The 168989-nt window shown below is 48.5% G+C and carries 154 protein-coding genes, 4 tRNA genes, 1 other RNA gene and 2 pseudogenes; 42 read left to right on the top strand and 119 right to left on the bottom strand.

Annotated elements, in window-relative coordinates; translation table 11 throughout:
* Window positions 1-1010: 1010 nt before the first annotated feature.
* The 3 genes from ACI955_RS05265 to ACI955_RS05255 all read right to left on the bottom strand — a co-directional run bounded on the left by ACI955_RS05265 (window position 1011) and on the right by ACI955_RS05255 (window position 7014).
* On the bottom strand, window positions 1011-3410 hold the full coding sequence (locus tag ACI955_RS05265; RefSeq protein ID WP_415242681.1) for a TonB-dependent receptor: 2400 nt from the start codon (window positions 3408-3410) through the stop codon (window positions 1011-1013).
* Between the two features lie 923 nt (window positions 3411-4333).
* Window positions 4334-5272: a recombination-associated protein RdgC gene (gene rdgC / locus ACI955_RS05260; RefSeq protein WP_415242680.1), complete on the bottom strand. Its 939-nt coding sequence runs from the start codon at window positions 5270-5272 to the stop codon at window positions 4334-4336.
* Window positions 5273-5379: 107 nt separating this feature from the next.
* Window positions 5380-7014, bottom strand: coding sequence for a hypothetical protein (locus ACI955_RS05255; protein ID WP_415242679.1), 1635 nt, complete (start codon window positions 7012-7014; stop codon window positions 5380-5382).
* Window positions 7015-7299: 285 nt separating this feature from the next.
* Between ACI955_RS05255 and ACI955_RS05250 the strand changes: the two genes are divergently transcribed.
* Together ACI955_RS05250 and ACI955_RS05245 are read left to right on the top strand one after the other, a co-directional pair.
* A complete protein-coding gene (locus ACI955_RS05250) occupies window positions 7300-9165 on the top strand; it encodes a cation:proton antiporter (protein ID WP_415242678.1) in 1866 nt (621 codons plus the stop codon).
* A 21-nt stretch (window positions 9166-9186) separates the two neighbouring features.
* Window positions 9187-10101 (top strand): haloalkane dehalogenase, encoded by a 915-nt coding sequence (locus tag ACI955_RS05245; RefSeq protein WP_415242677.1) that lies wholly within the window; start codon window positions 9187-9189, stop codon window positions 10099-10101.
* A gap of 60 nt (window positions 10102-10161) precedes the next feature.
* On the opposite strand, the gene ACI955_RS05240 is transcribed toward ACI955_RS05245, so the two are convergent.
* The 7 genes from ACI955_RS05240 to ACI955_RS05210 all read right to left on the bottom strand — a co-directional run bounded on the left by ACI955_RS05240 (window position 10162) and on the right by ACI955_RS05210 (window position 16950).
* Complete coding sequence (locus tag ACI955_RS05240; RefSeq protein WP_415242676.1) at window positions 10162-10605, bottom strand: nuclear transport factor 2 family protein; 444 nt, start codon at window positions 10603-10605, stop codon at window positions 10162-10164.
* Between the two features lie 80 nt (window positions 10606-10685).
* Entirely contained in the window at window positions 10686-11555 is an 870-nt protein-coding gene (locus ACI955_RS05235) for an amidohydrolase family protein (protein ID WP_415242675.1), read from the bottom strand.
* Between the two features lie 150 nt (window positions 11556-11705).
* Entirely contained in the window at window positions 11706-12122 is a 417-nt protein-coding gene (locus tag ACI955_RS05230; protein ID WP_415242674.1) for an HIT family protein, read from the bottom strand.
* A 29-nt stretch (window positions 12123-12151) separates the two neighbouring features.
* Window positions 12152-13252 (bottom strand): MBL fold metallo-hydrolase, encoded by a 1101-nt coding sequence (locus ACI955_RS05225; protein ID WP_415242673.1) that lies wholly within the window; start codon window positions 13250-13252, stop codon window positions 12152-12154.
* Between the two features lie 112 nt (window positions 13253-13364).
* On the bottom strand, window positions 13365-15530 hold the full coding sequence (locus ACI955_RS05220; protein WP_415242672.1) for a molybdopterin cofactor-binding domain-containing protein: 2166 nt from the start codon (window positions 15528-15530) through the stop codon (window positions 13365-13367).
* Complete coding sequence (locus tag ACI955_RS05215) at window positions 15527-16036, bottom strand: (2Fe-2S)-binding protein (RefSeq protein WP_415242671.1); 510 nt, start codon at window positions 16034-16036, stop codon at window positions 15527-15529. Before ACI955_RS05215 ends, ACI955_RS05220 begins: the two co-directional genes overlap by 4 nt.
* 239 nt (window positions 16037-16275) lie before the next feature.
* Entirely contained in the window at window positions 16276-16950 is a 675-nt protein-coding gene (locus ACI955_RS05210) for an outer membrane beta-barrel protein (protein ID WP_415242670.1), read from the bottom strand.
* A gap of 745 nt (window positions 16951-17695) precedes the next feature.
* Here ACI955_RS05210 and ACI955_RS05205 point away from each other — a divergent pair.
* Together ACI955_RS05205 and ACI955_RS05200 are read left to right on the top strand one after the other, a co-directional pair.
* On the top strand, window positions 17696-17869 hold the full coding sequence (locus tag ACI955_RS05205; RefSeq protein WP_415242669.1) for a hypothetical protein: 174 nt from the start codon (window positions 17696-17698) through the stop codon (window positions 17867-17869).
* 315 nt (window positions 17870-18184) lie between these two features.
* A complete protein-coding gene (locus ACI955_RS05200) occupies window positions 18185-19066 on the top strand; it encodes a hypothetical protein (RefSeq protein ID WP_415242668.1) in 882 nt (293 codons plus the stop codon).
* A 392-nt stretch (window positions 19067-19458) separates the two neighbouring features.
* Here the strand turns inward: ACI955_RS05200 and ACI955_RS05195 are convergent.
* The 21 genes from ACI955_RS05195 to ACI955_RS05095 all read right to left on the bottom strand — a co-directional run bounded on the left by ACI955_RS05195 (window position 19459) and on the right by ACI955_RS05095 (window position 40143).
* Window positions 19459-19545: transfer RNA gene (locus ACI955_RS05195), tRNA-Leu, on the bottom strand.
* Between the two features lie 141 nt (window positions 19546-19686).
* Window positions 19687-21975 carry a CFI-box-CTERM domain-containing protein gene (locus tag ACI955_RS05190; RefSeq protein ID WP_415242667.1) on the bottom strand — a complete coding sequence of 763 codons (2289 nt, stop codon included), beginning with the start codon at window positions 21973-21975 and terminating at the stop codon, window positions 19687-19689.
* A gap of 52 nt (window positions 21976-22027) precedes the next feature.
* Window positions 22028-22510, bottom strand: coding sequence for a hypothetical protein (locus ACI955_RS05185; RefSeq protein WP_415242666.1), 483 nt, complete (start codon window positions 22508-22510; stop codon window positions 22028-22030).
* A gap of 535 nt (window positions 22511-23045) precedes the next feature.
* On the bottom strand, window positions 23046-24821 hold the full coding sequence (locus ACI955_RS05180) for a DUF4105 domain-containing protein (protein WP_415242665.1): 1776 nt from the start codon (window positions 24819-24821) through the stop codon (window positions 23046-23048).
* 56 nt (window positions 24822-24877) lie between these two features.
* Entirely contained in the window at window positions 24878-25234 is a 357-nt protein-coding gene (locus tag ACI955_RS05175) for a hypothetical protein (protein ID WP_415242664.1), read from the bottom strand.
* Window positions 25235-25250: 16 nt separating this feature from the next.
* A complete protein-coding gene (locus ACI955_RS05170; protein WP_415242663.1) occupies window positions 25251-25502 on the bottom strand; it encodes a hypothetical protein in 252 nt (83 codons plus the stop codon).
* 221 nt (window positions 25503-25723) lie between these two features.
* Entirely contained in the window at window positions 25724-26536 is an 813-nt protein-coding gene (locus ACI955_RS05165; protein WP_415242662.1) for a hypothetical protein, read from the bottom strand.
* Between the two features lie 696 nt (window positions 26537-27232).
* Window positions 27233-27306 (bottom strand) — tRNA-Cys (locus ACI955_RS05160).
* A 138-nt stretch (window positions 27307-27444) separates the two neighbouring features.
* Window positions 27445-27520: transfer RNA gene (locus tag ACI955_RS05155), tRNA-Gly, on the bottom strand.
* 136 nt (window positions 27521-27656) lie between these two features.
* Window positions 27657-28217 (bottom strand): CDP-diacylglycerol--glycerol-3-phosphate 3-phosphatidyltransferase, encoded by a 561-nt coding sequence (pgsA, locus tag ACI955_RS05150; protein WP_415242661.1) that lies wholly within the window; start codon window positions 28215-28217, stop codon window positions 27657-27659.
* 42 nt (window positions 28218-28259) lie between these two features.
* Complete coding sequence (uvrC, locus tag ACI955_RS05145; protein WP_415242660.1) at window positions 28260-30134, bottom strand: excinuclease ABC subunit UvrC; 1875 nt, start codon at window positions 30132-30134, stop codon at window positions 28260-28262.
* Between the two features lie 19 nt (window positions 30135-30153).
* A complete protein-coding gene (gene uvrY / locus ACI955_RS05140) occupies window positions 30154-30798 on the bottom strand; it encodes a UvrY/SirA/GacA family response regulator transcription factor (RefSeq protein ID WP_415242659.1) in 645 nt (214 codons plus the stop codon).
* Between the two features lie 82 nt (window positions 30799-30880).
* Window positions 30881-31465, bottom strand: a complete 585-nt coding sequence (locus tag ACI955_RS05135) for an alpha-ketoglutarate-dependent dioxygenase AlkB family protein (protein ID WP_415242658.1) — start codon at window positions 31463-31465, stop codon at window positions 30881-30883.
* On the bottom strand, window positions 31465-32472 hold the full coding sequence (murB, locus tag ACI955_RS05130) for a UDP-N-acetylmuramate dehydrogenase (protein WP_415242657.1): 1008 nt from the start codon (window positions 32470-32472) through the stop codon (window positions 31465-31467). The genes ACI955_RS05135 and murB overlap by 1 nt, the downstream gene beginning before the upstream one ends.
* Window positions 32469-32954, bottom strand: coding sequence for a low molecular weight protein-tyrosine-phosphatase (locus ACI955_RS05125; protein WP_415242656.1), 486 nt, complete (start codon window positions 32952-32954; stop codon window positions 32469-32471). The genes murB and ACI955_RS05125 overlap by 4 nt, the downstream gene beginning before the upstream one ends.
* A complete protein-coding gene (kdsB, locus tag ACI955_RS05120) occupies window positions 32954-33745 on the bottom strand; it encodes a 3-deoxy-manno-octulosonate cytidylyltransferase (protein ID WP_415242655.1) in 792 nt (263 codons plus the stop codon). The genes ACI955_RS05125 and kdsB overlap by 1 nt, the downstream gene beginning before the upstream one ends.
* A 77-nt stretch (window positions 33746-33822) precedes the next feature.
* On the bottom strand, window positions 33823-34806 hold the full coding sequence (lpxK, locus tag ACI955_RS05115) for a tetraacyldisaccharide 4'-kinase (RefSeq protein WP_415242654.1): 984 nt from the start codon (window positions 34804-34806) through the stop codon (window positions 33823-33825).
* Window positions 34807-36609, bottom strand: a complete 1803-nt coding sequence (gene msbA, locus ACI955_RS05110) for a lipid A export permease/ATP-binding protein MsbA (RefSeq protein ID WP_415242653.1) — start codon at window positions 36607-36609, stop codon at window positions 34807-34809.
* Window positions 36610-36636: 27 nt separating this feature from the next.
* On the bottom strand, window positions 36637-37068 hold the full coding sequence (locus tag ACI955_RS05105; RefSeq protein WP_415242652.1) for an ExbD/TolR family protein: 432 nt from the start codon (window positions 37066-37068) through the stop codon (window positions 36637-36639).
* Entirely contained in the window at window positions 37065-37703 is a 639-nt protein-coding gene (locus ACI955_RS05100; protein ID WP_415242651.1) for a MotA/TolQ/ExbB proton channel family protein, read from the bottom strand. Before ACI955_RS05100 ends, ACI955_RS05105 begins: the two co-directional genes overlap by 4 nt.
* Window positions 37704-37767: 64 nt before the next feature.
* Window positions 37768-40143, bottom strand: coding sequence for a DNA internalization-related competence protein ComEC/Rec2 (locus ACI955_RS05095; protein ID WP_415242650.1), 2376 nt, complete (start codon window positions 40141-40143; stop codon window positions 37768-37770).
* A gap of 102 nt (window positions 40144-40245) precedes the next feature.
* Between ACI955_RS05095 and ACI955_RS05090 the strand changes: the two genes are divergently transcribed.
* On the top strand, window positions 40246-40770 hold the full coding sequence (locus tag ACI955_RS05090; protein WP_415242649.1) for a DUF2062 domain-containing protein: 525 nt from the start codon (window positions 40246-40248) through the stop codon (window positions 40768-40770).
* Between the two features lies 1 nt (window position 40771).
* On the opposite strand, the gene ACI955_RS05085 is transcribed toward ACI955_RS05090, so the two are convergent.
* Genes ACI955_RS05085 through ACI955_RS05075 form a run of 3 tightly spaced genes read right to left on the bottom strand, consistent with a single transcriptional unit; the run spans window position 40772 to window position 44000 of the window.
* Window positions 40772-41992, bottom strand: a complete 1221-nt coding sequence (locus tag ACI955_RS05085; protein WP_415242648.1) for a lipoprotein-releasing ABC transporter permease subunit — start codon at window positions 41990-41992, stop codon at window positions 40772-40774.
* Window positions 41992-42723 (bottom strand): lipoprotein-releasing ABC transporter ATP-binding protein LolD, encoded by a 732-nt coding sequence (lolD, locus tag ACI955_RS05080; protein WP_415242687.1) that lies wholly within the window; start codon window positions 42721-42723, stop codon window positions 41992-41994. Before lolD ends, ACI955_RS05085 begins: the two co-directional genes overlap by 1 nt.
* Before the next feature lie 29 nt (window positions 42724-42752).
* The gene (locus ACI955_RS05075) at window positions 42753-44000 is read right to left on the bottom strand and encodes a lipoprotein-releasing ABC transporter permease subunit (RefSeq protein WP_415242647.1); all 1248 of its coding nucleotides are present in this window, start codon (window positions 43998-44000) and stop codon (window positions 42753-42755) included.
* 138 nt (window positions 44001-44138) lie between these two features.
* Here ACI955_RS05075 and ACI955_RS05070 point away from each other — a divergent pair, with 138 nt between their 5' ends.
* Complete coding sequence (locus ACI955_RS05070) at window positions 44139-45260, top strand: 3-deoxy-7-phosphoheptulonate synthase (RefSeq protein WP_415242646.1); 1122 nt, start codon at window positions 44139-44141, stop codon at window positions 45258-45260.
* Between the two features lie 123 nt (window positions 45261-45383).
* Here ACI955_RS05070 and nqrM read toward each other — a convergent pair whose 3' ends face one another.
* From nqrM to ACI955_RS05025, 9 genes are all read right to left on the bottom strand, one after another.
* A complete protein-coding gene (nqrM, locus tag ACI955_RS05065; RefSeq protein ID WP_415242645.1) occupies window positions 45384-45617 on the bottom strand; it encodes a (Na+)-NQR maturation NqrM in 234 nt (77 codons plus the stop codon).
* Between the two features lies 1 nt (window position 45618).
* Entirely contained in the window at window positions 45619-46644 is a 1026-nt protein-coding gene (locus ACI955_RS05060) for an FAD:protein FMN transferase (protein WP_415242644.1), read from the bottom strand.
* On the bottom strand, window positions 46637-47860 hold the full coding sequence (gene nqrF, locus ACI955_RS05055) for an NADH:ubiquinone reductase (Na(+)-transporting) subunit F (protein WP_415242643.1): 1224 nt from the start codon (window positions 47858-47860) through the stop codon (window positions 46637-46639). The genes ACI955_RS05060 and nqrF overlap by 8 nt, the downstream gene beginning before the upstream one ends.
* Window positions 47861-47884: 24 nt before the next feature.
* Window positions 47885-48493: an NADH:ubiquinone reductase (Na(+)-transporting) subunit E gene (nqrE, locus tag ACI955_RS05050; protein WP_415242642.1), complete on the bottom strand. Its 609-nt coding sequence runs from the start codon at window positions 48491-48493 to the stop codon at window positions 47885-47887.
* Window positions 48493-49158, bottom strand: a complete 666-nt coding sequence (locus ACI955_RS05045; RefSeq protein ID WP_415242641.1) for an NADH:ubiquinone reductase (Na(+)-transporting) subunit D — start codon at window positions 49156-49158, stop codon at window positions 48493-48495. The genes nqrE and ACI955_RS05045 overlap by 1 nt, the downstream gene beginning before the upstream one ends.
* 3 nt (window positions 49159-49161) lie before the next feature.
* Window positions 49162-49929: a Na(+)-translocating NADH-quinone reductase subunit C gene (locus ACI955_RS05040; protein ID WP_415242640.1), complete on the bottom strand. Its 768-nt coding sequence runs from the start codon at window positions 49927-49929 to the stop codon at window positions 49162-49164.
* Complete coding sequence (locus ACI955_RS05035; protein WP_415242639.1) at window positions 49922-51121, bottom strand: NADH:ubiquinone reductase (Na(+)-transporting) subunit B; 1200 nt, start codon at window positions 51119-51121, stop codon at window positions 49922-49924. The genes ACI955_RS05040 and ACI955_RS05035 overlap by 8 nt, the downstream gene beginning before the upstream one ends.
* Before the next feature lie 3 nt (window positions 51122-51124).
* The gene (locus ACI955_RS05030) at window positions 51125-52465 is read right to left on the bottom strand and encodes a Na(+)-translocating NADH-quinone reductase subunit A (protein ID WP_415242638.1); all 1341 of its coding nucleotides are present in this window, start codon (window positions 52463-52465) and stop codon (window positions 51125-51127) included.
* A 233-nt stretch (window positions 52466-52698) separates the two neighbouring features.
* On the bottom strand, window positions 52699-54165 hold the full coding sequence (locus ACI955_RS05025; protein WP_415242637.1) for a glyceraldehyde-3-phosphate dehydrogenase: 1467 nt from the start codon (window positions 54163-54165) through the stop codon (window positions 52699-52701).
* Window positions 54166-54327: 162 nt separating this feature from the next.
* On the opposite strand from ACI955_RS05025, the gene mfd reads away from it, so the two are divergent.
* Complete coding sequence (gene mfd / locus ACI955_RS05020; RefSeq protein ID WP_415242636.1) at window positions 54328-57768, top strand: transcription-repair coupling factor; 3441 nt, start codon at window positions 54328-54330, stop codon at window positions 57766-57768.
* Between the two features lie 91 nt (window positions 57769-57859).
* The gene (locus tag ACI955_RS05015) at window positions 57860-58681 is read left to right on the top strand and encodes a CsiV family protein (RefSeq protein WP_415242635.1); all 822 of its coding nucleotides are present in this window, start codon (window positions 57860-57862) and stop codon (window positions 58679-58681) included.
* Here the strand turns inward: ACI955_RS05015 and ACI955_RS05010 are convergent.
* Window positions 58675-59418, bottom strand: a complete 744-nt coding sequence (locus ACI955_RS05010) for an S-methyl-5'-thioinosine phosphorylase (RefSeq protein ID WP_415242634.1) — start codon at window positions 59416-59418, stop codon at window positions 58675-58677. The genes ACI955_RS05015 and ACI955_RS05010 overlap by 7 nt on opposite strands.
* Window positions 59419-59422: 4 nt before the next feature.
* Window positions 59423-60532 (bottom strand): mechanosensitive ion channel family protein, encoded by a 1110-nt coding sequence (locus ACI955_RS05005; RefSeq protein WP_415242633.1) that lies wholly within the window; start codon window positions 60530-60532, stop codon window positions 59423-59425.
* Window positions 60533-60787: 255 nt separating this feature from the next.
* Between ACI955_RS05005 and ACI955_RS05000 the strand changes: the two genes are divergently transcribed.
* The 3 genes from ACI955_RS05000 (at window position 60788) to ACI955_RS04990 (ending at window position 62310) form a co-directional block, all read left to right on the top strand.
* A complete protein-coding gene (locus tag ACI955_RS05000; protein WP_415242632.1) occupies window positions 60788-61105 on the top strand; it encodes a DUF6763 family protein in 318 nt (105 codons plus the stop codon).
* A 180-nt stretch (window positions 61106-61285) separates the two neighbouring features.
* On the top strand, window positions 61286-61888 hold the full coding sequence (gene lexA / locus ACI955_RS04995; RefSeq protein ID WP_415242631.1) for a transcriptional repressor LexA: 603 nt from the start codon (window positions 61286-61288) through the stop codon (window positions 61886-61888).
* A gap of 5 nt (window positions 61889-61893) precedes the next feature.
* On the top strand, window positions 61894-62310 hold the full coding sequence (locus ACI955_RS04990) for a hypothetical protein (RefSeq protein WP_415242630.1): 417 nt from the start codon (window positions 61894-61896) through the stop codon (window positions 62308-62310).
* 6 nt (window positions 62311-62316) lie between these two features.
* Here the strand turns inward: ACI955_RS04990 and ACI955_RS04985 are convergent, their stop codons facing one another.
* The 5 genes from ACI955_RS04985 to ACI955_RS04965 form a co-directional block, all read right to left on the bottom strand.
* The gene (locus ACI955_RS04985) at window positions 62317-62574 is read right to left on the bottom strand and encodes a hypothetical protein (protein WP_415242629.1); all 258 of its coding nucleotides are present in this window, start codon (window positions 62572-62574) and stop codon (window positions 62317-62319) included.
* Between the two features lie 85 nt (window positions 62575-62659).
* The gene (locus tag ACI955_RS04980; protein ID WP_415242628.1) at window positions 62660-63130 is read right to left on the bottom strand and encodes a hypothetical protein; all 471 of its coding nucleotides are present in this window, start codon (window positions 63128-63130) and stop codon (window positions 62660-62662) included.
* 40 nt (window positions 63131-63170) lie between these two features.
* Window positions 63171-65879, bottom strand: a complete 2709-nt coding sequence (topA, locus tag ACI955_RS04975; RefSeq protein WP_415242627.1) for a type I DNA topoisomerase — start codon at window positions 65877-65879, stop codon at window positions 63171-63173.
* Between the two features lie 117 nt (window positions 65880-65996).
* On the bottom strand, window positions 65997-66245 hold the full coding sequence (locus ACI955_RS04970) for a DUF1653 domain-containing protein (protein ID WP_415242626.1): 249 nt from the start codon (window positions 66243-66245) through the stop codon (window positions 65997-65999).
* Window positions 66238-66735: a hypothetical protein gene (locus tag ACI955_RS04965; protein WP_415242625.1), complete on the bottom strand. Its 498-nt coding sequence runs from the start codon at window positions 66733-66735 to the stop codon at window positions 66238-66240. The genes ACI955_RS04970 and ACI955_RS04965 overlap by 8 nt, the downstream gene beginning before the upstream one ends.
* An 85-nt stretch (window positions 66736-66820) precedes the next feature.
* Between ACI955_RS04965 and ACI955_RS04960 the strand changes: the two genes are divergently transcribed.
* A complete protein-coding gene (locus ACI955_RS04960; protein WP_415242624.1) occupies window positions 66821-67261 on the top strand; it encodes a universal stress protein in 441 nt (146 codons plus the stop codon).
* A 7-nt stretch (window positions 67262-67268) separates the two neighbouring features.
* Here ACI955_RS04960 and ACI955_RS04955 read toward each other — a convergent pair whose 3' ends face one another.
* Window positions 67269-69167 (bottom strand): ATP-binding cassette domain-containing protein, encoded by a 1899-nt coding sequence (locus ACI955_RS04955; protein ID WP_415242623.1) that lies wholly within the window; start codon window positions 69165-69167, stop codon window positions 67269-67271.
* Window positions 69168-69269: 102 nt separating this feature from the next.
* Between ACI955_RS04955 and ACI955_RS04950 the strand changes: the two genes are divergently transcribed.
* Entirely contained in the window at window positions 69270-71207 is a 1938-nt protein-coding gene (locus ACI955_RS04950) for a transglycosylase SLT domain-containing protein (RefSeq protein ID WP_415242622.1), read from the top strand.
* Between the two features lie 52 nt (window positions 71208-71259).
* Here ACI955_RS04950 and ACI955_RS04945 read toward each other — a convergent pair whose 3' ends face one another.
* The 3 genes from ACI955_RS04945 to ACI955_RS04935 all read right to left on the bottom strand — a co-directional run bounded on the left by ACI955_RS04945 (window position 71260) and on the right by ACI955_RS04935 (window position 73901).
* The gene (locus tag ACI955_RS04945) at window positions 71260-72060 is read right to left on the bottom strand and encodes an MOSC domain-containing protein (RefSeq protein WP_415242621.1); all 801 of its coding nucleotides are present in this window, start codon (window positions 72058-72060) and stop codon (window positions 71260-71262) included.
* Window positions 72061-72066: 6 nt separating this feature from the next.
* Window positions 72067-72312 (bottom strand): glutaredoxin family protein, encoded by a 246-nt coding sequence (locus tag ACI955_RS04940; protein ID WP_415242620.1) that lies wholly within the window; start codon window positions 72310-72312, stop codon window positions 72067-72069.
* A gap of 332 nt (window positions 72313-72644) precedes the next feature.
* Entirely contained in the window at window positions 72645-73901 is a 1257-nt protein-coding gene (locus ACI955_RS04935) for an ammonium transporter (protein WP_415242686.1), read from the bottom strand.
* A gap of 469 nt (window positions 73902-74370) precedes the next feature.
* Between ACI955_RS04935 and ACI955_RS04930 the strand changes: the two genes are divergently transcribed.
* Window positions 74371-75291 carry an IclR family transcriptional regulator gene (locus ACI955_RS04930; protein ID WP_415242619.1) on the top strand — a complete coding sequence of 307 codons (921 nt, stop codon included), beginning with the start codon at window positions 74371-74373 and terminating at the stop codon, window positions 75289-75291.
* Window positions 75292-75305: 14 nt separating this feature from the next.
* Complete coding sequence (locus ACI955_RS04925; RefSeq protein ID WP_415242618.1) at window positions 75306-76076, top strand: TrmH family RNA methyltransferase; 771 nt, start codon at window positions 75306-75308, stop codon at window positions 76074-76076.
* A 47-nt stretch (window positions 76077-76123) separates the two neighbouring features.
* Here the strand turns inward: ACI955_RS04925 and ACI955_RS04920 are convergent, their stop codons facing one another.
* Together ACI955_RS04920 and ACI955_RS04915 are read right to left on the bottom strand one after the other, a co-directional pair.
* Entirely contained in the window at window positions 76124-77299 is a 1176-nt protein-coding gene (locus tag ACI955_RS04920) for a vWA domain-containing protein (RefSeq protein WP_415242617.1), read from the bottom strand.
* 1 nt (window position 77300) lies between these two features.
* The gene (locus ACI955_RS04915) at window positions 77301-78149 is read right to left on the bottom strand and encodes an AAA family ATPase (protein ID WP_415242616.1); all 849 of its coding nucleotides are present in this window, start codon (window positions 78147-78149) and stop codon (window positions 77301-77303) included.
* A 211-nt stretch (window positions 78150-78360) separates the two neighbouring features.
* Here ACI955_RS04915 and ACI955_RS04910 point away from each other — a divergent pair, with 211 nt between their 5' ends.
* Genes ACI955_RS04910 through ACI955_RS04900 form a run of 3 tightly spaced genes read left to right on the top strand, consistent with a single transcriptional unit; the run spans window position 78361 to window position 79336 of the window.
* Entirely contained in the window at window positions 78361-78735 is a 375-nt protein-coding gene (locus tag ACI955_RS04910; RefSeq protein ID WP_415242615.1) for a pyridoxal-phosphate dependent enzyme, read from the top strand.
* Entirely contained in the window at window positions 78732-78974 is a 243-nt protein-coding gene (locus ACI955_RS04905; protein WP_415242614.1) for a pyridoxal-phosphate dependent enzyme, read from the top strand. The genes ACI955_RS04910 and ACI955_RS04905 overlap by 4 nt, the downstream gene beginning before the upstream one ends.
* Entirely contained in the window at window positions 78962-79336 is a 375-nt protein-coding gene (locus ACI955_RS04900; RefSeq protein ID WP_415242685.1) for a pyridoxal-phosphate dependent enzyme, read from the top strand. Before ACI955_RS04905 ends, ACI955_RS04900 begins: the two co-directional genes overlap by 13 nt.
* A gap of 50 nt (window positions 79337-79386) precedes the next feature.
* Here ACI955_RS04900 and ACI955_RS04895 read toward each other — a convergent pair whose 3' ends face one another.
* The 19 genes from ACI955_RS04895 to gltX all read right to left on the bottom strand — a co-directional run bounded on the left by ACI955_RS04895 (window position 79387) and on the right by gltX (window position 95093).
* Entirely contained in the window at window positions 79387-81006 is a 1620-nt protein-coding gene (locus tag ACI955_RS04895; protein WP_415242613.1) for a serine/threonine-protein kinase, read from the bottom strand.
* A complete protein-coding gene (locus tag ACI955_RS04890) occupies window positions 81003-81848 on the bottom strand; it encodes an alpha/beta hydrolase family protein (protein ID WP_415242612.1) in 846 nt (281 codons plus the stop codon). The genes ACI955_RS04895 and ACI955_RS04890 overlap by 4 nt, the downstream gene beginning before the upstream one ends.
* A gap of 58 nt (window positions 81849-81906) precedes the next feature.
* Entirely contained in the window at window positions 81907-83085 is a 1179-nt protein-coding gene (locus tag ACI955_RS04885) for an autotransporter outer membrane beta-barrel domain-containing protein (RefSeq protein WP_415242611.1), read from the bottom strand.
* Between the two features lie 75 nt (window positions 83086-83160).
* Entirely contained in the window at window positions 83161-84822 is a 1662-nt protein-coding gene (locus ACI955_RS04880) for a caspase family protein (protein WP_415242610.1), read from the bottom strand.
* A gap of 109 nt (window positions 84823-84931) precedes the next feature.
* The gene (locus ACI955_RS04875) at window positions 84932-85189 is read right to left on the bottom strand and encodes an FHA domain-containing protein (protein WP_415242609.1); all 258 of its coding nucleotides are present in this window, start codon (window positions 85187-85189) and stop codon (window positions 84932-84934) included.
* On the bottom strand, window positions 85173-85316 hold the full coding sequence (locus tag ACI955_RS04870) for a hypothetical protein (protein WP_415242608.1): 144 nt from the start codon (window positions 85314-85316) through the stop codon (window positions 85173-85175). Before ACI955_RS04870 ends, ACI955_RS04875 begins: the two co-directional genes overlap by 17 nt.
* Window positions 85317-85473: 157 nt before the next feature.
* Window positions 85474-85875, bottom strand: a complete 402-nt coding sequence (locus ACI955_RS04865) for a hypothetical protein (RefSeq protein ID WP_415242607.1) — start codon at window positions 85873-85875, stop codon at window positions 85474-85476.
* Between the two features lie 8 nt (window positions 85876-85883).
* Window positions 85884-86336: a YcgN family cysteine cluster protein gene (locus ACI955_RS04860; RefSeq protein ID WP_415242606.1), complete on the bottom strand. Its 453-nt coding sequence runs from the start codon at window positions 86334-86336 to the stop codon at window positions 85884-85886.
* Between the two features lie 8 nt (window positions 86337-86344).
* On the bottom strand, window positions 86345-86623 hold the full coding sequence (locus ACI955_RS04855; protein ID WP_415242605.1) for a YcgL domain-containing protein: 279 nt from the start codon (window positions 86621-86623) through the stop codon (window positions 86345-86347).
* A complete protein-coding gene (gene rnd, locus ACI955_RS04850) occupies window positions 86620-87738 on the bottom strand; it encodes a ribonuclease D (protein ID WP_415242604.1) in 1119 nt (372 codons plus the stop codon). Before rnd ends, ACI955_RS04855 begins: the two co-directional genes overlap by 4 nt.
* Window positions 87731-88330: a recombination mediator RecR gene (gene recR, locus ACI955_RS04845; RefSeq protein WP_415242603.1), complete on the bottom strand. Its 600-nt coding sequence runs from the start codon at window positions 88328-88330 to the stop codon at window positions 87731-87733. Before recR ends, rnd begins: the two co-directional genes overlap by 8 nt.
* A gap of 2 nt (window positions 88331-88332) precedes the next feature.
* Window positions 88333-88656, bottom strand: coding sequence for a YbaB/EbfC family nucleoid-associated protein (locus ACI955_RS04840; protein ID WP_415242602.1), 324 nt, complete (start codon window positions 88654-88656; stop codon window positions 88333-88335).
* Between the two features lie 12 nt (window positions 88657-88668).
* Window positions 88669-90576: a DNA polymerase III subunit gamma/tau gene (gene dnaX / locus ACI955_RS04835; RefSeq protein WP_415242601.1), complete on the bottom strand. Its 1908-nt coding sequence runs from the start codon at window positions 90574-90576 to the stop codon at window positions 88669-88671.
* A gap of 114 nt (window positions 90577-90690) precedes the next feature.
* An RNA gene (gene ffs, locus ACI955_RS04830) (signal recognition particle sRNA small type) lies at window positions 90691-90787 on the bottom strand.
* 115 nt (window positions 90788-90902) lie between these two features.
* A complete protein-coding gene (locus ACI955_RS04825) occupies window positions 90903-91499 on the bottom strand; it encodes a DUF4136 domain-containing protein (protein WP_415242600.1) in 597 nt (198 codons plus the stop codon).
* Between the two features lie 149 nt (window positions 91500-91648).
* The gene (locus ACI955_RS04820) at window positions 91649-92848 is read right to left on the bottom strand and encodes a Do family serine endopeptidase (RefSeq protein ID WP_415242599.1); all 1200 of its coding nucleotides are present in this window, start codon (window positions 92846-92848) and stop codon (window positions 91649-91651) included.
* A 94-nt stretch (window positions 92849-92942) separates the two neighbouring features.
* Window positions 92943-93221: a polyhydroxyalkanoic acid system family protein gene (locus ACI955_RS04815; protein ID WP_415242598.1), complete on the bottom strand. Its 279-nt coding sequence runs from the start codon at window positions 93219-93221 to the stop codon at window positions 92943-92945.
* Between the two features lie 172 nt (window positions 93222-93393).
* A tRNA-Ala gene (locus ACI955_RS04810) sits at window positions 93394-93469 on the bottom strand.
* 136 nt (window positions 93470-93605) lie between these two features.
* Window positions 93606-95093, bottom strand: coding sequence for a glutamate--tRNA ligase (gene gltX, locus ACI955_RS04805; RefSeq protein WP_415242597.1), 1488 nt, complete (start codon window positions 95091-95093; stop codon window positions 93606-93608).
* A gap of 132 nt (window positions 95094-95225) precedes the next feature.
* On the opposite strand from gltX, the gene dusA reads away from it, so the two are divergent.
* Genes dusA through ACI955_RS04790 form a run of 3 tightly spaced genes read left to right on the top strand, consistent with a single transcriptional unit; the run spans window position 95226 to window position 97647 of the window.
* On the top strand, window positions 95226-96245 hold the full coding sequence (gene dusA, locus ACI955_RS04800; protein WP_415242596.1) for a tRNA dihydrouridine(20/20a) synthase DusA: 1020 nt from the start codon (window positions 95226-95228) through the stop codon (window positions 96243-96245).
* The gene (gene tal, locus ACI955_RS04795) at window positions 96238-97188 is read left to right on the top strand and encodes a transaldolase (protein WP_415242595.1); all 951 of its coding nucleotides are present in this window, start codon (window positions 96238-96240) and stop codon (window positions 97186-97188) included. Before dusA ends, tal begins: the two co-directional genes overlap by 8 nt.
* A gap of 3 nt (window positions 97189-97191) precedes the next feature.
* The gene (locus ACI955_RS04790) at window positions 97192-97647 is read left to right on the top strand and encodes a TerB family tellurite resistance protein (RefSeq protein ID WP_415242594.1); all 456 of its coding nucleotides are present in this window, start codon (window positions 97192-97194) and stop codon (window positions 97645-97647) included.
* Window positions 97648-97669: 22 nt separating this feature from the next.
* On the opposite strand, the gene ACI955_RS04785 is transcribed toward ACI955_RS04790, so the two are convergent.
* From ACI955_RS04785 to ACI955_RS04720, 14 genes are all read right to left on the bottom strand, one after another.
* The gene (locus ACI955_RS04785) at window positions 97670-98158 is read right to left on the bottom strand and encodes an STAS domain-containing protein (protein WP_415242593.1); all 489 of its coding nucleotides are present in this window, start codon (window positions 98156-98158) and stop codon (window positions 97670-97672) included.
* Window positions 98159-98162: 4 nt separating this feature from the next.
* The gene (locus ACI955_RS04780) at window positions 98163-99344 is read right to left on the bottom strand and encodes a SpoIIE family protein phosphatase (RefSeq protein ID WP_415242592.1); all 1182 of its coding nucleotides are present in this window, start codon (window positions 99342-99344) and stop codon (window positions 98163-98165) included.
* A gap of 81 nt (window positions 99345-99425) precedes the next feature.
* A complete protein-coding gene (locus ACI955_RS04775; RefSeq protein ID WP_415242591.1) occupies window positions 99426-100148 on the bottom strand; it encodes a VacJ family lipoprotein in 723 nt (240 codons plus the stop codon).
* A 77-nt stretch (window positions 100149-100225) separates the two neighbouring features.
* Complete coding sequence (locus ACI955_RS04770) at window positions 100226-100975, bottom strand: DUF2063 domain-containing protein (RefSeq protein WP_415242590.1); 750 nt, start codon at window positions 100973-100975, stop codon at window positions 100226-100228.
* Window positions 100972-101844, bottom strand: coding sequence for a DUF692 domain-containing protein (locus tag ACI955_RS04765; RefSeq protein ID WP_415242589.1), 873 nt, complete (start codon window positions 101842-101844; stop codon window positions 100972-100974). The genes ACI955_RS04770 and ACI955_RS04765 overlap by 4 nt, the downstream gene beginning before the upstream one ends.
* Window positions 101845-101895: 51 nt before the next feature.
* A complete protein-coding gene (locus ACI955_RS04760; RefSeq protein WP_415242588.1) occupies window positions 101896-102234 on the bottom strand; it encodes a hypothetical protein in 339 nt (112 codons plus the stop codon).
* 225 nt (window positions 102235-102459) lie between these two features.
* Window positions 102460-106356 carry an ATP-dependent RNA helicase HrpA gene (gene hrpA, locus ACI955_RS04755; protein WP_415242587.1) on the bottom strand — a complete coding sequence of 1299 codons (3897 nt, stop codon included), beginning with the start codon at window positions 106354-106356 and terminating at the stop codon, window positions 102460-102462.
* A gap of 59 nt (window positions 106357-106415) precedes the next feature.
* Window positions 106416-108122: an AMP-binding protein gene (locus ACI955_RS04750; RefSeq protein WP_415242586.1), complete on the bottom strand. Its 1707-nt coding sequence runs from the start codon at window positions 108120-108122 to the stop codon at window positions 106416-106418.
* A 154-nt stretch (window positions 108123-108276) separates the two neighbouring features.
* Window positions 108277-108744, bottom strand: coding sequence for a hypothetical protein (locus tag ACI955_RS04745; RefSeq protein WP_415242585.1), 468 nt, complete (start codon window positions 108742-108744; stop codon window positions 108277-108279).
* 203 nt (window positions 108745-108947) lie between these two features.
* Window positions 108948-109928 (bottom strand): oligopeptide/dipeptide ABC transporter ATP-binding protein, encoded by a 981-nt coding sequence (locus ACI955_RS04740; protein WP_415242584.1) that lies wholly within the window; start codon window positions 109926-109928, stop codon window positions 108948-108950.
* Complete coding sequence (locus ACI955_RS04735) at window positions 109928-110938, bottom strand: ABC transporter ATP-binding protein (RefSeq protein WP_415242583.1); 1011 nt, start codon at window positions 110936-110938, stop codon at window positions 109928-109930. The genes ACI955_RS04740 and ACI955_RS04735 overlap by 1 nt, the downstream gene beginning before the upstream one ends.
* On the bottom strand, window positions 110935-112245 hold the full coding sequence (locus tag ACI955_RS04730) for an ABC transporter permease subunit (protein ID WP_415242582.1): 1311 nt from the start codon (window positions 112243-112245) through the stop codon (window positions 110935-110937). The genes ACI955_RS04735 and ACI955_RS04730 overlap by 4 nt, the downstream gene beginning before the upstream one ends.
* Before the next feature lie 13 nt (window positions 112246-112258).
* Complete coding sequence (locus tag ACI955_RS04725; RefSeq protein ID WP_415242581.1) at window positions 112259-113203, bottom strand: ABC transporter permease; 945 nt, start codon at window positions 113201-113203, stop codon at window positions 112259-112261.
* 2 nt (window positions 113204-113205) lie between these two features.
* Window positions 113206-114849 (bottom strand): peptide ABC transporter substrate-binding protein, encoded by a 1644-nt coding sequence (locus ACI955_RS04720; RefSeq protein WP_415242580.1) that lies wholly within the window; start codon window positions 114847-114849, stop codon window positions 113206-113208.
* Window positions 114850-114897: 48 nt separating this feature from the next.
* Between ACI955_RS04720 and mnmC the strand changes: the two genes are divergently transcribed.
* The 3 genes from mnmC (at window position 114898) to ACI955_RS04705 (ending at window position 120976) form a co-directional block, all read left to right on the top strand.
* Window positions 114898-116973 (top strand): bifunctional tRNA (5-methylaminomethyl-2-thiouridine)(34)-methyltransferase MnmD/FAD-dependent 5-carboxymethylaminomethyl-2-thiouridine(34) oxidoreductase MnmC, encoded by a 2076-nt coding sequence (mnmC, locus tag ACI955_RS04715; RefSeq protein WP_415242579.1) that lies wholly within the window; start codon window positions 114898-114900, stop codon window positions 116971-116973.
* 88 nt (window positions 116974-117061) lie between these two features.
* Window positions 117062-117910, top strand: a complete 849-nt coding sequence (locus ACI955_RS04710) for a glutaminyl-peptide cyclotransferase (protein ID WP_415242578.1) — start codon at window positions 117062-117064, stop codon at window positions 117908-117910.
* A gap of 105 nt (window positions 117911-118015) precedes the next feature.
* Window positions 118016-120976: an insulinase family protein gene (locus ACI955_RS04705; protein ID WP_415242577.1), complete on the top strand. Its 2961-nt coding sequence runs from the start codon at window positions 118016-118018 to the stop codon at window positions 120974-120976.
* Between the two features lie 124 nt (window positions 120977-121100).
* Here ACI955_RS04705 and ACI955_RS04700 read toward each other — a convergent pair whose 3' ends face one another.
* Together ACI955_RS04700 and ACI955_RS04695 are read right to left on the bottom strand one after the other, a co-directional pair.
* Window positions 121101-121529: a Spy/CpxP family protein refolding chaperone gene (locus ACI955_RS04700; protein ID WP_415242576.1), complete on the bottom strand. Its 429-nt coding sequence runs from the start codon at window positions 121527-121529 to the stop codon at window positions 121101-121103.
* Between the two features lie 301 nt (window positions 121530-121830).
* Window positions 121831-122271, bottom strand: coding sequence for a regulatory protein RecX (locus ACI955_RS04695; protein ID WP_415242575.1), 441 nt, complete (start codon window positions 122269-122271; stop codon window positions 121831-121833).
* A 176-nt stretch (window positions 122272-122447) separates the two neighbouring features.
* On the opposite strand from ACI955_RS04695, the gene ACI955_RS04690 reads away from it, so the two are divergent.
* The 11 genes from ACI955_RS04690 to ACI955_RS04640 all read left to right on the top strand — a co-directional run bounded on the left by ACI955_RS04690 (window position 122448) and on the right by ACI955_RS04640 (window position 132127).
* On the top strand, window positions 122448-122642 hold the full coding sequence (locus tag ACI955_RS04690) for a Flp family type IVb pilin (protein WP_415242574.1): 195 nt from the start codon (window positions 122448-122450) through the stop codon (window positions 122640-122642).
* A gap of 15 nt (window positions 122643-122657) precedes the next feature.
* Entirely contained in the window at window positions 122658-123122 is a 465-nt protein-coding gene (locus ACI955_RS04685) for a prepilin peptidase (protein ID WP_415242573.1), read from the top strand.
* 34 nt (window positions 123123-123156) lie between these two features.
* Window positions 123157-123639, top strand: a complete 483-nt coding sequence (locus tag ACI955_RS04680; RefSeq protein WP_415242572.1) for a TadE/TadG family type IV pilus assembly protein — start codon at window positions 123157-123159, stop codon at window positions 123637-123639.
* Between the two features lie 182 nt (window positions 123640-123821).
* On the top strand, window positions 123822-124745 hold the full coding sequence (cpaB, locus tag ACI955_RS04675) for a Flp pilus assembly protein CpaB (protein ID WP_415242571.1): 924 nt from the start codon (window positions 123822-123824) through the stop codon (window positions 124743-124745).
* Window positions 124746-124786: 41 nt separating this feature from the next.
* Window positions 124787-126100: a type II and III secretion system protein family protein gene (locus ACI955_RS04670; protein WP_415242570.1), complete on the top strand. Its 1314-nt coding sequence runs from the start codon at window positions 124787-124789 to the stop codon at window positions 126098-126100.
* A 17-nt stretch (window positions 126101-126117) separates the two neighbouring features.
* The gene (locus tag ACI955_RS04665) at window positions 126118-127371 is read left to right on the top strand and encodes a CpaF family protein (protein ID WP_415242569.1); all 1254 of its coding nucleotides are present in this window, start codon (window positions 126118-126120) and stop codon (window positions 127369-127371) included.
* A gap of 17 nt (window positions 127372-127388) precedes the next feature.
* A complete protein-coding gene (locus tag ACI955_RS04660) occupies window positions 127389-128252 on the top strand; it encodes a type II secretion system F family protein (RefSeq protein WP_415242568.1) in 864 nt (287 codons plus the stop codon).
* An 11-nt stretch (window positions 128253-128263) separates the two neighbouring features.
* Window positions 128264-129133 carry a type II secretion system F family protein gene (locus ACI955_RS04655; RefSeq protein WP_415242567.1) on the top strand — a complete coding sequence of 290 codons (870 nt, stop codon included), beginning with the start codon at window positions 128264-128266 and terminating at the stop codon, window positions 129131-129133.
* Window positions 129134-129147: 14 nt separating this feature from the next.
* The gene (locus ACI955_RS04650; protein ID WP_415242566.1) at window positions 129148-129849 is read left to right on the top strand and encodes a hypothetical protein; all 702 of its coding nucleotides are present in this window, start codon (window positions 129148-129150) and stop codon (window positions 129847-129849) included.
* Window positions 129846-130115 (top strand): DUF3613 domain-containing protein, encoded by a 270-nt coding sequence (locus tag ACI955_RS04645; protein WP_415242565.1) that lies wholly within the window; start codon window positions 129846-129848, stop codon window positions 130113-130115. The genes ACI955_RS04650 and ACI955_RS04645 overlap by 4 nt, the downstream gene beginning before the upstream one ends.
* Window positions 130116-130120: 5 nt before the next feature.
* A complete protein-coding gene (locus ACI955_RS04640; protein ID WP_415242564.1) occupies window positions 130121-132127 on the top strand; it encodes a pilus assembly protein TadG-related protein in 2007 nt (668 codons plus the stop codon).
* Window positions 132128-132199: 72 nt separating this feature from the next.
* Here the strand turns inward: ACI955_RS04640 and ACI955_RS04635 are convergent, their stop codons facing one another.
* Entirely contained in the window at window positions 132200-132940 is a 741-nt protein-coding gene (locus ACI955_RS04635; RefSeq protein WP_415242563.1) for a phosphatase PAP2 family protein, read from the bottom strand.
* 899 nt (window positions 132941-133839) lie between these two features.
* On the opposite strand from ACI955_RS04635, the gene ACI955_RS04630 reads away from it, so the two are divergent.
* Together ACI955_RS04630 and ACI955_RS04625 are read left to right on the top strand one after the other, a co-directional pair.
* Window positions 133840-134214 carry an ATPase, T2SS/T4P/T4SS family gene (locus tag ACI955_RS04630; RefSeq protein WP_415242562.1) on the top strand — a complete coding sequence of 125 codons (375 nt, stop codon included), beginning with the start codon at window positions 133840-133842 and terminating at the stop codon, window positions 134212-134214.
* A 50-nt stretch (window positions 134215-134264) separates the two neighbouring features.
* On the top strand, window positions 134265-134828 hold the full coding sequence (locus tag ACI955_RS04625; RefSeq protein WP_415242561.1) for an ATPase, T2SS/T4P/T4SS family: 564 nt from the start codon (window positions 134265-134267) through the stop codon (window positions 134826-134828).
* A 28-nt stretch (window positions 134829-134856) separates the two neighbouring features.
* Here the strand turns inward: ACI955_RS04625 and recA are convergent, their stop codons facing one another.
* On the bottom strand, window positions 134857-135885 hold the full coding sequence (recA, locus tag ACI955_RS04620) for a recombinase RecA (RefSeq protein ID WP_415242560.1): 1029 nt from the start codon (window positions 135883-135885) through the stop codon (window positions 134857-134859).
* A gap of 280 nt (window positions 135886-136165) precedes the next feature.
* Between recA and ACI955_RS04615 the strand changes: the two genes are divergently transcribed.
* The 3 genes from ACI955_RS04615 to fdxA all read left to right on the top strand — a co-directional run bounded on the left by ACI955_RS04615 (window position 136166) and on the right by fdxA (window position 140091).
* Complete coding sequence (locus ACI955_RS04615; protein WP_415242559.1) at window positions 136166-136864, top strand: spermidine synthase; 699 nt, start codon at window positions 136166-136168, stop codon at window positions 136862-136864.
* 170 nt (window positions 136865-137034) lie between these two features.
* Entirely contained in the window at window positions 137035-139617 is a 2583-nt protein-coding gene (mutS, locus tag ACI955_RS04610) for a DNA mismatch repair protein MutS (RefSeq protein ID WP_415242558.1), read from the top strand.
* A 150-nt stretch (window positions 139618-139767) separates the two neighbouring features.
* Window positions 139768-140091 (top strand): ferredoxin FdxA, encoded by a 324-nt coding sequence (gene fdxA / locus ACI955_RS04605; RefSeq protein ID WP_415242557.1) that lies wholly within the window; start codon window positions 139768-139770, stop codon window positions 140089-140091.
* A gap of 96 nt (window positions 140092-140187) precedes the next feature.
* Here the strand turns inward: fdxA and rpoS are convergent, their stop codons facing one another.
* The 11 genes from rpoS to ACI955_RS04550 all read right to left on the bottom strand — a co-directional run bounded on the left by rpoS (window position 140188) and on the right by ACI955_RS04550 (window position 150315).
* Window positions 140188-141192, bottom strand: a complete 1005-nt coding sequence (rpoS, locus tag ACI955_RS04600; RefSeq protein ID WP_415242556.1) for an RNA polymerase sigma factor RpoS — start codon at window positions 141190-141192, stop codon at window positions 140188-140190.
* 73 nt (window positions 141193-141265) lie between these two features.
* Window positions 141266-142057, bottom strand: coding sequence for a peptidoglycan DD-metalloendopeptidase family protein (locus ACI955_RS04595; RefSeq protein ID WP_415242555.1), 792 nt, complete (start codon window positions 142055-142057; stop codon window positions 141266-141268).
* A 164-nt stretch (window positions 142058-142221) separates the two neighbouring features.
* Window positions 142222-143127 carry a DUF368 domain-containing protein gene (locus ACI955_RS04590; RefSeq protein ID WP_415242554.1) on the bottom strand — a complete coding sequence of 302 codons (906 nt, stop codon included), beginning with the start codon at window positions 143125-143127 and terminating at the stop codon, window positions 142222-142224.
* Window positions 143128-143169: 42 nt separating this feature from the next.
* Complete coding sequence (locus ACI955_RS04585; RefSeq protein WP_415242684.1) at window positions 143170-143811, bottom strand: protein-L-isoaspartate(D-aspartate) O-methyltransferase; 642 nt, start codon at window positions 143809-143811, stop codon at window positions 143170-143172.
* Window positions 143812-143878: 67 nt separating this feature from the next.
* On the bottom strand, window positions 143879-144889 hold the full coding sequence (gene truD / locus ACI955_RS04580) for a tRNA pseudouridine(13) synthase TruD (RefSeq protein WP_415242553.1): 1011 nt from the start codon (window positions 144887-144889) through the stop codon (window positions 143879-143881).
* Window positions 144879-145361: a 2-C-methyl-D-erythritol 2,4-cyclodiphosphate synthase gene (ispF, locus tag ACI955_RS04575; protein ID WP_415242683.1), complete on the bottom strand. Its 483-nt coding sequence runs from the start codon at window positions 145359-145361 to the stop codon at window positions 144879-144881. The genes truD and ispF overlap by 11 nt, the downstream gene beginning before the upstream one ends.
* Window positions 145362-145366: 5 nt before the next feature.
* Window positions 145367-146068, bottom strand: a complete 702-nt coding sequence (gene ispD / locus ACI955_RS04570; RefSeq protein WP_415242552.1) for a 2-C-methyl-D-erythritol 4-phosphate cytidylyltransferase — start codon at window positions 146066-146068, stop codon at window positions 145367-145369.
* A 24-nt stretch (window positions 146069-146092) separates the two neighbouring features.
* Window positions 146093-146326 (bottom strand): septum formation initiator family protein, encoded by a 234-nt coding sequence (locus tag ACI955_RS04565; RefSeq protein ID WP_415242551.1) that lies wholly within the window; start codon window positions 146324-146326, stop codon window positions 146093-146095.
* A gap of 160 nt (window positions 146327-146486) precedes the next feature.
* Entirely contained in the window at window positions 146487-147770 is a 1284-nt protein-coding gene (gene eno / locus ACI955_RS04560; RefSeq protein ID WP_415242550.1) for a phosphopyruvate hydratase, read from the bottom strand.
* Between the two features lie 33 nt (window positions 147771-147803).
* A complete protein-coding gene (gene kdsA, locus ACI955_RS04555; RefSeq protein ID WP_415242549.1) occupies window positions 147804-148655 on the bottom strand; it encodes a 3-deoxy-8-phosphooctulonate synthase in 852 nt (283 codons plus the stop codon).
* Window positions 148656-148692: 37 nt separating this feature from the next.
* The gene (locus ACI955_RS04550; protein ID WP_415242548.1) at window positions 148693-150315 is read right to left on the bottom strand and encodes a CTP synthase; all 1623 of its coding nucleotides are present in this window, start codon (window positions 150313-150315) and stop codon (window positions 148693-148695) included.
* A 187-nt stretch (window positions 150316-150502) separates the two neighbouring features.
* Here ACI955_RS04550 and ACI955_RS04545 point away from each other — a divergent pair, with 187 nt between their 5' ends.
* Window positions 150503-151306: an inositol monophosphatase family protein gene (locus ACI955_RS04545; RefSeq protein WP_415242547.1), complete on the top strand. Its 804-nt coding sequence runs from the start codon at window positions 150503-150505 to the stop codon at window positions 151304-151306.
* Between the two features lie 71 nt (window positions 151307-151377).
* On the opposite strand, the gene secF is transcribed toward ACI955_RS04545, so the two are convergent.
* The 3 genes from secF to purL all read right to left on the bottom strand — a co-directional run bounded on the left by secF (window position 151378) and on the right by purL (window position 158210).
* Window positions 151378-152301: a protein translocase subunit SecF gene (gene secF / locus ACI955_RS04540; protein ID WP_415242546.1), complete on the bottom strand. Its 924-nt coding sequence runs from the start codon at window positions 152299-152301 to the stop codon at window positions 151378-151380.
* 9 nt (window positions 152302-152310) lie between these two features.
* A complete protein-coding gene (gene secD / locus ACI955_RS04535) occupies window positions 152311-154182 on the bottom strand; it encodes a protein translocase subunit SecD (protein ID WP_415242545.1) in 1872 nt (623 codons plus the stop codon).
* A 140-nt stretch (window positions 154183-154322) separates the two neighbouring features.
* Window positions 154323-158210, bottom strand: coding sequence for a phosphoribosylformylglycinamidine synthase (gene purL, locus ACI955_RS04530; RefSeq protein ID WP_415242544.1), 3888 nt, complete (start codon window positions 158208-158210; stop codon window positions 154323-154325).
* Between the two features lie 141 nt (window positions 158211-158351).
* On the opposite strand from purL, the gene mltF reads away from it, so the two are divergent.
* On the top strand, window positions 158352-159812 hold the full coding sequence (gene mltF, locus ACI955_RS04525) for a membrane-bound lytic murein transglycosylase MltF (RefSeq protein ID WP_415242543.1): 1461 nt from the start codon (window positions 158352-158354) through the stop codon (window positions 159810-159812).
* 54 nt (window positions 159813-159866) lie between these two features.
* On the opposite strand, the gene tadA is transcribed toward mltF, so the two are convergent.
* From tadA to ACI955_RS04465, 12 genes and pseudogenes are all read right to left on the bottom strand, one after another.
* On the bottom strand, window positions 159867-160349 hold the full coding sequence (gene tadA, locus ACI955_RS04520) for a tRNA adenosine(34) deaminase TadA (protein ID WP_415242682.1): 483 nt from the start codon (window positions 160347-160349) through the stop codon (window positions 159867-159869).
* Between the two features lie 882 nt (window positions 160350-161231).
* Window positions 161232-161360, bottom strand: a pseudogene (locus ACI955_RS04515) (hypothetical protein); the annotation flags it as partial.
* A 134-nt stretch (window positions 161361-161494) separates the two neighbouring features.
* Window positions 161495-161698, bottom strand: a complete 204-nt coding sequence (locus ACI955_RS04510; RefSeq protein ID WP_415242542.1) for a hypothetical protein — start codon at window positions 161696-161698, stop codon at window positions 161495-161497.
* 89 nt (window positions 161699-161787) lie between these two features.
* Window positions 161788-162951 (bottom strand): hypothetical protein, encoded by a 1164-nt coding sequence (locus tag ACI955_RS04505; protein WP_415242541.1) that lies wholly within the window; start codon window positions 162949-162951, stop codon window positions 161788-161790.
* Window positions 162938-164776, bottom strand: coding sequence for a carbamoyltransferase (locus tag ACI955_RS04500; RefSeq protein ID WP_415242540.1), 1839 nt, complete (start codon window positions 164774-164776; stop codon window positions 162938-162940). The genes ACI955_RS04505 and ACI955_RS04500 overlap by 14 nt, the downstream gene beginning before the upstream one ends.
* Before the next feature lie 9 nt (window positions 164777-164785).
* A complete protein-coding gene (locus tag ACI955_RS04495; protein ID WP_415242539.1) occupies window positions 164786-164935 on the bottom strand; it encodes a DUF5989 family protein in 150 nt (49 codons plus the stop codon).
* A gap of 14 nt (window positions 164936-164949) precedes the next feature.
* The gene (locus ACI955_RS04490) at window positions 164950-165348 is read right to left on the bottom strand and encodes an SxtJ family membrane protein (protein WP_415242538.1); all 399 of its coding nucleotides are present in this window, start codon (window positions 165346-165348) and stop codon (window positions 164950-164952) included.
* Window positions 165345-165605 (bottom strand): hypothetical protein, encoded by a 261-nt coding sequence (locus ACI955_RS04485; protein WP_415242537.1) that lies wholly within the window; start codon window positions 165603-165605, stop codon window positions 165345-165347. The genes ACI955_RS04490 and ACI955_RS04485 overlap by 4 nt, the downstream gene beginning before the upstream one ends.
* A 91-nt stretch (window positions 165606-165696) precedes the next feature.
* On the bottom strand, window positions 165697-165873 hold the full coding sequence (locus tag ACI955_RS04480; protein ID WP_415242536.1) for a hypothetical protein: 177 nt from the start codon (window positions 165871-165873) through the stop codon (window positions 165697-165699).
* Window positions 165874-166079: 206 nt separating this feature from the next.
* Window positions 166080-166454 carry a hypothetical protein gene (locus ACI955_RS04475; RefSeq protein ID WP_415242535.1) on the bottom strand — a complete coding sequence of 125 codons (375 nt, stop codon included), beginning with the start codon at window positions 166452-166454 and terminating at the stop codon, window positions 166080-166082.
* A 273-nt stretch (window positions 166455-166727) separates the two neighbouring features.
* On the bottom strand, window positions 166728-168686 hold the full coding sequence (locus ACI955_RS04470; RefSeq protein WP_415242534.1) for an acyltransferase family protein: 1959 nt from the start codon (window positions 168684-168686) through the stop codon (window positions 166728-166730).
* 122 nt (window positions 168687-168808) lie between these two features.
* Window positions 168809-168989 (bottom strand): annotated as a pseudogene (locus ACI955_RS04465) (GMP synthase (glutamine-hydrolyzing)); the annotation flags it as partial.

Genomic DNA, 168989 nt, shown 5'->3' with positions numbered 1-168989 from the left:
TTCGGCAAGGGCGCCTAGTGTGGAATGATGATAATTAGCGACGCGCGCACCTTCCTCTATCAAGAAATCTAAATGCGCTGCGCTTTATAATTCGTATGCATCGCGAGTCTAATCTTTATCGCGATTAAGCAGGATAATTCCATTTGAATCAGGGTGTTAGCAAGTCTGAAATGATTTTTCATTTGCGTACATCCTGCATTTGATGTGGAATCCTTATGCTTTGAGCATAATCATTTCTCAATAAAAATCACATCCTTAAGTGAGTTCCACCATAATTCATGAGCGCAATGCTGCTGAATTCGAGTTTGACTGGACTACCCTGGCTAATGTCGACAACTCAGCGCTGACCGCTTATGTGACGCAGGAGTTAATCCCATCAGGTTTCCACGCCTTTGTCCTGACCTGGTTGTGAGCTCAATAGGTCAGCGCAACAGTCTATCTTTACTTGCTAAAGGGGATGGTTATGGCACAGCGAGGAAGGCCCGGCATCAGTTCGTAAAATAAGCGTTTAATCTGGCAGTTATGGCTAAAAGGTCAATCACCTAGTGATATTGGGCGGGCTCTAGATAAGCATGCTGGCTCTATATTTGGCGTACTTAAGCTAAAAGGTGACATTACACCTGCTGCTCGACTGAGACGGCGGACGTCACTGACACTTTATGAACGAGAACAGATTTTCCGATGGATTTCTTCTACCGGAGAGTTCTTCTTTGTCATCTTTGTAGAGGACGGCAGCTGTCACGGCGATCATGATGTAGCCGCGGCCCGCCAGTCGATCTGCTTATTGCTGGAGTAGGTCACGGTGACCACCGCCTCTTCCGCAACTTCAAACCGCTCCGACAGATAGACTACGAGTTTTCCCCGATCGATGATAAAAGATATGGCCATCGAGGTGACATCGTGATGCCAACCGGAGGTGCCGAGCCGGCGTAACGTGGGGAAAAATGCGCCGGCATGACGTAGCTGACATTCGGATAAAGTTTAAACATCAGATAATTTTCATATCATGATTACTGGAACGTATAACGGAAGTCCAAATGGTAGGAAGGTTCATCCGGTAGCGACGCGTATATGTAGTTGCCAGCGATTAACGGCTGATCCAGCGTTAACACGTTTTCTTTCTGACGAGTCAGGTTCTTCGCATTGAAAATTAATGACCAGCGACCCCCCTCTTCTTTGATGCCGATACGCGCGTTGACCTTGGTGGTTGCCTCCTGCCTGGAGAATGGGTCATTGTCGGTATCGGTAAAGTGTTTGCCCTGATAGATGGCATCTACACCAACCAAAAGATTAATACCGGTATTGAGTAACGGCATATCAAGAGACGTGTAGAGGCTGGCACTCATTTCAGGAGCGAAAGCCAACGGTTGATCAGAAAGATCCTGAAATGAAGGGGCAGTAGGATCATCCTGGGGGCCGGTATTCTCGTTATAGCAAGACGGATCACCGGTACCGGAAGCAGTACCTGCTATTGGAACTGCGCATAGATATTCAGCGTACTTGGCATCGACGATGCCACCACTGCCACCGATGGATAGATAAGGTACCGGCGGCAACCAGAAAAAGTCAAACTCGAAGCCCGTCGTTGTTGCATCTGCAGCATTGGTCACGAAAATTTTAGTGCCGTCGAAGTTGCGCACCTGCAAGTCAGCGTATTTAGTATGAAAAAAGGCACCGTTAAAAACCAGTGAACCGTCAAATAGTTTGCTCTTGAAACCGATTTCGTAAGCATCAGCAGTTTCCGGCTCGAACGTCAGATTGTCATCAGTAAATACTGCCGCAGCAAAACCACCGCTTTTGAATCCCTGGGTGTAAGTCGCGAATATAGTCAGGTCCTCAAGCACCTCCCAAGTTGCTGTTAACTTTGGCGTGAAATCATAATCACTGCCTTTGAGTACTACGTCGAAATCCTCCTGACCTGTTGTGAACGGCCCCAATCCTGGCAACCCGTCTTTGCCAGATGAAATATTCCCGACGCGTTTGTCTTCGCCATAGCGCAGACCGAGTACAAGGGTCAGTGTGTCGGTCACCAGCCAGTCGTATTGCATGAAGTACGCTACGCTTTCAGTTTCCACTGCGGTACTAGCAAACAACCTTTCTCCCTGGTCCTCATCATCAACAGTCAGAGGAAAGGGGACGGATGGAAAAAATGCGAAATCAGATTGTGGGTCGTAAATAGCACCAGCACCTATAACATAAGCTGCGAAACCGACGCCATTAGTCTGTGAGATGGTAGTGCCATTCGCGGTCTCTGCGGCAAAAGCACCGATCAGAAAATCGATGCCGCGGCCAATGCCGAACAAACCCGGTAACGTGCCGCCAAAGCGGACTTCAACGTTTTGCTGCTCATAGTAATTCGGCTCGTCCGGGTCAGTTCCAAAATTAATAAAGTCAATCGGCGAGAAGTCGCCGTCTATGGCGTAAGGGCCCTCAAACTCTGACATGCCTGCGATGAACGTCATATTAAAGTCGTTAGTGTATCCAACATCACCCCAATCTTTGGTGTACTTGATGTTAGCTGAAACGGTATCGCGATCAGAGAACGTTGGACTGTCCATAGAGGTTGTGTTGTTCCATGGATCATCTTCAAATTCCGGGTCGCCAACATCGGGGTCGCGAAACTGATCCTTTGAACGCGGACTGGCTTTTGCTATTTGTGTGATCAGTCCGACCTCACGGTGCTTTGACGCCCAAAAATTCAACAACAAGGCAGAAGATTCGTTGATAAACCACTTCAGTTTGAGCCGGCCACCGAGATCTTCAATTTCGTTCTGTTCGTTGCGGGCTGTGTTATAGACATGGCTATCAACATACCGCGAGCGAAGAGCGATTCGGGCGGCCAACTTATCTTCAATAATCGGAAATGAGACCGCACCTTCAGCGCGCAGGTCGTTGTACTTGGCTTTGGCCAAATTGATATAGGCGTTACTATCGAAGTCCGGGTCTCGTGTGGTGATACTGAAAACGCCGGCAATGGTGTTTTTGCCAAACAGCGTACCCTGGGGTCCGCGAAGCACTTCCATTCGAGCCATGTCGAAGGCAGTGTCGTTGATATAGGTCGCGCGGCCATAAAATACGTCATCGATAGAAAGCCCTACCGAAGGCTCAAGGCCGCGACCCAGTGGCGGCGTACCAAAACCACGAATGGTCAGTACCGGCGAATGGCCCTGTGAGGCGTTAAACTTTACGTTCGGGGTGTACTGCACTAATTCCCCGATATCGGATATCGCCTTGTCGTTGATGAAGTCGCTTTCAAAACTGGCCACAGAAATCGGCACGTCCTGCAAGTTTTGCGCTCTTTTCTGTGCGGTAACGATGACCTCTTCGATGACCCGACCCTGACCGAGCGCTGCTGAAGCGGTTACAAAATTAACAAAAACTAAGCCGACGATGAAAATACGTTGCAACATGATTGAAGCCTATCCCGTTATTATTATGCTGCAATCTAATTTCAGGTGCAGCAAGATCAGCGTGGAATCCTACAAGAACTGGGCAGGCACCACCACGACCTGCCACGTCCTCTTTTTTAAAATATTATTAATGTTATTTATCATCATTTTAGGATGTATATATAAAGCTAGATAGAGAATATTTCGCATTCCCACGATTCCTCAAATTCTGGCGGGGTGTGTACTGCGTATTGCGCCAGGATTTGGAAATTTGCCGGTAGACCTCGTCCCAGCTGACCGCCAGACCATGCATCGTTTAAAAACTTTTTTGATAAATCCAGTCAGGCTAAATATCGCGGTTTCGCGATACGTGCTTAGTTTGAAAATAAAAAGCACTGCTTATCATTGGCTAAATTCTGCATTGAGATACTGAGTAAATTTAATCTCAAATCCGACATAACCTCCGGCCTCAATTTATGATTTCCAGTCGACGTCATAATGACGCAAGCTATAAACAATGCATAAGGTACGGCCCAACTATTGCCTACATCAGTACTAATATTTTTTATTTTAGTTGTGGAAAGCGCTCTAATTTTTATCGATGCCGTGCCATAACGATGACGCTTTATTCTGCCTTCTTTTCTAGCCGCATCGGCCTTCCCAGGGTTCGCTAGGCAGGGAAGTCGATTCTCTGATATTTCCCGGTTAAATTTTGACCACATCTAATGCAATCGCTGCTGACCCTTGTTTCATCGAAGGTTTTCGTCGGAGGACGGGATTCCGGCTCAAAACCGGGAAATTTCCCTGTTTTTTTAACTGGTTCAGGGAAAATTACGGAGACGGGTTAGCGGTGGACTGCATCCACCGCCAATATATAAAAAGCCCCAATCTCTCGACGGGGGCCTTTTTAACGGTCCAAGCAAACGCTTCGCTAGCTCAGATACTTAAGCTGCAGTAGAGATCACTGCACCCTGATCGCCCAGGTCTTCACCACCAAAGGCTTCAAGAACCGCTGGAATAAACTTAGCGAACTCGGCGCTCATAATTGCAAAGTCGACATCGAACTGGTCGGCGGCGCTTTCGGTGTTCACATCACCAACCTTGTCTTGAATAAGGTCGCCAAAGTTAAGCCGCTTAATAGTGAGCTGGTCGTCCACAATAAACTCAATGTCGCCAGTCCAGCGCAGTGCTATTTTGTTGACGAACATACCAGTTTGAATATGGTTGGTGATTTCGGTGGTACACAAATTTTGATTTTTACAGCGAATAACAGCACTTTCATCGGCTTTATCGCGCAGTTCACACTCGCCACCTAATTCAAAACCCGCAGGCGCACTGCCCTGAGCAAGCCACTCAGTCATTTGATGCTGAGCGACATTTTTAGCTTTGAGCGGAATGACCGGCAAACTACCTAAAGATTCGCGTAAAAAGTTCAGTAACTCTTCTGCACGATTATGCGAGCCGCTATTAACGATCAATAAGCCCTGTTCAGGTGCGATGTAGGCAAAGCTGCGATTAGAGCGGGTAAACGCACGGGGAATAAGTGAGAAGGTAATCTCATCTTTCATATCGCTGCGCTCTTTGCGGCTTGGCACGCGGTCTTCTGCGGCTTTTATTTCTTCTATCTTTTCAGCAAGGACTTCGTTTACCACTGACGCCGGCAAAATTTTATCCTGCTTTTGCGCGCAAACCATGATGCAGCCATTGGTAGTATGAATATATTCACTGCCTTGTGAACCCAAAGGCATTGTCCAGCCATAGCTAGACACGTCCTGACTATTACAGGGTGCGAAACATTTTTCGGCGAGTTTTTCATTCACCTCTTCCGCGGTCAATGTAAAAGGCTTGGTAAAACGGTAGATAAGAAGATTTTTAAACCACATGTAAATTGCTGCCTATACTGCTGTAAATGAAACAATGGATTTCAGCCGGCCATTGTATTACTTAATGATTATTGGTGTTTGAAAAGTTGCCTAAAGATTCAAGCTTGTTAATGTGCAATCGCGGCATCGGTAAACGCGGTGCTCATTGCAGCACACTGTGACTCATCAAAATAGCGTTTACAAATTTCTTGCAGGGCTTTATCTGGGCGGTTTTCGCAGCGCCCTTCCCGATCATTAAAACTCTGACCTATGCGCGCGCAGCGCTGCGCAGATTCCTGCAATAACAGCACACCGCTTTGCGAATACCATTTATCAAGATCAGTGAGTATTTGTGCCTTCATTACCACCGCACTGTAGCCAGAACTATTATTCCAGGTACTCAAGCGCGCCACGTTCCTGCGCTGCCAACTTTCCCATAAGTCTGGCAAACCAGCGACTTCGCCGTCTTTTGCAAGCGGCGTATTTTCCTCGATATCTTGTAAGAGTACAGATTTAAGCTTGGCTAACTCACCTTGGGATAAAATTGTGTCGCGTAGCGCCGTCGAAAAACGCGTATTTAAACGCTGTTTATACCATTCATAGCGGCTATCGAGTCTATCGCGCAAGTCGTCATCTGGCAGAGCCGCCGGCGCTTCGGTGAGTGCAGCTGTCTGGCCAAAGCTGATATATTTAGCGCCCCGCTCACCGACCTGAATACCAATACCTATGGGTTTACCTAAGTCATACCTACGATAACTTTTTAAACTCCCATAATGCATGGACGTCACCGGCCCATGATATAGCCACTTACCATCATAGAGCGCGTCAACATTTACTGCGGCGTCGGTAACTTTGCCGTGCCGATAAATTCGCAGACGATGGAAGATACCGCCATTGTCGATGTCTTTTGCGGAGATCTGCAGCACCGAGGCGGGATAATCCTCGCTGAGCGCATAAAATTCGCCCTTATCACAATTGTAGGCAAAGGACTGCAATAAGTGCTGTGGCACGGTTAAGTTTGGCGCGCGCTCGCAATCGCCTAATAGCGCCAAGCTTGAAAAGCTACCCGGCTCAAAATAAAAATACTGTATTGGCTGCGGCAAAATCTGGTAATTAAAATACTGGCGTTCCACTACGAAAAAGGCCTGCTCAGAATTTTGAGCACTAATTTTGATAACACCACGTGGTAGACCTTCGCGAAAACCAGCTTCAAGCAAGAACGGTCCCGCGAGATTACGATGCACTACGGGGAAGGCTTCTAAGCGATTTTTGGGGCTGATATTACGCCGGTATTGTAAATATTGATTATCCCCCGTCATCGCCATTAACGGCGGCGCGCGGAGTGGATTTAAATCGGAGTACGGTGCCGACCACTGGCTTTGCGTGCCTTGCGCCAACACATTGTGCTCTGAGTCTGCAATTGTGAATGCGCCCGTAAACGACAAGCTACTTTGGGCGATGTTAACGCTAAAGTTGCCGCTCAGCGTTAACAGCAGAGTGTCATTATTGGTGTCGAGATACGACTGCCTAAGCTCGCCGCGTAACGGGTAGCCTTGGCTATCGAATTTTCCGCTAAACTCGGAATTGATCAAGTCTTGGTATTTGAGATTACCTTCTAAAAACACATCGTGTTTGTACAGCCCAGTGAAAATAGGCGCGGTCTGAGCGTCAAGGACAAAATGTTTGTTTTCGACATGACCCGCGCAAGCGCTTAGCAGCAATATCAATAAACACCACGCTATATAGCTGTGTCGCTTGGCCATACACCCCACCCCTCCATTGACTCATTTTTATTGCGGGCAATCATACCTTAGTCACGCCAATATGAATTGATCTGTATCACAGCTTTGACGTAAATGTGGGCGTTTATGACATTCTTGCCACCGCCGCTCTGGTTCAATATAAGTACTACTTTAGACGCCAGGAAAGCAATATCGCGCCCTAAATTAGCGATGAGCAAGCCAAAGAGCAGGTCATGAGATATGATCGCCCCTTTGTCATAGCATCACTTAACAGACTGATACTAAAACCATAAAAGAGCCCCATCAATGACACACGCTTTAGTTAGTATTTTAGTCGCCGGTATATTCTGCCAGTGGTTGGCATGGCGCTTTCGACTGCCGGCCATTGTCTTGCTTGCTGCCTGCGGCCTTTTGCTGGGCCCGATAACCGGCTTAATTGAGCCCAGTGTCGACTTTGGGCCCGGCTTGACCGGCATTACATCCCTCTTTGTCGCTATTATCCTTTTTGAGGGCGGACTCAATCTGCAATTTCACGAATTGCGAGAAACCGCGCAAGTCACCCGCCGCCTTACCTCCATTGGCGTCTTGCTGGCCTGGGGCATCGGTATAGCCGTCGCCCATTTTGTTGGCGGACTAAGCTGGGGCGTCGCATCCCTGCTAGGCGCGATACTGGTGGTTACTGGTCCAACGGTGATTATGCCGCTGTTAAAACACGCAAAGCTCAATCGCAGAACGGCTTCCTATTTGAAATGGGAAGGCATCATTAATGACCCCATCGGCGTCTTGCTTGCGGTATTGGTTTACCAATACCTGCTCTATTCCGGCGAAGGTCCCGCCCTGCAATCAATATTCGCGAGCTTGGCGTCCGCTGTAGCGACATCTATTGTATTAGGTGGCGGTATTGCCTACGGCCTTGGCCATAGCTTCCGCAAGGGCTGGATTCCAGAATACTTAAAAGCGCCCTCCATCATTGCCTGTGTCTTAGCGGTCTACGCCCTGTCTGACCTTGTACAACATGAGTCGGGCCTGCTCGCCACTACCTTAATGGGTGTGGTGATGGGTAATATGGGCTTGCGTAGCTTGGACGAAATGCGCCGCTTTAAAGAGTACATCACCCTTATATTGGTCTCTTTTCTATTTGTGGTTCTCACCGCCTCACTGACAAAAACCGCGCTGCAATCCATTCACTGGCAATTGGTCGCCATGGTGTTTGGCTTTGTTTTTGTGGTTAGACCACTGGCGGTGTTTTTGGCAACTATTCGCACCGACTGTAGCTGGCAAGACCGCCTGCTTATAGCCTGGATTGCACCGCGCGGGGTTGTCGCCGCGGCTTCCGCCGGCGCATTCGCTCCAGCTCTCATTGACGCTGGTTTTGAAGATGCCCAGTACTTGGTGCCCGCAGTTTTTATGCTGATATTTGCAACCATCATCGCCCACGGCTTTTCTCTGGGGCCGCTCACCAAATTATTGAAGTTGGGCTCGCCTGGCAAAGGCCGTATTTTGATCGTCGGCGCCTCGCCTTGGACGATTGAATTAGCCATTGCGCTAAAAAATGTGAATCAGGAAGTGGTTCTTGTTGACACCGAATGGGGTCGGCTGCAATCGGCGCGACAACAGGGAATAGACACATGGTTTGGCGAGGTACTGTCTGATATGGCAGACGAAGCGATGGCCTTAGATAATATTTATACGGTGTTAGCCGCCACGGGCAACAGCCATTACAACTCTATGGTGTGCAACCATTTTGCGCCGCATTTAGGACGCCATAGAGTGTTTCAGCCCTATGACAGTGGCTCTGAACGCAATAAACGGGTGGTCTCTGAAACTCGCCGCGGCATAACGGCGTTCTCCGGTAATATCACGTTTGCCGAGTTATGGACGCGAATGATCCGGGGCTGGTCAATACGGAAAACCGTGATTACCGACACCTACGGCGAGAAAGACTTCCTGGCCAAACTTGCTGATGACGCCATTCGCCTGGCCATCATTCCCGAAAATGGTAAGCTGGAATGGTTAAGTCAAACCACCCGCAAACTTCAAACGGGGGACACTGTGATTAGCTTTGTGCCACCAGAATCTAAGGAGCCAGAACTAGCGGGGCCAGACCCTATGAAAGCAGAGCCCAAGAAACCGGGACCTGACAATGACATAACACCTAAGCTTCCAGCATAAAAATAAATAAAGGTAATTATTATGACGCCACTTCGCAGCCCAGATTCCTGTTTCAATAATTTACAGGACTACACTTTTGCACCCCACTACCTTCAGCTAGACGATACCGAGGGCGGTGAATTGCGAATGCATTTTGTGGATGAGGGGCCAAAAGATGCGCCGGTGATACTGCTTATGCATGGCGAGCCGACCTGGAGCTATTTGTATCGACATATGATTACGCCCTTGGCCGCTGCCGGTTTTCGCATTATTGCACCAGACCTTATTGGCTTTGGGCGCTCAGACAAACCCAGCCAGCGCAGTGACTATACCTATCAGCGTCACGTCGACTGGATGCGTTCTTTGCTGGTCCAATTAGACTTACAAGACATCACCTTATTCTGCCAAGACTGGGGCGGTTTAATTGGCCTGCGTCTGCTTGCCGAAGAGCAGAACCGCTTCACGCGGACCATAGCCGCGAATACCATGCTGCCGACTGGCGCGCAGCATCCAGGTGAAGCGTTTATAAACTGGCAGCAGTTATCGCAGAATATCGCGGTGTTTACGGTGGGTAAAATTATCGCGGGCGCCTGCGTTAAACCGGTCTCTGCTGAGACGATAAAGGCTTATGACGCGCCCTTCCCCGACGAAAGTTATAAAGCCGGTGCACGCCAATTTCCGATGCTGGTTCCGATTACAGCAAACGACCCCGCCGCCGAAGCGAATCTAGCCGCATGGGACATTTTAAGAACAATGGAAAAACCGTTCTTAACCGCCTTTAGTGACAAGGACCCAATAACTGCCGCGGCTGAGCCGGTGTTTCGCAGGCTAATTCCAGGTGCGCAGGGACAAGCCCATTCGACCATTGTTGATGGCGGGCATTTTTTACAGGAAGATCAAAGTGAAAAACTGGTCGAAGTAATATTAAAATTTGTGGCTGAAACAGCGCCCAGCTAGAGCCAGCTTGCTGTAGCGTGAACGGCTAGCGTCGCGCTACAGCAGCACACCAAGAGTAATCTACAAACCCATAAAGTCGGGCACATTAAACACCCAACTCTTTTCTTCTTTGCGGCTACTAATACGCCAACCTTCCGGCGTGCGACGGTAGGTATCCACATACCAAAGTCCAAGCATAAAGACCTGTTTGTCTTCGCCTAGGGGCATTTCCATGGGATTAAAACACATCACTCGGCCACTGCCGGTGTCACCGTCTACGGTAATTTGGACATTGGCATTTAAATGTTGAGAGGCGCTAAATGCAGGCAGGGCCTCTTTCAAAAAAGCCAGGGTTGAGGGACGATCACCCACCGTGCCGCCAAATGCACTGTAATCTATATGGGAATCGGCTGTGAAAACATCATTGAGCTCATCCACGGCTTTGCGATCAATAATATCCGCGTAGTGATACAGCATGTCCTGAATTTCAAAGCGGTCAGACATTTCCTGCAGACTTAGAGTCATAATCTAGCTCCGTTATTATTATTTTATTCGCCGACATTGCGCCTTAGCCTCGTTAAACAGAGCTAAGGCGCAATCGCTTATTAATCTAGTTTAAATACTTTGCGAGCATTTTCACGCAAAAACTTAGGCCAAACTTCATCTTTAAACGGCACATTCGGCATGTCTTTGAAAATGCGATCCAAGGACAACCCCATTGGGAAATAACCGGCATACATGATCTTATCGGCACCACGACTATTCGCAAAATTAATAATTTCAGTCGGGTAGTGCTTCGGGGCAAAGGCACTGGTCATATAATAAAGATTGGGGTATTTAAGCATGAGCTTCCAAGCCAACTTCTCCCAAGGCTCAGCACCATGACGCATAACCACTTTTAACTCAGGGAAAAACCAGCACACCTCGTCAAGCAGTTCGACTTTCTGGGGGGCCATCGGTAAGCGCGGACCAGGCACACCAACACAGGGGCAAAACGGGATATCTAGCTCAACGCATTTTGAGTAAATCGGATACCATTTCTTGTCGTCATAGGGCACTTGTGGGCAGAGACCAGACGCAAAACCAGTGATGGCTTTGATGCCGTAATCCTTGTGTAAACGAACGATCTTACGGACTTCATCCATGCCGTTATTGGGATTTACTTCCAAGCTTGCAAAGAAACGGTCGGGATAAGACGCGAGTGCTTCTTTAGCGATTTCGTTGTGGTCATCAATACCCAGCATCGCCCGTTCAATATTGTGTTTGTCCATCTGTTCGATGGTATAGGCGATATAATCTTCTTTCTTGCCACTATCAGGTATGTCTTTAAACATATACTGGGCCGGCATTTTGAACATATTGCGGCTTTCTTCGTCCATCAGCAGTGGTTTCATAAACTCGTACCACTGGCTATTGTCTTCACCCGGTACGCTGAGCATCAGATCAATGACCTTAATATCATTTGGCATGGCCATGCAGTCGGCTCCTTAAATTTATTATTGAATAATGATGCCTAACATTGCATCAGATAAGCCAACCATTTTTGACGATATGGGCCGCAGTCTCAATAACAATAGACGTCATCAAGATAAGCAAAATCGGTCAGTCAGAAAACCTAAAACAGCTTACTTAAGCACAGCGCGCAAACGCTCTGCCATGCCATCTAGATCATTCTGGAGCGCAGGTTTACGACCGTGGATTTGCATCGGCTTGCCGTGAAAACACGGAATAAGGTGGGTATGGTAATGGAAGACTGTCTGGCCAGCAGCGCGGCCATTAAGTTGGTGTATACCTAAGCCATCGGCACCGGTGACACGTTTAATAATGGGAGCAAGACGGTGAGACTGTAGCGCTAAGGCACTGACTTCGGGCTTATTTAAGCTGAAAATATTATCATGATGCTTAATAGGAATAATCAGGGTGTGACCAGCGGACACTGGGGCAATATCTAATAGGCACATCACGTCATCGTCGCGATAAAGAATATGCCCGGGCGCTTTACCAGCAATAATCTTACAAAAAATACAATTTTCCGATGTCATTTCATCGCCGAATAAACCACCCTGCACGCTTACACCTCAATCGGTAGCGAATCTAACTCATGGACACCCTGGTAAGGCCGACTTTCTGTGGCGATAGTTCTAAACCGATAAAGACCATCATCATCTAATTGCCTCTCCATTCGGCCCTCGGCACATAAATAATGCAGATGCGCGATGCTCTCGCCAAGCGCCAAGCCAAGCTGCGACATGCCAATTTTACGAGAAAACAATACACTGAATAAATCGATGGCAACTTGAGGCTCGACACAGGCTTTTTCAACTGCCGCCAGATGCCCTTCATGATGGTCAATAAGATAATCTAAGCGTGCATGCACACCATAAAATGGCGCATTGTGCGCAGGCATAACCAAGGTGTCGGCATCGAGGTCGCGCCTAAAACGACGCAGTGCGTCAAACCAGTCTTGCAGCGGGTTTGCCTCTGGCTCAGACGCCATTACACTGACGTTTGAGGTAATGCGCGGAATAATCTGATCACCAGACAGCATCAACTTATCTTCAGCGCAGTACAAAGACACATGTTCTGGGGAGTGACCTGCACCAGTCATCACTAACCATTGCCGCCCGCCTATTTCAAGAACTTGGCCTTCCTTCAAACAATTGAACGCCGTTGGCAATGGCTCAACAATAGAGCCAAAGCCACGCATATTCGCAGCCTCGCTTTGCAGGTAGTCATCGCCCACGCCAGCGCGGCGGTAATGCTGATCGGCGGTCCAGCTCATCTTGCCAGGTTGCAGCGAGGTAAACGCACGCGCGGAGTAATATTCGCGGAAGCTCATATACAGAGGCACCCGCAAGCTATCGCACAGCCAGCCAGCTTGGCCTACGTGATCGGGATGCATATGCGTACAGATCACACCGAGCACCGGCTTAGATGACATCTGATTCGCGAGCAGTAATTCCCAGCGCTCGCGGGTGTCTCCGAGTTTTATACCGGTGTCGACAATCCACCAGCCCTTGTCATCTTCCAGTACATAAAGATTAATGTGATCCAGCACCATCGGCAGCACCATCTGCAGCCAGTAGATGCCTTTGGCAACTTCCTGCCACTCACCTTTCTGCGGCACCTCGGTAAACGGATATTGAATGCCCGCCTTAGAATTACTACTCATAACAAACCAACTTTAAAAATTTATTTACATATAAAACAACAGGTTTCATACCAAATGACAGGTAACACTTTATAGTTTATTTCGCTGCCGCTTTAGCGCTGGCAGCGAAATATCACGCCAATTTTAGCGGTAATTGGCGCAGACGCTGACCGGTTGCTGCGAACACCGCATTAGCCAAGGCCGGGGCCAATGGTGGCACACCCGGCTCCCCCACGCCCTTCGGCGCTTCGGCACTCTTCATAATATGCACGTCTATTTCGGGTACTTCATTCATACGCAACATCTCATAATTATGAAAGTTGCTCTGCTGAACCGCACCGTCAATAACCGTAATATCACCCTTAAGCGCGGCGGTAAGTGCAAACACTATGCCGCCCTCCATTTGGGCAAGCACAATATCAGGATTTATCGCCAGACCACATTCGACCACACAGACGACTTTGTGGACTTTGATTTTTTGCGCTTCTACCGATATCGAAACCACTTGCGCCACCAAAGTATGGAAGCACTCGTGAACTGCTATGCCCTGAAATTGACCCGGCAGAGGATTACCCCAGTCGGCTTTAATCGCGATTTCATCCAGCACCCTGCGCCGACGAGAATCTGCGGGCAGCAGGCTTAAGCGGAATTCCAGCGGATCTTGCTGTGTGCGAACAGCAAGCTCATCAATAAAGCTTTCCATAAAAAAAGCATTCTGTGAGTGACCCACTGAACGCCAGTAACCAATAGGTATACTGGTCTCTTGCATCACAAAGTCAGTGCGTTTATATGGAAACTGATAATCTAGATCAATCAGCCCTTCAGTTGCTGCCGGATCAGAGCTTGCCGCCAAACCAGCGAGTTTATTGTGAAGGCCATTAGGCATCCACTGGGGGAGCAAAGTATTGCTCACCGAGCCAACGAACTGCCCTATAATACTGGGCGCCGCAACTTTTGCCTGCAGGCTGGTGACAACATTACCCTCGATTGTGGCAGACATTTTAACCGACGCATTAGGCCGATAAAAATCACCGCGCATATCATCTTCACGGCTCCATACAACTTTGATGGGATAACCGCTAAGTTGCGCAACCCGCGCGGCTTCTACCAAGTAATCCGGCAAGATCCGGCGACCAAAACCACCGCCCAACATCTGGTTATGAATACGAATTTGCTCGCGGCTGTGTCCCGTCGCATCGGCAATCGCTGATAAGGCGATATCAGGCGATTGATTGCCGGTCCATATCTCAATCGAATCAGCTTTCACAACCGCCAAGGCATTCATAGGTTCCATCGTGGCGTGGGCAAGATAGGGAACATCATAAAGCGCATGCAGCACTTCACCACGCGCCTCGCTTGCCTCGCCCGTCTCCTCAATATTCTTGCCAGGCTCAGTCTCTAATAAGGTATGTCGCTCAGCCCGCAAAGAATCACTGCTTACGCCAGCCAGCGGACCTTTATCCCACTCTACCGTCACTGCTGAAGCGGCTTGTCTAGCCTGCCAATAGGTATCTGCTATAACGGCTATGGCACCGTCCACATTGATCACCGATTTAACCCCAGACTTGGCTAGGGCCGCCACCGCGTCAAAACTTTTCGCCTTGCCGCCAAAATGTGGCGAGCGAATTAAAACTGCGCACAAAGCGTTTGGATACTGCGCGTCTATGCCAAATTGCGAACTGCCGGTCACCTTGTCTCGCGCATCTAAACGCTTGTTGTAGTGACCAATATATTTAAAATCCTGTGGCGCGGTTAAGGTTACTGACTCTGGTGTTGGTATTGTGCGCGCAGTGGCAATAAGATCTGCAAAAGCAAGCTCACCATTGGCATGCAAAATTTTGCCATCTAAGAGTGTTAGCGAAGACTCGGCTACGTTAAGTTGCTGCGCTGCCGCTGATTTCAATAAGCTTGCAACGGTTGCAGCCGCTTCTCTAACTGGTTCAAAGCTAAGCCGAATTGAAGAACTGCCACCAGTAATCATTACGTAAAATTCTGGGTCGCGAAAACTGGGATGAAACTCGCCGTGCTGAACTGTGATCAGCTCAGGATTCATCTTTAACTCTTCCGCCGCCAAGGTGGTTAGGCCGGTAAAAACACCCTGCCCCATCTCAGCTTTATGCAGCTGCAAAATCACTTCACCAGAGGCGGTTACTTGCAAAAACGCATTGGCTTGCAGCGCTGTTGGATTCGCATTTGGGTACGGGGCAGACTTTGAACAAGCGCTGAGATTAAACCCAATAGCTATACCACCACCGAGCAGCGCGGTAGTCTTAATAAAACTTCGGCGCGACAAACTCATGACTGGGCCTCCGTCGCTGTATCCGCAGGCTGATAATGCTGCACGGCTAATTCTGCCGCGCGATGAATCGCCTTGCGAATACGTGGATAGGTGCCACAGCGGCATATATTGCCAGCCATTGCCGCGTTAATATCATCGTCGCTAGGGGTTTTATTAGACTCTAGCAGCGCCACTGCCGACATAATTTGCCCAGACTGGCAGTAACCGCACTGCGGTACACTCATTTCTAACCAAGCCTGCTGCACTGGATGCAAGGCATCTTCCGCAGTAGCCAAACCTTCTATCGTCTTTATATTCTTGCCTTCCACAAGCTCTACCGGGTAACTACAGCTGCGAACGGGGTTGCCATCTACGTGTACCGTGCACGCGCCGCACAAGCCCATGCCACAACCGAATTTAGTCCCGGTCATCGCCAACTGCTCACGCAAGACCCACAATAAAGGTGTGCCAGAATCAACGGTCAACGCCTGCGCGCGACCATTCACTGTGAAATTTAACGCTGCCATTTTTACTCCGATAACACTCAAGATGCCCACACTATACCGACACCAAAAAACAATGTCCTGCCACACAGCCTGGAGGAGTATAGATTATGAAGAAGGATGGCCCGACAAGCTGATTAAATCTTGTCCATGAAATTTCAAAGTAACAGCAGCCACAAAAAAAGCCCTACCGTTATCGCTACGCTAGGGCTTTTAAGAACCGTGGGCACAGCCAAGCATACTGGCAGCCAAAATATTTATCGCTAGAACCTAAACACCATATCCACCGACAAGGTATCAGCTGAGATGTTAATAGACTCATCGTCGTCTAAGACATAGTAATCATAGGCCAAGACCACACTGATATTTTCTGCCACTGCCAGACGCAGACCAATTCCTGCGTAGGGATCACTGCCCTCAACGGTAAATTGACCACTGCGGCTATTATCTTCCAAGGTGCCATCTAGCTCCCAGCCATAGATGCCAAAGCGCGCAAACAAGCCGACTGGCTGGTTGTGCGGCGTATGGACATTCACACCTAGAAACACGCCATCAGCACTGGCATCCATATCAACTCTGCCAGCGCTAAAGCCGTTATTCAAGAACTGCGAGCCATCAGATATGCCACTACCAGTTAAGGTGCCGAGCGAGGCGTAGCCGAGTTCCAAGCTCAACTCCGGTGTAAAATCAAAACCGAAGCCGAAGCGTGCGCCACCAGATTCGGTATCCACGGTCACGTCAGACAAAGACCCGTCACCAAAGCTATAACGAAAATCTGAACGATCAAAATTAAACGAAGAGGTACTTACGCCACCAAAAATATATATCGCCGGTTCACTGCGATAGCTGCTGTGACTGCGACGCTGCTGATGGTCGGCCTCTGCCAAGGTAGGAAGTAAAGAAATTATTGCAAGGGTCAATATAGGAAGCGTTTTCATCGCATCACTCCAGATTTAGTATGGCTGCATTATGGCTGCGGCTAACTGAATCGAGACTGAACGTATTGTAAAACGCACTTAATACCAACTTACAGCGAGATAAATCAAAGGCACTAGAGGTCCGAAAAAACTTACGAGAAATGTCGCTACGCTATTAAAGACTTAAAAGTGCTGTACCTGACGCGAGGCGGGATTTCTCAATTCTGCAAAACACATAATATCGCCCTCCCCGTATTTTGGTTTCGCCGCGGAACCCTAAAGTCTGGGCAAGCAATTGGGGAATTCGCCAATTTCAGCAGATTAGAACCACGTCCGTTACAGTCTGGCGAGAGCTGCGTCGACTCCGCGAACCGTTAGAAGATGCCAGCCTTACGGAACTGGAGGATCTACGCTCAGCATGTGACGCTGGTGACTGGGCTAGATTTATTGATCTAATGGGTGGCGCTCTAGTAAAGCGCGCTGACATTCCGGTCCGCGCCCTACACGTCACTCCTGACAATAAAGATGAAGCCGAAAACCAATATGGCGAAATCACCAAACGCCTGCAAGGCGTGGTCATGCGCGACGGCTTCCATATCTCCGCTGAACTGGAAGATAGGCAGGTCGAAGAACTACTAAGTGACTACTATGACAACGAATTGCGGATTGAGGAGCTGGGAAATACCAAAGCTCCTAAATGTTTTTTCATAGAGGTAGAACGCTCAAAAAAGCACTTTCGAGTTGCTTTGTCTAACCACGAAGCAAGATGCCATCCTACGACAACTGCACGGGCACGACACTGTTCTCGCAAGCTGTCAGCCAATGCAATACCGAGATGTCGAAACCATCAGCCAATACGCTTATTGCTGATGTACTGGGTACTCACGAATCGAACGAGGACGAGGAAAAGCCCTCTTGGCTTGATGCCGAGGTTATTTAGGCTACCTTAGTTTTGCCGGCAATCATTGTCAGCATAGTTGACTGTTACATTTGCCTTTTTACTTCTCACCGGATTAACGACTTTGACCTATCTTCAAACGAGTTTCAAAAAAAGCAAATAAAAAGAGAATACATTATTCAACCAATAGGGCTCATACATTAATTCTCAGAAAAAAACCAGCTTTATCCCACTTGCTGTATATTTCAGCACACCTAGGATTTATTCTATACTTCCGACGTGGTATCTATGTAACAAATATAAAGAATCGTAAGGCTCTAGATATGATGCTCGACCCCCAAAAGCGTATACGCTCGCATGCATTATTTGAATATTCCACAGCAGGAAATCATGTCGCGTAAATCAAAAGTTCGCTTCGCAGCACGAATTGACGGAGTCGAACGCGAATTATTCTCAATCAAGGAAAGACCGGACAATAGCCTACTCCTAGTTTCTGCTTATCCAATTTTTTGGGAAAACTCTGACGGCTCAAAAGTAAGATTCACCGAACAGCACTACTCAATTCATATAAGTAACGGCGGTATCGACACCACAATAACTCAGAAAACAAGACTCGCTGATGGCATGTCACATTCTAATGTCTCGTTTATTCCAAACACCAAGAAGCATTTACTCTGGCCGATTTATGCACGTCGCGTCCCAATTCTCCTAGAAAATTCACGCAAGCTGTCAAGACGATCTGGAGATGAAGTGATTTTCATAGGAGATTACGAGTTTGCCAAAGCGAACCTCGTCTATAGTGTGTTCGTTTCTAATAATGATTTTGACGTCAACATTACTTCACTAAATGGCTTAACAACCTACAGCGCAAAATTTAAGCATTTTCAAATTTTTACAATCCCAATGTATGTAAACCTACCGTCAATGAACGAAGGTGACGTTGTTGGTATGTCGACAAGTTCAACCACTATAAATAACGTGCGTTCGGCTGAGCACACCCAACTGAGCACACATTCGATACCAAGTGAGCATCTCCTAAGTACCCACTTCAAACTTATGGATCAACTTAAGGGTAAAATGCTCCAAAGGCTCTCAATCTTGTTTAATAGTGATCCCCAACAAATGTCATTTGCTACAAAGATGGGCTCATTGCTGACCGCACTTCCTTTAGTACGCAGGCCAAAGACCAAGCAACACATTGAGCCCAACTCCTCCCCGCCCCATGAAAATCAAGATTGACTCGAACTTTATGTTTCCTGCGAATGAAATGAGTAACTAAGGAAAATTCGAATAAATTTTCGAAGAAGGAGTGGGCTGAGTAAAAGCACTCAACCACTTGTTATCCAATAGCGCCCTTATAACCATAAATGATTCATATGAGAGGACTTCCGTGCCTCCATTAGAAGATACACTCTGGCACTTTCACTGGTGCGTAGAGCTCCCTTCGCTATTAAACATCAGCATGGTTAATTTTCTAATTAATATGAGCTGTTGATCGTTAGGCAACTTAGGGTATTCAGCCAATAATCGGCAGCGGGCTCGCGCTGGTCCACTGTCGAGTATACGTCTACTGTGGGGATGCTTTGAGTTTGGCTTTAAATAGCTGAACGCTGTGACTCATTGATTTTTATTGGTGCCCGGAGCCGGACTTGAACCGGCACAACATTGCTGTCGGGAGATTTTAAGTCTCCTGTGTCTACCGATTTCACCACCCGGGCTAAGGGATTTGGCGTGAGCCAATTGTGATACACGGGGTACGATAAATACATCGATTCCGCTTTTGCGATAGTGCTAAAAAGCGTCCGCAGTCTACTTATAACACTTCGAAAAATCAACGGCTTAGAGCAGTTAATTACAGCTTAACTTGTTGCAGCATACACTTGGACACTGTTTAAACGACGCCGACGCACCGAAAGTAGTAGTCCTGAGGCGAGTAACAGGACTGTCACCAAGGGATATTTTAATGCGTACACCAAGGGGCTTAGACCTACTCGGGTCGCAAGGCGCAATGATTCTGATCTGGCGATACGCTCGGCAATGGGCGGTGAGTAGCGATAATAAGCCTTAACAAACTGCCTACCCCATTTATGGGGCAACAATACATGATCTCTAAAGTCTCGCAGAACCTTTACGTCCGGCGCTAAATAGCTGCCGTAGGCCGCTGTGGCGATAAAGCAGGCACCGCCACCGCCACCGCCTCCACCGGAGGGCGGCGTTGCGGGAGATGGCGTTACGGCAGGTGGCGTTACCGGCGTTGGGTTTGACCCTACTAAGAATGCCATGGCACTGGCTGCTGCCTCGGCATTAATCAGCCCATTCCCCGTTACCTCATCAGGACCCACAGCGGCGCGAAAACCTTTTATATCTATGGCCGAGGTTTGAACCGCGCTAATTAATTGCGCCGGCGTGGCGCTGGGATAGGCTTCTTTTAATAATGCGAATACTGCTGCTGCATTCGGCGCCGCCGCCGAGGTGCCGTAAAAGTTTAAAAAGTTATCGGGTTCACCGTCTTCTGGGGCCGCGACATCTGATCCTAGTACGGTATTATTGTTGCCGTCTATCGCGGTAAATTGCGGGGCTGATCGCGTTTGCTGTAAATACTCACCATTGCTGTCAAATTGTAAAACTTGCTGGCCGCCACGAGAACTAGAATCTTCGGGGTCAATTTCTAAACTGTCATAGCCTTCTGGCCGAAATTCCGGAGACTCCCACCAAGCTGCGGCAGCGACCGCCGCAATACCCGCAGCCATTGAATGACCCCAAACTGCTGGGCCATTATAGGGATACTCGACACTAATAACTCGATCGCCGGTAAGCAATATACGGAATTCTAGCGGCACGTCCGTTTGCTGTGGAATATCGTCTTGGCTACCAGCAAAATGCTCCACCGCAATGTAAAAAGTCTGGACGGAAGATCCAGATGTTAATGTTACGATTTCTGAGGCATCGCCCCTCGGTCTGCCTGTGACGCCTTGTTCATCTATGCTGCTGGTAAAAAAGCTCGGCGAAGCAGGGTTAAGTGCTATCAAGGATTCCGCCGTAGTAGCATATAGATCTAAATCGATTTGCGCTCCCCTCGCCGCGTTGACAGAACTAAAAGGCTGATTCCAACTCAACACCACGAACACAGTTGAGTTTGCGGCAATAGTTAGCTCAAGAAAGGGATCGCTACCGCTGGAGCTCCAATTGTGCAAATCATTTCCTGTTGGAAATAGGAATAACCCTGGCTCATCAAGCGCCATTACTGAGTCTTTATACACATAGCGATAAGCTTGATCGCCGTCGTTTCCCGCAGCCGATAAATAAGGCTTACCGGCGCTAACGCACTCGCTGGCAGCAAGTGCTGGCACGTCATCTTGGTAAACGCTTTCGTTAAGAAAAAGAATATCATCGACCACAATGTCTGCTCTGCCCGACGCGCATAGTTTGCGAATGCCATCGGCCATCTCTGCACGACTCCGCCCAGCAGCATGAAAAATAAGTGGGGATCCCGGCGCTACATCGTAGATCAGCTCGGCCATAGCGGCGCCTTCATCGGTGCCGTCAGCCACATCGTCTCGCAATATAGTAACGGTATTGAGTAAATCGCCGCTGTCCTGTTGCCGACTACCCTGCAAGGTTCCAGAGGCAAACTTGGCAGGTGTGGTATTACCGTCACGAACGACTGCTGTTTGAGCAAAACTGTCAGATATTATTCCAATGGTTTGCCCGCTGCCATTGACACCTAAGCGGCTGGCTGTGACATCAGCGCGCATTGCTCTGGCGGCGCGACTCGTTACCGAGCCGGCCCTGACTACGGGTGGCAATAAATATCGTATCTCGCGGATATTAATATTTTCTGAGAGGGACACTAAATCCGCTTCACTGCGGAGTAAAACGGTTGCTCGGCTGCCGTCATCTGAGAGGAAGCGCAAGTTAATGCCCTCTTCAGCTAAAAACCGACTCAAGCCATTGGCGCTGTGCAAAAACAATTCCACCGGCACTCCAGCGGCAGCATCACGGCCACTTGAACGACTTTGTGCTAGCTCTGCACTGTCCGCCTTAATCAAACCCTCTCCTTTTTCGATTAAGGTTTGCAGGCGAGTATCTAATTTAGCGGCGACATTGCCATTCTCTCTGGCAGCTCGCTTTAGATTTGGCTCCGCCATCACTAAATTCGCACTGCAAAAGATAAGAGATGAACATAAATACACTGCTATCTTATTGTTGAAGCTCATCAAAAACCTTTAGGGTTAGATCCATCTTTGGCGCTGAGCGACTTACCGACACCGCGCTCACACCCTGAATTTTAGATAATCCGGCCAGCTGCTCGGCACTCCTTGCCCACAAAAGTATGCGTTGATTAGCCGTATTTATGTAATCTACTGTATAGCCCGCTTCAAGGATTTTTTCTACCACACTATCTGCTGACTTCTGCCAGTAACGCACGTCCAACAAGAGACCGCTATCACCATCACGGTAATAAGAACTTGTCTCCAACTCATGCTGCCAGCCAGCAGCATCTATGCTTAAGAAGCGATCCAAGGGAGACTGATAAAGAGCACGCACAATCATCGCAGACTCTTGAGCAAGAGATTGGCGACCGGATTCCTGATTGCTGCAGGCAAATAACAGTCCTCCGAAAGCTAAAGCGATCAAGATTACATCGATCACTGTAGCTAGGTGTTTTCTTAATTGACTCATATCACCTCGCAAGACATAGGCATAACCACAGCCATTACTAGCTTATCGGTTAATAGGCCGGAACAAACTAAGGGATATACCTAGTGGACTTAAGTAGCAACACAGACATGAGGTAATGGGTGACTGCGAGTAAGACTAAAATTAAATAAGAATATTAGAAGTGATGCCCGTGGTAGAAGAGTAATAAAGCCCAGAGAAACGGTAATTTATGTCGGTATACCAGTTGAAAACGCCATAAACGTGACAGACGCCAAAAGATACTTAAGCTTAATTATCAATATGGAGTTTGGCAGCCGGGGAATGCGACGTTCTTACCGGGGAAATCCTGTGGGATTGGAGGAGCGGCCTAAATCTTTGCCTAAAAAATAGTGCTCGCTTGAAATTCTTAGTCAGCCACATTCCCATTAGTGACCATTAAAAATCAATACTGTATAAATACTGGCTGCTGTTTTTATTCGTAGACCAGAGCCTAAATTGACCCCAAATACCCCAGCAACATTGAAATTAAAGCCAATTCATAGCTGATTGCAAAAAATCAAAAATAGCGAGTAATCGACAGCTGAAGCGTGTTCTCTGGAGCAGCATCGGCGGTATCTGCCCTACGCGCCTCTAGCCGCAGCGCAAAATCACTACCCAATGTCTGCGTCGCTGAAAGTGCTGCATGACTATAAGCCCCACTATCACCAAGCACGCCATCGCGGTATGCAAGCGCAAAATTTATTTGCAGCGTATCACTCGCTATTATTCGCAGCCCGACATCGAACGCTGCAGCCAGCTGATAGGCATCATCCAAACTGCCGCCTGCGCGGGCCGAACCTCCGGCAAGTGCAAAGACAAGCGCCCGCTCCCCAACATCCAGCTGCAGCGCGCGGCCGAACTGATACTCCGCCACGGCGGTCAAGCCATCGCTTGCATTGCGGTCAGCGCCAAAATAACGGTATCTACCCCAGTCCCAAGTTCCGGCTATCGGCGTCGGCAAAAAGTAAGACTGCAATAGCAGCACACTATCTAGCTGCAAGCTGCGCTGCTCATCAATGCCCAGCGCAAAGCCAATCAAGTCATTGGCTGTGCTGAGGGGCTGGCCGCGCCCATGGTCCGTAATACTATGCCCCGCCCCGCCGTACTCTAAGGAATATCGAGATCCGGTCGATGTCGCACGTGCGCTCAACGACAGCCGACTGGGATTATGCAGCTGCTCCGGAAAAAACTCCGGGCGTATTTTTAGCGGCTCGCCCGGTGGCAGACGTCGGCGCAACTCAAGCAAATAACCATATTTAGGAGGCATAACCCGGCCAATCATCCGATTGGCACGGGTTTCGCGGTAACGGTAATAATCAATCGCCAAATCGAGCACCGCAGCCTGCTGCGTTTCTGAATAGTCTTCTAGTTGGGAGGCTTCAGAAACGTCTACTGCGATCGCCATTGCGAACCCCTGCTGAGAGGATGTCAATTGTGCCTCTCGCTCAGGAATCGTGCCGGCCGGATCAGACGGCCGAAATCGTTGCGCGCGGATCAGCCCCCGACTATGTAACGCTCGCACCAAGGCACTGGGTACATTTCGGGTCTGCATGGCAAACGGACTTTGCAGCGAGGGATGACCTGAGACCTGAAGCGTGCGCAGCAACTCGGCCGTGCAGTTCTCTGAGAGGTAGTTGTAGCCAAGGGTAAGATCCTGTAACTCGTAAATATGATCTGCTACCGCTTGCACCTGTTCAGGACTGAAATCAAGCGCATACTCAAAAATTGAACGACCGGCGTCGCCAATGTAATTCAAGTAAGTCTTGGTATAGCTTTCTAAGCTATACACACTGGCCGTAGGCCATAAATCGGCGATGCCGCCCGGCGGCGAGTAATTGTGCGCGGTAAGATCTAGTAAACGCCGGTCATCATCAAGCGGTCCCCTATCCAGACGTAAGGCAACATGGGCAAAACCGCTGCGAGCGGAGAAACCCCGAGGCTCTATGTAAATGAAGGTGATGCCAGTAACCGCCGCAAAGCGGCGGTACGCTTGGTAATCTTTGCAGCCCTCCAGTGCGGCTTCGTTTAGGCGCGTAGGGAAACGCTGAGCAAGATAACGGAAGCGAGCGGGAAAGCGACAAACTCGCCAATCTTGGTCGTTAAGACCGTCGGCTAACTCAGACTCAAAGGCAGCGAGATTTGCGGCTAGTTCCGCATTCGGGTCCTCTCGGCCGCGCTCGCTGGCAAAGAACAACGGCGATACGGCGTGAGAATGCGCCGTCGCCGGCCATCCAGCTGAGGTGTAATGCATCAGCGCCAGCCATCGCGGATCGGGATCAGCCACTGACGCCATGGCCCAAGCCCCGCAGCTAAACGCGGACAGCAGCAGTAAACAGAGCAGTCGCAAGGTCATTGCGGGCTATTAGGAACTGCCACGCAGCCGTCAAGGAACATCTGAATCGCCTCAGCTTCTGTTACTACAATACGAGAGGTCATGCAGCCAGCCAATGTCTGTAAGCGATCGGCCGGGCGCACGCCATAGGAATCAGATAACTCTGGCACTAGCGCCAACCGCAGCGTTGCAAATGGCCCGACCCCGCGGGCGAGGTCAGTGGCCAAAACCGACCAGCCTTGGTAGAGCGCCTGGGAAGAACGGCGATCCAAACTCGACAACTCATCGCATAACGCTGCGTCGGATGGTGCGATTAACAGCAGAAGCCAAAAGTGCAAGGCTCGACGATATGGCCGTGAATGATACCAAGGCATATTGAGCTTTACTTAATTAATCCCAAGCACCGTCAGCATACTTTTTCCGGTAAAGTAGCATGACCTCTTGCGTCGCTTCCACCTCCGCAAGCCCACCGTTACCCGTAGCAAAAGATTGATAAGTGTCGACAACATTGCCGCCTACATCTCGAACAGTGACGGTCGTTGTTACTGTGTCAGGTGGTGGAGAAGACGTGGTGCCAGCCTCACGCTTAGTTTCTAAAGATACTTCCGGGAGCTCCCCAGGCTCCGAAAGTACTACAGTCACTGAAGGATTATCTCGAGTTGTAATCGGAATTGGATTCGATTTTGAAGTAGATGTTGTAGTCGATTTTGGCTCCACTTTAACTCCGGACGTCACGCCAGACATATTACCTTGAAGGCCTGGCGGAGCAGATTGCCCAGCGACGACGTGAAGGCTCATTGTGCAAAACAGCGAAGCAAGGGCGATACGTTTTATATTCATTTGAAACATCCTATTAAATCCTCTTAAAACAACGGAAAGCCGATACCAATACCAAATGTCACCACTGGTCCTGCCCCAGTCTCAACCCTGTTTAACACGTCGGTGGCGCCCAAACTGGCCGTAATCGGCAGGCTGCGAAACGGTACAAAGGAGAAAGCAGCGCTCAGCAGGCTGGAGTTGGCATCTAGCACTAGCGCTGTTCTTGCTGAGGGTTTAAACGCTAGAGCGGCAAATGGTGCTATCTCTGCTCCCTCAGTGCGCCCAAGGCTATCTACTGTCCGCAGACGTCCGTCACCACCACCGACAGTCAAAGTGATTCGGGAAAACTGATCCACGCCGACCTGGGTGGGCAGGAATGTTTTAGTCACTGCTACATAAGTCGTGGTCTCGGTATTAAGATCTTTGGCCGTACCCCAGGTGCCAAAATTTTCCACGCCAATAGCAATACTTCCCCAGTCCTCGGGTAATACCCTGTGCCACACCGCGTTAAAAGAACCACTGTCGGCAAACTCGTCCGTCAGACTAATAATCGCCATGCTTAAATCGAGCGCACCAAAGGCCTGACGAGGATCGAAAAAACCCGCGCCCAACACCATCGACCCATCGTAATCCTTTGACACACTTGGGTCAGGGTTTAAGTAGGCAAGCCCCAAGCCAGCATAAGCGACGCCATTAGATGCGCCGCTCCCGGTTGGAGAGCCAGCAGAAATACCAGTGCCACCCGCCAACGGGACTTGTCCCCGAGCAGTAGCGACCTGTCCCTGTGCAAATGCCGCGCTGGCACTCAAACTAGCCAGCAGCGTGAAACCCGCCAAAGCGGGAGAATATCGAAACATAAAAAATCCTTTTTTTTACACCCCATGGGGGCAAAATAGTACTTGGGAGCAGCCACAACCAGCGATTTCATCACGGCCAAAATTAAACATGCTATGCGCACTGCAAAGTAACACCTAACTTTACGAGTGTATTCTATGTTGCACTAAAAAAACTACTAGCAATAATGAGTTTTTATAAAAATATTACGCAGAACATTTTTATTTTGATAAGCGCGGCGCGCGGACCGCAAATCATCCTGATATGGGATGATCACCCGACGACCGAAATATTGATAACGCTTGCAGTTAATTAGTCTAATCAACATTAATTCGACCAGCCCCGCCGCTGCTAGTACTCAGTGCGCTCAGCGTTTTTTTTGAGCTTGAAATATCCACCACTAGCGCTAGATAGGTATTTGTATTGAGGGGAAGATTAGGTTGGCCATGACTATGCCGCTGACTAAGGGCATGCCGACTAGGCGAAAAACAGTTAGATTTACTTTGCGTGAGAAACGGTACGCGCGCAAAGCGACGTAAGCCGTCTTGGTACAACCTTCAGTTTATCGAGGAGCGACTATATTGTTAGCAAGAAAGGCAAATGAAGTGCTATGTACAAATTACCCTAGTGAACTGCTGAGTAGTAGATTTTGGTGCCATGTCACTATTGTGCTTTAACTGCACTTGGTAACGACCGTACCGGGAGGGCTCGGTGAGGATTGGAGGCGCGGGTCGGAATCGAACCGGCGTACACGGAGTTGCAGTCCGCTGCATGACCACTCTGCCACCGCGCCTATGATAGTTTTTTTCTACACTTTTATTGTGTACGCCGGACATCTACCGGCTCTTTTTTCGCCGCAAGCGCTGGAGTTGCAAACCACTCTGCCACTTAGCAAACTACATTGCAGACACGCTGCATTGCAACGATATATTGGAGCGGGAAAGGAGGCTCGAACTCCCGACCTCAACCTTGGCAAGGTTGCGCTCTACCAACTGAGCTATTCCCGCGTCGCACGATATCTAGATGGTTCACTTGATCTCTCAAGCCCAATTTACAGCTCGGGGCTGTGCTTCAGGAAGGCGCCTATTCTAGTCAGTGATTATTTTCTGTCAAGCAAAGTCTCTGATTTAACGTGATTTTTTTCTAATTACTGGCTGTATCACGTAAATCTGGCCACGCCGCATGAAGATAGATCACCATTGACCACAATGTGAGTATCGCAGCGGTATACAGACACGCAATATTGGCGTAGTACAATAGGCTTGCGCTATCTGGCGACACCAATAACCATCCAAAAATTGCCACCATTTGTACCGCTGTCTTCACCTTACCTATGTATGACACTGCCACGCTGGTGCGTTTACCTAGTTCAGCCATCCACTCTCTCAACGCGGAGATGACAATTTCGCGACCGATAATAATAATGGCCGGAATGGTGAACCACGGGGCATCGTAGCGTTCAATTAACAAAGCCAATGCAACCGAGATCATCAGCTTGTCTGCAACTGGGTCTAGAAACGCACCCAGTGGGGTACTTTGTCCTAATTTACGCGCCAGATAACCATCAAGCCAATCCGTCACCGCCGCTACTGCAAATACTGCCGCCGTTAAAAAATAGGTGTGGGCTTGAGGCCAGTAAAATAAGGCCACAAGTACCGGTATTAGAAAAATTCGGAGCAGTGTTAGCGAGTTAGGTATATTCATATAAGTCTCAATAGGGAGAATTGTGGCTATTCTATTTGTTTTCTAGGCGCTGCGCAGGCCTTCATGAATTTGTAGCGCTATTTTTTCACTAATACCTGACACTCGCCGCAAATCCTCAACACTCGCCTGCCGCACGCCCTGCATGCCACCAAAGTGCCGCAGTAAGTCACGCCGACGCTTTGCACCAACTCCGGGTATTGATTCAAGCGACGACTGCGTCCGGGCTTTATCTCTACGACCTTTATGGCCGGTAATAGCAAAACGGTGAGATTCGTCGCGAATATGCTGAATCAGATGCAGCGCCGGGCTGTTATCAGGCAAGCTGAGCTCACGGCCATCATCACCGCGAATAAGTATTTCCAAACCGGCACGGCGGGCTGCACCCTTGGAAACACCTACCATGAATAATCCGTCTATGCCGAGCTCTTCCATCACTTGCTTGGCCTGACTGAGCTGGCCTTTGCCACCGTCAATAAATAATATATCCGGCATCACAATCTCACCGGCTTTCACTCGCTTGTAACGGCGACTAAGGGCCTGACGCATGGCGGCGTAGTCGTCTCCGGCAGCGATACCGTCAATATTCATTTTGCGATAATCGGACTTAAGGGGACCGTTGCCGTCGAAAACAACGCAGGAGGCAACTGTTGCCTCACCGCTGGTATGGCTTATGTCGAAGCACTCCATGCGCTCAGGCTTATCAGCCAACTCTAACACCGCTTGCAGCGCTTTGAATCGCTTTAAGGTACTTGCCGAAGATGCGAGCCGATTGACTAAGTTTTGCTCCGCCGCGGTCAGCGCTAAGCTCAGCCACTTGGCGCGATGACTTCGCACATTGTGGCTTATGCTAACTTGCCTCCCGGCCTGCTCACTTAAGCCCCCCGACAGTAAGGCGGCATCATCAAGTGCAATATTGGTGATTATTTCGCGGGGCATATCTACCCCGCCCGAGCCGATCAGATAGTGCTGGGCCACAAAAGCTTCGAGTTGCGACACCAGCGGCTCTTCTAGTTGGCTTTTAGGGAAATAACTGCGGCTGCCTAATACCCGCCCGCCGCGCACGCAGAGCAATTGTATGCACGCAGTTCCGGCGTCCATAACGCCGGCCGCGATGTCGATATCCCCGGTCTCGCCTTCAATGCACTGGGTCGCCTGCACCTGTTGTAGGTGGCCTATACGGTCTCTGAGTTCAGCCGCTTTTTCAAATTCTAAAATGCTGGCGCAGCGCTCCATTTCATCGGCTAACTCGCGACTTACATCGCTACTTTTTCCCTGTAAAAACATCTGTGTATGATGAACATCTAATGTGTATTCTTGATCGCTAACCGCGTTAACACAGGGGCCAGAGCAGCGTCCAATTTGGTACTGCAAACACGGCCGGCTGCGCCCGCGGTAATAGCTGTCTTCACACTGCCGAACCCGAAACACTTTCTGCAGCCAACTCAGGCTTTCACGCACTGCGGCGGCACTTGGATAAGGGCCGAAATACATGCCCTTACCTTTTTTGGTGCCGCGATGAATTGTCACTCGCGGATGCTTATGGTCGGTACTTAAATAGATATAGGGATAGGATTTGTCGTCACGCAGGAGGATATTGTAAGGCGGCTTGTATTGTTTAATGAGGTTTTGTTCAAGCAGTAAGGCTTCGCGCTCGCTCGCGGTTACTGTCACTTCTATTTGCTGAATATGGGATACCAAGGCCACGGTCTTGCTGGTAAGCCCACTAGCCCGAAAATAGCTACTGAGGCGGTTGCGCAAATTTTTGGCTTTACCAACGTAAAGCACATCAGCCTTGGCATTGAGCATGACGTAAACGCCCGCCTTGGCGGTAACATTCTTTAAGAAGGTTTTGGCGTCGAAAATGGCGGGACCAGGATGATCCGTGACATCAGAGATTTCTATCTTTTCACTGCTCATAGCTATAGCAAACTACCGCTTAGGTTTCCGGTGCGTCTATTAAACCATGCCGCATCGCCAATAAGGTCAATTCGACATCGCCGCTTATATCTAGTTTTTCAAACACCCGATAGCGATAGCTGTTCACCGTTTTAGCAGAGATATGCAGATTATTAGCGATCTCTTGAACTTTATGGCAGTTGGCGATCATTAAGCTTATTTGCATTTCGCGCTCAGATAGCGATTCAAACGGCGAACCATCATCACCACTCAGCTGCTTGAATGCCATGTTCTGGGCAACACAGGGACTGAGATAGCGCTTGCCTATGGCGACCTGCCGCACGGCTAACACCATTTCTTGTTCAGACGCACCCTTTGTTACATAGGCAGCCGCCCCTGCTTTTAAAAGCAGGCTGGGCATGGGCTCTTGATCGTAGGCACTAAGCGCTATCACTTTGGTGTCAGGCGCTATTTGTTTCAATTTACGAGTCGCCTCTAGCCCACCGATACCCGGCATCCGCACATCCATCAAAACAATATGAGGGCGCAGCACACGGCAGCGACTAATCACCTCTTCGCCGCTGGCAGCTTGGGCAATAACCGAAATGCCCTCGGCATCCTCTAACATTCGAACTATTCCCGCACGCACCATCGCGTGATCATCGGCCACCAACACTGTGATCATGTGCTACCCCCAATTATTATGTGTAAACGATAACACTCTCAACTGAGCCTAACTAGCCTATCGGAGCCAATTAAAGGCCGCTCTAAAGCAAGTTTCGAAAAGTTAAGTTAATACGACCTTGCGCTACGCCTTTGCGCACAGGTAAGGCATGTTGCCAGTGTTGCTGGGTCGGTGGCAGCATCACTAGCAGCGAGCCTGAGGCCAAACTCAGCTTTTCGGTTTTACCGCCGCCAGCTTTGGGTTTTAGGAGAAAATCTCGCTCTGCACCCAAGCTAATAGATGCAATACACGGTCTGTCGCCGAGCTCGGCTTCGTCGTCACTGTGGTAGCCCATACAATCATTGCCATTGCGGTAATAATTCAACAAAGCGCAGTTAAACTCATAGCCGGTATCAGCGCATAATTTTTCACGAAGTGCTTTCAGCGCGGCGGGCCAGGGCTCGGTGACATGAGTTGCACCGCTATAGCGGTAACTTCGGCCAGCATCGCCGACAAAACTAACCAATCTGGGAGTGACGTGCTGGCGACCATAAACAGTAACAAGGGGTTGCTGCCAGTTAACGCCGTCTCGCAGCTCTGCAAAAAGAGTCTGCGGTTTGGCTATATACTCCTGGTAATAATCTAAACCGCCGCCAGACAATGGAATATGCTGCACGCCAGCAAACATCAGTACACCCGCGGCTCAATGTCCAGACTCACGCCATATTTTGCCAACACATCGGCTTGAATCTGGGCCGCAAAGGCCAGAATATTATGACCGCCGAGACCGTCATAATTCACTAACACAATTGCGTGTTTAGGATGGATACCCACCCCACCTTCGCGCCGGCCCTTCCATCCAGATTGCTCAACTAACCACGCGGCAGCAAGCTTAACCCGCCCATCGGGCATTGACCAATGCGCGAGCGCAGGAAAACTGGCCAGTAGTTCACTGGCTTTCTCTACCGAAATAAGCGGGTTTTTAAAAAAGCTGCCAACATTTGGCTCAACACGGTAATCCGGTAATTTTTCGGCCCTAATTGACGCCACGGTAGCTGCCACTTGCTCCGGTGTTGCACTATCCGGATCGACAAGTTCAGCACGCAGTGCTGGATAACTGACTTCTGGACGGGCTTCGATACTCAGCCGCAAAGAGACAGAAGTAATAATAAAACGGTCTTTAAGTTGATGCTTAAAAACACTATCGCGATAGCTGAGTTGGCACTCTTGTGCATTCAAGGTTCGCAAGACGTTTTGCTCGCAATCCCAGCCTGTCACAGACTCAAGTACCCGAGATAGCTCGACACCATAAGCACCGATATTTTGAATAGGTGCGGCGCCAACTGAACCGGGAATCGCCACTAGATTTTCCAGGCCATACCAGCCTTGACCCACACAATAGCGCACCAACTCATGCCAGTTTTCACCCGCAGCGACATCCACAATACGGTCGCTTCCAATGACGCTGCATTCGATGCCCCGCAGCGCCATCCGTATCAGCAAGGCGTCAATTTCTCCGGTGAAAACAAGATTACTACCGCCACCTAAGACAATAAAGCGTTGATTGTTAGTTCGGCAAAATGCCAATGCTTGCTGTAATTCCTCAAGCGTTGTAACTTCAGCGAAGTACGCGGCCTTAGCGGGAACAGCGAAGGTATTGAATTCGCGAATATCTACATCCTGGGAAATATTCACTGACTAGCCCCCTCCCGACCTCGGATGGTTGCCAACAAACCACGAGCGGCGTCTTCGACTAGCTCTAGTACGGTCTCGAAACCATCTTCACCACCGAAGTAAGGATCAGGCACTTCTCGCTTCCACGACGATTCGGCAAAATCTAAAAACAAAGACACATGGCATCCGGTTTTATCCCCTGCCATTGCCCGCAAATCTTTGAGATTGCTCTTATCCATTGCCAACACATAATCGAATTCTTGGAAGTCAGCCACGGTGACCTGCCGCGCCCGCAACATCGACAAATCATAGCCGCGCTTGCTCGCTGCTCGCAGGGTGCGCTCGTCCGGTGAATGACCAATATGCCAATCGCCGGTGCCCGCGGACTCAACCTGAATACTGTCCTGCAGCCCGGCGTCGGAAACTAACTTTTGGAATACACCGTGGGCCGTTGGTGAACGGCAAATATTACCTAAACAGACGAATAGCACTTTGCTCGTCATTAAGCTTTACCTAACAAATGCGCGCGCACGGCATTTAGATCTGCCTCGGTATCCACACCGCCGGGGATATTAACGCAGGCAAGCTCAATATGAATACGCACGCCGTTTTCCATCGCCCGCAGCTGCTCAAGCTTTTCGACCCGCTCCAGTACTCCCATCGGCCAAGTGACAAACTGATGTAAAAAACCAACCCGATACGCATATATTCCAATATGGCGCATAAACGGCGCAGCGTCCGGCAGTCCACCTTGGCCATCTCTTTGCTCACTAGCCAGCGCATCTGTCGACCATTCATCCCTGCACCAAGGCATGGGCGCACGACTAAAATAAAGGGCAAAACCGGCGCGATCACATACCGCTTTGACTGCATTGGGATTAAAAACCGTGGATTTATCGGTGATCGCCTCGCCAAGAGTGGAAATACCCGCCTGGGTATTTAGTGCAAGATTATTTGCAACTTGGGCGATTGCCTCGCGGGGTATTAATGGCTCATCACCCTGTACATTCACCACAATATCTTCGTCAGCGAGTCCAAGCTTGGCAACGACTTCCTGAAGCCTGTCTGTTCCTGACTCATGGGTGGCAAGCGTCATCACCACATCAGCACCAAACTTCTGGCAAGCCTCAAGAACGCGCTGGTCTTCGGTTGCAATAACCACCCTTGATGCATCGCTTTCTTTCGCTCGCTCCCACACATGCTGAATCATGGGCTTACCTGCAATCTCCATCAGCGGCTTACCAGGCAAGCGGCTGGAGGCAAAGCGGGCGGGAATAATAACGGTATATGACATGCAAGCTCCGAGCTGTTCGTCGCGCCGTACCCCGCAATTCAAGCGAGCAAGCACAGCAAACTGTTGTGTGGATTACATTAAGGCGTAGCTAAGCGCTCAAGTAATATTGTAAATTCGTCGTAAAAAGCAGAGCCAATCTCGCCATCTACCGGCAGCACCCAGCAATTTTCAACATTAAATTGCGCGCACTTTACCGCATCTTTTTCCGTCATGATTACTGGACATTGATCGCCAAAATAAAGATCCGCTGCAGTAAATGCGTGGTGATCGACAAAAGCATGTTCGATCACCAAAAAACCCTTGCTCCGCAAGGCCTGAAAAAATCGCGATGGATTGCCAATGCCGGCTACCGCGTGAATGCGGCGCTCCGCTTCTGGCCAGGCACTCAACCCACGACGCTCACCGTCACTCAAATTAATGGCGGTCTCGCCTACGAGTAACATAGTGTGACCGCGAAGTGTGTCGCTGCCACCATTAATAATGGTGAGATCAACCTGACTGGCTCTAGCGATAGGTTCTCGCAAAGGGCCCACAGGCAAACAGAAGCCGTTGCCAAAACCACGCTGACCGTCAAGCAATAGGATCTCTATGTCTCTCGCCAGACGATAATGCTGTAAGCCATCATCGCTGATAATGATATTACATCGCTCTTGCTCAACCAATAATTTTGCCGCAGCGAGACGGTCCGGCGACACTGCAACCGGCAGGCCGCTACGGCGTGCAATCAGACAGGGTTCGTCGCCGGCAATACTTGGCTCAGTACCCACGTCTAACAAGTAGGGATAATGAGGCGCCTGGCCACCGTAACCTCGACTGATAATGCCCACGCGATAGCCGCGATGACGGCAGAATTCAGCCAAAGCCAATACCGCAGGGGTTTTTCCGCTGCCGCCAACAGTGATATTGCCGACAATAATGACTGGCGCACCACAGGGCTGCGGCGCAATAAAAGACCGCCGCAGCCTTGCGATAAGCCGGAATAACAGCGTGAGAGGAAACAGCAGTAATAGCCAGCCCGCGCGCCCGTACCAAGCAGCGTTAATACGCTGCTCTAAGAACATTTACTGCTCCTCAAAATTCTTGTTGTAAAGCTGAGCATAACGTTTATTCAGCGCCAGCAGCTCAGTGTGGTTGCCCTGCTCCATTACTCTTCCCGCTTCCATCACCACAATATGATCGGCTTTTTCGATGGTCGATAGGCGATGCGCGATCACAATGGTAGTGCGACCTTTCATTATCTCTTCCATAGCCTGCTGAATATGATTTTCAGCGCGGTTATCTAAGGCTGACGTCGCTTCATCAAATATCAGTACCGGCGCATTTTTTAAGAATGCTCTCGCTATCGCTAGCCGCTGGCGCTGGCCACCAGACAACATGACGCCGTCTTCACCAATCATGGTATTGAAGCCATTGGGTAGTTGATCAATAAACTCGATCGCATGCGCGGCTTCAGCCGCGGCGCGAACCTGCTCAGGCGTAGATCCGGCCATTTTTCCGTAGGCAATATTATTAAAAATAGTGTCGTTAAATAGGGTGACCTGCTGGGTGACTAGAGCCATTTTGTCGCGAAGATTTTCTAGCGTGTACTCGCGCACATCAATACCGTCTAAGAGTATCTCGCCCTCTGAATGGTCGTAGAAGCGAGAAATAAGACTTACCAAGGTTGACTTGCCCGAACCTGACAGTCCGACGAGGGCCAAGGAATGCCCGGCGCCAACGCTTAAGTTTACATCCCGTAATACTTTCTCGCCGCCTTCGGCATAGGCGAAACTCAGACCTTTAATTGCGATATCGCCCTTGGTCGTGTCGCTAACGTAGGTGCCTGTGTCTTTTTCCTGCTCGGTGTCAATGAACTCAAATATATCTTCAGCCGCCGCCAGACCTTTTTGAATCGTGCTGCTCACATCGGCAAGTTGACGCATGGGCTTGGGTAAAAACAAGGCCGCCGACAAGTATGCGACAAACGCGCCGGGTGACATTTCACCGCCTAAGCCCAGCGCAATCCAAACCAGCACACCCGTCGCCAGTACGACCGGGAATTGGATAACCGAGGGGCTAATAGCATTGTAAAAAGCCATTTTAATATTCTGTGAGCGGTTGCGTTGACTGGCCTCATCAAATCGTTTCTGTTCATAGCTAATGCCATCATACAAACGAATTTCTCGGTAGGCGCTAATCGATTCGTTGGTGACCTGATTCACATCACCCATGGCATTTTGAATACTTTTACTGATCTTGCGGAACCGCTTGCCAACCCAATACACAATGACCGCAATAATCGGCAAGGCCACGAAAAACACCATGGTGAGTTTCCAATTCGAATACAGCAGAAACATAATGAGGCCGATGGCAAACGTACCTTCACGCAATACCACTTTAGTTGCGTTGACCGCCGCACCTGTGACTTGCTCTACGTTGAAGGTGATTTTAGAAATCATCACGCCGCTTGAATTATGATCGTAGTAAGAACTCGGCATGTAGAGCATTTTTTGAAATAGCTCGCAGCGCAGATTGTGAACCAAGCTATGAGAAACTATAGAGATAAAATAGTTACCTGCGAAATATCCAATACCGCGAAGAATCCCTAGGAAGACCATCATCAGCACGATCCAAAGCCGAGCATCCGTTATCACAAAGTCATCGCCGCCAAGCTTCCACATAAACTTGGCTGACAGGCCACCCTCACCTGGGACCATATTGCCGCCAATATAATCAACAATTAACTGCATCATATCGGCAAGTAAGACCTGCACGCCGGAGAACACTGAGAAACCCAGTACACTTAATAAAAACATCGCCCACATCGGCAATACGTACTTTATTAGCCGTCCGTATATTGCTAGATCCGACTGTTCATTACTCATAATACTGGGTGTTCCTGATACTAATAATTACTGGTCAACAGAAGTCATTTCTGGATCTTGAGTGCTTAGACTAAGTTTAGCAAACCCCAGTCTACCCGCCGCATCCATTGCGGTAATCACAGATTGATGCGGGCTCTTGGCGTCAGCAGTAATAACCACCGGCACGTCACTGTTATTGGCTGCAGCATCGCGCATTGCAGTCATTAATGCGTCTAAGGTATGCACCGCTAAAGTCCTTTCATTAACGCGGTAATGCCCCGTGGCATCGACCACAACCTCCAAGACATTATTTTCTTGCAGCGCAGCTTCGCCTCGCGCAGTAGGGAGTTCGAGCTTAAGGCGGCTTTCTTTAGTGAAGGTTGTCGATACCATGAAAAAAATGAGCAACAAAAACACAACATCAATGAGCGGCGTTAAATTTACCCCGCCATCATCCACTCGCTGACGTTTAAATTTCACGCGGCCTTTCCTGCCGACGAATCCTTAATTTGGACTTCACCGTGCATCGCATTAATGAGCTTTATAGCGTCTTGCTCCATGGTGACCACAATTTCATCAATTCTTCGCAAAAAATAACGATGCATAACCAAGGCGGGAATCGCCACACAAAGACCGGAGGCGGTGGTAATTAAGGCTTCTGAAATACCGCCGGCAAGCACGCCGGCATTGCCGGTTCCCTGCACCATGATTTCGGTAAACACACGAATCATCCCTAACACCGTACCCAGCAAACCGAGCAAGGGCGCAACCGCTGCAATCGTCCCGAGGGCATTAAGGTAGCGCTCTAAATCATGGATAATCGGCGAGGCGGCATCTTCGATACTCTCTTTCATAATCTCTCGGCCGTGCTTGGCATTCGCCAATCCTGCCGCCAAGATCCTAGCCAGTGGAGAGCCGCGGCGTAATTCACGCAGTTTTGCAGCGTCAAGTTGCTTGTTTTGCAACCAGGACCACACCTGATTCAGCAAACTTCGCGGCGCGACTTTATCGGGATTCAATTTAAGGAAGCGATCTACACAGATTGCCATCGCAATAATAGAGGACGCAATAATGGGCAGCATTAGCCAACCACCGGCTTTCACCAATTCCAGCACATTCAATCCCTTCAATTTTTATGTGCAGGTATTATACGGAGGGAATGCCGGGGTAAAAAGCGAATCAGTGTCCGGAATGCAATTTGCTGCATATTTCCTCGCCAGATTCCGGTGAATATCCATCAATTTGCCAATAGTATCGACCGCCTCCCCACATTTTATCGAGCGCCGCGCCAAATTCGTCTAATCTAAATCGAATACTCCCATGATAAGCCGTAGACCAGCATCGAGTGCCCAGTTGTGTGTAGCGCTGAGTTACTGACTCCGCTGGGTGCCCATAGCGATTATTGCGAGCCGCAGAAAACACCACCTTGGAAGGTAACACCGCGCGAAGAAACTCGATGCTTGATGAAGTGTTGCTGCCGTGGTGCGGAGCGATTAATACATCTGCCGACAAAGTTTGCCCGCTCGCGATTAATTTGCCCTCGATCGATTTTTCTATATCTCCCGTCAGTAGCAAGGATGTCCGGCCTGAGCTAAGGCGTAGTACGCAAGATGCGTTGTTTCCCGTCAAACTGCGGTCACCATTGCTATTAAGAAACTCAAAATCAACCTCATCCCACTTCCAGCGATGGGGTCTAGCGCAAGCTAAAGCGTCTTTATTTACCTCAGCAAGATTTTCGCCAACACGTAATTCAGCCACGTCTATTTCTTTTAAAAGCGCTGGCGCAGCGCCTGCGTGGTCCCTATCTGCGTGACTGATTACCAATATATCTACCTTATCAATACCGAAACGTCGCAACGCTGGAATCACCACGGCATCTGCGGTATTAAAGCCACTGCCGAAGTCAGGGCCAACATCGTATATCAAGGTTTTTGTGGCTGTTTGCACTAAGACCGACAAGCCCTGCCCCACATCTAGCGTCGTCACCCAAGCTGAACCCACACTGGGCCGTGACGGTGGCATCAAGAAAAGACATAGCAGCGACACCATCGCAAGCCACTTTGCGGGTGTGCCGCGGGGCAGCAATAACACCAAAACAGAAATACTCATAAGAACAAAGCTGAACATGGAAATTGGCACAAAGACTTGCGGAAAACTTCCCGCCGTTAAGGTGAGTCCATTCATCAAGATATCAAGCAAGTAATCTGCAGCCCGCCAACTCCTATCCGCCAGTGATGGTGCCAAGCCTATCAACAATAAACCGCAAAATAGTAAGGGTAGTATCAGCACTGTGAGTAATGGAATCGCCAATAAATTAACCGGAAAACTAACTGGACTTATCCCGTAGCCCCACATCATTAATAGCGGAATTAGGCCCAGCAGTACTACCCACTGGGAACGAAATAAACTTTTTGCAAAGTGGCTGCCCAGCTGTTTGCTGCGCCGTTGGCCTTGAAATGCAAACAGCAATACGCCAACCGCCGCGAATGATAAAGTGAAGCCCGCTCGATGTGGCGCCAAGGGATCGATAATTAATACCAGCAACATGGCCGTAATATATGCCTGCCACACAGAGACATTGCGCTGTAAACAAAAGGCAATTAAAGCCGCCATTGCCATTATTAGTGCGCGCTTAGTAGGCACTGAAAAACCAGCTAATGCGGCGTAGCCAAAAGCAAAGGACAACGCAATATAGGCACCTATTACCAAGGTATTAGCTCGCGGTAACAGTGCGCCAAAAACCCGGCCAATAAAAAACCCCCAAGCCAAAACAATGCCAATATGCATACCCGATATTGCCATTAGGTGGTTGGTGCCAGTGCGCGCAAACACCTGCCACTGCTCACGGCCAATATCGCTGCGATCAGCAAACAGCAGCGCCTTCATAATATTACCATGGCGATACTTTTCTAGATGGCGGCCGATCTTGTCCACAATCCCCTGACGAACACTATTAAATGACGATGCAGGTTTTGAATTTAGGTAGACCGACATCTCTGGGTTACGCACATAACCACGAGCAGAATATCCGCTGGCAAACATCCACCGGCCATAATCAAATGCGCCCGGCGATTGATAGCCGTGGGCCTGGCGCAAACGCAGACTCGCCGTGAAAACGCTGCCAAATTGAGGTGGTGAATCTGCATACCAATTCAACTGCACTAAGCCAAAACCCGAGTATGACGATGGAAGACGACATTTCTTATCGGGTAGATCGTCGCCGCACGCTAGCGCGATTAAATTTGCGTCAAATTGATAGTAGGAGGTGAAACCTTGTCGTGGCTCGGGAACGGTTGTAACTTCGACTGTGGCAGTAAAATCACTGGTCTTTAAACCTTCTGGCAATAATAGCGACACCCGCCAATACCCATAACAACTGGCATAGCCAACAGCGAGCGAAAACGCTAGCCAACTAGCGCTGAGCCTTGAGCGCAGCGCTATATGTAGCAGCACACTCAAAAAGCAGATTAGTCCTAATACGACATAGCTGGGCAGCGCGGAAGCAAACGCAACCGCTATAAGACCGACTATCGCTGCCGTCATCCATGACAACATGCTGGAGTACCCCGATGGAACCGTGCATAATAACGACCCTATATTACCGGTCTGCGGCTCGGTGGATTTTATCTTTCAAAATAGTAAATTAGAATTGCACGGATGGCTCGAAAACTATTTAAACGCTGGCTACCAACGCCCGAAAAAATACGTGAACACCCCTCGGTGCGTATTTTTGGCAGCCTGCTTCATGATCCCAACCTCTGGCATCTGAACCGACGCTCGGTCACCGTGGCGTCGTTCCTTGGGCTGTTTATTGCTTTTGTACCCATTCCAACCCAAATGATCCTCGCCGCATTGGCGGCCATCGTATTTCGAGCTAATCTTCCTATCTCGGTGATGCTGGTTTGGATTACGAATCCGATCACTATGCCAGCCATCTTTTACTTCACCTATAAACTCGGCGCCTTGGCGATGGGGATACCTCCTAATACCTTTCACTTCGAGCTATCTTGGGCTTGGCTAGCCGAGGAATTCACCCATCTCTGGCGGCCTTTGATATTAGGCTGCTTTCTTACTGGCCTGCTATCGGGTCTTGTTGGCGCCGCAAGTGTTCATATTCTTTGGCGTGTCCATGTGATTAAGCGCTGGCGGAAACGGCAGCGGTCTCGGCAAGCCAGACCTTAGCTCAATGACTGCGCAAGGCCTCTGCCGGTGGCATTCTGGATGCCCGCCACGCGGGATAAATTGTCGCCAATAAACTCATCATATACGCAGTAGCACACACCATAAGTACATCAGGGATTCGAACGTCTGACGGCAGGTAATTTATAGGGTAGACGTCACTCTGCAATAATTTGACCCCAGAGATGCTTTCTATCCCTGCCACTAAATCACTAATACCTAATGCCAACAGCACCCCGACAACACCGCCAGCAGATGCGCCGACCGCGCCGATAATAGCGCCATACGTTAGGAAAATTCGTAAAATATCGCCTTGACTGGCCCCCTGACTGCGCAAAATACCAATATCGGCGCGTTTATCATTTACCACCATTACCAGGGTGGACACCACATTAAAAACCGCCACGGCAACCACCGCCAGAAGCATAATCACCACCAACTTACGCGACATTTGAATCGCGTGGTACATATTGCCAAATTGCTGGCTCCAATCCTTCAGCATGTAATGTCTGCCGTGAACCGATGCGAGTTCCCAGGCAATTTGGGGCGCGGCAAACACATCGTCAACCGACACTCTAAGCGATACCGGCGGCGCTTCGCTAAACAGTGATTGAGCCTGATTAATATGCATCAATATTAGCTGCTGATCTAACTCTGTGCCCGTCGCGACCACCGCGGCCACATTCATTTGCACAAACCGGATATTTTGCCGCCCCTCAGCCTGCGGTACGCCCAGCGTTACCCTGTCACCTGCTTCTATCACAAGACGATCGGCCAGCGCTTTGCCAAGAATAAGACCCGATGCGTCTGGTGTTAATATATCGAGATCAACATATTCTTCAATAACAGAAACCCGTTTTTCTGCAGCCGGATCTACCCCAAAAAATACGCTGGGCTCAACCGCAGCGCCCTTGATCAACATGGCGTTGCCCTGCACAAACGGCGCAGTGGCCAGCACATGTGGATGACGCTCAACGTCCTGCTTAAGTTGCTGCCAATCGACTTGCTGATCGGACCAAGGTTGCAGGGTGATATGCGGCACCAGGGCTAAGATTCGATTACGCATTTCGCGGTCGAAGCCGTTCATCACCGACAGCACCACCACAAGTAGTGCAACACCGAGTACCAAACCAAGCATCGATAAGCGCGATAAAAACGACACCAACTGATTACCAGATCGATCTGCGCTGTAGCGAAAACCAATATAGACGGATAAGGAGCGCATTAGGCCTTGGCCTCGTGCAAGCTGCCGTCATATAAGTTGAGCACCCTGTCCATACGCCCAGCTAATGTTAAATCATGGGTCACTATCACCAAGCTAATTGCCAGTTCTTTATTTAACTCTAATAACAGCGCCTGCACGGCCTCAGCATTGTCGCCATCCAGATTGCCGGTTGGCTCGTCCAGTAAAACGCAAGCGGGCTCATTAACCAGGGCCCTTGCTATGGCTACGCGCTGCCGTTCGCCGCCAGAAAGTTGTGAGGGCCGATGTTTTAGCCGATGTCCCAAGCCAACCCGATCTAATAAAGCCCCGGCGCGCTCAAAGGCAACAGCACGTTTGTCGCCGGCAATTAACAAGGGCATGGCCGCATTTTCAAGAGCAGAGAACTCATTGAGAAGATGGTGGAATTGATACACAAAACCCAGTTCTCGATTGCGTAAACGGCTGCGATCACGATCACTCATTGCCGCAATATCACGTCCTCGCACCAGCACTCGGCCTTGCGACGGCACATCTAGCCCACCGAGCATATGCAGCAAGGTCGTTTTACCCGCACCCGATGGACCCACAATAGAGATACGTTCTCCGCTGGCAATATCCAAATCGATGTCGTTCAAGATGGTAAGTTGCTCAGAACCTTGAACATAGAACTTCCATAATTTACGGCACGCTAGTACAGAATCGCTAGGAACTGAATCAACGGTAGTCGAATCAACAGACGTAGAACCTGACATCACATCAGCAGTAGACATAACAACACTCTTTACTCATAGCGCAGAGCCTCTGCAGGCTGGACCCGAGACGCCTGCCATGCAGGGTACAAGGTCGCCAAAAGGCTTAATAACAAGGCAAACCCACTCACAACTGCGACATCCGACCACTGTAAAAATGACGGCAAGCGGGTAATAAAATAGACGTCCGGATTAAAAATTTGCATACCACTTAGCTGCTCCAGCCAAGCCACTAGGTCGCCAACATAAATCGCCAGCGGCACCCCCACAATCAAGCCCAAGCACAGGCCGATAATACCTGTTGCCATACCGTACACCACAAAGGTCGCCATGATCGTGGCAGGGGTAGCACCCATGGTGCGCAGTACCGCAATAGATCCGCGCTTACCCGATACCGCCATACTAAGAATAGAAACAATATTAAACGCCGCAATCAATACGATGAATAGCAACAATAAGCGCACCATCTGCTTCTCCATTTTCACCGCATGGAAAAGACTACCCTGACTATCACCCCAAGTTACCGCGACGCTACCAGCTGGCATCATTGCCGCAAGCTTGGGTAATAAATCTGGGGCGGCAAACATATCCGCTAGCTGAATACGCAAGCCCTCAACATCATTACCTAACTGGTACAGTCGCTGGGCGTCCGCTATATGGATAAATGCACTCGTGCCATCAAGTTGCGCACCGGCGCTAAATACCCCGCTAACCTGAAATCGCTTTTCGCGGGGAAATAAACCAAAGGGAGTCACCGTCACTTTGGGTAAAATAACAGTAAGATCATCACCTATATTCACCCCGAGCTGGCGGGCTAAAATATCGCCTAAAATAATCTGGTACTTGCCGGCATCATCACCCAAGTACTGCCCCGCCACCATATGTTCCGCGACCGCAGACACCGATCGCTCTTGCTGTGGTTCAATGCCGTATAGAGCAACGCCACGGAGTCGTTTAAAAGACGACAACATGGCTTTTCCGCCCACATAAGGCGCCACGCCTTTCACGCCTTCGCTGCCTCTGAGCTGCTGGATATATTCAGGCCAAGCAGCTAAACGCTGCTGAGGACCTTCTATATAGCCGTGAGGGACAACCGACAACACGCGCTGCTGTAATTCCCGCTCAAAGCCATTCATGACCGACATCACCACAATAAGTGACACGGTGCCAATTAGCATGCCTAGTAATGAGAACCAAGACACCAGCGACAGAAAACGATCACTGCCCGAGGCGCGATAAAAATAGCGAATGCCAATACGAAGAAAAAGCGGAACTGCCATAGCGATGAATACAAAAATCCCTGTTGTAAATCTGCGCCTATACTATCACTAGGCACCAAATGATTGCGCTGTGATACTAATAATTATTAAGCTGGCATTGTGCGGCTATATAATATCGATATCTGAGAGGAAGATTAAATGCTTTTGATACTCCACCCCAACATCAAAGATACAGACCCCGCGTACATCAAGACTCTCGGTCACCTCCAACAATTATCGGGCATCACAGTACAACACCACCAAGTCAGCGGCCAACAGCAGCTGCTCCATGAAATATATCTGCTCGGTAGCACCCATACCCTCAGCATCGATGAAATAGAAGCGCTGCCGGCGGTAGAAAAAGTAATCCGAATCTCTGAAGAGTATCGCATTTTAGGTCGCCACAAAGCTGTACACCGCCAAACGGGCTTCCAGTACAAAGGTTTAAGCTTCGATCAGGACTCGCTGCATATCTTTGCCGGCCTGTGCGCGGTAGACAATCCTAAACACGTCGAAGAAATGATGATCGCGCTGAAAGCTAATGGCCTCAGCTGCACGCGAATGGGAGCGTATAAACCGCGAACCAATCCCTACGCGTTTCAAGGTCATGGTAAAACCTGCTTGCCTTGGGTTTTCGACTTGGCAGGTAAACATGGTATCAAGGTCATCGCCATGGAAGTCACCCATGAAAGTCACATGGAGGAAATAGATCAGGCCCTGAAGGCCGCGGGCAATCCATGCGGCGTGATTATGCAGATCGGCACTAGAAATACGCAAAATTTCGAGTTGCTAAAAGCGATCGGCAAGCAAAGTGAGTATCCCGCCCTGCTAAAGCGTGGTTTCGGTATTACCCTCAGCGAATCATTAAATGCCGCCGAATATCTCGCCAGCGCCGGGAATAGTCAGGTGATCTTTTGCCTCAGGGGTATGAAAAGTGAATTTGGTGCGCCCCACCGAAATATGGTGGATTTTGCCCAGGTGCCCACGGTTAAACGCTTGACGAGAATGCCGGTGTGTATTGATCCGTCCCACTCGGTGGGAAGCAGAGACATCGCCCCCGACGGCGTACTTGAGCTCTGCCACGCAACGGCCCAAGGCGTGCTAGCCGGCGCAAATATGATCTTAGTAGATTTTCACCCCGCGCCACAAAAGGCACTCGTAGATGGCCCACAAGCGTTAACGCTAAACGAATTAGAGCCCTTCCTGAAGGATATGGAGATTGCTAGAGCAGCTTATTTAGCGCGGGTGGATGCATGGAAACAGCATACGGCCAATGCATAGGGTTTAGGTTTAGGGTCATGACGGACAGAAAGTAGCACTGAAGGCAAAACACCCTGGGAAGGATGTACCTCAACGAACTTATTAACACCTATACTCTGTGCGGGCGAGCACCCGCAACGAGTATCAGCTCGCGTCGTAAAACTCTGCCTTAGATGCTATCTGCCGAGATTTGTCATTCTCTTCAGTACACTTATTAGGGTCATTGCCACAAAGATCACAAGTATAATCTGGATCATTAAGGGCCGCGCCGACACCACCGCAAGAACCTGCAATAGGCTTGCGCCCCAGCAGTACCCCGATGGACATCGCGCCAACAATAAGGAGCATTACGATAAAAGCTGCAAAAATGGTCGCCATATTAATTCTCCTCTTCTAGATAGGGGCCAAACGATAAGCTATAACGGCTACTGAACCCGTCTGCCGTCTTCTCTACTAAGTAAACGGGAATAGCCAATTGTTCCGCCAGCTGCATGGTTTTTTCACCACCCAACACCAAAAATGCCGTGGCCATCGCATCTGCAAAAGCACAAGACGGGTCCAACACGGTGACTGAGACAAGATTATGCGTAATCGGCCGACCAGTGCGTGGATCAATGGTATGTGAGTAACGCACACCATTTTCTTCAAAGTAGTTTCGATAATCCCCTGACGTCGCCACCCCAATATTACCTAATAGAATGGGCGTGGTTTTGTTAACCTCTAAATCTGGGCTTTCAAGGCCTATTCGCCATGAGTCCCCGCGAGGGCTAAGTCCGGCAACGCGCATTTCGCCGCCAATCTCCACCAAGTAATCCGCACTGCCTAAAGACTCTAGCCATAAAGCCACGGCATCTACACCGTAACCCTTGGCTATCGCAGATAGGTCAATACGCAGCGGCGCAGTTTTTTTAATCTTGTGCTCAGCCAAATCTAACTCAATACGGTCAAAGCCAACGTCTTCTAAGGTTTTTTTAATGGCACCCTCGTCAGGTCTGCCGTCGTGTTTATCTGGCCCAAATCCCCACAGATCAACCAGCGGTCCCACTGTGACGTCAAACGCGCCATTACTCAACCAACTTACTTCCGCCGCCAACACTAAAATATCAAACAGCGTTGGAGTAAGCTGATGCCACTCGTCCGCTGGCATGGTATTTATCTGGCTGAGCTCGGAATCCGGAATATAAGTAGATGCGATTTGACTAAAGGCCACAAGTCGGTCGTCTAAGGCCGCCTTTAAGGACTGCTCTGTCCATTCGCCGGGATTACGCAGGGTAATATGATAGGTAGTACCCATCGTCATGCCGCTGAGCTGCAGAAATTCTGGCGGCGTGGGAGAACAGGCACTTAATAAACATAAAAGCAGCACCAAGGCTGCTTTTATCGGGCGGTATATAATTTTAGCCACCAAAATCATCAAGCAGAATATTGTCAGCCTCAACACCAAGGTCTTCAAGCATCTTAACAACCGCTGAGTTCATCATTGGCGGGCCACACATATAGAACTCACAGTCCTCTGGTGCGTCATGGTCCTTCAGGTAATTTTCATATAAAACTTGATGAATAAAACCCGTTTTGCCCGTCCAGTTATCTTCCGGCTGCGGATCTGACAATGCCAAATGCCATTCAAAATTGTCATTGTCAGCGGCTAGCTTGTCGTACTCTTCTACGTAGAAGGCTTCACGCATTGAACGCGCGCCGTACCAAAACGTAATTTTGCGCTTTGAACCAAGGCGTATAAGCTGATCGAAAATATGTGAACGCATTGGCGCCATACCAGCACCACCACCGACAAACACCATTTCTGCGTTAGTCTCTTTCGCGAAGAACTCGCCAAAAGGACCGTATACCGTCACCTTATCGCTAGCTTTAAGATTAAATGTCCAGGAAGACATTTGACCCGCTGGCAGCGTCAAGTTGTTTGGCGGCGGTGTTGCAGCGCGAATATTAAATTTAACAATGCCCCGCTCTTCTGGGTAGTTCGCCATAGAGTAAGCGCGAATTACAGTGTCTTCCACTTTTGACTCTACATTTAAAAAGCCAAAGCGCTCCCAGTCACCTTTATATTCTGCGGGAATATCAAACTCAGAATATTTTAGGTGATGCGGCGGACACTCCAACTGAACGTAACCGCCTGCACGGAAGTTAACATTCTCGCCCTCAGGCAGTTTCAGGACCAGCTCTTTAATAAAGGTTGCCACGTTGTTATTAGACTGAACGGTGCATTCCCATTGTTTAACGCCGAACACGTCTTCAGGCACTTCAATTTTCATGTCCTGCTTAACCGGAGTCTGGCAGGATAAACGCCAGCCTTCACGGGCTTCGCGAGGACTGAAATGCGCTTCTTCGGTAGCCAGCATAGAGCCACCACCATCTGTAACAATACACTTACATTGCGCGCAGCTGCCGCCACCACCACAGGCAGACGCTAAAAATACGCCCTGCCCAGATAAAGTGTTAAGCAATTTATCACCAGCGGGTACTGTGATTTTCTTTTCGCCATTGATCTCAATAGTGACATTGCCGCTACTCACTAAACGCGAGCGTGCAAATAAGATAACGCAAACCAGCGATAATACTATCGCGGTAAACATTCCCACACCGAGAATAACTACTGTATTCATAACTAGGTCTCCCGTTTTTCTCGGTTAAAGTACAATGCCGCCGAAGGACATAAAGCCCAAGGACATCAAGCCAACGGTGATAAAAGTAATACCCAAACCACGTAAGCCTTCCGGTACATCACTGTACTTCAACTTTTCGCGGATGCCTGCTAGCGCCACTATAGCTAGGGCCCAGCCTGTACCGGCACCAGCACCGTAAACTACTGACTCCGAAAAATTATAATCGCGCTCGACCATAAATAATGAACCACCCAAGATCGCGCAGTTAACGGTAATCAATGGTAGAAATACCCCTAGCGCACTGTAGAGCGCAGGGACATATTTATCCAAAACCATTTCCATGATCTGAACAATAGCGGCAATAACGCCGATGTAGCTCAATAGACCAAGGAAACTTAAATCCACCTCTGGATAACCGGCCCACGCTAAACCACCTTCTCTCAGAAGGTAATTATAGATAAGGCTATTAACTGGTACGGTCACAGCCATAACTACGATCACAGCAATACCCAAACCGAGCGCGGCTTGGATCTTTTTGGATATCGCCAAGAAAGTACACATACCCAAGAAAAAGCTTAGCGCCATATTCTCAATAAATACCGAGCGCACAAATAGGCTAATGTAATGTTCCATTAAAATGCCTCCTTAACACTGCGGGTATTTTTAGTAATCTTGAAATCAGCTTTTTCAACCTGCTCTTTTTTCACGGACCGAACAATCCAGATAAAAAAACCAATCAAAAAGAAGGCGCTTGGCGGTAACAGCAACATACCATTAGGCACATACCAGCCGCCATCAGTCACCAGCGGAAGTATCTCATAGCCTAACAGTTTGCCAGAGCCAAACAGCTCACGAACCACAGCAATCGATAATAACACCACGCTATAGCCCAAACCGTTGCCTATACCATCTACGAAGCTCGCCACCGGCGGATTTTTCATGGCATAGCCTTCGGCTCTGCCCATGACAATACAGTTAGTGATAATCAGACCGACAAACACCGACAACTGTTTACTGATTGCAAACGCGTAAGCTTTAAGCAGCTGATCGACCAATATTACCAAGGAGGCAATTATGACCATTTGGACGATAATCCGAATACTGCCCGGAATTTGCTTGCGAATTAGCGATACCAAAAAGCTAGAGCAGGCGGTAACCAAGGTCACCGCAAGACACATTACCAGTGTCACCTTCAAACTAGAGGTCACCGCCAAGGCGGAACAAATACCCAATATCTGCAGCGCAATAGGGTTATTTTTGATAATTGGATTAGTTAGGGCTTCTCTAATTGTTGACATAGTCTATGCCTTCCCTTGACGCAAGTTACGTAAGAATTCTTGGTAACCCAGCCTACCCATCCAGAATTGCAATAAGTTGCTGACACCGCGGCTGGTTAATGTTGCACCAGATAGGCCATCAACTTTGTTAATAGCGCCCATTGTTGAGGAATCCACATTACCTTTGACCAGTTGAATGGCAACCTCACCATCATCATAAATTTCTTTGCCGGGCCACAAGCCTTTCCATTTCGGATTATCTACTTCGCCGCCCAAACCTGGGGTTTCGCCATGCTCGTAGAAGCCTAACCCAGCCACCGTATTATAATCCTCTTCCAAGGCTAGATAGCCGTAGAGGGTAGACCAAAGACCATAACCACGTACCGGTAATATCACTTTTTGATAATTACCGTTTTCACCGATCAGATACACCAGCCCAAAATTTTCGCGGCGGCGTATATCGGCCAAGTCATTGTCACCCAGTGCAATTGAGGTTTCGCTGTCGTTCGCTATTTTAGACTGCTCAAAACCTTTGAGCGCAATCTCGTCGGAAAATTTACCTGTGCGCAAATCAATGATTTTTGTGGTTACTTGCTTGAACTGAGCCTCAATATCTTCACCCGGAATAAGCAAACCCGCTGCTGCCAAAATATTCTTTTTACGATCTAGAGCTTTATTGGCTACCTGAGCCGGCTTCAGCATTACTGCAGCACTGGCAACAACCAGTGCGCAGACAATACAGAGAACTAGGGCAACCAGAAGTGTTCTCTGCGTACTATCGTTGTTAGCCACGTGCCAACCTCCGCTTGATGTTTGCCTCGACCACAAAATGATCGATTAAAGCTGCAAATAAATTGGCAAACAAAATTGCCAGCATAATGCCCTCTGGAAAGGCTGGGTTGACAACTCGGATCAAAATCACCATCACACCGATGAGTGCACCATAAACCCATTTGCCGGTATTCGTCATTGAGGCAGAAACTGGGTCTGTCGCCATAAACATCATACCGAAAGCAAGTCCTCCCACAACCATATGCCAGTGCCACGGCATTGCCATCATCAAATTGGTGCTGCTATCCATCGAGTTAAATAAAGCCGTGAGCGTGAATGTGCCGAGTAATACCCCAGCAACGATTCGCCAAGATGCAATACCGGTCCAAAGCAAAACTGAGCCGCCAATCAGTATAGCTAGCGTGGACACCTCACCCATTGAACCGTGTACGTTACCAACAAAAGCATCCATCCAAGTCATCTGCTGCTGCACTGCAGCCATACCATCACTAGCCGCAATCGATAGGGCTGTTGCTCCGGTATAGCCATCAACTGCGGTCCATACCGCATCACCTGACAATTGGGCAGGATAGGCGAAATATAGGAAAGCGCGTCCCGTTAAAGCCGGATTAAGGAAGTTCTTGCCGGTACCACCAAACACTTCTTTACCGATGACAACGCCGAAGCTGATACCTAAGGCCACTTGCCACAGCGGTATATTCGGAGGGCAGATGAGTGCGAACAGTATAGAAGTAACAAAAAAGCCTTCGTTAACTTCATGGCCGCGCTTTACTGCGAACAACACTTCCCAGAAGCCGCCAGCAACAAAAGTTACCGCGTAAACCGGAACGAAAAACCAGACACCGTGCCAGAGATTATCCCAGATGCTTGTTGGATCGTAGCCCGCCAACATTGAAATCATGACATGACGCCAGCCCTCCCCTGCGACAATGCCAGTATCCAGCATGATTTGGTTGGCCTGAAAACCAATGTTCCACATACCATAGAACATGGCCGGGAAGACGCAAAACCAGACTGTAATCATGACTCGCTTTAGGTCAACTCCGTCGCGAACATGAGCATTTGTCTTAGTTACAGATGACGGCGTATAAAAAATAGTATCGGCTGCTTCGTACAGCGCATACCATTTCTCAAAACGACCACCTTTTTCAAAACTTGGCTCGATATCATCGAGAATTTTTCTCAGCCCCATGATTTAACCCTCTTTCTCTATACGGCTTAAATTGTCGCGAAGGATTGGCCCATACTCATATTTGCCAGGGCAAACGTAAGTACATAGCGCGAGGTCTTCCTCATCCAACTCTAAACAACCCAAAGTTTGTGCAACTTGGGTATCACCAACGATAAGTGAACGCAGTAACTGGGTCGGCAAAATATCTAGGGGCATTATTTTTTCATATGCCCCGATTGGTACCATTGCCCGCTCGCTGCCATTCGTGCTAGTAGTGTAAGAAAAACGTTTTTTGAAAAACTGTGACCAGTAAATACGCAGCAGGGAATGTTTATTCACCCCTGGGGATAACCAGCCCATAAATTGACGGTTATTGCCCTCTGCGAGGACCGTTACTTGATTGTGATAACGCCCTAAAAATGCGGTTGCGCCGCGAGCCGTCCTACCGCCCAACACCGAGCCGGATATAACACGGTTATCGCCTGGTATAAGTTGTCCAGCGCACAACTCATCAAGGCTGACGCCCAAACGGGTTGCAATTAAGCGTGGATTCTCAACCTGAGGTCCCGCCAGTGATATCACTCGGTCGGCACTCAATTTACCTGTGGTAAACAACTTACCAACCGCAATAACGTCTTGATAGCCAATTGACCATACTATCTTGAGCGCACTCGCCCCTTCCAGAAAGTGAATATGAGTGCCAGCCAGGCCTGCAGGGTGAGCGCCCCCAAATTCAGCGACATGCAGTTGGTCATTATCTAGGCTAGGGATATTTCTATTAGGCGCCACACACAAATGGACTTTACCGCTAGTTAAACGACAAAGCAGCTCCAGGCCATTAGTAAAATCTTGCTCTGACCGCGCAATAATAAGCGCTGGATCAGCAGCCAAGGGCTGAGTGTCGATCGCCGTAACAAAAATTGCGGCTGGAGCACTGCCAATCTTAGGGATACGGCTAAACGGCCGGGTACGAAACGCAGTCCAAAGCCCGGATTCCACGAGATTTTCCGTTACCTGCTCGGCTGTCAGCGTAGACAGCGCAGATGCATCATACTGGTTGAAACTTTGGTAGTCGTCTTGTTCTACATCGATAACCACCGACTCTAGAATTCGCTTTTCACCGCGATTAATCGCAGAAACAAGACCTGTTGCCGGCGAGGTGTAACGCACGCCTTCATTTTTCTTGTCGGTGAATAAAAGTTGACCCGTTTTGACACGATCGCCGATTTTGACCGCCATAGTAGGCTTCATACCGATGTAATCGAAACCAACTACCGCAACCGAACGCACTTTTGAGCCGGACTCAATACGCTGATCGGGCTCACCCGACATGGGTAAATCCAGCCCTTTGGTAATTTTAATCATAAGTTTGGCAAATACTCTTACGGTTAAACGCGAAATTGCAAATTTGCGTAAGGGGAGTGCGAAAGCGCTCCTGAAATAATGCGAAAACTGAATGTTCAGCTACGCATGAAAAAACTCTCGCAAGTATAAAGACTCACGGATGTGCTTGCTAGAGCAACCCCAAGGATATGACAGACTTTGCAAACATTTACGGCTAGGCCAGCTCATGACATTACCTAAGCTAGCCTCCCCGTCTAGTCCTGAGGGTAAACTGCGTAATTTACGCCGGCCATTTGCTCAAGAATGCGGTGCACCTGACAACTGTACCCAAATTCATTGTCGTACCAGCAATACAGCACCGCACTTTTGCCGTTGACAATGGTAGCCTCACTATCGAATACACAAGCATGACGTGAGCCGACAAAATCGCTGGATACCACTTCAGGCGAGTTTGAATAATCAATCTGCTTACGCAGTGGCGAATGCAATGCCACCCGGCGCATAAACTCGTTCAACTCCTCAACCGTTGTCTCAGTCTTCAGGTTCAACTTCAAAATAGCTAAAGAGACATTCGGCGTAGGCACGCGAATCGCGTTGCCACTAAGCTTGCCCAATAACTGCGGAAGCACTTTGCCGACTGCTTTGGCGGCCCCAGTTTCGGAGATAACCATATTTAATGGCGCGCTGCGACCGCGACGATCACCTTTGTGGTAGTTGTCAATTAGGTTCTGGTCATTAGTATACGAGTGAACAGTCTCAACGTGACCACCCTCAACGCCAAATTTATCATCTAATACCTTAAGCGGTGGTGCGATTGCATTAGTAGTGCAGCTTGCTGCTGAAATAATAGTGTCTGTCGGCAGAATCTCATGACTATTTACGCCGTGAACAATATTCTTCATTTCACCTTTACCGGGCGCAGTCAGAATGACCTTGGAGATACCGGGACAGCCCAAATGCACTGATAAACCTTCTGTGTCGCGCCATTTACCCGTGTTATCCACCAGGATAGCGTCGTTAATACCATATTTGGTGTAATCAACCTCAGCAGGTGAATTAGCATAAATCACTTTAACTTCGACGCCATTGGCTACAAAAGACTGCCTATCTTCGTCTACTCGGATTGTACCGTTAAAAGGTCCATGTACCGAATCGCGACGCAGCAAGCTCACCCGCTTAACTAAATCATTTTCGGCGCCGCCATGACGAATAACAACGGCCTTTAATCGCAAATTGTCGCCACCACCGGTTTTTTCGATTAGCAAACGTGCAACTAAGCGACCAATACGTCCGAAGCCGTAAAGGACGACATCGCGGGGTGGACGAACGGGTTCTTTAGAGACCCCAATCAAACCTGCGACTTGGCTGCGAACAAATTCTTCTACTGATTGACCAGCCGGCTTGCCGGTTTCTTCATAGGCAACCGCAATTCGGCCTGCGTCAATATGTGCAGTGCCAAGATCCAGGGTAGCCAATGCTTGAATGACGGGGAAAGTTTCGAACTCTGACAGCTCACTTTGCTCTACCTGACGCACAAAGCGATGCGCTTGCATAATGTCCAGAACCGAGAGATTAGACAGGTTCTTTCCATAGATATAGGTTTTCACGTTATTGGTACGGTACAACTTACCAATTAGGGGAATCATCCCCTCTGCTAATGCTTCACGCTCTTTCCAATCGGCGAAGTAGTCATCAGGACGCTCACGTCTTCTTTCAATCACAGTAGATACCCTTTACTTTCGGAGGGAAGGAGGAATTTGAGGGCGTATTATCTTTATTACTGACCCTAAGTTCAACTGTTCAACCAATATGTAGCAATGTAATAACTACCACTTGCAGGTTATAATGGTGTATTAAGCTGATAAAGAAGTCGAATTTCACCTGTGATTGAATTACCTGCCATTGTAAAGCCCCCTAAGGGCGGAGCCCTTCACTGGGGCTGCATTCCTGCCGCCAGTCACGGCTTACTCGCCGCAGAGCTAGCTAACTCCCTAGATGCGCCGCTGTTATTACTCACCGCAGACACGGCCTCGGCGTATCAACTAGAACAAAATATGCGGTTCTTTGCAGATGGCTTGCCGGTGAAACTACTGCCGGACTGGGAAACATTACCCTACGACAATTTCTCACCCCATGAAGACATTGTCTCTGAGCGTTTGCGCACCTTAAGTGAACTTACCACTATGCGTCGCGGTATTTTGGTCGCACCGATCAGCACCCTGATGCAGCGTATAGCGCCACCAGACTACGTCAGCAAGCACAGCCTAGTGCTTGATATCGGTCAAACTCTCAATATTGATACTTTTCGCCAGAAGCTAGAAAAGAGTGGCTATCGACATGTCGATACCGTTTACCAGCATGGCGAGTACGCCAGTCGTGGCGCCATTATTGATATTTTCCCCATGGGGAGCGAATCACCCTATCGTATTGACCTACTCGATGAAGAGATTGATAGCCTGCGGAGCTTTGATCCCGAAACCCAGCGTGGCATCGAGTCGGTCAAACAAATACGTCTACTGCCGGGCAAAGAATTACCCTTAGATGAAGACGGCGTCGCCCTATTTCGTCGTCACTGGCACGAACAATTTAATGTCGACCACCGCAAATGCCCAATTTACCAAGACGTTAGTGACGGGATTGCACCGGCAGGCATAGAGTACTATCTACCGCTGTTCTTTGAGCAGACTGGGACACTATTTGACTACCTACCCACCAATAGCTGGCTACTCACTAGTGCGGGTATTGAAGCCGCCGCGGAACACTATTGGCAAGATATACAGCAGCGCTACGAACAGCGCTTAGGCGATATACGCCGCCCTGTACTACCCCCGGCCACAGTATTTCAGACCGTACCGGAGATTTTTTCGCGGCTCAAAGATTACCCACGAATTACGATTAGTGAGACACCTTTCCCCGATTCCGCTAAAAGCCATAATTTTGCCATCGGCAACTCGCCAACGCTGACCATAGACAGCAAGCAAGCCGATCCTGTCGCCGCTTTAAGAGACTATTGCAGCGATCGCCGAATTCTTTTTTGCGCCGAGTCTCCCGGACGCCGCGAAGCACTTATCGACCTATTAGGCCGGTATAAACTCAAGCCCAAGGCGGTCAATAACTGGCGCGAATTCACCACCGGCAAAGATAGTATTAACGTCACCGTTGCCCCACTCGAAGAGGGTATTTCTGGCACCTCGCCAATACCCTTCGCCCTCATTGCTGAATCGCAACTTTTTGGCAAGCGAGTATCTCAAAGCCGACGGCGGAAGAAGGCCAGTAGTACCGCCGAGAATGTCGTTAAAAATCTGGCAGAGTTACGGATCGGCGCGCCGGTGGTACACGCAGATCATGGCGTGGGTCGCTATCTTGGTTTGCAAACCTTAAATATCGACAATCAAGCAAATGAATTTTTAAGCTTAGAATATGCCGATAGCGCGAAATTATATGTTCCCGTCACGTCGCTACAGCTCATTAGCCGTTACAGCGGGGCCGACGATGAGCTTGCGCCATTACATCGACTGGGTACCGAGCAGTGGAGCAAAGCCAAACGCAAAGCAGCTGAGAAAATTCGCGATGTCGCCGCTGAACTGCTGGATATATACGCCCGCAGGGAGGCCCGTCAAGGCCGCTCCTTTGAATTGAGCGACGAAGATTATTACGAGTTCGCCAACGCCTTCCCCTTTGAAGAGACACCGGATCAGCAAACTGCCATCGAAGCAGTTATCGCAGATTTAAAATCCATTAAACCCATGGACAGGCTAGTCTGTGGTGACGTTGGCTTTGGCAAAACCGAAGTTGCCGTGCGCGCCGCATTTGTAGCAGTGCAAAATGATACTCAGGTTGCGATTCTGGTGCCCACCACCCTACTCGCCCAGCAACATTTTGAATCTTTCCGAGATCGCTTTGCCGACCTCCCCGTCAATATTGAAGTACTATCTCGCTTTCGTAGCGCCGCCGAACAAAAATCGGTGATCGCTGAGCTAGCAGCGGGTAAAGTCGACATATTAATCGGCACCCATAAATTATTGAGCAACGAGATAGTCTATAAAAATCTTGGCTTGGTTATCATTGATGAGGAACACCGCTTTGGCGTTCGCCAAAAAGAAGCCCTCAAAAACATTCGCGCCGAGGTCGATGTATTAACGCTTACGGCCACCCCAATACCCCGGACTTTAAATATGTCGATGGCCGGCATTCGCGATTTATCTATTATTGCGACCCCGCCGGCGCGACGGCTTTCGGTAAAAACGTTTGTGCGCGAATCAGATCCGGCACTGATAAAGGAATCCATCCTTCGCGAAATACTGCGCGGCGGCCAAGTTTATTACCTGCACAACGAAGTTAAAACCATTGATAAAACCGCGCGGGATCTCCAAGACATGATTCCCGAGCTTCGGATTGGCATTGGTCACGGCCAAATGCGCGAGCGCGAACTCGAGCAGGTTATGAGCGACTTTTACCATAAGCGCCATAATGTATTAGTGTGTTCAACCATTATTGAAACCGGCATCGATGTGCCCAACGCCAATACTATTATTATTGATCGCGCCGATAAATTTGGCTTGGCGCAACTGCATCAACTCCGAGGTCGGGTCGGCCGCTCGCACCACCAAGCCTACGCCTATCTATTGACGCCGCCGGACAAGCAGTTAACCGGCGATGCAGAAAAACGTTTAACAGCAATAAGCGAAGCGGACGCCCTCGGCGCTGGCTTCACTTTGGCTACCCAGGACATGGAAATCCGCGGTGCTGGCGAGTTACTTGGTGAAGGACAAAGCGGACAAATACACACCATCGGTTTTACCCTGTATATGGACATGCTTGACCGCGCGGTGAAGGCAATTAAAGCGGGCAAGAAAATAAATCTAGAAAATAGCAACGATGATCATATCGAAGTAAATTTACGCATACCGGCGCTAATACCGGATGACTACCTACCCGATGTTCAAAGTCGTCTGATGCTGTATAAACGTATTGCTGGTGCTGCCAGCGGTGACGCCTTACGTGAACTTCAAATTGAAATGATCGATCGCTTTGGCTTACTGCCCAATCAAGTTAAAAACCTGTTCCGCTGCGCAGAATTACGGTTACAAGCGGTTACAATAGGATTGAGTAAAATAGAGGCGTCGGCGATGTCGGGCCGCATAGAATTTGCCGAAGACACTCGAGTTGAGCCCTTAAGTTTAGTGCAGATGGTGCAGTCTGCTCCAGCAACCTATCAACTCGATGGTGCTACCGCACTCAAGTTTAAATATGCTATGGAAGAACCGCTGCAGCGCTTTGAATTTATTGAATCCCTATTAGAGAAACTAGCACCGGCTCGATAGAACTGAGATAGTTTGTCTTGGCATTTAGAAACAATGTGACCAGATATTTAGATCGTCACGCGCTGACAAGAAAACAAAGAGATATTTTTATATGAGCACACTTCATCGACGCCTAGTTTATCGCTGTTCATTTATTGCTTTACTAGCGGTGATAATGACAGCATTTAGCGGCGTGGCAATGAGCCAGAACGACTCGCGCTTTCACGTTGATTTAGTGGTATTCGCAAATAACGATCAATCCAGTCAGTACGAAGAAGACTGGCCGGATAATCTTCATCTCCGCTATCCACGAAATTGGCTGCGCATCGATAATAGTGGCAGTACGCTTCAGAAAGTCGAATATATGGATCCAGAGTTTGAGAAAGCATTCAACTCCCTGCGCCTGTCATCACGCTACAAACCGCTAATGCAAGCAAGTTGGCAACAAGACTTACGCTCGCGAAAGCAAGCGCCAGCCATTCTCATTCAGGGTGGCAAGCAATACGGTAGTCACTATCAACTAGAAGGCTATATACGTGTTGCGGTAGAACGCTATCTCCACCTAGATACCAATTTATGGATGACTAGCTTTGGTAGCACGGCCGGCAACTATTACCTTCCCCGCCAGCCATTGAGCTTTAACGAACCAGAAGAAGCCGTTTTCGTCGACGAAAGTTTCGAGTCCAGCCCTGAATACGCAGAGTTTCTAAAACAAAATCCCAGCTATTTGCCGGCAGATGATCAGGCACAGACGGCGGCCCAAAGTAATGCCGAGCCGATAGATCAAATAGTTGTAATGAAGCAGCAGCGACGGATGCGTAGCGACGAGCTGCATTTTATTGACCATCCACGCTTTGGCGCCATCATAAAAGTCACTAAGATCCAAGCCGCCCCAGCTAGTAGTGAGACGAGCTTAAATGACAGCGCTCAATAGTCCGCGATGCAGTGAGCCAAAATAGATTTGACCTGTAACATGCCGGTATCAATAACAGTCTGAATATCTTCCATAGTGATAATATTTTCACTGAGGCCGGCACCTGGATTAACTACCAGTGCGACTGAGGCGTATTCTATACCCACCTCACGCGCTAAGCTTGCTTCAGGCATCGCTGTCATTCCGACAATATCGTTACCGTCGCGCGCAAGACGGCTTATCTCCGCAGCCGTTTCTAAACGTGGTCCCTGTGTTACTGCGTAGACGCCATAATCTTCAAAAGCAATATTGGCATCTACTGCCGCATTCGCCAGGCGCGAACGCAAATCTTGACTGTAGGGAAAGCTAAAATCAATGTGCTCAACCTTGCCATTTGCACCATCAAAAAAGGTGTGCTCACGCCCCCAAGTATAGTCGTTAATTTGATTTGGAATCGCGATCACTCCGGTCACAAACCGCTCACTGATCCCACCAACTGCATTTACCGACACCAGCGCATCGACTCCGGCTTTTTTCAATGCCGCGATATTTGCACGATAATTAATAGCATGGGGAGGAATTTGATGGCCTTTACCGTGTCGCGCTAAAAACAGAAACTCAGCACCCTCGTAACGAATGCGCTGCAGCAGTGCGCTCGGCGCGCCATAACTTGTTTCTACCTGTGACTCATCCAAGACTTCAGCGCCCGGCCAGTCACACAAACCAGTACCGCCAATTACTGCAATTGTTTTACTCATTTATTTACTGCTCCATATTGCGCTCTGGCGCCTTTTCAATCGAAATAGTATCTAGCTTAATAGTGGTCGTTGGGAATGCAACATCCGCCCCTAAACCGTGGATAATATCGAGGACTTTCAGTAACACATCCTGCTTGATATTATGATATTCAACCCATTTAGTGGTTTTGGTAAAGGTGTAGATAAAAAAATCTAAAGACGAGGCACTATACTGATTAAAATTTACAATCAGGGTCTTCCCCAAGTCAATGTCAGTATGATTTTCAAGCATTTCCCGTACTTGATTGATAATGGCGGGCACCACGGCAGCATCCTCATAACGGACCCCAATGGTTTCATAAATGCGTCTATTCAACATCCGTGACGGGTTTTCTACAGAAATCTGAGAGAATGTAGCATTGGGAACATAGAGTGGACGTTGGTCAAAGGTCCGAATTCGAGTTTGGCGCCACCCGATATTTTCAACCGTACCTTCTATGTTTTTATCTGGCGAGCGCACCCAGTCCCCGACTGAAAACGGACGATCTAAATACACCATCAAACCGCCGAAAAAATTCGCCAGTAAATCTTTTGCGGCAAAGCCAACTGCAATACCACCAATACCGCCAAAAGCCAGCACTCCAGAGATACTGTAGCCAAGGTTTTGCATCACCATCAGCGCCGATACAATAATTACCGCAGAACGCACGAGTTTACCCAAAGCCATGACGGTGGTTTTATCTATAGTCTCATCTTTTGCCGCGTACTCATCGGACAAAAGACCCAACTCAACCTGCCTGACGAGTGACACCAAGAACCAAGCCAAAATCAAGACCACTCCCACCCCACGCAGTGAATCTAGCGCTGAAAAAACCTCTGCGTTGGTAGACTTACCGATCATCTCGAGTACATGACTGCCGCCGACCGCCCAAATCATCAACAGGGCCGGCCGCCGAGAAGCCGCTAATAAGGCATCATCCCAGAGATTATGAGTTTTTTTAAATTTGATCTCAAGATGCGCAACCAATCGACCGAGCACTAGATTCAGACTCAGTAAAATAACTACTAATACGAATACGTCACCCAGCCAAGGATATTCATCCGGCTGAAAATTAGTCCACCACTGCTCGAACATTAGGGCTTCCTCTGTGTGCCGCTATACAATTTCATTTCTAAACGCGCCGCGCTTAGACAAATGAACCATAAAAACCAATATTAAAAACACAAAATAAGATCAAAAAGATCATCTATGCGGCTGAATATAAAGCCAATTATATTAAAGACTGAGCTAAAACCCCAGCTCACTCTAAAACTAACTGTAAAAATACCTACTGGACAGCAAATCGCTAAGTGTTAGTTTGGAAAGGGTAGATCAACCGAGGTAATAATCATGGCGACAATAAGACCCCAAGTTGGTTGTTGGTACAAGGAAATTGAGTCCGGCCAGCTGTTTAATGTAGTCGCAGTCGATGACGACAGCGATTCAGTAGAGGCCCAACTAATAGATGGCGAGCTCAGTCAATACGATATGGAAAGTTGGGACATGCTCAATTTAGATACCGTGGAAGAACCCGAGGATTGGCGAAACGCATTTGAATTAAGCGATGATGATTACCGATTCTTGGATGACACCATGGTTCCCGAGAGGTGGAATCCGTTGACAGAAATAGAATCAGATATCGTAAATGGCATTACCGACGAGTATTAATCCAGCCAGTATAGCGCCCGCGCGGAGTTAACAAAGCCAAGGCTCTTCCTCTTCCCCAACCTGCTACTGCAGGTTTTTTTGTTTTCCGCCTCCCTTTACCGAAATCAGCAATGTCTATTGCCATCCAAATAATACTGTATATAATACCAGTTACTGTATAAGTAACCAGATGCCAACACTATGGAAAAATTGACCGCCAGACAAAGTGAAGTCCTCCAGTTAATCAAAGACCATATCGGCGAAACTGGCTATCCACCGACTAGAGCCGAGATTGCCAAGCAGCTAGGATTTAAGTCACCCAATGCCGCGGAAGAGCATCTCAAAGCACTGGCGCGCAAGGGATCAATCGAAATTGTTGCCGGAGCCTCACGAGGTATTAGGCTACCCGAGAATCTGGGTCTTCCTATTATTGGTCGAGTTGCCGCCGGTAGTCCTATTCTCGCCGAAGCCCATATTGAAGAGTACTGCGACATGCCGGGAAACATCTTTTCCCCAAGCGCTGATTATTTTCTTCGGGTGAAAGGTGACAGTATGATCAACGTTGGTATTTTCGATGATGACCTTCTTGCTGTGCATCGGACTAACACTGTTCGCAATGGTCAAATCGTTGTCGCACGAATCGATAATGAAGTCACAGTTAAGCGTTTCAAACAGCAAAAAAGTAAATTCCATATCTCACTACTTGCTGAGAATCCTGATTACCCACCAATTGACGTTGACCTTCGAGAGCAAGACTTTGCAATCGAAGGTCTAAGTGTTGGTGTTTTACGGCGCGGGAGTTAGAAATTATGTCATGTCTCGAACAAATACCCTTGCATTACAAATCCGTCCCGGTACTGAGCGGAGGACAGGTCACAGAGATAACAATGCGCAGCGACGCGCATCTTTCCAGGCCCATGCTTGCCGCCATGATGATTGAGCTCAGCGGTAACTCTGATCAGCGCTGGTTGTGTTGGGTCGCAGACAGGCCATTGAGACCGTTATTAAATGCAAATATTCATCAGCACTGCCAAAAAATTCTGCAAGTAGTGTCTAACAGTACCCGTGATCTGAGTGAGATTGCGATAAGAGCATTAGAGCGAGGCAAAAGTCATACCGTTGCTATTTTATTGGAAAGGCCACTCAGGGATGACGAGCGAGAAGCTTTGGAAGCTGCAGCGCTAGAGGGTTCAGCGGAATGCCTTGTTATTTTTATGCAATCCTAGCCGCTATTAATGGACGGTCTTGGCATCTGGCTCTTGATCGTCCTCATCTTCCTCGTCTACAAAGCCATCTTCTTCAGCCGAGGTTGCTGCAGCTTCAATCCCCGCTTGCACCATAGCCCTTGCAACATCTAACACTGAACCAACAATGTGTTCCCGGGTTTCTTTTGAAAATTTAATTGTCACCAGCGGATTTTCATCACCCTCTGATCGCTGTAAGACAACGTCTCCGTTTGCAAGCTCGACAAGTTCTAAATATGACAACACTAAAATATCCTTGAGAACGCTAACGCCAACGCGGCGGCTCTATGCACCCATTGTATCAAATCCGCCCAGCCTCACGCCAACAGCATCAATATTCCATTAAGGTGGCGCGGTGACGGGCAATCAAAGACTTCAATTCAGTAAGACATTCCGCAAAATCGACATTAACTCGGCCGGCACCGCTTGCATCACTAGCGATAACCCCAGCGGGTGATGCCGATGTGGTTTGTAAAAACGGATAATCAACGATTGATTTAAGCCAACCGGAATAGGTTTCTCGATCAGCCAGCTCTAATATCTCCGGCGGCAATTCCTGTCCCGCAAAGGAAGTGGCGCTAAACACGCCCTGCGGAACGGCTAAGCCAAACTTAGGCTGTTGATCAAGAAGGTCGACCAAGTGACTCTGATAGGCCAACGATAGCTGCCAAGCAAGAGATTCGGACGTCGCTCTATGAAAATGCCCGCCCCACTCCGCAGTGTCCGTCTTTTGCAGCTGCCTTAAATATTGCTCGGCAAAGTAGATGTGCAAATTACACTGGCCACGAAAACTCTCTTTCATACAAACTCCAGCGAGCTGCCGATATCTCGCATCATCCTGGCTACTTCGCTGACTTAATTTTGGGAGCTACTTTCTTCGCTACTTTCTTCGCTACTTTTTTAACTACTTTCTTGGCAGCTTTTGCGCGAACCACCCACTTACCGTTTTCAAAGAAGGCTGACCAACCAGAGGGCTTACCATCGACTTCGGTCTGTACATATTGTTCTGTGGTCTTGCGGCTATAGCGAATCACGCTGTCCCGGCCTTCTTTATCCTTAACTGGCGCATCAAAAAGAAAGGCGTATTTCTCATCGATCTCTGCGCGATGTGGCAAAATTTCTTTCATCAACGGCGCGCGAGTTTCACGGTTACGCGGGAAACCGCTGGCTGCGAGAAATAAACCAGCCGCGCCATCACGCAAAATATAATGATCGTCCACTTTTTCGCATTTCAGCTCAGGCATGGGAACCGGATCCATTTTTGGTGGAGCGGCCTCCCCACTGCGAAGCAACTTACGAGTATTTTTACATTCTTCACCGGTACAACCAAAATACTTGCCAAAACGGCCAGTTTTCAACTGCATATCTAAGCCGCACTTATCGCACTCGATAAGTGGCCCTTCGTAGCCCTTAACCTTGAAGCTACCTTCTTCAATTTCATGGCCGGCGCAATCGGGGTTGTTACCACAAATATGCAGCTTGCGTGCCGCATCAATGACGTAGCTATCCATTGCGGTATTGCACAATTGGCAGCGTTTTTTGGTCAGCAACAGCTTCGATTCGGCTTCGTCATCCTCGTTGTCGATACTGACAAAATCATCAGCAGACACTAAATTTATAGTCTGCTTGCAACGTTCTTTAGGCGGCAGGGCATAGCCAGAACATCCCAAAAACACCCCGGTACTGGCGGTTCGAATTTGCATGTCACGGCCGCAATTTGGACAGGGTATATCGGTGCCAGTCGGTGCGTTTTGACGCATCCCCTCTTCGCTTGCCCCTGCTGCCTCTAAAGTTTTGCGGAAATCAACGTAAAACTCGTTAAGTAGTATCTTCCAATTCTTATCGCCTGAGGCGACAGCATCGAGCAGCTCCTCCATACGCGCTGTGAAGCTATAATCCAAAAGATTGCTAAAGCTTTCAACCAGACGATCAGTAACAATATCGCCCATTTTTTCAGCATAGAAACGCCTGTTTTCAACTTTAACGTAACCACGATCCTGAATGGTTGAAATAATGGACGCGTAAGTAGATGGCCGTCCAATACCGCGTTTTTCTAATTCTTTCACCAAGGCGGCTTCTGAATAACGCGGCGAAGGTTTAGTAAAGTGCTGACTAGGGTCCACTTTTAACAAATCTAGACGTTCGCCCACTTTGACATCGGGTAACTCTTGATCGTCTTCTTTTTTTGCAACACCTGATGGCTGTACTTTCATAAAACCATCGAAACGCACTACTCGGCCACGGGTGCGCAGCTCAAAAACTCCTGAGATGACGGTGATCGATGTGCTAGTAAAATCAGCAGATGCCATCTGGCAGGCTAGAAACTGGCGCCAAATCAATGTGTATAAGCGCTCTGCATCACGTTCCATACCAGCCAATTGGCTTGGCTCAACCGTCACGTCCGAAGGGCGGATCGCTTCATGCGCCTCCTGAGCACCCTCTTTACTCGAATATGAGCGCGGCGATTCCGGCAAATAGTTTTTTGCAAAATTTGATGAAATATATTCTCGACACGCGGTCACTGCATCTGCACTCAAATTCGTTGAGTCAGTACGCATATATGTGATGTAACCTGCCTCATAAAGGCGCTGAGCCATCATCATGGTCTTTTTGACCCCGAAGCCAAGCCTAGTGCTAGCAGCCTGCTGCAGCGTAGAGGTGATGTATGGTGCACCGGGATGGCTCTTAGTCGGCTTATCTTCACGGGCACTGACTTTGAACTCACCGTGTTTCAACGCTGAGGCGGCTGACATGGCGTCGGCTTCGTTGTCGGGCCGAAAATTCTCGCCAGCTTGCTTCTTTACTTCTAAACGTAATTTTCCTGATGCGGACTCATTGTCGGTATGAATCTGCCAATATTCGTCGGGAATGAAAGCCCGTATCTCCTTTTCACGATCCACAACCAAACGCACTGCAACTGATTGCACCCGTCCAGCGGAAAGTCCTCGCGCCACTTTCGCCCACAGCAGCGGCGACACCATATAACCAACCACACGGTCTAGAAAACGCCTAGCCTGTTGGGCATTGACTCGGTCGATATCGAGTTCAGTTGGTTTTTCAAAGGCAGCTTTAATGGCTTTTTTGGTGATCTCATTAAAGACCACTCGCTTGTAACGACTATCGTCGCCACCAATCGCTTCGCGCAAATGCCATGCGATAGCTTCTCCCTCGCGATCCAAATCCGTTGCGAGGTAAATGGTGTCGGCGTTTTCAGCAAGCTTTTTGAGCTCGTCAACAACTTTTTCCTTACCCGGCAATATCTCGTAGCGCGCCTTCCAGTCGTTATCTGGGTCTATACCCATACGGCCGACCAACTGCTCGCGGGCCCGGGTCTTTTTATGAACTTCTTTTTCTTCTGGTGACATTTTGCGCGTCAGCGCCGCCGCCTTTGCACGCTGCTTGGCGTCAACCGGCGTGGCTTTACTGCTGCCGCTAGTCGGTAAATCACGGATATGGCCAATACTGGACTTAACGATAAAGTCGTTGCCCAGATACTTGTTAATGGTCTTCGCCTTCGCTGGCGACTCCACAATAACTAAAGATTTGCCCATATTATCCTTCTGCAATTATATAAAAAATGTGACGCCTTAACGGCGAGAGGCGACATATATAAGTGTTCATTTCCTCAGGGTCAAGGGCGACGTGCCATCGCAACCCATACCAATCAGCTACAAACTCGACCCATCTGCAGGGCTAACAAACTCGAATCTAGCCCGAGATTCCCCTTCAAAATCAATAACTTCAACAAACATTGCCAGCGGCCTGACCCAAAGGGCAGCCTCGCCATATAACGGTCGATAAACAACAACTAATTCTTCAGTCTCGCTGTGAGTTGCGACCTCATAAACATAGTATTCACCGCCTTTGTAGTGGCGGTAGCGTCCCGGCACGAGGCTTTCCTGAGGTGTCTTAACCATCTACTTTGCTCACTTCGTCTTCAAGGCGTCCCTCAACAATAATCGCATTGAGACATTCAGCAATACTCGTCACCACATCCACATCAGCACGAATCTCCCGCCAGTAAACATTAAGGCCTAGCGGGGTTAATTCAAGCATACTTGCGTCTCTCGGCAACAACTGGCGACATTTTTCAATGATATCTAACATCGGTATATCAAGTGCAACAGCATCATCATCGCCATCAGGCACATTAATTAACCAATACTTCCAGCCTGCCAGCGGTCTTTTATTGTGTAAGGCCCGGGTGTAACACACCCCAAACATATCCTCTTCACGGCGAACTTTAGCACGCCGAGTTTTTGGCATAGCAACCACTTTTACCGACAAGCCCAAAGTGCGCGCCAAGGCCCGTATTTCAGCCTGCTGCGACTGGCGCCTCGAAGGCAATATCCACATAACGGGTGCCAGCATAAACCCGATAACGACAACTCCTATCAACCAACCCATTAGTCGCTCCCTTGAGTTCACTGGACAGATGGCGAGCTTTATACCTTAATAGCAAGGTATAAAGCGAATACAACAGGGGAATAATATGCCAAATTATAAACGCATACTTGCCGCGATAGACCTCTCTGACGAAACCGAAGCGGTACTAGAACGAGCGGTAGCCGTGGCCTCAAGTGACAAGGCGGAGTTACATCTAGTACACGTGGTAGAGCCATTAAATCTAGCGTACGGCGGAGATATACCCATGGATTTTTCCAGCGTCCAAGAGCAGCTGCAAACCCAAGCCGAAGAGGCGCTCTACAAATATGCTAAACACGCCAACATTCCCACAGAACGCTGTCATCTATTAAGTGGCCGCCCCGACTCCCAGCTGCATGAACTCAGTGAGGCTCTAAACGCAGACCTCGTCATCGTTGGCAGCCACGGCCGCAAGGGTCTCGCACTTATACTAGGCTCAACCGCTAACGGCGTGCTGCACGGCGCCACCTGCGATGTCTTAGCCGTGCGGGTGGGGCAAAGCAAGTAAGCCGACGCTACTCAGCCAACTCCATCCAACGCGCCATGCACTCATCAAGCTCGAGCTGCACGCTACTAAGCTGGTCTAGAGTCTCTGTCACTTTGGCAGCGTCCTGCTGATAAAAAGCAGGATCGCCGGTGACGTCTCCGAGCTTAGCAATTTTCGTTTCTAGCTTTTCTATCATTGCCGGCAGACCGTCTAGCTCACGCTGATCTTTATAGCTGAGTTTGCGGGCTTTAGCGGCCGGTGCTGCCGAAGTTGTATTGCCAGACGCTGCGGGCGCAGTGTTTTTGCTTGCAGCGGCCGACTTTTCTTGACCGGCGCGACGAGCCACATAATTTGACACCTCGGTATAGCCACCGACATGCTCACTGATCTGACCGCTGCCTTCAAATAACAGACAACTACTCGCAACACTGTCGACAAAGGAGCGATCGTGGCTGACTAGCAATACCGTGCCGCTAAACTCGACCAATAAACTCTCAAGTAATTCGAGGGTTTCCATATCCAAATCATTGGTTGGCTCATCCATCACCAGTACGTTCGCCGGCTGACTAAACAGACAGGCGAGTTGCACTCGCGCACGCTCGCCACCAGACAAAACGCCAAAGTGGCTGCGCGCACGTTCAGGGCTAAACAAAAAATCCCCAAGATAGCTCATAATGTGCCGATCTTTACCGTTGATCGTTACCGAGTCTCGACCCTGACCAACAATATCAACAACTCGCTTATCTTCGTCTAAACGGTCGCGCAGCTGATCAAAGTAGGCAACCTGCAATTTGGTGCCGGCTTTTACGGTACCCGACTTGGGCTGAAGCTCGCCCAGTATTAAGCGGAGCAAGGTGGTCTTACCCGCACCATTCGGACCGATAAGAGCCAATTTGTCACCACGACAAACCAATAGCGAGAGATTGTCGACCAGCAACTTACCTGGCACGTCAAAGGTCACATCCGTCAATTCAGCAACCACTTTGCCGGTTTTATCACCCACATTCACACTTAGGTTCGCGGACCCGCTGGTAACCCGTCGCTGCGAACGTTCATTGCGCATTCTTTCTAAGGCGCGAACACGGCCTTCATTACGTGTGCGGCGCGCCTTAATCCCCTGCCGAACCCATACTTCTTCTTGCGCTAGACGCTTATCAAATAGCGCATTTTGCTCAGCTTCAACTTCAAGCGCATGCTCCTTCAGCTCAAGATAACGGATGTAGTTGGTATCATAATTAGTCAGTATTCCGCGATCTAACTCAATAATACGCGTAGCCAGCTTTTCAATTAGCGCCCGGTCATGGGTCACAAAAAGCACACAGCCTTGAAATGACATAACGCACTGTTCTAGCCACAAAATGCCGTCCAAATCCAGATGGTTGGTCGGCTCATCAAGCAGCAAAATATCCGGCTCGCCCACTAAAGCTCGCGCCAAGGCGACGCGGCGACGCCAACCACCCGACAAGCTAACCACCGTGGCATCGGCATCTAGCTCCAGGCGAGTTAAAATATTGTCGATGCGTTGCTGGAACATCCAGCCGTCATTAACTTCTATCTCGCGCTGCAGTTTTTCTAGTTCCTTTAACTCACTATCACCCATCTCGCCGTGAATCAGCTCGTGGTATCGACTCAGAACTTTGCCCAAGCCCGCCAGCCCATCGGCAACGACGTCATAAATAGTCTGCTCTGGCGACGCAAAGTCTAAGGTTTGCTCCATGCGAGCAATTTTTACTCCGGGTTGCCGCCAAATTTCGCCCGAATCCACGGTGGTATTGCCATCGACAATACGCAGCAATGTCGACTTACCACAGCCATTACGACCCAATAAGCAAACGCGATCGCCAGCTTCTAATTGCAATTCTGCGTTATCCAGCACAATCTGCTGTCCAATACTGTGCTGTAATTGTTTGGCACGTAACAAAGGCATATATTTGATCCAGTGTGTAAGCAGCTTTGCGCTGCCTATTCTCAAGGGTTGATAACTACGCTACTTTAGGTAATTCACGATGATTTTTAAGGCCGCAGGGAAATGAAACGCCTCTTTTTACTTTTCGTCATACTCAGTACGCCGGCAATACAGGCGTTTGCCGATCCTAGCCTCGACGAAAGCCGGAGATTATACCGCGAAGCCATCGACGAAATCAGCCGCGGTCGTCTTAACAATGCTGAAAAGCTGGTTCCCAAGCTAAATAACTACCCGCTACTGCCCTATTTAGAGCTTGAGTTGCTAAAAGCTCAGATCAATAACGTGTCGGCCCAGACCATCGACGTCTACCTTCAACAGTACGGCAGCACCATTGTTGGCCAGCGCATTCGGATTTCATGGCTAAATAAATTGCGACGCAGCAACGACTGGCCGCAGTTTGTACGCTATTACCAAAAGAACTCCTCCACCGCCACCAGTTGCGATTATGCTTATGCACTCAGACAAATTGGCGATCATGCCAAAGCCGATGCAGCAATTGCTGAACTGTGGAAAACACCCTTCTCGCTCCCCAAACAGTGCGATACACCGATCAAACAGTGGATGGCTCGCCTCAACACCAATGAAATAGAAGAGCAATACTGGTTGCGAACCCAGCTAGCGTTAAAGAAAGGCCAAACCGATATGGCGCGCTACCTGATGGGCAAGATAAGCAATGCTGATCAGTATCTCGATTTATTAAACCGCCCCAGCCACCTATATCAGATTGGTATGAGCCTGCCTGTTAATGAACGCAGTCAAGACGTTGCCGTCCACACCTTGAAGCGCCTAGCTAAAGGGGACTTTGAACGCACCAACACCTTGTGGCACCAACTTGACCGCCACCTCGACTTTACGCCCGCTCAAAATTATGGGCTGCGCGATAGTTTAGCGCGACAAACTATCGCCAGTGATGCCGACTATACCCGCGACTGGGTTATGGCCAACGACCCCAACTACGAAGATCCTTATCTTACCGAGTGGCGCGTGCGCTTGGCTCTAAAAGATGGCGATTGGACAGCGGTGCAGCAAATCATTCAATTTCTACCGGCAGAAAAACGTGAAGAAGCAGATTGGCGCTATTGGTGGGCTCGAGCTGACATCGAATTAAAAGGCGAACTCAGCGTTAGCACTCAGCTAATCCTCCAGCAGTTGGCCGCTCAGCGAGGCTACTACAGCTTTATGGCGGCGGATATTTTAAATGAAGATTACCAACTAGAATCTACTCGTACCATAGATCCCGCCCTTATTGGCGAGATTCAACAGCACGACGCGATTATTCGCGCTCGCGAACTGTACTTACTGGGCGAACACTTTACTGCCAGCTTAGAGTGGATTTATGCGATGCGGAGCCTAAACAAGCCAGAGCAAGTCGCTGCCGCCCAACTCGCACTGAACTGGGGATGGTCACACCAATCGATCATTACCGCGATTCGAGCCGGGGAATGGGACGATTTAACTCTGCGCTTTCCTACGCCCTATAAAGATACGTTTACCGCTACAGCCAAGCGCGAAAACATCGATCTAAAATGGATATATGCTATTGCAAGACAGGAGAGCGCCTTTTCACCCAGCGCTAACTCACCCGTTGGCGCCCGCGGTATTATGCAGCTGATGCCAGGCACGGCGCGCCTAGTTGCCCGTCAGATGGGAATACCTGGGCCGCGCACCGAAGACTTGCTGACGCCAGAGAAAAATATCGCAATGGGTGGCTTTTATCTCGGCCAACTTTTAGAGCAGTTTAGCGGCAACCGTATACTGGCAACCGCAGCATATAACGCCGGTCCCTCTCGCGTAAGGCGGGTACTCCTGCGCCAAACAGGTGATCTTCCCGCCGACATCTGGATCGAGAATTTACCCTACGGCGAGACCCGTGAGTACATTAAAAATGTGCTGGCATTTAGCGTGATCTATGCTGACAAACTCAAGCTAGATCGGCCATTATTAGCCAGTCATGAGCGCAAAATTGCCCCAATCAATACGGTAACCGCGCAAAAAGACTAGCAATAATAAATGCCTGAGACCTGAGATCTCGGTCATTTTCGCCTGCAAGGGTTTACTCCAATATCTCAACCCTGTGGCCCACCGCAAGCTCGCCTTCACCGCAATGAACGAGGTTCTGGCCAAAATAGACCTCGCCATTGCGACCACGTTCCGCCCTTAACATCTTAAATACATCAGGTTCACGGGCGCCACTGTCCAAATTAATCGTTGGTATGACGCAGCGCGCGCAGGGCTTCACCACATCAAATTCAATGTTAGCAATGCGAATGCGCCGCCATGTATCCTCGGCAAAGGAAGCAGCTCCTGACACCACAATATTGGGGCGAAAACGTCGCATATCCAAACTGCGCCCCAAGGCATCACTCAAGGCCTCCAGCGAAGATTCACTACAAAGTAAAAAAGGAAAACCATCGGCAAAGCTTACACGCCTCCCTGTTAATGCAAACTGCGGATCAACTTGGCGATGAGTAGTATCTGGCATGAAGCACAACCGCAGGTCGCGCCCTAGGAACTCACTCAACCATTCAGCAACTTCATCGCCAGCATCCATCGCCTCAGGAGTATCAGACCACACTGAAACAAGATAGCGCTCGGTGCCGCTGGGCTCAGGAGCCTCAAAGAACAAAGATTCGTCATCCAAAGACTGAAGACGTAATCCTGACTCAGTGAGTGATGCGGCCAACCTGCACATTGTCGGCAGCTGACGCTGGGTCAGAAAGCGTCTCTGGCTATCTACCAACATCCAGCGCCGGTCTAAATCTGGCCCCCAGCTATTCACTCTCATAAGCGGCAGGGACACCCCAGCCATAGATTTAAGAGGGTATCGCCACAGTGATGACACTTGCAAATCCATTATCGATCACTCCAGTGCGAGAAACTGACGAACACAGGCGGCATCAAAGGGCCAAACCAACTCTCGGCCATCGACCACCCGCCTTAACAGCGGAATTTTTAAGGCGTAACGTTCGAGCGTAGCGTCATTATCAGCGATATCTATTAGCTCGATTCGCCAGGAGTCTTCCTGCACTAGCAAGGTCGCCAGCATGGCCTCTGCCAACTCGCAAAGGTGACAGGCCGATGTTCCATATAACTCTAGCTCCTGCATAGTTGCTCCAAAAAGCCATTTTTATATAGCATAAAAGTGTCGGACTACCCTGTCTATTGCAAGAATAATCTCAAGAAATGAATTTAAGAAAGCACGAAATCGAGAATAGACTTCTCGATACAAGATTTCACAAAAAATGATGACTAACCTTTGAACGGAAGGCTTACTGAAAACCATTCGGGCCATAGAATAATGGCCTTATAAAAGAACCAGCTCCGCCAAAAGGTACTGAGCGAGGTATTAGGAAAACTGAGGCGATCAAATGACGAAACCAGAATTTAATAAATTGTCTACCATTCAGCCAAAGCGAAATGGTAGACAATAGCAGAATGCTACAAGTCGTAGCCCACCTCATTGTGGCAAGTAATATCCAAGCCTTGTGCTTCTTCGTCAGCACTAACGCGCAAACCAATTAGCTTATCGATCACAAAGAACAGTATCCCGGTAACGACCGCAGTATACGCAAAGGTCGCAGCAATCCCGATTAACTGTACCTTGAGCTGCGCAGCAATAGTGACTCCTTCCGCAAGGCCTTGCCCGCTGAATATACCCAGCTCACTGCTGGCAAAAATACCAGCCAAAAACGTGCCTAAAATGCCACCGACTCCATGGACCGGAAAGACATCGAGTGAATCATCAATTTTAACAACCTGCTTAAGCCACAAGGTGCAATAGAAACATACAAACCCAGCGCTTAAACCAATCACAATGGCGCCAGCCGGACCGACATAACCCGATGCCGGGGTAATTGTACCCAAGCCGGCAACCATGCCAGTCACCGCGCCCAGGGCACTAGGCTTGCCGTAACGAACCCATTCAATAAACGACCATGTCAAACAGCCCGCGGCTGCTGACAGGTGAGTGACTAGCATTGCCATACCGGCATTGCCGTCGGCGGCGAGCGCACTACCGGCATTAAATCCAAACCAACCAACCCAAAGCATACCTGCGCCGATAAAAGTCATGGTCAAATTATGTGGTGGCAATGCCATTTGTCCAAAACCCTGACGCTTGCCAAGCATTATCGCTGCTACTAGAGCGGCAACACCCGCGGTGATATGAACAACCGTACCACCGGCAAAATCTAATAAGCCCATTTCTGCCAGCCAGCCGCCGCCCCAAACCCAGTGGGTTATCGGTGCATATACCGCAAGCAACCACAGCGCCGAAAATAACATAACTGCTGAAAAGCGGATGCGTTCAGCAAAGCCACCGATAATCAGTGCCGGGGTGATAATGGCAAACGTCATCTGAAACATAATAAATACTGTTTCAGGAATATCGCCACTCATACTCGACTCGCCAACACCCGCTAGAAACGCTTTACTGAGACCGCCTACAAATGCCGTTCCCTCAGAGAAGGCCATGCTATAACCCACAGCGACCCAAAGCAGAGAAACCAGGCATGTGATACTAAAGCATTGCATCAGTACGCTAAGTACGTTTTTACTACGGACTAAACCGCCATAAAACAAGGCTAGGCCCGGCAGGGTCATAAATAATACCAAGGCCGTCGACGTTAATACCCACGCGGTATTGGCGCCATTGATTTCTTCAGAAAAACCCCATTGCGGGGCAATAAGTAACATCAAGGCTGTAATACAAGTAAACAGCTGCCTTATTTTAATAGTTTTAATCAAAGAGTTTCTCCCAAGAAACAAAATTACGCACCAGATTAGATCACCGGCAAAGCGAGGTGCTCTAAATATGCGCATAAATATTAAAAATGATAACGCTCAGCGAACCAAGCATAAATCCAATAAAATTAGTTAACTAACTGATTTATATATTTTTTAAGATAATTAAATCTACCAAGCGGACTGCTTTTGCGGATACATCACACTCCAAACCGGTGCATGAGAAACAAATCGCACTCTGACAAAGCAATATTCATGCCCACCAATGGTGCCATTGCACCAATTTACGGCACCAAGTGCGATCAAGTCCCCTAAAGTAAATAATATTTAGCAAATAAAAGAATCACGACTCATTTTCGATTATTATACTTTTGGCTCAAGTGAGCCGTCATAATCTTATGCTTACAGGCCGGAGCTGCTTTTGTTTTCTAAACCCACTGCAAGAGCACTCTCTATTCTTGACCTGCTAATGGCGCACCCACAGAAAGCCTTTGGCCTAACGGAATTAACTAGAACCCTCAATCTCAACAAGGCGACCTGCCACGCCATAGTAAGCACCATGACGACCTATGGTTTTCTAGTTCAAGACGAGCGCCATAAACAGTACCGATTGGGGCCTTCCATTGTTGCTGCAGGCAATGCGGCCTTTGCACAATTTCCGGTACTTGAATACGCGCGACCAGAATTGGAAAAACTCACCAAAGAGCTCAATATCGGCTGCGGCGTCATCGGTCGTAGTGCCAAGCACTTAGTGCTGCTGGCGAATTACGGCATTCCAAAACCGTTAGACTTCCCGTTTCAACTCGGCCTTCGCCTTCCAAATACCGGCCCCTTAGGTGCGGCATTTATTGCTTGGTCACCAGCAAAAGCTCTTGAAGCATGGCTGCAGAGCGCACAAAAAACCGAAGAATTTGACGAAAAACTTGATCAGCGACTGCGAATTGCCGTCATTGGGATACGCGCCAGAGGATTTGAAGTGACCCTCAAAACCCGCGCAGAGCAGGAGTTAGAGCTCGCACTGAGCACTGGCAGGCTAAATTGGAGTTTGGAGCAACAAGCACATTCTACCCAGCGATATCGCGAAGCGCTTTGCAGGGAGGAGTACCACTTAAATCGCATTGAGCCAGATCGCCAGTACCCGGTTTGCAATATCGCCGTACCCGTATTTGGACGCCATAGCGAACCAGAGCTGGTCTTCTCTACTGGTAGTATCGAATCGTCACTGAGTGGTAAGCAAATTATCGAAATAGCTATTCAACTGCAAAGCGCCGCAAAAAACGTCACGCTTGCTGCACATTCTGCACTAGGACTTGGTGACACTACCACCCCATCGTTTCAGTAGGCTAAAAACACATAATGAGTAACCCCGACTACCAAAAACGTAAAGCCTTCTTCGATCAACTTCTGACTATTTATGGCCGCAAACCAGTATTGGAGGCATTGCAAGATCCGGCTATGCAGATTTATAAACTGCACCTTGCCGACAGCAATAAAGAAGATGGAATTGTTCGTGATATTAAAAAAATTGCCCAACAGCGCAATATCAATATCGAAATGCACGACCGTAAGGCGCTGTCGCGAATCTCTAAGAATGGTAAGCAAGACCAGGGGGTTGCGGCAGACTTACAGCTCACAGCTTACCAACCGAGCTCAGCTATTAGCAAAGACTTGCTAACTAATAGCAAGCAGCGCTATATCGCATTGGACCGTATCACCAACCCCCAAAACATGGGCATGATCATTCGATCGGTCGCCGCCAGCGGCATAGACGGATTGATTTTACCTCGCCGCGGTGGCGCCCCACTGAGCGCCTTAGTCATCAAGGCCAGTGCCGGCACTCTATTTAGGGCGCCATTATTTTACTGCGAGGACTTAGGGCAAGAGTTAGCTCGTATGCAAACCCAAGGCGCGCAGCTCTGCGGCCTGTCGTCTCACGCCTCGCACTCCGTTTTTGACGCTCAACAATATAGCAGCAGTCAAATTTTTATATTAGGTAATGAGACCGACGGCGTAAGTAAAGAAATCGAGGAGAAATGTGACCTGATGTTAAAAATTCCGATGCATAACGGCGTGGAGTCACTAAACGTAGCGGTCACCGCCGCATTAATTGCCTTTCTGGGCGTTTAAGCAGCAGAGAAGCCACCTGACGGGGTATCAGGCGGCCACAAGGTATATTACTTGGCTAGATAAGCCATCGCCTTTTCAAGACCACCGAGCGTCATGGGGTACATATGTCCCTCCATCTGCTCTTCGACTAACTTTATTGACTGTGTCCAGCTCCAATCCTGTGGCGGCACAGGATTCAGCCATGCCACTTTTTGATAGGTTTCACGCAATCTGCGCATCCATAGCTCACCCGACTCTTCATTCCAGTGCTCAACACTGCCACCAGGCTGAACAATCTCGTATGGGGACATTGACGCATCTCCCACAAAAATCACTTTATAGTCAGAGCTGTATTTATGCAGAACATCAAGTAGTTGAATACGCTCTGAGTGACGACGAACATTGTTATCCCACACTGACTCATAAAGATAATTGTGGAAATAATAATATTCCATGTGCTTAAATTCCGTTCGTGCGGCAGAAAACAACTCCTCGCACACCTTAATATGTGGGTCCATTGAGCCACCCACATCAAAGAACAGCAGCACTTTCACTGCATTGTGACGCTCCGGCACCATTTTTAAATCTAACATCCCGCCGTTTCTTGCGGTTGAAGAAATGGTGTCATTAATATCAAGTTCTTCTGCCGCGCCGGTGCGCGCAAACTTTCGTAAGCGCCGAAGTGCGACCTTTATATTCCGGGTCCCGAGTTCCACATTCTCATCAAGGTTTTTAAAATCGCGACGTTCCCATACTTTTACGGCTTTCTTATTGGTACTTTCACCGCCGATTCTAATACCTTCCGGGTTATAACCACTATGCCCATAGGGCGAGGTACCGCCGGTACCGATCCATTTATTACCTCCGGCATGTCGCTCTTTCTGCTCATCAAGACGTTTTTTGAATTCCTCAATGAGCTTATCTAAACCACCAAGGGATTCAATTTTTGCCTTTTCTTCGTCGCTTAGCTGCTTTAGAAACTCGCGGCGTAGCCAATCGTCTGGAATCATCGCTTCGATAACATCATCTAGCGAACTTAACTCTGAAAAATAAGCCGCAAAAGCCTTATCAAAACGATCGTAGTATTTTTCGTCCTTAACCATACACACGCGTGCAAGCTGATAAAACTCATCTACATTTATAAAGGCCAACCGCGACTCAAGCCCTGCAATCAAATCGAGCAGCTCACGAATCGTCACTGGTATACCAGCGTTTTTTAGTCCGAGAAAAAATTGTACTAACATATTAGCCGCGACTCTCACGGCGATGCATGAAGGCTAAACGCTCTAGTAAATGGACATCTTGCTCATTTTTTAACAGCGCGCCGTATAGCGGCGGAATAGCCTTGCTCGCATCGCGGTTCTTTAAAATCTCATCAGGAATTTCATCGGCCATGAGCAATTTCAGCCAATCGATGAGCTCGGAAGTAGATGGTTTTTTCTTAAGACCCGGAATTTGACGGATTTCAAAAAACATTTCCATCGCCTCGGCAACCAGATTTTTAGAAATCTCAGGATAATGCACCGCGATAATTTTTTGCATGGTATCGCGGTTTGGGAAGGTAATAAAATGGAAGAAGCAACGACGCAAAAATGCATCTGGCAGCTCTTTTTCATTATTACTGGTGATAATAATAATAGGACGTTTTTTTGCTTTTATCGTTTCACCCGTTTCATAGACAAAAAATTCCATACGATCAAGCTCTACCAACAAGTCGTTGGGGAATTCAATATCAGCTTTATCTATTTCATCAATCAATAGTACAACTTGCTCATCAGCCGCAAAAGCCTCCCAAAGCTTGCCACGCTTGATGTAATTACCAATATCGTTAACTTTTTCATTGCCTAGCTGTGAATCACGCAGACGTGAAACCGCGTCATATTCATAGAGGCCCTGTTGCGCCTTAGTCGTGGATTTGATGTGCCACTGGATCAAAGTCTTACCCAAAGAGGCTGCAACCTCCTCTGCTAGCAGGGTCTTGCCGGTGCCTGGCTCACCCTTAATCAACAAGGGGCGTTGCAAAACCACCGCAGCGTTAACTGCCATGCTCAGGTCATCAGTAGAAACATAAGAATCGGTGCCGGTAAATTTCATTGGTTTTTCCTGGTAAAAATATCGCACTGTTTACAGAACACACCGCGAAGTTTAAAAAGACTGCGCGGAAGACTACCCAAGCTAGCATTATAAGGCAATTACAAATCAGGCCAGTTATATTTGACTTGAAAACATAGATTTGACGATTTCAACCTTCCTACCTACCTTAAATGGGATTAATGAAGCCTTTTCAAGCCCGACGAAGACCATAATGTCCGCCACCTTTAATGATCTAAGCCTGACCACTGGCAATAATCCACTGGTTAAAATAAACCGCATAAGCAAACACAATATCTTCGTGAAAATGCAGAGTCGCAACCCCGCAAACAGCGTGAAATGCCGCCGTGGCGCAAATATGATTTGGCAGGCTGAGCAGGATGGCCTCTTAAAACCTGGGATGGAAATTGTTGAACCGACCAGTGGCAACACCGGTATTGCACTCGCCTTTGTCGCGGCAGCGCGCGGCTATCCCATCACACTTACCAAGCCAAGCCAAGCCAAGCCAAGCAGTATGAGTATCGAGCGCCGCAAGGTACTTTTGGCGCTCGGCGCAAAAATCATTCTTAGTGATGGCAAAAAGGAATGAAAGGCGGCATTGCCAGTGCCGAAGCACTCGCCGCCAGCAATCCAGACCGCTATTTCATACCTCAGCAGTTTAGCAATCCCGCCAACCCCGTTGTGCATAAGCGCACCACCGGCCCGGAAATATGGCAGGATACCGACGGCGGTATCTATACTCTCATCAGCGGAGTAGGCACCGGCGGCACCCTGTCTGGTATCTCTCGATACATTAAAACAACTGTGGCAAAGCCATCATCACCGTAGCCGTCGAATCTGCCTCCTCCACCCTAACACGCAGTGCGCTCAATGGCAGTGAACCAAGCCATACACCCCATAAAACTCAGGGTATAGGCGCGGGGTTTCTTCCAGAAAATCTCGACTTGAATATGGTTGATATAGCGGAGGCCGTTGGTGATAAAGAAGCGATGCAATGGACACACAGATTGATGAAAGTGGAAGGTATCTTTGCGGGAATTTCCAGCGGCGCAGCAATGGCGGCCGCTGAGCGTATTACATCATTACCCGAAAATGCGGGAAAAATGATAGTCGCAATATTGCCCGATTCTGCAGAGCGATACTTAAGCTCCGCGCTATTTGATGGCGCATTCACTGAAATTGAACCTTAAGCCCCGCGGTAGGTAAGCACTCCCCCTATCTGCCGCACTCCTTAAGTACCCTATTCCATCTTTGCTTCCAAGGACTTTTTGAAGGCTAGGAGCTGCGGATTTTGTGTTAAAGAGTCATATTTCATTAAGTCATCGAGCTGTTTAAGCCCGATTACCCGGCCACTTTCAGTATCAGCCACCGCCATTTCATCCATAATTCTTTTTACTAGGGCATTAAGCTTTTCCATCACATCCTGATTTCTTGGGTGCAGGCCATACGCGCGATCTAAGTAAAACAGTGCACCATTGATATCTGAGAATTTCAAAGCCTGATTAGCCTCGCTCAAATTAGCTATCACCTTCTGCTGAACCTCAGGAGACAGCTGTTCAAAGGGGATGTCTGGTCCAACTTCGGGCGTGTAAAAGCTCAAGTATCCGCCAAACGCTAACACCACAGCTAATAAGGCCAGGCTAAGATGCCTCGCCCTGCGGCCAGTGCCGCTAAACTGCCGATAAAACTGATCCGCAGTTTGCCAGCGCATAGTGCGCTCAAAACTCAAAGCTTTTGCAATCGCCTTCCACTGATAACGCGGAATACCTTTAATACGTTTTACTTGCATTCCGGTGTCGCGCGCAACCGTCGCTTTTTTGCGATTAAAAGGATGGTTCCCCGTGAAAAGCTGATAGGCAATCACCCCAATGGCATACACATCGTCCGCAGGGTCAGGGTCTGCTCCAGCAAACATATCGCAACTGGCATACGCTGGCGTTAAACCAACCACCTCGTCAATTTCATCCTGCACCGCCCCTTCGACCGAAGCCAAGGCTCTTGCGATACCAAAATCCAAAACTTTTAAAACCCCCTCTTCCGTTACAAAAATATTCTGGGGCTTAACGTCTGAGTGCACAATATTGCGCTGATGGGCATATGCCAAACCCTGACTCAGGGCATTAATATAGGCCGTCGTTTGTTCATGACTACGGGTTTCATCTTTAATAAATACGTCTAATGTCTGCCCTTTTAAAGCTTCCATCGTCATAAAGAACACGTCGCCATCGCGGTCAAAATCATAGACGGTAATAACATTCGGATGAGCGAGTTTTTGAGACTTATCGGTTTCACGCTGCAAGGCAATATAGGCTCGTGGGTCTTGTGAAAACTCGCCACTGATCAGCTTTATTGCCACATAGGGGTCATGGTGACGCGCTTCTATTTTGCGTTGATCTACCGCCAAAAAAACTGCACCCATGCCCCCTTCACCCAACATCTTTTCTAATCTGAAGCGATCTTTAAGAAGATCACCGACCTTGAAGCTTGTATCACCTGCATAAGCAGGCCCTGTGATAGTATCTTTGGGATTGTAAACCTTGGTGGCATCATAATTATTCGAAGTAGTAACGACGGTCTCATCCTCAGATACCGATGTCAGAGCTACCATCCCGGACCTAACGCTAGCCATCGTCGCATCATCAATTTGAACGGCGGACTCCGACTCCACATCTTCCAATTCAATATTAAAAAGACCCTCATCGACGGGGATCGACAGTTCAGCAACATCATCAGCGACTATTGAATCGTCACCGCAGGCGAGACTGTCATCGACATTAAACAAAGACTCATCAATTTTAGAATTATCTTCAAGAAGTGACTTTTTACCACCCGCAAGCTTTGTTTTATCTCTGTCTGTCATTCCACTTTACTCCCCATGACGTTCACATCCCTTTCTAACAACTCAGGCCAGTGTTGTAACCAACAACAACTATGATCTATAGAATCCAATATTTTATATCGGCCACCATGCTTTGCGACAAAGCTAAGAGCCTGCTCGGTAGAGACATTCTCATCATCCGCGCCAATATAATGCATAAAATCAATCGCATCGGGATAATCAGCAAGTGAAGGATCTAGAGACTCAGTCAGCGGTAAGTAATTATGTTGTTGAATCCAAGCAGTCACGTCGAGGTTACCAGCCAAAGTAACTACAGAATCTAAATATGGCGCCACTGTCAAACTAGAATCCGCTGCCATTAACATTGCCAAGGTTCCTCCCCCACTGTAGCCGATCAAGGTGACCTTACTGACCTCAAGTTCTTCTACTAAGTTCGATGCAGCACGAGACATGCTGGCCACAACTTCTGGGGAATATCGAGCCGAGGTCCAGTATTTTTCTGCGCAAATAGCATCCTCAAACAAGCCCATATAACAGGGTCGGCCAAGATAGAGAACATTCTCAGTATCGAGCTTCGCAAGCTCTAATGCCAATGGTCGCCTTGCTGTTGGGTCCGTCGCTATATATCGACCAAATAGCCAGGGTGATCCATCGCCTTCGATATAGATGTGCAATCGAGGGCTATATGGTTTGGCTATCTTTAAATACACAATATGCCGAAAAGTATCGCCTATAATCACTCGCCGCTCCAAACTATTACGAGCGGCGATGTCATCAATGCGCTGCGCTGGGCTGCTGCAAGACACAAGGAAAACAAGGGGGACAAAAATTAAAAAGCCCGGATACCAGACACTTAATTTCATGTATTCGGGCCAGATTCTATATGTAGGGAAAACAAGCTTTTACTCTAATGTTAGCAGCTTAAGGAAGTTCATAACGAACTCCGATTGTCGCAGTATATTTAGTTAAATAGTCATGATAAAAGAGGCGATCATAAACAACATACGCAGCGAGACCCTGACTAAATTGCGCGGAGGTTCCCACGGATACCGCTACATTACTAGAGTCTGGATCATCGGCTTGATCAGCAAAACTGCTAATTGCACTTTTATCGGAATCATTCAGATTTTGACCGTTGCTTTTATAACCGTCACTACCATCAGAAATTAATTCGACGCGCACCGAAGGTAGCAAAACGCCCCAATTCATTAGTACCGGATGGTCTGCCTGGAGCGATAACGTTAGTATTGCCGAATCAACACCCTGGCTATTTACACTGCGTATAACCCCGACCCCTGAAGCAGACTGTTCCTGATAACCGTCAATATCGCCGCTCAGTAATAAGACACGTGCCTGAGGAGTAACTCGCCAGCCGCCATAATTTTCTTCAAAACCAATAGACAGATCGCCGTACCAATAGCCACCATCGGTTGACGCACGAAAACTATCAAAGGGCGTACTCCGATTAACATCTATATCTAGAGTACCGTAGGCGATTAAGCCCGCCACGAAGGTACTACCCCAATACTTAGCACCATGGATACCAAGGGTGGTTGATGACACGTCACTGCCACCGTCGCCGGTATCTAACTCACTATCACCATAGGTGCCACTAATCGACGCACCAAAAAAAGTACTGTCATCTAGTCGATAGTCAATGCCCAGGGTGACGGAATTAAGTTCTTGCTCATAACCACCGCTGCGCGATGTTGCATGCCGATCACGACTGGAATAATCAGTGAGACCGAACAAGGAAAATTGACTACCATCGAGCATGGCGTTATCTGCACTGTCCGCACCTGCAGCGCCGCCTAGGGCCGCCTTCTTGCCTTTTTTGCCCTTCTCACCTCTAGCACGTAAGTCGTTTATTTTTGTCAGCAGTGTCATTGCAAATTCTTGCGCCTGCGTCCCAGAAGACTCGCTGACCGTCGCACCACAGGGCTCTGAAAATGGGATTTCCCCGTCGGTATTGTCGACACCCTCTGCAGGCCTGACACTGCTATTACATTCTTCGGCAGAAAATGCGGTGGATGGTAGCAGCACTAAAAAACTAAGAGTTAATGCGCTCCACGCTATTCTATTTATAATTTTTCTGTTCACAAGAAAAGTTCTCACTAAGTATTAATTAAAGTAGAGAAAAACACGCACTCGGTACAATACTGAGTGAGCACATTACTAATTGTCTTTCGATTTGGAAACAAAGAAGAAGTCGCCTACCTCGTGCCCAGCACCCTTGATTATTTTATAAACCGGTTCCTGAATAAAATTATTCAGGGCAGCCTGATGTATAACGGGCTCTTTTATTTGAGCATATAAGTCAGGGGCTGATATCAAGCCAGTATTGGAACGCAATGCCTTGATAAGCTCTCTGGCAAACACCGAATGTCCGTCGCCGCCATCATCAATAACAGGCTTATCACCACCGGACGACATAAGTAAGCGCGACTTTCTGGGCAACTTATATTTTACGTATTCCGGGTTATCTGACTCTCTGCCCTTGCCAAGAAACAACTGATCAGGCGCCGACGACAATAAACCGCCGTAACACGAGTCCGCGATGACCAATATCCGCTTTGCCTGAAGACGCCCTAGATGGTTACTCACAAATTCATTAGAAACCCAATAAGCGTCATTTGGCGGCGCATCTGCATTAACGGGTAACCAGTACCCAGTATCGCGATCACCGACATTCACCATACTGCCGTGGCCAGCATAATAAATGAGCAAATTATCGTTTTCGGTCAAGACACTGTGCAACTCGTTAATCGCCTGCATCACCGTCAAGCGGTCGGAATTCAACAGTAATTGCACCTGAAAACCATACTGCTGCTCGAGAATCTGACCAATTTCTTTCGCATCATTAAGCGGAGTTTCCAAGTCATCAAGCATTGCATAGTCACGATTACCGATTACCAATGCGTAATAACGACCAAAATCCATATCACCGACTTTAATGCCATCGGCCCTCACCGGCGCGGGTGCCGATGAGGGCCGATGCACTGCAGGGGTACGCAACCTAGGAATAGTCGAAAGCCGACGCTCAACACTTGCGCGATCATCGTTGACTGATTTCAACAGCTGTTGCAATGTAGCAAGCTCTGCAGCTGGGCTGGATTCAGACACGCTAGAGCTGGCGACTTTGGCTGTGCTCAATTGCTTTTTAAGTGACACCATTTGTTTATCGAGCAAGGCCATTTGCTGGTCTTTTGCTTTCAGTTGCGCGGCTAGATCTGCACGCAAACCCTGTTGCTCGCGCTGCGCGGTTTCCTGATAAATCAAACTGTCCTCTGGCATACCCCAGGCTTGTCGGTAGTAATTTATAGCTTGCAGCCGATCTTTTTGAACACCAAGCCCCTGTTCGTAAAGGGTGCCCAAATTAAATAAGGCGCTTTTATTGCCCTGCTCAGCGGCTTTTTGATACCAAAAAATGGCAACTTCGTAATTGGGGTCAGTACCTAGGCCTTTCTCAAAAATTTCACCGACTGAAAGTTGTGCCTTGGCATCGCCCTGTTCTGCAGAGGGCAGCCACACCTTCAATGCTGTCTTGTAATCTGCGCGATCATAGGCAACGTACTCACCACCGCGAATTCTGCAATCCGTAGCCGTTGTTTTTATTGGACGACGCGGCGACATATACGCCATATTGCCAAGCTTTCGAAGCTGGCCTGGTAGCAAACAATCCACAATCTGCAAGCCGGCAATCACTTCCTCTGAGCTAGCAGGAGTTGTATTAGCCTTGCTGCTTAGTGTGTTGGAACAAGCTGACAGCGCGATCAAGGCGACTGCTGCGGGAAAACCAATCCACCATCGCCGATGACTAACCGTTTGAATTTTCATGCCTGACTCCGCTTATTTCATAAATACTGCGCCCATCGCCACATAAAATCCACCGGGCCACGGTCTATCTTTTTTAAAAATTATTATGCTTGCGATAGTTTACGAAACACTAAGTCAAGTCGCCGTCGGGTTCATCGTCGATCATTACAGAACCGCCCACTGAAGACTCTTTTTTCGGCAGGCGCGGGGCAACAATCGTGCGTCCGTCATCAGCAGTACTTGTCAGGTAGTAGGCAGTTTCACCAAATTTAATAACGTCGCTAATTTTAACCTTAGTCGGCCGCGTTATCTGGCGATTATTGACGGACGTGCCGTTAGTGGACTCTAGATCCTCCAACAGCCATTCATCGTCAATTAAACTTAGCATAGCGGTGCCTCGACAATAGATCTTTAGCAATCGTTATGTCGTTACCGCCGTCGCGGCCAATCACTACCGACAACGCCGTGATAAGGTACGAATCATCATCGTCTACGCTCACCAATTCCAGACCCATCGACATACCTAAGACGTGGTTAGAACGTGGCCGTCTCAGTTCGATACAATGCAGCACGAACTAGCATAGTCTTTTTTATAATAGGTAAAGATTCACAAACCAAGTATAGCTAATCTATGGCAATATAAAAGTAATCACCAACATCCTCGCTTAAGCGCTAATCCAAACCGATATCCGGCTCGGTGCGCGCGCTAACCGCGCCGCCTTTGGATGTCGCCTTTTTAGACCTGCCGTCACCAGCGAAAGCATAGGCAAGCAAAATTCCCACTACCAACGCCAATATTTGAGATGCACCGATAATCACTAATAGGGGCACTGCGGCCTCAACTCCGTCAGTTAAGACCGTTAATACCGCCGCGCCTGCTGACGGTACCCACAGCTCAGGCATATCTGGGTGGCGAGTCGGTAGAAACAAAAACACCACGCCCGCGGTCATTAACCAATACCGCAATACCCGCACGGGAAAACGTCGTAACAATAAGCACCAAATCAGGCCGGCTACTAGGCCAACACTGAGATATACCTGCCAGGCAAGCCGGTAATCATTAAGGTCAATCATGTCTATTCCTACTCCACCCAATAAATAATGCGATCTTCATAATCAGCATTTTTAATATTATTTTCACTAATACAGCGATCTTTTATAGATATACCCGCCTCATGAACGCTATTCACGTCACCAGAAATTAAAGGGTGCCAGTCTTCTAAGCTGCGGCCCTCGGCCAATACTCGATAGGCGCAACTATTAGGTAGCCAATACATCTCAGCGGGGTCGCTATGTCTTAGGGAAACGCAATCCGGCACTAAACTTTTGCGCGCACTGTAGTCACTGCAACGACATAAGTTGGTATCTAGCAACCGACAGGCTACATCGGTGTAATAGACTTCGCCGTTATCGTGGTCCTCTAGCTTGTGAAGGCAGCATTTACCACAACCATCACACACTGACTCCCACTCCTCGACTGACATCTCCGCCAAGGTCTTGCGCTCCCAAAATGGGCGTCGAACGATATCAGCCATATTTCAATTCAGTCGTCCGTTTCTGGAACAACGCGGGGATCCAATCGTTCTGGCTGCGGTGGCAATTGAAGATAAAACCCATTTTCGGCTATTTCTTGCATTACCTTTGTGACATCTGCGCGCGCGAGCTTTCTCTCAGCATGTAATACCAAGGTCATAGATCGCGCCGGCGTGCCAAAGCGCACCAGTAAATCGTCGGGAACCCGCGTCAAATCCTCGGTATGATCCACGTATAAGTACATACCCTCACTGCGAGAGCTTCGGTATACCGCGCAGATACGCTTCATGTCTTCATCTCATTTAGAGAAATTAACTTATTTCCAATCAATGGCTTGCGCCACGTTGATAATGTAGAGGGTAATAAGCCAGTGCGAATAATCTCTTCAATATCACGCTTTTTAACAAACACTTCCGTTGCAACATCAAGTTCATTCGCCACTTGCTCGGCTACCGCTTTCATTTGCTTATAGTGCTGAGTTTGGCTCGACGTCAGTGGCTTAGGCGCCGGCGGCGGCAATATACCGTCGCCCCCTGCCTGCCCTTCAGAAACCAAGTCCACAATCGCGTCACCGTAGCGTCGCACACTGCCTGGGGAGATTTCTTTAATTCGACCCAACTGGGTATTATCAGACGGGGCATGTCGCGCAATTTCAAAGCAAGCAGCGTCTTTTAACACCCGACCTCGGGGAATATTGCGAGCGCGCGCCTCAGTTTCTCGCCATGCACACAGTATTTGTAACACGTACTGCTGACGGCCACTGAGCTTCCATAGCGACTTTATTCGCTGATAGTACTCAGTAACGATCAAGGGCTTCTCCGCCTGCTTAGTAATAACTTCACAATCCTCATGCCACCAAGCGAGAGCGCCTTTTTTCTCTAACCGCTGACACAATATCGGGTAAATTCGCTGCAAATAGAGCACATCCAATGCTGCATAGACGCACTGGCTTTCGCTCAAAGGACGTCTCAGCCAATCGGACCGGGTTTCGCCTTTTTCAACGTGTATTCCCAAGCAATCCATAACGAGCTTTTGGTAGCTCAACCCCGCCCCCATACCCGCCAATGCAGCGCCAATTTGGGTGTCGAGCAAGGGCTGCGGAATGCATTGAAATAAAACCTGAAATACTTCCAGATCCTCGCTACAGGAATGAATAACCTTGGGTAAATCACTACGCCTTAGCAAGGCGGTGAAGGCCGACCAATCGCTTATTGGTAACGGATCGATTAGATAGAGCTCGCTATTTGCCCCAACCTGCAGTAAGCCGGCTATCGGGTAAAAGGTGTCGGTACGAATAAACTCAGTATCAATTGCCAAAAATGGCGCTAGGGCCCAGCGTTCACAAGCAGCGAGTAGCGCTGCGTCGGTGTCAATATAAACTCGAGATTCAACAGAATCAGTCAATGGGACGACGTCCTTTAAGTGCATGTGCCAGCGTACCGCTGTCCACGTATTCTAATTCGCCACCCAGGGGTACACCATGGGCAATACGACTCACGGCAATTCCCCGGCTGCGCATTTGCTCAGTGATATAGTAGGCGGTTGCTTCACCTTCGACGGTAGGATTGGTTGCCAATATCAGCTCACTAATCGCTAATTCCGCACTTCGTTCTAGCAGACGGTCGATGCCAATTTCTGCAGGACCAATGCCATCAATGGGAGACAAATGCCCCATCAACACAAAGTACAGACCCTTGTAGTCTCCACTGTGCTCAAACGCAACTACATCTGCCGGTGACTCTACGACACAAATTGTTTGCTGATCTCGGCGCTGATCAGCGCAGATATGACACTGCGCATTTTCAGTTAAGGTCCGGCAGCTATTGCAGTGACCAACATATTCTGCGGCTTTACTCAAAGCGGCAGCCAAACGAGCAGCGCCTGGACGGTTACGTTCCAATAACTGGAAGGTCATACGCTGTGCTGACTTAGCACCTACACCGGGCAAACAGCGCAACGCGTCGATTAAGTCATCTATTAGTGGGCTATAACTCATAATTAGAATGGCATCTTGAAGCCATCGGGCATACCTAGCCCAGACATCATTCCACCCATCCGATCTTGGTTGTTTTTTTCAACTTTGCGGACCGCATCATTCACTGCTGCAGCTAACAGGTCTTCTAGCATTTCCTTGTCTTCAGACATCACGCTAGGATCAATCACCACCCGGCGGACGTCATGACGCCCCGTCATCGTGACTATTACCAAGCCTGCACCAGATTCACCCTGCACCTCAACATTGGCAAGTTCAGCCTGGGCCTTCTGCATTTTTTCCTGCATCTCGGCGGCTTTTTTCATTAATTCATTCAAGTCTGGTTTCATATCTATATCTCACTAATCAACAAGGCGCACTGACTCTTCGTCGAGCACACCATCAAATTCTTCGATTATACGCTTTACATGTAAATCGCTTCGCAAAGCTTGTTTGGCCACAACTAGGCGCTCGTCTAAGCAACGCTGTTTATAGGCAGCAGGCGTTTCGTGTGGGGTATCACCTATATCAACCGTGACCTTAAGTTGCTCGCCAAAATATTCTGACAGCAACTCACCCAAACGTTCGACATTGCGATCACTGAGAAAGGCAGTATTCTCAGCATTTACAGTAAATGAAACGTGATCAGCGGATATAGCTGCAATTTGACAGAGTCCCGCTAAACTTCCCAGCATCCCCGGCAAAGGGAATACATCAAATTGCTCACGCCAAACCGTCTCATTTAGCTTAACAAAAGCAATTTTCTCAGTCGCCAACTCAGGTCTGGAAGCAATGGCTTCTGTAGGCACTTCATCACTCTTTTCAGACGGTTCATCCAAATTGCGGATGGATTCAGCGGCAATAGCCTCAGTTTGAGGCAAAACCGCAGGCCTTGCTACGTCATTGGCGACTGTAGCGGCCATTTCAACAGCCGGAGTTGGAATAGGTGGCGTGGATGGTGGCGCCATAACGTGGTCTTGAGTCCGATCATCTTGCTGCTCAGCAACTGGCTCTCGAGACCGGAGATTCATATCTAAATCAGGCGCCGAGGCCCTCGATTCTGCAACAATGCTTGTCGACACATCTTGCGCCGAATCAAGCGTCTGCGGCTTTTTTACCGAAGTAGCGGCCTCCGCCACTGCCGCCACCGGTTTCGGTAAAATTTGACGGGGGCCATCAATTACGCCCTGGGGCTTAAACGCTAGCATTCTCAGTAACAGCATCTCAAGACCCGCGCGGGGGTCAGGAGCCAAGCCCATATCCCGCCGCCCAGAGAGGCCAATTTGATAGTAAAATTGCACATCTTCTGCTGTAAGTTTACCAGCTAACTCTACGATTTTAGAGCGATCACCTAGGCTATTATCCAAGCCATCAGGTACTGTTTGCGCGACCGCTAAGCGATGCATAACCACCAGTAATTCACTAATAACGCCGGCGAAATCAGCCCCCATTTCGGCAAGATCAGCCACTACTGCTAACAGCGCCGCACCATCACTCACCGCCAAAGCCTCTATTAGACGATAGACAGAATTATGGTCAATGGTTCCCAGCATCTGACGTACATCTGCCTCGCCCAGCTTACCGGAACCAAAGGCAATCGCCTGATCCGTCAAACTCAGGGCATCACGCATACTGCCATCAGCCGCGCGCCCTAACAGCCACAGTGACGACTCATCAAACTGTACCATTTCGTGCGCAAGCACTGTCTTTAGATAATCGACAATGCGCTCTGGTGTGAGATTTTTTAAATTGAATTGCAAACAACGGGATAAAATCGTCGCTGGTAGCTTTTGCGGGTCAGTTGTTGCTAGCAAGAATTTGACATGTGCAGGCGGCTCTTCCAAGGTTTTCAGTAGCGCATTAAAACTACTGCTACTCAGCATATGCACCTCATCGATGAGGTAAACCTTATAGCGACCATGGGTAGGCATGTATTGCACGTTATCGAGTATTTCCCGAGTATCTTCTACCTTAGTGCGTGAAGCTGCATCGACCTCGAGCAAGTCCACAAACCTACCCTCACTAATCGCGACACAGGCATTGCACTGGCCACAGGGCTCGGAACTTACACCCACTTCGCAGTTCAGGCACTTGGCCAGAATGCGAGCGATAGTCGTTTTACCCACACCGCGGGTGCCGGTAAACAAATAGGCGTGATGAAGACGATCATGATCAAGTGCATTGACTAATGCCTTTAATACATGATTTTGACCGGCCATTTCACGGAAGGTTTTTGGGCGCCATTTTCGCGCCAATACCTGATAGCTCATTAAACAATTCCTGACATGCAAGCGGCAAGGATACACCAGCCCAGCAAGGACATAAACCAATGATACAGCAGGAAAATTAACAAACGGAAAGGATCAATCGAGACTTGGTGGCGGCCCAACCAGCCACACCCCGGCACACGAGTTGACAACTACCGTTGCTCCCTTCCGGGCCTGGCGGAGTTTGCTATCTATCGTTGCGAGGGGACCGGAAGGACCACCGCAGAAAGCGCGCTAAAGTACTGCCCTTAACGCGGGCACTATTGTCGGCGAAAGACTTGCTATATGCAAGCCACACTCGGACGAAAACGCCGAAATAGCGAATAATATCAAGGGGCCCAAACACGCTTAGGAGGAAACTCCGCTAAAATGGTAGACACCGTTTCGAGCACATATAAGCGCCGCTCTTCAGGGGTTGTCAAGGTCGGCATTACCCGCTTAGTCGTCCCCCGCCACAGCAGTTTTTTCGAGCTCGGATCAATAACATCAATCATCAATGTGCTCTCCTTGTAAGTGCGCACCCAAAAGTCATCATCGTAAAATTGGCTGTGGCCGAAATAACCAAAGCCAGGGCGATATCCGCAACGATAGCAAGGGTAATAGCCGAATTGGGTATTCCAAGAACCAAAATCATCGATCGCAATTTTGTCCTCTTGCCCCAATTGATAGGTCACTAATACTGAAGCCTTGGCGGCGTCCGCTGCGCGGATAAACCCCCTGGCAGTGAACTGAGCATCAACGGCATCAACAACGCGCTCACGAACCAAATCATTATCAACTTCAGTATTCATATGCTTTGCCGGCAATAACCATGCATAACTAGAGACATTACTAAAGTCGAAGTCCTGCGAATAATCAGTGAATACCGGCACACCGCTGCAGGCCGTCAATATCATCACACAAAACGCTAAGCCTATTTTTTTCATTACCGCTCCTCAACTGTTCAAAACAAGACCTTTAACTAGGACTGCAATACTATCCAGAGCGCTATCTGACCACGCACAACCCTGAGCAAGACCCAACCTTTACTCGCAGCGATGGCCTCGCCAAACTGTTTAACATCAGCCACTCGACGCTAATTTACTGACACAATCAAATCATCGGGCACCAACTTTCCTGCCGCGTCGGCGTTACTCGCCACGGCGGGGGCAACCTCAACGGAGCCTAGCTTTGCTCGAAATACCTTACGCTTGCCGTCGCGAAATACAGTGACCGTGATAAGATCACCAACTTGCTTTAGACCAATCGCGTTGCGCAGCTGTGCAGAGCCGAAAATATCTTTACCATCCAGCTCAACAACCACATCACCCACCTTTAAACCGGCTTTTTCGGCGGCAGAGCCGTTCTGAACCGCCGCAATTACAGCGCCTCGCTGGTGCTTGTCCATACTGAACGCGGCGACAAGCTCGGGCGTTAAATCCTGAATGACAACCCCAAGCCGCCCTCGACGGACTTCACCGTGCTCGATAATCTGATCAATACTGACTTTTGCCATATTAATGGGTATGGCAAACCCGATCCCAACATTGCCGCCTGCTGGAGCCAAAATAGCGGTATTCACACCAACCAAATGACCACGCAGATTGACCAAAGCGCCCCCGGAATTACCCGGGTTTATTGAGGCATCGGTTTGTATGAAATTTTCATAACCCTCTATACCCAAGCCGCTGCGACCAAGGGCACTGACAATACCGGTTGTCACAGTTTGGCCTAAACCGAAGGGGTTGCCGATGGCCACAACATAATCGCCGACCTCTAAATTGTCGGAATCAGCTAATTTTACGCTGCGTAAATTATCAGCCTCTATCTTCAACACCGCAATATCCACATCGGGGTCAGAACCCACTAATGCCGCGGTATAGCTTCGGCCATCCTCCATACCAATCGTAATTTCGTCTGCCCCATCAATAACATGATGGTTGGTTAGTACAATCCCGTTTTTGGCATCGATAATCACGCCGGAGCCGGCACTTTGAGTACGCCGCTGCTGCGGCTGTTGCATCTGCTGGTCTGGGACGTTAAAAAACCGTCGAAAAAACGGATCATAAAGTAGAGGAGTCTGGCTTACTGTACGCGTGGTATAGGTCGAAATATTAACAACCGCAGGATTGACGGATTTAAGCATCGGAGCAAGACTGGGAAGCGGCCTTCCCTCGCCGTCTTCTTGAGGGAAAAATGCCAAGCTACCCTGTGCAAGGGTGGCAAAAAGACAAAAAACCAAGGTTTGAAGATAAAAGTAGCGCGATCTACGCAGTAACTGCAGCTCATTAGTCATATTTCACTAGGACTCCCAATAGTCGAAACTGTGACCATTAGAGCTCAAGCACAGCCAAAAATTCCACAAAATCGGGATTTGTTACGCAGTTTTCTCAGGCAAGTTTTTCAGCCATTGAACGGGATATTTCTCGGTGAATTATCGCTTTAAATGCGCTCATCATTAGTCCCAGTTTAATATCGACCCTAACGTCATAGTCACCTAGGGTTATACGTCCAGTAATCCCTGAACGCACGACCTCTACTTCGTTTGTACTGAGCCAGCGCGAGGTCAATTGATATCGCTCTTCAAGCTTGACAGACATCTGCCCAATTAAATCGCGAAGCTCTTCCGGGCTTTTATTATGAGTTTGGCGAATAGAAATTTTCGACACTGATTAATCACTCTATCAAGGGAAAAGCAGCAATTTATTGAACATACATTATGGCAGCGAATGGCTTACTTGCACAATTATTGTGCGCAACCTAAGGACGAATCGTTATTGACGACCTTTCAGGCCGAAGTGCAGGCAAAAAAAAACCGCAATAAAGCGGTTTTTAAAACTTTGGTGGAGCTAGGCGGGATCGAACCGCCGACCTCTTGCATGCCATGCAAGCGCTCTCCCAGCTGAGCTATAGCCCCAAAGTCGAGGTTGCGCATCTTACGGTCAGCCCCATAACTTGTCAACACGCATACTTAAAATCCAGGTATTTTTCTGCCGTCAGCTGTAAAAAAGCCGCCGTGCTGAGTCCCATTAAAGAAAATCAACCCAACTAATTTACAGATCTAAGGCCTGATACTGCTTTTCTAATTTCTTCAAACGTTTTTTACCTACCCCGCCCAACACCTCAATGGCATGTCTAAGGCGCGCTCGGCTCATATCCGGGCCCAGCACCTCCATAGAATCAACAACCGAGATCGACGACGTGGTTCCCGCAATCGCAACAAACAGTGGCGGCATAAAGTCCTTTAACTTGATGCCAAGACCATCGGCGAGGGACTTCACCTCAGCAAAGATACTATCGCGCTGCCAATCATTTAAAGACTCCAAACGCCACGCCGCACACTGCAGCAAAGTAACTAAGTCCTCCTCATTCAGGCTAGATGAAGCAAAGCTGGCAGGTGTCAGCGGTAACATACCCGCCAAAAAGAACGACGCTAAGGGCGCCATATCGCTAAACACTTCGATACGCGACTGTATATGGGGCAACATTTTCAGCAACATTTCGCGATTTAGCGCCCACTCCTGCATGCGATCTGCAAGCTGCTCTAAACTACAATCCTCGCGCAACCACAAGCCGTTCAGCCAACGGAGTTTTTCAACATCAAATATCGGCCCACCCAAACTCACTCGGGTAATATCAAAATTATCGATCATCGCCTGCAGACTGAATTTCTCACTCTCATCGGGCATAGACCAGCCCATGCGGCCTAGGTAATTCAGCACAGCTTCTGGCAAAAATCCCATACGTTGGTAATACCAAATACTAGTCGGGTTTTTGCGCTTGCTGAGCTTGCTTTTATCTGGGTTTCTCAGCAGTGGCAGATGGCACAGCACTGGCATTTCCCAGTCAAAATACTGATAGAGAAGCTTGTGTTTGGGCGCAGAGTTTATCCACTCTTCACCGCGTAGCACATGAGTAATCCCCATCAAGTGATCATCAACCACATTGGCCAGGTGATAGGTTGGCAAACCATCGGATTTGAGCAGAATCTGGGCATCTACCTGGCCCCATTCCAGCTCTATTTTTCCCCGCAACATATCGTCAATTTCACAGCGACCATCTTCTTCGGGGACATGCATACGAATCACGTAAGCATCGCCCGCCGCTTCCCGACGCGCATGCTCGGCATCGTCCAACTTAAGATCAGAGTATTTCAGCGCAGAATGCCCACCCGCCTCTCGACGCCCTTCGCGCAGCGCATTTAGTTCCTGGGCGGTTCGGTAGCAGCGAAAAGCATGGTCAGCCGCAATTAACTGATCACAATGATTTTTATAAATCTCACTACGTTCACTTTGACGATAGGGACCATGAGCGCCACCGACATCAGGACCCTCTGTCCACTCGAGCCCCAACCAGCGCAGAGAATCCAATATCGCCTGCTCAGACTCCGGCGTAGACCGCTGTTGGTCGGTATCTTCGATACGCAACACAAACTCGCCACCTTGGCTTTTAGCAAAACAATAATTGAACAATGCAATATAAGCAGTGCCAACGTGTGGGTCGCCAGTGGGCGAAGGAGCAATGCGAGTACGAACAGTCATGGAGAGTTTATTACCATTTGAATACAATAGGCGTTTAGCCCCACACAGAATTACGCGCAAGGGCCAATCTTGCTAACATTATACGTGCCGAAAGCGGCAATATTCACCCACCGCAGAGGTATTTAGCGGCAGATGCACAAAAAATTAATTAATCGCCGGTTTTGCGTTGCACCAATGCTCGACTGGTCAGACCGTCACTGCCGAGTATTCTGGCGCCAACTCACCACAGAAGCCGTACTTTACACCGAGATGATAACCACCGGCGCACTCATTCACGGCGACGCTGAACGCCATCTCAATTTTAGTGATATCGAGCACCCCGTGGCATTGCAACTCGGAGGCAGCGATACCGAGGCATTGGCACATTCAGTAAGCCTTGCGGAAAAATGGGGCTACGACGAGGTTAACTTAAACTGCGGCTGCCCCTCAGACCGGGTTCAAAATGGCTTTTTTGGCGCCTGTCTAATGTCGCGGCCGTCGCTGGTTGCCGATTGTGTGAAGGCAATGAAGGATGTTACGGCACTTCCCATTACGGTAAAGCACCGCATTGGGATAGATGAGCAAGAAGGTTACGGTCCCTTACAGGATTTTGTAGCTGCCATTGCCGAGGCTGGCACCGACGCCATCATCGTTCACGCTCGCAAAGCGTGGCTGCAGGGGCTAAGCCCTAAAGAAAATCGGGAAGTTCCACCTCTAAATTACGATCTAGTGTATCAACTAAAACGGGATTTCCCCGATCTCGAAATCATCATCAACGGAGGTATACAAACCCTAGAGGACGCCAGCTCGCAATTGTCATACGTGGATGGCATCATGATGGGCCGTAGCGCTTACCAAACCCCGTATATTCTCGGCAATGTCGATTCACAGTTTTATGGTGAAGATCAGCAGATCGCCACCCGGGGTGAGATTATTCGCGGACTGTTTCCTTACCTTGAAACGGAACTAACACAGGGCACCCGCCTCAACCATATGACTAGACATATGCTCGGTGTATTTAACGGTGAACCCGGTGGGCGTTTATTTAGACGTTATATCAGCGAGCACGCTCATCGCCCAAATGCAGGTATTGAGGTATTGGAGCACGCCTTGCAGCTTACCGAACAAGCCATGCTGACCATGCTCGGAAAAAGGACTGTTATTAATGAGTAATAAGTTAGATCAACTTAAACAATTTACCGATGTGGTTGCCGATACTGGCGATATTGAAGCAATACGCCGCTTTTCACCCCAAGATGCCACTACCAATCCATCATTAATTCTTAAAGCCGCTGAGCTACCTCAGTACCAAGCGCTTATAGAAGGTCTAATTGAAGCACAAGGTAAGGGTCAGCGAGATGCTCAGTGGTTGCAGAGAGCAGCGACTCAACTAGCTGTCGAAATTGGCGCAGAAATTTGTCATTTAGTCCCCGGCAAAGTATCTACCGAAGTGGACGCACGGCTTTCCTTTAACACCGACGCAATGGTCGCCGAAGGCCGCTATATTACCAAGCTTTACCAACAAAAAGGCATAGGAAAAGATCGCCTACTCATCAAGATTGCGTCTACTTGGGAAGGTATTCAAGCAGCAAAAATATTGGAAGAAGAAGACATCGAGTGCAATCTGACACTACTTTTTAGCCTTATTCAAGCGGCAGCATGCGCCGACGCTGGCGCCACGCTAATCTCACCTTTTGTAGGCCGCATTTTAGATTGGCATGTCGCGCGCGGGTTGAAACCAAACACCGCCAACGATGACCCCGGCGTACAGTCTGTTATCGCCATCTATAGCTATTACAAGCAGCACGACTATAAAACCATTGTGATGGGTGCGAGCTTTCGTAATATTGAGGAAATTGAGGCTTTATCAGGTTGCGACCGCTTAACCATAAGTCCCGCACTGCTAGCCGAGTTGAGTGAAGACCAAGAAACGCTAGTGCGCCAACTTCGGCCTGATATGCACTTTAGCACCCACGACAAACTAGAACTAAATGAGTCAGCATTTCGCTGGGCACTCAACGAAGACGCCATGGCAACCGAAAAGCTCGCCGAGGGTATTCGAGCCTTTGCCGCTGACCAAGTTAAACTGGAAGCCTTACTTAGCGAGTGGAACTAAGACATGTTTGAAAAACTAAAACAGCTTTTTTCTGGTGTGGAAGAAGATACCGCAAAAACCACCATGTCATTGGAGTTGGCGACAGCGGCCCTGCTGATTGAAGTCAGTAAGTCAGACTTCCAGCAAGACCCGGTCGAAATCGAGAAGATCCACGAGCTTCTTGTTCGCTGCTTCTCGGTTTCACTGGCAGATATTGAAGAATTCATGGCAACCGCCACAGCGCTCAATAAAGACAGTACATCTCTGTACCCTTTTACCAGCTATATCAATGACAACTGTAATAACCTGGAAAAATATGAGCTGATTGTCGCGCTTTGGGAAGTGGCTATTGAAGATGGGCAAATCGATAAATATGAGGATCATCTGATACGCAAAATTTCGGACCTGATCTACCTACCTCACACGGAATTTATCCGCGCAAAGCTGACAACAAGCGAAAAGGCGAAACCAAGTAAGTAGAAAAAAATGAAGTAATACAATCCTAGAAACACTGCCCTTCAAGCAGCGACACCAACTCGCGAAATTTAGCGTGATTGCTGTCGCTAAGTCCCATTAAGGTGCGATGAGCCTCAAGAACACGTTTTTTTACTGAATCCTCACTACACGGCAGCACTGGCAATTCACCAAGATCTTCATCGTTTAGCAAGGGTTCCTCTCTAATGTGGAACACCCGATCAAAGCCCATGCTTTCTAGCACGCGGGTGATATCTCGGTTAGTCGACAAAATGACGGGCACAAACTTAAACCGCTCCTTGGCCTTAATTGCAAGTTTGGCCAGCAATCCCAAGGTTGTACTATCTACATTTAATGCATCCGACAGATCAACGACAACGCTGGCAAAGTCTTCGACCGAGAGCATCTCGTCGAAGAACTCGTCAAGCGTTGTGCAAAGAGTCAGGCGTACGTCACCAACTAACTTGATAACGAACGCGCCATCTTGTCCTGCTACCAATATCCGACCCGGCTGCATTTACCTATAACCTGCTAACGACTAAAATTGCAATATCGTCTGGCACTTCATCTATCTCTAATAAACCGAAGGTATTAGCTAGTCCCACCGAGCTATCGTCGCCCTCTTTAAGAATATCGAGGAGCTTCAGCTCCTTTTCCTCAAGGGTTTCGCTGTCCAAGACTTCTAATATACCATCTGAAAACAAGGTCAGCACAGCGCCGGGTGGAAAGCTAATCACATGATCACTGTACTCGGCATCGGCAAACAAACCAACTGGCATATCATGTTCCGGCAGGAATTCGGCTGTTCCGTCCAACGCCATCGCGGGCGCAGGAAGGTGGCCCGCCACTGAGTAGCAAAGCTGATGACATTTTAGGTCAAACGCGCCAACGCATAGCGTCACATGCTTGCCAATACCCATTTCTAGCAGCTCACGATTAGCTAAGCTGAGCATCTTAGCCGGCGACAAAATAGCTCTTGAGGCTCTGTGCAAAAAATCACTTCGTTTGCGGGCAAATAAGTTCTTCAAAAATACGGTAACGAATGCAGAGCTCGCGCCGTGACCTGAAACGTCCGCCACAAAGAAAACCGCGTGGTCTTCTCCGACTAAAAAATAGTCGACAAAGTCTCCGCTTAGATATAAGGACGGGAGAATGAAATGACAGAAACTATAACCGCCTATTTGCTTTGGCGTATCAGGCAGTAAGAGCTGTTGAACATGCTTACCCGCCTGCTGGTCTTGCTGTAATAAGGTTAAACTTTCGAGTAGATCCCGATTCGCATTTTCAAGCTTAGTCCGGTAGGCCAGATTCTCGCGTTTCAGGGTGCCGCGCTCAGTGGCGCGATCCATTACGTGACGAATCACGTCTAAGTTCTCAGTGGGCAACATCAAGTAATCGGTGGCGCCATGTCGGACCGCTTCAACCACATCGGCCAAACTTTTACGACGGGACAAGCCTATAAGTGGTAATTCACGGGGATCAGCGGCCATCTTACCCAGCAGATCAATACCACGATCTTCGGGAAAATCGATATCAACCATCACAATATCGATGTCTTCTTCTCGAAAACCCTGCATAGCATCGGCGCAATCAGAGATGGCAACAACTGACATACCCAACTTTTTCAAGGAGGACATAAACTCAGCATGTACCGCATCAGGCTGCTGAACAAGTAAGATACTCTGGAGAAAGGTAGTGTTCATGCGGTCTTTTTACGCGCTTCGACAAAGACACACAAGCCGTATTTATGCGGAGAATTTACGTTCGAGCAGTAAGCGCTCTCTTTAAAAATCAAATGTTTCGAAATCCTCGCCACCAAAATCGTCTTTCAACTTGCCGTCATTGATTAGAAAATCACGACGTTGTAGATAGACATCCTTGAAGAAAGTATATTTATCACCGGATACTAGGTCTTCCGTTCCCAGCAGCGATGCGCGAACCTGCAGCAAATCCAGCATAGTCATGCCAAGCTGCACGGTGCTAGGATCAATCCCACGAGTAATTTCAGTGAAAGAGTCTGCGCCTCTGCCGACGCTGTCCCTTAGTGTACTCGGGCCAATCAGCGGTAACATCAGGTAGGGCCCATTACCAAGCCCCCACACAGCTAGGGTCTGACCAAAATCTTCTGAATCACGAGTTAAGCCAATGTAAGTAGCAACATCGAAGATGCCCAACACCCCTACTGTAGTATTGATCAGAAACCGCCCACCGCTGACCAACATATCGCCGCCGTCGCCCTGCAGGGCATTATTGCCGACGTTTTTAATCTCACCAAGATTATTAAACAAATTGGCCAAACTTTGATCAACGAACGTCGGCGTGACTTTACGATAGCCGCGAGCTACCGGCTGCAGCAGATATTTATCCGCAGAGTCATTAAACGAAAAGACCACGCGATTAAAGCCTTCCCAGGGATCGCGAGAGTCTTCACCAGTATCAGCAGATACTGCAACGCAGTGAAATGCTGACAATATCGCCAGGACTAAGGCACAAGTTATTCGTTCCATCGGAGTCACTACTCATCAAATATAAAACGCGGATATCACTATACGCAATGCACTGATACATGGCACTACTTCGTCAATTACGGCTCTGCAATAATCAGAATGTCGAGACTCACTAATTGGGTCACGAGCTCTGTGCCAAAACCGTGCAGGGATTCTACGTCGGTCCGCAGCTCTTCAGCAATAACTCTTAACAGCTCGCCAACACTAGGAAAAGGCGCTTCATCAAATAAGGCCAACAAACGAGCGGTGACCACATTAATTTCTAGGAATTCGACACTGTCGGCGCGATTGCGATACACCACAATGTAGGTGGTTTCATCGTCAGCGTTTTGCGGGCGATTATCAGCGCTAATCAGATGAACCGGGAATTGGTAGGCCATGGGCCACGCCAGAGGCGAAAGGCGAAAATGGCTATTCAATACGTCATCTGCTATATCAACAGCCGCAGGTAAATCTCCCTCAGTTACGTCTAGCGCCAGTTCGACCCACTCGTAGTGCGCAAGTTCGAACAAAAATGGTGGATCAATATCAAGGCCGCTGCGCTGGGACTGCAGATACTCAAGAAACTCTTCGGCAATCTTCAGGAAATACGGGCTTTCGCACTGGTGCTTTATCATAAAATCTCGCACCAACTCACCCCAGTCGAGATCGCTATATAGACTGCGACATACGGGGAAGCCATTACTCAAAAAGCTATTGATATTGTTAAAAAATAAGTCGCGGTAAATTCCCAGCCTGCGACTCTCAATACCTTGCGGCGCAGTGCGATGATCTGGATCCCGAATAAACTGGGTGAATTCACGCTGAACACGCTGAAACTCACTCATCGCCTGGCATCCCTCGGCGCCGCAGAGGACACATCTAAAGACTGGATTTGTTGAGACTGCTTGATACGCCCTATTTCTAACAACAGCTCTGCCATGGGGGGAAAGTTAAAGTCTCGTTCCAATAGCGTTGGTAGCGGTCCACAGCGGGCATAAGCCGCGTCTAGTAAGGCCCAAACGGGATCGATAACATCGGCGCCGTGGGTATCAACTCGAAGATCTTCAGCCTCAGCAAAATGACCGGCGATGTGCACATATTTCGCACGATCAAGCGACAGTGAATTCAAAAATTCATAGGGATCGTAGTCATGGTTAATGCTGTTTACATATATATTATTCACATCTAAGAGAAGCTCGCAATCAGACTCTGCGAGCACTGCATTTATAAATTCACTCTCACTCATTTGCTGGGCAGGCGCAGCATAGTAAGAGGCATTTTCCAGCAAAATACGCTGCCCTAGAACGTCCTGCACTCGCTTCACCCGATCCGCAACATGGTGAACAGCCTCTTCGGTGAAAGGAATTGGCAGCAAATCATATAACTGTCCCTCATCACCGCAGTATGTCAAATGTTCGGAATACAAAGGACAATCAAAATCTGTCATAAACTGCTTTATATCTTTTAACAAACCAGCGTCCAGCGGCGAAAACCCACCAATATTCAACGATAATCCATGCAAATGCACTGGATAGCGCTCCGCAATTTCGCGAAACGAGCGACCATAGCGGCCGCCAATACCTATCCAGTTCTCTGGGGCAACTTCTATAAAATCAATATCACCCGGCTTAAGTTCTTTGAACGCAGGTATTAGACCGCGCCGCAAGCCAAGACCTGCAAGCCCAAGCCCGCTATTTGCTGTTCCTTCCGCCATCGATATTGCCATTATTGCCTAGAGTGTCCTGTATGCTAAAAAAGCAATCTCTTATTTAGCGGCACCGCATGACGCTTCCTTAGCGGCCTTATCGCCACCGCACTGCCCTTCCATGGCGGCCTTGTCTGCGCCACACTTCGCTTCACCACATTTGCCTTCATGGGCGCCTTTTGCTTTGTCTGCACCGCAGCTTGCCTCACCGGCCTTCTCTGCGCCGCACTTGGCCTCTGATTTAGCTGCCTTGTCGGAACTGCCCATCGCCAACTCGTAGCCTGAGCTAAGCTGTTTTGCCGCAAAGGGATTGCTATCAGCCATTGTAGGACTGACAGCAGAGGCCAAAATTGCAACACCAAACGCTGCAGCTAGTGGGTTTTTAATAAAAGACGCCATTATTTATCCTTATCGACTGAGTGCCGAATTATTAATAAGCTAAGTAAAATTACATTTTCTCGATACTGTCGATGCGCCTCGGCCCTTCCTAGTAACAATCACTATTTCTAGCATAGCCGCATCAGAAAATTTAACAACACAAGGCAAGGTGTACGCCACCCCCCCCCATTCCCGACCCCGACATCAAAAATTATTGCGGTCGCCGTAATAGAGACGGGCTTATCCTTAAAATGTTACATCTTGGCAAACGCTTTTCCACAGCTGCTTGAGCCGTTTCTCAGATACCGGTGATCGAGTGCCTATGTTTTGCGCGAATAACGATATACGAAACTCTTCCAACTGCCACCGATATTCTCGCAAAGTTAAATGCGACCTCGCCCCCTCAGGCGACTTTGTCAGAAATTCCAGCAGTTGCTGTTGCAGCGGTTCTATTATCAAGGTGCACTGTCTATCTCGCTGATAATGGCCATCTAATTTAGTCAGGCGCTGCAGGATTGCCCGCAAATACCGCGGATACTGTTCCAATTCTTCGCGAGTTTGCTCGGTAATAAAACCGTCGAAAAACAAACCCTCCAACTGCTTATTGACGTCGTTGATACTGTGGATCCAGCTCAGTGACTTGAGCTTTTTGAGTGCGCGTCTAATATCAGAGTAATGCCCTAGAATCTCTATGAGTAACACCGCATAGCACTCTGCGTCCGCAGTAAAACTTGCACGACCGGCCTGCCAAAGTGTTTCAAAATCATCATCAGATTCCGGTAATTTATCTGGATCAACTGCAAAACTTTGCCGCGCGGCAGCCAGCAAGCAATCCTCAATCCAACGCTTTTTCTGCTCACCAACAGCGGCGAACTGCAGCTGCACGGCGTTGTTGCGAAACAAAATGGCTCTAAGTAATTTGACTTGCTGGGCCATCCGCAAAAGTAGCAGACGCAGCACCCCGTAAAGGCTCTTCTGCTGTGCATCTTGCTCCGACTCAGCCAGCTCTAGAACCACGCTTTCGCCGTCATCCCGCAAACAAGGGTAGGCGGTCAAGACTGCGCCACCGCGCTTAAATTCATGGCGTTTTTCTAAGGTGCCAAAGTTCCAGTCCTGAAGTACCTTGCTGCTAAAGCCGCCGTTGCTCTCCTCCGCAATGCCCTGTTGAACTTGATCTGCAAGTTGGGCTTTAAGCTTGAGTAAATCGCGACCTTGCGCCAGCAATTTACCGCCGCTATCTAGAACCCGAATATTCATTAGATAGTAATCATCAATACGATTTACTGCCCACTCGTTTACATCGATCTTCAGGCCGCTTAGCCTGTGTAAAGCCGTCGCAAGTTGCGGCAGTAGGGCTTGATCACCCACCTTTATCATGGGTAGAGCGCGATCGACATAATCTGGCACTGGCACTAGCTGCTTGCGTTGAGCCTTAGGTAAGGTCTTCACCAAGGCGATGCACTTCTCTCTAAATAAACCGGGCACCAACCATTCCAAGCGACCTTCCGCTAAATCCACCAAGTTACCGAGTGGCACGGATACACTGACACCATCTGCGGCGTGTCCCGGCTGAAAGTGGTAAGCCAGTGTCAAGCTCATACCCGCGCATAGCAATGTGTCCGGAAATTGCTGCTCAGTAATGTCGCCACCACCGTGGCGCATCAACTCACCGCGACTCAAGTAGAGCGTGTTCGGCGGCGCCGTTGTCTTCAACCAATGCTCTAGGTGTTTAGCGGTTATCGTACCCGCGGGAATACGCTCGTCGTAAAACCGGAATAGCTCGTCGTCGGAAACCAATATATCGCGACGGCGGGCCTTGTCTTCTATCTCGGATATTTCGCTAATCAGGCGTTTATTATGTTGATAAAAAGCCGCGCGCCCTTGATAGCGACCTTCTACCAAACCTTGCCGAATCAGTATTTCACGACTTTCTTCCGGGGCAATAGGGCCGTAGTGAACGCGCTGCTTATCACGAATGATTAGACCGTAGAGCGCGGTCTGCTCATATGCCATAACGCGGCCACTGCGCGGCTGCCACTGAGGCTCGTAGTAGCTGCGTTTGAGTAGACTATCATTAATACCGAACACCCATTCTGGATCGATTTTGGCGACGCAACGGGCATATAGCTGGGTGGTTTCCGCCAATTCTGCAGCAACAATCCATTTTGGTGGCTTTTTAAACAGGCCCGAACCAGGAAAGATATGTAACTTGCGGTTGCGAGCACCGGTAAATTCGCGATTCTCATCCTTAATGGCAATTTGACCGAGATAGGCTGGCAATAAGGCTTTGTGAATACTATTAAAATCTGCAGGCTCTTTATTCTGCTTTAAATTTAACTGCCTGCACATCAAGGTAAGCTGACGATGTACCTCGCGCCATTCGCGCATTCTGGTCCAAGACAAAAATTCGCGCTGACAGAGCTTTCGCCACTGACTGACCGACAACTCTTGGCGTTGTTCCTCGGCGTAATCCCACAGCGCGACAAAGGCTGCAAAATCCGAATCTGCCTGCCAAAACCGACGGTGTTTTTCATCTGAGGCCTGGCGTTTGTCGGCTGGTCGCTCACGAGGATCTTGAATACTCAAGGCACTGGCGATAATCAGCATCTCTCGTAAACACGAGCCCTCTGCTGCAGCCAAAATAAGGCGGCCGATACGTGGGTCAACTGGAAACCGGCCTAACTGATCACCAAGTTTAGTTAAACGACCATCACTGACCGCGCCAAGTTCTGCCAAGAGCGCGAAGCCATCGTTAACAAATTTACTATCCGGTGCATCGACAAATGGGAATTCGGAAATATCACCGAGTTTTAACTGCAGCATTTGCAATATCACTGCCGCTAAATTTGTGCGTTGAATTTCAGGCTCAGTGTATGCCGGTCGCCCTAGGTAGTCGGCTTCACTATAAAGCCTATAAGCGATGCCCGGTGCGACCCGACCGCAGCGCCCTGCCCGCTGATTGGCGCTAGCCTGCGAGATTGCCTCAATGGGCAGCCGCTGAACCTTACTGCGGACGCTATAGCGACTGACGCGAGCCGTGCCGCCGTCAATAACGTAACGAATACCCGGCACTGTTAATGATGTTTCTGCCACATTGGTGGCCAGCACCACTCGCCAACCACGTCGTCCACGCAAATTAAAGATGCGCTGCTGTTCAGCGCTGCTCAACCTGGAGTACAAGGGCAGAACTTCGGCACCAGGCAAATCTGCATTCTTTAGATGACGTGTTAATTCGCGGATATCACGCTCACCGCTTAAAAACACCAAGGTATCACCGTGGCGATGTGCGCCTTCTGCCATTAACTCACGCAGGACCGCCTCCACGGCTTCACCCAGGTCATTATCCGCACTTAATTCCTGCTGCGGTCGATAGCGATACTCCACCGGAAAACTGCGCCCCGACACCTCGATAACCGGGGCATTGTTAAAGTGCGCCGAAAACCGCTCAACATCGATGGTCGCAGAGGTAATAATTAATTTTAAATCTGGCCGCTTCGGTAATAGTGTTTTTAAATAACCCAACAAAAAATCAATATTGAGACTGCGCTCGTGGGCCTCATCAATGATGATAGTGTCGTATTGACTTAAGAAACGGTCCCGCTGAATAGCGGCCAGTAAAATACCATCTGTCATTACTTTGATATAACTATTTGGCGACGCGACTTCTTGAAATCGAATTTGATAGGCTATGCCATCGCCAAGTGGGGTGTTTAGTTCTTCTGCGAGACGCTCAGCCACGGCTCGAGCCGCTATCCTTCTAGGCTGAGTGTGGGCAATGAGGCCCGTAATGCCGCGGCCCATTTCCAAACAAATTTTTGGGATTTGAGTGGTTTTACCAGACCCCGTTTCTCCAGCCAACACAACAACCTGATGATCTGTAATCGCCTTGCGAATATCGTCAAGTCGCTGAGCAACCGGCAAGTCCTCAGGGTAAAGGATTTTTGGTAGCTTATTGCGGCGCTGAATCACCCGCAGTGCTGAGCTCTCGATTCGTTGGGCTAACGCCAACAGTTTATCGTCGACATCAATATTCTCGGCGGCTTGCTTTTGTAACTGCCGACACTGCTTTGCGAGCGCAAAGCGATCGCCGAGCATACATTCATCAACGCTGGCCATTAATGAGACCGCTGTAATTTCAGACATAAATACCATATCAATAAAAAAGGCGCCACAAGGCGCCTTTTTTGTTAAATGCTGATGACTTACTCAGCTTTTGCGAGCTTGGCAAGCTCCTCGTCGCGAAGCGAACGACGCAATACCTTGCCCACATTAGTTTTGGGCAATTCATCGCGCACTTCGATGTAACGCGGCAGTTTATAGCCGGTTAGGCGTTCACGCAAAAATGCTTTTAATTCCACCTTATCAATATCGCCTCTTTTAGCGGCAACAAAGATTTTTACAGCTTCGCCAGACTTCTCATCAGGCACACCGATTGCGGCGCACTCAGCAATATTTGGATGCTCACTTAAGACGTCTTCAATTTCATTCGGGTAAACATTGAAGCCAGAGACAATAATCATATCCTTGATACGATCTACAATACGCATATACCCATCTGCCTGAACTACCGCTACGTCGCCGGTATGCAACCATCCATCTTTAATGGTCTTGTCCGTTTCGTCTTGACGCTGCCAATATCCTATCATCACCTGTGGTCCACGCACGCACAGCTCGCCGCGCTCGCCAATACCAACATCTTCACCGACATCGTTAATAATACGAATTTCAGTGCCAGGTAGAGCAATGCCGATAGTACCAATTTGATTTGCGCCGCCAGGATTAATCGATACCACCGGTGAGGTTTCAGTTAGCCCATAGCCTTCGTATACTTCAGCACCCGTCATCGCCATCCACTCTTTCGCTGCCCCCGCTGTCAGCGCCATGCCGCCAGACAGGGTTGCCTTCACTGAAGAGAAGTCTAGAGTTTTGAATTCAGGGTGGTTGCAAAGCTGAACAAACAGAGTATTTATTCCGCTCATACCGCTCCAGCGCCAGCGCTTCATTTCTTTGATTACGGTATCTAGATCACGTGGGTTGGGTATAAGTACCGCATGGTTGCCCTGCATCATGACGCAGAATGTCAGCATAAAGGAATAAATATGGTATAGCGGCAGGGGCGATAAAAAGATTTCTGCGGCCTCTTTTAGACCGTAGCTTTCAAATAGTTGTTTGCTCTGCAATACATTCGCCATTAAATTGCGGTGGCTGATCATTGCACCTTTAGAAACACCGGTAGTGCCGCCAGTATATTGAAGTAATGCAATATCTTCGGGCTTTGGCGCAGCAGGCGTATAGCGCCCGCTTTTACCTAGTGAAAGTGCCTTGCGATAAGTAACCGCATTTTTAAAACTGACGTCGGGCACCATCTTTTTAACATGCTTAACCATGATGTTAATTAATGGCCGCTTGATACCGGTATGCAGATCGCCAATTTCAGTCACAATTACGGTTTCTACCGCCGTGTCTGCCACCACCGCCGCTGCGGCTTCGGCAACGTTTGCCAATACCACCAAGACCTTAGCACCAGAATCAATTAATTGGTGCTTAAGCTCGCGCTCGCTGTACAACGGATTAGTATTAACCACAATCATCCCAGCGCGAATCGCACCAAATAAGGCAACGGGATATTGGAGAATATTCGGCATTTGCAAGGCGACACGATCACCGGCTTGCAAGTTAGTATGGCTTTGCAGGTAACACGCAAATTGTGCCGACAACACATCCAGCTCCCGATAGCTTAGCGTCTTACCCATGCAGGACACTACTGGCTGGTCGGCAAACTCCGTCGCGCAGTAGGCGAACATATCCACCAAGTTAGCGTACTGATTCAGGTCAATACTAGTCGGCAGGTTTGCCCTCTCACGTGCCGCGCTTATAGCTGCTGTGATCTCGTCTATTGCTGCTGACAAAGTTGTCCCCTCATGTTGGCGTTTTCCGATTAATTAAGTGCACAGACCATAGGCAATCTGAGCACTAGTAATGAGCAGGGGAAGCTATCGGCATTTGTGTTCACTGTCAACACTCGCCGGCGTATGGGAACAATTTGCGTCGTATTCGCCACCGCTAGCCCTGCGCAGTGGCCGACTCTGGCAGTCGATACTGCTCAGGATCGATAAACATCAATTGCAATATAAGCTCGTCGTTGCGCCTTAAGTCTGCGCCCAATAGCAGGACGTTAAAATCCCCATCGATATTACTAATCGCCGGAATATTAAACATCAGCTGGCGACCGCTATCATCGCTCATCACAATCGGTTCGGACTCCGCTGGTATCACTTTCACCAACTCGGCACATAACATTTGTAACTGTAACTTAAAGGCACTGAAATTCATCTGCCCCCTAAATTCCTGCAGCATAAGCTGCAAACGCACCCTGATGGTCGATTTATCGGTCATGGTCATTTCGGTTAAGTATAACTCTCGCCCCGACTCTAGCTCTTTAAAGTAGCGCTTGGCCTCGGTGCGTCCCGCATCTAACAAGCAGGTCTTGAATAAATTGGCGGCTATCGCCAACACGCTTGATGCGTCCATTTTTACATTCATAAAATCACTATCTAATTATTAATATCTGTGACTCGCCGTATGGGTATCTAAAATAGATAAATACCTAAGCTATTATTCTCATTCGACAAAGCAGTATGCCCAGCCATCTTTCATTAACGTCACCGCACTGAACTGAACTGAAGTGAAAATCACGCCTGAGATCTCAGAACTTAGACTTCAAGACTTAGATTTCAGGGCTTTGATTTCAGGGCTTCTATATCAAGCAATCGATGACATGCCACTTCGGTATTCACTGCACTGGGCTGCAGCCAAGGTGGACTATGCCCGCAGCTGGCTAGAGCTGATTGACAGCGCCGTGCAAACCGGCAGCCGCGATCAGTCGCCAAAGGCGCTCTATTGGCGCCGGCCTTCAACGGCGTTGTGCGCAGCACTCGGCCACTTGGATTACCATCCAAATGTGCGGCCAACAAGCGCTCAGTATAAGGATGTCGCGGCGTTTCAAACACCGCCGCCGTTGGCCCGATCTCTACAATTTCCCCCAAATACATCACTGCGGTGCGGCTCGCCAAAAATCTTACCACGGCTAGGTCATGGGCAATAAACAGCATTGCCGTGTTGTGCTCGCGCTGTAAATCCTGCAATAAATTAATTATCTGCGCCTGCACTGATACGTCTAAAGCTGATACCGGCTCATCGCAAATAACCAACTTTGGCTCGCTAATGAAGGCTCTAGCAATACCAATACGCTGGCGCTGACCACCGGATAACTCATGCGGATAGCGCTCCCCTGCGGATTGCGGCAAGCTGACTCGGTCTAGCCAATACGTCGCTTTATCACGAGCCGCCTGCCCCCGCATACCAAGACTCCATAAAGGCTCCTGCAAGCTAGCCAGTATGGACATTCGCGGGTTTAAACTCGCATAACTATCTTGAAAAACCATTTGCACACGGGTCGACATCGCTCGAAATTGCCGACGGTTATATTTATTGGGCATTATCTCGTCATCAATAACAATTTCACCGCCACTGCTAGACTGCAGACCTGCAATGATGCGGCCTAAAGTCGATTTCCCTGAGCCGCTTTCCCCAACGAGACCAAGAACTTCTCCGGCGCCAATTTGCAGATTTAAGCCGTCCACCGCCGCCAATAAATTATCGCCACTTTTAAAATGGCAACGCAGCTCGCGGATATCAACAAACGGGGCCATCATTATTTGCGCCCCCGAATCACCGCGGGCGTCGACGCATCCTCGAGATCTCGCCAGCGCGCGGGATGATCTTGATGCCACAACCAACAGCGCGCCAAATGGTCTTCACCGCATTGCATTAGCGGCGGCGCCTCTTCGCAAATAGCCATGCGCTGCGAACACCGCGCCGCAAAACCGCAACCACTTGGTGGATGACGTAAATCTGGGGGCGTACCGGCAATGGCTTCTAGCGGCTTGGGGTTTTCTAAGCTTGGCACCGCGCGTTTCAGAGCCTGGGTATAGGGGTGCGCTTGAGTTCTAAAGACATCATGTAGGGAACCCGATTCAAGGGTTTGTCCGGCATACATCACCGACACCGAGTCGGCAATCTCTGCCACCACACCAAGATCGTGGGTAATAAATAACATGGCGGTGCCGTTGATCTCTCGCATTTCTTGTAATAAACACAGTACTTCGGCCTGCACCGTGACATCGAGAGCTGTTGTTGGCTCATCGGCAATAAGTAACTTAGGTTCACACACAACCGCCATTGCAATCATGGCACGCTGCAACATACCGCCAGAAAATTGAAAGGGATACTGCTCCGCCCGCTGCGCCGGATTGGCAATGGCCAAGCGCTCCAATAAGGCGATAGCGCGCATTTTAGCCTCGCGCCACGACAGGCCCTTATGAATTCGCAAGGGCTCGGCAATTTGCGCGCCTATGGTCTGGGTGGGGTCTAATGCTGTCATCGCATTTTGGAAAATCATCGCGATTTGATTGCCGCGCAGCTGGCGCCATTCGCGGGCCGTTAGTTGAGTCATATCGCGGCCAGCAAAATGCCAGTTTTTAGCACTAGTTTGAGCGGTGCCTGGCATGAGCCCTAACAAGCTCATTGCCGTCACGGATTTACCGCAGCCCGACTCACCGACCAATGCGCGGCACTCGCCCGCCTGCAGGCTAAGCGACACATCTCTCACTGCCTGCACCGAGCCGATACTCACTTGCAAAGATTCCAGCTCTAAAAGGCTCATGCGCGCACCACCCCCGATCGTCTATCGGTGGCATCACGCAAAGCATCGCCCAATATATTGAAGGCCAGCACAGACAGACTAATCAGCAATGCGGGAAATAATAATTGACGAGGATGTGACAGCAAGGTTTTGATACCGTCATTGCATAAGGCGCCCCACGAGGTGGTCGGTGGCGACACCCCCATGCCAATAAATGATAAAAACGCCTCGGTAAAGATCGCCTGGGGAATCGCAAAACTAAAGGCCACCAGAATCATTGGCAATACATTTGGCAACATATGGCGAAGAATAATTCTGTGGGTGCCCACGCCAGCAATACGCGACGCTTCGACAAAGGGTTGGCTGCGTAAGGCCAAGACTTGGCCACGAATCAGCCTGGCACTGCCCGGCCAGCTCAACATAAGCATCGCGACAATAAGCGGCATAATCCCGTTCTCACCGGGGCCAACGCCAAACGCTACCCGGAATAAAATCATAAATAACAAAAACGGCAAGGCCACCACAAAATCAACAAAGCGCATCGCGACTTGGTCGACCCAGCCGCCCATCAGACCGGCAATAGCGCCAAAAATACAGCCGAAGCTGATGTACAGTAAAGGCGCAACTACACCGACAAATAAAGAGGTTCGCCCCCCCGCCATTAAGCGCGCCAATATATCGCGTCCTAATGCGTCTGTACCCAGCGGATGCGCCGGTATATCTACCCATTGCGCGCTGCTATTTGCCAAAGGAATCAAACCTTGTAACTGGGCCTCGAACTTCGACATCGCGGCCTCGGGCCGAACATCTCGAGACAATAATAATAGCCCCGTCTCGGCATCGGCAACGGTATATCGATACAATTCACGACCAAGCTGAAGACGATCTTGGTAGTAACTACTCGTGGTCTCGGCTATCGCCAAACCCAGCCCGGACTTATTAGCATCGCCACGATATATACGGTAACGCGCCACACCCTCCAATTTCGGCCATTGCAGGCGCACATACTCAGTATTCGCAGCATGCACTTGTAGGCCCGCAGGCGCTTCGGTGCTAGCCGTTGGCCGCCATGCGCCGTTATCAGAAATAAGGCGAACCGAATGCGCCCGGCTACTACCTTGCGATATCTGTGACAACCATTGCTGAGACGGGCTCTGCTGCCAAAGCGACGGGCCAATAGTCACAAACAACAGCAGAAACACTACCATCAGTGTCGACAACATAACTGTGGGACTCGCCATACTCGGCAGAGGCATGGGCGCGACAGTGTCGACCTCGTCAGCGGTGCCCCAGGTTTTGGGCGCAAATCGGAAGACTGAAATAGCCATTATGCGCAGCGCCTCATGTTTTGCCTCGGTGCAGGCGAATACGTGGATCAATTAAGCCGTAGCTAATATCAACCAGCACCACCACAAAAACCAAAAAAGCGCCGTAGAATACCGTGGTTCCCATAATAACGGTGTAATCAAGCTGCTGTACTGCCTGCACGAAATATCGCCCCAAGCCCGGAATAGCAAAAATCAACTCAACAACAAAACCACCGGTGGTAATGGCCGCAATGGTGGGGCCCAACTCTGTCACCACTGGCAATACCGCATTTCTAAGCTGGTGGTGCCAGAATAAGCGCCACCCATGAACCCCTTTGGCTTTGGCGGCAATATTGTAATCTGCGCTCAGTACTTCCAGCATAGACGCGCGCATAATGCGGCTGAGATAGGCCATCGTGCCCAAACCCAAGACCAGTGCCGGCACCCAAATTTGGCTCACACTGCCCCAACCAGCGACGGGTAAAAGGGTTTTACCGGCGGCATTATTCATTGCCACAATCACTAACTGGGCTAAACCGGCAATAACAAAGCCGGGCACCGAAATAGCCGCAATGACAGCGATCATCACCAATCGATCCGGCCAGCGATTTTGGCAATAGGCGGCCACAGTTCCCGCAGCAACACCGCCCACTAAAGCAATTAGTATGGCCGCAACTCCCAAGGTGGCAGAGATAGGAAAATGCTCGCGAATAATATCGTTCACGCGGCGGTTTTCTTGGGTAAAGGAAATACCGAAATCACCTTGCAACATATTACTCATAAACAATCGATATTGATCAAACAACGGTTTATCCAAACCATAGCGCGCTTCTAATTGGGCGCGCACCGCCGGCGACATTGCTTTTTCCTGGGTAAGTGGGTCACCAGGGACTGCGTGCATGGCAAAGAACGTCGCCGTGGCAATAAACCAAATAGTAATCAGTCCTGAAAACAGTCGTCTGGCAATAAATTCCAACATAGCTAGGGCTCTATCCATGCGTAGCGAAATATCGGGTCACCACCAAAAATTGAACGGCGCACGCCCTTCAATCGCGGGTTTTGCACATAAAGTGCGCCATTTTCGTAGGTCGGCAGAATCGGCACATCTTCTACCACAATGCGCTGAATCTGCGCCATGGCATTGAATCGAGTCCGGACATCATTGCTTGTCTGGGCTAAGCGAATCCAACGGTCATACAAGGGATTGGCGTAAAGCCCGCGGTTATTATCATTCCATGAGGCGAATAAATCGGCAAAGGTCATAATATCGTCGTAGTCAGGCCCCCACGCAGCGGCGACAATATCAAAATCGCCACGACGCATCTTTTCAAGTCGTTGCTTAAAAACCTGTTGGTCAATCCGCAACTCAATTCCCAGGCCCTTCTTAAAAAGGTATTGATAATACTCTGCCTCTTGCAGGGCCCTAGGACTATCGCCCGCCAAAAGCACCAAAGCTGGCCACTCGTCGAAGCCTAACTCCGCTTTTGCTTGTGCGAGATATTTACGTGCAGCGCCGATATCGGGGTCAACTCGCATCACCGGATACTCTTGCCGAAATGAGCCTTTTATCCCTTTGACGGTAACCGGGAAAAGTGAGTAAGCGGGTTTAATTCCCGGCAAGCCAATAATTTTATTTACCAGCAAATCAGGATCGATTAAGCGCTGCACTGCTTTTCGAAATGAACGGTTAGCGCTAATACGTCCACTGCGGAAATTAAATTCCAGAAAAAACAACGAGCCCGTATGGAAATATTCAATATCGAAGCCGCGCTCTATCGCCTCGTCTAGCAAGCCTGTATCCAAGGGTGCAATAGCGATTTGTTGGTCTCTAAACAAATTAAACTGGGCACTTGGATCCGAGGTGATATAGGGCATATCTATTTCACTGATTTGTACCGCGTCCGCCTGCCAATATTGACTATTTTTGCGCAATCGCAGGTGGGCGCCATGCACCCATTTATCTAAGATGAATGCTCCGTTGAAAACTAATTTATCGGCATCCGCAGCATAGCGCCCCCCCCAGAGATCAACCACGTCTTCTCGCATCGGCAAAAAGGTCATAAAAGCGGCAAGACTAAGGAAATACGGACAGGGCTGAGCAAACTCTACCCGTAGCTCATAATCCGATACCGCAGTAACGCCGAGCTCTGTGGTCGGCAATTCACCGTTATTTACCGCCTCGGCGTTTTTAAGGGGATAAAAAATAAATGCATATTGCGACGCCGTGCTGGGTTTAAGTGCATGTCGCCAAGCAAATACGAAGTCATGCGCGGTGACCGGCTTGCCATCGCTCCAACGCGCGGATTTACGCAGCCAGAAACTGGCCCCATCAGCGTCGAGTTGCCAACGCTCAGCAACCCCGGCCGCCAATTCACCGTCGGGGCCATAGACCAATAAGCCTTCCATTAAGTGTGCCAACACAAAGCTGGCGATCGTATCGGTCGCCACTGCGCTATTTAATGTGGGCGGCTCAGTCGCCAGTGCAAGGGTCACTTTGTTTTTGGCAGCATCTACCGCCTGTGCTTGCACAGCAACCGCGCAACATAGCGTCAATACCAAGATCACCAGTCGCTTGGCTCGCAAAAAAAGCGGCGCGCCAAATTTGTTTGCGAAGGTTTTCGCCATATTCACTGCTACAATACCTCTCCCGGCAACGCTGAAATCACATATATAATGGCCAAAAGCTCGCAGCACCCAAATCCCTATTTTATTGAAGCCGCCACAATCGACTGGGGCGCAGATGGCGTCCCCAGAGCCGGCAAGTACGGCGATATCTATTTCAGTCAGGAAAGCGGCATCAGTGAAAGCCGCCATGTATTTTTATCTCACAATAAACTGGCAGAGCGCTGGCAAGCTTTGAGCAAGGAAACACCCGGACGGTTCACCATCATCGAAACCGGCTTCGGTACCGGATTAAACTTTTTACTCGCCTGGCAACTCTGGCAAGCTACAGCGCCATCCAACTGGCAGCTCCACTACATCTCTGTCGAAAAACACCCCTTAAATTCACAGGATTTAAAACGAGCTCACGAGTCATGGCCGGAGCTGCGCGATTTGTCTTCTATACTACAGCACAACTATCCGCCGCTGTTACCCGGTCAACATCGGAGATTGTTGAATAGTGCACAAATTTGTCTAGATTTGCTGTTCGGTGACGTCCTTGAATGCCTACCTGCACTCCTAGACTCGCCAAGCCCATCAAGCACCCGCTCGGAAAGCTCGCCGGCAGATCGCCTACCCTGCGCCGACGCATGGTTTTTAGACGGTTTTTCCCCCGCTACTAATCCAGATATGTGGCATGACACCTTGTTTAGTTGCATGGGCGTACTAAGCAAAACTGGGACCACTTTTGCCACGTTTACCTCTGCGGGGTTTGTAAAGCGCGGGCTGCGCGCGCAGGGATTTCATGTTGACAAGGTCACCGGGTATGGCCGCAAGCGAGAAATGCTTCGTGGCACACTCGCCAGTCAGACCACGGACGATGCAACGTCGCCGCCCAAAGTTGCCGTACCCTGGCATCGCCCTGCGGCGCAATCTCAGATCGCTAGTGCCGTCGTAATTGGCGCTGGGCTGGGGGGTTGCAGTACGGCTAGGGCCTTGGCGGAGCGAGGCATCAAGGTGACAGTTATCGAACGCAACGCCCCAGCCAGCGGCGCATCGGGCAATCCCCAAGGTATTCTCTACACTAAACTCTCACCCGCCCCTGGTGACTTAAACCAATTCACCTTGAGTAGCTTTTTATTCGCACTGCCATACTACAAAGCGCGACTGGACAGCGGCGCCATCGACGGTGATCCCTGTGGCGTCCTGCAAGTCGCTAATTCAGAAAAAGAAATTGCACAATTCATTCAACTTAAACAGTTATTAAAAAATCAAGACTGGCTGCAGTTCTTAAGCGGTGATGAATTAACTAAAGCCAGCGGCATACCACTGACTGGCTGCGGATACTTTTATCCTAGTGCCGGCTGGCTATCGCCACCTAGTGTGTGTTCGGCGAATTTAAAGCAAAGCAATATCAGGGTCATAACACATTGCGAGGCCATATCACTGGTCAATGAGCCGAACCAGGGAGAGCATTGGCAAGTACATGACCGGTCTGGCAACATCATTGCTGAAGGCGACGCGCTTATTATTACTAACAGCAACGATGCCCTGCAATTCCCCCAAACCCAACATCTGCCCATAAAGCCTATTCGTGGACAAATTAGCTATATCGACGACGCCAGCTTAACTCACAGCCCAAAATGCGTCGTTTGTCACGAGGGCTATATTGCTCCGTCGATAGATGGCGAACTGTGCATAGGTGCTAGCTTTAACTTGCACGACTCCGATACCGATTTGCAACAACGTGACCATGAATGGAATCTTGCCCAGTTAGATTCCCTGTCCCCCGGCTTGATTAAAGAGGGTGTGAGGATAACCGGCGGCCGCGCCTCGCTGCGCTGCAGCAGTGCCGACTATTTACCCATAGTTGGCGCTGCGCCTATTGTTGCAGACTTTGTTAAACACTATGCCGCGCTCGGCAAAGACGCTCGGACTCGTATTGACACGCCCGCCAGCAACTACCCGAACTTATATATTAACGTCGGCCACGGATCACGGGGCCTAACATCAACGCCGCTGTGTGCAGAATTGATTGCGAGCTATCTGTGCGGAGAAATACGGCCCCTGCCGCGCCAACTGTGCGAAAGCCTATCGCCTGCGCGCTTTCTAATCAGAAAGCTCATTCGCAAGCAAGCTATTGAATAGCACTGATCTGACGGTATGCTAGGGCCGTACTTATAGCAGACTACTACACTGCCGACGGCCACTAATACGCTATTGACTGGAATGCGATGTGAAGCACCTAAGCACAGCTCGTAAATCGATTTACCGCCGCACAGCTGAACTGACTGCCGTTTTTACTCTACTGGCGTCAATGGTGCCCAGCAGCAGTTTTGCCGAGCTGCCCTACCAATTACTTAACACCTATCCTCACCAGCCCGCTCTTTTCACCCAAGGATTGGAGTTATACCAAGGCAAACTTTATGAGAGCAGCGGCCTATATGGCTACTCTAAAGTGCTTGCCCGCAATTTTCCGCCCTCACCCACCGACAGTATTAAAGGCACTGCGCTGCCGCCTGACGTGTTCGCAGAAGGGCTGAGTCAATACCGCGGCAAACTATATGTGCTGACATGGAAAGGTGGTCGCGGCTTAATAATCGATCCCCAGCACTTTAAATTATTGGGGGCATTTTCTTACGAGGGCGAAGGCTGGGGCCTATGCGCCAGCATCGCCACAGGACGTCCCGATCACTTTGTGATGAGCAACGGCACTAGCCAATTGCAGTGGCTGTCGACTGACACCATGACGCTAATCAATACCGTCACTGTGACTGAAAAGGGTAAAGCGGTAGATCATCTAAACGAGCTGGAATGCCTAGGTGAATATGTGGTCGCGAATCAATGGCATAGTGATTACTTGTTCATAATTGATGGGCGCAGCGGGAAGGTACTCAGTAAGCTGAACCTCAGTGCATTAACAGCCGATGTAAACGCCAGCACCCCGCTCGCGCCGGAAGCGGTGTTAAATGGAATAGCCTATGATGCCGGAGACCACAGCTGGCTAGTGACCGGTAAGTTGTGGCCAAGTATCTTCCGCATCACCTTCACCTTGCCAGCGCTGCCAATACAATCACGCCCGTAAACACAGTTATATCTGTCGCTCAAGGGCATAGTAGTAATGCAATTGCTGCTCACAGGCCCTAGAATACAAACGTAGTTACTTCTCCGCCAAACATATGGATTACGCATGACTCAAGTCAACATCGCCGCGCAAGCCCCCGTCAACTCGGCCGCATTTAGCAGTTTTGAATTACTCAGCAACGAAGACGTACCCGCACTTGGGGTCAGCATTGCCGAATACCGTCACCGCAAAACCGGCGCCAGCCACTACCACATTGTCAGTGACAATCCAGAAAATGTGTTTCTGGTCGCCTTGCGTACGGTACCCAAAGATTCCACCGGCGTTGCCCACATTCTCGAACACACCGCGCTGTGCGGCAGTGAAAAATACCCGGTTCGCGACCCATTCTTCATGATGATTCGGCGCTCTTTAAACAGTTTTATGAACGCCTTTACCAGTTCGGACTGGACAGCCTACCCCTTTGCCAGCAGCAATCGCAAAGATTTTGAAAACCTTCTCCAAGTCTATATGGACGCGGTATTTTTCTCTCGCCTAGATCCGCTAGACTTTGCCCAAGAAGGGCACCGACTAGAATTTAAAGACCCCACAGATCCCAACTCCGACCTCGAGTTTAAAGGCGTTGTTTTCAATGAGATGAAAGGCGCGATGAGTTCAGTGCCCAGTCAACTTTGGCAAACACTGTGCAAATATTTATTTCCAAGCACTACCTACCACTACAATAGCGGTGGTGATCCGGAAGCCATACCGGATCTAAGCTACGATCAATTAAAATCCTTCTATCAAAGCCATTACCATCCTAGCAATGCCATCTTTATGACCTTCGGTGATATTCCTGCCGCAGAGCATCAAGCACGCTTTGAAGAGCTGGCCTTAGACCGTTTTGAGCCACAGAACACTCGCATTGCCGTTGAAGATGAAAAGCGCTACCACGCGCCGCTGCGTGTGCAAGAAAGCTATCCACTCCCACCCTCAGAAGACACTAACAACAAGACCCATGTTGTGGTCGCCTGGCTACTGGGTAAAAGCACCGAGCTTGAAACCCAGCTAGAAGCCCAGCTGCTCGCCGGTGTGCTACTCGACAATAGCGCTAGCCCGCTGATGCACGCACTGGAAACCACCGCGCTTGGCAGCGCACCCTCACCCATGTGCGGCATTGAAGATTCGATGCGCGAAATGGTCTTCGCCTGCGGCGTGGAAGGCAGTAATGTCGACAGCAGGGACGACGTTGAAAACCTCATCCTAGACACACTCAAACATGTTATTGAAAATGGCATACCAAAAGAAGACGTAGATGCCGTTTTACATCAGCTCGAATTACGCCAACGTGAAATTGGCGGCGATGGCTACCCCTACGGCTTACAACTTATTTTAACCGCATTGGATAGTGCCACTCATCGTGGCAATCCCATCGAGCTACTAAACCTAGACCCTGCCTTACAAGCCATTAGGGCTAAAACTGCAAACCCCGACTACATTAAAGGCCTCGCTCAAAATCTACTCGATAACCCTCATCGAGTGACCTTGGTCATGAGCCCAGATCAAGACATTCAGGCGCGGGTGGAAAAAGCCGAAATCACTCGCCTTAGTGCACTTAAAGAGGCGCTCAGCACTGAGCAAAGACAGCACATCATTGACCAAGCCGCTGCCTTAGCGGCTCGGCAAACAATGGAAGAAGACGAATCTATTCTGCCCAAGGTAACTCTAGACGATGTACCGCTAGACACCCCGGCATTGCATTTCGACACCGCCCAGTTTGGCAATCTGCCATATACCCAATATGGCCGTGGCACCAACGGTTTGGTTTATCAGCAGCTTCTGGTTAGTTTGCCTGAGCTCACAGAGCATGAGCTGTCACTGCTTTCAATTTATACTTTGGTGGCCACCGAGCTGGGCATCGGCGAACAGAGCTATCTGCAAGTACAGGCTCGGCAGTCTCAGGTATGCGGCGGTATTAGCGCCTATACCACGATGCGCGGCGGTATTAATGACGAGCAAGATATCCAAGCGTATTTAGTGCTGTCTTCAAAAGCTCTACTACGAAATGCCGAGGATCAAGCGCAGCTTATGCGAGATACCTTTGAGCAACTTCGTTTTGACGAGCACGAGCGCCTTCAAGAACTCATCGCCCAACTTAAAGGACGTCGGGAATCGGCTATCACTGGCAATGGTCACGGCCTTGCAATGAGCGCCGCAAGTGCGGGTATGAGCCCCATCGCCAAGGTGAATGAAGACTTAGGTGGATTAAGCGGCATTCGTCACCTTAAGCAACTTGCCAAGGGTATTGAAGATAGCAATGCACTGGCAAGTCTGGCCGACGAGTTATCAGCAATACATCAGAAAATGCTTGCCAGTAGCAGGGAACTGCTCATTATTGCTGAGGATCACCACCTCGAGGATCTATGTGCTGAACTCGCACCGATTTGGCAAGACTTTAATACTTCGGGCTCAAAAGGCTTTGAACTACCAGCACTACGTACCACGAATAAATCATTCTGGGTTGCTAGCTCCCAGGTTAATTTCTGCGCCAAAGCTTACCCCACGGTACCTTCCGGCCACCCCGATGCACCGGTGCTTACGGTGCTAGCCGTATATTTGCGAAATGGCTTTTTACACCGAGCTATTCGTGAGCAAGGTGGCGCCTATGGTGGCGGCGCCTCACAAGACTCTAATATTGCCGCGTTCCGCTTTTATTCCTATAGAGATCCGCGCTTACAAGAGACACTGAGTGACTTCGATAAATCCATTAGCTGGATGCTCCAAACTGCAGTGTCAGCTAAAGGTCTGGAGGAAGCAGTATTAGGGGTAGTCGGCAGCATCGACAAACCGGGGTCCCCGGCTGGAGAAGCAAAGCAGGACTATCACAGCAATGTTTTCGGCCGCACATTAGCCGAACGCCGGCAGTTCCGGCAGCGTGTTCTCGCCGTAAAGGAAGAAGATTTACTACGCGTCTGCGAACTTTACTTGAGTAATGCGGAGGCAAGCATCGCGGTTGTTAGTAACGAAAGCAAAGCCGACGCACTCGCCGAGTGGATAGTGAAAGAGGGTATGACAATCCAACGCTTGTAAGGATCGATTCAGTCCACCTAGGATAGCCAGCTAGCCCCCCGTAACACGGGCTAGCTAAAATCGCTATTGCCAGGGTGTGAGGCACTCAACTAGCCACACTGAGCGTCATATGGGCGCAAACTAATTACTGGATCTTTGCTGTTGCAGCTTGCAAGGCATCAGAGCGTATCTTGTTATAGGCCTGCTTTTGCTTATTGTCGAGCACGGCGTAAAAACCTCGCTGAGTAATCAGTAATGCCGTCGTATGGGCGGCTGAAAGCCGCCCCGCTTCACGACTTAAGCGCTTGACATTAGCGTCACCGAGTCTTGCCAAATTTACCCGGCGAATACTCGCTTGCGCCGCCACCAGCCCCGCACGAATCGTCACGGCTTCTTGCGCATAATTGGCAAGCAAGGCCTTGATCTGCGTTTGCTGTCTTTCAGACAAATCTAATTTTTCAGTTAGTACATCTAAGCGTGCGCCACCAAAAGCGGTTTGATCGGCAAGGGCCGGCGACATTGCAAAGCCGCCAAGCAGAGTACTCAATAACACCACAACACTAAATTTCTTCATTATTTCTCCAAAAACGTAACCGCGTCGTTAGTGCTGAGACATGATAATCGTAAAAAGTACTCAATGCACAGACCAGAATATACCTACAAAAGCACCAATGCTGATTAGTCATATTTATTTATTCAGAGTTTGATCGTGATCTGTATCACTCTTGCTCAGCTTACAACACTCTCTTAAGGGCCTAGGGCTAAGGCATTCGCTGCGCTCAGCGTCATAGCCAATCCATAAAGAATAATGACAGGCACTTTATGCGCGATTCAGATTAAGGGAGGACGAGACATTTAAAAGCAGCCGGCCAGCTTTAGAGCAAGCCGCGAATATGGTCAAAGGAATACCCTTTATACTGCATATATCGCACGCACTTAGCACGTACCTTGGCGTCTGATATATCTTGGCCAGCATACTTTTTTTCAAATAGCTGCTTAGCCGCAATCCGCCAGTCAATAGCTTGCACAGCAAACACTCCAGCAATAAGGATGTCTTCTATGCCTCGCTGGTGTAATTCAGCCTTTATATACTGAGGGCCGTATCCAGCATTAACCCTCAAACGGAAGAATGAATCAGTAAAACGAGCATCTGACTGCAAGCCGTCTAGTATCAATTCATCTAGCACCTGATCAATATCAGAGCTTTCCGGGAAGCGTTGAAACAGTTTTACCCGTAATTCCTGGCGCGAGTATTCTCGCCTGGCAAGAAAATCCATCGCCTTTAAGCGAATATGTTTTTTAAAAACTTCTGCCAAAACATGCTCCGAACGACAAAATACCCCAAAAATCCCTTAAAACCTGCTATTTCCCTTAATTCTATTTCGGCAATTACTTATTTCATTAAATCTGTGTAAACAGCAAAGTAAGCATCAAGAGCGAGAGGCAAATCCTGCGCTGTTAGGTTACTCATTTTAATCACGGAGAATGACTCATGTTAAATAAAATTACTAGCACACTACGTAAACTCAAGAAAGACGAGAGCGGCGCCAGCGCCATTGAATACGCGGTGATGGCTGCACTACTGGTTGTCATTATTGTGTTCGGCGTTAGCTTACTTGGTAGCGGTTCAAGCACTACCGCTGGTATCGGTAAAGCCTTCACTGATATTGCTACTCAGCTAGAATAATAGCGAGAGCCTGCAGTGATCCTACCAGCTCTATCTATATTAATAGTTATAGCCTATATCGACTGGAAGCAAAGACGGATACCTAACAGCTGGTTGATAGTACTTGCAGGGTGGGCGGCATGTTATGCCGCCCTCTCGCCGGCTATAAGCTTAGACCTTATCGTCATAAATGCGGCTATCGGATTAGCGCTCACCCTACCTGGTTTCTTAAAAGGCGTTATAGGCGGTGGCGATGTAAAACTAATGTTGGCGATATCTCCTTTATGGCCACCAATACAACTGCTTTTGGTATTTTCCACTGGAATACTTAGTCTGCTGTTATTAATGTCATCTGCCCACTTTATTTCGAAGATGTCCTTAATAACGGCGCACTACCCAGCAAGCACACTGTCAGCAACCTCATTACAGAGAGGCCTACCCTTGGGAAGCGCTGTTGCGATGGGAGCAATATTCATATCACTTTTCAACTTTATTTCCTGATTATACGATCATAAATTATGCATGGAGCACGATAATGGTAAACCACAACTTTTATCGCTCGATTCAGCAGCGGCAAAAAGGTGCTGTTGCCATAGAGTTCGTATTCATCTTCCCCGTCCTCTTTATTATTTGCTATGCCACCATTGTGTACGGCTTGGCATTTCTGTTGGTCCAAAACTTCACTTATTCGAGCGAAGAAGTTCTTCGCGCCGCACTAGTTTGTGAAGACTGTGAAACCACAGCCGAATGGGAGGCCGAAATAAATGCCATTGGCAACGTCCGCCTTCAAAAAGACCCTGTTGATGGACTCCTCATCTACTCCCCAGACTCATTAAGTTGGACTAGCAACTGCAGAAACGCATCAGCACCTATCGACGGCTCACCCGCGCTAGATGGAATTTTGTGTGAAGTGTCGGTTTCCTCTTCACCGTTACTCGACGGTATAACCATGCCCGGATTTGGGAAGCTACCCACCCTCCCCGATATGCTAACAGGTAGAGCCACACTCCTTTTTTAGTGATCAGTGGCGGTACTTCTTAGAAAGTATATATTCACGCACTCGTTTACTTCCTGGATACAAGCCGCAGGCCTCATACGTATCAGCCACAATAGAATCACTATTACACAATGCTTAAGATTGAGGTCAAGACTGCGATAGCAAATAGAACAGACGTTTATTGATCTTTTAGGGATGCGACTATGCAAGCAAGGACTTTAAAAATTATCGCGGCGCTGCTAATTATCAGCGCGGTATTCATGGGGATAATTGGCTACAAAATAAGTCAAGAGGACTCAGCCAAGAGTCGACCAACGTCACAAATACAAACAAGTGCGGCAGAACAAAGTAATTTTGCCTATGCGCAAAAGCTACTTATCGCAAACCGCAGTATGAACAAAGGCGAAATCATTACTGCCGAAGATATACAGCTCATCCCCTACCCACTACTTGTTGACGGTAGCTACACCAAGGTCGCCGATATAATAAACAAGGAGCTAGAGTCGAAGGTTGCTGTGGGCGCAGTTATTCGTAGCAGCGATTTTGAAAAGCAAAGCACCTTGGCTCCGCATATAAATCCCGGCTACCGCGCGCTGTCTATAAAGGTCAATGAAGCATCAAGCGCCGGCGGTTTTTTACAACCGGGAGATCGAGTTGACATTATTTTTACCGCTAGGGCATCCAAAGACACCTACAACAAAAGTATGTCACGTCGCCTACTTCAGAATATTCGACTCATAGCATTTGGCACTGATGTTGAGCGCAACGACAAAAATATTGAGGTCTCTGAGGGCAAGAAAAAGTCCTCGGCAAAAGCCGAAAAAGAATCCGGCAAAAGTAGCCGTTCAGCGGTTCTTGAAATTGCTCTTGAAGATATTCCAGTTATGGCACTAGCTGAAGAAAGCGGCGAGCTGCGCTTGGTGGTAGTAGGCGAAGCAGATATGGCTTCCACCAAAACTGATCAGCTGAACACCACTGATTCACAGCAAACTCTTAGCAAGCATATGAGTGACGCCGACCGAACTGCTTTTATTCGCGACGTTACTGGATTGAAACCGTCACCCCCACCTAAATCGGTGTATGTGTATAGCGGTGATACTGTAGAAACTATTACGGTACGCAAATAATGAAAGCGAGCGAAACCCAAGGCATAAACGGAGTATCCAAAATGAAAAAAGGATTTATATTCAGCTTGCTGCTTGCGCTCGTCACTGTTGCCGAAGCCAGCCCATACAAAACACTGCGTATGACGACGGGCGAACAGCAGGCCTTGACTACACAGCACAGCGTTAAACGAAGCGCGATAGGCAACCCCGCTATCGCGAGTTTAAAAGTGCTGAACTCAAAACAATTTTTGCTGACTGCAAAGCAAGTTGGCTCTACCCAGCTTCTACTTTGGCAAGGTAGCGGAGAACCCACCACCTTCAAAATTGACGTAGTACCCGATATGGCTAGTTCAACCACCAATGGCATTGCTGTAGATGCCGTTGGCGACAAGATCGTTCTGCAGGGTAAAACCCAATCACTTAGCCAGCACGACCAGCTCATTATGTCTGCAGGTGAGAATGTCGTCGACAATACTGTCCAACAAGGTGCGGTTCAAGTTCAAACTGATATTCGCATTATTGAGTACAGTCGCTCACAGTTAAAGCAAATTGGCAGCGCCTTAGCTTACGCAGGCGGTGACACTGCATTAGCCATGGGTTCCGCAAGCTTGATACCTTCCATTTCTGGTATTAGCGATATTGTTTCATTAATGAGTGGACTGACCACCACCGGCAATACATCGTCTATTCTTATCGGCCATGCCGGTAAAAACTTTAGCGCTGCCGTTAATGCTCTGCAACAGAATGGCTATGCTTACACCTTGGCCGAACCCTCGCTAGTTAGCCTGTCGGGGCAAACAGCAAGTTTCTTAGCTGGCGGTGAATTCCCCTACCCGGTTGCAAATAACGAAGGCCAAGTACAAATTGAATTTAAAGAGTTTGGTGTCCGTCTTCGCCTGACACCGACCATACTGAGCGAAAACAGCATTATGCTTAAAGTCGCGCCTGAAGTGAGCGACCTAGACTTCAGCAGCGGCGTGCAAGCCAGTGGTGTTTCGGTGCCGGCATTACGGGTACGCCGCACAGACACCACCATTCAGCTTGCACCTGGTGAAAGCTTTATTATCAGTGGTCTTGTAACTCGTAATACCTATAACAACGCCGACAAAATACCTGGACTTGGCGACATTCCCATTCTTGGCGCTCTCTTCCGCTCTACTCGCTTTGAGCAAGACGATAAAGAGCTTGTAATGGTGGTGACACCACACTTGATAAAACCGATGGCCAGAAATACTGTGCTTAAAGAGTTGCCAGGGGAGATCTACCAAGATTACACGCCATCGTTTACCAGCATGTTATTTGGCGATCCGCAGAAGGGTTCAAAAACATCAAAGTCACAACCTTCGCCAGAAGCCGGCGTCGGCTTTTCTAACTGATTATTAGGTATTCCGTCATGAGACTCATAGACCGCAGAACACCAAGTAAGCCAGTCGCACCTAGTGATGATTATGAAAAGCTAAAGTCAGACTTGCATAAGTTTGTTATTGATAGAATTGAAGATGACAAAATTATTTATGATGACAATCAGAAAAAGCTTGAGGAGGCTATTTCCGCCTATATCCGCCAGTACTGCCGAATTTATGAAGCGACGATTGATCGGGAAACCTTTCTGTCATTAGAAAAACATCTACTAAATGAAATCGTTGGTTTTGGTCCTCTACAAAGTCTACTAGACGACCCAACTATTAATGACATATTAATTAATGGTCCACGAAATATCTATGTCGAACGCGATGGTGTACTTGAAAAAGCCGATATGCGATTTTTGGATAATCGCCACGTGCTGCGAGTTATTCGCCGAATGATTTCTCCGCTGGGACGCCGTATTGATGAATCTAGTCCCATCGTCGATGGACGACTTGCAGATGGCAGCCGTATCAACGCCATTGTGCCGCCCCTTGCCCTGGATGGTCCCTGCCTTTCAATTCGTAAATTTCGCAAGGACCCACTTACTGCACATGAACTCCTGGCAACAGGCTCAATCAGTGAGGACGTACTCGAATATCTAACAAATGCCGTCACCAACCGAACTAACATTCTAATAAGTGGCGCAACTGGCTCAGGTAAAACCACACTACTCAATATACTTAGTCAATTTATTCCCGGTACAGAGCGGATTGTTACTATAGAGGATGCCGCCGAGCTTCAGCTTCGCAACGGCCACGTAGTTCGCTTAGAAACACGTCCCGAAAATAACGAAGGCGTAGGTGAAATCACCGCGAGAGAACTCGTTAAAAACTCCCTCCGTATGCGCCCAGACCGCATCATTGTCGGTGAGAGTCGCGGAGGCGAAATACTCGACGTTTTACAGGCGATGAACACTGGACACAATGGGTCCATGAGTACGGTACACGCAAACTCAGCGCGCGACGCGATCACCCGCTTGGAAATGATGGTAGGAATATCAGGGTTCAAAGGAAGCGGCGAGCTAATTTTAAAAATGATTGGCAGTGCGCTCGACTTGATCGTACACATTGGACGCAAAGCTGACGGACACCGCTGTGTGCTGCAAATCTCAGAACTGCATGTGATAAATAACGAGCTGACGCTGAAAGATATATTTATATACGATGACGCAAGCCGGAAAGTTCTGCGCGTCGATGGCACTAAGAACTCAGCTCGCGCCCCCGATTTCGCCAAGGTCTGAGCTTAAGGATACACGCTATGTTATGGATTGCACTCGCTCTACTTCTGGCCGGATTGGCCTTCGTGGTAATAATGCTTATCGGCGGGGAATCGGAAGCGGCCACGCCAGAAAATGAAATAATAGCGGACGCAGGCTCTCAGCTACCCGCTGCACTGGAGAACTACCTGGGTAGCAACGGCGTTGAATTACCACCGACTATTGTCTACGCCGCGATAGCTATCACCGTCACGGGAATCGCCCTAAGTTTATTTATCCTGCCCTTGAAGGTTGGCGTCCTCGCCGCCGCAGGAATTTTATTTATTGCGTATTCAATGGTGAAAATTATTGGTGCGCAGCGCCGTGCCAAAATGCTAAGCCAACTACCCTCATTTATTAATCAGGTCACGCGCCGACTATCAGCTGGTATTTCAGTGGAAAATGCCTTTGCCGATTCGGTAGAAACTCTGGAGCGTCCACTGGGTACGGTTATGAGACGAATCGTTCGCCGCGTTCACTACGGCTACGATCTTCATCAAGCTTTTGAACGTGAAGCGCGTGTTAACCAGTTGAGTGAATTTGACGTGCTGGCCACCGCCTTACGCATAAACGAACAATACGGTGGCAGCATCCGCTCAATTCTCGATGACATCGTCGATATTCTAAGAATGCAGGACTCCGGAAAAAGAGAGCTCAGCGCAATGACAGGCGAAACCAGAGTGACGGCTGCGATTCTTGCCGCCTTGCCGCCTGGCATTGCAGCCTACACTTTTTTTAACAATCCTAAGTTCCTGACCGATATGTGGAATAGCGCAGGCGGTCAACAAACATTAATTATAGCCATCATCATGCAAGTGCTTGGGGTTATTGTTTTGTGGCGCATGATTCGATCAATTGGGGCCTAAGGAGAATCAACATGGAAGCACACCACCTCTATTACATTATCGGCGCGGTGATACTCTGTACAGCTCCCGTATTGCTGCTAGCTATTGCGCACGTAGAGACAGCATCATCTGGAAAACCGGCAGAATTTGAATTTAGTTCAAAAGATATGTGGCGCCAGTTACGGGAAGAGAACACCCACATAGCATCTCTGTCTCAACTGCTAAGACGCGCCGGATTGCTGAATACTCAGCAGCAAGTTAATGCAATATCCATAACACTCATTGCGATTATCTGCACAGCTACCTGTCTTGGTATATATACATATTTCAATGGCACCCCCGCTACAACGATACTACTCGTCATTACAGCAGGTTTTGTGTTGTTAGTTTACTCGGCGTATTTCTTCCTAAAGAAAATTGCAGAGAGTCGCCAAGAAAAACTTAACCAAGAAACTCTGATACTGGTACAAACAACAAGGATGCTATGGCGCGTGGGCTTATCACTACCAAAAACATTGGCGATTATATGCGATCAACTCCGCAATTTAGCGCCGACTTGCTCGGAGGAATTACAGCTCGCTGTCAATAAAATTGAATCCGGGCAGAGTCAGGAAGAATCCTTGTATGAGCTCATCGGATGCACAAATGCTGAGGGATTTAAAGAATACTTAATTGTTGTTCGCCAGCAAGCTATCACTGGTGGCAGCATAGATAAGGCACTCGACGAGCTCTACAAACTGTTGCAAAACCGCAGAAAGCTAGACCTACAAGAGCAAGTTAACAAGATGTCAGGAAAGATGTCCCTAGTCATGATGGTATTTCTATTCCCTGCCCTTTTAATCGTAGTAGCCGGTCCAGCCCTAATGTCAATTTCACTTGCATTAGGCAATCTCGGCAACTAAGGAAGGAATTTTACGTGAATAAATTGTCTGTCTCAGTTTGTTTCATCGCGCTGATCATAACTAGCGGCTGTGCCAATATCTCAGCATCTAAACAAGTTTCAGCGAGTAATTGCAATGTACCGATTAGCAAGGAAGAAAGTGTCACCCTCGATTTAATCGAACAGCAGGTAACGGAAAAGCAGTACTACTCGGCACTAGCGTATCTTGAGAAAGCACCAGACAGCTCACCAAGAGTATTACGGCTGCGTGCCGAAGCTCAGCGTAATACCGGCATGTTAGATGAGGCATATACAAGTTACCGCAATCTGAGCCTAAGCTGTATGGCGGCCTTTGGACACGCCGGTATGGCAAAAATCTTAGCGACCCGTGGTGATATTCCGCAGGCTCACCAACAAATGCTTAAAGCGCGTCGCCTAGCACCCAGCAATGCCGACATTCGCAATGATTACGGCTTTATTTTACTAGCACATAAGAACTTTAAGGCGGCGCAACGTGAGTTTATGACCGCGCTCCAATTACAACCAGGTCACCTAGTAGCCATTCGCAATATGGTTATCAGTCTGATTTTAGATGGCGACAGCCGAACGGCCCTTCGCATGGCGAAGAATAACGACATTCCGTCATCAGAATTCCGCAATTTACTTGCCCAAGCTAACGCTTTTAAAGAGCCAGTACTCGCTGGAAGTAATAACTTCAAAAAGGGAGCTCCACTATGAAAATTTTAACAGCAACGCTTTTGCTATCGGCTTCTGTCCTTTCAGCCACCGCCTTTGCCGAGCCAGAGGTTATTTACACACAGAACAGCACGCCGCAAACAGCGACTCATCGTTTACTTGAAGCGCAACGATCAGGGCAAAATGCGAGTACCGAAGAGCAATATTTGAGCGGCAAAGTGAACACTCAAATTTATGAGCGTTACGTGAAGAGCTTCTCAAGACCCATACCAGAGCGTTTTAGTTCAGACACGTTCACGGAAGAGTAATTAGTATGCAATCACGGCGACTTACACGAAACAGGCCACCTCATTATCAGCGCGGTGTAACAACACTGTTCGCAGTTATAATGATGCTGAGTTTATTAACTTTTGTAGCCGTGGTTACCGACACGGGGCGCCTGTATTTAGAAAAGCGCTCCTTGCAAAAAAATGCTGACCTAGCCGCAATGGAGACCGCACTGCTCTATTGTCGGGATCATTCACTAGATGTTGAGTCGTTAACGATAGCGGACATGAACGTGCTGTCTACTAGTCGAAATAATTTCCGAGGCAATGATACTAACAGTGGCGTCGTTGTGACCAAAAATGGAAACGCTGTCACTGTTGTGCTGTCCTATGGCGTCCCCGCCTCACTATTTGAACAATTACTTCCCAGCGACGACAATACAGTCAATCTGAGCGCAAGCGCAACCGCCAAGGCGTGCGAGCCAACCGCCCTACTATCAATCCGTTCTAGCATCGCTACCGCAGACAGCGGTTTACTAAACTCGGTTTTAGGCGGACTCCTCGGAACCACCTTAAATTTGACGGTTGGCGATTGGGAAAGCCTAATTGACACCAATATTAATCTTCTCAGTTACTTCGATGCCCTAGCATCGGAAGTTGGTGTCACCGCGGGAGACTACGACACTCTCCTCGCTAGCAGCATTAGTCTAGCGGATCTACTCGACGTTGGCGCCAATGTATTGAGCGCCGACGGGGCAAGTGCAGTGGCAATTAGCGCCTTAGAATCAATATCTGCAGATGTTCCTCTGGCGACACCAAATATAAATCTCGCCGATATTTTAGCGATACAAAGTGATGCTTCCAAGACCTCACTGGATGTTAATTTACCGCTAATACAGTTAGTTGAAAGTAGTATTCAGCTCGCCAATAGCGACAGTAGTATTGCTGCCGACGTTGACGTCGCTCTTGGTATCGCTGACGCGACAGTTCGCTTAAAAGTCACCGAGCCAGCCCAAACTGCTATTGGCAACCCAGACCTTGCGGCGGTCAACCCCTATGGCAACAATGCTATTTATGCGCATACGGCCCAAGTAAAAGCCTTTGTCTCACTTGATTTGCCCATCGTGGGAGCCGTACTCAATAATCTCACCGCCTCACTGTCGGCGCCGCTTGTCGCCGATGTAAGCAATGTTGTTAATAGCCTTCTTACACTCGACTTAATCGGAGCGCTCAGCGATATCTTGTGCCTTGTCACATGCGTTGTAGAAAAAGATCAGGTTGACATTCAAATTCTGGCCTCGCCGCGAATTGATATTGCCATTACTGCTGGCAGTGGAGAAGCTCGCCTTATCGATGCCGACTGCGATATGAATGGCACTAAAATATTGAACGCCGACGTATCAACATCGGTTGCCTCAGTTGCACTGGGGCAATTCGGCACTGATACCGAGGATGCTTCTAGCAATGTATTTTCTAGTGATCCATTAACAGTAGACCCAATACCCCTGATTGATATTGGCACTATTCGTGTAAGAAAAACCTGTGTCATTATCTTCGGATGTAGTTACCGGTATCAGCTTGGGGCTGGCTGGACTTCAAACAAAGCGTTAGCTGATAGACAAGCATTTGCGGGCGGCGGGATCGGTCTCAAGTTAGACACAACAATCCTTGGCGACGGACCCGAGAGCCTGCCAACGTTTGAAAACAACCCAGATGACACGTATTTACCCGACGTTAAAGCAGATATTGAAAATTCCTTTAAGGCATTTTCTGCTGATGATCCGGTAGCAAGTATATCTAGCACACTTACCGGCGTTGAATTGCAGTTCTATGAGCCTAGCAACGGCAACGTACTAGGTGGCGTGCTCAGTCTCGTTGGAGCTACGGCTAGCACCTTGGTTTCCGATATTAATGGCATTCTAGCTACCGCGCTATCTCCTGTTTTAGATCCCTTGGTAAACGAGCTACTGGATACGCTTGGTGTATCCTTAGCCAACGCCGAAATAGGCGCCGCACTAACCTGTGAGAACGACAAGGTGAGACTAACAAATTGATTACCGCGATAAAATTATTAGCAACTGGAGCCCTAGCTAAAACGGTGCCCCGTCACTACAAATTATACGGGTCTACTCCGACATATTGCAGGTCAGATATTGGCTACATTTCCAAACTAATACGGTAACCATTATCGCCAAATAGCCGTCAATGGCGTAATGCCAGGCAAGGTGTACCGACCCAATTAGTATCATGACAAAGAATACGCTAGAAAATATTCGTGGCATCACTTTCTTAGTCCGCCAACTTATTATCAAGATAAGAGTCGCCACCGAAACATGCATACTTGGCATGGAGGATATTCCCGCCGCCGGACTCAGCGTAGAGCTTTGATAAAGTGTCCAAAGCTGATCCTGTGCCTGTAAAGCCAAAATAGGATATTCAACATTGCTACTATGAAGATAATTCATCAAGGCGTAAAAAGGGTTTATAAGATCAGGATATGCCTGCGCATAAAAAGCGGGACCGACTGATGAGAACAAGACCGCAAGCGCACTGCCATTTATCATCCAGCATAAAATATAACTACTCATAAATCGTTTACGAAGCACATCATTATTAGAAGAAAACAAAAACCAAACTACAAATGTCATCATGACAATAAACCATAGGCCATAAACGATATCGATAATACGAGTAATGAGTGCCCAGGACATCAAGGGATGGATAAGCTCCCAAGGTGTAAACCCACCATGGAGGATATTATCGACATCCGCTAATAAAGGATCCCAGCTAAATGCGTTTATTTCAGGGATTACTGCTTTGAAGGACGTCATTGCCGATAGGAATATGCACAATACTAATAGGCTCAAGCAGCCCCGTGTAGTAGAAGGTCGTTTGAGCCAATCCAAAAGGTCATTATATAAATATAACATCAATCTATTAGGTCGGATTCTAATCATGACGAAAACGATATAGGCGGCGTAAAACAACATTCCATATGGAATAAACTGAAACAATGCAAGCTTGATATAGATAAGTATAGAAAACCGGTCGCCAAGCTCATAGTAGTGAGTTATGAGCCAAGCTCCTGAAATATAGAGCAAGACGCAGCTATAAAAAAACCAATCGCTTTTAAGTGACATTCTCATATTTTGGAGAATTTTGTGCATTGCTATGACTGCCGTAATAATCAATATATACGCCGCAAAAACCAATATTTTGCTTTAGCGATGAAACACTAGTCTGCAACTTGATAATCAAGCCGAGAGTCCTCTAGTCTATCATTTTTCGGTGACACTGATCCCTTAGCCAAAGAACACTAACGCCTGAATAATTACGCAGCCCGACCGTAATACGCAGACCGGACGCACCGACAATGATTAAAAAAATTTAGTCCAGAAATCCTGCTAGTTTAAAGAGACTATTAATATTTATTTTAGCTTGAACAGAGAGACAAGAATAAAGCCGCTACCCGGCCGAGCTCTTTAGACACTCATGATAGCAAAACAATATCAATACCAGTTTATGAGAAGCAGCGATGACCTTTGACGATTACCTAACAATCTTAGCCAAAAACGACGGTTCAGATCTAATTCTTAGCACTGGAGCGCCACCTGTGCGAAATTTCATGCCAAACTAAAGCCTCTCCGCAAAGAGCCCTTTCTTCCCAGTGAAATCAAGTCGATTGCTTTCGCCTTGATGGACAGTGAACCGGCAGCAGGTAGCAGGTAGCAGGTAGCAGGTAGCAGAGTTTGAGCAAGAATTAGAAATGAATTTGGCCTACCATATTCCCCGCGTCGGCCGCTTTAGGATAACCATATCCAAACAGCGCGACGAAATCTCATTGGTTACCCGAAATATCGTCACCGACATACCCAATGTTGATACCCTAGGTCTGTCACCTATTCTAGAAGACGTCATTATGACTAACCGCGGTTTAGTCCTCTTTGTGGGTGCGACCGGCTCCGGAAAATCAACCTCACTCGCTGCAGTTATAGACCACCGCAACACCAATAGCAGTGGCCACATTATTACCATTGAAGATCCCATTGAATTTCTGCACAAGCATAAGCGCAATATTATAAATCAACGTGAAATAGGCATGGACACCCGAAGTTTCCAGCAAGCTCTTAAAACACCCTGAGACAGGCCCCGGACGTAATCCTTATTGGCGAGATTCGCGATCGCGAAACGATGGAGCACGCCCTCGCCTTCGCTGAAACCGGGCATCTGTGTATCTCCACCCTCCATGCGAATAATGCCAACCAAGCACTGGATCGAATTATTAACTTCTTTCCCAAGGAAAGGCGCAATCAGCTATTACTCGACTTATCACTTAACTTGAAATGCTTTGTTTCACAGCGTTTAGTACCCACTGATGAAGGCAAACGGGCGGCGGCAACAGAAATACTGCTAGTCACACCCACGGTTGCACAAGCAATTCACGAAGGTGAGATAGAAACGATTAAAGAGATTATGAGTAAATCTGAAAATACCGGCATGCCGACCTTCGAATCGGCCTTATTTAAAATCTATGAAAGCGGCAAAATCTCGTTTGAGGATGCCCTAAAAAATGCGGATTCGGCATATAACTTACGGCTTCAAATAAAGCTGCTTAGTAGCCATGGTATACCAGAGGGAAGTGCTGAAGAAATGGAGAAACAAGAACATTTTTTTCTCTCAATATTGAAAAAAATGAAGACAGCGAGCCACACTAAACAACTCTCTCTACAATCTAGAAAAGCAGCTAAGCAGTAAAAAACATTCTGCCTAGCTGCGTATCAATTTACTCAGCTTCCACTGCATCAGCTACTTTTTTAACACTTGGCTTTGGTAGTAATTCTTCGCGAATCTTGCCTTCAATTTCCGCAGCAGACTCAGGGTTTTCAGCCAGGTACTTAGCAGCATTTGCCTTACCCTGGCCTATCTTATCCCCTTTATAGGCATACCAGGCACCAGACTTATCTACTAGACCTAGCTTAACGCCCAGATCAATGACTTCTCCCAATCGATAAATACCGCGGCCATAGAGTATTTGGAACTCAGCCTGTTTAAACGGCGGCGCAACCTTATTTTTAACCACCTTCACACGGGTTTCATTACCAGTGACTTCTTCGCCTTCTTTTACCGCACCGATACGACGAATATCTAATCGCACGGAGGCATAAAATTTAAGCGCATTACCACCAGAGGTGGTCTCTGGGTTACCAAACATCACACCAATTTTCATACGAATTTGGTTGATAAAGATAACCAGCGTATTAGTCTGTTTGATGCTACCAGTCAATTTACGCAGCGCCTGTGACATGAGACGCGCCTGCAGACCGACATGGGCGTCACCCATATCACCTTCGATTTCAGCCTTTGGTACCAGCGCAGCAACCGAGTCAATAACAATCACGTCAACCGAACCTGAACGCACTAACATGTCCGTAATTTCTAGGGCTTGCTCGCCGGTATCAGGCTGCGACACTAATAGTTCGTCTAAGTTAACTCCCAGCTTCTCAGCATAGATAGGGTCAAGCGCATGCTCTGCATCCACAATCGCCACTGTTTTGCCGGCTTTTTGCGCTTCGGCCATTACTTGTAAACATAACGTAGTTTTACCTGAGGACTCAGGCCCAAATATTTCCACAACCCGACCATAGGGCAAGCCACCTATGCCGAGGGCAATATCAAGACCCAGAGAGCCCGTCGACACTGAGGGCATCACTTCTCGGGAGCTGTCGCCCATTTTCATGATTGAACCCTTACCGAACTGACGCTCAATCTGGCCCAGCGCTGACTCCAGTGCTTTCTGTTTGTTAGGATCCATATGCTCTCTACCTTTTGTGGAGATTGATTTTAATGACTATGGCTTTACGCTGTCACAAGCCATACAACTGTATATATGATCAGTATTATCAGCGCGCTTGTCAATGCCCGATCGCAATTTCTTTCCGAGTTACTAATATCCACTGCAAAGAAGCTCACTTTAGGTCACAAAGCCCCTCCTCATCAGGTTTCATATCCTAGAGTGATCGCCCTAGAGCGAACTGTGCTAAGGTTCGCCTCCCGAAATACCAGCGCTAAATTAGCCATCTAACAGAGCCTCTATGATTCCCTGGAAAAAACTCGCTACCGCACAAATACCACATGACGGTGGTGAACTGCAGTTTTCGCGACGCGACGACGAGTTCTCGATTCGATTATCCGGTGTTCGCGGCGAATTAATGAACAGCCGGGTCTATCATTCTGAACAAGTCTTAGCGGAACTCGGCTGCGCATTACTAAAAGATAAGGCCGACGCTGAGGTGCTAGTGGGCGGGCTGGGAATGGGTTATACCTTAGCGGCGAGTTTGCAGGCAATTTCGGCGACGGCGCAAGTGACCGTCGCTGAGCTTATTCCAGAAGTAATCGAATGGAATAGAGGCCCCTTAGGCGACTGCGCAAAGCACCCCTTGCGTGACCCGCGCACCACAGTCCACCTCGGCGATGTTGCAGAGCTCTTGGATAACCGCCCTGACAGCTACGATGCAATATTACTTGATGTCGATAATGGCCCTGAAGGCTTAACCCATAGCGATAACAATTGGCTGTACTCCCAAGACGGCCTAGAGGCAATCTCCAACACCCTACGCCCCGAAGGTATGCTGGCAATTTGGTCTGCTGGCGCCGACAGTATGTTTGCAATCCGACTCAAAAAGGCTCGCTTTAAAGTCTCTATCCACACTGTTCGCGCCCGCCCCGGCAAAGGTAGTCGCCATACTATATTTTTGGCCCAAAAGCCGTGGCAGCCCAGCACAAGTAATTAGCAGAGAACTCTGCAGCGCAATAGTGGTTTATTATCTGATTTGTTATTCTTGCGCTGTTTGGTCAGTAACTTTGAACGCGCCTTACTCATGGTAATCACGTAAGGCTGGTAGCTTACGCAATGACCAACTCTATTTATTAGCGCGCAACCAATAAGGCATATCGCAATACTATGACAATCGACGTCAACATCAGCAGCTCAGCGATAGACAGCCATACGCCGATGATGCAGCAATATTTAAAGATAAAAGCTGAGCATCCCAAGGAAATAGTTTTCTATCGCATGGGCGATTTTTACGAACTTTTCTTTGATGACGCCAAGCGCGCATCCGAACTTTTAAGCATTACCTTAACCGCTCGCGGGAAATCGGGTGGCAATCCCATACCCATGTGCGGTGTGCCCTATCATGCGGTAGAAGGCTATCTTGCCAAGCTCGTCAAAGGCGGTTGGTCAGTGGCGATTTGCGAGCAAATTGGCGACCCAGCAACTAGCAAAGGACCTGTAGAGCGCGCCGTTGCAAGAATTGTTACGCCGGGCACCATCAGCGACGAAGCCTTGTTAGACGAACGCAAAGACGCCCTATTGCTAGCGGCTTGCGGGCAAGGCCAACATATCGGCATTGCTGTTTTGGATATGAGCAGCGGCCGTTTTCAGGTACTGGAAGTGCCTAGTCACGCAGCCTTTATCAGTGAATTGCAGCGCCTGCGCCCTGCGGAATTATTAATGTCCGAAGACCTCGTTATTGATGATATGCCCAAGTTAGGGGGACTGCGCCGTCTGCCACCTTGGGAGTTCGACGTAGACACTGCCGGCCGTCAGCTCTGCCAGCACTTTGGCGTGCAAGACCTCGCCGGATTTGGCTGCGACACCTTGAGTCAAGGCATCGGCGCGGCCGGTTGTTTGCTTCAATATGTAAAGGACACCCAGCGCAGCGCCCTGCCCCATATTCGTCAGCTTAAACATGAGTCTCGTGATGACGCCGTGGCAATGGATGCAGCCACTCGGCGGAATTTAGAGCTGGACCTCAATCTCAGCGGCGGCATTGAAAACACTCTAGCCTCGGTATTTGACCACTGCCAAACTACAATGGGCAGCCGTCTGCTGCGGCGCTGGCTGCACCGCCCGCTGCGCAAGCAGTCTATTCTTAGCGCGCGCCAAAGCGGGATTGTCGGCCTTATTGACGGCTATCAGTTTGAGCCGGTGCGAGACACCCTAAAACAAATTGGCGACTTAGAACGCATCCTGTCTCGAGTTGCGCTGCGCTCAGCACGCCCCAGAGACCTTTCACGATTACAGCGCGCCTTGGCAACACTGCCGCTACTGCAAAGCCAACTGACGCCTTTAGATATTCCCTACCTGCTGAAATTGAGCGGAGATATTAGCGAGTTTCCAGTACTTGATGACCTTCTAGCCCGAGCGGTCGCAGAAAACCCGCCGGTTGTACTCAGAGATGGTGGAGTTATTGCCGAAGGCTACGACACGGAATTAGATGAGCTACGCAGTCTGAGCAGCGATGCCGGCGAGTTCTTATTGGCGATGGAGCGCCGCGAGCGCGAAAAAACCGGACTCAGCACCTTAAAAGTCGGTTATAACCGCGTGCACGGCTACTATATTGAAATAAGTAAACTTCAGGCGGCCCAAGCGCCCGTTGAATATATCCGCAGACAGACCCTAAAAAATGCCGAACGATTTATAACCCCAGAATTAAAAACCTTCGAAGACAAGGCTCTAAGCAGCAAAAGCCGAGCCCTAGCGCGTGAAAAACACCTTTATGAATTGCTGCTAGACGCCGTAAACGATGAGTTGAATGAGCTACAAACGTCCTCACAAGCCTTGTGCGAGCTAGACGTGATTGCAAATTTAGCCGAGCGCGCCGTGCAACTGGACCTCTGCCAGCCAGAATTTTGCGATGCCCCTATGCTCAATATAGTGCAAGGTCGACACCCCGTCGTTGAAAGTGTACTTAATGACCCCTTTATTGCTAACGACCTCAAACTCGCAGAAGACCGCCGTACGCTGATTATTACCGGCCCCAATATGGGTGGTAAGTCGACTTATATGCGCCAAACCGCGCTTATCGTATTACTAGCGCATATCGGCAGCTTCGTCCCAGCAAAGGCCGTGACGATGAGTCTAGTAGATCAAATTTTTACCCGTATTGGTTCATCTGACGACTTGGCCGGCGGGCGGTCTACCTTTATGGTAGAAATGACTGAAACCGCCAATATTCTCCATAACGCCACAGATAAAAGTTTAATACTCATGGACGAAATAGGCCGCGGCACAAGCACCTTCGATGGTCTCTCGCTCGCCTGGGCCTGCGCCATTGATTTAGCTGACCGTGTTCAAGGCTTCACCCTTTTTGCCACCCATTACTTTGAGTTAACCGTGCTGCCGGACAGCTACCCCAAAGCAGCCAACGTGCACTTAGGTGTTACCGAGCACAATGACCACATTGTCTTTCTCCATCGCGTGGAAGACGGCCCAGCCAATCGTAGTTATGGTTTACAGGTAGCAAAATTAGCCGGCATTCCGGCCGGCGTCGTCAAGGCCGCAAAAATGAAGCTCCAGCAACTAGAAAACCAAGCTATAGGTCACGGACAATTAAATACCGCGGGGCCGCAGACAGATTTATTTTCCTCGTCCACTGAAGAACACCCGGTCATTGGGGCACTTGAAGACATTGACCCCGACAACCTCAGCCCGCGACAGGCCCATGAACTGCTATATGTTTTAAAAGCTAAGCTGTCTTGAGCGGTCATAGATACCACTAAGGGGTAAAAACGATTAGGCACAGATAAATTATTGTTAAGACTAAGACTATACCGATTTTTTTCACTGGTGTTACAATACGCCGCTCTAAGAATTACCACCCAAGTCAGGATTAAAAGGGGCTGACCAAAAATGACTTTTGTTGTAGGCGAAGATTGCATCAAGTGCAAACATACAGACTGTGTTGAGGTTTGTCCGGTAGATTGTTTTTACGAGGGCCCAAACTTCCTTGTTATTCACCCTGACGAGTGTATTGACTGCGCATTGTGCGAGCCAGAATGCCCGGTGGACGCGATATTTTCAGAAGACGAGCTGCCAGATGACCAGCAAGTATTCTTGGAATTGAACGCAGAACTCTCCGAAGTGTGGCCAAATATCACGGAAATGAAAGCCCCTGCGGCTGATTCAGAGGATTGGGCCGGTAAACCTGACAAGCTGCAATATCTGGAAAGATAGAAATCGCAGCGAGGAGGTATCGACTCTGATAAGTTAAAAAGCCCGCAGCAGCGGGCTTTTTAACTCTTTACGTCGACGTGATACATATCTTAATTATCAGTTAAAGTCTTCCGCAAACAGTGATGCTGCATTTAAGCCATTCTCTTCAAACAAAACTCGCATGCTTTTTAGAGCCTCGACCTGAATTTGCCTGACTCGCTCACGCGTCAAGCCAATTTTACGACCAACCTCTTCTAGGGTTGCGGACTCATGACCGCGCAACCCAAAACGGCGTACAACGACCTCGCACTGTTTCACACTAAGCTCGTCTAACCATTCATCAATACTGCTTGATAAATCCTGGCCCTGTAAAATATCACTGGGATTCAAGGCCTGGGTATCAGCGATGGTATCGAGTAAAACCTGATCGGAGTCTTGCGCTAGCGGAACATCTACCGAGCTAACCCGATCTTTAAGACCGCATAAGCGCTTAGCTTCAGATACCGGTCGGTCGAGCGCCACAGCCATCTCTTCCGGTGAGGGCATATGATCCAATTTTTGAGTTAGCTCTCGCTCAGCACGCAAATAACTATTTAACTCTTTCACAACATGGATGGGTAAGCGAATAGTGCGAGTTTGATTCATAATCCCGCGCTCAATGGTTTGCCGAATCCACCATGTCGCATAAGTAGAGAAACGAAAACCACGTTCAGGATCAAATTTTTCTACTGCGCGAATTAAGCCGAGGTTGCCCTCTTCAACTAAATCTAGAAGACTCAAGCCGCGGTTTAAATAACGTCGGGAAATTTTTACCACCAACCGCAGATTGCTTTCAATCATACGTTTTCGACCAGCGTCATCGCCTTTTCGGGCAAGCCGCGCAAAATGCACTTCTTCCTCGGCACTCAGTAGTGGGGAAAAACCGATTTCGCTAAGGTACATCTGGGTTGCATCGAGATCGTTACTCTGTCGTCGAGCACGCTTTATTTTGCTTGATTTAAGTACCGGGTCAAGTACCGGCTTACGTGAACTTTTACTACTAAGTGCGCCGTCTTCGTCGGCATCATTATGTATCTTAATTAAACCTGAACGATAGTTATTACTTTCTTTATCTACCCGCATCGCCGAATCCTTATTTTCCTGTTATTACTCGACTTGGGTGATACTTAAGACATTCTTCTTATTACAACGGCGTTCAGCGCCTAGGAAGCAGTCTTAAAGGATCAACCGGTTTTCCATCTATACGAACTTCAAAATGTAACTTTGGTGAATCAGTTCCGCTGTCGCCCAATTCTGCAATAACGGCTCCTGCCTTCACGCTGTCCCCCTCTTTGACTAATAAACGTCGATTGTGCCCGTAAGCACTTAAATAACGATCAGAGTGTTTAAGAATTAATAGATTGCCATAACCTACCAAACCACTTCCCGAATACACCACTACTCCAGCTTTCGAAGCACGTATAGGCTCGCCCATTTTACCTTTAATATCAATACCCTTATGAGCCTGACCAGTTGCCACGAATGAGCGCACCAAAGGGCCGGTAACCGGCCAGCGCCAGTCTTTTCCCGTATCCACAATCACTGGTGCAGGCTTAACAATTGGTGTTGTCACTGGCGATTTTACGCTAGCAGGAGGTTTGCTTCCGATCTTGCGAGGAGCGTTGGCAGGCGACTTTTTCGGGCTTAGGGCCGGCTTAGCGGCGGCCACAATGGACCGCGTACTTTCCTGCAACACTAGAGCTTGACCCGGATAAATTATATACGGCGGAGCTAAATTGTTAGCAGTCGCTAACCCTTTAACATTTAAGCCATAACGCCATGAGATAGAAAAAAGGGTGTCACCAGCGCTAACAATATAATATGGAGGGGGATGTTCAGAGGGATTATAACGATCATAAACAGGCGCGGAGCTGCCATTACTCGTACACGCGGTGACGCTAACAATTAAGACAATTATGCTGAAAACCGTCCTCAGCATCGCCATCATGTATACATCCTTATGAGCACAAAAATTATCCTTTTTTGCCAAAGAAGTAACACCGCACCGCATTTAAAATTGGAAGCCTAGTTAGCGCCAAGGAATTAGCAATCTTGTTTTTATTACTTTATATACCTGCAAGCCGAAGTGTTAGAGAAAAACAGTCTTAAAAATCAGTGGCTTTTAGCTATTCGCTCTAAGAATAACACCAAAAGTACCCCGCTAACGGCAATAAGTAAACACACCAGCAGCTGTGAGTCGACTTGATTGGCATACTCCCAAGGCATTACATTTTGCCAGCCAGGTGCGAGTGATTCAGACAATAGCTGCCCGTCTGCGCTTAACTTCCAAGGCCAAATGATTGTCAACGACCCCAATAGAATACCCGTCAATGTTGCCAGCAGTCTCGGCCGGTGATGGTGCATTAACCAAGACAGTAAGCGCACAAACAACATCAAACCAGAGCCGCAGCCAGCGGCAAAACTTAGCAGAGAAACCAGCTCAAAGTGCTTTACTGCACTAATCACCGGCTCGTACATACCCAGCAACAGCAAGATAAAACTACCGGATATCCCGGGTAAGATCATCGCGCATATCGCCAGCGCGCCAGAAAGAAATAAGGTCAATGGCGTTGCCGTAATCTCTGCAGGGCGTAACTCCCCAATCGCCACAGCAAACGCAATCCCAAAGAGCAACCAGCCAATTTGGTGGCGACTGTGGGTAATTTGTCGAAAAACGATAAGCGCTGAGGCTAGAATCAAACCAAAAAACAAAGCTGCTAGGGGAAGTGGGTGTTTATCTAAACCGTAAGAGATCAGACGAGCCAAAGACACTACGCTGACTACAATACCCAGCATTAAACTAAGCAGAAAACCACCATTAATATGCAGCCAACATGCCGCTGGACCTGACTTAAATAGCAGCTGAATCGCTTTTAGGTTGCAAGACTTAAGGCTTTCTATCAACTCGTCGTAGATGCCGGTAATAAACGCCACCGTACCACCCGACACACCCGGAACCACATCGGCAGCACCCATAGCGATACCGCGAACAAACACCCCAGGAGAAAATCCCTTCATTACTAATCCTTATTCACCCAGCGGGTATATTCAAAAATACGTTCAAGCAACCACGACACCAGAGACCATCGGCACAAATAAAACCGGCTCGATTAACTGCTCTTCAATCCCCGTCTCGGTCTTGTCATAAACATATAAAGACTGCTGCTTACCCACTGGCCCCACGGGAATAACAAGACGCCCGCCAATCGCGAGTTGCTCCAACAATTCTGCTGGCACTACTTCCGGCGCGGCCGCCGAAAGTATGGCATCAAACGGACCCCGATCTTTCCAGCCCATACCACCATCAGCATGACGCAAATGCACATTATGTAAGCCAAGTTGCCGCAGTCGCTGACGCGCCTTTTCTTGTAATGGCCGAATCCGCTCAACGCTAAACACGCGCTCCACCATCTGCGCGAGTATTGCGGTCTGGTAACCCGAGCCAGTACCCACCTCAAGCACCCGAGCTCGGGGGCCCAGCGCCAATAGCAACTCAGTCATGCGGGCGACAATATACGGTTGAGAAAGAGTCTGCTGAAAACCAATCGGCAAAGAGCTGTCTTCATATGCTCGATGTGACAATGCCTCGTCGAGAAAAATGTGTCTAGGGGTTCCCCTGATCACATTGAGTACCGCTTTGTCAGTAATACCCTGTTCAGTCAAACGTTCGATCAAGCGATCTCTGGTTCGCTGGGAGGTCATCCCGATACCTTGCAAATTTAAAATTGTCACCGTGTCTTCTCAGTAAACATCAGGGCCTAGCGCGCCCTTAATAGTTGATCAATTCTCGCACAAGCGCCGTAGCGAAACAGCCCCGAGGCAATGAAAATGCCAATGACACAGCCTCATTACCTAGCTGCTGCCATTGCAAGTTTTTAGGAACAACACGCATGGCGCGTCGCTCCATCGTTAAATTATTATTTATCAAGCCTGCACAGAGGTCGGCAAACTCGCCATAGACTTTTTCTTCAAGTAGAGCGACCTCCGCACCGGGCCCCAATTTACCGGGTTTGCCATACAGTGGACCGCTGGGATGAATATCACCCTCAGCTAAGCGCAAAAGAGTATCAGCATCCAAGTTTGCCAAAAACACGCTACCGCTATCCCGCAAGGCAAATACATCGCCGTCCAAGCCACTATTCCAATGACCCGAACTAACACGCGCAGCCAACACCGAATTAAAAATTAGTGCGCGCGCTGCGGATAAATACATACCCCTATCAAAACGCCCCGGAGTTAAGTGGCCCGCAAACCATTGGCGACAGGCATCAATATTGCCACCGCCATGGCCAAAGCGCTGTTCGCCGAAGTAATTGGGAAAGCCCTGAGCAATGACGGGCAAACGCGCCTCTAGCAGAGCAAGATCACCGTCTAAAGCCGTTAATCGTAAAATAAAGCGATTATAGCGATGACTTCCCAAGCGCAGCTTTTGGCGGTGGCGTCCTTGACGTAAAATCTGCCACGTTTCATTTTCCGGTACACGCCATTCGGGTTTGTGTTTACCCGGCAAATGAACGCAAAACCACTGTCGCGTCACCGCATGGCGATCTTTTTGTCCAGAATACGTTACCGCGCGCGGCTTAACCCCGGCCAAACGTGCCAATTGCTTGGCGACATACTCGGTGTTATCGCCACACTTCTCAATCCACAGCCAGTCGAATTCGCCATCATCACTAAATTCAACCTCGAAGACTTCTTCAACCACAAAGTCTTCAGGCCTAGCTTTTAATACCCCAGATACGATGGGCAGGCCTAGTGCCCGAGGCCAGTCAGGCAACATCTATTCGCTCCAATAACACCACCGCGTCGACCGCAATGCCTTCACTACGCCCCACAAATCCAAGCTTTTCGGTGGTCGTTGCTTTGACACTTATACTGGAATCTACAACACCCAAGGTAGTAGCGATAGATTTACGCATAGCAAGAATATAAGGCGCCAAACGTGGTTGCTGCGCCGCAATCGTTATATCAGCGTTACCTAAACGATAACCCTGCCCTTCTATTAATGTGTAACAGTGTTTTAGTAATACTTTGCTGTCAGCGCCGGCGTATTGCGGATCAGTATCAGGGAAATGTTTACCAATGTCCCCAAGCGCTAATGCGCCCAGCATCGCATCGCACAATGCGTGCAGGGCCACATCGCCATCGGAATGAGCAAGTAAGCGCCACTGACATGGAATGTCGACACCACATAGGGTAATCCCGTCGCCCTCGCCGAAGCGATGAACATCGTAGCCATGGCCAATGCGAATAGTACTCACCGCTCTTCTCCGCTTAAAAACACCTCAGCAATCGTGAGATCGTCAGGGTAAGTAATTTTTATATTGCGACAACTACCTTCCACCAGCAAAGGCCGGCGACCGCAGTACTCGATTGCAGACGCTTCATCGGTCACCGCAAATTGGCGTTCACGGCAATACCTGAGCGCATCACGCAACTCACCAAAACGAAACAACTGCGGGGTTAATGCTCGCCACAATTCACTGCGATCTAAGGTTTCGGCAATATCGCCGCTATTATCACTGCGCTTCACCGTGTCTACCATGGGCGATGCCAAAATAGCCCCCACCGCATGAGCACAGCCCAGCTCTAATAATTGCTGGATATCGTGTTGAGAAACGCAGGGGCGCGCTGCATCGTGCACCAAAACCCAGTCAGCATCGTCCGCCCCTTCTAGCGCCATCAGCGCCTGTGCTACCGAGTTTGAACGCTCGCTCCCGCCGTTTGTGCGCAACACACGCGGGTCATTCGCACACGCCAAAGAACTAAAAACCTTATCATCCTCATGCAAGGCCACCGCAATGGCGGTGATATCACTGCGCGCCAACAGTGTGTTAATACTGTGTTCTATGACGGTTTTATCGCCAAGGGGCAGGTATTGCTTAGCTAGCTTGCCACCAAATCGCGAGCCTGTACCTGCCGCGGGGATAACAGCCCATATGCGAGAATTAGTTAGCACTTATCATTCTGCTTAGTAATGAGTTTATTCATCGACAATGAGGTAAAACGTCTCGTCGGACTTAATCAGCCCCATGTCATTGCGGGCGCGCTCCTCAATACTGTCTAAGTCGTGTTTCAAACTACGCACTTCGCCATACAAGCGCTCATTACGCAGCTGCAACTCGCTGTTAGTATCTTTTTGAATCGCAATATCACGACGTAAACTGGCGATTTGCTCCCAGCTTCCGGCTCCACTCCACAGCCGCACTTGTAACATAGCAAGAATCGCCAAGAGTAAAAAAAGCAGCCGGCGGCGGGTCATAGCTCGCCCTGTAAAGTGATAGTCTTACTCATTCCAATTCCAGAACCAAGTCCTAAAAAGGCGCATTTAAACATAGTCAAAAGTAAAAAAGGCGGCCGTAGCCGCCTCCTAATTACTAGGCTCGGAATTCATCCCGACCCCGATAAGCCGCGCCTATCTCTGCTTCTATGCGCAGCAGACGATTATACTTAGCCACTCGATCAGAGCGACACAAAGACCCGGTTTTAATTTGGCCCGCTGATGTCGCTACTGCTAAATCAGCAATAGTGGTGTCTTCTGTTTCACCAGAACGATGTGAAATAACAACGCTATAATTCGCCTCTTTTGCCATTTTAATGGCATCCAAAGTCTCGCTAAGCGTGCCAATCTGATTGAACTTAATCAAAATGGAGTTAGCAATATTATTATCAATACCACGTTTCAAAATTTTAGTATTAGTCACAAACAAATCGTCACCAACTAATTGCACGCGATCGCCGATGCGACGAGTTAAAGCCGCCCAGCCATCCCAGTCACTTTCATCCATACCATCTTCAATCGAGAGGATAGGGTATTTTTGGCTGAGTTCGTCCAGGTAAGCCGCAAAACCTTCAGCATCGAACTCTTTGCCTTCGCCGCTTAAGGAATACTTACCATCTTTATAAAATTCAGTTGAAGCACAATCTAACGCCAAAGTAATATCTTTACCTAACTCATATCCAGCATTGGCAACCGCTTCGGCAATCGCCTCCAAAGCCGCTTCATTTGATGGTAAATTCGGCGCAAAACCACCCTCATCACCCACCGCCGTATTTAATCCGCGGGCTATTAATACCTTTTTTAGTGCGTGAAAAATTTCAGCACCTTGACGCAAGGCTTCAGCAAAAGTCGCAGCACCCACAGGCTGAATCATGAACTCTTGAATATCGACATTATTGTCAGCGTGCTCGCCGCCATTGATGATATTCATCATCGGTACCGGCATGGTGTACTGACCTTCTGTACCATTAATTTGGGCAATGCGCTGATAAAGTGGCACACCCTTCTCAATCGCTACCGCTTTAGCCGTAGCCAAGGAGACTGCCAGAATCGCGTTTGCACCCAGCACAGATTTAGTTTCAGTACCGTCGGCCTCAATCATAGCATTGTCGATGGCACGCTGATCTTCAGCATCCATTCCCAGTAACAAATCACGGATTGTGGTATTAATATTAGCAACCGCTTTTAATACGCCTTTGCCCAAATAACGCGACTTGTCGCCATCACGAAGCTCCAAAGCTTCACGAGAGCCTGTCGATGCGCCGGAAGGAGCACAGGCACTGCCAACGGCGCCCGATGCTAAAACAACATCTGCCTCAACCGTGGGATTTCCCCGCGAATCCAATATTTCGAACGCCTTGATATCGACAATCTCTGCCATGCAAATCTTCTCCGTCTTAAGTCAAAAATTAAATTATTTAATATCCAGTGCGGGCAGAGATTTCACGGTCTCATCCACCGCTTTCATGTGTTCTAGAAATGGTGCTAAAGCTGACAAGGGCAATGCACTCGGACCATCACATTTAGCCTTATCTGGATCGGGATGCGCCTCTAAAAATAGACCGGCAATACCCATTGCAATACCGGCACGACCTAACTCCACAACTTGATTTCGACGTCCACCAGAGGCTGCGCCCATAGGGTCTCTGCACTGCAGGGCATGGGTGACATCGAAAATGATCGGCGCGCCGCCACTTGCTTCACGCATGACGCGGAAGCCGAGCATATCTACCACTAAATTATCATAGCCAAAATTACTGCCTCGCTCACAAAGCATGATTTTGTCATTGCCGCACTCGGCAAACTTCTCAATAATATTTTTCATTTGCGCGGGACTTAAAAACTGCGGTTTTTTAATATTAATAACCGCGTCCGTCGCTGCCATTGCCGCCACAAGGTCGGTTTGACGCGCTAAAAATGCAGGTAGTTGGAGTACATCACACACTTCCGAAACGGGCCCGGCTTGATGGACCTCGTGGATGTCGGTAATGACTGGAACATTAAAAGTTTGTTTAATTTCCTGAAAAATCTTCAGCCCTTCTTCCATTCCAGGGCCGCGATAGGAATGCACTGATGAACGATTAGCTTTATCGAAAGAGGCTTTGAAAACATAGGGAATGCCCAACTTTCCACACACTTCAACATAGTGTTCCGCAACCTGCATGGCAAGGTCGCGAGACTCAAGCACATTCATACCGCCAAACAATACAAAGGGCTTATCATTTGCCACGTCTATGTCATTAACACTGACTATTTTATTTTCCATTGACCTACTCCTTTAACTCACCCTGGCCAAATATTACTTATTCACTATGTGCGATAGCAGCATTAACAAACCCAGTAAACAAAGGATGGCCGTCACGCGGTGTAGATGTAAATTCGGGGTGGAACTGACAAGCGATAAACCAGGGATGATCTGCAACCTCTACCACTTCAACAAGACTCTTATCGGCAGACCAACCGCCGACCTTTAAGCCCGCGGCCTGCAAGCGCTCCACATAAGTGTTATTCACCTCATAGCGGTGACGATGACGTTCAGTAATTGTCTCACTGCCATAGACCCGAGAAACCGCAGCACCTTCAACCAAATGACAAACTTGCGCACCTAAGCGCATCGTGCCGCCCAAGTCGTCGTCATGGGCACGCTGCTCAACATCGCCATCTGCAGTGACCCACTCAGTGATCAAACCAACCACGGGGTTTTTACCGTTATCATTAAATTCACTGCTATTTGCGTCAGTTAAACCCAAAACATTGCGCGCGAACTCGATTACAGCGACCTGCATACCTAAGCAAATACCTAAGTATGGAATTTTATTTTCGCGGGCATATTGAACCGTAAGAATTTTACCTTCTACGCCTCGGCTGCCAAATCCACCGGGGACAAGTATGCCATCGACACCTTTTAATATGTCGATACCATCGGTCTCAATCACTTCCGAGTCGATGTAGCGAACTTGTACTTTGGTGCGGCTATGAATACCCGCATGCTTTAAGGCTTCATTCAAAGACTTATAAGCGTCCAATAGCTCCATGTATTTGCCAACCATGGCGATAGTGACAGTTTGGTCTTGGTGTAAATCACCTTCAATCACCTTGTCCCACTCGGTCAGATCAGCGGCCGGACAATCAAGGCCAAAACGCTCAACAACTAGCTCGTCTAAACCCTCTGCCGCTAATAGCGACGGAATCCGGTAAATCGAATCTACATCGCGCAAAGGAATAACCGCGCGGGATTCGACGTTGGTGAAAAGTGCAATTTTATGTCGACTGCTTTGATCAATTTCATGATCTGAGCGACACAGCAAGATATCTGGCTGGAGGCCGATGGAGCGAAGTTCTTTAACGGAATGCTGAGTCGGCTTAGTTTTGGTTTCGCCGGCGGTCGCAATATAAGGCACTAAGGTTAAGTGCATTAGCATGGCGCGCTTGGCACCCAATTCAACTTTTAGCTGACGCGCAGCTTCAAAGAACGGCAAACCTTCGATATCGCCGACGGTACCGCCAATTTCAATAATCGCTATATCTGCATCACCGGCACCCGCCATAACTCGACGTTTTATTTCATCGGTAATGTGGGGAATAACCTGCACGGTGCCGCCAAGGTAATCACCGCGGCGCTCCTTGCGCAGTACGGTTTCATAAACGCGGCCGGCGGTAAAATTATTGCCTTTCGCCATTTTGGCACGCACAAAACGCTCGTAATGCCCCAAATCCAAGTCAGTTTCTGCACCGTCTTCGGTAACAAACACTTCGCCGTGCTGAAATGGACTCATAGTGCCCGGATCCACATTAATATATGGATCGAGCTTCAACAAAGTTACTTTGAGACCACGCGCCTCAAGAATAGCACCTAAGGAAGCTGAGGCAATGCCCTTACCCAAGGACGAAACAACACCACCGGTGACGAATATAAAACGCGCCATGTAAAGCCTTTTTATATAGTACGAAGAGATACAAGGGCCTAAAAAAGCAGCGCTAATTCGCCCCCATGAGATGGGACGTCATATTAACAGGAAGACCATAGCGAAACAATGAAATTAGAGCTCCGTACGCTACCGAGTCTCTGCTACAATGCCGGCCCAATTGCTTGCACATCAAGGCCTTAGAACTATGCAACCCATGCTGAATATTGCATTGCGCGCCGCCCGCAAAGCCGGCGACCTTATCGCGCGCGCCTCCGAACAACTTGACCGCGTTCAAGTTGAAACCAAAAGCGAAAACAATTTCGTCACTGAAGTCGACCGCAAAGCCGAGCAGGAAATCATCTACCACTTGCAAAAAGCCTACCCAGATCACGGCTTTTTGGGAGAGGAATCCGGCCAAACTGGCAATGCTGACAGCCCTTACCAGTGGATCATTGACCCGATTGATGGCACCACTAACTTCGTCCGTGGCATACCTCACTTCGCCGTCTCTATCGCCTGTATAAATCAGGGTCAAATTGAGCATGCGGTCATTCTCGACCCTATTCGTCGCGAAGAGTTTACTGCTAGCCGTGGTCGCGGCGCTCAAGTGAATGGTCGCCGAGTTCGAGTAGCCATGAATACCGGCCTAGAAGGCGCATTATTAGGCACAGGCATCCCGTTTAAGGCGCGCTGCGAAGAACACATCCCCGCTTATATGCGCAGCTTAGAAACACTTGCGAGCGAAACTGCAGGTATTCGCCGGGCTGGCGCCGCATCTCTCGACCTGGCTTATGTGGCGGCGGGTCGCCTAGATGGCTTCTGGGAAATCGGCTTAAACAAATGGGATATCGCCGCAGGCATCTTGCTAGTGCGCGAAGCCGGCGGCCTGGTCAGCGACTTCAAAGGTGGCGGCAGTTACTACGAAAGTGGCAATATCGTTGCAGCCAACCCAAAATGCCTGAAAGGTATGCTGCAGGCAATAAAGCCGCACTTAGAAGATATTCGCTAAACCTATCTCTCGGATATAAAAAAACCGCAGCAAGCTGCGGTTTTTTTATGTCTTGAGAAAATACCCAGCAATCAAGGCAAATCATCTATCTCAGCGCCCTCTTTTTCAACCACAATCAAATCATCCTGACTAATGTTCATGGTTAACAGCAAGCTTGCAACAATATAGATAGACGAATAAGTACCCACGCCAATACCAATTAGCAGAGCCAAGGCAAAGCTATGAATCATCTCCCCGCCAACAAAGGCGAGCGTCGTCAATACCAATAACGTGGTTCCGGAAGTCACCAAGGTCCGATCTAAGGTCTCGGTCAATGAAATATTAATGACCTCTTCAGCCTCATGTTTACGCAATTTACGCAGGTTTTCACGAATACGATCAGCAACCACTATCGAGTCATTTAGGGAATAACCAATAACCGCTAGGATCGCCGCCAATACCGTCAAATCGAAGTCCCAGCCAACTAGGGCGAACACCCCTAGCGTGATCAGAACATCGTGACCTAAGGCAGCAACGGCGCCGATAGAGAACTTAATCTGAAAGCGCATAGCGACATAAATTAACACTACCAGTAGCGCCAGCAATACCGCTAAACCACCCTGCTCCCGCAACTCCTCGCCCACCTGCGGTCCGACAAACTCGATACGACGCAACTCTATCTCGCCCTCGGTACCTGCCAGCAACACCGAGAGCACCTCATCACCCAGTGTCGGGCTCATACCGTCGGGCATTCTTACCAACACATCAGTGTCAGAGCCAAAATTAACCACAATCGCACTTTCGTATCCCGCCGCACTCAAGTCTTCACGCACTTGCTGCAACGGTACCGATTCTTCGTAAATGACCTCTATTAGGGTGCCACCGGTAAAATCGAGACCGAAATTCAAGCCCTTAAAAGCCAAAATCCCAATCGATGCGATCATTAGTCCGACTGAAAGGAACATCGCAAGGCGACGTCCTCCCATAAAATTGATCATTTTTTTAGTGTCAGGCATACGTTTCCCCTAGATCGCCAGTTTGGTGATACGACGACCGCCGTAAACGAGATTAACAATAGCGCGGGTACCCATTATCGCAGTGAACATCGACGTTAGAATCCCAATTGACAAGGTCACCGCGAAACCGCGAACAGGACCGGTGCCAACCGCATACAAAATGACTGCAACTAATAAAGTAGTAATATTCGAATCCATAATGGTAACAAAAGCGCGCCCGTAACCAGCTTCGATGGCGTGTTGCACCGATAAGCCCGCACGCAACTCTTCTCGTATTCGCGAGAAAATAAGCACGTTAGCATCCACTGCCATACCGACAGTAAGTACAATGCCGGCAATACCCGGCAAGGTTAATGTCGCGCCGAGCAAAGACATACACGCCGTTAAGAGAATGATATTAGCGCCAAGTGCCGCCACCGCAATGATGCCAAACACGCGATAATAAACCACCATAAACAAGGCGACCAAGCCCAGACCAATCTTAACCGCGTTAAGGCCTTTAGCGATATTCTCCGCCCCCAAAGATGGACCAACGGTTCGCTCTTCAACAAAATCAATGGGCGCCGCTAATGCGCCAGCTCGCAATAACAGCGACAGCTCAGCCGCTTCACCTGGCGCATCAAGGCCCGTTATCCGGAACTGTACGCCCAAGGCATCTTTGATCGTCGCCAAACTAATAATTTTCTTCTCCTCATACGGCACCCTCACCGCCTGCTCGACACCATTCTCATCTCGTTCATAATGAGTGCGGCTTTTGCGCTCAATAAATAAAACGCCAAGACGACGGTTAATATTGTGACGAGTTACGCGATGCATCAAGGTACCGCCTTGACCGTCCAGCGTGATACTCACCTGCGGCATACCATTTTGATCAAAACTCGCCTGCGCATTCGCGACCCGTTCACCGGTAATGACCACGTCGCGCTCTAACCAAGCAGTCGGCTCACCGCGACCTGGGGTGCGAAATTCAAATTGCTCACGGTCTGATAAGGGCGCGTCATATTTAGCCTCTAAACGGAAATCAAGGTTAGCGGTTTTACCCAGAATACGCTTTGCTTCTGCGGTATCTTGAATACCCGGCAATTCAACCACAATGCGATTGCGGCCCTGACGCTGAACCAAGGGCTCTGATACACCCAATTCATTTACACGATTACGCAAAGTCGTTAAGTTTTGGCTGACCGCGTAATCTTCGATTTCCTTGCGTTTGGCATCGCCTATGATGGCCCGCATATAGAAGGACTCGTCACCAGCGCCCGCATCCATCCGCTCACCCGTCAAATCAGTGAACTCTTTACGAACCAAATCTAGCGCCGTATCACGGAGCTCGGCAGTGGTGAATTTACCTGAGATCACGCCGCGATCCAGAGTAACAAAACCGCGGATACGCTCCTCACGCAGCTTCTTTTTAATGCTGGCGTTATAGTGCTCTAAGCGCGTTTCAATGGCGGAGTCGGTATCAACCTCTAGCAAAAAATGGACGCCACCACTTAAATCTAGGCCCAGCTTCATCGCCTGCGCACCTAAATTACTCAACCAATCTGGGGTGTTTGATGCGAGATTTAAGGCAACCACGTAACCATCACCTAAAGCACGCTGCACCACGCGCTGGGCGCGCAGTTGCATATCGGTTTCATATAAACGAATCAAACCAGATTTACCGCTTTCATTGGCTTTTTCGCCAAAGTGCTCAATGCCACCAGCATCTAAAGCCGTCGACAAGCGCGTCATCAATACTTGATCAATCAACACGCCGCTGCTTTGACCTGAAATTTGCAAGGCCGGATCGGCCCTGTAAAGATTCGGTACCGCGTACAGCAAGCCAATCCCCAGCACCGCTAAAATCAGCAGGTTTTTCCAGAGCGGATATTTATTTAGCATTGTATTTTCACCAAAACCGTCTGTCGCGACGGTGTCTATTTAAAAACGGACGCCAACAGAAGACGCCAATAACAGACGGAGCACCCCTGAACCGCCCTTGTAACAGCGCCGGCAAAAGCCGGCGCCCATTCTTTACTATCTTAATCTACCCAAACCCGCGCGTTGCGGAATAAGCGCATCCAGCCGCTATCTTCAACTGCGCTATCTGCCACCCATGAATTTTGCACGCTGCGAAACACTCGCTCTGGATGAGGCATCATAATGGTGACACGGCCATCAACACTACTTGCGCCGGCAATCCCAAAGGGCGAACCATTGGGATTGGCCGGATATCGCTCAGTAGCACCCAGTGTATTATCAACAAACTGTAAAGCGACCGTCCCGCTCTGCTGGAGACTCTGCAACTGGCTAAGGTTGGCAAACTCCGCCCGCCCCTCGCCATGTGCAACCGCAACCGGCAAATGCGAACCCGCCATACCCGATAACAATATGGAGGGTGATTCTGGAATTGCAACCAAGGAAAAGCGTGCTTCGAACTGTTCTGAGCGATTGCGCACAAACCGCGGCCAATTTTCGGCGCCCGGAATTAGCGAGTGCAAATTAGACATCATCTGACAGCCGTTGCATACACCTAGAGAGAAGGTATCACCGCGGTGAAAGAAACCGGCAAACTCATCTCTGGCAAGACCATTAAACAAAATGGTTTTTGCCCAGCCTTCTCCCGCCCCTAACACGTCGCCGTATGAGAAACCGCCACAGGCCGCAAGGCCTTTAAAATCTTGCAGGCTCACCCGACCGCTAAGAATGTCACTCATGTGAACATCGACCGCCGTAAAACCAGCTCGGTCGAATGCGGCAGCCATTTCCATTTGGCCATTAACCCCCTGCTCTCGCAGTATCCCAATGCGAGGCCGTGCCCCAGTTTTAATATAAGGCCCTGCGATATTGTCTTGGGCATCAAAGCGCAATGACTGACTTAGACCGGGATCAGTTTCTATTATCGAATCGAATTCTTGTTGCGCACACTCAGGGTTATCACGCAGCGACTGCATACGATAACTGAGCTGCTGCCATTTACGCTGCAGTACCACACGATCATCTCGCAGCACTTCTATGCCACCAAAACTAATAGCAATATCACTACCAGCCACAGCGCGGCCTATTTCATGCACGCAGCCAGCCAAGCCATTGCCCGCAAACTGTTCAAGTACCGATTCTATATCGCCACAGCGCACCTGTATTACCGCCCCGGCTTCCTCAGTAAAGAGCGCACCGTGCACCTTACCTTCGGCGCTTAACTCAACATCCAAACCGCAGTGTCCGGCGAAAGCCATTTCCAATAAGGTTATCGCCAAACCACCGTCGGAACGGTCGTGATAGGCAATTATTTTTTCATCCTGAAGGAGCTGCTGAATAGTGCTAAAAAATCCTGCTAGCAATGCGGGACTATCAATGTCTGGCGCGGTATTACCTACTTGCTGATAAACTTGCGCCAAACAGGAGCCGCCTAAACGCTGCTTGCCCGCCCCCAAATCGATTAACAACAAGGCGTTGTCGTCAAGATCAGTGCGCAACTCTGGTGTGACGGTTTTCCGTACATCCGCGACGGGACTAAACGCCGTGATAATAAGGGACATCGGCGCGGTAACGGCTTTGCTTTCATCCCCATCACGCCAGGTAGTGCGCATTGACATCGAGTCTTTACCCACTGGAATAGTAATGCCCAAGGCCGGGCAAAATTCCATCCCCACCGCTTTTACGGTATCAAATAGCTTTTCATCTTCGCCTGCGTAGCCCGCCGCGCACATCCAGTTAGCAGACAACTTTATGTCTGACATCTTTTCAATACGGCTCGCGGCAATATTCGTCAAAGCTTCGGCAACCGCCATTCGCCCAGATGCTGGCCCATCAATCAATGCCAGCGGGGTGCGCTCACCTATTGCCATGGCTTCGCCGGCATAAGAATCGTAGCTCACCGTGGTCACCGCGCAGTCCGCAACCGGAATCTGCCAGGGACCGACCATTTGATCTCTGTGAACCTGCCCGGTAATCGAGCGGTCACCGATGGTGATTAAGAAGTTTTTGGCTGCGATTGCCGGCAAGGCTAACAACCGCTCCAAGGCCTCATCAATATTTATTGCTGAGGCGTCAAAAGTAGGCAGCTGTGGATAATGACGGGTAAACTCTCGGTGCATTTTCGGTGGTTTACCAAAGAGTACCGACATCGGCAAATCGACTGGGTTATTGCCGAAGTGGGTATCACCTACCCGCAAGCGCTTATCGGCGACAGACTCACCAACCACCGCATAGGGCGCACGCTCGCGGGCACAAATCGCTTCAAACGTCGCAAGGTTTTCCGGCGCAATAGCAATCACGTAGCGCTCTTGAGATTCATTACACCAAATTTCTAATGGCGACATACCCGGCTCATCATTGGGAACCTTGCGCAAATCAAAATCGCCGCCACAACCCCCATCCTTAACTAACTCGGGAAAGGCATTCGATAAGCCCCCGGCACCAACATCATGAATAAAGGCAATGGGGTTATCATCTGCCATCGCCCAACAGCGATCAATGACCTCTTGACAGCGGCGTTCTATTTCTGGGTTTTGACGTTGTACCGAGGCAAAATCTAAATCCTCAGTGGAAGCACCACTGCTCATTGAGGAAGCCGCACCGCCACCCAAGCCGATCAGCATCGCCGGGCCACCCAGAGCAATTAATTTATGGCCCGCGGGAAACTCAGTCTTAAGGACGTGCTCTTCTTTGATATTGCCATAACCACCGGCAATCATGATCGGCTTGTGATAGCCGCGTCGCTCTTCTCCCGCCGCGCCCATCGCGTTTTCTTCAAAGCTGCGAAAGTAACCACACAAATTGGGTCGACCAAACTCATTATTAAACGCCGCGCCGCCAATCGGTCCGTCCAGCATAATATCCAATGCTGAGACAATGCGCCCGGGCTTGCCGTAGTCGGCTTCCCAAGGCTGCTCGAATCCGGGAACCCGCAGGTTGGACACACTAAAGCCACTCAAACCGACTTTAGGTTTAGAGCCTCGCCCAACAGCACCTTCATCACGAATTTCACCGCCAGAACCAGTACCTGCACCTGAAAACGGTGAGATCGCCGTGGGATGATTATGAGTTTCAACCTTCATCAGCAAGTGAATATCTTCCTGGTGATATTGGTATTCTGCCGAGTCAGGCGCAGGATAAAAACGCCCCGCACGATGCCCTTTTACCACGGCCGCGTTATCAGAATAAGCGCTCAGCACACCTTCACCACCAAGCTCGTTGGTGTTCTTAATCATATCAAATAGCGAGTGCGGCTGCGCCACACCGTCAATAGTCCAGCTGGCGTTGAAAATCTTGTGGCGGCAATGTTCTGAGTTCGCTTGGGCAAACATCATCAGCTCGACATCACTGGGGTTGCGGCCCAGCTCGGTAAAGCTCTCCAGCAAGTAATCGATTTCATCATCGGCCAGCGCCAGACCCAGCTGGCCATTAGCGAGGACTAAGGCGTCGCGACCACTGTCAAGCACATCAATTGCCTGCATAGGTCTCGGACTCTGACGAACAAATAACGCCTCGGCCTCGGCCGGCGAATCCAAGACTGACTCCACCATGCGGTCATGTATCGCCGCTAACAGGGCACTGCGCTGACCAGCACTTAGTTCACCATCGATATCAAAGCAGTACTGCACGCCGCGCTCGATGCGCGCAATCATATCCAAACCACAGTTATGGGCAATATCGCTGGCTTTACTCGACCATGGCGAGATTGTTCCCGGCCTAGGCACAACGAAAAAGCGCTGCCCCTCGCTTGCGACAAACTCCGCACGGGGACCGTATTGCAATAACTGACTCAAGACCTCGCTATGATCGGCATGAAGTTCAGCGGTAGTATCTACCAAATGAACATATTGCGCGTTCACACCCCGAAGGGCAGGAATTGCGACGGCCAAAGCAGCCTTTAATTTTTCTATACGAAAATCTGAAAGTGCCGGGGCACCAAAAAGAATAAGCATTCGGAGCGACAACCTAGAGCGAATGGATTGAAGCCGGCCATTGTAAAGGAATTACGCGAGGATTTTTATCCAAAATAGTCTTTATGGTGTGATCAGCCTCATAACGATACAATTACTTCTATATTCATTGGAGTTTCACTCTTGCCGACAAGCCCTAAAACATTACGATTTATCGCATTATGGCTTTTTGCGGGATGTTTCGTGCTTATCGCAGCACTACTAAGCAGCAGCGAAGACACTAGTGATAATCTAAAGCGAATTCGAGACGAAGGGGTTTTACGGGTACTAACGCGCAACGGCTCAACTATTTACTATCAATCCCAAGGTGAGCCGGCTGGTTTTGAGTACCAACTCGCCCTCGCCTTCGCCAACCATCTCAATGTGAATTTAGAAATGATTCCCGTGGTTGGGCTAGACGAAGTATTTAGTGGCCTCGATAACAACCGCGCTGATATTGCCGCAGCCGGGCTTAGTATTACGCCGGCAAGGCAGGAAACACTTCTATTCGGACCTAGTTACATCAGTGTAAAACAATATTTCGTTTATAACCGCGACGCTAATGATGCGATGAGTTCGGCTGCGGATCTTATCGGCAAGCAAATTCGGGTGATCAGCAATACTGCCCATGTTGAGCAGCTCAAAAGTCTTCAAGAGGAGTATCCCGAACTCAGCTGGGCAGAAAGTCGCGACCTTGAGACCATCGACCTACTCGAGCAACTCGCTGACGGCCAAATTGACGCCACCATTGTCAACTCCAACGAATACTATGCGAATCGCGCTTTTTACCCCAACTTTCGTATTGCCTTTAGCGCAGGAAAACCGCGCAAATTAGCGTGGGCGATGACGGCTACGCCGGCAAATGCCAGCCTAATAAAAGAAATGGCTACATTCTTCAGAAAAATTAACGACAATGGCAAATTAGCCCGTCTAATTGAGCGTAATTTTACCTTTAACGAACGGCGAACTTTTATTAATACGCATACGTTTCTAAAAATGAAGAAAGGCCGCCTGCCCGAAGTAAAAGGGATAATAGAGCAGGTTGCCATTGAATATGACCTAGATTGGCGCTTTTTAGCCGCAATCAGTTACCAAGAATCACATTGGGACGCCACTGCCCGCTCGCCGACTGGCGTGCGCGGAATGATGATGCTCACCCGATCTACTGCCCGGGAACTTCAGGTTGACAATAGGCTTGACCCAATGCAAAGCCTGAGAGGCGGAGCCCGTTATTACAAGAAACTTTATAGTCGCTTACCGTCGGGCATCGAATCGCCTGACCGCAGTTGGTTCGCACTAGCAGCTTACAATATTGGCCTGGGACATTTAGAAGATGCTAGGGTCATCACTGAGCAACGCGGCGGCAACCCAAATCTCTGGAATGATGTAAGAGAAAACCTACCCCTATTGCGTCAGCAAAAATGGTATACACCGTCAAAATATGGCTACGCGCGTGGCGACGAAGCCGCTCTTTATGTACGCAACATCCGTGACTATTACTCTCTACTGACATGGGATGAACTCAATCGCTACCGAGTACCGCCACCGCGTATCGTGTCAGATTATTTGCCCGCCGAGCTAAACCGCGCCTTTGACGGGCTTTAAGTCGGTTACATAAAAAGTCAAAGACGACAATAATTCACCACAAGCTGTTATTTTTCACCCGCGCCTCTCGCGTTTTTTCTCATCCCTGCGGCGAGCAAAAAACGCCTGCAGTATACTGCTCGCTTCGCCTGTCAACACCTCGCCAAGCCAAACAACCTTATGATTCATTTGCGGTTGATCAAACAGTTGAAAATGACTACATACCGCACCGGCTTTGGGCTCGCTGGCAGCGTAAACAAGACGCGTAATGCGGCTGTGAATAATGGCACCGGCGCACATGGCACAGGGTTCGACCGTCACATACATTGTGGCACCAAGAAAACGATAATTATCGACTGCCTGACCAGCGTCTCGCAAAGCGACAATCTCAGCGTGAGCGCTGGGATCATTGCTGCTGATGGGCTGATTAAAGCCCTCACCAATGATGATACCCTCGCGCACAATGACAGCGCCAACCGGAACTTCGTTGCTTGCATCTGCCTTAAGCGCTAACGCAAGCGCGTGGCGCATCCATTGCTCGTCGGTAAAAGTATCCATATGAGAATTGATCGACTCTTTGTCAATAATAAGTAGCCCATGCCAATAAGATTTTAATACGAAGATCAGGCTTAGCATGCCATTATGCCACAAGCATAAACACTATAGATTTAGGTCTAAGACAATACTAAGAATAAGGTTAATTAATATTCTTTACGCACGGAGATAAGGTCTAGCCGCAGCACGGCAGGTCGACACCCCCTGTTTTTGTGGCCCTGCGCTCAACATAGGCAGCCCTATCGCCACCGCCTTTTTGATTTCCCCATAAGCACCCTCAGCGGCAGCGCCCTAATCTTTCACTAGATCAGCGGTAGTCGATCAACAGGGACAAGGTGATCGCCTCCAGCGTCAAAAAGAATAAAATGATCGAGACTCAAGCTCGGGAAAAAAATGATTTATTCAACCACACAGAAACAGGCTGATATTAATTAAAAGTTTGAGATCAATAAATACTCATGAAAACTCAACGTCTTTTTAAGATGAGTATATTGTTTTTAGGAATAAGATACTTGCCAGAACTTTATCCATCAGGACTTACACGCTTGATGGTTACGTAAAGTAATATCTACAAAAAACTGGGGGTACGAAATCGTTCGATGACAACCGTAGACGCAATCCATCATGGAATATTAGGGAGGGTATCTGCGGTGTGAGTCAAATGTTTCTATGGCGTGCAGTGTTAACCAAGGCTAGAAAATAGTTATGATGGCCGTTGAGCACACTTAACTCGAAGGGACGAGGACACCATCACTTTCGCGGCAAATGTTTCTATATTGTTTGCTAGATTTTATCATCACCGACAGATCTCAGACATTATTTAAATATCTTCATTAAATAATGTCTGAGGCCCGAAGCTAGTATCAGCTCCTAAGAAATATTACCTCACTCCCACTCAATGGTCGCTGGCGGCTTGCTACTAACATCATAGGCGACTCGCGATACTTGCTTTATTTCATTGATGATACGACTTGAAACCGTTTCCAATAGCTCATAAGGTAAGTGTGTAACTCGCCTCTCACTATGCACGTTTTCTATACGCATCTGAAATTATTGCAATTCAATAGCTTACGCAAGCTATAACCGCACACTGTACGACGAAGAACGTGCCTAAACCATACACGTTCTTCTGTTCATTTTTTCACTTGTTATTCAGTTAGCCACGTCTGTAGCTGACGGTTTTGCACGTTTTCTCCACGCCTTAGTTTGTCAGCTATCGCCTCTAACTTAGCTAAGCGTTTAGTTTCTGCAGTAGTCAATTTTCGACGTGGATTTGCCTTTTCAATTTGTTCTTGCAGTAACTTACAGAAGTTACCGCTTAACTTGCTCTGATTGTCTAACCACTCGCTCAATTTAGAAGCAAACCTATTCTGCTGTGGCACTCTGACTAAAAAATCTTATATGAACATTCACTTGCATGACAAACCTCTACTGATTAAGTTTATTTACTTTCAACCAAACCCTTTAGATACTGAGCGTATAATTCATTTCCAGATTCATTAAAGTGTCCATCGAATTGAAAATATACTTCATTTTCTCTTCTGCATTCGATATCGCAAAAATCGTCGAAGCTATGAGCAATACCACCATTTTTTACAATAAATTCCTTTATGAATTTGTATGAGCTAACTTGTGCTACACCTTTTGACGGAATGAAAGAAAAAATCAGAACATAGTTTTGCGTTTTTGCATGAGCAATCCAATCAGAAATAAATCTCCTATTTTTCTTTGTGTATACAGAATTAGGATATTTCGACGCGATTGTACTCAAACCAGCATATACTGATCTAATGCAAGAAGATTGCTGTGGGGGGCGAATTGATCCGTTGATCAAAAGATTGATTTTATATCGTATATTTCGTGTAACTGCAGCTACCACATTGGCTGTTAATGAATATTGTCTTAACAAGCTTCTCCACGAAGGACGTTGATTTTGTCTTTCTGATACGAGGTTTACTAGGTTTTCGTACGCTAACTTTTTGTATCTGAAATCACTACTTTCGAAGTCGCCACAGATTTCTACGTTCTCAACCATAACACCATCAACGATAGCTGTATGCGGAAAAAAGTAATCATTATCAAGATCATTAGAAACTACATTAACAACTACTACACTAGGTTTTAAACCATTTTCATATAACCGCTTGAATTTGTAAAATTGGTGGCCTTGTCCAGTATGTGTGACACCACAAGCATATACCTTTTTTCCTACAGTTTCCTCAAGTAAGGTTCCAAATTTTTTATCATACTTGGTATACCCCCAAGTGTAGCTATCTCCAGCTAAATATATCCCACCAATGATTGCATCTTTACTCCATTCGTCGTCGAAACAACCATACGCATTCCCCCAAACCTTGTATGTTTCGTACTCTTGAGGTTTTGTATTGGTTGTTGTCAAAAAGTCTGGCGTAATATCAAAGCCAATTTCACTGTCATTTTGAAAGTGACCAATCGGATACCCTCGACTAAAGTCTTCAATTGCGAGCCCATAATTAGGCAATATAATCGCCAACTTGTCTCTAAATATGTATCCAATAGAGTCGATTGCAAATATGGTTACTATGGACAAAAAAATTGTCAGCACGATATACTTAATCCAATTCATAACGTTCCTCATAATTTTCTTTAAGCGGTTCGTCTTGTTGCTCTTTATAAAGCACGTAGTTACCGACCGCTAAGACATCCATTTCCGTACCCATAAAGCACTTGAATGCATCTGTTGGTGTGCAAACAATTGGTTCACCACGTACGTTAAATGAAGTGTTAACAACAAGTGGGCAGCCAGTCTTTTCTTTAAATTTAGAAATAACAGCGTGGTACTTAGGATTTGTATCCGTGTGTACTGTCTGTATTCGTGCAGAGTAGTCAACGTGTGTGATGGCTGGCACAGAAGAACGCGGTACGTTTAGCTTATCAATACCAAACAGCGCCTCTTCCTCTTCAGTCATTGCGCGACGTTTATCGCTTTGTACATCTGCAACCAAAAGCATGTAAGGGCTATCCGTATCATGCTCAAACCATTCTGCTACGTCTTCTCTTAAGACACTAGGAGCAAATGGGCGGAAGCTTTCACGATATTTAACTTTAAGGTTGAGTTGTTTTTGCATGACTGGCGAGCGCGGATCCGCAATTATACTGCGTCCTCCTAATGCTCTTGGACCAAACTCCATGCGTCCTTGCATCCATCCAACTGCTTTTTCGTCAGCTAATGCGGATGCTACTTCTTCAATCACTTCAGCTTCGGAAAGCTTTTTAAATCGTGCACCACACGCTGTAAGATCAGCCTCAATTTCAGCATCTGTAAACTCAGGACCCAAGTAAGCTCCCTTCATTGCATCACGTTCTTTTGATAAATAACGCTCTTTGCTATGGTGCATATACCAAGTTGATAGAGCAGCGCCTAATGCACCACCAGCATCCCCAGCCGCAGGTTGGATCCAAATATTGTCGAAGATTTTTTCGCGTAACAATATGCCATTTGCAACACAGTTAAGCGCTACGCCACCAGCAAGACATAGGTTACGCTCACCAGTTTCCTTGGCTATTCCTCTAGTTAACTCTAGTACAATATCCTCAGTTACCTTTTGAACCGAAGCCGCTAAATCCATTTCGCGCTGCGTAAGCTCCTTCTCCGACGTACGTGGTGGTCCACCAAACAATGCATCAAACTTCTTGTTTGTCATCGTTAAGCCAGTTGCGTAATCGAAGTAACTCATATCCAACTGAAAGCTTCCATCTTCAGCAACTGTGATGAGTTTTTCTCGTATTAAGTCTGCGTAGCGTGGCTCTCCATATGGAGCTAAACCCATCACCTTGTATTCGCCAGAGTTAACTTTAAACCCTGTGTAATATGTGAATGCCGAGTAGAGCAAGCCAAGTGAATGAGGAAAGTGTATTTCCTTTACGACTTGTAAATCACTACCCTTACCAATTGCCAGGGACGTTGTTGTCCATTCACCCACACCGTCTAGCGTTAACACTGCAGCACTTTCAAAGGGAGAGGGATAATATGCGCTTGCTGCATGTGATAAGTGATGCTCAGAGAACAACAAACGCTCACGCCAATCAACACTTTCATCAAGCGTTGATTTTAACTCTTTGATGAGTGCTGATTTTTGAAAAAGTTTGTCTTTAATCCACACTGGCATCGCTTTAGCGAAACTTGTAAAGCCCTTTGGTGCGAAAGCTAGATACGTTTCAAGTAGTCTCTCAAATTTTACAAACGGCTTTTCGTAGAACACGACATTGTCGATATCTTTAGCAGCTATTCCAGCCTCTTTTAAGCAATACTGAATTGCATGCGTAGGGAAGCCAGCGTCGTGTTTTTTTCGAGTAAAGCGCTCTTCTTGTGCTGCAGCAACGATCTTACCATCATTAAGTAAGCATGCCGCGCTGTCGTGATAAAAGGCAGAAATACCTAAGATATACATGCGCTATTCCTAAAAGAGTGTGTAAATGAAAGGCGCAACTACAGAACCTTGTGCAAGTATCAGCAAGCCTCCAAGAATCAACATTACGATAATGATGGGCGCAAGCCATAGCTTTTTACGTACACGTAAGAATGCCCAAAGTTCTTTTAAAATTTCCATTCGATAAGCCTTTATTAAAACTGGTGTTTGAAAGATTCAGATTTGATTGGTTCGCCGCGCGAAATCCAGTGAGTTACTTTTTGAGTAAACTTTAAACGCAACTCATCTCGTCCACTGAGACGCATGAGCATTGCAATGGGTGTAAAGAGCCCAAAGAAAATAACCCCAAGTACGATTGGGCTGACTATCATGCCAAGTAGGAGCCCAAACCGCATCCATAGCTTGTTTAGAGGTAGAAGTGCATCGCTTTTTATCAGCGTGACAAGCAGAAATACCAATGCTGCTGCAATAAACACATATGTCCAAGTTACATTGGCTGAATAATAAAAATACGTTGCTGCTACCGCAAAGGCGAACGTAAAGAAAAACCCAAACTTTCGATTGGAAGGAAGTTCAATTTCTGAGAATTTCATCTTTTGTCTCTCGTTGCTTTTTGAATGTGGAGTAATTGGCTAAGATGTTCATATTGCTCACGCTCATCTACGCCATCTAGTGACTTGAATGAGAGAGCGTCGCTCATCGCCGATGGCTGTAGTAATTCAGCAGCGGCTACTTCATCAAGTAAAAGCGCTTCTATATGACGTATGCTACTCAAAGTAGAGACAGCGCTCTCGTCTAAATTGAGAATTGTGATGCCACCGTACTTAGTTGGCGCAGCAATAATATTCACTTCTTAAAGTTCAAGCAATGATAGCAACTGCAGTTTTACTGCATCTATTTTCGAGGCTCTAACTGCAAGCTTCATTTCTATTACCCCTTTTCTACTGCTTTTTCCGCCCCTCAGCCAGCGCACCCTTCAGCATGCCAGCTGTAAACTCAAACTCTTTGCAAAGACGCTTCACTTTTTTGAGAGCGTTCGTACGTTCGTTCTTCTTTGCTTCAGCCATCTGCTGCTGAATTGCTTCCATTTCAGCTTTCAATTCGTCGTAAGATTTCATCTCACATCTCCGTTAGTTGAGTATCAGTCTGATATTATTGATTTATTTCTGAGATGAACAGCACGTTTTTTCTACGTCTTCTGAGATTAATTGCTTTTAGGGGAAAGTATTTGCACAGCGCCTCACTACGCCAGTCAGTCATTGTGTCAACCACACTGCCATACAGCTATAAACCGTGCAGTTTTGACGTTTTTAACTGTAGTAACTTACTGGTTTCGTTGATTTGGTAACGGTGGTTGCGGACGAATAGGCGTGAAGTCTGTTCGTTCTGTGTCTTTTGGTGTCGTCTGTGGTGGTGTTTGCTGCTTGACTATCTTTGTCTTAGGAACAGCTATGGTGCGTGTGACAGTCTTTGTTTCTGGTTTTACCATCTTCTTTGCTAATGCTACTACGCTGTTGCTTGTGCTCAACATCAACTCAAGTGCTGCCCACTTTGTTTCATCATCTACACGCTCTATTTCACCACGTATGGCGTTTAGAGCTTGCTGTATTTCATTGATGATACGACTTGAAACCGTTTCCAATAGCTCATAAGGCAAGTGTGTAACTCGCCCCTCACTATGCACGTTTTCTATACGCATCTGAAATTATTGCAATTCAATAGCTTACGCAAGCTATAACCGCACACTGTACGACGAAGAACGTGCCTAAACCATACACGTTCTTCTGTTCATTTTTTCACTTGTTATTCAGTTAGCCACGTCTGTAGCTGACGGTTTTGCACGTTTCCTCCACGTTTCAGCGTGTTTAATATACTCTTAAGCTTGTCTAGCTTCAGATGTTCTTCCTTTGTGAGCTCTAGGCGACGAGGACTAGCTTTATAAATTCGTTTTTGTAGCAACTCATGGAAGTCGCTACTTGGCTTCTTTTGACTGCTTTACCACTCCCTCATTGAGAGCTATATCCGCGAAATAATCTGAAATTATATTTGCAAATAATGGACTTGGATGATCATCATCGAGATAAAGTGATTGTCCATTTAGAGTATTCAAGCAACGCCCTTGGATTTCAGTATTACAAACCATTTGCTCAACATTCACTATATTAATATTTGGATTTATGGATAGTCTGTTGAATAAGTCGACAACTTGCGCATTAGAATCAACGTGCACTTGATATGATGTACTGATTTCTTGATCATATGACGTAAATTTCCGTAGCCTTGCGCTTCGCTCTGGAACATTCCATCCCGCTTCTGGAATTTGATTAATAATAATAAGATTACGATTTTCGGCGGCTTTATTTAGGAACTCTTCTACGTGAGTCATAATATCTAAATCACCTTCAGTAACAATGTTTAAGCCACTACCTCCATATTCAACACCCCCTTCTTGGTTATCAAAATGTGACCCAATTAGGTTCAACCTCCAACGTGACGAAAGAATTACAGTAGCGTTTGTAGTTTCTATAAACTGCCAATAGTCTTGTTTATTCCGAACGCAATGTTGTTCAACTGGCAACCGTGACGTTCCAATAATTGGCAAACAACCATTTTTTATCAACGATATTAAATGTCCATTAGAATTCTCGATAGCCCGCCTTAAAGCTAAACTTAATGAATTCGCATGAGAGTCACCAATGAGAATAAAATTATTGCTGCTACCAAGGCACTTATCTGAGAGTTCTGCTTGCAAACCTTCTAATTGTTTTTTTGTATTAACTAAACAGTCACTATCATCGCGCCAACTTTCAAACGTTTCAAGGTCAAATCTGCTATTAATCTTTCCAAGATGCCCAGAAATTCCAACGGCGATAAACGTCAACAACCCAAAAGATGACATAATAAAAATATGACGCTTATTAAATCCTTCTTTGGCACGGAAGGGTTTCTCTACATATCTCCAGCTTAGGTATGCAAGAAAAATAGACGCCAAGCAAAGTATTAACATCAACGTATATGATGGATGTTCAAGCATCCTTATTCGTGCAAAGGCAAACAATGGTTGATGCCACAAATATGCTGAGTAACTGATTAATCCTATGCCAACGAATGCCTTAGTGCTTAGCAATCGAGCTGTTATTGTCTCCTTATCTGCAAACAAAATTAACATCACAACACCTAAAACTGGGACTAGTGCATACACACTAGGAAACGGTGTACTTTCATCATAGGCGAAGATTGAAAAGATGATTGCAGCTAACCCGATAAACGACAGCGCATCATTTTTCTGCACACCTTTGTTCTGCACTACAAAAGCCGCAATCGAACCAGCAAATAGTTCCCAAGCACGTGTAGGTGCCAGATAAAAATTTGCAGTAGCTTTGTTACGCCAACCCCATTCACTTAGCAGTAAGCTGACTGAAGCCATCACAATAATCATCCAAAATACGCGGTTCTTACCATATCGCCAAGCTAGAAAAAGAAAGATAGGGAACAACACATAGTACTGCTCTTCAACAGCTAAACTCCACGTATGTAGTAAAGGCTTTTCTTCTGCAGCTGCATCAAAGTAACCACTCTCTCTAAAAAATAGTACGTTTGATGCAAATAGACTGACGGCGACGAGACTTTGTGAAAAGTCTTTCATTTGACTTGGTAGCATCCACATCCAAGCAAAAGGAATGCAGACAAACATTACAAAGAACAGTGCTGGCAATATCCTTCGCGCACGTCTTTCGTAGAAGTTAATGAGACTAAAACGATCGTTCTCAATATCCTCAATTAGGATTACTGTAATCAGATATCCGCTAATAACAAAGAACACATCAACGCCTACGAAACCGCCACTAAATAGCTCAAAGCCAGCGTGAAATAGGATGACAGGTACAACAGCAAGTGCTCGTAAGCCGTCAATTTCGGCACGATATTTCAAATCTATAATCCCTTAGAAGTATAGCCAGTTAAGCAATAACTTTTTTTTTGGGGTTTACGCTCACCAAACAGTGAACATCTAAGCGTTCCAGCTGTAGTAAAATCAATTACTTATACCTAAATCTATTCCCACTCAATGGTCGCTGGCGGCTTGCTGCTAACATCATAGGCGACTCGCGATACTTGCTTTATTTCATTGATGATACGATTTGAAACCGTTTCCAATAGCTCATAAGGCAAGTGTGCCCAGCGGGCTGTCATAAAGTCGATGGTTTCTACCGCCCGCAAGGCAATCACGTATTCA

The sequence above is a fragment of the Zhongshania sp. genome, assembly GCF_047636175.1.
Classification (GTDB): Bacteria; Pseudomonadota; Gammaproteobacteria; order Pseudomonadales; family Spongiibacteraceae; genus Spongiibacter.
The sequence above is the reverse complement of the archived record's forward strand: the minus strand, read 5'-3'. Positions and strand labels throughout refer to the sequence as shown.

Excerpts from the sequence above, each read along its gene's own strand:
- ACI955_RS04595 (WP_415242555.1), bottom strand. The coding sequence starts at position 142,057 with ATGATGGCGATGCTGAGGACGGTTTTCAGCATAATTGTCTTAATTGTT.
- ACI955_RS05210 (WP_415242670.1), bottom strand. The coding sequence starts at position 16,950 with ATGAAAACGCTTCCTATATTGACCCTTGCAATAATTTCTTTACTTCCT.
- ACI955_RS04745 (WP_415242585.1), bottom strand. The coding sequence starts at position 108,744 with ATGGACGCATCAAGCGTGTTGGCGATAGCCGCCAATTTATTCAAGACC.
- hrpA (WP_415242587.1), bottom strand. The coding sequence starts at position 106,356 with ATGTCTGAAATTACAGCGGTCTCATTAATGGCCAGCGTTGATGAATGT.
- ACI955_RS04770 (WP_415242590.1), bottom strand. The coding sequence starts at position 100,975 with ATGAGTGAGTTTCAGCGTGTTCAGCGTGAATTCACCCAGTTTATTCGG.
- ACI955_RS04765 (WP_415242589.1), bottom strand. The coding sequence starts at position 101,844 with ATGGCGGAAGGAACAGCAAATAGCGGGCTTGGGCTTGCAGGTCTTGGC.
- ACI955_RS05235 (WP_415242675.1), bottom strand. The coding sequence starts at position 11,555 with ATGGCCATGCCAAATGATATTAAGGTCATTGATCTGATGCTCAGCGTA.
- lpxK (WP_415242654.1), bottom strand. The coding sequence starts at position 34,806 with ATGTTCTTAGAGCAGCGTATTAACGCTGCTTGGTACGGGCGCGCGGGC.
- ACI955_RS04905 (WP_415242614.1), top strand. The coding sequence starts at position 78,732 with ATGAAAGGCGGCATTGCCAGTGCCGAAGCACTCGCCGCCAGCAATCCA.
- ACI955_RS04475 (WP_415242535.1), bottom strand. The coding sequence starts at position 166,454 with ATGCGTATAGAAAACGTGCATAGTGAGGGGCGAGTTACACACTTGCCT.
- dnaX (WP_415242601.1), bottom strand. The coding sequence starts at position 90,576 with ATGAGCTATCAGGTATTGGCGCGAAAATGGCGCCCAAAAACCTTCCGT.
- ACI955_RS04725 (WP_415242581.1), bottom strand. The coding sequence starts at position 113,203 with ATGTTGGAATTTATTGCCAGACGACTGTTTTCAGGACTGATTACTATT.
- ACI955_RS05205 (WP_415242669.1), top strand. The coding sequence starts at position 17,696 with ATGCCATCCTACGACAACTGCACGGGCACGACACTGTTCTCGCAAGCT.
- ACI955_RS05125 (WP_415242656.1), bottom strand. The coding sequence starts at position 32,954 with ATGACGAGCAAAGTGCTATTCGTCTGTTTAGGTAATATTTGCCGTTCA.
- ACI955_RS04920 (WP_415242617.1), bottom strand. The coding sequence starts at position 77,299 with ATGTTAGTACAATTTTTTCTCGGACTAAAAAACGCTGGTATACCAGTG.
- ACI955_RS04645 (WP_415242565.1), top strand. The coding sequence starts at position 129,846 with ATGAAAATTTTAACAGCAACGCTTTTGCTATCGGCTTCTGTCCTTTCA.
- ACI955_RS04970 (WP_415242626.1), bottom strand. The coding sequence starts at position 66,245 with ATGGTTAAGACACCTCAGGAAAGCCTCGTGCCGGGACGCTACCGCCAC.
- ACI955_RS04860 (WP_415242606.1), bottom strand. The coding sequence starts at position 86,336 with ATGGCTGATATCGTTCGACGCCCATTTTGGGAGCGCAAGACCTTGGCG.
- ACI955_RS05185 (WP_415242666.1), bottom strand. The coding sequence starts at position 22,510 with ATGAGTCAATTAAGAAAACACCTAGCTACAGTGATCGATGTAATCTTG.
- ACI955_RS05225 (WP_415242673.1), bottom strand. The coding sequence starts at position 13,252 with ATGAGTAGTAATTCTAAGGCGGGCATTCAATATCCGTTTACCGAGGTG.
- ACI955_RS05255 (WP_415242679.1), bottom strand. The coding sequence starts at position 7,014 with ATGGCCAAGCGACACAGCTATATAGCGTGGTGTTTATTGATATTGCTG.
- nqrE (WP_415242642.1), bottom strand. The coding sequence starts at position 48,493 with ATGGAACATTACATTAGCCTATTTGTGCGCTCGGTATTTATTGAGAAT.
- ACI955_RS05265 (WP_415242681.1), bottom strand. The coding sequence starts at position 3,410 with ATGTTGCAACGTATTTTCATCGTCGGCTTAGTTTTTGTTAATTTTGTA.
- ACI955_RS04775 (WP_415242591.1), bottom strand. The coding sequence starts at position 100,148 with ATGGAACGAATAACTTGTGCCTTAGTCCTGGCGATATTGTCAGCATTT.
- dusA (WP_415242596.1), top strand. The coding sequence starts at position 95,226 with ATGCACAAAAAATTAATTAATCGCCGGTTTTGCGTTGCACCAATGCTC.
- ACI955_RS05085 (WP_415242648.1), bottom strand. The coding sequence starts at position 41,992 with ATGCGCTCCTTATCCGTCTATATTGGTTTTCGCTACAGCGCAGATCGA.
- ACI955_RS04585 (WP_415242684.1), bottom strand. The coding sequence starts at position 143,811 with ATGACCTCCCAGCGAACCAGAGATCGCTTGATCGAACGTTTGACTGAA.
- ACI955_RS05095 (WP_415242650.1), bottom strand. The coding sequence starts at position 40,143 with ATGTTGTCATGGATGACGGCAGCGATAGTCGGTCTTATAGCGGTTGCG.
- ACI955_RS04895 (WP_415242613.1), bottom strand. The coding sequence starts at position 81,006 with ATGACAGACAGAGATAAAACAAAGCTTGCGGGTGGTAAAAAGTCACTT.
- ACI955_RS04660 (WP_415242568.1), top strand. The coding sequence starts at position 127,389 with ATGTTATGGATTGCACTCGCTCTACTTCTGGCCGGATTGGCCTTCGTG.
- ACI955_RS04735 (WP_415242583.1), bottom strand. The coding sequence starts at position 110,938 with ATGAGCCTTTTAGAGCTGGAATCTTTGCAAGTGAGTATCGGCTCGGTG.
- ACI955_RS04690 (WP_415242574.1), top strand. The coding sequence starts at position 122,448 with ATGTTAAATAAAATTACTAGCACACTACGTAAACTCAAGAAAGACGAG.
- ACI955_RS04965 (WP_415242625.1), bottom strand. The coding sequence starts at position 66,735 with ATGGGTTGGTTGATAGGAGTTGTCGTTATCGGGTTTATGCTGGCACCC.
- ACI955_RS04480 (WP_415242536.1), bottom strand. The coding sequence starts at position 165,873 with ATGAAATCTTACGACGAATTGAAAGCTGAAATGGAAGCAATTCAGCAG.
- ACI955_RS04670 (WP_415242570.1), top strand. The coding sequence starts at position 124,787 with ATGAAAAAAGGATTTATATTCAGCTTGCTGCTTGCGCTCGTCACTGTT.
- ACI955_RS04825 (WP_415242600.1), bottom strand. The coding sequence starts at position 91,499 with ATGAAAAAAATAGGCTTAGCGTTTTGTGTGATGATATTGACGGCCTGC.
- ACI955_RS04875 (WP_415242609.1), bottom strand. The coding sequence starts at position 85,189 with ATGCTAAGTTTAATTGACGATGAATGGCTGTTGGAGGATCTAGAGTCC.
- ACI955_RS04865 (WP_415242607.1), bottom strand. The coding sequence starts at position 85,875 with ATGATTGACCTTAATGATTACCGGCTTGCCTGGCAGGTATATCTCAGT.
- ACI955_RS05230 (WP_415242674.1), bottom strand. The coding sequence starts at position 12,122 with ATGACATCGGAAAATTGTATTTTTTGTAAGATTATTGCTGGTAAAGCG.
- ACI955_RS04500 (WP_415242540.1), bottom strand. The coding sequence starts at position 164,776 with ATGTATATCTTAGGTATTTCTGCCTTTTATCACGACAGCGCGGCATGC.
- tadA (WP_415242682.1), bottom strand. The coding sequence starts at position 160,349 with ATGGATACTTTTACCGACGAGCAATGGATGCGCCACGCGCTTGCGTTA.
- msbA (WP_415242653.1), bottom strand. The coding sequence starts at position 36,609 with ATGAGTAATGAACAGTCGGATCTAGCAATATACGGACGGCTAATAAAG.
- gltX (WP_415242597.1), bottom strand. The coding sequence starts at position 95,093 with ATGACTGTTCGTACTCGCATTGCTCCTTCGCCCACTGGCGACCCACAC.
- truD (WP_415242553.1), bottom strand. The coding sequence starts at position 144,889 with ATGTTGCCTGACTGGCCTCGGGCACTAGGCCTGCCCATCGTATCTGGG.
- ACI955_RS04910 (WP_415242615.1), top strand. The coding sequence starts at position 78,361 with ATGTCCGCCACCTTTAATGATCTAAGCCTGACCACTGGCAATAATCCA.
- ACI955_RS04780 (WP_415242592.1), bottom strand. The coding sequence starts at position 99,344 with ATGAACACTACCTTTCTCCAGAGTATCTTACTTGTTCAGCAGCCTGAT.
- ACI955_RS04935 (WP_415242686.1), bottom strand. The coding sequence starts at position 73,901 with ATGTTACTTATTGCCCCGCAATGGGGTTTTTCTGAAGAAATCAATGGC.
- ACI955_RS05175 (WP_415242664.1), bottom strand. The coding sequence starts at position 25,234 with ATGCCTTGGTATCATTCACGGCCATATCGTCGAGCCTTGCACTTTTGG.
- ACI955_RS05220 (WP_415242672.1), bottom strand. The coding sequence starts at position 15,530 with ATGAGTTTGTCGCGCCGAAGTTTTATTAAGACTACCGCGCTGCTCGGT.
- ACI955_RS04700 (WP_415242576.1), bottom strand. The coding sequence starts at position 121,529 with ATGAAGAAATTTAGTGTTGTGGTGTTATTGAGTACTCTGCTTGGCGGC.
- ACI955_RS04855 (WP_415242605.1), bottom strand. The coding sequence starts at position 86,623 with ATGAAGCGTATCTGCGCGGTATACCGAAGCTCTCGCAGTGAGGGTATG.
- ACI955_RS05090 (WP_415242649.1), top strand. The coding sequence starts at position 40,246 with ATGGCTCGAAAACTATTTAAACGCTGGCTACCAACGCCCGAAAAAATA.
- ACI955_RS05075 (WP_415242647.1), bottom strand. The coding sequence starts at position 44,000 with ATGGCAGTTCCGCTTTTTCTTCGTATTGGCATTCGCTATTTTTATCGC.
- ACI955_RS04490 (WP_415242538.1), bottom strand. The coding sequence starts at position 165,348 with ATGAAATTCTCAGAAATTGAACTTCCTTCCAATCGAAAGTTTGGGTTT.
- ACI955_RS05165 (WP_415242662.1), bottom strand. The coding sequence starts at position 26,536 with ATGTTTCGATATTCTCCCGCTTTGGCGGGTTTCACGCTGCTGGCTAGT.
- ACI955_RS05240 (WP_415242676.1), bottom strand. The coding sequence starts at position 10,605 with ATGACTCTAAGTCTGCAGGAAATGTCTGACCGCTTTGAAATTCAGGAC.
- ACI955_RS05200 (WP_415242668.1), top strand. The coding sequence starts at position 18,185 with ATGCATTATTTGAATATTCCACAGCAGGAAATCATGTCGCGTAAATCA.
- rpoS (WP_415242556.1), bottom strand. The coding sequence starts at position 141,192 with ATGCGGGTAGATAAAGAAAGTAATAACTATCGTTCAGGTTTAATTAAG.
- topA (WP_415242627.1), bottom strand. The coding sequence starts at position 65,879 with ATGGGCAAATCTTTAGTTATTGTGGAGTCGCCAGCGAAGGCGAAGACC.
- nqrM (WP_415242645.1), bottom strand. The coding sequence starts at position 45,617 with ATGGCGACCATTTTTGCAGCTTTTATCGTAATGCTCCTTATTGTTGGC.
- ACI955_RS04990 (WP_415242630.1), top strand. The coding sequence starts at position 61,894 with ATGTCATGTCTCGAACAAATACCCTTGCATTACAAATCCGTCCCGGTA.
- tal (WP_415242595.1), top strand. The coding sequence starts at position 96,238 with ATGAGTAATAAGTTAGATCAACTTAAACAATTTACCGATGTGGTTGCC.
- lolD (WP_415242687.1), bottom strand. The coding sequence starts at position 42,723 with ATGTCAGGTTCTACGTCTGTTGATTCGACTACCGTTGATTCAGTTCCT.
- ACI955_RS04720 (WP_415242580.1), bottom strand. The coding sequence starts at position 114,849 with ATGGCGAAAACCTTCGCAAACAAATTTGGCGCGCCGCTTTTTTTGCGA.
- eno (WP_415242550.1), bottom strand. The coding sequence starts at position 147,770 with ATGGCAGAGATTGTCGATATCAAGGCGTTCGAAATATTGGATTCGCGG.
- ACI955_RS05010 (WP_415242634.1), bottom strand. The coding sequence starts at position 59,418 with ATGAGTAAAACAATTGCAGTAATTGGCGGTACTGGTTTGTGTGACTGG.
- ACI955_RS04630 (WP_415242562.1), top strand. The coding sequence starts at position 133,840 with ATGAATTTGGCCTACCATATTCCCCGCGTCGGCCGCTTTAGGATAACC.
- ACI955_RS04590 (WP_415242554.1), bottom strand. The coding sequence starts at position 143,127 with ATGAAGGGATTTTCTCCTGGGGTGTTTGTTCGCGGTATCGCTATGGGT.
- ACI955_RS05030 (WP_415242638.1), bottom strand. The coding sequence starts at position 52,465 with ATGATTAAAATTACCAAAGGGCTGGATTTACCCATGTCGGGTGAGCCC.
- ACI955_RS05045 (WP_415242641.1), bottom strand. The coding sequence starts at position 49,158 with ATGTCAACAATTAGAGAAGCCCTAACTAATCCAATTATCAAAAATAAC.
- ACI955_RS04785 (WP_415242593.1), bottom strand. The coding sequence starts at position 98,158 with ATGCAGCCGGGTCGGATATTGGTAGCAGGACAAGATGGCGCGTTCGTT.
- ACI955_RS04980 (WP_415242628.1), bottom strand. The coding sequence starts at position 63,130 with ATGAAAGAGAGTTTTCGTGGCCAGTGTAATTTGCACATCTACTTTGCC.
- ACI955_RS04955 (WP_415242623.1), bottom strand. The coding sequence starts at position 69,167 with ATGCCTTTGTTACGTGCCAAACAATTACAGCACAGTATTGGACAGCAG.
- secD (WP_415242545.1), bottom strand. The coding sequence starts at position 154,182 with ATGCTAAATAAATATCCGCTCTGGAAAAACCTGCTGATTTTAGCGGTG.
- ACI955_RS04550 (WP_415242548.1), bottom strand. The coding sequence starts at position 150,315 with ATGGCGCGTTTTATATTCGTCACCGGTGGTGTTGTTTCGTCCTTGGGT.
- fdxA (WP_415242557.1), top strand. The coding sequence starts at position 139,768 with ATGACTTTTGTTGTAGGCGAAGATTGCATCAAGTGCAAACATACAGAC.
- mutS (WP_415242558.1), top strand. The coding sequence starts at position 137,035 with ATGACAATCGACGTCAACATCAGCAGCTCAGCGATAGACAGCCATACG.
- mnmC (WP_415242579.1), top strand. The coding sequence starts at position 114,898 with ATGGCCAAAAGCTCGCAGCACCCAAATCCCTATTTTATTGAAGCCGCC.
- kdsA (WP_415242549.1), bottom strand. The coding sequence starts at position 148,655 with ATGGAAAATAAAATAGTCAGTGTTAATGACATAGACGTGGCAAATGAT.
- ACI955_RS04505 (WP_415242541.1), bottom strand. The coding sequence starts at position 162,951 with ATGAATTGGATTAAGTATATCGTGCTGACAATTTTTTTGTCCATAGTA.
- ACI955_RS04640 (WP_415242564.1), top strand. The coding sequence starts at position 130,121 with ATGCAATCACGGCGACTTACACGAAACAGGCCACCTCATTATCAGCGC.
- ACI955_RS04615 (WP_415242559.1), top strand. The coding sequence starts at position 136,166 with ATGATTCCCTGGAAAAAACTCGCTACCGCACAAATACCACATGACGGT.
- cpaB (WP_415242571.1), top strand. The coding sequence starts at position 123,822 with ATGCAAGCAAGGACTTTAAAAATTATCGCGGCGCTGCTAATTATCAGC.
- ACI955_RS04890 (WP_415242612.1), bottom strand. The coding sequence starts at position 81,848 with ATGAAATTAAGTGTCTGGTATCCGGGCTTTTTAATTTTTGTCCCCCTT.
- lexA (WP_415242631.1), top strand. The coding sequence starts at position 61,286 with ATGGAAAAATTGACCGCCAGACAAAGTGAAGTCCTCCAGTTAATCAAA.
- ACI955_RS05015 (WP_415242635.1), top strand. The coding sequence starts at position 57,860 with ATGAGCACACTTCATCGACGCCTAGTTTATCGCTGTTCATTTATTGCT.
- ACI955_RS04880 (WP_415242610.1), bottom strand. The coding sequence starts at position 84,822 with ATGAAAATTCAAACGGTTAGTCATCGGCGATGGTGGATTGGTTTTCCC.
- ACI955_RS05245 (WP_415242677.1), top strand. The coding sequence starts at position 9,187 with ATGACGCCACTTCGCAGCCCAGATTCCTGTTTCAATAATTTACAGGAC.
- ACI955_RS04760 (WP_415242588.1), bottom strand. The coding sequence starts at position 102,234 with ATGGCGTCTTTTATTAAAAACCCACTAGCTGCAGCGTTTGGTGTTGCA.
- ACI955_RS05070 (WP_415242646.1), top strand. The coding sequence starts at position 44,139 with ATGCTTTTGATACTCCACCCCAACATCAAAGATACAGACCCCGCGTAC.
- ACI955_RS05005 (WP_415242633.1), bottom strand. The coding sequence starts at position 60,532 with ATGTTCGAGCAGTGGTGGACTAATTTTCAGCCGGATGAATATCCTTGG.
- ACI955_RS04680 (WP_415242572.1), top strand. The coding sequence starts at position 123,157 with ATGGTAAACCACAACTTTTATCGCTCGATTCAGCAGCGGCAAAAAGGT.
- ACI955_RS05215 (WP_415242671.1), bottom strand. The coding sequence starts at position 16,036 with ATGGCAGCGTTAAATTTCACAGTGAATGGTCGCGCGCAGGCGTTGACC.
- ACI955_RS04565 (WP_415242551.1), bottom strand. The coding sequence starts at position 146,326 with ATGTTACAAGTGCGGCTGTGGAGTGGAGCCGGAAGCTGGGAGCAAATC.
- ACI955_RS05000 (WP_415242632.1), top strand. The coding sequence starts at position 60,788 with ATGGCGACAATAAGACCCCAAGTTGGTTGTTGGTACAAGGAAATTGAG.
- ACI955_RS04950 (WP_415242622.1), top strand. The coding sequence starts at position 69,270 with ATGAAACGCCTCTTTTTACTTTTCGTCATACTCAGTACGCCGGCAATA.
- pgsA (WP_415242661.1), bottom strand. The coding sequence starts at position 28,217 with ATGAATATACCTAACTCGCTAACACTGCTCCGAATTTTTCTAATACCG.
- ACI955_RS04925 (WP_415242618.1), top strand. The coding sequence starts at position 75,306 with ATGAGTAACCCCGACTACCAAAAACGTAAAGCCTTCTTCGATCAACTT.
- rdgC (WP_415242680.1), bottom strand. The coding sequence starts at position 5,272 with ATGTGGTTTAAAAATCTTCTTATCTACCGTTTTACCAAGCCTTTTACA.
- uvrY (WP_415242659.1), bottom strand. The coding sequence starts at position 30,798 with ATGATCACAGTGTTGGTGGCCGATGATCACGCGATGGTGCGTGCGGGA.
- ACI955_RS04790 (WP_415242594.1), top strand. The coding sequence starts at position 97,192 with ATGTTTGAAAAACTAAAACAGCTTTTTTCTGGTGTGGAAGAAGATACC.
- ACI955_RS05250 (WP_415242678.1), top strand. The coding sequence starts at position 7,300 with ATGACACACGCTTTAGTTAGTATTTTAGTCGCCGGTATATTCTGCCAG.
- purL (WP_415242544.1), bottom strand. The coding sequence starts at position 158,210 with ATGCTTATTCTTTTTGGTGCCCCGGCACTTTCAGATTTTCGTATAGAA.
- ACI955_RS05190 (WP_415242667.1), bottom strand. The coding sequence starts at position 21,975 with ATGGCGGAGCCAAATCTAAAGCGAGCTGCCAGAGAGAATGGCAATGTC.
- ACI955_RS04960 (WP_415242624.1), top strand. The coding sequence starts at position 66,821 with ATGCCAAATTATAAACGCATACTTGCCGCGATAGACCTCTCTGACGAA.
- ACI955_RS04820 (WP_415242599.1), bottom strand. The coding sequence starts at position 92,848 with ATGACTAATGAGCTGCAGTTACTGCGTAGATCGCGCTACTTTTATCTT.
- ACI955_RS04625 (WP_415242561.1), top strand. The coding sequence starts at position 134,265 with ATGGAGCACGCCCTCGCCTTCGCTGAAACCGGGCATCTGTGTATCTCC.
- ACI955_RS04870 (WP_415242608.1), bottom strand. The coding sequence starts at position 85,316 with ATGGGTCTGGAATTGGTGAGCGTAGACGATGATGATTCGTACCTTATC.
- recA (WP_415242560.1), bottom strand. The coding sequence starts at position 135,885 with ATGGATCCTAACAAACAGAAAGCACTGGAGTCAGCGCTGGGCCAGATT.
- ACI955_RS04705 (WP_415242577.1), top strand. The coding sequence starts at position 118,016 with ATGACTCAAGTCAACATCGCCGCGCAAGCCCCCGTCAACTCGGCCGCA.
- ACI955_RS04730 (WP_415242582.1), bottom strand. The coding sequence starts at position 112,245 with ATGGCTATTTCAGTCTTCCGATTTGCGCCCAAAACCTGGGGCACCGCT.
- uvrC (WP_415242660.1), bottom strand. The coding sequence starts at position 30,134 with ATGAGCAGTGAAAAGATAGAAATCTCTGATGTCACGGATCATCCTGGT.
- ACI955_RS04665 (WP_415242569.1), top strand. The coding sequence starts at position 126,118 with ATGAGACTCATAGACCGCAGAACACCAAGTAAGCCAGTCGCACCTAGT.
- ACI955_RS04545 (WP_415242547.1), top strand. The coding sequence starts at position 150,503 with ATGCAACCCATGCTGAATATTGCATTGCGCGCCGCCCGCAAAGCCGGC.
- kdsB (WP_415242655.1), bottom strand. The coding sequence starts at position 33,745 with ATGTCATATACCGTTATTATTCCCGCCCGCTTTGCCTCCAGCCGCTTG.
- ACI955_RS04840 (WP_415242602.1), bottom strand. The coding sequence starts at position 88,656 with ATGAAACCAGACTTGAATGAATTAATGAAAAAAGCCGCCGAGATGCAG.
- ACI955_RS04945 (WP_415242621.1), bottom strand. The coding sequence starts at position 72,060 with ATGGATTTGCAAGTGTCATCACTGTGGCGATACCCTCTTAAATCTATG.
- ACI955_RS04740 (WP_415242584.1), bottom strand. The coding sequence starts at position 109,928 with ATGATGGCCCCGTTTGTTGATATCCGCGAGCTGCGTTGCCATTTTAAA.
- ACI955_RS04495 (WP_415242539.1), bottom strand. The coding sequence starts at position 164,935 with ATGGAAATTTTAAAAGAACTTTGGGCATTCTTACGTGTACGTAAAAAG.
- recR (WP_415242603.1), bottom strand. The coding sequence starts at position 88,330 with ATGAGTTATAGCCCACTAATAGATGACTTAATCGACGCGTTGCGCTGT.
- ACI955_RS04940 (WP_415242620.1), bottom strand. The coding sequence starts at position 72,312 with ATGCAGGAGCTAGAGTTATATGGAACATCGGCCTGTCACCTTTGCGAG.
- secF (WP_415242546.1), bottom strand. The coding sequence starts at position 152,301 with ATGCCTGACACTAAAAAAATGATCAATTTTATGGGAGGACGTCGCCTT.
- ACI955_RS04915 (WP_415242616.1), bottom strand. The coding sequence starts at position 78,149 with ATGAAATTTACCGGCACCGATTCTTATGTTTCTACTGATGACCTGAGC.
- ACI955_RS04655 (WP_415242567.1), top strand. The coding sequence starts at position 128,264 with ATGGAAGCACACCACCTCTATTACATTATCGGCGCGGTGATACTCTGT.
- ACI955_RS05180 (WP_415242665.1), bottom strand. The coding sequence starts at position 24,821 with ATGGCGTCAGTGGCTGATCCCGATCCGCGATGGCTGGCGCTGATGCAT.
- ACI955_RS05135 (WP_415242658.1), bottom strand. The coding sequence starts at position 31,465 with ATGTTTGCTGGCGTGCAGCATATTCCATTGTCTGGCGGCGGTTTAGAT.
- ACI955_RS05035 (WP_415242639.1), bottom strand. The coding sequence starts at position 51,121 with ATGGGGCTGAGAAAAATTCTCGATGATATCGAGCCAAGTTTTGAAAAA.
- nqrF (WP_415242643.1), bottom strand. The coding sequence starts at position 47,860 with ATGAATACAGTAGTTATTCTCGGTGTGGGAATGTTTACCGCGATAGTA.